Here is a 220,338-nt window from a genome sequence, read left to right as displayed (position 1 = left end):
TCCGCCGAGGCGGCCGGGGCGGTCGTGCGGCGGCTGGCGGCGGAGGGCTACGCCTTCGTCACCGTGCCGGAGCTGCACGGTCCCGCCGGGACACCGGCCGGGGCGCCGGAGGCGACGGCGGAGGTGGCGGCGGGCGGGAACGGCGCCGCCGGTCCGGCGACGTCGTAACTGGTCATAGCCGAAGGCTATGACCCCATAGCCGGAAGGGATGAGGGACCCTGACCTGGAGGACATATAGTTGGCGATCGTGACCCCTATCGTCCTCTTCGGCCGCCTGCACGTCGACCTGTGCCGGCTCGCCGCCGGCCTGTGTAGGGACGACCGTCCGCGATCGTGACCTGCGTGGTCTCCCCCCGGGCCGCAGGCACGACGCCCGAGCTCGACGCTCCACCGTCGCGGCACGCCGGGGGACTGCGACCCACGTCACACTCCCGCGCCGTGTGGAACGCGAAAGACTACGCGTGACCCCCGAGGGACCTAGCATGGAAGTAAACATGGTGGCAACAGCAAACGGCGCCTTTCGCGTCGAGGAGGACTGAGCTGTGACCAAGCAGGTTCAGCAACTCGACCGCGTGATCATCCGGTTCGCCGGCGACTCCGGCGACGGCATGCAGCTGACAGGAGACCGCTTCACGGCGGGCACGGCGGAGTTCGGCAACGACCTGTCCACGCTCCCCAACTTCCCGGCCGAGATCCGCGCCCCCGCAGGCACCCTGCCGGGCGTCTCGAGCTTCCAGCTGCACTTCGCCGACCACGACATCCTCACCCCGGGTGACGCGCCGAACGTGCTGGTCGCCATGAACCCGGCCGCGCTCAAGGCCAATCTCGGCGACCTGCCCCGCGGGGCCGACATCATCGCCAACACCGACGAGTTCACCAAGCGCAACCTGGCCAAGGTCGGCTACGAGGCCAACCCGCTGGAGGACGGCTCGCTGAGCGAGTGGCGGCTGCACGCCGTTCCGCTGACCTCGCTGACGGTCAAGGCGCTCGAGGGCTTCGACATCTCCAAGAAGGACGCCGAGCGCTCCAAGAACATGTTCGCCCTCGGCCTGCTGAGCTGGCTCTACCACCGGCCCACCGAGGCGACGATCTCCTTCCTGGAGAACAAGTTCGCCAAGAAGCCCGACATCGCCAAGGCGAACATCGCCGCCTTCCAGGCGGGCTGGAACTACGGCGAGACCACCGAGTCCTTCTCGGTCTCCTACGAGGTCAAGCCGGCCCAGCTGCCCCCGGGCGTCTACCGCAACATCTCCGGCAACCAGGCGCTGGCCTACGGCCTGATCGCCGCCTCCGTGCGCTCGCGGCTCCCGCTCTTCCTCGGGTCCTACCCGATCACCCCGGCCAGCGACATCCTGCACGAGCTCTCCAAGCACAAGCGGTTCGGCATCCGCACCTTCCAGGCGGAGGACGAGATCGCCGGCGTCGGCGCGGCGCTGGGCGCCTCCTTCGGCGGGGCGCTGGGCGTCACCACGACCTCCGGCCCGGGTGTGGCGCTGAAGGCCGAGACCGTCGGCCTGGCCGTCATGACCGAGCTGCCGCTGATCGTGGTGGACGTGCAGCGCTCGGGCCCGTCGACCGGCATGCCGACCAAGACCGAGCAGACCGACCTGCTGATGGCGATGTACGGCCGCAACGGAGAGTCGCCGCTCCCGGTCGTCGCGCCGATGTCGCCGAGCGACTGCTTCGACGCGGCCGTCGAGGCGGCCCGGCTCGCGATCAAGTACCGCACGCCGGTCATGCTGCTCTCCGACGGCTACCTCGCCAACGGCTCCGAGCCGTGGAAGGTGCCCGCCGCCGCCGAGCTGCCGGACATCTCCACCGAGTTCGCCACCGCGCCGGACGACGGCGAGACGTTCCTGCCGTACCTGCGCGACGAGGAGACGCTCGCCCGTCCGTGGGCGATCCCGGGCACCCCGGGCCTGGAGCACCGGATCGGCGGCATCGAGAAGGCCGACCGCACCGGCAACATCTCCTACGACCCCGACAACCACGACCGCATGGTCCGGATCCGCCAGGCCAAGATCGACGGGATCGCCAAGGACATCCCGGCGCTGGAGGTGGACGACCCCGACGGCCCCGAGGGCGGGACCCGCGTGCTCGTCCTGGGCTGGGGCTCCACCTACGGCCCGATCGCGGCGGCCGTACGGCGCATCCGCGCGAACGGCGGGAAGGTCGCCCAGGCGCACCTGCGGCACCTCAACCCGCTGCCCGCCAACACCGGCGAGGTGCTGAAGTCCTACGACAAGGTGCTGCTCCCGGAGATCAACCTCGGCCAGCTCGCGCTGCTGCTCCGCGCCCGCTTCCTGGTCGACATCATCAGCTACAACCGCGTGCGGGGGCTCCCGTTCAAGGCCGAGGAGCTGGCCGGCGTGATCCAGGATGTGATCGACAGTGAGTGACCTCCTCAACGGCCTCAACGGCAAGGGCCTGGCCCTGGTGCCCAAGTCCGACGCCAAGCAGTCGATGAAGGACTACAAGAGCGACCAGGAGGTCCGGTGGTGCCCGGGCTGCGGCGACTACGCCATCCTGGCCGCGGTGCAGTCCTTCGTCCCGGAGCTCGGCCTCAAGCGCGAGAACATGGTGTTCGTCTCGGGCATCGGCTGCTCCTCCCGGTTCCCCTACTACATGAACACCTACGGGTTCCACTCGATCCACGGCCGCGCGCCCGCGATCGCCACCGGCCTGGCCGCCTCCCGGCCGGACCTGAGCGTCTGGGTGATCACCGGTGACGGCGACTCGCTCTCCATCGGCGGCAACCACCTGATCCACGCGCTCCGCCGGAACGTCAACCTCAACATCCTGCTGTTCAACAACAGGATCTACGGCCTGACCAAGGGCCAGTACTCCCCCACCTCCGAGGTCGGCAAGATCACGAAGTCCACCCCGATGGGCTCGCTGGACAAGCCGTTCAACCCGATCTCGCTGGCGCTCGGCGCCGAGGCGTCCTTCGTGGCCCGGACCATCGACTCCGACCGCAAGCACCTGCAGTCGGTGCTGCGCCAGGCCGCCGAGCACAAGGGCACCTCGCTGGTGGAGATCTACCAGAACTGCAACATCTTCAACGACGGCGCCTTCGACCAGCTGAAGGACCCGGAGCAGCGCGACGACATCACGCTGCGCCTGGAGCACGGGCAGCCCGTCGCCAGCGCCTCCAAGGCGGTGCGGCGGACCGCCGACGGCGGCATCGAGGTCGTGTCCCGGTCGGAGGTGGCCGAGAGCGAGATCCTCGTCCACGACGCCCACCGGTCCGACCCGTCGCTGGCCTTCGCGCTCTCCCGGCTGGACGAGCCCGCCTTCGAGCACGTCCCGATCGGCGTCTTCCGGAGCGTCGACCGCCCGTCCTACGACGAGCTGATGTCCGCGCAGCTGGAGGAGGCCACCGCCCAGCGCGGCGCGGGCGACCTCGACGAGCTGCTGCTGTCCGGGGACACCTGGCGCATCGGCTGACGTCCCGGCACGGTGCCGGGCCGGCGACCGGCCCGGCACCGCGGGGCGTTCAGGGCGGACGTGCGTCCGGGAGACCGGAGCGCGGGCCGCCCGGCGCCGCTCAGGGCGTGATCTTGTAGATGTGCGCGGTGTGCTCGGCCGCGAAGGCGTCCGTGAACCGGCCGCCCTCCACCGGGATCGTCCGCTCCTCGAAGAGCACCTCCACGCTCCCCGCCGAGGCGAGCGGGGGCGGAAGGGCCAGCGTGCGTTCTCCGGGGCCGCTGCCCTGCTCGACCATGGCGAACACGTAGTACGAGCCGTCGTGCTCCTTCAGCATCGTGTCGAGGCCCGCGCCGAAGGCGTGGGCGTACGACTGCGTGTTCAGCACCGGGGCCAGCTGCGTGATCTGCCTGTTCACCTCGGTCACCGCCGCCCGGGTCTGCGGATAGCAGTCACGCAGGACGTGCTGGCTGACGCAGGGGCCGCCGAAGTTGTGGTTGAAGTAGATGATGCCCCGCGCCTCGTGGATGAGCGACTGCATCACCGCGCCCCGGAGCTGCTCCGGCTTGATCTCCGTCCTGCCGTCCTCCATCGGCCAGCCGACCTCGATGAACGCGTAGATCGGCTGACGCTTGCCGTCCATGGCGTCCAGCTTGCGTTCCTTGTCCATGAGCAGGCCGTAGTTGGCGGCGCGCGGGCACTGCGCGCCCGGCAGGCCCAGGAAGTGCTCGGCCTCCTTGCAGACGGCCGGGTCGGTGTACCAGTACAGGTCCGTCGACGTGACGTCGGTGTAGCCGTTGACGAACTTCTCGGCCTCCGCCTCCGTCTCCCACATCGCCACGCCCTTGCCGTAGTTGGCGTAGTGCATGCGGCCGTCGCCCTTGGGCAGCCGGTCCTTCAGCGTGCGCATCGCGGTGTAGCCGCAGGGCTTGTCGGGCTGTGCGCACGGCTCGCCCTCACCGATCTTCTTTCCCGTCCACTCGCCGTCTCCGGCCCCGGCCCACATGTCGGCCTCGTCCGCGATCAGCCAGCCGACCGTCTCCGCCCCCGCCCCCGCGAGGGGCCGGTCGGTGATCGCCCACATGCCGTGCTTCCTGATGAGGGCGGTGTCGCTGTCCTCGGTCAGCGCGACGTAGGTGTTGAGTCCCGCCGCCTTGTCGGTGAGGACGTCCTTCTCCTCCCGGACCGACTCGAACCAGACGCCGATGGGGAAGAACGTGTCCTTGCTCCAGCCCGCGGCCTCGGCGGCGGGGTAGGCCCGGTAGTAGGCGGGTCCGCCCTCCCACGCGATCCTGGGCAGCGGCTCCGCGCTCGGGGAACCGCTCTGCAGGGTCAGCCACCCCACCACCAGCGCGACGACGGCCGCCAGCACCGGTAGATACCGTTTCTTGCCTCCGCTGCGGAACATGCCCCTCCCGGGAGCGCTCTGGGACGGTGTCGCGGCCATCGTCTCATCCGGCCGGCCTCTGGATCATTCGGCCAGTCGCATGAGTTCGGCCGCGCGGGCCGACCAGGCCGCGTGCGACACCGACGCGCGCAGCTCCTCGGGAGGCAGCGGCCCGCCCTCCTTCAGCGCCGTCCGGACCGCCTCGACGAAGGCCGCGGCGCCCGAGGCCGTGATCACCTGTTCCGGGTACCGCTCCAGCTCGCTGAAGGGCGTGCTGACCACCGGCAGGCCGAGGGCGAGGTACTCCTTCAGCTTGATCGGGTTGCTGTGCCTGATCCAGTCGTTGTCCAGCCAGGGCATGATCGCCACGTCGAAGCCCGAGCCGTAGGCCGGGATCCGCTCGTAGGGCCGGAATCCGAGCCAGTGCACGTTCGGGTGCCGGGTGAGCCGCTCGATCGGCCCGTTGGCGTCGCCGATCAGCACCAGGGAGGCCTCGGGCAGCTCCTCGGCCAGCCGGTCCAGCAGGTCGAAGTCGACCACGAAGTCGTCGAGCGCGCCGAAGAAACCGATCCGCGGCCCCGGTACGGCCAGCAGGTCGGCGGGCTGCCGCTCGGGCGGGACGCGCCGGAAGTGGTCCACGTCCACGCCGTGGTCGAGGAAGTGCGCCCGGTCTCCGACGACCGGGCGCTCCTCGGCCATCAGGGCGTTGCTCACGTAGACGACGTGGTCGGCGTGCTCCAGGAGGGAGCGTTCCATCTCCACGATCGCCGTCCCCTCCGACTCGGGGAAGGCCGAGTGGCGGTCGGAGCGGTTGTACACCAGGGAGCGGCGGCGCATCGGCCGTACGACGTCCCAGGCCGTGGGCAGGGTCGCCACGATCACCGGCCGGCGCAGTCCCAGCGCCAGGCAGACCGCCCTGACCTGCGCCCGGACGAGGGCGGCGCCCAGCCTGCGGCCCAGCGGCGAGCCGTACAGGGGCAGCGGCAGGGGTGACATCACGTAGAAGCCGGGGAACGGCCGGCGGACGAACTTCGCCACGCTGCGCAGCTTGCGGAGGACACGCCGCAGCACGTTGCTGGACCGGCCGGGCACCGGCATGCGCAGGCCGATGCTGTTGACGACCAGGACCCTCCTGCACCCGGCGACCTGCCGCATCAGCTGGAAGTCCGAGTGCGCCCGGTTGTGGTACCACCAGTCCTGCGCCGAGAAGCAGACGTAGCCGGACGGCGGCCGCGCCTCACCCGGCTCGGAGGGACCGGTCACGGCAGCCGGCGAGGGACGAGTCATCTGTCACCAATTCTCGGTAGAGGTCAGGAGAGGCGGCCCGCCAGCCGCTTCCAGGCGGCCGCGGTGAGCACCCTGAGCGCGAAGGGCAGGTCGTCGCGGAGGTAGCGCCTCGCCAGCCGGCGCGGCTCCAGCCAGAGCCGGTACAGCCACTCGCCTCCGACCCGCTGGAGTCCGGTGGGCGCGCGCTGGAACCGCCCGGCGGCCATCGGGATGCCGGCGCCGCACCCCAGGTACCAGGCGGACGGCAGCAGGGGGCGCAGCTCGGCGATGAGGCGTTCCTGCTTGGGGAATCCCAATCCGACGAGGACCAGGTCGGGGGCGGCGGCGACCACCTTCTCCACGGTCTCGCGCAGGGCGCCGGGGTCGGCGTCGAACCCGAAGGGCGGTGAGTAGGCCCCGGCCACCCGCAGCCCCGGGTAACGGGCGGCGAGCACCCGTCCGGCCTCCTCGGGCACGCCCGGCTCGCCGCCGAGCAGGAACACCGCCCGCCCTTCCTCCGCGGCCCGCCCGCTCAGGCTGAAGACCAGGGAGGCGCCGGTGACCCGGGTGGGGAGCGGAGTGCCCGCCAGGCGGGCCGCCCACACCAGCGGCATGCCGTCGGCGACCACCAGCTCGGCGTCCGCGACGAGCGCGGCGAGCGCGGGGTCACCGGTGGCCTTGTGGACGATGTCGACGTTGGCGGTGACGATCGAGCCGCCCCGGCCGCGCCGCCACGCGGCGGCCACGTGCTCGCCCACCTGGGGCTCGGTCAGGGCCATGACGTCGACGGCGCCCACCCGTACGCGTGGGATGTCGTTCTCGGCGATGTCCGCACTCCCCCCGACGATCATGATCTATCCGGTAAATCGCATATGGGGGGGCGCCCGTTACCCCGGACTCCGTCCACGTCGGATGACGGCCGATCCCACCTGTAACGGCCGACCCGCGGCTCCGATATACGACAGGCGGAGCCGCACACGACAGACAGGACATCGGGGGAATGGCGCACGGTATCGAGCTGACGGCGTGGGGCACCGCCCGCGCCGGACGGGGGCACGGGCACCGGCGGGCCCGCCATGCCGCCTGAGGAGGGCTCCGGCGGCCTCCCCCGGATCGCCGTCGTGATCGTCACCTACAACAGCGCCGGAGTGCTGGGCGACTGCCTGGACTCCCTCCCCGCGGGAGCCGAGGGCGTCGACCTGGTCCGGGTGGTCGTCGCCGACAACGCCTCCCGGGACGACTCGGTACGGGTGGCCGAGACCAGGACCCACCTGCCCGTGACGGTCGTCCGGGTGGGCCGGAACGCCGGATACTCCGCGGCGATCAACGCCGCCGTCGCCGCCCTCGGCCCCGGCGAGTGCGACGCGGTCTACGTGATCAACCCCGACTGCCGTCTGCGGGCGGGCTCGCTCGCCCCGCTCGCGGCGGCGCTGCGCGAGCCCCGCCGGGGCATCGCGGTCCCCCTCATCGTCAACCCCGACGGGACCCTGCAGCCGTCGCTGCGCCGCATGCCGACCGTGGGCAGGGCCTGGGCCGAGGCGCTGATCGGCGGGAACACGGCCGGCCGGCTCGCCGGGCTGGGCGAATTGATCACCGATGCCCGCCGGTACGAGGCGCCCGGCGAGGCCGTCTGGGCGACCGGCGCCGCCATGCTCATCTCGGCGGCGGCGCTGGCCGAGGTCGGCCCGTGGGACGAGTCGTTCCTGCTCTACAGCGAGGAGACGGAGTACGCGCTGCGGGCGGCCGACCACGGGTACACGCTCTGGTTCGAGCCTGCCGCGGTGGTGGAGCACATAGGCGGCGAGGAGCGCGTCAACCCGATGCTGGCCGCGCTCTCCACGGTGAACAAGGTCAAGCTGTTCCGGCGGCGCAGGGGCCCGGTGGCCGGAGCGGCGTACTACCTCGCAGTGGTGGCGGGCACGGCGGTGCGCGCGGCCGCGGGCCGGGTCACCGCCAGGGCCTCCCTGGCGGCGCTGCTCAGGCCGTCGCGCCGGCTGAGGGAGCTGCCCCAGTAGGCGCCTCCCGGGCGGGCGGGACGGCCATGCCGCCCCGCGCCGCCGCGTCCGCCGGCACCCCGCCCCGTTCCCGGACGGCGCGCAGCAGCGCGCCCGCCGCGCCCAGCAGGGCGAAGCTCAGCCCGGAGACCATCGGGAAGGACAGCAGGTCGAAGGTGGCCGACCCGACCAGCGGGGTGATCAGCGCGGCCGACAGGGCCAGCGCGAGATCCCTGGTCTGCTCGTCGCCCGAGGCCAGGAGCCGCACCCGGACCAGGGCGTACTGGGCGACGACGAAGAGCCCGAAGAACGTGGCCACGCCGATGAGGCCGCTCTCGACGGCCGTCAGGATGTACTGGTTGTCGAAGATCTGGTGCTTGGGGGCGTACCAGGTGCCGATCCCCCGGCCCAGCCAGGGATGCCTGGAGATCTCCACGACCGCGTTGTCGTAGTCGTGGGTGCGGTACGAGATGCTGTCGTCCCTGCCGACGTTCGCGAACAGCTCGTAGAAGGTGCCCAGCAGGCCGGGCACCAGCACCTTGGTCAGCGCCAGCGCGACCACGGCGGCGACCAGCATCCGGATCCTGCGCCGGTTGGACCAGCCGAGGAAGAGCACGGCGCCCACGGCCAGCGCGGCGAGCACCGCCGAACGGGAGACCGACCACATCAGCCCGCTGGCGACCAGGCCCGCGCACACCCACCACCGCACCGCGCCGCGGCCGGCGGCCTGCGCCCGGTGGGCGTAGTGCACGGCCAGCGGCAGGATCATCGCGCTCACCACGCCGAACTCGATCGGATGGCCGGTGGTGGAGGCCACCCGGAGCAGCGACCCCCGCTCGATCACCCGCTCCAGCTCCTCCTCCGTGGTGGGACGCAGGAGCGGCACGCGCATGAACTCGGTGAGGTCGAACACGAACAGGAACTGCAGCGCCCCGATGAAGGAGATGACCGCACCCGAGACCGCGACGGTCTTGAGGACGAGGTCCAGGCGTTCCCTGCCGCGCACCCCGTCGCAGACGCCCAGGGCGATCCCGATGTAGCCGACCATCACGATCAGCATGTGGTCGGAGCTGTTGAGCTCGTCGTTCGGCAGGTAGCGGAAGGAGGTGTAGCCGTAGGAGAACAGCAGCACCGTGGCGAAGACGAAGATGCTCCGCCGTACCGGGTTCGGCCCCTTGGCGACGCCGAGGCGGGTGCTGAAGTGGGCCAGCAGCCAGCACAGCAGGATGCCCACGCCGAGGATGTCGTGCACGGTGAGCGAGATGGGCAGCCCGCGCAGCACCTGCCTGGCCGGGATCAGGATCAGTGCGACGAGGAAGAAGCAGGCCAGCGTGGCGCCGTCGGCCCGCCGGAGCGGCGCCCGGCGGCCGCCGGAGGGCCCGCCCGGGGGCGTGGGGGACGTCATGTGGGAGGCCGTGGGGGAGGTCGTGCGGGGAGTCGCTGTCACGGCCGGCTCAGTGGGTCAGGGCGGGGGCCGCGGAACGTTCCTGCGCGCCGTCCGGACCGGGCGGCGGCCCGGCCTCGGGGCGGCGCCTCCCTGCCCGGCGGGCGTCGGCGAAGCTGTCGGCCGCGAAGACCAGGAACAGGCTCATGACCACGCCGACGGCCAGCCCCGCGATGACCGCCCGCATCCGGCTGCCCTGCAGCTTCTGCGGGGTGGTGGGCGGCATGACGTCGACCACGGTGATGTAGGTGCTGGGCGGCGCGTTCACCAGCTTCTGCCGGCTGTCCAGCTCCGCCCTGGCGCGGGCCGCGGCCTTCCGGACGATCTCCCGCGCCTCCGCGGCCGTGGGCGCCTCGCCCTCGATGAACACGAAGGGGCTGTTCATCAGCAGCTCCGGGTTGCTGGCCCCGTTGCTGGCCTTGTACGTCGTCTCCCCGTCCGGGTGGACGCCCAGCTCGGCGGCGACCTCCGGCCGGTTGAGCGCGTGGATGACCATGGAGGCCGCCATGTTCAGCCCGTCGTTGAAGTTCAGCAGCGGGTTGCTCGGCCAGTTGGGGAACTCGTCGTCCAGCGGCTGGGTCCCGCCGGTCGGCGGGACGGTGAGCACCACGACGGACATGGAGGTGTACGTCACGGGAACCGTCATGTACAGCCCGGCCACACCGCCGAGAGACAGGACGAGGGCGGGTAAGGACAGATACCACCGCCGGAAAACGACGAGGACGGCCCCCCAGAAGTCCATTCGCTCCCCTCCCGTCGTGAGAGAACATCGCTCGCCCGTCATGGGGCGTTACATTCTTCCGCGTAACACCCGGCCCGGCACGGTTCGATACGCAATAAGGTGCCAAGCATCAGGACGCACCGGCGACTCCCCTGTTTCCTGCTGATTGGAAGCCCGGAATGACGGAACTGGCTGTCATCACCCCGACGTACGGCCCCGACGCGGAATTGTTCGCGGACCTGCACCGGTCCGTTCTGGAGTTCACCGACGACGACACGGTCCACCACGTGGTGGTGCCGACCGCGCACAGACCCGCCTTCGCCCACTACCAGGGTCCGCGCTGCCGCATCTGGACCCATCCCGAGCTGATCCCCCGCCGCTATCTCCGGCTCCCGCGGATCCGCGGCGGCATGTGGGTCAACGCGGCCCGCCCGTGGCCTCCGGTCCGCGGCTGGATCATGCAGCAGGCCGTGAAGATCGCTCTCGCCACGGCCGTGGGCGCCGACGCGGTGCTGATGGCCGACTCCGACGTGGTGCTGGTCCGCCCCGTCTCGGTCAAGCCGTTCACCGTGGACGGGAGGCTGAGCCTGACGCGGGTGGAGAACGGCGTGCACGAGGAGATGGAGCGGCACCTCCTCTGGCACCGGGTCTCCCGGCGCCTGCTCGGCCTGCCGCCCGCGCCGCCGCCCCCGCTGCCCGACTACGTCGGCGCGCTGCTCTTCTGGGACCCGGCGATCGTCGTGGCCATGCAGGACAGGATCAGCGAGGTGACCGGCCGGCACTGGCTGGACGTCTTCACCTCGCAACTGCACATCTCCGAGTTCATGCTGTACGGCGTCTTCGCCGACGAGGTGCTCCCCGCGCACGAGCGTCCCCCCACCGGCCCGGAGGTGTGCCTGAACAACTACGACAGGACGCCGATGACCATGGAGGCGGCGCTGGCCTTCGCCGAGCGGCTCGGCCCGGACACCATCGGCCTGATGATCTCCTCGCACTCCGGCACCGGTCCCGAGGTACGGCGGGCCGCCATAGAGCGCGGCAGGCAGGTGGCCGCGCGCTGAGGGGAGGTCCGGCCGGACCTCCCGGGGACCGCGGTTCAGCCGGACTTCCTGGAGGAGGACTCGACCGGATCGTCGATGACGACGATCGGGAAGACGGCCGTGGCCGATTCGTCGTCCGGCTCCGGATCGACGGGCCCGTGCGTCCTCCCGCCGTTGCGCGCCTCGTCGTGCCACGTCCTTCCGGTCCCGTCACGCCGGACCGGCTCCGGCGAGGAGGCGTCCCCGGACGTCTCATCGGCCTCCCCGGCCTCCCCGGCTTCGACGACCTCCACGAGCTCCTCGGCTTCGACGACCTCCACGACCGGCTCGCCGGGCTCCGGCGCCGCGGCGGGGAACGGCATCGCAGCGGGGGACGGCGCGGCGGGAGGCTCCGGCGCCAGGGCGGGCATGACCGGCTCGGGCCCGGAGAGGGGCGGGCCCGCACGCCGCTCCTGCGGCCCGGAGGGCCGGGTCTCCGGGTCCGAGGGCCTGGTCTCCGGGGCGGGGGCCGTGGCCTCCTCCCGCAGGGCCTTCGTGATCCGCGAGCGCTCCCTGGCGTACACGACGCCGAACAGCGCGAGGAAGGCGAGCACGAACACCGCGCCGGTCATCTGCGCCTTGTTCGTCAGGGACTGCTTGGCCTCGGTCGGCGGGATGACGTCCACCGCCGAGATGTAGGTGGCCTCGGGCGCGCCCAGCGCCACCTGCCGCTTGTGCAGCTCGGCGCGGACCCGCTCCCGGGCGTTCCGCACCACCGTCTCCGCCTTGGCCTCGGAGGTGGCGTCCGCCTCGATGTAGATGAAAGGGCCGCCGGGTTCGAGCAGCACCTCGCTGCTGCGGCCGTCGTCGATGGTGAGCTCGGTGCTCCCCTCCGGCGGCGCGCCGAGCCGGGTCAGCATCTGCGGGGTGGTCATGGCGCTGATGAGAATGGTGGAGGTGGTGCGCAGTCCGTCGTTGAACTCCAGCAGCGGATTGGTCAGCGCGCCTTTCTGGTTCGGATCCTGCGGGAACAGTTCCCCGGTGGAGGACGTGGTGAGCACCATGAAGGTGGAGGCGGTGTAGCGGGCGGGCACCAGGAAGAACACCACGAGTGCGGCGGCCAGCGGGAACAGTATCAGCGAGGTCGCGACGGCTTTCCGTCGCAGGAGACCGACGACGATATTCCAGAACTCCATGATTCCCCGCCTATTCCATTGCAGGATCTGCAACGTAGAACAGTTCTCTTCGCCTACTCTGACACACGGAGCTCATTCGCGGGTGAGCCGTGATCGGCGGCCCAGGCGGTCCGCCACCTGCCCGGCGACCTCCCTCAGCCGCTGACGCGGCACCACCAGCGCCACATAGACGATCAGTCCCGCGCCGGCGCCCAGCACGAGTTCGGCCAGGGCCGGTCCCGGCGTCAGCCAGTTCACCCCCGCGGTCACGGCGAGCCCGCAGCCGAAGGCCGCCAGGGGGCGGAGCATCGAGGCGGCGATGGGCCGGATCGGCACGCCGCAGCGGCGCAGCATGAAGGCCGCGATCGGCAGCGCGACCAGCACGCCGGCCAGCGCCTGCCCGATGGCCGCGCCGCGGATGCCGTCGAGACGGGTGCCGGCGATCAGCATGGGGATGAGCAGCACGCCGTGCCCCACGTTCATCCACATGCCCGCTCTGGTGTTGCCCTGCCCGGTGAGCACGTCGAGCGCGAACGCCGTGAGCATCCGCGTCACCATCGCCAGCGCCAGGAAGCGCAGCACGCCCGCCGAGGAGTCCCACCGCTCGCCGTACAGGAGGGCGATCAGCGGATGCGAGAGCGCCACCATCACCATGGCGACCGGCAGCACCGTGGCGAGCAGCGCCGTCGACGACCGGCGCACCCCCTCGGCGAACGCGGCCGGGTCGTGCTCCGAGAGCCGGGAGAAGCCCGGGACGGACACGTAGCGCACGGCCGCGCCGATCACTCCCGGCACCCAGCTCGAGACGTTGAAGGCCAGCAGGAAGTACCCCAGCCAGATCGGCCCCATGATGTCGCCGACCACGATGTAGCCGGCGTTCAGCAGCATGGTCTCGATGCCGATCGCGGCGGCCGACGGGATGCCGAACCTCAGCAGCCTCCTCGCGACGTCCCGGTCGAAGCCCAGCCGCAGGGGCAGCCTGGCCTGCCTGAACATGATCGTGCCGGCGATCACGGCGGCGGTCACCTGCCCCCAGGCGAAGCTGAACGCGCCCGCGCCCTGCGCGGCCAGGGTGATCGCGATGGTCCCGTTGGCGAGGAAGCCCGCCCCGATGGCCATGGTGATCTTGTCCTGTTCGAAGCGGCGCATCAGGACCGCCGACCGCACCGCGGTGAAGCCCTCCACGAGGATGACCGCGGTGAGCAGCCTGACCACCGGCGCCGCCTCCTCGGCCCCCGCCAGCGCGGCGAAGTACGGCGCACCCGCGAAGAAGACCGCGTAGAGCCCGATGGCGGAGACGAACGACAGGACCGTCGCCGTCGGCGTGACCTCCTCCAGGCCGCCCCGCCACTGCACGACCGCGGCCATGACGCCGAGGTCCTTGACGGTCATCAGGATCGTCATCGCCGCCAGCGCGACGGCGTAGACGCCGAAGTCCTCGGGGGTGAGCAGGCGCGCCATGACCAGGCCCATGAGGAACGAGCCCGCCCTCGTCAGCAGGGTGCCCGCGACCCCCCACCGCAGGCCTCTGCCCGCCAGCCGGCCGATCGACGGCGCGGCGGTCTCGGGGGCGGTCCCGGCGGCGCTCTCGGGGGCGGTCCCTGCGCCGGCGTCCTCCTGGCCCGTCGTCGGTGGTCCTACGCCCTGTCGTCGCTCCATCGCCGTCCTTCACAGGGCTGCCACCCACCCGTACCAAAGAAGATCGGCACGGAGGGGGCAGTCGTTACACCGGCCCATGCGTCAGTGCGCCCGGCCGAGCACCAGCCGGGTGGCCTTGCGGGCGCGGCGGGTCGCGGCCAGCCGGTGACGGCGCACGTACAGCGCCCGGACGGCGGCCCTGATCCGCCTGGCCTGCTCGGGAGTGATCTCACCCGCGCGGGCCGCGGCCCGGGCCCAGTAGGCCGTCTCGCGGCACTGCAGGATCGTCGGGCAGTATCCCTGCCAGACCGGCACGCCGAGGCGCCTGGCGAGCGTGCCACGGAACTTGATCGCCCAGTGCCGGTGCGCGAGCACCTCGTTGATGTGCTCCCACGGTCCCGCCATGGCCAGCCGGGACGCGAACACCTGGTCCTCCTGCGGCATGTTGCGGCGCCGCATGGCGGCGACGGGCTCCCGCCGGACCATCCCGTAGAGCGGATCGATGATCAGATAGCTCTCGGTGAGCAGCCGCAGCATCTCCTCCACCCGCTCGGCCGGGTCGTCCGAGTTCAGTCCGGCGCCCGGCCTGAACTCCTCGTACGGCTGCGTGCGCACCACCCCGTCGGGCCCCGTGTAGGAGATCTGCGTGGTGACCAGGAGCAGCCGGGGGTCGGCCTGGAAGGCGTCGACGCAGCGGGTCGTGTACGTCGGGTCGAGCCGGTCGTCGTCGCCGATCCACCGGAAGTACTCGCCCTTGGCCACCTGGATGGCGTACTCGAAGTTCCTGAGCATGCCGAGGTTCTGGGCGTGCCGGTGGTAGGAGATGCGGCCGTCGGCGGCCGCCAGGTCGCGGCAGAGCTCCTCGGTGCCGTCCGTCGAGGCGTTGTCGGCGATGACCAGCTCGACGTCCCCGTGCTCCTGGGCCAGCACCGAGCGGATCACGCCCTCCATGACGTCGGCTCCGTTGTAGACCGGAAGGCCTATGGACACAAGCATCGTTCACTCCCTTGTCTGGCTTGTCTGGTCGACCCGTTCGAGCCAGATCTCCCGCCAGAACGGCAGATGGCCCCGCGGGCAGTTGAGGCTGTGCGTGCCCGGGCAGACGATGTCCTCGAGCACCACGGAGGGCGTCTTCATCTCCAGCATCCGCCCGGTGGTCTCGTCGATGCACCGTTCCACGCGCCCGGCGACCCGCGCCGTGCGCCCGCAGAACCCGGTGAGCCCGTCCTCGAACCCCATGCCCCGGTTCTGCAGCCGCTCGTTGAGCGTCAGCTCGATCTCGCGCTTGGAGCGGATCCTGACGAGCTCCCCCGGCTTCAGGCCGAGCTCGGCGACCGGGGTCGGGCCGGTGACCCGGCCCCGCAGGAAGCCCCACGGCCGCCCGCCCCTCAGCCGCAGCCGGCTGGGCAGCACCCGCACGCTGAGGCTCTGGTACTTGTCGAACAGCGCGATGAGGACGCCGCGCACCGTCTCGGCCACGGTGTTGTTGCCCGAGCGCACGTCCCACGTGAACTGCCGCAGGTCCTTCAGCGGCAGGCGTCCGGGCGCGGCCCGCAGGATCTCCGTCGCCTGGCAGGCGTAGCGGGGCGAGCCGTCGGGGAACGGCTCCCCGCGGGTCCTTTCGGTGAGGACCTCCACGTCGACGGCCCTCCGCGCGGGCGGCCTCGGCGCGTCTCCCGCCGGTCCGTCCGCCTTCTGCAGCCACGCGGTCTTCCAGTACAGCAGGCAGGCCGTCTGGCAGCCGCCGTGCGCGCTCCCGTCGCAGCGCGAGCCCGTCAGGTGCACCGCGTCGGGCAGGTGCCGCAGCCCGGTGCGCTCGATGGTGTCGCACAGCTTGTGCGCCACCTTGGCGACGGTGAGCCGCTGCCCGCAGAACCGCAGCATCTCCGGCATGAAGGGCATGCCGTCCAGCTCGCCGTTCTCGTCCAGCGTCGCCAGGATCTCCTCGGCGCCGAGCACCTCCACCACGTCGCCGACCCTGTACCCGGTGTGCCCGGTGTGCCCGGTGTGCCCGGTGTGCCCGGTCATGCTTCCGCCTCCTCGATGAGGGCGGCGTCGGCCAGCGCACGCGCGGCCCGCGCCACCTCGGCGAACGGGATCCGTGAACGTTCCGCGATGTCGAGCAGGTCGTGCCTGCCGTCGGAGAGGTTGAGCACCCACAGGACCGCCATCTGGTCGAGCCCGGGGGCTCCGTAGAGTCCTCTCCTGCCCAGCTGCGGCTCCCCGTAGGGGAAGAGGTTGACGTAGGTGCGGTTGTCCTCCAGGATCCGGACGATCTCCCGGACGGCCGCGAGCGTGTCGGCGAGGGCCTCGGCGGTCACGAACTCCGGATCGTCCGCGGAGGTGTGGTACTCGGGGAAGGCCCCGTTGGGCGTGCGGGTCAGCAGGCCGACGGGCAGGTCGAACCCGGGCGAGCAGAACTGCCGCTCGTCGTAGCCGAACGGCGTGAAGTCCACGACCGTGCCGCCCCGGGCCGTCACGACGTGCGCGGCGGCCCTGTCCACGGCGGCGTCGCCCCTGCGGCTGCGCTTGTACGTCAGCCCGCCGGGGTCCCCGGCGCACGCCAGCACCAGTCCGTGCCTGACGCGCTCCACCCGGTCGCGGTTGCGCGCCAGCCAGGTGATCGACCCGATCGTGCCCGGCGCGAACACGAACCGGTACGTGTGGCGCGGCTCGGTGAGCGAGCGGGCCAGCTCGACCGCCACGGCGATGCCGGCCAGCGTCTCGCTCGCCAGCGCCGGGTGGCAGGTGTGGCACTCGATCAGCACCTCGCCCGCGCCCGAGCCCTCATCCGAGCCCGAGCCCTCCACCACGTGCTCGGCGTAGGTGAGGTGCCCGTCGGCCAGCGTCGAGTCGATGCGGACCTCGTACTCCCCCTCGGGCAGCTCCTTCAGCGTGTTCTCGCTCAGGCAGAAGCCCCAGGTCTCGGTGTAGTAGGAGGTCCGGTACGGGATCAGATCGGGTTCGCCGGGCAGCGTGTGCAGGTGGTCGCGCAGCTCGCCCAGGGGCATCGTCGCCGCCACGGGCACGCTGTAGCCGACCACGTGCAGCGGGGTCCGCGCGAAGTCGACCACCCGGTCGCCGGCCGCGTTCTTGACGTAGGCGTCGCGGATGTTCCACTCCCGGGGCACCGTCCAGTCGAGGACCGGCGTGCCGGTCGGCACCTCGTGGACCTCCAGCGGGATCGACTCCGAGATGATCTCCAGCGTGCGCCGGACGCCGTCGCCGGTCATGCTGCGGCAGATCGGGTGGAGCCGTTCCACCAGCGCGTGCATCCGCTCGCCGGCGGGCTCGCCCGCGGGCCGTCCGGCGAGCCCGTCCACAGGCTCGCCCACGGGTTCGCTCACGGGCGCAGCGTCCCGTCGACGGTGCCGGCCCGGCGCCGGGCGTCGAGCGTCGCCAGCCGGGTGAAGTCGTGCTCGAAGCCGTGCCGGGTGAGGCCGTGCGCGCGGTAGGCGTCGGCCAGCTCGACCGCGCCCGCCTTGATCGTCCAGTTCGCCTGGTAGCCGGGCAGCGCGGCGCGCAGCCGGGAGAAGTCGACCCGGTAGGAGCGCGGGTCGGCTCCGGCCTCGCCCGTGATCAGCAGCTCCGATCCCGGGACCGCCTCGACGACCTCGGCCGCGATCTCCGCGACCGTCACGTTGTTCTGCTCGGTGCCCACGTTGAACGCCCTGGCGTGCACGGCCTCGCGCGGCGCGGTCAGCGCCATGGCGAACGCCTCGGCGATGTCCTCGGCGTGCACCAGCGGCCGCCACGGGGTCCCGTCGGACAGCACCTTCACCTTGCCGGTGAGCAGCGCGTGCCCGACCAGGTTGTTCAGCACGATGTCCGCGCGGAGCCGGGGGGAGAAGCCGAAGGCGGTGGCGTTGCGCAGGAACACCGGGCTGAAGTCGTCGTCGGCCAGCTCGGCCAGATCGTCCTCCACCCGGACCTTCGACTCGGCGTAGGGGGTCACCGGGCGCAGCGGCGCGTCCTCCCCGACGAGGTCCCCGCCGCCGGAGGTGCCGTAGACCGAGCAGGTGGAGGCGTACAGGAAGCGCCGCACGCCCGCGTCGCGGGCGAGCCGGGCCAGCCGTACCGAGGCGTGGTGGTTGATGTCGTAGGTCAGCTCGGGGGCCAGCATGCCGAGCGGGTCGTTGGAGAGGGCGGCGAGGTGGACCACCGCGTCGAACCCCTCCACGTGCTCCGGGCCGGCGTCCCGCAGGTCCACGGCGAACCCCGGCGGGTCGGCCGGTTCCGGTCCCAGCACGCACCCGGCGAACAGACCGGAGTCGAGGCCGACCACGTCGTGACCGGCGGCGGTGAGGACAGGCGCCATCACCGTGCCGAGATAGCCCTGATGTCCGGTCAGTAGAACGCGCACCTGTGTCTCCCGATCATCCTGTGACGCCGATGGTCAGCTTCGCCGCGTGGAACGCCTCGGCGTAGCGGCTCTGGCACTGCACTCCGCGCACCCTGGCCAGGCCGCGGAAGGTCTCCTCGTCGAACCACGTCCGCCCGTGCTGCGAGCGGTAGTGCTCGTGCAGCAGCGCGGTCTTCTCCGCCAGCACGTCCTCGGGCAGCGGCACGAAGACGTTCGGCTGGGCGAGGTCGGACTCCCACTTGAGGATCTCGTAGCCGAGCACCAGGTGGTCGCGGAAGGCCGTGGGGACCAGCTCGGCCAGCCCCCGGTGGTCCTGGTGCGCGTCGTGCGGCGCGGGCGCGAAGACCACGTCCGGATCGCACCGGCGCCGCACCTCCTCCAGGGCCTGCTTGGCACGGTCCCAGTGGGCGGGCAGCCGCCCGTCCGGGATGTCCAGCACGGTCACGTCGAGCTCCGCCTTGGGGCAGAACGCGGCCAGCGCGGCCCGCTCCTCGTCCTCCCGGGCGGTTCCCCCGCCGGAGAGCACGAGCGCCGTGATCCGCGCCTCGGGTTGGGCGCGGCACAGCTCCAGCAGCGTGCCGCCGGCCCCGATCGGGACGTCGTCGCAGTGCGCGGCCAGCAGCAGGATCCGCGCGCAGCGCTCGGGGAGCAGCCGGAGCATCACGACACCTGCCGGACCAGGCGGCGGGGGTTCTTCGGCTCGTCGCGCTCCCAGACCATCCACGGCCGGTCTCCGCGGGCGTAGGCCTCGTTGAGCGCGACGCGCTCCTTGACCGTGTCGGTGGGCTTCCAGAACCCCCGGTACGGGTAGGCCAGCAGCCGGCCCGCCTTGGCCAGCGCCGTGCAGCCGTCGGCGACCAGGTCGCCCCCCGGGGGGATGTGGTCGAAGATCTCCTGGCGGAGCACGAAGTACCCGCCGTTGATCCACAGCGGCATGTCGCTGACCGGGATGATCCCGCCCACCGAGCCGTTCTCGCCGACCTCGATGCAGTGGAAGGTGTCGGTCGGCGGCACGACCACCATGGACGCGCCCGCGCCGGAGGCGGCGAAGCGGTCGATCATCTCCGGAAGCGGCGCGTCGGTGAGCACGTCGGCGTAGTTGGCCAGGAACATCTCGTCGCCGTCGAGGTGCTCGCGGACCCGGCGGAGCCGCTCCCCGATCGGCGAGTCGATCCCCGTCTGCACGAACGAGATCGACCAGTCGGCGATGTCGGTGGAGAGCAGCTCGACGGCGCCGCCGCGCATGACGAAGTCGTTGGACGTGGTCTCCCGGTAGTTCAGGAAGAAGTCCTTGATGTGCTCGGCGCCGTACCCCAGGCAGAGGATGAACTCGGTGTGCCCGTAGTGCGCGTAGTAGCGCATCACGTGCCAGATCAGCGGCCGGGGCCCGACGAGCTGCATGGGCTTCGGCGGGTCGCCGGGGGCGCCGCTGCGCATGCGGGTTCCGTAGCCGCCGCAGAAGAGGACCACCTTCACTGGACGACCTCCAGGCTCGGGATGGGGAAGACCAGCCGGCCGCCCCAGTCACGGACGTGGGAGAGCTGCTGGGTGATCTCCTCGCGGAGGTTCCAGGGCAGGACGAGCACGTAGTCGGGCCGGTCCCGCTCGATCTGCTCGGGCGCCAGGATCGGGATCCGGGTCCCGGGGGTGAACCTGCCGTGCTTGTAGGGGTTGCGGTCCACCGTGTAGGCCAGCAGGTCCGGGCGGACGCCGCAGTGGTTGAGCAGCGTGTTGCCCTTGCCGGGCGCGCCGTACCCGACGACGGTCCTGCCCTGCTCGGCGGCGTCGACGAGGAAGCGGAGCAGGTCGCGCCGGACCTTCGCCACCCGGGCGCCGAACTCGGCGTAGCCGGACAGCTCGTGCAGTCCCGCCGCCTTCTCCCGGGCCAGGACGTCGGCCACCCGCGGGCCGGGCTCGCCGGACGGCCGGGCCCAGAGCCGGATCGAGCCGCCGTGCGTCGGCAGCAGCTCCACGTCCACCAGGACCAGCCCGCCGGAGGCCAGGGCCCGCTGCGCGGAGGCGACCGTGTAGTACTGGAAGTGCTCGTGGTAGATCGTGTCGTACTGGTTCAGCTCCATCAGCGTCAGCAGGTGCTGGACCTCGATGGAGACCAGGCCGTCGTCGGCCACCAGGGCCCGCAGTCCCCGGGTGAACCCGATGACGTCCGGGATGTGCGCGTAGACGTTGTTGGCGACGACGAGGTCGGCGGGGCCGTGCTCGGCGCGCACCGCCGCGCCGGTCTCCGGGGTGAGGAACGCGGTGAGGGTCGGGACGCCCTTCTCGCGCGCGGCCCGGCCGACGTTGGCGGACGGCTCGATGCCCAGGCACCGCACGCCCCTGCCGACGACGTGCTGCAGGAGGTAGCCGTCGTTGCTGGCGACCTCGACCACGAAGGCGTCGGGCGCCAGGTCCCGCTCCTCGACGAACACACGGGCGTGCTCCACCCAGGAGGTGGAGTAGGAGGAGAAGTAGGCGTACTCGGTGAAGGTCTCCTCCGGAGTGATCAGCGGCGGGATCTGCGCCAGCCAGCACTCGGTGCACACCCTCAGGTGCAGCGGGTAGGTCGTCTCGGGCCGGTCGAGCTGCTCCGCGGTGAGGAACAGCTCGCACGGGGGCGTCGCCCCCAGGTCCACGACGCTCACCAGGCTCGTCGAACCACACAGCCGGCAGGCCGTCATCGGCACACTCCCCCGCCAGTGCCGGACACGGGCCTGGTGATCGCCACCGGGCCCGATCCCATGATCACCACATTGAATGCGACATGTTCTAGTTCGCGTAAGGCGTGCCGGATGTTACACACGTGCCCAACGGCCATATCTGTCGATATCTCCTTCCGGCCGATAGATGATCATTATGCTGAGAAAAGCCGCTCTGCCATGGCATGCTTCGCCCATGGAGCGCCTGGGCATCGACGGAATCTGGCAGTACACCCCTCGCCTGCACGCCGATCCCCGCGGCGTCTTCCTGGAGTCCTTCACAGCCGCCGACCTGCTGCGATCCGCCGGCCTGCGGTTCGAGCTCGCCCAGGCCAACTGCTCCGTCTCCCGGCGCGGGGTGCTCCGGGGCGTGCACTTCGCCGACGTGCCCCCCGGCCAGGCCAAGTACGTCACGTGCGTGTCCGGCGCCGTCCTCGACGTCGTCGTGGACCTGCGCGTGGGCTCGCCGACCTTCGGCCGCTGGGAGTCCGTCCGGCTGGACGACGAGTCCCGGCGGGGCCTCTACATCGCCGAGGGACTCGGCCACGCCTTCATGGCCCTCAGCGAGGAGGCCACGGTCGTGTACATGTGCTCCGCCCCGTACACGCCCGGCCGCGAGCACGGGGTGCACCCGCTCGACCCCGACCTGGCCATCGGCTGGCCCCGGGACCTCGAACCGATCCTGTCGGACAAGGACGCGGCCGCGCCCTCGCTCAAGGGGGCGCTGGAGGCCGGGCTGCTGCCGGACCACGCGGACTGCCTGGCCCACTACGAGACCCTCAGAGGCTGACGAGCACATCGGAGTCCCGCAGCGCCTTCCGCCAGTCGCGCAGGGGCGGCAGCCCCGCCCGTCCCCAGCCGTCGTGTCCCAGGACGCTGAAGGCGGGACGCCGGGCGGGGCTCGGGTACCGGTCGGAGGAGACCGGGACCACGCGGCGGGGGTCCGCCCCGAGCAGCAGGAAGATCTCCTTGGCGAGGCCGTACCAGCTCGTCCGGCCGGAGTTGGTCGCGTGGTAGACGCCCGCGGGCGCCTCCCCGAGGACCGTCTCGGCGACCCGGGCCGCCACGTCCCCCGTCCAGGTGGGCTGGCCGATCTGGTCGTCGACGACCTCCACGGTGGGCCTGCTCCGCTCCAGCCCGGCGATGGTCCGGACGAAGTTGGCGCCCGCGGAGCCGTACAGCCAGGCCGTCCGCACGACGTAGCCGGTCTCCGGGAGCAGCTCCAGCACCGCGCGCTCCCCCGCGAGCTTGGTCCTGCCGTAGGCGTTGACCGGGGAGACCGGCGCGTCCTCCGGGTAGGGGGCGCGCGCGGCGCCGTCGAAGACGTAGTCGGTGGAGATCTGGACCAGCCTGGCGCCCGATCCGGCGCAGGCCTCCGCCAGGGCCCGCACGGCGTGGCCGTTGAGCGCGAGCGCCTCGTCCTCGCGCGTCTCCGCCTCGTTCACCGCCGTCCAGCCCGCGCAGTTGACGACCGCGTCGGGCCTGTGCAGCCGTACGGCCTGCACCACCGCCGAGGGGTCCCGCACGTCGAGCTCGGCCCGGCCCAGCGCCGCCACCTCCTCGCCCCTGCCGCGCAGCAGGGCGACCAGATCGGTGCCGAGCATCCCCCGCGCACCCGTGACCAGCCACCTCACGTGAGCGCCTTCCACCAGCCGGGGTTGTCGGTGTACCACCTGACGGTCTCGTGCAGGCCCGTGTCGAAGTCGACCGCGGGGGCGTACCCCATGCGGCGCAGCCTGGTGTCGTCCAGCAAGTAGCGGCGGTCGTGCCCCTTGCGGTCCTCGACGTGCTCCACCATGTCCCATCCGGCGCCGCAGGCTGCGAGGATCCGCTCGGTGAGCCGGAGGTTGGTCAGCTCCGCCGTTCCGGCGACGTGGTAGACCTCGCCGGGTTCGCCCGCTCCCGCCACCAGCCGGATGGCCGCGCAGTGGTCGTCGACGTGGATCCAGTCGCGGACGTTGCCGCCGTCGCCGTAGAGCGGGACCTTCCTGCCCTGCAGGAGGTTGGTGACGAACAGCGGGATGATCTTCTCCGGGAACTGGCGCGGCCCGTAGTTGTTGCCGCAGCGGGTGACGCAGACCGGCAGCCCGTGGGTGACCGCGTAGGACAGGGCGATCATGTCCCCGCCCGCCTTGGACGCCGCGTACGGCGAGCGCGGGCGCAGCGGCGCGGACTCGTCCCACGACCCGGTCTCGATCGACCCGTAGACCTCGTCGGTGGAGACCTGCACCACCCGCGGGGTCCCCGCCTCCAGGCAGGCCTGCATGAGCGTCTGCACGCCCAGGACGTTGGAGCGCACGAACTCGGCGGCGCCGGCGATCGACCGGTCCACGTGGGACTCGGCCGCGAAGTTGACGACGGCGTCGTGGCCCGGGACCACCCGGGCGAGCAGCTCCGGATCGCAGACGTCACCGTGCACGAACGTGTGGGCGACCCCTTCCAGGTTGGCCCGGTTGCCCGCGTAGGTGAGCTTGTCCAGGACCGTCACCGCGACCCCGTCCGCCGCCAGCAGGCGGGCGTAGGCGGAGCCGATGAACCCCGCGCCTCCGGTGACCAGGACGCGTGAGGGCTCCCCGATGGATGCTGTCATGAGCTGATCTGGACCTTACTGTGATCGCCCAGCACGAGGCGGTGGGCTCGGGGGGTGGCGGGGGCCGGGGTGACCTCGACCTCGTGGCCGATGAGGGAGGCCTCGATCCGGGACACCCCGGAGATCGAGGAGCGGGGCAGCAGGATGGAGTACTCGATCTCGCTGCCGCTGACCGTGCAGCCGGCGGCGATGGAGGTGAAGGGCCCGACGTAGCTGTCCGCGATCCGCGCCCCGGGGCCGATGACGGCCGGCCCGACGATGCGGGAGCGCTCGACCACCGCGCCCGGCTCGACGACCACCCTGCCGATCAGCTCGCTGGCCGCGTCCACCGTGCCGTCGACGCGCGGCTCCACGGACTCCAGCACCAGCCGGTTGACCTCCAGCATGTCGGTGACGTTGCCGGTGTCCTTCCAGTAGCCGGTGATGACGTCCGACTCGACCCGCAGGCCCTTGTCGATCATCCACTGGATCGCGTCGGTGATCTCCAGCTCGCCGCGCCAGGACGGCTTGAGCTCCGCCACCGCCTCGTGGATCGCCGGCGTGAACAGGTAGACGCCGACGAGCGCCAGATCGCTCCTGGGCGCGCTCGGTTTCTCCTCCAGCCCGACGACGCGGCCGGAGGCGTCGAGTTCGGCGACCCCGAACTTCCGGGGGTCGCCCACCCGGGTGAGCATGATCTGGGCGGCCGGCCGCTCACGGTTGAACCGGTCCACGACGCCGTCGATGCCCCCCACGATGAAGTTGTCGCCGAGGTACATCACGAAGTCGTCGTCGCCGAGGTAGTCACGGGCGACCAGCACCGCGTGGGCGAGCCCGAGCGGGGCCCGCTGACGCAGGTAGGTCACCCGGAGCCCGAAGGCGGAGCCGTCGCCGACGGCCGCCTCTATCTCGGCGTGGGTGTCGCCCACCACGATGCCCGTCTCCTGGATGCCCGCGGCCGCGATGGCCTCCAGGCCGTAGAAGAGCACGGGCTTGTTGGCCACCGGCACCAGCTGCTTGGCCGAGGTGTGCGTGATCGGCCGCAGCCGGGTCCCGGACCCTCCGGCCAGCACGAGCGCTTTCACTGTTAGTAGGCACCTTCCCCTCGGACGACGGCGTTCCAGGTCTTCCACAGGATCTGCAGGTCCAGGAAGAGGGACCAGTTCTCCACGTAGCGCAGGTCCAAGCGGACCGACTCCTCCCAGCTCAGGTTCGACCGCCCGCTCACCTGCCACAGGCCGGTCATCCCGGGCTTGACGACCAGGCGGCGGCGCACGTCCTGGCCGTACTGCTCGACCTCCTCCGGCAGCGGCGGCCGGGGGCCGACGAGCGACATCTCGCCCCGGGCCACGTTGAACAGCTGCGGCAGCTCGTCGAGCGAGTAGCGGCGCAGGAAGGCCCCCACCCGGGTGACCCGTGGATCGTTCCGAATCTTGAACAGCACGTCGTCGAAGTCGTTCTCCGTGCGCAGCCCGGCCTTCATCCGCTCGGCGCCGACGACCATGGTGCGGAACTTGAAGACCTGGAAGAGCATGCCGTCCCTGCCCACCCTGGTCTGCCGGAACAGCGCCGGCCCGGAGCTGGTCGCCCGGATCAGGAGCGCGATGACCAGCATGGGCAGGGCCAGCGCCAGGAGCGCCAGTCCCGCGCAGCAGCGGTCGAAGAGGTTCTTCACCAGGTGCTTGGCGCCCTCGAACTCGGGGTGCTCGACGTGCAGCAGCGGCATCCCCGCCACCGGGCGGATGCTGACCCGGGGGCCCGCGACCTCCATGAGCGCGGGCGCCACGAACAGGTCCACGCGGCCGGCCTCCAGGCTCCAGGCGAGCCTGCGCAGCGCGACGCCGTCCAGCTCCGGGCAGGCCAGGATGGCGACGGCGTCGGCCTTGACCTTGGCCACCACCTCGGAGACCTCGGTGAAGTCCCCCAGGACCGGGATCCCGTCGATGTCGCCCGCCTCGACGCCGGGCGGCAGGCAGGCGGTGACCACGGTCATCCCGTGGTGCGGCTCGCGGCGGAACTGCACCACCAGCTCCAGCACCGACTCACGGTGTCCCACGGCGACCACGTGACGCATGTACTCGCCGACGGCGCGGCGCCGGTGGAGCCGCTTGCGCATGCCGTAGCGGAACAGGACCGTCAGCAGGAGCGCGGCGGGGAGCATCGCCATGACGAAGCTCCGGGCGATGGTCGTCTGCGTGGCGTAGGCGCTGACCGCGACCGCCGCCATGATGCCGACCCCGCCGTGGAAGACGGCCCGGAACTCCTCGGTCCCCTCACCCTGCGCACGTTTCCGGTAGGCCCCGCCGGCCGCCATCGCCGCCGGCCACGCCAGGGCGAGGCCGAGTCCCAGCAGCGTCTCCGAGGCCGGGATGTAGGCGCCCAGCAGCAGGCGCACGCCCAGCACCGCCTCGCAGACGATCAGCGCGCACACCGTGTCCCCCACCAGCAGGAACCGTACGTACGACCGCGTCCAGCCACTCGGGGCGGCGCGTCCGGGAAGGTGCTGGAGCAGTGTCGTAGCGGATTCTTCGGCCCCCACCCTCATAACCACCCCACCCACCAGATGCCCTGACATTGGCAGCTAAAGGGACGTATAGCTAGTCACATTGGTTGACAGCCGTCTCAAATGCGCGAGATCTCAGATACCTCTCGAAAGTTTAATGATCATCAAGATGCAGGGGAATACCGGAGAACTGTCCAATATCGGACTATTTGTACGCCCCTGAGGGGTTGACGACGCGACCAAAGGATGTTTATGGCGCGACGTAATCAAATGACCGGAAATGAGCCTTATTTCCGATAAGTGAGAGTCGCCTCCGCCGGCCCGGGCGGAGACGGAGGAGCGGTCACTTGAAGAAGCCGAACGGCTCATCCTTGATCGCGGGGAGCATCGCGGTGCCGAGCCCGTCCTCGTCCGCGCCCACCAGGCCGTCCGCGGCCGGGTCCGGCCCGCCCGCCACCCGCACGTCCTCCCGCCCCCGCGGCGCGGACCCGGCCGCGGCGGAGGCCCCGGCGACAGCGGAGGCCCCGGCGACAGCGGGGATCTTGGAAACGGCGGGGGCGCCGAGCGCGCCGGGGGCGCCGGGGAGCTGGCCGGGGACGACCACGGCGCCGAAGACCTCGGCGCCGACCTGCTCGAGCTGGCGGATGCCGTCGCTGATGTCCGCGTAACGGGTCCCCGGCACCTCGACCACCATCAGCACGAGGTCGGCGTGCTGGGCGAGGGCCTGGGCGTCGGCGCCCGACGCCGTGGCGGGCGCCTCGACCACGATGTACCGGCACCGGTCGCGCAGGGAGCCGATCGTCCGGGCCATGCGCTCGCCCTGGATCATGTCGACGACCCGCTCGGTCTCCTCCCCGCGCGGGATGACCCGGAGCGAGGGCGGCACCGACGCCCGGGCCTCCGCCTCCGCCAGCGTCGAGGTGCCGAGCAGGACCTCCGCGAGCCCCGGCCCGGACTCCACCCCCAGCAGGTCACCGCTGAGCGACGACCCGAGATCGGCGTTGACCAGCATGACGTCGGAGCCGGTCCGGGCCAGCGCGGCGGCGATGTTGGCCGCCACCACGGCGGTCCCCCTCCCCACGGCCGCCGCCGTGACCATCACCACCTGGTTGGCCGGGCCTCCGCCGAGGCGGGCGGTGATCCCGTGGGAGAGCTCGTGGAAGCGCTGGCCGATGCGGCTGCGCGCCGACTCCAGGCCGAGGGCGACGGTCTTGGGGGTGCTGGGCAGGTCGAGCAGCGTCTCCAGGCCCAGCACCCGCCGCAGGTCGCCCGCGGCGCGCACCTGCTTGTCGGAGCGGTCGGCCAGGACCGCCACCATGATCCCCAGGATCAGGCCGACGAGGAGGCCGCCGGGCAGGAACATGATCGGCCGGGGGAAGGCCGGCGACTCGGGAGGCGCCGCCTGGTCGATCACCTCTCCGGCCGACACCCCGACGGCCTCGATCTGGATGTCGGCGAGCTTGGAGCTGAACGACTGCAGCTGCCCGCCGAGGTACTGCCTCTGGTCGGAGTCTCCCTCGGGCACGGCCTTGAGCTGCTCGGACAGGGACTTGATCTGCCCCCGGAGGGCGCGGATCTGCTCCTTGTAGCGCTGCTCCACCCGGGCGCGCCGGGTGTCGAGGTAGACCGTGGCGAAGGCGCCGGCCCCCTCGGCGGCCCGGACCGGGGTCGCGTCCGAGAAGCGGATCTCCAGCAGGCCCGCGTCCTGCGGGGCGGTGACGCCGAGCCGTTCGACGAGGTCCTCCGGGGCCTCGCGGGCCCCCAGCGCCTGCCGTACCTTCCCGGCGACCTCCGCGCTGCGCACCCGGCCCGCCTCGGTCTCCAGGTTGACCTGGTCGTCGCGGGTGTTGCGGTCGGTGGCGGTGACGAGCACGGTCGCCTCCGCGGTGTACACGGCCGGCAGGTACACCACCGCCAGGGCGGAGGCGGCCACGCCGAGCATGGCGCTCACCGCGATGATCCACCAGCGCCGCCCCAGCAGGGCCGCGTAGTCGGCGACCTCCGTGACGTCCGCGCGGGGCATCGAGCTCACCTGGTCCACTCCTTGACTCCCCTGGCGCGACGCCGCACAGAGCATCACCCGTAATTCCGATTCCTTCCTGATTATGACCTTAAATGTCTTATGACCGTAATAGCGAGTCAGGTGGCCGGAGGACGCTCCGGCCGCCGCCGTCCTCCGCGGGGCCCGCGGAGGCCACCCACCGGGGCCCCGCGCGGGCCCCGCACAGCGACAGGTGAGGCTACGTGCGTGTGACCATCACGCGACCGGACGGGCTCGGCGCCGCCGAGCTCGCCCTGTGGCGTTCGTGGCAGACCCCGGGCAGCGGGCTGGACAGCCCGTTCCTGGCCCCGGACTTCGCCCTGGCGATCGACCGCGCCCGCAGGGACGTCCGCGTCGAGGTCGCCGTGTTCGAGGACGACTCGGGCCTCGCCGGCTTCCTGCCCTACGAGCGCCACGGGCGCGCGGTGGGCCGGGCCGTCGGCCTGGGGGTCTCCGACTGCCAGGGCGTGGTCCACCGGCCCGGCGCCCGCCCGCCGCTCCCGGCGGTGCTGGCCGCCGCCTCGCTGGCGGTCTGGGAGTTCGACCACCTGCTGGCGGCGCAGCTGCCCGCGCACGCGCCCGACGCCGCCCGCGCGGGCTCCCCCGTCATGGACCTGAGCCGGGGCTACGACCGCTACCGCGAGGGCCGCCGGGCGCTGACCAGGTCCGCGATCGGCGGCATCGAGCGCAAGGACCGCAAGCTCGGCCGGGAGCACGGCGCGCTCCGGCTGGAGTACGGCTGCCGCGACCCGGAGATGCTCCGGCTGATGATGCGCTGGAAGTCGGCGCACTACCGGCGGACCGGGGCCGCCGACCGGTTCGCCTGGCCCTGGGTGCGGCGGCTGGTCGAGGAGAGCTTCGCGACCTCCACCGGGGAGTACGGCGGGCTGCTCAGCACGCTGTACGCCGGGGACACCCCGGTGGCGGTGGAGTTCGGGCTGCGCTCCGGGACGGTCTACGAGCGCTGGTTCGGCGGCTACGACGCGGACGCCTTCGGCGCCTACTCCCCCGGCCTGGTCATGTTGCTCCGGTTCGCCCGGGCCGCGGCGGAGCACGGGATCCGCACCGTCGACCTGGGCAAGGGCGGCGAGCCGTACAAGGAGTTCTTCGCCGACGCCCACCTCCCGGTGGCGGAGGGGTGGATCTCCCGGCCCTGCGCCCGGGCGGCGCTGTACCGCGCCCGGCACGTGCCGCCCCGGATCATCCGGGACTACGTCAAGCGCCACCCGGACCTGCGCCGGCGGGCCAGGGAGACCCGGGACGCCGTCAACCGCGTCCGCCGATACGGATTCGGAGCACACCGGTCATGACATCCCACCTGACGATCCTCGGCTGGCACAACGTCGAGTCCACCTGGTGCTTCCCCGTCTCCGGCTCCGGCGTCGCCGGACTGGAGGGGCAGCTGCGGCGGCTGCGGAGGGTGGCCACCGTGGTCCCCCTGGAGCGGGCGCTCGACGCCCTGCGGGCGGGGGAACCGCTGCCCCCGCGGGCCGTCGCGCTCTGCTGGGACGACGGCTACCGCGACAACCTGGAGCTGGCCGTGCCCGTGCTGGAGAGGCTGGAGCTGCCCGCCACCTTCTTCCTCGTGCCCGGACTGCTCTCCGGCACCGAGCGCGCCTGGTGGGAGGTGGCGGGGTGGGCCTTCGCCCGCAGCGGCCGGGACGCCGTCGAGTGGCGCGGCGAGCGCTACCCGACGCGCGGCGCGGCGGGCCGGACGGCGTACGGCAGGGCCTCCGACCGGCTGCGGGTGATGACGGCGGCCGGGCGGGCGGTGGCGCTGGAGGAGCTGGTGGACGCGCTCGCCCCGGAGGGGACGCCCGGGGACGGGCGGCTCTTCCTCGACTGGGACGGCGCGCGGGAGCTGGTCCGGCGCGGCTTCTCGGTCGGCTCGCACACCATGCGGCACGTGACGCTGGCCCAGGAGACGCCCGAGGACCAGGTCGAGGACCTGCGCCGCTCCCGCGAGCTCCTCCAGCGGGAGCTGGACGTGCCGATCCGGACGGTGGCCTACCCGTTCGGCCAGGCCGACGCGGTGAGCCGGGAGACCGAGCACGCCGCGGAGCAGGCGGGATACGCCCACGGCCTCACCACCGAGTTCGGCTGGAACGGCCCGGCCACGCCCGCCGCCCACGGCCGCCGGATCATGCTGGACCCGGACCGGGGCTTCGTCGCGACCGGGCTGTCCCGGGTCACCGGCCGGCTGCGCCGCCTGCGCGGAGCCGGCTGAGCGCCCGCCGCCGGCCGCGCACCACGACGAGCGCCAGCACGCCTGCCGCCGCCGCCCCCGCCAGCCCGGCGACGGCGAACATCGGGCCGTCGCCGCCCGCGGGCGGGGCGGCGGACGGGGCCGGGCCCCGCTCTGAGGGCTCCGGCTCCGCGGCGACGGCGTCGGCCGGGAGCGGGACCCGCCACACCGGCTGCCCGACCCCCTCGGAGTTGACCAGCAGGGCGCGCCCGTCGGGGGTGAAGGCGACGCCCTCCCCCTGCCGCTGCAGCGGCAGGTCGATCTCGACGGGCCTGGCCCGCAGCGACCGCGCGACGTCCCCGCCCTTCACCCACCACAGGTACGCGGTGGTGGCGTCGCGGACCACCACCCGGTCGCCGTCCGGCGAGAAGGCCGCGCCGGACACCCCCAGGATCCCCAGGTCGGGCAGGGCCTGGCGCAGGACGTTGTCCGCACCCGCCCGCAGCGTGGCGGGGGCGCTCCACAGCCCGGCCCTCCGGCCCTCCTTCTCGGCCTTCTCCACCAGGAACACCCGGCCGGTGACCGGGTGCACGAGCAGGGCCTCGCTGTTGTGCGGGGCCCCGTCGGCGTAGACGAGGGGGAAGACCTCGACCCGCTCCTGGCCGAGGTCGACGCGGCCGGAGGCGGAGGCCCTGGGCTCGGCGACGCGGAGCAGGCGGTAGGAGGTCCGCTCCGGCAGGCCCGCGGCGGTCCGGACGGCGAAGGCGTCCCCGGTGTCGGCGATGTGCAGCCGCCCGGTCCCGTCCGCCGCCCGGGTCACGGCGATGTCCTCCCAGTCCTCGTTCAGCTCGGCCGCGGGCAGCGCCAGGACGGCCCGGGTCTTCCCGGTCCGGTCGACCACGTACACCTCCGCGGGCCGGCCGGCGTCGGGGACGGTGTAGTGGCGCTTGCCGTCCGCGCTCACCGCGAGCCCGCTGGCCTCGCTGATCGTCTTCCCGGCGACGTGGAAGAGCGGCTCGGGCGGCTGCGGGATCCGGGCGTGGGCCGCAGGAGGCGGGAGGACCGCGCACGCCAGCGCCAGGAGGGGGGCCAGCGCCGTACGCCTGGTCACCGGCGCACCACCTACTCACTCAGCTCGCGAGGACATGAAACGGTCATTTGCTATAGAACTGGCAAAATCAGTCTCAAACGACCCTAGCCTAGGGTGCAACACTGCACAGAAGGGGCGAAAACCCTGAACAGCTCCTCGGCCCCCGCGCCGTCCGTGACGGTGGTCGTGGCCACCCGCGACCGGCCGGAGCTCCTGCGCCGGGCGGTCACGGCCGTCCTCGGCCAGGACTACCCCGGCGAGATCCACGTGGCCGTCGTCTTCGACCAGTCGGAACCGGTCCGGCCCGACGTCGCGTGCCCCGCGGGCCGGAGCCTGGACGTCCTGGTCAACGAGCGCACCCCCGGGCTCGCCGGGGCCCGGAACACCGGGATCACCGCCGCCCTGACCGACTACGTCGCGTTCTGCGACGACGACGACGAGTGGCTGCCCGGCAAGCTCCGCGCGCAGGTCGAGCTCCTGGCCGCCGAGGGGGGCGTCGCCGCGGGGACCGGGATCGAGATCCGCTGCCGCGGCACGGTCAGCCCCCGCCCCGGGCCCGAGCGCCCGGTCACCCACCGCGACCTGCTCCGGGACCGCGTCTTCACGCTGAACGGCTCGAACCTGCTCGTCGACCGCGCGGTGCTGACCGAGGTCGTCGGCCTCGTCGACGAGGACCTGCCCGGCAGCTACGCCGAGGACTACGACCTGCTGCTGCGCCTGGCGAAGCTGGAGCCGATCCGCTGCGTGCGGCGGCCGCTGGTGGCCATCAACTGGCAGGGCTCCTTCTTCGCCCGCCGCTTCCCGATGATCGCCGACGCGCTCACCCACCTGCTGCGCAAACACCCCGAGTTCGCCACCGAGCCCGCGGGGCTGGCCAGGATCGAGGGGCAGGTCGCCTTCTACCGCGCGGCCGCCGGGCAGCACGGCGAGGCCGTGCGCTGGGCGCGGCGGTCGCTCCGGCACAACCCGCGCGAGCCCCGCGCCTATCTGGCCCTGCTGGTCGCGAGCCGGCTGATCAGCGGCCGGCGCGTCCTGGCCCTCCTCAACACGCGCGGCCGGGGGATCTGACCCGCCGTGGCGACCGTGACCCCGCACCGTCCCCGCAGCGCGGGCCGCGCGGCACGCGAGCTGCCGGTCTGGCCGCTCCGCGCCCTGTTCGTGTTCTACCCCCTGTGGTGGGTGCTCGGCCTGGCCCCGTTCGCGGGGGCGCTCTTCGCCCTCCCCATGGTGGCGGCGCTGGCACGGCGGGGCCGCGTGGCCGTGCCCCGGGGCTTCGGGCTCTGGCTGCTCTTCCTGCTCTCCGTGGCCGTCGCGGGCACCCAGCTCGACAGCGCGCCCCGACTGGCGGGCCTGCTCTTCCGGATGACGGCCTACGCCAGCGCCACGGTGGTCTTCGTCTACGTCTACAACTGCTCCTCCAGGAGGCTCCCCGTCGGCACCGCCGTCGGGTTCCTGGTCGCCTTCTGGATCTGGGTGGTCGCCGGGGGCTACCTGGGCGTGCTGTTCCCCGAGGGGTCGATCGTCACGCCCATGGAGAGGGTGATGCCGGGGGCGATCGCCTCCAACGAGCTCGTGCAGGAACTCGTCCACCCCAAGTTCGCCGAGGTGCAGCACCCCTGGGGGGCCGCCGAGCCGTTCGTGCGGCCCAGCGCCCCCTTCCCCTACACCAACGCCTGGGGCAGCCACTACGCGCTCCTGCTCCCGCTGGTCCTGCTGTTCATGCGGATCCAGGGCACGATCCGGCAGGGCGTGCTGCTGGGCCTGCTCGCCACCGCCTCCCTCGTCCCGGCCTTCGCCACCCTCAACCGAGGCATGCTGCTGGCGGTGGCCTTCGCCCTCTCCTACGCCGCGCTGCGCTACGCGGCCAGGGGGCACCTGGCGGGGCTGGTCGCCATGGTCGCCGCCGGGGCGGTCGGCGGGACGGTGGCCTACCTGACCGGGGTCGCCGACGGCATCACCTCGCGGACCTCGGTGAGCGGCTCCAACGACGACCGGGTGGGCATCTATCTGGAGGCGTTCCAGCGCACCCTGGACTCGCCGATCCTGGGCTACGGCGCCCCGCGCCCCTCGCTCACCATCGGCGTCTCGGTCGGCACCCAGGGCCAGTTCTGGAACGTCATGTTCTCCTACGGCTTCCCCGCGCTCCTGCTGTTCAGCCTCTTCCTGGCCGGCCTCGCCTGGCGGACCAGGAGGCTCCCGCTGGAGATGGTCTGGCTGCACGTCGTGCCCGTCATGGCGGTCTTCATGATGTTCTACTACGGGCTGGACGGCACCCAGCTCGTCGTCGTCTTCATGGCCGCCGCCCTCGGCCTGCGCCACCTGCGCGAGCTCCGGCACCAGGGGGCGCCGGAGGCCCGGCCGTGACCGCCCGGGACGGCGGCGACCGCGAGGAGCTGCGGAACTTCGCCAGGGGCGGCCTGGTCACCCTGGCCGGCTCCGTCGTCTCGGCGGCCGCCGGCTTCCTGATGACCGTCGTCGTCGCGCGGCTGCTCGGCCCCGCCGAGGCGGGCGTCTTCTTCATCGCGACGGCCCTGTTCATGATCCTGAGCGAGGTCACCGAGCTGGGCGCGGACACCGGGCTGGTGCGCTCGGCCGCCCGGCTGCGGGCGCTCGGCCGGACGGCGGACCTGCGCCGGGTGACCGTCGCGGCGCTCGCGCCGGTCCTGGCCGTGAGCGCGGTCGCGGCGGCGGTCCTGTACGCCTGCGCGCCCCGGCTCGCCGCCCTCTTCGCCGACCCGGCCCACCTCGACGAGGCCACCCTCTTCCTGAGGATCGCCGCGCCCTTCCTCGCCGTCTCGGCCGCCCGGATGGTCGTCCTGTCCGGCATGCGCGGGCTCGGCGACCTGACCGCCTACACGGCCGTCAACGTGGCCCTGCCCGCCGCCCGCCCGCTGCTCGCCGTGGCCGCGGCGGGGCTCGGCCTCGGCTCCGGGGCCGTGATGCTCGCCTGGTCGGCGCCGGTGGCGCTGACCTTCGCCGCGGCGGCCGTACTGCTCTGGCGGATGGTACGGCGGGCCGGGGGCGGGGACGGGACCGGGGGCGGGCGGGACCCGCGCGCGGTCCGGGAGTTCTGGCTCTTCTCCGGCGCGCGCGGCCTCGCCGCCACGCTCGAGATCCTGATCGTCTGGCTCGACGTGCTCATCGTCGGCGCGCTGGTCTCCGACCACGACGCCGGGATCTACGCCACCGCCAGCAGGTTCATCACGACCGGCACGCTCGTGCTGGCCGCCACCCGGATCGCGGTCGCGCCGCAGATCGCCGCCCTGCTGGCCCGGAAGGAGCACGGTGAGGCCGAGCGGCTGAACAGCATGGCGACGGGCTGGGTGATGATCGCCTCCTGGCCGCTCTACCTGGCACTGGCCTGCTTCGGCCCGTTCGTGCTCACCCTCTTCGGGGACGGGTTCGCCGGCGGGGCGGCGGCCCTGGCGATCCTCGCCGTGGCGATGCTGGCGGTGATGGCGGCGGGCAACGTGCAGACCGTGCTGCTCATGGGGGGCAAGAGCTCCTGGGCCCTGGCGAACAAGGCCGCCGCGCTCGCCGTCAACGTGGTGCTCAACCTGCTCCTCGTGCCGCGCCTGGGCATCGTCGGGGCCGCGCTCGCCTGGGCCGCCGCCGAGCTGGTCGACACCCTGGCCGCCGCGATCCAGGTCCGCCGCGGGCTCGGCCTCCGGCTGGGCGCGCGCGGGCTGGTCCTCCCCGCCCTGGCGGCCCTGCTCTGGTTCGGCGGCGGCGGCGTGGTGGCGCGCCTGCTCGCCGAGCCCACCGCGCCGGCCTTCGCCGCCTACCTGGTGGCCGCCTGCACCGGCTACGGCCTGGTGCTGTGGCGGGGACGCGCGGCCCTGCACCTGGATCTGCTCGTGGAGACCGTCCGGCGGCGCTGAGACGACTCCCGGAAGGCCCAGAACACCCGGAACGCCCGGAACACAGAGAACGCCAGCACACCCAGAACGCCGAGAACACCGAGAACGCCCAGAACGCACAGAACGCACAGAACGCCCAGCACAAGGAGACGACCGCCATGGCCCGCAGCCTGCTCGCCCAGGCGAAAGACCGTTCCCCCCGGTGGATGAAGGACGCCGTGAACGCCGCGACGCGCGCGTACGCCGTGCGCACCGCGGACCGGCGGCACCTGCCCGACTTCCTGATCATCGGCTCCAAGCGCGGGGGCACCACGTCCCTCTGGAACTACCTGGTCCGGCACCCGCTGGTCATGCCGATGTTCCCGGAGTCCAGGGAGATCAAGAGCCCCTGGTACTTCTACGTGAACTACGCCAGGGGTGACGCGTGGTACCGGTCGCACTTCGCCACCGAGCGGCGGCTGGACCGGCTGGAGCGGAGGTACGGCGTCCGCCCGCTGACCGGCGAGGCCTGCCCCTACTACATGTACTATCCGCCGGTCGCCGAACGGGTCCGGGAGCGCATGCCCGACGTGAAGGTCGTCATCTCGCTCCGGGACCCGGTCCGGCGCGCCTACTCCCACTACTGGGAGCGGGTGGACGCGGGAACGGAGACGCTGGGCTTCGAGGAGGCGCTGGCCGCCGAGCCGGAGCGGCTGCGCGGCGAGGCCGAGCGCATGGCCGCCGACCCGTACTACTACAGCCGGGCGCACGACTTCTTCTCCTACCGGGACCGGGGCGTCTATCTGCCTCAGGTGGAACGCTGGCTGCGGCTGTTCCCGAGGGAGAACATCCTGATCATCGCGGCCGAGGACCTCTACCGCGACGAGAGGGGGACCGTCGCCGAGGTGGTCCGTTTCCTCGGCCTTCCGCAATGGGAGCTCCCGGTCGCCGACCGGCACAACCACCTGCCCGCTCCCCCGATGAACCCGGGGACGGCGGCGGCGCTCGCGGATTTCTACCGGCCGCACAACGAGGGGCTTTTCCAACTCCTCGACCGGAAGTTCCCCTGGATTCCTTGATCATATTAACGGTCGTTTAACAAACCATGTTTCCGGTTTGACCGTTACGCCCAAACGCGAGTAGCTTCCGACCAGATTGGCTCGGAGGGCCCCATCCGTCACCGGCTTCTGCCCGGGCGACCACACCACACACGAGTCCCCGGAGGAGCACATGCCATCCTCGCGCCGTACCGCGACGGCCCCGCCCCTGGTGGCCCTGGCGGCCCTGGCCCTCCTGTTCGGCGGCGCCGCCGTCGCCGGCGCGCCGCAGGCGGCCGCGCGGACCGCTCCGGCGCCCGCGCCCGACGGCACCGGCTCCGACAGGGCCGCGCCGTCCTGCTGGGCGATCAAGCAGGCCCACCCGGGCAGCGCCGACGGCGTCTACTGGCTGCAGACGCCCAAGCTCGTCGCCCCGCAGCAGTTCTACTGCGACATGACGACCGACGGCGGCGGCTGGGTCCTCATCGGCCGGGGCCGCGAGGGCTGGACGTTCCACTACCCCGGCCAGCGCACCCCCGGCAACGTCCGCAACACCCCCTCGGGGACCGCCGCGTTCGCGCCCGCGGCCCTCGGCGGGGACACCGTCAACGCGCTGCTGAACGGCACCCGGGTGGACGCGCTCCCCGACGGGGTGCGGCTGCGCCGCGCGGCCGACGCGAGCGGCACCGCCTGGCAGGAGATGCGCTGGAAGTTCAAGGACCGCGGCGACTGGTCGTGGACCTTCGACGCCAACCCCCCGCACCCGCTCGCCTCCGTCGTCGTGGACGGCAGGACCTACTCCGGCGGCAACACCCGCGACTGGAACGACAACAGCGGCTCGCGCCGCGTCTTCACCTACGAGTGGAAGAACCACGGCTGGCAGAAGGGCTTCAGCTACGGAGCCGGCCAGAGCGGCGCCTCCACCTCCTCCACCAGCCACCTCTGGCAGGACGGCAGCGAGGGCAGCCCCATCCCGTTCACCCAGGTCTTCATCCGCCCGAAGATCACGAACGTCTCCTACGACGCCGTCCCCGACCCGGGCACCCGGGCCTCCACCGTCGTCCCGCTGGTCTCCAACCAGACCACCCCCCTGCCCTGGGGCGTGACCGGCGTGATGGGCACCGGCACCGGTGAGGAGTTCCTCGAGGTGCAGGCCCTGGAGGTGCTGGGCGACACCATCTACGTGGGCGGCAGGTTCAAGTACGTCCAGCAGGGCGCGACCGGGGTCAAGAAGGACCAGCCGTACCTGGCCGCCTTCGACGTCAGGAGCGGCGAGTGGCGCTCGTCGTTCCTGCCCAGGCTCGACGGCCAGGTCTGGGACATCCAGGCGCTGGGCGACAAGATCGTCGTCGCGGGCGAGTTCACCAGCGTCAACGGCGAGGCCGGCACCGTCGGCATGGCCGCCCTCGACCCGGCGACCGGCAGGGTCGTGCCCGGCTGGCGGACCACCTTCACCCGCGCGAGCAACCTCACCGTCAAGGTCAAGGCCCTCGACGTGCAGGGCGGCTGGCTCTACGCCGGCGGCGCGTTCAACCACGTCAGCGGCGGCAACCCGCTCTCCTCGAAGGTCTGGGCGGTCATGGCGGCCCGCGTGCGCGTCTCCGACGGGCGCCCCGACGAGACGTGGACGCCCCGCTTCGACCTGCCCGTGGTCGACGTGGACGCCAGCGAGAAGGGCGACCGCGTCTACTTCGGCGGTTACTTCGAGAAGGTCGGCGACAAGCCCGCCAACAGCTTCGCCGTGATCACGACCTCCGCCCCGGCCACCCTGGTCCCCGGCCTGGCCGACTGGAAGCCGAGCACCCCGACCGCCGACCGCGACTACCGCCAGTCGGTCCTCGAGTACGGCGACGGCGTCTGGATGGGCGGCTCCCAGCACGACTTCCAGCTCTACGACCGCGACGACCTGACCAGGGTCACCGGCCACATCATGAAGAAGGGCGGCGACATCCAGGCGTCCGTCGTCAAGGACGGCATCGTCTACGGCTCCTGCCACTGCCCGGAGTTCGTCTACAACGGCGCCGCCAGCTACGAGAACCCGACCGGCTGGTCGAACGCGCACCAGATCGTCTGGATCGGCGCCTGGGACGCCAGGACCGGCGAGTACCTGCCGAACTTCGCCCCGTCGATCAGGTCCCGGCTCGGTGACGGCCCCTGGGCCATGACCACCGACACGAACGGCTGCCTGTGGTTCGGCGGGGACATGAACCGCGGCTCCTGGAACAGCGCCACCGGCTCCTACCAGTGGCTGGGCGGCTTCGGCCGGCTCTGCTCCGGCGACGCCACGGCCCCGTCCGCCCCCTCCGGCCTCCGCCTGGCGGGGACCACCGGCGGCAACAAGCTCGCCTGGTCCGCCGCGTCCGACGACTCCGGCCAGGTCGGGTACGAGGTGTTCCGGAACGACCGGGTGATCGCCACCACGACCGGCACGTCCTACACCGACACCACCGCCTCGGGCGCCGTCAAGTACTGGGTCCGGGCCGTGGACGACGCCGGCAACCGCTCCGCGAGCACCGCCGCCCTCCCGGTGGCGGCCTCCGCCTCCACGGTGACCCTCCTGTCCAAGGGGGCGACCTGGAAGTGGCGCTACGACGGGACGGACCCGGGCGCGTCCTGGACCTCCCCGTCCTTCGACGACTCCTCCTGGTCCGCCGGTCCCGGCGAGCTCGGCTACGGCGACGGCGACGAGGCCACCCTGCTGCCCGCGGGCGCCACGCCCCGGCACGTGACCGCCTACTTCCGCACCACGCTGAAGGTCGCGGACCCGGCCGCCCACAAGGACCTGCTGATCGACCTCGTCCGCGACGACGGAGCCGTGGTCTACGTCAACGGCGCCGAGGTCGGCCGGGTCAACCTCCCCGGGGGCGCGATCACCCCCGGCACGACCGCGCTGACCGGCTACTCCACCAACGCCGAGGAGCGGACCCCCGTGCGCCTCACCGTGCCCGCGAGCGTCCTGGTGGCCGGTGCCAACACGATCGCGGTGGAGATGCACCAGTACGACCGGTGGAGCGCCGACCTCAGCTTCGCGATGACCGTCGCCGCGACCGCCGCGAACTGACGCCGCGGGGGCGGGCGACCAGTTCGCCGATGAGCTTGCCGAACAGGAGGGTCGTCGCCGCCGGGCCGGCCCCGCCGTCCGGGACCACGCGGTACCGGGCGGGGTCGGCGAGCGCGGCGTCGAGGTGGGCGGCGAGCTCCTCGGCCGAGCCGGCCAGGGCGATTCGGCCGCCGGCCGCCATCACCTCGGCGAAGCGGAGCTGGTGGTCGTCGACGTGCTCGCCCAGCCGGGCCGTGCGGGGGACCACGATGGGCAGCCGCCCGGCCGAGCGGGCCTCGGTGATCCCGCCGGGACCGCCCTGGCAGACGACGGCGGCCGCCTCCTCCATCAGGCTCCGCAGCTCGCCGTGGGGCAGCATCTCGTGGCACTCGGCGCCGCGCACCGCGCGCGAGGCGCCGTGCTGGACCACGCAGCGGACCGTGCCGCCCCGGTCCGCGAGCCACCGTCCGACCCAGTCGCCGAGCCGGTGGAAGGGGTGGTGGTCGGTGCCGGCCGTGACCAGCACCAGGGGACGGTCGTCCGTGCTCGTCCGCTCGCCCATCTCAGAGCACCTGCCCGACGACGACGCCCCGGGGATAGACCTCCTGCTGCTCGGGCCACTGCAGCAGGAACAGGTCGGACAACGGGTAGCAGAGCCTGCCGGTCAGGGTGCCCGAGTCGATGCGGTCGTAGACCTCCATGTACACCGTGCGGCAGCGGAAGAGCTTGGCGAGCAGGAAGAACGGGAACGCCACGCCCGCGCCGGTGCTGACGACGACGTCCGGCCGGAAGCGGGGCAGCAGCCGGACGGCGAGCCCGAGGTTGCGGATCAGGTTGGGGATGTTGCGGGTCGTCGGGTGGTAGGCCCAGCTGACGTCCTCGCCGTCGAGCAGCGAGAGCGCGTCGGCCTGCCTGAAGGTCACCCAGAGCCGCTCGTGCTCGCTCCACCAGCCGCGGAGCCGGTGCAGCTGGGTCAGGTGCCCGCCACCCGAGCACACGAAGAGCACTTTCATCCCGTTGTCTCCATCTCACGCAGGACCGGGAGCATCGCCTCGGGGAACACCCGGGAGTGCCAGCCCCCGCCCCCCTGTTCCAGGCGGCAGGTCCGCACGAACATCTCCAGCAGGTAGAGGGCCGCGACCAGCCCCCGGTCCCCGGCCCGCACGCCGACCGCGCCCAGCTCCTCCCGGGCCGCGGCGCGCACGGCCGCGACGCCGTCGGCCAGGGGCAGGTCGCGCATGGCCACGGCGACCTGGAAGCGCCAGTGGAGCAGGTCGAAGCCGACGGGCACCTCCGCGGTGCTGTGCTCCCAGTCCCAGATCCACAGGTCCCGGCCGTCCCAGCCGAGGTTCCACGGCGTCCAGTCGCCGTGCCAGCGGCCGAAGCGCAGCTCGGTGCGGCCGTGCGCGGCCTCGATCCGCCGCAGCGCGGCGAGGACCGCGGCGGGCGTCTCCCCCGCCATCCCTCCGGCCTCGGCCGCGAGCCCGCGCCAGTAGCCCGACCCGGCCAGCGGCAGGGTGCGGACGCCGGTGCTCTCGGCGATGCTCAGCGGGACGTGGGGGTCGAGCGGCCGGTCGGGGTCGGGGTGCCGCCGGATGCCGGGCGGCAGCGGGGCGGTGACCACGACCTCGCGGCCCTGCCACGAGCCGTGGTGCACGAGCTCCGGCAGGCGTGCCGGTACGGCGTGCCGTACCGCCGCCGTGGCCTGAGCCTCCCGGGTGACGAGCCGCCGGGTCGCCTCGTTCCAGCCGACCTTGGCGAAGCCCGCGGGCCGCCCGTCCGGGCGGAAGAGCTGCAGGATCGGCTTGAGGTTGGGGTCGGGCTCGCGCACGCTGATCCCCGCGGCCAGCCGTCCGCCCAGGATCTCCGAGAGGTGGGCGGTCAGCAGGTGGCCGGCGATCGCGGCGTCGGGCAGCTCCTCGGGGGCCGAGATCAGCAGGGTGCGCCGCATGAGGCGCTGCGCGAGACCGGCGCGCAGGCCCAGGCCGAGCAGGGCGCGGGCGGCCCGCGTCCGGGGCGGGCGCAACCCGTTGTACCGGCCGACCGAGGCCGCCGCGGACGCGCGGGTGACCAGCGGGGTGAGGAAGCGGGCGCGGGCCGGGCCGGGAACGATCGCGTAGCGTTCGACGACCCGGTGTCCGGAGGGGGCGCGGTCGAGGGTCGCGCGGATCACGGGGCGGCCGTCCGCCGGCCGCCACAGCTGGTCGACCAGTGCGCGCAGGGCCTCGGACGACTCGGCGGCCGGGTGCGGGCCGTCGTCGAGCGTCGTGAGCATCGGGGATCCGTTCGGTGGTGGTCGGTCGTGCGGGGAGGGCGCGGGAGGGGTCCGGGCGGCTCAGTAGGCCCCCGTCCCCCGGACCACCGCCGACCAGGTCTTCCAGAGGATCTGCAGGTCCAGGGCGAGGGACCAGTTCTCCACGTAGCGCAGGTCGAGCCGGACGGACTCCTCCCAGGACAGGTCGGAGCGCCCGCTCACCTGCCAGAGCCCGGTCATCCCCGGCTTGACGACCAGGCGCCGGTGGACGTCGGCGCCGTAGCGCGCGACCTCGGCCGGGAGCGGGGGCCGGGGACCCACCAGGGACATGTCGCCGGCGAGGACGTTGATGATCTGCGGGAGCTCGTCCAGGGAGTGGCGGCGCAGCCAGGCGCCGACCGGCGTGACCCGCGGGTCCTTCCTGAGCTTGAACAGGACGCCGTCGCCGTCGCTCGCGCCCAGGTCCGCCTGGAGGGACTCGGCGCCGACCACCATGGTCCTGAACTTCAGGAGCCGGAACTCGCGGCCGTCCTTGCCGACCCGGGTCTGGGTGAAGATCACCGGGCCGCCGCTCGTCACGCGGACGGCCAGGTGGATCCCGGCCAGGAGGGGGGCCAGGAGGAGCAGGACGAGGAGGGCGCCCGCCCTGTCGAAGGTGCTCTTGACGAGCTGCCGGGGCCCGGTCAGGTCCGGATGCTGCACGTGCAGCAGGGGGAGGCCGGCCACCGGGCGCACGGTCGTGCGGGGGCCCGCCACCTCCATCAGCGCGGCGGCGACGTAGAGGTCCGTGTCGGTCTCGGCGAGCCGCCAGCTCATCCTGCGCAGCGCCACGCCGTCGAGCTCGGGGCAGGCGAGCACCGCGACGGCGTCGCCCCCGACCTCGGCCGCCACCCGCGCGACGGCGGTGAAGTCGCCCCGCACCGGGACGCCTCCCACGTCCGCGGGGAGCCCCGCGGGAGCCGGCGGCAGGCAGGCGGCCACGACCCGCATCCCGTGATAGCGCTCCCTGCGCAGCTGGGCGACCAGCTCCGCCACGGCCTCCCGGTGGCCGACGGCGACGACCCGGCGCAGCCCCTCGCCCCGTTCCCGGCGCCGGTGCAGCCGCTTGCGCCAGCCGTACCGGAAGCAGAAGGTGACGAAGGCCAGCAGCGGGAGGCCCGCCATCACGTAGCTGCGGGCGACCGGTGTCTGGGTGGCGTAGGCGACGATGGCGACCAGGGAGGCGAGGGCGGTCGCGGCCTGGAGCACCGCGCGGTACTCGTCGGGGCCGTCGCCGACGCGGTGCGTCCGGTAGCCGCCCGCGATCGAGACGGCGAGGGGCCAGAGCACGGTCAGCAGCGCGCCGAGCGCCAGCTCGGGCGGGTAGAGGCCGCCGTCCGCCGACCGCACGGCGACCAGTCCGGCGAAGACCAGCAGGCCGCAGGCGGCATCGCCCCAGGCGGCTCCGCGGACGTACCCCTTCTCCCAGCAGGCGCCCTCCCCCGCCGGGAACGCTCCTGCCACAGGCAGGCGGCCACCGGCGGCCGTCACCGCCCCCATGACCCCCGTACCCGTCTCGTAGCTCACAGCCGCCCCACTCACCGCAGAGATCAAACCAGGCAAAGCACCTAGATAACCTCATATACCCCAAAAGATCATAATGATCATGTAAGCAAATGTTAATCCATATAGTGGACACAGCATGACAATAACCCCATAGATCTCAAGAAAGATCTACCATCGCGTTACGCGGGAGAACGGACACACCCGGCGCCTCCGCCGGTCCGGCCTCCCGCCGCCCCCTGGCCACCGCCCCCTGGCCACCGCCCCCTGGCCACCGCCCCCTGGCCACCGTCCCCCGCCCGCCGTCCCGTCCACCCGCGGTTCCACCCGCCGTCCCGTCCGTCCGCCCTTCCACCCGCCGTCCGCCCTTCCACCCGCCGATGAGAAGAGATGCACGCAGCCTCCCGATCCGCCCTCGCCCTCCTCGCCGTCCTGGCCGCGGCGGGCGCTCTCGTCCTCACGCGGACCCCACCGGAGCCGGACCGCACGCCCGGACCGCCCACGGCGGGAACCCTGGTGACCAGGACCGTCGAGGACACCTACGTCACCGCGCTCGGCGGGACCGCCTCCCGGGGCGGGGAACCGCGGCTGCGGGCCGGATCCCCGCCCCGGGAGCACCAGGCCCTGGTGAAGTTCACCGTGGCCGGCGTGCCGGCCGGCGCCTGCCCGGTCGAGGCCCGCCTGCGGCTGTGGTCCCACACGGCCGCCGACGCCGCCACGGCCGCGCACACCGTGGACCCCGCGCGGTGGCGGGAGGGCACGGCCTGGCGCGACAGGCCGCCCCTGGGCGAGGCGCTGTCGTCCGCCGGCTCACTGCCCGGCGGCGGATGGGCCGTCTTCGACGTGTCCCGGGCGGTGACCGGCGACGGGACGTTCTCCTTCGCCGTCACCCACGCGGGCCCCGGCCCCGCGGACTTCGCGGCGCGGGAGGACCGCGGCACGGGCCGCCCCGCCGAACTGGAGGTGCGCTACGCGGCCGCGGGACCGGACGACCGGCTCGCCCCCGCCTGCGGCGGCGCGTGGTGGGGCCTGTACCGCTCGGGCAACGCCGACGTCACCCCCTACGAGACCGGCCGGCCGGGCGACCGTACGGAGCCCCGCCGCTTCGACGCCTTCCGGCGCTACTACAGCCTCTCGCAGATCACCGGGACGGCCCCGGAGCAGACTCTCCTCTGGCCCACCGCCCAGGACGCCGAACTGGCCCGCGACCGGGTCCTGTTCCTGCAGATCGACGGGCGCTGCTTCGGCCCGTGCCCGTCGAGCTTCAACGGGCACGCGCTGCCCGGCCCCGCCGTCTTCGACGATCCCGGGACGCCGCCGGACTTCACCGGCGAGTGGATCCGGCCCGGCGACGTCGCCGCGGGGCGCTTCGACCCGCTGCTGAACGCCGCCGCGGACCGGCTGAAGGCGTTCCCCGGGCGGATCGTGCTGGACCTCTCCAGCGAGATCGACACGCAGGTCGAGTGGATGACCGACCGCGGGCTGCGCGACTCCTGGACGGCCGGCTACCGGGACATGTGGCGGCACGTGCACGCCCTCTTCACCGCCAGAGGCGTCACCAACGTGCGGTGGAACTACGTCGTGGGCGGGTTCTCCGGCGACGACTCCGTCTACACCTCCTCCTACCCCGGCGACGCGTACGTCGACTGGATCTCCTGGGACCCCTACGACAGCCGGTGCTCGTACGGCTCGGCCCGCGCGGTCCTCAACCGGTTCTACGCCCGCCTGGAGGCCGGGCTCCTCGGCCCGGGGGCCCGGGGCAAGGCCTACGGCATCATGGAGTTCGGCTTCGGGAAGGCGTGCCAGGAGGCTTACTTCCGGGACCTCGCGGACGACCTCAAGCGCCTGCCGAAGATCCGCGCGGTCCTCTACTTCGACCGCCCCTCGGCGGAGTACGCGCTGACCCCGGCGGGCCGGCGCGGTTACGCGGACGCCGCCGCGGACCCCTACCTCGACCGGCGTCCCTGAACCAGAGCCCCTGAACCGGCGGGCCGGTCGGCGGGCTCTCAGTCGTATTCCAGATCCGGCAGGGCGGAGGGCGGCTCCGGGCTGCGCCACACGACCACGTAGGGGTCGCTGACGGCGTCCACCGCCGCCGTCAGCCGGTCGAGGTCGAAGTCCGGCAGGTAGCGCAGCCGGGCGAGGAAGGTGGCGTCCGTCGCGGACCTCGGCACCACGCAGCCCTGGCCCTCGTGGTCGAGCAGGATGTAGAGGACGTCCGCCCCGGTGTCGCCCGCGACCCGCACCTCGACGACGTCCTCCCACGCGAGGGCGTCGACGCTGCCGTCCGCGTAGTGGCGGGTCACGCCCTCTTCGGTGACGTACACGTAGGTGTCCGGCACTGAGTTGCCGTGCATGGCCGCGATTGTGACGACTTCAGGGGGCTCGGTGCAATAGAGCCGCGCGGGCCGGGCGATTCGCCCGCCGACCGCGCGGCCCGCGGGCCGCCCTCCCGGGGCGTCCTACGGCAGGTCCCCGCCCCAGCCGTGGTCGAGGTGGGCGGCCACCGCCCGCCGGGCGGCCTCCGCCGGACCCGCGCCGATCGCGTCGAGCAGCTCGCGGTGCTCGGCCACCAGGACGTCCCGGTCGGGGTAGGAGTCGCGCAACCGGACCAGGCCCAGCCGGGTCTCGGCCGCCAGCACCGTGTACAGCCGCTCCAGCCGCGGGCTGCCCACCGCGACCACCAGGGCCTGGTGCAGCGCCATGTGCTCGGCCACCACCTCGGACCAGGGGGCGTCCGGCGGCAGCGCGGCCATCCGCGCCAGCGCCTCGTCCGCCTCCGCCACCCGCCGCCCGGCCAGGGACACGGCCGTCAGGTCCTCCAGCGGGCGCCGCACGAACATCAGGTCGTCCAGGTCCGCCCCGGTCACCTCCACCACCTGGGCGCTCCGGTTGCGCTCCCGGCGGAGCAGGCCCTCGTGGACCAGGACCGCCAGCGTCTCGCGGACGGTCGGGCGGGCCACCCCGTAGGCGGCTGCGAGCTCCTGCTCGGGCAGGGCGGTGCCCGGCGGGATCTCCCCGGAGAGGATCCGGCGGCGCAGTTCCTCGGCGAGCGCGGTGACGGCGGAGACGGGACGGAGCGGGACGGTCACCGGGCCCTCCGGAGGATGCCCCGGCCTTCAGACCGGGGAGGAGTCCGGACCGCGAAACCCCGCGTTCTACTACGGTCTTCCCCGGTGGCGATAGCCAAGCCACCACCGGCACGACCGCCCCAGGGCATGGGGTGGCTGCGCGGGGAGGCTTCGGGGTTGCCCAGCCGGTGAACCGCGAACCTCAGCATGGTTCCCTCCTCGGGGATCAGGTTGGGATCCTCCGCTTTCAAACGGAGGAGGATGTCAAACCGGGAAGCCTATTGCCGGGGCTCGGAACCGGGGGTCCGGACGCCCGCCGGAGCCCCGCCCGCCCGGACGTCCTCGGCCGCCCGCCCCGCCGCCTCGGGCACGGCGACGACGACCAGCGCCGCCCCGAGCAGCAGCAGTCCGGCGGCCGAGACCGGGGTCAGCCGCTCGCCCAGGACCACGACCCCGAGCAGCGCGGCGACCGCGGGCTCGGCCAGGGCCAGGGTGGCGGCGGTCGCCACCGGGGTGGTGCGCAGGCCTCTGCCGTACAGGAAGTAGGCCAGGGCGGTGGTGGCGCAGCCGAGGTAGAGCGCGGCCAGCAGGCCGCGGGGCTCGGTGAGCCAGCCCGGCCCGGTCCAGAGCAGGACCGGGAGCATGACCACGGCCGCCCCGCCGAACATCACCCCCATGACGACGTCCGAGGAGGCCCCCGTCCCGATCACCCGGGCCGCGGCCACCGCGTAGAAGGCGTAGATCAGCCCGCCGAGGAGCGCGAGCAGGATCCCGTCCGGCCGCGCCTGCCCGCCTCCGCCGCCCAGTACGGCGCAGCCCGCCACGGCCGCCGCGGTCGCCGCCGCCCAGCGCCCGCTGGGGCGCACCCGGTCGAGGAGCCAGGAGAGCAGACCGGTGAAGACGGGCCCGCTGCCGATGGAGACCACGGTGCCGACGGCCACGCCGGTCCGGCTGATCGCGGCGAAGTAGCAGAGCTGGTAGGCGGCCACCCCCAGCGCGGCCGCCGCCAGGAGGCCCCGGCGGGACGGCGTCCGCACCGCGGCCCTCCCGGCGGCCCCGACGGCGGTCTCCGGGCCGGACGCCGCAGAGCTCTCCGGGCCGGACGCCGTTCCGGACGCCGCGGCGGACCCCGTGACGACCCGTGCGGCGGCGACGGCGCCGGCCAGCACCAGGCCGCCCACGACCAGGCGGGCGGCGGCGACGGAGATCGGGGCGACCCCGGCGACGAGCAGTCCGGCGGTCCCCGCGGTGCCCCAGAGCACGGCGGCGCCGAGAACGGCGAGCTTCATGGGCACATTGTCAGACAACCAGACAGTCGAAGTCCAATCAGAAGTGCCGTCGTTCACCGCGCCGGATCGGCGGCATGCGGAAGGCCCGGGAACCCGGGAAGAACGGGGAAGTGGCCGCCCGCTGTTTCCGCTGCGGGCGAGCGGGTAGCTACCCCCGGGTGAGATTTCGGGCTGCGGAGGTGACCTCGTTGTCGAAGGGAACGTTCGAGGAGGGCCCTGAGGAGGCCTTCCGGGAGAGGATCGCCGCCGCCACGCTCCACCGGCTGGACGGCTCGGAGATCACGACCTCGGCCGACGCCATGACGGCGATCGCCGAGGCGCTGTCGTTCCCCGAAACCTTCGGCAACAACCTCGACGCGCTCTACGACCACCTGACCGACCTGTCCTGGCTGGCGCCGGGCGAGCACGCGCTCGTGTGGTCGAAGACCTCGTCGCTGCGCGACTGCGACCGGCCGGCCTACGACGCGATCCGGACCGTGCTCTCCGAGGCCGTCGCCGACGGCACGCCGGAGAAGGCCTTCCTCTCGGTCTTCCTCCTGACCGACTGAGCGGTCGCGGCGCAGTGGGCGCAGAAGGCGCCCCGCCGCCCCTCGGCGCAGGTGCACGACCACCGCAGGTCGTCGGCGTCCCGGAGGAACTCCACGCACGCGGCGCCGTCGTCCACCTCGGCGGTCACCCGGAGCGGGCCGAAGCGCACCAGCTGCACCGCCCCCGCCTGTTCCAGCTCGTCGCCTCTGACCAGCGCCGCCCGGTCGGCGCCTTCCAGGCGTACCCCGAGCAGTTCCGCCATCTCCATCATGGCTGCCTCCCTGCGATCCTCAGAAAAAGACGTGCCCCGAGGGCCCGGGGTTCCGCCTCACCCCAGGGCGAGGCAAACGTTTCCCTCGAATCGTTCCAGAGGAAGGCAATCCGTCTCCCTGGTCGGGAGTGCCCTGCGTTGCTAAAGTTTCGGGACTGTTAACCACGCATATCCGCAATGCGAGGTATTGTGACCGGCCGCAGACGTTCGATCAAGGTCAAGATCTTCATCCTCCTCCTGATACCGCTCGTCTCCCTCGTGGCCATCTGGGGATACGCGGCGACGATCGTCCTCCGAAGCGGTCACGACCTTCTCATCATCAGCACCGTCCACGAGCACGTGACCGTCCCCACCCGCGCGCTCGCCAGCGCCCTCCAGCGCGAGCGGCAGCTCTCCCTGGCCTTCCTCGGCGACCGCACGGCCTCGGACTCCGCCCTGAACAGCCAGCGGCTCAAGACCGACGCCTCCCGGACGGAGCTCGAACGGCTCACCCAGGAGGCCAAGGAGGACATCCCCGCCCCCCTGTGGGAGCGGATCGTGCGGCTCCTGGCCGCGGCGGACCGGCTCACCGAGGCCCGCAGCGAGGTGAACGGCCGCACCAGTGACCGGTTGCAGACCCTCGACGCCTACAGCGCCGTCATCGAGACGGCCAACGAGGTCTTCGAGAAGCTCCGGACCTCCGCCGACATCGACCTGATCGACCAGGTGCGGGCCACCGCCATGGTCGGGCGCAGCCGCGAGATGATGAGCCGGCAGGCCGCCCTGATCGCCGGGGTCGACGCCGCCGGCGTCATCACCTCGCGGGAGCGCGCGCGCTTCGCCGAACTGGCCACCAGCCGCGAGTTGCTCTTCGTCATCGGCACCAAGCAGCTCGACGACGAGCTCCGGGCGCACTACACCCGCATGGCGGGCTCCGCCGCCTACGCCGAGTTCGAGCGGATCGAGGAGGCCTTCAGCAACGCGACGCGGCCCGACCCCTCCTGGGTGACGGCCTCCGTCACGCTGACGGAGACCTTCGACCGCACCGCCGGCGGCGTCGCCCAGGCCATCGCCGACCGCAGCGGGCCCATGGCCACCGGCATCCTGATCCAGATCGGCATCGCCGGCGGGCTCGGCCTCGTCGCGGTCACGGCCTCCATCTTCATCTCGGTCCGCTTCGGCCGCCGGATCGGCGTCGAACTCGTCGGCCTCCAGCACGCCGCCCTCGACCTCGCCGACCGGCGCCTGCCCGACGTGGTCGCGCGGCTGCGCAAGGGCGAGGACGTCTGCCCGGTCTCCGAGACCCCCGAGCTGCACTACGGCACCACCGCCGAGATCGTGCGCGTCGGAGAGGCGTTCTCCTCGGTCCAGCGCACGGCCGTCCAGGCGGCCGTCGGCCAGGCCGAGCTGCGCAAGGGCGTGGGCAAGGTCTTCGTCAACCTGGCGAGGCGGAACCAGTCGCTGCTGCACCGGCAGCTCGCCATGCTGGAGGCGATGGAACGGCGGGCCACCGACCCGGAGACGCTCGAGGACCTGTTCGCCCTCGACCACCTCACCACCCGCATGCGCCGCCACGCCGAGGGCCTGATCATCCTGTCGGGCTCGGTGCCCGGCCGGGGCTGGCGCAGGCCGGTGGCGATCTACGACGTGGTCCGCGCCGCCGTCGAGGAGGTGGAGGACTACCGCCGCGTCACCGTCGAGGTGCCGCACGGCCCGGCGCTCGCCGGCGCGGTCGTCACCGACGTCGTCCACCTGGTCGCCGAGCTGGTGGAGAACGCGACCATCTTCTCCCCGCCGAACACCGTGGTGCGCGTGCACGGCGAACCGGCCGCCCGGGGTTACGCGATCGAGGTGGAGGACCGCGGCCTGGGCATGAAGCCGGCCGAGATGGCCGAGCTCAACGCACGGCTGGCCGAGCCCCCGGAGTTCGACCTGGCCGACAGCGACCGGCTCGGCCTGTTCGTCGTCGGCATGCTGGCCGCCCGCCACGGCATCCGCGTCTCCCTCCGGCCGTCCCCGTTCGGCGGCACCAGCGCGATCGTGCTCATCCCCGACGCGCTGGTGACCGAGATGCCGCTCCCGGCCGCCGACCACCCGGCCGGAACCGGGCCGGTCGCCGCCGCCGAGACGCGGGAGACCCCCCCGGCCCCGGTCTCCGAGCAGCGGCTCGCCCCCGTCGCGGAGAGCGCCGCGCTCACGGCGGGCCGCACCGCCGGAACCAGCGGGACCACGGGGATCAGCGGGACCACCGGGAGCGGTCTGCCCAGGCGGGTCCGGCGTGCCGTACCCGGTCAGGCTCCGCCGCAGGCCGCCGCACCGGACTCCCCGCCCCTGCGGGTACGGCAGGCGGACGACGGCGGGGCGGACGGGCCCGGTGGATCCGGTGCGCCCGCTGAGCCGAGCAGTGTCCTGACGTCGTTCCGGGCGGGGTGGCTCCGCGCGGAGGAGGAGGGCGATGGGCGATGACAGAGCGCTGGCTCGATCAGGACGCCGGACCGATCGTCCGCCCCTACACCGTCACCCGGGGACGGACCCGTCCCACGGGGGCCGGCTTCGACCTGATCGCCACGGTCGTGGCGGTCAGGCCCCCGGCGGAGAACCTGTCCCCGGAGCACCGGCGGGTCCTGGCCGCCTGCCGGCACCCGATCTCGGTGGCCGAGCTGGCCTCGGAGACCGAACTGGCCGTCGGCGTGATCGGGGTGCTCCTGGGCGACCTGCGGGACGCTGGGCTGGTGACCGTACGGACGTCTCCCGGCTCGGTGGTCAAGGAGAGCCTGCTCCGCGACGTCCTCGCCGGGCTGCGAGCCCTCTGAGGACCGCCTGAGGGACCACCCACCTGAGGAGGACATCCCAGGACCGCCCGAGGATCATGTGAGGAGCGTCCGAGGTCCCCCCGAGGCGGCTCCTCCGGTGAGCCCTCTCCCGGCCCCCTCGCGGGCCTCTGCGCGCCCGCGGAGACGTCAGTCCGTGGCCAGCCGGGCGTGGCGCTCCACGTCGAAGCGCTCGTCCCCGTACTTGAGCTTGGCCCGCTCGACCCCCTCCGGCGCGAACCCCGCCCTGACCGCCACCGCGCAGGAGGCCGGGTTGTTCAGCCGGTGCCCCAGCTCGAGGCGGAACAGCCCCCGCTCCCGGAACGCCCACTCGGCCAGCTTGATCGTCGCCGCGGCCGCGACGCCCCGGCCCCGGGCGTGCGGTGAGGTCCAGTAGGAGACCCATCCCGTGTCATGGGAGTCGATGTTGCTCACCGCGACGTTCCCGACGACCTCGCCGTTCACCGTGACGGCGAAGGCCCGCGCGTCGTCCCGGAACCCCCAGTAGGCCATCCACTCCAGCGCCGCCTCCGGCGTGTCGATCGGCCGGGCGGCCTGCCGCGCCATGTCGGGGGAGGAGAACGCGGCGAGCACCGCGGACACGTCGCCGGGGCCCCAGCCCCGCAGCTCCACCTCGATCATGAGAAGTCCGTCCGACCGATGACAGGGACGATCCGCGTTCCCGGCCAGCCTATCCGGTCCCGTCGTCCAGCAGACCCTAAGCCACAGATCTTGTGAGAGCGCTCTCCGCACGGCACCATGGCCCCATGACGACCACCCGCCCGCACATCCGCCCCTACCGTCCCGGAGACCGCGCCGCGCTCGGCGACGTCTGCGTCCGCACCGCCCACGAGGGCGGGGACTCCCGGCACATCTACCCCGACCTGGAGCTGATGCCCAGCATCTTCGCCACCCCCTACGCCGAACTGGAGCCGGATCTGGCCTTCGTGCTCGACGACGGCGAGCGCGCGGTCGGCTACGTCCTCGGCACCGCCGACACCGCCGCCTTCGTGCGGAACTACCGGGAGCACTGGCTGCCCCGGCTGAGAGAGCGCTTCCCCGCCCTGGACGGGCCGCCCGCCACCCCCAACGAGGAGATGATCGACCTCATGTACCGGCCGGAGCGCATGATCCTCCCCGAACTGGCCGGCTACCCGGCCCACCTCCACATCGACCTGCTCCCCTCCCACCAGGGCCAGGGTCACGGCCGGGCGCTCATGCACACCTTCCTCGACGCGCTGCACGCCAAGGGCGTGGCCGCCGTCCACCTCGGCATGGTCACCGCCAACACCGCGGCCCGCGCCTTCTACGACCGGCTCGGCTTCCACGAGATCCAGGTCGCCGACCCGGGTCCGGTCACCTACCTCGGCCGGCGAACGGACCGGACAGCGCCGCCCACTGCAGGAGCATGATGCTCTTGGCGTCGGCGATCTCCCCCGAGGCGACCATCTCCAGCGCCTCGGCGAAGGGCAGCTCGACCACCTCGATGTCCTCGCCCTCCCCGGCCAGCCCGCCGCCCTCACCGGCCCTGCGGTCCGCCCGGTACGGCGCGGCGAAGAAGTGCACCCGCTCGGTCACCGACCCCGGGCTCATGTAGACGTCGAAGACGTGCCGGACCTCACCGATCTCGTATCCGGTCTCCTCGGCGGCCTCCCGCCGGATCGCGGTCTCCGGATCGTCGTCGTCGAGCAGGCCCGCCGCCGTCTCCAGCAGCATCCCGTCGGGGTGCCCGTTGGCGTAGACCGGGTAGCGGAACTGCCGGGTCAGCAGGACCGTCCCGCGCCCGGCGTCGTAGAGCAGGACGGTGGCGCCGTTGCCCCGGTCGTAGGTCTCGCGCTCCTCGACGCTCCAGGTGCCGTCCGCCCGCAGGTAGTCGAAGGTCGTCCTGCGCAGCACGTACCAGCTCGACGCCAGGAGCTCCACCTCCCGCACCCGCACCCGGGGGTTGCCGGTCAGGTCCAGCCCCGCCCGGTCCAGCCCGGTGCGGCCCCTGCGGTCGGGGACGTCGATCCCCGGCACCCCGTCCGACACGCGCTCTCCTCTCCGGTCACCGCGTCCAGAGCGTACACTCCGCCGTCGCGGGGGCCGGGAGGCGCCGTCGCGGGGCCGCGTCCCGGGTCAGCGGACCGCCAGTCTCGCCAGGCCCGGATAGTCGGTGACGACGCCGTCGCCGTCGTAGATCAGGTCGGCGCTGAAGCCCTCGCTCTCGTAGCGCACCGAGTCCGGGCCGAGATGGGTGTAGCTCTGCGGATGGTGGACCACGTGCAGGTGGGGCACCTGGACCAGGGCCATGACGAAGCCCATCCGGCCCTGGCTCTTCAGCAGGCCGTGACGGAGCACCGGCATGGTGTTGGTCAGCGGCGAGAGCGCCAGATCGCAGTCGAGGGCGTCGTTGAGCCCGGCCATGTCCCCGCCCGGCTCCGGTCCCGCGAGCTCACCCTCGCACTTGGTCTCGCAGGACCAGATGCCGTCGGTGCCGCGCCGCAGGTCGAGCGCGCGCGCCCAACCGGCCCCGTGCGCCCGCACGGTCAGCAGTTCGGTCACGTAGTCGGCCGAGGTGCGCAGGGAGTACTCCAGGCGGTAGGGCACCGGGTCCGTCCCGATCGCCACGCCGACCGCTTTCAACCCCGACGAGAAGTCCGCCTCGGCGTACTCGGCCCCCTCGTCCTTCATCCACACGAGCCCGCGCATCGCGCTCTCCTTCCAGCGAACCCTTCACGGTCCACCGTGCCCCGGAGAATCCCCGCGAACCACGCACCGTCACGCCCGGCCGCCCGGCGGGGACGGCCGCAGGTCTCCCGTACGGCGCCTGCCGTGCGGGAGACCTGCGGCCCGCGTCAGATCCCGGAATGGGCCAGCGGGCGCTCCTCGGCGGGCGCGGGCTCCATCGAGGCCGCGGGACGGGCGCGCCAGTCGAGGGGCGTACGGCGGTGCCGCCGGCGCAGGAAGAGCACCCCGGCGGCGGCCAGGGTCGCGGCCAGGCAGAACAGCTCGACGGCGGCGAGCCCCTCCCCCGCCGTGATCAGCCGCTCGTTCAGCACGCCGTACCCGGCGTGGAAGCCGATGGCCAGCCAGAGCTCGCCGGTGACGATCCGGCAGGCCGCGAGCGCGAAGCCGAACGCGACCGCCTGCAGCACGTGGAACGGCTTCTCCGCCGCCGAGCCGGTCGCACCGGACGAGATGAGGTGCAGCGCGCCGAACAGGACCGAGGTGATCACGACCGTCGCCCCCAGCGGCAGCGACAGGCGCAGGTGCCGGAAGAGATAGCCCCGGAACCACAGCTCCTCCGGTACGGCCTGCACCAGCAGGACCGAGGGGATGATGACCGTCAGCCAGGCGGGCACGTTCGCCAGTGAGGCGTCCGGGTCCCACTCGGCCGCGCCGGAGAGCACGCAGACGACGTCGGCCACGACGACCACGGCGAACCCCGCGGCCGCACCGCGCAGCATCCTGACCGCCGACCCGCGGGAGACGTTCAGCCCCAGCGCGGACCAGGAGTCGCCCTCCACGACGCGCTGCACGCACCAGGCCAGGCCGACCGCGCAGGCGGTCACCCCGGCCCCGGCGACCAGGTAGAAGACCTCCGTGGACATGCCGGGGATCAGTGACACGAACAGGACCGTGAAGACGGAGGCGAAGAGACCGGCCACGGCCAGGGCGGAACGCCAGACGGGTTCGAGACGATCGGAGCGCATGGGCCAAAGCTAGGAACGGCGGGCGCGCGCACGCAGGAGGCGTGGGCATTCCACACCATGGCTTGGAGCATGTCTGGCACTGTCCGTACCCGGCCATGGGCGTCTCCTGGGTTTCCCCTCACCTTCTCACCCGGACGTAGTCCACGGTCAGGGTGCTGTCCAGCTTCGCGGCCGGGGTCCCCACCCGGGAGCCGACGGCGATGTTCAGGATCACCTCGGCGGGCGAACCCGACGGCACGCGGTACGGCAGGACCCGCATGAGCCTGCCGTCGAGATAGAACCACACCCGGCCGGACGGCCCCGTGGTCCATCTGACCTTGTACACGTGCCACCGGGTGGCGTCGATCCCGTACTCGCCCCCGGCGCCGGAGCCCGCGCCGTCGGTGTGCACGTGGTACTGGGGGTTCCAGCGCCTCCCGGTGAAGCCGTTCTCCATCAGGTCGATCTCGCCGTAGTACGGCGTCCTGGCCGCGGGCCGGCCGAGCAGCCAGATCGCCGGCCACGCGCCGGCCTGCCAGCGGGACATCTTCGCCCTGACCTCCAGGGTCCCGCCCTTCCACGCGGAGGTGGAGACGAGCCGTGCCGAGGTGTAGGAGCGCGCGACGCCGTCCGTCCCGACGTGCTTCTCGCTCCGAGCGGTGATCACGAGATGGCCGGCGCCGTCGAGTCGCGCGTTCCGGCCTTTCCCGGTGTAGCACTGGTCCTCGGCCCCGTGCCCCCACATGCACCCTGTCTCCTGCTTCCACTTCGAGGCGCCGGGCCCCCGCCCGGCGGGCCCGGTGAACTCGTCCCTGAAGACGTAGGGCCCGGCCCGCCCCGGCGGCCGCTCCGAGGCGGACGGGCCCGCCGGTGCCGCCGGATCGGCCGGGTCCGCCTGCACGGCCGCGGACTCCCCCGCAAGTGCGGTCGCGGGCTCCCCGGGGAACACGGCCGCGGATCCCTCCGGGAACACGGCCGCGGATCCCTCCGGGGAGAAAGGCGCGAGGGCGCCCGTCCCGTCCCCGAGGACCGGCTCGAGGGCGGATCCGAGGGCGGGTCCCGGGACGGACGCGGTCACGTCCGCGGAGATCTCCGGGAGCGGCGGGAGCGGCGGCGGGCTCACCGCCGTCCCGCCCGCGGGCGGCCCGGCCGCCAGGGCGAGCGCCGCGGCGAGCCCCGTGACCGCGGCCCGCTCCGCCGCCCTCCTCAGCGGGCGGGCCGTCGCCACGGTTCCTCCCCCCGGAGGGCCCCGGCCCTCCGGCAGCCGGGCAGGACCGGCTGCCGTCGCGGGAGGCGGCGCGGCCGGAGCCACCCGCCCTTCTCCTCAGCCTGCTCCCGGTTCACGGGCACCCCGTTCGTCACGCAATACCGTCAGGGGCAGTTATGTCACTCTTAGTAGTGACCCAAACACAAAAATCATCTACATCCGGACATCGAGAGAAGTGGTCGATCCACGCGGCGTGACGACCCGTCGCGGACGGCGACCGGGCGGCGACCGGGGGCGGCTGCCGCGGACGGCGATCGGGGGCGGCTGCCCGGGGCGACGGCGGAGGGGGCGGGCCGCTCCCTACAGGTGGCGGTCCCACGAGAGCGCGCCCGTCCGCAGGTCCGCGGCGAGACCCCGGACGTAGTCCAGTTCGGCGCGGAGCACCGCCCGCTGGTACTCGGACTCCACCAGGAAGACCCGGGGCAGGAACGCCCCACCCTCGGCCAGCTCCGCCTCCAGCCCGGCCAGGCGCTCCTCCAGAGCGGTCAGACGCCCCTCCAGCGCGGCGCGGACCTCCTCCACCGGCAGCACGGGGAGGAAGGCGAGCGCGGCGGGGAACTCGGGGAACTCCCGGGCCGGCGCGGAGAGCATCGTCCGCATCCAGTCCCGCAGCGTCTGGCGCCCGGCGCCGGTGAGCTCGTAGACGGTCCGCTCCGGGCGATTCTCCTCCCGCGCGGTCCCCCGGACCGCGATGAGCCCGTCCCGGAGCAGCCGGTCGATCGTCTGGTAGACGCTGTTGCGCTGCGCGACGTTGACCACGTCGTCCTTGCGCCGCTCCTTGATCAGCTGCTGCATCCGGTACGCGTGCATGGGCTCCTCGCCGACCAGGGAGAGCAGCGCCATGGCCAGGGGGGACCGCCTCGTGGACATGGCGCCATCGTAGGACCGTTCCCTTGATAGTCATTTTATGTATAGTCATTACATGACTAAGAGAGCTCTGATCATCGGCGGGGGCATCGCCGGCCCGGTGACGGCCATGGCCCTGCAGCGGGCCGGCGTCGACGGCGAGGTGTTCGAGGCCTACGACCGCGGCGCCGAGGGGGTGGGCGCCTTCCTCACCCTCGCGGTCAACGGGCTGGAGGCGCTGCGCCCGCTCGGCCTGCACGACCTCGTCGCGGACCTGGGCGTGGACACCCCGCACATGCGGATCACCAACGCGCGCGGCAGGCAGTTGGCCGTCCTCCATCAGCCCAGCCGGACGCTGAAGCGCGCCGACCTCTACCGCGCCCTGCGCGACGAGGCCGTACGGCGCGGCGTCCGGATCCACTACGGCAGGCGTCTCACCGACGCCTCGGCCACCCCGGACGGGGTGCGGGCGGTCTTCGCCGACGGGAACGCCGCCGAGGGCGACCTCCTCGTCGGGGCCGACGGGCTGCGCTCGCGCACCCGCACGATCATCGACCCTCGGGCGCCGCGCGCCCGGCACGTCGGACTGCTGAACACGGGCGGTTTCGCCCACGGCGTCGACGTACCGGGCGAGCCGGGGACCAACCACTTCGTCTTCGGCCGCCGGTGCTTCTTCGGCTACCTGGTCCACCCGAGCGGAGAGGTGTGGTGGTTCGCCAACCCGCCGAGCCCCGGGGAACCGAGTCCCGAGGAACTGGCCGCGATCGCCCCGGAGCGGTGGCGGGCCGGGCTGGTGGAGCTGTTCGCCGGCGACACCGGTCCGATGCTCGACATCATCGGCGCGACCGAGCACATCCTGCCGCCCTGGAACACCTACGACTTCCCGACCGTGCCGACGTGGTCCAACGGGCGCATGGTGATCGTGGGCGACGCCGCGCACGCGACCTCCCCCTCGGCGGGCCAGGGCGCCTCGATGGCGATCGAGGACGCGGTGGTGCTGGCCAGGTGCCTGCGCGACCTGCCGGACACCCGCGACGCGTTCGCCGCCTTCGAGCGGCTCCGGCGCGGCCGGGTGGAGCGGGTCGTGGCCCAGGGCAGGCGGAACGGGAGCGGCAAGGCGCCGGGAGCCGCCGGCGCCTTCGTCCGCGACCTCGTGCTGCCGGTGGCCATGCGGCACCTGGCCCGCCGGAACTCGCTGGCCTGGATGTACGACCACCGGATCGCCTGGGAGGAGCCGGTGTCCCCGGCGTCCCGCTGAGCCCGGGCCCCGCGTCCCGCCTCCCCGTTGACACCACTCCGCCTGTAGTACTACGTTCACAACCACTACAAGCAAAGTACTTAGAGCGGAGTGAAGTATGCGAAAGCTGGTCTACTACATCGGCGTCAGCCTCGACGGCTACATCGCCGGGCCCGGAGGCGGCCCCGGCCGTCGCCCTACCCCCGCCCCTGACCGGCCGAGAGCCGGCGGACCGCGTCGAGATAGCCGCTGACCGCGTCCCGGTTCCTGGCCAGGCAGCGGATGCGCGCGTCCAGCCGGTCGCGGTGGCGCTCCAGGGCCGCGACGAGCTCAGGATCGGGGTCGGCGACGTGGATCGCGCCGGGGTCCTCCAGACAGGGCAGGACCTGCTTGATGATCCTGGTGGGCAGGCCGGCGTCGATCAGGCCGCGGATCTGCACGACCCGGTCGACGAGGCACTCGGCGTAGTCGCGGTAGCCGTTCGCCGCCCGGCCGGGGTCGAGCAACCCCTGCTCCTCGTAGTAGCGCAGCAGCCGCGTGGGCACGCCCGTGCGCGCGGCCAGTTCCCCGATCCTCACGGCGACTCCTCTCCCGGCAGGGGCTTCCCCTTCTCATTAATGTGAATGTACAAGCATGTTCCCATGCCCACCGGAGCCATGACAGCGGCGCCGGCCACCGCACACGGGCACGGCACCCTCGCCGTGGTCTCGGTGGCCCAGTTCCTCATCGCCCTCGACTACTCGATCATCTACATCGCCCTGCCCAGCATCGCCGCCGACCTGGGCCTCGACCCCGCGCTCGCCCAGTGGGTGGTCAGCGCCTACGGGGTCCTCTTCGCGGGTTTCCTCGTCCTCGGAGGCCGGCTGGCGGACCGGCTCGGCGCCCGGCGCCTGTTCGTCCTGGCGGTCACCGCCTTCGGCCTCGCCGGCGTGGCGGGCGGCGCGGCGGGGGACGGCGCGCTGCTCCTGGCCGCCCGCGCCGGGCAGGGACTCGGGGCGGCCCTGCTGCAGCCCGCCGTCCTCGCCCTCATCGGGACGACCTTCCCCGCGGGCCCGGAACGCGGCCGGGCACTGGCGGTCTGGGGCTCGGTCGGGGCCTCCGGCCTCGCCGCGGGCGCCGTCCTCGGCGGCCTGCTCACCACCGCGTCCTGGAGGCTCACGTTCTTCGTCAACGCCCCCGTCGTGCTCCTGTGCGTGCTGGGCGCCGTGCTCTGGGCCGCCCCGGCCCGCGACCACGCCCCGGGCGGCCGCGTCCCGGTGACCGCCGCGGCCCTCGGCACGGGCGCCGTGCTCACCCTGGTCCTCGGGCTGACCCTCGCCGCCGACCACGGCTGGGGATCCCCGGCGACCCTCGGCGCCCTCGCCCTCGCCCTGGCCCTGCTCACCGGCTTCATCCGCAACGAGCGTGCCACGCACGACGGTCCGGCCGAGCGGACCCCGGACGAGCACACCTCACGCGACGTCCCGGACGGGCGCACCCCCCGCGGCGTCCTGATCGAACCCGTCCTGCGGCGCATCCCCTCGCTGCGCATCGGAGCGGCGGCCACCGCGCTCTACATGGCGAGCGTGGGATCGGAGTTCTACCTGCTCACCCTCCTGCTCCAGACCGCAGAGGGCCACACCCCGCTCCAGGCGGGACTGGCCTTCCTCCCGCTGGCCCTCATGGTGACCGCCGGCAACACGGCGGCGGGCCGTGCCGTACGGCGGGCCCGCCCGGCCGCCGTGCTCCTCTGCGGGTTCGCCGCGGCGGCCGCGGGCCTGCTCTGGATCGCCCTCTCCCTGCACGGCGGCTCCTACGCCGCCGACCTGCTCCCGGGGATCCTGCTGAGCGGCTTCGGCCACGGGGTGATCTACTCGGCGATGTTCATCCTCGGCACCCGGGACGTGCCCGCCGCGCACCAGGGCACGGCGGGAGCCCTGCTGACCACCTCCCAGTACCTGGCGGGCGCGCTCACCCTCGCCGTCCTGACCCTCGTCCTCGGCCCGTCCCCGGGCCACGCGGAGTTCCGCGCCGCCTTCCTCGTCACCGCCACCGCGGCGGGCGCGGGTCTCCTGCTCGCCGTGACCCGGCCCTCCTCACCGGAGGTGGCGGAAGGGGACACGGTCAGGACCGGGTGATCGCGGCCAGCACGTCGAGCCCGGCGGCCCGCCGGGCAGGCAGCGCCCCCGCCGCCAGTCCGGCGAGAGCGGCCACGGCGACGACGAGCAGGAGCCGGCCGGCCGGGATCGTCAGGGTCGCCTGGGTGGCGCTGCCCAGGGTGGACACCGTGCCCGCGGCGAAGGCGACGCCCAGGGCGAGACCGAGGACGATCGCCAGGGCCGCCACGAGGACCGCCTCGCCCCGGATCATCCAGCGCAGCTGCGCACCGGTCATGCCGACCGCCCGCAGCAGCCCGATCTCACGGGTCCGCTCGAGGATGGACAGGACGAGGGTGTTGGTGATGCCCAGCAGCGCGATGAGGACGGCGAGCATGAGCAGCGCGGTCACCAGCCCGAGGACCTGGTCGATCGTGAGGCTCCGCGCGGCGGCGGCACTCGCCTGGTCGCGCACCTTCGCGGTCGGCTCGTCGGCGAGGGCGGCGGTGATCGCCTTCTCCGCGGCGTCGTCGCCCACCCCGTCGGCGACCTTCACCAGCACGGCGGCGTCGACGTCCTCCCGGTAGTTACGGGAGAAGGTGTCCAGCGAGATGACGTAGCCGGTCGACAGGGCCTGGGCGTCGCGGTCCCGCAGGATGCCGGCCACCGTCAGCCGCTGCGTGCCGGTGCGGGAGAACGTCATCTCCAGGGTGTCGCCGACCCGCAGCCCCCGCTCCCGGGCGATGTTCTCGGCCAGGACGACCCCACCGCCGGAGACGGCCTCCAGACTGCCCTCGACGAGGTGCAGTGCGGTGACGCGGGACAGGGTCCCGGGGTCGACGGCGGTGAGGGCCTCGGTCCGCTCTCCGTCCTTCCAGTGGCCGTACCGGATGCGGGAGGCCACCGCGACCTGCGGCAGTTCGCTCACGTGGTGGTGGACGTGGTGGGACAGACCGCCGAGCATCTCGTTGCGCGCGCTCTCCACGACGAAGTCGGCCGTGATCGTCTCGGTGTACGAGCGCTGCATCGATTCCTTGATCGACGTTCCCAGCACGGTCATGAAGCTGATCAGCGCCAGGCCGAGGGCCAGAGCCAGCGCGGTCGCGGCCGTACGGCGCGGCGCCCGCGCGGCGGACTCGCGAGCCAGCCGGCCGGAGACGCCTGCCGCGTCCAGCGGGCGCCCGATGGTCCGGGACAGAGCCGGGGTGACCACCGGCCCGAGCAGGGCCAGCCCCACGACGGCGCTCACCGCCGCGGCGGCCAGCACCGCCACCGAGCCGTTCCCGATCAGGGAGGCGGCCAGACCGGCGATGCCGAGCCCGGCCGCGAGCCCACCGGTGACGGTGCGGCCCCGGCCGGCGCCGGTCTCGGCCGCGGAGCGGCGCATGGCCTCCACCGGCGCGACCGCGGCGGCGCGGCGGGCCGGGCCGAGCGCGGACAGCACCGTGACGCCGAGGCCGATCACGAAGGCGACGGCCAGGGTCCTGGGTGCGACGACGAGCCCGCCGTCCGGCAGGGTCATGCCGAAGGCTCCGGCCAGGCCGCGCAGCCCGGTGGCGCCGGCGACGCCGAGCCCGATCCCCCCGGCGGTGGCCGTGACCCCGACCAGGAACGCCTCCCCGAGCACCGAGGCGAGGACCTGCGCGCCGGTGGCCCCGGCCGCGCGCAGTACGGCGAGCTCCCCGGCCCGCTGGGTGATGACGATCGAGAACGTGTTGGCGATGAGGAACGCGCCGACGAGCAGGGCCGCCGCCGCGAGCGCCAGCAGCATCAGCTGCAGGGAGGCGACCTGCGTCTTCGCGGCGGCCGCGCTGGAGGCCGCGAGGTCCCGGCCGGCGGTCACCTCGTACTCCGGTCCGGCGGCGGTCGCGACCGCGTCGCGCAGCCGCCGGACGCCGGCCCCGTCGGCCGCGACGACGTCGATCTCCGACACGCCGCCGCCGAGACCGAGCAGACGCTGCGCGACGGGCAGGCCGACCAGGGCGACGGTGCTGTTCGGCAGCCCGGGCTCGGCACCGAACCCGGCCAGCCCGACCACGCGCAGCACTGCCGTCTCGTCCGCCCGCACGGTGACCCGGGAGCCCAGGCCGACGCCGTGCAGGGCGGCGGTCGCGGCGTCGACGACGACCTCGTCGTCCGCCACCGGCGCGCGGCCGGTCCGCAGCGTGAACGCGCCGACGGGGGCGGGCTCCCACGACATCAGCAGCGACGGGCCCGCGGGCACGATCGCCTTCCCGTCCGCGCTGAGCACGCCCTGGCCGCGGACGACGGGCACGGCGGCGGCGACGCCGGGCACCGCGCGGACCCGGTCCACGAGCGTGGCGGGCAGTGGGTCCCGCTCGACCTCGACGCCCATCGCCGAATCGAAGGCGGCCGCGTCGCGGACGGCCAGGTCCACCCCGGCGGTGGCCGTGCGGAACTGCTCGTCGAGCAGCCGCCGGGAGGTGTCGGTGAGCACCAGGCTGCCGGTCACGAACGTGACCCCGAGGAGGACGGCGAGCAGCGTGAGCGCGAGCCGGCCGCGGTGGGCCAGCGTGTTGCGGAGGACCAGACGCCACATCGTGATCACTTCCCCTTCCGGGTCGCGGGGGCGGTGATGTCCGCCATGCGGGACAGGACGGCCGGAACGTCCGGGTCGGGCAGTTCACCGGCGACGCGGCCGTCGGCGAGGAAGACCACCCGGTCGGCGTAGGCCGCGGCGCCGGCGTCGTGGGTGACCATGACGATCGTCTGGCCGAGCCCGTGGGCGGCGTGGCGCAGGAAGCCGAGCAGGGCCTCCCCCGCGCGGGAGTCGAGGTTGCCGGTGGGTTCGTCGGCGAAGACGATCTGCGGCCGGGTGGCCAGGGCGCGGGCCACCGCCACCCGCTGCTGCTGGCCGCCGGAAAGTTCTCCGGGGCGGTGGCGCAGCCGGTCGGCCAGCCCGAGCATGGCGACGAGCTCGCCGATCCAGGCCCGGTCGGCCCGCCGGCCGGCGAGGGCGGCCGGCAGGGCGATGTTCTCCTCGGCGGTCAGCGTCGGCACCAGGTTGAAGCCCTGGAAGACGAACCCCACCCGCTCACGGCGGAGCAGCGTGCGCTGCCGCTCGCTGAGCCGGCCCAGGTCCGTGTCCCCGATCAGCACCTGCCCGCCGTCCACCGTGTCGAGGCCGGCGAGGGCGTGCATGAGCGTGGACTTGCCGGATCCGGACGGTCCCATGACGGCGGTGAACCGCCCGGCCGGGATCGAGAGGGTGGCGCCGTCGAGGGCCCGCACGGCGGTGTCGCCGCGGCCGTAGACCTTCACCACGTCGCGCGCCTCGGCGGCGGCGGTCGTCTGCGCCGCCCGCGTGGCGGCGGTGTCGATGCTCATGACTGGCTCCTGTTCGGGGAGAGGAAGGCCGGGAGGCGGGCGGCCCGGCGCGGGCCGGGGGCCGACCGGCGGGCCCGGGGCGGCAGACCGCGCAGAAGACGCCGGTGCTCGGCTTCGCGCAGCAGATCGGCATGCGCCAGCAGAGCCGTCCTGAGGGAAAGTGCGGGGTGCACGGTGACCTCCCGGGTGTGTTTCTCGGTGACGGGAGGATCGTCGCGATCCGTGCTGTCCCCGGGCTGGCCGTCCGCTGGCCGTCCGCCGCGCTCACCGCCGAGGGCGGACAGCGGACGGACAGCCGGTCGCCAGCGCGGCCCGGCAGGCTGCCCGCCATGGCAGACGAACCACGCGAAGAGGCCCAGAAGGCCGGCGAGATCAGAAAGGCCGGAAATCCCGGGAAGGCCGGCGACAGGGGTGACGCCGGGGATGCCGGAACCCTCGGGAACACCGGAGACACCGGAGACACCGGAGACACCGGAGACACTGAGGACACGGTGACCGTGACCGTTCCGATCATGCTGTGCCGGCGGTGCGTCCGCCTGGTCAGCCGGCATGTGCGGGACGTGCCGGGCGTGGTGTCGTTCGAGATCGACGCCGCCCGGGGTCTCCTGCGGGCACGCGGCGGTGTGGACGCCGGGCGCCTGGTGGAGGCGCTGCGGACGGCGGGCTTCCGGGACGTCCGCTGCGGGCACCGGGACGACGTGCCCGCCTGATCCGGGCCCCTGACCCCGGGCCCGTCTCATCCAGACCGCTCCCGGTCCCTACGTCCCGGTCCGCCTGATCCGGGCCCGTCTGACTCAGGCCGCGCCCGATCCGGATGTCCCGGGTCGCGGGTGGCCCGGTCACCGCGGGCTCCGGCGGGGCTCCGGGGCGGCCGGTCCGCGTCAGGCGGAGGAGGCGAGGACCGCGGCCGCTCGCCGGGCCCGCTCCGCCTCGTCCGGCAGGCCGGCGGCCTCGGCGCACTCCGCGGTCAGCGACCAGAGACGGGCCCTGGCCCAGGGGAACTCCCGCTCCTCCAGCAGCGCCAGCGCCTCCCGGCACCGTTCGAGCGCGGTCCGCACGTCATCGCCCGCCAGCGCGGCCCGCGCCCGGCCCCACGCCGCCCATGCCCGGCAGCGCGGGTTGTGCGCGCGGCGCGCGACCTCGTCCGCCTCGGCGAGCAGCGCCGCCACGTCGGCGTGCGGGTCCAGGTCGAGGTGCGCGTGGGCCAGGTGGACGAGCGCGAAGGCCAACCCGTGCGGGGACCTCGGCTCCCGGCCGTCGCCCGCGGCCTCCTCCAGGAAGCCCAGCGCCTGCTCGTGCCGTCCCGCCTCGCGCAGGGCGAGGCCGAGGTGCGCCGCGACCGCGCCGTCCATCATGCTGTCGCCGAAGGACCGTATGAGATCCCGGGTGTGGCGCCACTGCCGGACCGCGGTCCCGAAGTCGCCGAGACGCAGGGTCAGCAGCGCCTCCAGGTAGTAGGTCATCACCTGCCACCAGCCGTCGTCGGTGCCGGCCTCGGCGTCACCCAGATCACGCCGGCTCCGCTCGAGCGAGGCCCGGTGCTCCTCGACGTCGCCGCCGTACTGGCCCGCCCAGGCCACGACGAGCCGGGAGACCGCGGCGTCGCGCACCGCGCCCAGCTCCTCGAAGAGCGCGAGGCTCTCGGCCGCCGCCGCGACCGAGCGCGGCGTCGGGTAGTACACGTGCATGAACCCGATGCCCTGCAGCGCACGGGCCCGCGCGAGGAGGGAGCCGCCGCCGGTCTCCAGCAGCGCGGTCAGCACCCGCGTGCCCTCGTGGCGCAGGCCGTACCCCCAGAAGTCCGTGAGCGCCCCGGCCAGGCGGAAGCCCTTCTCGACGTCCCCGGACTCGATGGAGTGGTCCACGGCGGCCCGGAGGTTGTCGTGCTCCTCCACCAGGCGGGCCCAGGCGCCGCCGTCCCTGCGCACCCGGGGGCCGTGCTCCTCCGCCAGCCGCAGGCAGTGGCCGAGGTGGCGGTCGCGGCACTCGGCGGCCTCGCCGGCCTCCCCCAGCCGGGCCCAGGCGTACTCCCGCACGGTGACGAGCAGGCGGAAGCGCCCGGTCACCGGCTCGGGGACCACGAGGGACCGGTCGACCAGCCGGAACAGCAGGTCGAGCACCTCACCGGAGGTGATGCCGGCGAAGGCGCACACCTCCTCCGCGGCCGCCGGGGTCCAGCCGCCGCGGAAGACCGCCAGGCGGCGCAGCAGCCGGCGCTCGGCCTCCGTCAGCAGGTCGTGGCTCCAGTCGAGGGTGGCGCGCAGCGTGCGATGACGTGCCTCGCCGGTCCGCGGACCCGCCGTGAGCAGCGAGAACCGGTCCCGCAGCCGTGCCTCGATGTCGGCGGGCGCCAGCGCCTTGATCCGGGCCGCGGCCAGTTCGACGGCGAGCGGCACGCCGTCCAGCTGGCGGCAGATGGACGCCACCACCGGCGCCGAGGAGGCGTCGAGGGTGAACGAGGGGCGCACCGCCCGGGCGCGGTCGAGGAAGAGCCGCACCGCCGGTGCGGCGGGGATCGCGTCCACGTCCTCCGTCTCCTCGGGGACGGCGAGCGGGCCGACGGCCACCTGGACCTCGCCCGGGATCGCCAGGGCCTCCCGGCTGGTGGCCAGTACCCGCAGGCCGGGACAGTCCCCGACCAGCCGCTCCACCAGGACGGCGACGTCGTCCACGACGTGCTCGCAGTTGTCCACGACGAGCAGGGTCCCGCCGTGCGCAAGGTGGTCCGCCACGGCGTCGGCCGGATCGGAGCCCGGTGGGGTCATCACGCCCAGTTCGGCCGCGAAGGCGTCGGCGACGTCGGCGCCGGCCTCCAGCGCGGTCAGGCGGATCAGGCGCACGCGGTCGGCGACCGACGCGTCCGCCCGGCGGGCGGTCTCCAGCGCGAGCGTCGTCTTGCCGACTCCGCCGGGTCCGGTCAGTGTCACCACCCGTGCCTCGGCCAGCCGCCGCAGCGCCGTCGACACGTCGTCGTCACGGCCGATCACGGATGTCAGCCGCCGCGGCAGCCGGTCGTCCCGGGCCGCCGCCGGTGCCGAGGCCGTACGTCCCTCAGCCGGAGCCGCGGTGGCCGGCATCGCGGCGGGCGGCACCTGCTGGCGGAGGATCGCCTCGGCGAGCGCCTGCAGCTCCGGGGACGGGTCGATCCCGAGTTCGTCGGCCAGGTGCCGGCGGAGCGCCTGGTAGGCGGCGAGCGCCTCGGCCTGCCGTCCGGCGCGGTAGAGCGCGAGCATCAGCAGCCGGTGCAGCCGCTCGCGCAGCGGATGGTCCGCCACCAGCCGTTCGAGGTCGGCGACGACCTCGTTGTGCCCGCCGGACTCCAGGCGGAGCTCGTCGCGGTGCTCGACCGCGCCCAGCCGCAGTTCCTCCAGGCGGGCGCTCTCCGCCGCGGCCCACTCCGTGCCGCCGGCGTCGGCGAGCGCCGGGCCCCGCCAGAGCCCCAGCGCCTGGTTCAGATGGTCGAGGGCGGAGGCGGTCCGACCGGCCGCCCCCTCCTCGCGGGCCCGGCCCAGCAGGAGCTCGAACCGGCAGGCGTCCACGGCCTCGGCCGGTACGGCGAGCCGGTAGCCGGGAGCCTGCGTGACGAGCACGCCGCCGTCGAGGCCGGCGGAGGCGAGGGCGCGGCGCAGCTTGGACACGCGGATCTGCAGCGCGTTGACGGCGTCGGAGGGCAGGTCCTCCCCCCACAGCGCGTCGGTCAGGCCGTCGACCGAGACGACGCGCCCGGGAGACAGGAGCAGCCGGGCCAGCAGTGCCCGCACCGACGGCGGGAGCGGGGCGGGCGGACGGCCGGGCGCTCGGACCTCCACGGGCCCGAGCACCCCGAAGGTCGCAGCCGTCCCGTTCTGGTCGGCCGATGGGACGGCTGTCTCGCGCATGTCGCTCCTCCTGCCCGGCCACCTGCCCGCGCCGGGCCGACAGCCGGGCCAATATTACGGGGAAACAACCGTTTTGACGGGATTTGTGGTGGCGGTCAGCCGGCGGGCGAGGACGGCCGCGTCCCGGCCGACCCACCCGAGCACCGACGAGCCGCGGTCGCGCTGCCACGGCAGGCCGAGGAAGTGCAGGCCCGGCCAGGCCGTCGTCCCCTCGTCGTGCACGGGGGCGCCGCCGTCGTCCAGCACCGGCACGTGCAGCCAGGGATAGCGCGGGACGAAGCCCGTCGCCCACACCACGGCGTCCGGGCGGTGCCGGGCGCCGTCGGCGTCCACGGCGCGGCCGAACCGGCGCACCCGCCGCATCAGCGCGGACACGTCGGTCCCGATGATCAGTTCCTGCTCCCGGAGCCGGCGCCCCAGGCGCCCGCGGCCCCTGACGTCCATGAAGCCGATCCGGTCGAACCACCAGAACAGGTCGCGCCCCAGCACCCGCTGCGGCAGCGCCCGGCCGACCGCCGAGGCCGCCAGCGAGACCCGTCGCCCGCTCTCGGCCAGCTCCCGGGCGATCTGGACACCGGTGTTGCCCGCGCCGACGACCAGGACGTCGTCTCCGGCGAGCCGGTCCGGGGACCGGTAGCCGGTGCTGTGCGTCTGCACGACGTGCGGCGCCAGTCCGGCGGCGAAGGCGGGCGTCCGCGGGGTGTGGAACGCCCCCGCCGCGACCACCACCTGGGCCGCGCGCAGCGGCCCCGCCGTGGTCTCGACGGCGAACCCCGCCGGCGCCCCCACCGCTGTCTCCACCGGCGCCCCCACCGGCGTCTCCGGGCGGACGGAGGTCACCCGGCAGCCCAGGCGCACCGGGAGGTCGAAGCGCTCCGCGTACGCCTCCAGGTAGGCGGCGACCTCGTCCTTGCCCGGATGGCCGTCCGGGTCGCCGGGGAACGGCATCCCGGGCAGGGCGTCGTACCGGCGCGGGGTGAACAGCGTCAGCGAGTCCCAGCGCCTCCGTCACGCCTCGCCCACCCGGTCGTGGGCATCGATGATCATGAAGCGGTGGCCGGAGCGGCGCAGGTGGTAGCCGAGCGCCAGCCCCGCCTGCCCGCCGCCGATGACCAGGGTGTCGAGTGCGGTCTCCATCGGTGGTCAGACCGTCTCGTATCCGGCCTCGGCGATCGCCTCACGCACGGCCGCGGGGTCGGCCCCACCGGTGACCACGACGGTCTTGGCCGTGAAGTCCACCGAGACCGAGCCGGCCCCCGGGACCTCGCCGACGGACTCGGTGATCGCCTTGACGCAGTGGCCGCAGCTGACGGCGGGGACGGAGAACACGATCTCCTCCATGGTTCGCTCCTTGTCGCGAGAAGGGCCGCCCAGCGCGGCCCGGACAGTGATCAGCCTGCGCCAGGCCGCTGTCCGTCCCCTGTCCCCGCGGTCATCGCACGCCCCGGGCACGGACAGCGGACGGGCAGCGGCGGGAAAGCGGCGGACGGGAGTGTCGCTCCGACGGCCCGCGACCACGTGGGCGCAAGGAGGAGGTGGAGCGATGACGACGGCGACGACCGTCTCCCGCACGCTGGACATCGCCGGCATGACCTGCGCGTCCTGCGTGCGGAGGGTGGAAAGGGCCCTGATCCGGGTCGAGGGCGTCGAGACTGCCGAGGTGAACCTCGCGACCGAGGTCGCGACCGTCACCTGGGACCCCGCCCGGGTCACGGTCGAGGCACTGACCGAGGCGCTGACGGAGGCGGTGAGCAGGGCCGGGTACACCGCCACGCCGCGCGACGGCGGGACGGGCGCGCACCTGGAACCCGGTACCGAGACGGACCGCCCCCGGGCCGAACAGGACCGTTCCGGTGCGGAGCCGGACCGCGAGCTGACCCGGCTCAGGCGGACATGGCAGATCACGCTGGCCGCGGGCCTGTCGATGATGGTGCTGATGTACGTGCCGCTCCCCATCGACGCGATGGACTGGCTGATGCCGCTGCTGCTGGTCGTCGCGACGGTCGTGCAGTTCTGGGCGGGCCGTCCCTTCTACCGCGCGGCCTGGGCCGCCGGCCGGCACGGCGCGGTCAACATGAACACGCTGATCGCCATGGGCACCACGGTGGCGTACGGCTACAGCGCCTTCGTCACCCTCTGGCCCGCCGCGGCGGAGCGGTTCGGACTGCCGCTGCACGTGTACTTCGAGATCTCCGTCGTGGTCATCGCGCTCGTCCTGGCGGGCCGGTGGATGGAGGCCAGGGCGAAGAGGCGGACAGCCTCGGCCGTCGGCGCGCTGATGGGGCTGCGGCCGAAGACGGCCCGCGTCCTGCGGGGCGACGCCGAGGTGGAGGTCCCGGTCGACGAGGTCGCCGTCGGGGACCTCGTCCGGGTACGGCCCGGCGAGAAGGTCCCGGTGGACGGCGTCGTGACCGAGGGCTCCTCGGCGCTCGACGAGAGCATGATCACCGGGGAGAGCATGCCCGTCCGCAAGGGCCCCGGCGACGTGCTCATCGGCTCGACGATCAACCGCACGGGCTCGATGGTCGCGCGGACCACCGCCGTGGGCCGGGACACCACGCTGGCGCAGATCGTCCGGCTGGTCGAGGAGGCGCAGGGGTCCAAGGCCCCCATGCAGCGGCTGGTCGACACGGTCTCCGGATGGTTCGTCCCCGCCGTGATCGTGACCGCGCTGCTCACCTTCGGAACCTGGATGCTCTTCGGCCCCGACCAGGGACGGCTCACGCTGGGCATCGGCACCGCCATCGCCGTACTGATCATCGCCTGCCCCTGCGCGCTCGGCCTGGCCACCCCGACGGCGATCATGGTGGGCACCGGGAAGGCCGCCGAGCTCGGCATCCTCATCTCCGGAGGCGAGGCGCTGGAGCAGGCTCACCGGCTCACCACGGTCGTGCTGGACAAGACCGGCACCCTCACCCGGGGCCGTCCCGGCGTCGTCCACCTCGGCACCGCCGCCGGCGTCGGCGCCGACGAGCTGCTCGCGTACGCCGCGGCGGCGGAGACCGGGTCGGAGCACCCGCTCGGAGAGGCCGTCGTCCGCGAGGCCCGCGAGCGGGGGCTCGCCCTCCCGGCCGCCGAGTCCTTCGAGGCCGTGCCCGGCCACGGCGTGGAGGCCCGGGCGGGCGGCCGGGCCGTGCTGATCGGGAACCCCGCGCTGATGCGCCGGCACGGCATCGGGACCGGCGAACTGGAGCAGGCGGCCGGGGCGGTGGCGGCCGAGGGCGGCACCCCGGTGTACGTCGCGCTCGACGGGCGTCTGGCCGGTGTGATCGGCGTCGCCGACGAGATCAGGCCGGAGTCGCGGGAGGCGGTCGACCGGCTGCGGGCGCTCGGCCTCGACGTGTGGATGCTCACCGGCGACAACCGGGTCACCGCCGAGGTCGTCGCCCGGAAGGTCGGCATCGACCACGTCATCGCGGACGTCCGCCCCGAGGACAAGGCCGCCCGGGTGGCCGCCCTGCGCGAGGGCGGCGCGATCGTCGCCATGGTCGGCGACGGCATCAACGACGCCCCGGCGCTGGCCACGGCCGACCTGGGGATCGCGATCGGCACCGGCACCGACGTCGCCATCGCCGCCTCCGACATCACGCTCGTCGGCGGCGACCTGCGCGGGATCGTCTCGGCCATCGACCTGTCCCGGCGCACGGTCTCCACGATCAAGCAGGGCCTGGCGTGGGCGTTCGCCTACAACGTGCTGCTGATCCCGGTCGCCGCCGGGGTGCTCCACCCGTTCACCGGCGTCCTGCTCGACCCCTCCCTCGCCGCCGCCGCGATGGCGATGAGCTCGGTCAGCGTGATCACCAACGCGCTGCGCCTGCGCGGCTTCCGCGCGGACGAGGCGGCCGGACGGCGCGCCGTGCTCCGCAGGCTCGCCGGCTACGGCTACCTGGCGGGCATCGCCTGCCTCGCGCTGGCCGTCGGCGCGGCGTTCACCGCGCTGAGCCGTACCGAGGCCGCGCAGCGGGGCATGAACGGCGTCCTCGCCTGGGTGCAGAGCACCGGCATGCCGATGCGCCCGGCCATGAGCGTGATGATGGCCGCCGACGCCGGCCCCGTCCCCGCCCATGACGCCGGGGTGGAGGTCACCGTCGACACGCCCGCCGGTGTGGTCCCGGGCCGGGAGACCACCGTGCGCGTCCGCGTCGCGGACGCCTCGACCGGCCGTCCCGTCGAGGACGTGGCCCTCAGCCACGAGGCCTGGATGCACTTCGTCGTCACCCGCGACGACCTGGGCACCTTCGCCCACGTCCACCCGCGGCCCACCGGGCGGCCGGGAGAGTTCACCGTCGCGCTGACCCTCCCCACCGAGGGCCGGTACCTGGTCCACGCCGAGTTCCGGCGGCGCGGGGAGATGGCCGACGTGATCGCCTCCGACGAGATCACGGTCGGCGACCCGGCCGCCGTCGAGCGCGAGACGCCCGCGCCGTCCCCGCGGGAGCAGGTGGCCGGGGGCGTGCGCGTCACGCTCGACGGCGACCCGCGGGCGGGCACCCGCGACCGCCTCACCTTCCGCTTCGCCGACGCGGCCACCGGCAGGCCCCTGGACGACCTGCGGCCCTACCTGGCCGCCGCCGGGCACGTGGTGGTGATGCCGCTGGACGCCTCCGGGTTCGCCCACGAGCACGCGGAGGTCGAGGACGAGCAGGGCCGGCCCGTCTTCGCCCTGCCCGGCCAGACCTTCGGGCCCGAACTCGAGGTGCACGCCGACTTCCCCCGCCCCGGGCTCTACCGGCTCTGGGGGCAGTTCCGCACCGCGGACGGCCGGGTCCTCACCACGGCCTTCACCGTCGAGGCCCGGGAGCCGGCCGGGCGCTGACCCCACCGGCTTCCGGCCCCGGCCGACTCGGCTCCGGCGGCCCGGCCCCGACCGGCCGATGGTCCGCCGAACGGGCGTACTTTCGGCTGATGAGCCCTCCGGCCGGGCTTTCTACGCTGATCCTCGAAGGTCCGGGGACCCCCCGTCGCCACCCGGCCGCCGGCCCCGGGCCGCCGACGCGGGCCGCGGCGTCCGCCCGTGCCCCGGCGGTCTCCGCCGGACCGCACGTGACCGGCGCCCGGGCCCGCGATGGATGAGGAGGATGCGATGAAGATGAGGGCGTTCGTCCTGCGCTCGTACGGCTCGCCCGACGCGCTGGAGCTCACCGAGATCGACAGGCCCGTACCCGGTGACGACGAGGTGCTGGTCCGGGTGCGCGCCACCTCCGTGCAGCCCTACGACTGGCACTTCATGCGGGGCGAGCCGTACGTCGCCCGCCTGATGGGCGGCGGCCCCGGGCTGCGCAGGCCGAAGATCAGGATCCTGGGAGCCGACGTCGCGGGGCAGGTCGAGGCGGTCGGCAGGGACGTGACGGAGTTCCGCCCCGGGGACGAGGTGTTCGCGATGCCCAAGCAGGGCGGCTTCGCCGAGTACGTGTGCGTCCGGGAGAAGGAACTGGCGCCGAAGCCGGAGAGCCTCTCGTTCGAGCAGGCGGCGGCCGTGCCGCTGGCGGCCGGCACCGCCCTGCTGGGCCTGCGCGACGTGGGAGGGATCCAGGCCGGGCAGAAGGTGCTCGTCAACGGGGCCTCGGGGGGCGTGGGCACGTTCGCCGTGCAGCTCGCCAAGGCGTTCGGCGCGGAGGTCACCGGTGTCTGCGGGCCCCGGAACGTCGATCTGGTCCGGTCGATCGGCGCGGACGAGGTCGTCGACTACACGGCCGAGGACTTCACGCGGAGCGGACGGCGCTACGACATCCTGCTGGACAGCGCGGGCAGCCGTCCGGCGTCGGCGTGCCGGCGGGTGCTGACCCGCAGGGGGATCCACGTCCTCGTCGGCGGGCCGCCGGGCCGGTGGCTGCAGCCCGTCGGCCACGTGTTCTCGGCGCTGGCGACCTCGCCGTTCGTGTCCCAGAGGGCGGCCATGGCGGACGTGGTCCGCTGCACGGAGAACAAGCGGAACCTGGTCACGCTGACCGGGCTCATCGAGGGCGGGAAGCTCGCTCCGGTCATCGGCCGCCGCTACCCGTTCGAGGAGATCCCGGCGGCCGTCGGCTACCAGGAGCAGGGGCACGCCACGGGCAAGGTCGTCGTCACGGTCTGAGGCACCGCCACGGTCTGAGGCACCGCCACGGTCTGAGGCACCGCCACGGTCTGAGGCACCGGCCCCGGAGGGAATCCGATGGACCGCCGACGTCGGGTATGTCACCGTATGGCGATGTCCGCGAGCACGAACACCGGCGCCCTCCAGGGAGTGTCATGAGCCCCGACGCCTACGACTCGCTGCCGCGCGTGCGCCGGGCACGGCACGGTGACGCGGAACGCATCGCGGAGGTCTTCCTGGCCGCGCGCGGCCGGATGACCTACCTGCCGCGCCTGCACACCGACGAGGAGACCAGGGAATGGATCTCCGGCGTCGTGGTCCCCCACCACGACGTGTGGGTGGCCGAAGCGGACGGCCGGGTGGCCGGGTTCGCCGCGTTGAACGGCCACTGGCTGGAACACCTGTACGTCGCGCCGGAGGCCCAGGGCCGGGGTCTCGGCACCGCCCTGCTCGCCCAGGTCCGGAAGGCGCGGCCCGACCTGCTCGAGTTGTACGTGTTCCAGCAGAACACCGGCGCCCGCCGCTTCTACGAACGGCACGGCTTCACCCTGGTGGCCCTGGGGGACGGCGGCGACAACGAGGAGAGGCTCCCCGACGCCCTCTACCGCCGGCGAGCCGCCGGACAGGCGGCGGAGCCGGGCTCCTCCGGAGCGATGTAGCACCGCGACCGGTGCGGAACGACACGGCACCGCGACCGGTGCGGAACGACACGGCACCGCGACCGGTGCGGATCACACCCCGGCGAGGACCTTGGACTTGGCCCGCTCGTACTCGTCTTCGGTGAGGTCGCCCCGGCGCTTCAGGTCGGCGAGCCTGACCAGTTCGCCGCTGGTCCCCGATCCGGTGCTCCCCGAACCGGCGGTCTCGCGCACGTAGGCGCGGAACGCCTCCTCATTCGCCTGCAACCGCATCATCTCGCGCTGGCCCATGCCCCTGCCACGGACGATCAGGTAGGCGAAGACCCCGACGAAGGGCAGCAGGACCAGGGCGACGGTCCAGCCGGTCTTGCCCCATCCGCTGAGGCTGTCGTCGCGGAACAGGTCACCGATGATCCGGAAGAGGAGCATGAACCAGAGGATCCACATGAAGAACACGAGCATGGTCCAGAAGAGATCGAGAAGGGGGTAGTCGTCCATCGCGGCGCTCCTTTCGATCATGCCGCCTGGCGGCCGACCCGCCGGACGGTCACCCGCGGGTGCGCCTGCCTCCGGCCACGCCAGCCCATTTTGAGCCTTTTATGGCTATATGCCCGTTATTCCCTGCTCTCCTGGGCCCAACCGCGGCCGGTCTTTCTTCCCTGACGGCGCCTGCGCGCGGGACCGCCCTCCTGGCCGCGCCCGCCGCCCCATCGGTGCGCGGGCCCGCCGACGAGCCGACCGGTCGGCAAATCCCCGGCCGAGGCAGGCGGTCCTTGTACGTTGAGTCACGTCATCTCAGCGTCCGGCGCGACCCGGTCGCGGACCCGACGCCGGACGCGCGCAGAGCCACGCCCGGCACCCGCGCACCCCGCCGAGGCCGTTCGCGCCGTCATCCCGTACGGGCCCGCCGGAGGGGGTGGTGCCGAGATCCCTGGAGGGTCATGGAGAAGCCGGTGGAGCCGCGCGACGAGAGGCCCGCGGTGCAGGTGCTGCTCGCGCCCGCGAACATCTGGCGCGCCGGGCTCGTCATGGCGGCCGTCGTCGCCACGGTGCTCTTCGTGCGCTTCGTGCTCGTCGACGCGGGGTCGCTGGTCGCCATGCTGGTGATGGCGTGGTTCCTCTCGCTGGCCATGGAGCCCGCCGTACGCCGCCTGTCCCGGCGAACCCGACGCGGTACGGCCACGCTGCTGGTGATGACGCTGTTCATCCTCGCCGTGGTGGTCTTCTTCGTCCTGTTCGGCAGCCTGTTCGTGCGGCAGGTCGCGGTGCTGCTGAAGGCGCTGCCCGGGATCGTCGCCGGCGTCGTCGACTGGCTCAACGCCCGCCTCGGCACGCGCTACGAGATCTCGGACATCCTCGCCTCCATCGACCTGACCCCGCAGCAGGCGGCCGAGTACGCGCAGGGCGCGCTCAGCGGCGTGCTGGGCCTGCTGGGTACGGTGACGGGGGTGGTGTTCAACATGTTCACCCTGCTGCTGCTGACGTTCTACTTCTCGGCCGACGGACCGAGGCTGCGCCGCTGGCTCGCGCAGTTGCTGCCCGGCCGCTTCCAGCAGGTCTTCATCAGCGTCTGGGACGTGTCCACGATCAAGACCGGCGGGTACGTCTCCTCCCGGCTCATCCTGGCCGCCGTCAACGGCACCGCCTCGGCTCTGGTGTTCCTGGCGCTCGGCATGCCGTCCTGGCTCGCGCTCGGGGCGTGGACGGGCCTGGTCGCCCAGCTCGTGCCCACCATCGGCACCTACATCTCCATCGCCCTGCCGGTGGTGGTGGGGCTGGTCTCGGCCCGGCCCTGGATCGGCCTGGCGGCGCTGGGCTGGGGCGTGCTGTACCAGCAGGTGGAGAACCTGACGCTGGAGCCGAAGATCAGTTCACGGGCGGTGGACATCCACCCCGGGGTGTCCTTCGTGGCCGTGATCCTGGGGGCGTCGCTCTTCGGCGCGATGGGCGCCCTGCTGGCCATACCCGTGGTGGCCATGCTGCTGTCGCTGGTCGACACGTTCGTCACCCACCAGGAGCTGCAGGAGGCCGCGGCCGCAGGACCGCCCCCGCCGGCGGGCGGGGGGAAACCGGCGCCGCCGAAGTGACACCCCGGAGCAGGACGACGGAGCAGGACGACGGAGCAGGCCGCACCACGGGGCAGGGTGGTCCTGTGCCGTCGCGATCGGCCGCCGGGGCCTCCGCGGACCCCGGGCGCGTCACTCCGCGGACGCCTCCCACTCACGGCAGGGCCGCAGCGCGTGGTGACGGTAGATCATGCCGACGGCCTGCGCCGTGGCCTGGGCGTAGACCCCTTCTCCGGCGGGGCCGCACAGGCAGTCGGCCGACTCCTCGTGACCGACGACATCGTCGAGCGGCCGGATGTGGACCACCCTGTGCACCGCGCCCTCCCTCACCTCACCCACGGACCTGGTGCATTTTAATGGCATTTGTCCGTTTAGTGGAGATGGTGGGTGCAGGCGCTCTCCTGCCTGAGCCTCCTGATCGATCCGTGAACCCCGCGCCGCGAACCCGCCCCGTCCGGGACGGCGCGGCACGTCCTCCAGACGAAGAAGCGTCACCGGCGCCGGCATCGTCCGTGCCGCCGCCGGTGACGCTCCCGGCCCTGGAACGCCTACAGGGCGTCGGCCCTGTCGAACGTCTTCATCTCCCTGCCGTGGACGGCCAGCGCGTAGATGACGAGGACGTCGACGGCGATGACGATCATCGACCAGAACGGGTAGGCGGGGAACCAGGCGAAGTTGACGAGCGCCTGGATGGAGGCCAGGACGATCCCGACCACCCGGCCCCAGGTCTTGCCCGCCATGACGGCGGCGCCGGCGAGGAAGACGACCACACCCATGATCAGGTGCGTCCATCCCCAGGTCGTGTAGTTGACCGGGATCGCCAGGTCGCCCGAGGTGACGAGGTAGAAGTCGGTGTTGAAGATCCCTACCAGGCCCATCATCGCCTGGAAGCACCCCAGGATCATCATCCCGATGCCGGCGAACATCACCCAGCCGACCCAGCCGGTGGGCCGGGGCTCCTCCCTCGGGAGCGTCGTCTGCGCCCAGTCCGTCTGGCGCGACTGGGGCGCCGCCGCCGGAATGTGGTCCCGGGACGCCTGCTGCGTGCGCGCGTAGCGTGGTTCTTCCATGATCAGCCCCCTCCGCACGGTGGAGCTTCCGGGGGGTCCGCCTTCGCGGTCGCGCCTGTACGCCTGCTTCGTCCGTGCGCTGTTCGGGAATTCAGCGGTTCGAGCGGCTCAGGTGCCCGCCCGCCACCACTCCTTCTTTCCCTTTCTACCCAGCGCCTTCCACACCCTTCGCATACTTCTCCAAGAACACGCAAATTGGGCGTGACTTCGATTTTGGAACCGGACCCTCGGGGCTCTCTCCAGCCCGCAGGCTCCACCCCGCAGGCCCGCACCGGCCGCGGCCGGCCGTGCGGCGGGGCCGCCACGACGAGGGCCCTCAGCCCTCGTCCCGGTCAGAGGACTGCGGGGTGAGCGCGTCGGCGCACACCGCGACGGCCAGGAGCAGGACATCGTCGTGGCCCTGGGCGATCGAGACGCCGTAGGCGTCGTGGGCGTGCACCCGGCGCCCGGAGACCTGCGCCACGGCGGCGCCGCCGTGGCTGATGGTGTAGTCGTGCTCCGCGACGTCGCCCTGCAGACGCAGTTGCCCGCCCTCTTCCAGTTCGACGCTCATCTGGCTGCGGAGTCCGACGAGGTTCTCGTGCAGGGTCGCCACCGTCCGCCCCTCGCGCTCGATCACCATCGTCTCGCGCACACGCAGGACACGGCTCCGGGCGCGCAGCAGCTCCTGCCCGGTGGCGTCCTCGATCGTGAAGTCCTTGCGCAGGCGCAGGAGCGTGCCGGCGACGTGGAAGACCGGCTGCCCCAGGCCGTTGCCGATCCAGAAGTCGCCACTGAAGGCGGCGGGGCGCCGCTGCACCAGGTAGTCGGTGGTCAGCGGCGCGGGCGACCCGTCGTGTCTGCCGAACATCGCGATGTCCTTGCTGCCGGTGCGGGTACGGCCCGCCGCGCCCGCGTGATCTCGGTCGGTCGGCTGAGGCGGTGCCGGGCCGGCGGAGAGGCGGCCGTCCAGGCCGGTCGGCCCGCCTCTCCGGCGCGGCCGGCTCGCGGAGCGCCGTCAGCCCCGGGGGTAGCCCGGGAACCGGCGGCGCTGGGTCGCGGCGCCTATCCAGTGGAACAGGTCCAGCAGGACCGCCAGCGCGATCCAGAACCAGTCCCCTCCCCTCAGCCCGATGCCGGGGATGTACATGACGACGTACATCAGCGTCGTGAACGGCAGGAGGAGCAGGCCGAGCAGGGGCCAGATCCACGTGTCGAAAGCAGCGCTGACCAGGGCCGGGCGCGCCACCCAGATGATGAACACGGCGAGCCTCGGGAAGAGCCCCGCGAAGACCGCGAACAAACAGCCCATGGCACCCCGCCGGCTTCCGAACCGAAAACAGCCTGAACCTGAATGCAGCGGATCATTCCCGGACCGGCGCCTTTCATTTTCAATGGACCGCAATAAAAGGTGATTTATTCTTTTGTTTCCTTCCGGAAGACCCTCGAAGGGCGGGACGCGCCCGAAGAGCGCACCCGTCTCTCATGGAGTCTTTTTGCCTGTCCGCGGCGCTCACCGGGCCGGGGAAAGGGGAGCACCAGGAACGCGAGGAGGGGGATGGACGGTCTCCGCCGCCGCGCGACGCACCTGCGGCGGGCGCGCGACGGCAAGGGCGTCGGCCGAGCCGCCATGCCGCGACCGGCCGATCGTCTCCGGAGCGCGGCCGGGCGGCGACCCGTCCTCGACCAGCGCCGGATCACTCCGCCTCGGCAGCGGCCCTGCCCGGAAGAAGAGCGGTCGCGGCTTCACATATCCGGGACCGCCGCCCGGCCCGGGCGGCGGTCCCCCTCACCGACGCAACCGACCAGGAGGAACAAGCCCCATGAGCAACCTCATCGCCATCGCCTATCCCGACGTCACCACCGCTGTGGAGGTACGTGACCGCCTGCTCGACATGCAGCGGCAGAACCTGATCATGATGGAGGACATGGCCGTCGTCGAGCGCCGCCCCGACGGCAAGATCAAGCTCCACCAGGGCGCGGGCCTGACCGGCCTGAGCGCGGCCGGCGGCGCGCTGTGGGGCGGTCTGATCGGGATGCTGTTCTTCATGCCGCTCTTCGGCATGGCACTGGGCGCCGGCGTCGGCGCGGCCACCGGGGCGATGGCCGACATCGGCGTCAACGACGACTTCATGCGGCAGCTCTCCGCCAAGCTGGAGCCCGGCATGGCCGTGCTGTTCGTCCTGGTCGTGCGGAGCACCCCGGACAAGGTCATTCCGGAGATCAGGCCGTACGGCGGGCACATCCTCCAGACGTCGCTCAGCAACGAGGAGGAGACGCAGCTGCGCGAGGCGATGGAGGGGATCGGCGCCCGCTAGGCGGCGCCGGGCGCCGGCGTGCCCCGGCGGGCGAGCCCGCCCCGCCGCGGGCGCGAGATCTGGGAACCCTCCGTCAAGGCCGGTCCGGCCACCGTGGGAGGCGCTGTGGGAGGCGCGGAAGCGCTGTGGGAGGCCCTGTGGAGAGGTGCGATCCGGGCGGGCCGGCCCGCCCGCGGACCGGCGCCATCCACCGGGACTACACCGGCGCCGTCTACGGCTCGCTGCTCGCCGCCTCCGTGGTGGTCGGCGCCGGGACGCTCGGCAGGTTCCCGCGACTGGAAATGATCATATTGCTGGTGGGCACCGGGATCGTCTTCTGGGCCGCCCACGTGTACGCCCGGCTGTTCGGCGCCCGCATGGTCTTCCGGACCATGAGCGCGGCCGAGGTCCGCAGGGCCTGCGCGGAGGAGTGGCCGATCGTCGAGGCGGCCGTCCCACCGGCCGTCGCCGTGGCCGTCGGCCCGCTGCTGGGGCTCGGCGCGCAGGGCACCGCGTGGCTGGCGCTCGCGGTCGCCGTGGCCGGGCAGGTCGGCTGGGCGGCCACGGCGGCGGTGCGGATCGGCGCCCCTCCGCGGATGGTGGTGGTCACGAGCGTGATCAACCTGCTGCTCGGGCTGGTCGTCGTGGCGCTGAAGGCCGTACTCCACCACTGACCGGACCCGCCCGCCGTTCCGGCCGGTGCGGCTGATCGATGTGAGGTGACCATGCGCAGGCGGAGGAGGCACGTCCTCACCCCGGACGTGCACCGGGCGGCCGGCGGACGGGGTGGGGAGTGACCAGGGCTCCCACCGCCCACGGCCGGGCCGCCGCCTCGCGACGGCCGCTGGCGCCGCTCGCCCTCGCCCAGTTCATCTGCAGCTTCGCGGGCTCGAACATGAACGTGATGATCAACGACATCGGCGAGGACCTGGACACGACGGTGCAGGGCGTGCAGGGCACGATCACACTGTTCCTGCTGATCATGGCGGTGCTCATGATCCCCGGCAGCAAGCTGACCGACCGCTGGGGCCGCAAGCGCTGCTTCCTCGCGGGTCTCGCCCTGTACGGGACCGGCGCCCTGATCAGCGCGTTCTCGCCCGGTCTCGGGGTGCTGATCCTCGGCAACTCGGTGCTCGAGGGGGTGGGTACGGCACTGCTGATCCCACCGGTCTACATCCTCGCGACGATGGCCTACGACGACCTCCCCTCACGCGCCCGGGCCTTCGGCGTGATCAGCGGACTGGGCGGAGTCGGGGCGGCGGCGGGCCCGCTGATCGGCGGGTTCATCGCCACGGCCATCGACTGGCGGGCCGCGTTCCTCTTCCAGGCGGCGGTCGTCGTGCTGATCGTCTTCCTCAGCCGGCGGCTCGTCGATCCCGTGGCGCCGGATCCGGAGCGCCCCTTCGACGCCGCCGGGGCGGTTCTGTCGGCGGCCGGCATGTTCTTCGTGGTGTTCGGAATCCTCCAGGCCGATGACGACGCCGCGCGGATGGGGATGTTCCTCGCCGCGGGGGCCGTCCTGCTGGCCTGGTTCTTCCTGCACATCCGCTCCCGGGAGCGCGCGGGGAAGGAGCCCCTGCTGTCGACGGGACTGTTCCGGAACCGCACGTGCAATCTCGGCCTCGTCACCCAGAACATGCAGTGGCTGATCCTCATGGGGACGTCGTTCACCGTCTCCGTCTTCCTCCAGACGGTCCGCGGGTACAACGCGATCGAGACCGGTGTCATCTTCACCGCGGCGACCGTGGGCGCCCTCGTCTCCTCACTGGCCGCGGAACGGCTCGCCAGGAGGCACTCGCAGAAGGCACTGATCTCGGCGGGTTTCGCCATGGCCGTGGCGGGGGTCGCGATCCTGCTCGCCCTGGTCGGGGCATCCTCACGGGTCGTCGCCTTCACGCCGGGACTGCTGCTGATCGGCCTGGGCGTGGGCGTGATGCTGACCCCGTCGGTCAACGTCGTGCAGTCCAGCTTCCCCGAGGAACTGCAGGGCGAGATCTCCGGGCTGTCACGCAGCGTCTCCAACCTCGGCTCGTCGTTCGGCACGGCGATCGTCGGAACGATCCTCGTCTCCGGGCCGGCCGGGGGGAACCGCTCCTACGCTCTCGCCATGGTCGCTCTCGCGGTCTTCGCGCTGGTCGGTCTCGCCGCCTCCGTCGCTCTCCCCTCCGGTCCGAAGCCGCCCAGGTCTGCGTAGCGGCCCCCCGGGCCGTGCCGTACCCCGGGCCGTGCCGCCTACCGTCCGCCCGTCTCGGCGCGGTCGAGCTGCTCGTCGAGGGCGATGGCCGCGGCGACGAGCGCCAGGTGCGTGAACGCCTGCGGGAAGTTGCCGAGCTGCTCGCCCGACGGGCCGATCTCCTCGGCGAACAGGCCGACGTGGTTGGCGTAGGTGAGCATCTTGTCGAAGGCGTAGCGGGCCTGCTGCAGCCGCCCGGAACGGGCCAGGGCCTCGACGTAGAGGAAGCTGCACAGGTTGAAGGTCCCCTCGCAGCCGCGCAGCCCGTCCGGGGAGGCGGCGGGGTCGTAGCGGTAGACGAGACTGTCGCTGACCAGCTCCCCGTCCATGGCGTCGAGGGTGCTCAGCCACGCCGGATCGCGTGGGGAGATGAAGCCGACGCGGGGCATGAGCAGGAGCGAGGCGTCCAGCACGTCGGTGGCGTAGTGCTGGACGAAGGCCCGCCGCTGCGGGTTCCAGCCGCGGTCGACGATCTGGCCGAAGACGGCGTCGCGGACGCCCGTCCACCGGGCGAGGTCGGCGGGGCGCGAGTAGGCGGTGGCCATGCGGATGCCGCGGTCGAAGGCGACCCAGGTCATCAGGCGGCTGTAGGTGAAGTCCTGACGGCCGCCGCGGGTCTCCCAGATGCCCTCGTCGGGGCGGTCCCAGGTGCCGGCCAGCCAGTCCAGCAGACCGGCGAAGGACCGCCAGCCGCGGATGCCGCCGATCTCCTGGGCCTGGGCCAGGGCGTCGGCGGCCTCACCGTAGATGTCGAGCTGGAGCTGGTCGGCGGCCGCGTTGCCGGCCCGGACCGGCGCGGACTTCCGGTACCCCTCCAGGTGGTCGAGGACCTCCTCCGTCAGGTGGGGGTCTCCGTCGATCCGGTACATGATCTGCAGGGGCTCGCCCGAGGCGGTGCCGCCGGCGTCGAGGCGCTCGCGCAGCCAGGCGCGGAAGGCCTGGGCCTCCTCGACGAAGCCGAGGTCGATCAGGGCCCGGACGGACAGGGACGCGTCGCGGATCCACGTGTACCGGTAGTCCCAGTTGCGCTCGCCGCCGATCTGCTCCGGCAGGCCCATCGTGGCGGCGGCGATCGGCGCGCCGGTGGGCGCGTAGGTGAGCAGCTTGAGGGTGATCGCCGAACGGTTGACCATGTCGTGCCAGCGGCCGCGGTACCGGGACGCGCGCAGCCAGTCGTGCCAGAAGGCGCGGCAGGACTCGGCGCCGCGCCGCACCTCGTCGGCGGTGAGGGGGGCCGCGGCGTGGCCGCCGTTCTCGCCGGCGCCGCTCTCCGTGGTCAGGGCGACGAAGGCCGTCCCACCGGCCTGGAGGGTGAAGTCGGCGATGACGTCGTCACCGTCCGGGCGCAGCGTGAGGGAGGGGTCGGCCTGCAGGTGCAGGTCCGTGCCCGGGCCGCGGAAGAGGGCCGAGCCGTCGTCGAGGAGGGTGAGGGTGTGCGGCGCCCGCCCGTAGTCGAAGCGGGGACGGCAGGCGAGGGTGAAGGGCAGGGTGCCGCGGACCACCCGGACGGCCCGCACCAGCCGGTGCCGGGTGGAGGGGGTCCTGGACGGGTCCGGCTCCATGAAGTCGGCGACCTCTCCGACGCCGTCGGGAGCCATGAAGCGGGTGATGAGGACCGCGGTGTCCGACAGGTAGAGCTGCCGGACGGTCACTCCCGCGACGCGGCCGGAGTCGACGGCGAGCCGGCAGTACCCGCCGCGTTCGCTGTCGAGGATGGAGGCGAAGATGCTCGGGGAGTCGAACCGGGGCGTGCACCACCAGTCGACGGTGCCCGTCCCGGAGACGAGCGCGGCGGTCTGCAGGTCCCCGACCATGCCGTGGTCCGCGATCTGCGGATAGTCGTCCATGGGTTCCTCCGTCGTTCGCAGGGCATGCCGGGCGGCTGCCTCCGGGTCCGCCGGGTGACCGGCCGCCGAGGGGACGGAGCAGTTCCTTCCAGGCTAACCACGGGACGTGCCGCGGAGCCGTCCCGGGGGCGGCCGGGAACCCGACCCGGCCACGTGACTAGAAATGTGACAAAAAGGGCATTTAGCACTTATTTCCACTCAACGACCGCCCTGTGAGGAGGGCTCCGCACCGGGCGCCGAAGACACAGAAGACACTTCTCACGGTGGAGGACGCAGGCGATGAGCAGGACGGGTGTTTCCATGGTCCGGGGTCACGCGCCCTCCACTCCGGGGGAGGCGGCCGACCGGCCCACCTGGCACCAGGCCGACACGGCGACCGTGGTCCGGGAGTTCGACGTCCGCCCGGACCGGGGCCTCAGCACGGAGGCCGCCCACGACCGCCTCCGCTCCCACGGCCCCAACAGACTGGCCGCGGGGAAGAAGGAGTCCGTCCTGCAGGCGTGGCTGCGCCAGTACCGGGACTTCATGCAGATCGTGCTGCTCGCCGCCGCCGTGATCAGCCTGATCGTCACGCGCGACATCGGGACGGCCGCGGTCCTCGCCGGGCTCACCGTCTTCAACGCGGTGATCGGCCTCCGGCAGGAGGCGAAGGCCGAGGAGAGCGTCAAGGCGCTCTCCCGGATGATGAAGACGGTCGCCCGGGTCCGCAGGGACGGCCAGGCCGTCGAGGTCGACGCCGCGGAGCTCGTGCCGGGCGACGTGGTGCTGGTCGAGGCGGGTGACCGGGTGCCGGCGGACGGCAGGATCTGCGTCGCCGCGTCGCTGGAGATCGAGGAGGCCGCCCTCACCGGCGAGAGCCTGCCGGTCGCCAAGGGGACCGATCCGGTGCCGGGCGAGGACGTGCCGCTCGGGGACCGCACCTGCCTCGGATACATGAACACCTCCGTCACCCGGGGACGGGGGGAACTGATCGTCACCACGACCGGGATGGACACCGAGATCGGCCGCATCGCGGACCTCCTCGCGGGGACGGAGGCCGAGAAGACGCCCCTGCAGAAGCAGCTGGACTCGCTGTCGAAGATCATCGCGACGATCGCGGGCATCGCCCTCGCGCTCGTGGTCGTGCTCGGACTGCTCCGGGACAGGCCGTTCGACATCCTGTTCATCACCGGTGTCGCCCTCGCGGTCGCCGCGATCCCGACGGGACTCCCGGCCGTCGTGACGGCACTGCTGTCGATCGGCACGCGGGAGATCGCCCGCCGGAACGCGATCATGAAGCGCCTGCCGGCGGTGGAGACGCTGGGCTCCACCTCGATGGTCTGCTCGGACAAGACCGGCACGCTGACGCTCAACAAGATGACGGCCCGGGAGCTGGTGATCCCCGGCCACAACCGGTTCACCGTGTCGGGCGAGGGATACGGCACCGACGGCGAGATCAGGCACGTCGGCGGGGAGCACTTCGCCCTCGATCCGTACCTGCTGCCGATGGTCCTGTGCGCGGACGCCGTACTCGACGGCGAGAACCTGGTCGGGGACCCGACGGAGGGCGCGCTGATCGTGCTGGCCGCCAAGGGCGGCCTCGACATCGAGGGCACGCGCGGCGCCCACCCCCGCGTCGGGGAGGTCCCGTTCGACGCGGCCTACAAGTTCATGGCGACCTTCCACGAGATGACCGGCGCGGACGGGAGACCCGTCGTCCGCTGCTACGTCAAGGGCGCCCCCGACGTGCTCATCGCCCGCGCGAGCACGTACCGCGCCCCGGACGGGTCGCTGGTGCCGGTGACGGACCGCAACCGCCCGCTCGCCCTGGAGGCGAACGACCGCATGGCCAGGGCCGGCGAGCGGGTCATGGTGGTGGCCCAGCGCGATCTCGACCCGGCCGCGTTCGACCGGGGCGGCGATCTCATCGGCCTGGTGCGGGACCTGACGCTGCTCGCGATGGTCGGGATCGTCGACCCGCCGCGCCCGGAGGCGAAGGCCGCGATCGCCGAGTGCGGGGAGGCGGGCATACGGGTACGGATGATCACCGGTGACCACGTGACGACCGCGGGCGCGATCGCCGCCGAGCTCGGCATCCCCGGCCGGGCGATCACCGGAGCCGAGTTCGCGTCGCTGACCGACGACGAGCTCCGCGAGCGGTTGCCGGACATCGGGGTCGTCGCGCGGGTGGCGCCGGAGGACAAGCTGCGCCTGGTCCGGCTGCTCAAGCAGACCGGCAACGTGGTGGCCATGACGGGCGACGGGGTGAACGACGCTCCCGCCCTGAAGGCGGCGGACATCGGGGTGGCGATGGGCATCACCGGCACCGAGGTCTCGAAGGAAGCCGCCGTGATGATCCTCACGGACGACAACTTCGCCACGATCGTCGGCGCCGTGGAGTACGGGCGCTCGCTCTACGACAACCTGCTGAAGTATCTGCGTTTCCAGATGTCGACCCTGGTCGCCTACATCGCGATCTTCATCGGGGCGGCCCTCTTCGGGATCGCCGGCGGCATCCCGCTCACCCCGCTGCAGATCCTGTGGGTGAACATGGTCGTGGACATCCCGGTCGCCGTCGCCCTGGGATTCGACGAGCCGACGCGCGGCCTGATGAGCCGGGCGCCCCGGCCGGTCGGCGCACCGGTCCTGTCCCGGGCGAACTGGGTCAGGCTGTGCGTCCAGGGGCTCGCGATGACGGCCGGGTCGCTGGCCGCCTACCGGATCGGCGAGAGCGGGCAGGGCGCGCTCGCGGCCTCCACCATGCTCCTGACCACCCTCTCGCTCTTCCACGTGGCGGCCGGCCTGCTGGCCCGCGACCAGACGAACACGATCTTCTCCCGCGCGGCCGTACCGGGCCCGACCCAGCTGCACAGATACGCGCTCGTGCTGGTCCTGGTCGTCGCGGTCACCGAGATCGGACTGCTGCAGCGCGTCTTCTCGACCACCGGTCTGAGCGTCACCCAGTGGGGGGTGTGCCTCGGGCTCGCGGCGGGTCTCGTCGTGCTCGAAGAAGCGATCAAATCCGTCCTCCGGCGCCGCGGTCACGCGAACCACGCGGACCACGCGGACCACGCGGACCACACGGCCGCCGGGGAGCGCCGCTGAACGCCCAGACCCCGGGCCCGGCTCCGATCGCAGGCCCACCGGCTCCCGGTGTGGGCGGCCCTCGCCGGGACCGCGGGTCCTCCGCCCTTCCGGAGGGGAGCGGCCCTCGCCGGGACCGCGGGTCCTCCGCCCTTCCGGAGGGGAGCGGCCCTCGCCGGGACCGCGGCGCCGTGGAACATCCCTGCGCCACCGTGTGCGGGACCGCGGCGCGGATCGGAGGCGCGATCCTATGCGCTGCCGCCGTACCACTGCCACCGCGTGCGCCGGGGCGTTCCGGGGAGCGGGATGCGGCCCGTACACCACAGCAGGGTGTCGGACGGGTCATGTCCAGGCGGGGCGTCCGGGAAGAGGCGGGCGAGGGCGGTCTCCGGCACCGCGGTCATCGGCCGCCCTCCGGGCTCCGCAGGACCTCGATCACGCTCGCGTAGCTGTCGGAGCCGTGCCCCGCCGCTCTGGCCCGCTCCATCGTGTGCTTCAGCAACTCGGGCAGCGCGTTGTCGACGCCCCGGGCCGCCGCGGCGTGGATGAGGTGGTCGATGGCGGCGATCTGCACGTCGACGGTGGCGTCGTCACCCGGGTAGAGACCGGCGTCCACCTGGGGCGCGTACGCGGTCATGAAACCGGCCACGGCGGTCAGCCAGCGGACCGCGAAGGGGGTGAAGGCCCCGGCCTCCGTCTTCTCCGCGCAGACCAGCGCGGTGCCGTGCAGCCAACCGGTCAGGGTGGACCACATCAGCCCGAGCAGAGCGGCGTCGTAGAGGGACGCCAGGCCCGGGTCGACGCCCAGGTGCACGGGGTCGCCCAACGCGGCCAAGGTGGGCCGGTGGGTTCGGAATGCCTCGGGCGAACCGCTGTAGAGGAACATCGTCTCCGGGCTGCCGACACCCGGTGGAGTCGTCATGATGGCGCCGTCGAGATAGCCGGCGCCGAGCGAGCGGGCCCACGCGGAGGTCTCCCGGGCCTGCTCCGGAGAGCCTGAGGTGAGGTTGACCAGGGTCCTTCCTCCGAGGGAGCCGCCGACGGGTTCCAGGACGCCGTGCAGCGCCTCGTGGTCCAGCACGCAGGCGATGACGAGCGGACTCGCCGTGACCGCCTCCTCCGGGGTCGCGGCGGGGCGGGCCCCCCGCTCCGCCAGCGCCTCGGCTCTGCGCGCCGTACGGTTCCACACGGTGGTCGGGTGGCCGCGGTCCAGCAGTGCGGCGGCCAGTGCCGAGCCCATCGAGCCCAGCCCGATGACGGTCACGGCCGGGTGGTCAGAGGTCATCCACGTCTCCTTGTTGGTCCGCCGACGGCGGTCGATCATGCGGGGACCACGTTCCCAGCGGGCCGCGGTCCGCGACAGTGACGGGGATGACGGGTGTCACCAAATTCCTGCCATAGGCTTCGGATCATGAGTGCCGGTTCCGTCGCCGTGGTCGTGACCGAGGACATCGACGTGCCCTCCTGGGACCTGTACGAGCTGAGCATCCCCTGCACCGTCTTCGGCAAGCCCCAGCCCGATCTCGCCGATCCCTGGTACGACCTGCGGCTGTGCGGGACGGGCGAGCGGCCGCCGGACGACCGGAGCGGCCTGCCCGGATCACGGCTGACGGTGCGAACCGGTTACGGGCTCGACGGCCTCGCCGGCGCGGACACGGTCATCGTGCCCTCGGTTCCCGACTCCTGCGTCGAGGAGGGCGCGCCGCTCCCGCCCGGGCTGGTGACGGCCCTCCGCCGGGCCCATGCCGCCGGCGCCCGGATGGTGTCCCTGTGCACCGGCGCCTTCGCGCTCGCCGAAGCAGGGCTGCTCGACGGACGCCGCGCCACCGCCCACTGGATGCACACCGCCCAGCTGGCCGAGCGCTATCCGAAGGTGCGGGTCGACGACTCGGTGCTGTACGTGGACGACGGCGACGTGCTCACCAGCGCCGGGCTGACCGCGGGCCTCGACCTCTGCCTCCACCTGGTCCGCCGCGACCTCGGCGCGCACATCGCCAACCAGCTGGCCCGCCGGATGGTGGTCCCCGCCCACCGGCCCGGCGGCCAGGCGCAGTTCATCGACCTGTCCGTGCCCGCGACCGATGACGAGAGCCTGGGTCCCGTCCTGGAATGGGCCCTCGCGAACCTGGACCGGCCCCTCACGGTCGAGGAACTGGCGCGGCGGGTCGCGATGAGCCCCCGGACCTTCTACCGGCGGCTTCGGGCGGCCACCGGGATGACACCGCTGCAGTGGCTGCTCAACCAGCGCCTGGCACGCGCCCGGAGCCTGCTCGAGTCAACGGACCTGCCGATCGCGAAGGTCGGGGAGCTGAGCGGGCTCGGCACCGCCAACAACCTCCGCCACCACTTCCTCAAGCAGCTGGGAGTGTCTCCGGGCGACTACCGGCGGGCCTTCCCCCGCGCGATGAACGGCTGACCGGACCGGTGGCGCCGGCTCTTCCGCGGCCCCGGTCGGGGGATGCGCTCCTGCGGTGGACGTCACCGCAGGAGGCGACGCCGGCCCAGGAGGATCCCGGACCGGAGTACGGGCTCAGCCCAGGTCCGCGTGGTCGACCCGGTCGCCGGCGGGCGGGGCCTTGATGACGCTGGGCGAGCCCCATCCGCTGAACCGCGTGTCAGTGATCAGGCCACCGTGTAACGAGTCCTCGAGGTCGGCGGGAAGCACCCATGAGGTCGTCAGGCGGCGCGGAAGGTTCTCCGTGTCGAGCCAGAGCCTCCAGCGCACTTCGACCCTGGCGGCGCGAGCGCTGGGACGTTCGGCGAACAGCTCACGGAACGAGGGCGAGACCGCGTAGAGGCTTCCCGTGGTGATGGAGCCCTTGTGCAGGACGGTCCTCGCGCCGCCGACGACCCCGCCGGGCGTCTTCGCCGCCGTGGTCGCGAGCACCTTCCGGAGAGTCGCCGGCTCGAAGACGTTCAGGGGCCGGTAGGACGCCCGCTCCGGAGGAGACGGCGGGTCGTCCATGCGCACCCAGGTCTTCCCCTCGGGAAGCTTCTTCGCCCAGCCCCCACCACTGGCGTATTCGATTCCGCCCACATTGCGGAACCGCCCGAGATCACGACGGCGGCCGGCGTCGACCACCGTCTCGGTCCACTCGGACGCGGCGACCCGGCCCTTCCCGAACGCGAACCTCCCGCGCACCTTGTAGAGCACGCCGCCGACCACCTGGGCGGATTCGACGATGCTCACACCGCGTCCCGGGACGAGCTGGGCCCCGAGCGCGACCACGGGGCCGGCAGGGGCGCTCTGCGCGGCGGCGACAGCGGGTACGGTCGGGGCGCTCTGCGCGGCGGCGGCAGCGGGGACGGTCGGCGCCGACGCGAACAGCACGGCGGTCACCACGATGGCCGGTCGTCTCATTCGGATCCTTCTCTCGAAGCATCAAGATCCGAAATGGTACGGCACGCCGCAGGCCGTACACACCGGATCATCGTGATCGGTTCTGCTCAGAACTGCAGCTCGGCCCAGTCGATCGTGAGAGGGATCGGATCGCTGACGGCGGGAGCCTCACCGGGCTCGTCCTTCATGAAGGTGCCGATGTGCTTGTAGAGCATCGCCGCCCGGTCCAGCCGGTAGCGCTCGATGACCGACACCCCGGTCCGGTCGAGCCGGACGATCCAGGCACCGGTAGAGCGTGACGTCGGGCCTGCGGTTGAGCAACGGCACGTCCCTCAGCCGCAGGTCGACGTCGTTGTCCACGGTGAGGCACTCGTGCCCGTCGCCCATCGCGGCGCGGGCGTACCGCTCCAGCAGGTCGGCCAGTCGTCTACCGGCGGTCTGATGATCGGGCGTGGGCACCGCGCAGTAGACCACGTAGCCGTCGACGATCTCGATGGCCCTGGCGATCTCCTCGGGAAGCGCCTCGTACTCCTCGGCGGTGACGCGGGCGGGCTGAGGACGGATGCTGAGAAGCCAGCTGTCAGCCGGCAGAGCTGTCATCCGGCGCCTCCTCGTCACGGTCGGCTCGACGAGCCAAGCCTACGGTCTGCCCTGCCGGAGTACCGGAGCAGCCGGATGACCGCATCCTGTGCCAGAGTGACCGGCATGCTCGCGATCACCGTACGGACAGAGGACGGCCACCGGCACGTCCGGGCGGACGCCGGGACGCTCACCGGACTGGTCGACCGGCTGGGCGGCCGGCACGGCAGGTTCCTGGTCGTCCAGCGGATCCCCGACCTGCCCGAGGTCTTCATCCAGGTGTGGCACGAGGACGGAGAAGACTACGTGCTGGAACACCGTGACGGGGCGCCCGACCGGCACTTCCAGGCGACGCTCGGCGGACCCGGGCCGGTGATCGCGGCCATGATCCGCTGGGCCCGCCAGGAGGACGGCTGGGACTCCGGGCTGGACTGGACCCCGTTGGACCTGGGTCTCCCCGAGCCTCCGCCCCCGCTCGAACTCGACGAGGACGAACGGGAGCGACTCGAGGCGCGCATCCGTGAAGTGCTCGTGGGCGGTTACGCGACGCGGGCGCGACTGGCCGAGCTCGCGCAGGACCATCTCGTCTCAGGCGACCGCCGGCCGGTCTCCCCCGAACAGGCACGCCTGCTGGTGGACCGGATATGGCTGGACCGTGTCGAGGAGCAGTCCTCCTGGCAGGGGGAGACGGACCCGGAGCGGCTCAGCCGGGCCTTCGCCGCCCTGGAGGCCTCGGGCATCACGGCGCGGGAGGACTTCACCTGCTGCCGCTCCTGCGGTCAGTCGGAGATCGGGTCCGCGGGCTCGCCGGACGCCCGCGGCTACGTCTACTTCCACAGCCAGTGCACGGACTCGGCCGCGGCCGGACACGGGCTGACACTCCTGTACGGCGGGTTCGACGGCTCACCGGACACGACGGCGGCCATCGGCCGGGAGATCGTGGCCGCGCTCGGGAGAGCCGGCCTTCCGGTGGAGTGGGACGGCGATCCCGCACAGGGCATCACCGTCACCCCTCTCGACTGGCGCAAACGCCTCACCGGCTGAGAGAGCGCGTCCTCGCGGTGAAGACCGTCGCCGGAGATGACCACGGCTCGCTTCGGGCAACAGGTCCTCCCCGCCCGTTCAGGATCGAACACCGCGGCCGGCAGGGCCGGTCAACCGGCGGCCGACGAGCCGCCCGGGGAGACCAATCCGGTTTCGTAGGCCGGCACGACGGCCTGGACACGGTCCCGGAGGCCGAGCTCGTGACCCGGATGCGTCGGTGACCGCCTGAGCCTCACCCCGGAGAGCCCGGGGACGCCCGGGGACGCCCGGGGACAGAGCCCCGGTCCGCTGCGGGCCCTACTCCGGCCTCCGGCGGGCTCGAAGACCGCCTCGTTCACTCCCCGGCAGGCGCGACACCGACCGGGCAGAAGACCCCGGTGCCCACGAAGGTGCATCCAGGTGATCCCTGACATGAGCAACGATCCCGCTCGGATCGGTCACCGGCGCACCCGGTAGCGCAGGTGGAGCACCCGGTTGCCCTGGATCACCACATCAGGGTCCTCCAACAGGTGCTGCGCGTCGACCGGCCCGAAGTAGCGCTTGCCGGACCCGAACACGACGGGTACGACGTCCATGCGCACCTCGTCGACGAGCCCCGCGGCCAGCATCTGGCCGCCGACGTCACCGGCGGCGACCTCGACCGTGCGGTCGCCCGCGAGCTCCTGCGCCCTGGCCATGGCCGCCTCGACACCGTCGACGAAGTGGAACGGCGCCTCGGGGTCCCAGCCCTCGGGCCTCGGCCGGTGCGACACGACGACCACGTGGTCGATCCCGCCCGGCGGCTTCCCGTCCCAGCCGTCCGTCAGGTCGAAGACGTGGCGGCCGACGATCGTGACCCCGATCTGGTCCCAGTACGCCCGGGTGTAGTCGTAGGAGGTCTGCGACACCTTCAGCTCACCGCTCTCGTCCAACGGGACGTCACCACCGGACAACCAGTCGAACAGCGGTCCGGGCTGGTCGTTCTCGTCCGCGATGAAGCCGTCCACCGACACCGAGCCGTACATGACCACCTTGCCCACGGGCTCTCCTCTGCTTCGGGGTGCCCTCAAACTAGCGTGGCGTGCGCTGTCGCTCTTGTAAGAAATCAATCGGCCGGCAGCGGCCAGCCGTCCATCACGTGGCCGGGATGTTCGCGCAGGAACCGCCGCCGGACCTCGACGTACCGCGTCGGCGTGAGCCCGGTGAACGCCCGGAACTCGTGGCCGAAGTGGGCCTGGTCGAAGTAGCCTGCGCCACCGGCGAGGTCGCCCCAGTCGATCGGTCCGGCGGGATCGATCGCGAACACGGTGGCGGCGAAGCGGTGGGTGCGGGCCAGCCGCTTCGGCGTGACGCCGATGATCTCCTTGAACCGCTGTGCCAGATGAGTGCTGCTGACACCGGCTGCCACGCTCAGGTCGCCGATCGCCACCGACCCGCCGGTCGCCGCGATGACGCTGCTCGTATGGCGGACCAACCCCAGGCCGACGGTCTCGCGCAGCCGCCGCATCAGCTCCTGCTCGAGCAGCGTCAGCATCTCGTGCGGTCCGTCCGCCGTGGCCAGCCGGTCCCGCAGCTCAGCGATGGCGGGCCGGCCCCAGACCTGCTCCACCGTCACCGGCCGGTCACACAGCTCGGCCGCGGGCATCGGCAGGAACGGCGCCGGCCCCCACGGCTTGAAGTGCACGCCGACGGACCGGGTCCCCGACGGGTAACCGAACTCGAAGGCGCGGGTGGGTGTGGTGACCACGCAGCCGTCGGCGTACTCGGCCGTCTCGATGTCGGTGCCGGCCCGGATGCGGAACGGCGCCCCGAGGTTGACGATGAGCAGCGCCGCCGGCATCGGCGGCAGCGTCAGCCGGGCGTACGGCGGCGCGCCCTCCAGGTAGTAAAGGTCGTCGACCAGCCCGTCCAGCGGCGGCCGCGGCACTCTGGACACGTACTCCACACGTCACAGCATCACCGATGCCCAGGCGGACCGCCAGGTCGCCGTAGGCCGTCGATCGCGGACGATGTCATACGAGAAGGCGTGTCTGTCAGGCCTCGCCGGAGGTCGGGCCGACCGGGTACGAGACGCCGGTCCCTACGAGCGTGTCCTCATGTGACCCTGTGCCCGGCCGCGCACATCGTGAGCCGATCACGGCATGGGCCCGGCAAGAGGATCAGACAGCGCCGTTGCGCCGGACATAGGACCCGAAAGTCGAACCAGAACATGGCAGGCGCATGCCCGTTGCCCTCAAGGCCTCCACGATATTGCCGGCAGCCACTTCGTTGAGCTTTCCGTCCCGGCACGCGCGAGCGAGCAGCCACACGGTACCGTGGACCTCCAGGCCATGCGTCCTGCCCACCGCTACAGCCTCACGATCATCGGTGATGGCGATCCCGCGGGATAGTTCGGCCGCCGAGAACACGCTGGCCTCTCCCAGGTCGCGTTCCGAGGATCCGATGCGCTGCACCCACTTCGCGAAGCATCTGATCTCATCCAGGGAGTCGAGCCTCGCCAGGCCGAGCCAGTTCGCATCCAGCACCGCCTGGAGGATCGGATACGCCTGACACCCCTCGCGTATCTCCTCCCGAACCACGTGGGTGGTGAGGCAGGTGACGCCTACCAGCAGATCCCGAAGCACGTCCAGACGTTCCGCCCGAGCGAAATGGTTCAGGCACATCGCGTCGAACACCAGGACGGGGTCCGGCTCGGCGCCGTTCAAAGCTCGAGATCCGCATCGTCACGCAACTGCAGGTCGGCCGTCGTGATCTGGCCTCGCATGAGCTCGACGGCGCGCGACGCCGTTATGCGCGACTTCTTGAAGGACTCCATCACCGCATGCGCGAAGCCCGGAGGCACTCGGACCGTTTCCAGATCAGGCTGCGGCGCCCATCCGACCGCTTCCATCAGCTCCGCACGTGTCGGGTTCCGCCTGCGCATTTCCTTAGCGGCGCCCTTATCGATGATCTCCGCTTCAACGGCCTGCCGCACGGTCAACGACCAGGAGGTCCTGAAACGTGCAGCAAGGGCCACCAGATCCTCTCGCTTCGCCACCGGACCCGGGTGAGCCGTACCGCGGAAGACTTCCAGTGGGAGGAGGAGCTCCGCAGCGAAGGCATCGATGATCGTCTCCCTGTCGTCACGCGAGACGTGGACGCCTATGTCAGTGGAGTACTCGTCTCCTACGATCAGATGCCCCAGTTCGTGAGCCGCGGTCGCACGGCGACGCCCAGGATCGCCATGCCTGCTGACGACCGCCACGGCAAGGTCGTCCTCAACCAGTGAAGCGCCTTCGCCCGGTGCCTCGACCACCGCGACCAATTGCCCTAGCTGTTCGCAGACGCTCATGAGCGAATCGATGGGGTCGAGTCCGACCCCGAGCCGATTCCTCACCCAAAGCGCTGCACGGCGAGCACCCGGCGCATCATGAATCGCCTCCGGGTACCGCTCCATCGCAGGCGGGGAGAACTCTCCCAGCGCTACGAGCTGCTGGATGTCGGCCAGCCATGTGGAGAGGGCCACTTCCAAACGGTAGGACTGCCGTGCCGCATCGGTCACCGTGTCATCGGCGAGTTCCGCGCGGCGGGAGATGACAGCGGAGGGCGGATTGAGAAAGTAACCCAGCGGAACCTGGAGCACAGATGACAACTGAGCAAGCTCAAGCGCATCGACCCGGCGTACTCCCCGTTCGATCTTCGCAATCATCGTCCGGTCGAGTCTCAGCGCGGACGCAAGCTGCTCCTGGGACATGTCTGCCGCCATACGACACTCACGTACGCGCTCACCGATGTCCGCCCAACCCTCAGGCCTCTTCATGGTGCGATAATCGCACACGGGTAGGAGAGGGCGCGAGAGCCGAAAGCCGAGCCTGGGCAATCGTTACCCCAACAACCCTCCGCCCCCTGTGATGCATATGCCCTGATCGCCGGGCTTCTCATCCGTTATGGGAACCCAGCCGCCCGGCCCGTCCACAGGCAAGGCGCGAGGAGCGCACCCGCAGATCACAGGCACGCTTCCCAGCGTCGACGACGATGCCGGTCACTCCCCGGCAGGAGCGATACCCACCGGACAGGAGACGCCGGTGCCACCGATGCCGCAGCGACCGGAGAGCCATGAGGCAAGATCCGGAGTGCTCCTGAAACCTCTCAGGCGGCTGGAGCCTTCGGTGTCAGACGGACCTCGACCTCCGCGTCCAGAGCGCGTGCCAGACGTTCCAGAACCGGCAAGGTGGGGATGGTCCCGCCCGCCTCGAAGCGGGCCACCGCGGACTGGGTCATGCCGGCCTCCCGGGCCAGGTCGCTCTGACTCCACCCCCGCCCCTCGCGCATCGTCCGAACCGTCCTGCCCAGCTCATAGGCGATACGTGCGGCCTCATACGCCTCGACCGCACCCGGCTCGGCCATCCGACGATCCCTGAGCTCCCGCCAGCTTCCCTGTTCGCTCATACCACTTCTTCCTCGTCAACGGTGTGCGCCGACTCGATGCAGCGACGCACGGCCCGCCGAGCCCGATCGATCTCCCGATCATCACGTGCCCGCGTCTTGTGGAACACGGTCAGAAGCACGATCCGGCGACCGGGCGCGATCCAGTACGTGATCCGCATCGCGAACTCGTCGAGCTGGAACCGGAGTTCGCGCAGCTTGCCTTCCAACTGCTTGGTGTAGGGCTCACCCAGCAGAGGCCCCTCCGCCGCAAGAAGATCGACGTAGAAGGCCGCCCTCGCGAACAGCGCCGAAGGCAGGTCCTCAAGCCACTTGCGAACTTCTGGCTCCAGTTCCACGGTACCCCAGGTCATAGCATCGATGCTATGGGGCGCCGCTCTCCCACACTCTGTTTCCACACGGATGCGTTGGGCGAACGAGCGCGGTCTCCAACTCCCACCGCGGTGACGCGAGCCGTACTGGAACGGCCTCCAGAGCAGGCGCAGCGGCACCCGGGCGGCCGCCGTTCCTCCGGCACCGTCAGACCCGTCGGGCAGGACCACTCGGACGGGTCACCCCGCTTGACGTTGGCGCCATCAGGGCTGCAGCGACCCGGGTCGGTTGGATCCGAAGCATGCCTTCCCGCTCATGGACAGCGGGCGCGGGCTAACGAGGGTTCGAACGGAACTCCGCCCAGAGATCGACGGCCTGCTCCAGATCGAGCGCCGCCACCTCCTCGCGGGTCATGCCCGCGGTGTAGATCAACCGATCGGCGAGCCAACCGGGAACCGGCTCCCGTGCGGGCGGCGCGTCGACATGAAGGTGATCGGTCAGGGCTCCGAGACGGTCGACGACCTCGCCGAGACGGACAACTTCAGGGCGTGAGCCACCCGCTGCCCGAACCCGCGCCTTGGCTTCGGCGTACACCTCGGCGTCGGCCCTCTCCCCGACGGCCCAGATCTCGCAGACCTCGATCACCTTGTCATCGGTGATCCGATAGACGACCCGCCAGGTGTTCCGGTTCCGGCCGACGACGAGCTTGCGGAATCCAGTCAGCTCCCCACCGAGCGGGTAACCGGCCTCGGGGTTCTCCAACAACAGGAGGATCTTCTTGAGGATTCTGGGTACGACGTCCGGGCCGATTCTACGGAGATCGTCGATGGCCGGATCGGTGAACACGACGTCGGACACCGTCAGTCGTCCTCATCCGGGATCGCGGCCAGCGACTCCCGGGTGTGACCGAAGGCGGAGAGCACGTCGTCGATCGGCGTCCGCCGCCCGGTGTCCGTGGCCGCCCGCACGAGAACCAGGGCCAGATCACGCAGGTCCGCCGCGGCCTCCTCCAGCTCGTTGAGACGCCGGATACTCACGACGGCGGCCACCGGCTGATGTCGGCGGGTCACGACCAGATCGGCTCCCTGTTCTGCGTCCGCCACCAGCCGGGCCACTCCGCGTTGCGTGGCCTCGGTGACGGAGAGTTCGGCCGCATGGTGGAGAGCAGTCATACAGAAACTATATAGAAAACTACACAGAATAGCCAGTGCTGCGGACAGAGCCTCGACGGGTGAGCACAGACAGGAGATCAGAGTCTCGCGACCGCTTCGACATCAGTCCCCTCGACACCCGGAAAACGAACGAGACCCTCAGACAGCCCTGCGGCCCGAGGGTCTCCCTCTTACCGCGCTTACTGCTCCGAGCTCGTCAGACCCGTCTGGCAGGCCCACTCGGACGGGTCACCCAGCTTGACGCTGGTACCGCCGATGCCGCAGTAGCCGCCGGGGTTCTTGTGGAGATACTGCTGGTGGTACTCCTCGGCGAAGTAGAACTCACCGGCCGGGGCGATCTCGGTGGTGATGGGGCCGTGGCCGGCCTCGGTGAGGACCTTCTGGTAGGCGTCGCGGGAGGCCAGGGCGGCCTTCTCCTGCTCCGGGGAGTGCACGTAGACCGCCGAGCGGTACTGCGTGCCGACATCGTTGCCCTGGCGCATGCCCTGGGTGGGGTCGTGGTTCTCCCAGAAGACCCGAAGCAGTTCCTCGTAGGAGACCTTCGCGGGGTCGAAGACGACCCGGACGGCCTCGGTGTGGCCGGTCATCCCGGTGCAGACCTCCTCGTAGGTCGGGTTGGGGGTGTGTCCGCCCGCGTAGCCGACCGCGGTGGACACCACACCGGGGGTCTGCCAGAACTTCCGCTCCGCGCCCCAGAAGCAGCCGAGGCCGAACTCGGCGATCTCCGTACCGGCGGGGTACGGCGGGGCGAGCGGGCCGTCGAGGACCATGTGCCGCTCGGGCACCGGCATCCGCGCCTCCCTCCCGGGGAGCGCGTCCTGGGGGGAGACCATGGCCGCCTTGTCCCTGCCGAAGAGCCAGCCCATCGGGGTCCTCCTTCTGTCGCCTTCTCCGTTCTGCTCAACCGCGCGCCGGGCCGCACTGTTCCCGTTAGCACTGCTTAATGATCAGAACAGGATTACTAATTTGTATTAAAAATGGTAAGCAGCCAAAATAGAGGACATGCCTGAATCGCGCCGCGGAGTCCTGTACGGCATCGCCGCCTACAGCATGTGGGGCCTGTTCCCGCTGTACTGGCCGCTACTGAAGCCCTCCAGCGCACTGGAGATCCTGGCCCACCGCATGGCGTGGTCGCTCGTCACCGTCGTCGCCATCCTCGCGGTGCGGCGGCACTGGTCGTGGGTCCGCGAGCTCCTGCGCACCCCGCGCAAGCTCGCCCTGCTGACCCTCGCCGCGCTGATCATCACCGCCAACTGGGGCGTCTACATCTACGCCGTCAACACCGGTCACGTCGTGGAGAGCGCGCTCGGCTACTTCATCAACCCCCTGGTCAGCGTGCTCTTCGGCGTCGTGCTGCTCAAGGAGCGGCTGCGCCCGCTGCAGTGGGCGGCGGTCGGGCTCGGCGCCCTGGCGGTCGTGGTGCTCACCGTCGACTACGGCCGGCTGCCGTGGATCGCGCTGGTGCTGGCCGCCAGCTTCGGCACCTACGGCCTGGTCAAGAAGATCGCCCAGGTCGGCCCGGCGGAGAGCATGGCCGTCGAGACGCTCGTCCTGCTGCTCCCGGCGCTCGGCTACATCGGCTACCTGACCTTCCAGGGCACCGGCACCTTCGGCGGCGCGGGCACCGGGCACGCGCTGCTGCTGGCCGGGGCGGGCGTGGTCACCGCGGTCCCGCTGCTCTGCTTCTCCGCCGCCGCGATCCGCGTCCCGCTCACCACGATCGGCCTGCTGCAGTACATCGCCCCGGTGCTCCAGTTCCTCTGCGGCGTGTTCGTCGCCCACGAGGTGATGCCCGCCAGCCGCTGGATCGGGTTCGCCGTCGTCTGGCTGGCGCTGTCCGTCTTCACCTGGGACAGCCTCCGCACCGCGCACGCCGCCCGCCGCGCGGAGCGGCTGGAGCCCGCCACCGTCTGATCCGCCGCCCCGGCCGTCCCCCGCCCCGGCTCCGGAGGAGAACGGCCGGGAACGGCCGGGTCGTGCGCCGCCTACCGGCGGACTTCCGGAGGCCGGTGCGGATACCGTGTCCGTTCCCGGAAAAAATCTCTGCGGGTGCTGTCGATCCGGCCGGGTCCCGTTCGTCGTCATGACGTACGGCGAGCGCCGTACGGACGACAGGACGCGGAAAGAGGCGGACCATGAAGTACATGCTGCTCATCCAGGCCGGTGCGATCGACGAGAACGGCGCCGCCGCGGAGTGCACCGTCGAGGACTGGATGGCCTACGACAAGGCCGTGCACGAGGCCGGGATCTTCGTCTCGGGCGAGTCGCTGGCGGACCTGGTCACCGCCACGACGGTCCGGGTCCGCCCGGACGGTGAGCGGACCGTCACCGACGGGCCGTTCGCCGAGACCCGCGAGGTCCTCGGCGGTTTCTACGTCATCGACGTGCCGGACCTCGACACCGCGCTGGACTGGGCGGCCCGCTGCCCCGGCTCGCGCGGCAGCGGGGCGGTCGTGGTGCGGCCGGTCGCCGACTTCGGAGTCTGACGGAGGGACCGGCGAGGAGGGCGACGATGCCGGACGGCAGGGGACCCGGTGCGGGCGGGGCGGTGGAGGCGGTGTTCCGCGAGGAGTACGGCCGGCTGCTCGCCTCCCTCGTGAGCCGCTTCCGCGACCTCGACCTGGCCGAGGAGGTCGCCTCCGAGGCGATCGAGGCGGCGCTGGCGCACTGGCCGGCGGAGGGCGTGCCGGCCAGGCCCGGCGCCTGGCTGCTGACGACGGCCCGGCGCAGGGCCGTCGACCGGCTCCGCCGGGACCAGGCCTACGCCGCCCGGCTCGCCGTCCTGCAGGTGGAGGCGGAGCGGGCCGGTCCCGTCCCGCCTCCGGACCCCGGCGGCGGCCTGCCCGACGAGCGGCTGCAGCTGTTCTTCACCTGCGCCCACCCCGCCCTGGCCGCCGACGACCGGGTGGCGCTGACGCTGCGCTGCCTGGCCGGCCTGACGACGCCCGAGGTCGCGCGGGCCTTCCTGGTGCCGCCCGCGACGATGGCGCAGCGGATCGTGCGGGCCAAGAAGAAGATCCGTCAGGCCCGCATCCCGTTCCGGGTGCCCGGCGCCGACGAGCTGCCCGGGCGCCTGCCCGAGGTGCTCCAGGTCCTGTACTCGATCTTCACCGAGGGGTACGCGGCCAGCTCGGGCGCGGACCTGCAGCGGACCGGCCTCGCCGAGGAGGCCATCCGGCTGGCGCGGATCCTGCACCGGCTGATGCCGGCCGAGCGGGAGGCCGCCGGGCTGCTCGCCCTGATGCTGCTGGTCCACGCGCGGCGCGGGGCCCGCACGGGCCCGGACGGCGGGATCGTGCTGCTCCAGGAGCAGGACCGCGGCCGCTGGGACCGGGAGATGATCGAGGAGGGGAGCGGCCTGGTGGTGGCCGCGCTGCGCGGCGGCCCGCCCGGCCCGTACGGCGTGCAGGCCGCGATCGCCGCGCTGCACGACGAGGCCGCTGACGTCGAGACCACCGACTGGCCGCAGATCGTCGCGCTCTACGACGTGCTGGCGGCCCTGGCGCCGTCCCCCGTGGTCGCGCTCAACCGGGCCGTGGCGGTGGCGATGCGCGACGGCCCTGCGGCGGGCCTGGCCCTGCTCGACGAGCTGGCCGGCGAGCCGAGGCTGCGGGCCCACCACCCCTATGCGGCGGCCCGGGGGGAGCTGCTGGACCGGCTCGGCCGCTTCGGCGAGGCCGCGGCGGCCTACCGGGAGGCACTCGGCCTGGCCGGCACCGAGCCCGAACGGGCGCACCTGCGGCGTCGCCTGGAGGCGGCCGAGCAGCAGGCCGCGGACGGCGCGTGACCGCCCGCGTGCGGACCTCCGCTCTCGGGTCACCGGATGGGCGGGCCGCCGGACGCCTCGGGCACTCCCCGGCGCGGGAAGGCCGGGCGGCCGTCCCGCCCCGCCTCAGCGCCGGGCGGTCATCGGCCCGCGCACCGCGCTGACCAGCTCCCGCAGGGCGGGATCGGCGTCGGCCCGGTCCAGGGCGGCCTCCAGCGACCGCTCGTAGGTGGAGGACGCCTCCCCCAGCCGGGTCCGCCCCTCCTCGGTGATCACGGAGTAGACGCCTCGGCGGTCGGCGGCGCACAGGTCGCGCCGGGTCAGCCCCGCCTCCTCCAGCCGGGCGATGAGGCGGGTCACCGAGCTCTGGTTCAGCCCGACCGCCTCGGCCAGCTCCTGCATCCGCAGCTCACCGTCCGGGGCCGCGGCCAGCTGCTTGAGCGCGCGGTACTCGGACAGGCCCAGGCCGTGGCCGCGCTGCAGCGCCTTGCCCAGCTCGGCCTCCACCCGGGCGTGCAGCAGAGCGAACCGGTCCCACGTCATCGCTCACCTCCGGGGTGGGACTGCCCGGCCACCGGGCCGGGGACGTCCACCGCGCACCTCCTGGCGGCGGGTCACCTGCGTCCCGGCTCCCGGCGGCGGACCATCTGCCTCCCGAGCCTACCTGCCGGTGCGACGGCCGCACACGCGGCGGAGCCCGGGTCAGCCGGAGCGTTCCACCACGTAGTCGCAGAGGGCGAGGTAGGCGGCGCGGGCCGGGATGTCGGGCAGCTCCGCCAGGTCGGCGCGGGCCCGGTCCGCCCAGGCGACCAGTTCGGCGCGGGCCCGGTCCATGGCGGGGTTGGCCCGCAGCAGCGTCAGGGCCTCCTCGACGTCCTCCTCGGCGACCGGGCCCGACAGCAGCTCGCGCAGGCGGGCGTCGGCGGGGTCGTCGCCGGAGAGCACGTAGAGCACCGGGAGCGTGCGGATGCCCTCGCGCAGGTCGGTGCCGGGCGTCTTGCCTGACTCGGCCGACTCCGAGGCGACGTCCAGCAGGTCGTCGCTGAGCTGCCAGGCCACGCCGATGGCCTCGCAGGCGCGGGTGAGCCGGTCGGCCACGTCGGGTGAGGCCCCGCTCAGCAGCGCGCCGAACCGGCCGGAGGTGGCGATCAGGGAGCCGGTCTTGTCGGCCAGCACGTCGATGTAGTGCCGGATCGGGTCGTCCCCGTCGCGGGGGCCGATGGTCTCGCGGATCTGGCCGCGGACCAGGCGGGAGAAGGTCTGTGCCTGGATGCGGATGATGTCCGCGCCGAGGTCGGCGAGGATCTCCGAGGCCTGGGCGAACAGGTAGTCGCCGGTGAGGATCGCCACGGTGTTGTCCCACCGGGCGTTGGCCGAGGGCGAGCCCCGGCGGACCGGGGCCTCGTCCATGACGTCGTCGTGGTAGAGCGTGGCCAGGTGGGTCAGCTCGATGACCACGGCCCCGGGGATGACCCCGGGGGCGGTCGCCGTGCCGAACTGCGCGGCGAGCAGCACGAGCATGGCCCGGAACCGCTTGCCGCCGGCCTCGATGAGGTGCCGGGACGCCTCCGTGACGAAGGCGTCCTCGCTCTCCACCGAGGCCCGCAGCAGCTTCTCCACCCCGGCCAGTCCTATGGCCAGGTCGTGCGCCAGCCTCTCGTCGACGAGCGGGAGATCGACAACCGGGGGCGCAGCCATGACGTCCTAACTTCCTAGCGGAGGATGAACAGAGCGGAAGCCGCCTCGCCGGCCAGGTCGAGCACCGGCTGCGGGAAGACTCCCAGGACTACGGTAGCCGCCGCCGCCAGAGCGATCACAGCCGAGGTGCCGACGGTGGGGGTGGCGATGGTCGGGCCGTCCGCGGCGGGCTCGCTGAAGAACATCAGCACGATCACGCGGACGTAGAAGAACGCGGCGATCGCGGAGGTCACCACGCCCACGACGACCAGCGGGAGCGCACCGCCGGCGTACGCGGCCGAGAAGACCGCGTACTTGCCGAAGAAGCCGCTGGTGAGCGGGATCCCGGCGAAGGCCAGCAGGAAGAACGCGAAGATGCCCGCCAGGATCGGGGACCGCTTGCCGAGACCGGCCCACTTGGACAGGTGCCCGGCCTCGCCGCCCGCCTCGCGGACCATGGTCGCCACCGCGAACGCGCCGACCGTGGTGAAGCCGTACGCGGCCAGGTAGAACAGGATCCCCGAGAGCGCGGCCTGGTTCTGCGCGAAGTCGCCCGTCGCGACCACGCCGGTCAGGATGAAGCCGGCGTGCGCGATCGACGAGTAGGCCAGCATGCGCTTGATCTCGGTCTGCGTGATGGCCAGGATCGCGCCGACGACCATGGTGAGGATCGCGACGCCCCACATGACCGGCTGCCAGTCCCACTCCAGGTTGCCCAGGGCGACCCAGAAGACCCGCAGCATCGCGCCGAAGGCCGACACCAGGACCGTGGAGGCCATCAGGGCGGTGATCGCGGTGGGCGCGCCCTGGTAGACGTCCGGCTTCCACACCTGGAACGGCGCGGCGCCGATCTTGAAGAGCAGGCCCACGCCGAGCAGCGCCATGCCGATGAGCAGCAGCGTGTTCGCGCCGCTGATCCCGGCCAGCGCCCCGCGGATGCCGTTCAGGTCGAGCGTGCCGGCGGCGCCGTAGGTCAGGGCCATGCCGTACAGGAAGATCGCCGAGGAGAACGAGCCGAGCAGGAAGTACTTCATCGAGGCCTCCTGCGAGAGCAGGCGGCGGTGCCGGGCCAGGCCGCAGAGCAGGTAGAGCGGCAGGGAGAGCACTTCCAGGGCCACGAACATGACCAGCAGGTCGTTGGCGGCGGGGAAGAGCATCATGCCGCCGACGGAGAACAGCAGCAGCGGGTAGACCTCGGTCTGGGCGTATCCGCTGCGGACCGCCTCCTCCTCGTCCGAGCTGCCCGGTACGGCCGCCGCCTGCGCGACGAACTGGTCCTCGTCGTTGATGAGCAGCGTGCTGACGACCGCCAGGACGAGGATGACGCCCCAGATGAACAGGGCGGGCCCGTCCAGCGCGAGTGCGCCCATGGCCGCGGGCTCGGTGGGCACGCCCTCCCGGGCCACCTGGAGGATCGTCAGCACGAACGCGCCGAGCAGCGCCAGCAGCGTCAGCGGGACGTGGATCGAGCGGCGCAGGTAGCGCGGGGCGAACGCCTCGACCAGCACGCCGACGATCGCCGCGCCGAAGACGAGCAGCAGCGGCGCGAGCAGGGCGTATTCGATCGTCGGCGCCGTGATGTTGTTCACTGGCCGGACCCCTTCTTCTCAGCGACGGTGGGAGCCGGCTGCTTGTCCGACACCTGGGCGTTGGTCAGCGTCTTGTCCACCGCGGGGTTGATCACGTCGAGCAGCGGCTTGGGGAAGAACCCGAGGGCGATGATCAGGGCGATGAGCGGGGCCACCACCGCGATCTCCCGGCCGTTGAGGTCGGCGAAGCCCTTGACCGTCTCGGCCGTGGGCCCGTTCATCATGCGCTTGTACATCCACAGGATGTAGATGGCCGCCAGGATCACGCCGATCGCGCCGATGATCGCCGGGATCGCGTACCGCTCGTAGGTGCCGATCATGACCATGAACTCGCTGACGAACGAGGACAGGCCCGGCAGGGCGAGGCTGGACAGGCCCGCGACCAGGAAGGCGCCCGCGAGCAGCGGGGCGACCTTCTGCACGCCGCCGTAGTCGGCGATCTGGGCGGAGCCGCGGCGGTAGATCAGGAATCCGGCGATCAGGAAGAGCGCGCCGGTCGAGAAGCCGTGGTTGACCATGTAGAGCGTGGCGCCCGACTGCGCGTTCTGGGTCATCGCGAAGACGCCCATCGCGATGAAGCCGAAGTGCGAGATCGAGGTGTAGGCGATCAGGCGCTTGATGTCGGTCTGGCCGATGGCCACGACGGCGCCGTAGATGATGCCGATCACCGAGAGCACGATCACCGGGACGGCGAAGTACTTCGAGGCCTCCGGGAACAGCTCCAGGCAGAAGCGGAGCATGCCGTACGTGCCGACCTTGTCCAGCACGCCGACGAGCAGGACCGCGGCGCCGGCCGGGGCCTGCGCGGCGGCGTCGGGCAGCCAGGTGTGGAAGGGCACCAGCGGCGCCTTGACCGCGAACGCGATGAAGAAACCGGCGAACAGCCACTTCTGCGTCGTCGGGTCCTGGATGACCCCGACCAGCTCGGGGAACATGAAGGTGCCCTTGTCGGCGATCACGTAGAGCGCGATCACCGCGACCAGCATGAGCAGGCCGCCGAAGAGCGAGTAGAGCAGGAACTTCACGGCCGCGTAGGACCGCTGCACACCGCCGTACGACCCGATCATGAAGTACATCGGGATCAGCATGGCCTCGAAGAACACGTAGAACAGGAAGATGTCGGTCGCCGCGAAGACGCCGATCATCATCGCCTCCAACACCAGCAGCAGCGCGAAGTAGGTCTTCGCGGAGCGCTTGGGCGCCGGGGCGTCGCTCCTGCCGTCGGGCGCGGGCCCGTCGGTGTCGTGCCAGGAGGCCAGGACCACGATCGGCACCAGGACCGCCGACAGCGCGATCAGCACCAGGGCGATGCCGTCCACGGCGACGCCGTAGTTCACGCCGAAGGCCGGGATCCAGCTGTAGGTCTCGGCGAACTGGAAGCGCTCACCGTTCGGGCTGAACTGGACCGCCATCGCGATGGTCAGGCCGAGCACGACCAGCGAGACGAGCAGCGCGAGCTGCTTGGCGAGCTTGTCGCTGCCCTTGGGGAGGCATGCCACCCCCACCGCGCCCAGCACGGGCACGGCCATCAGTATCGAGAGCCAGGGCATCACATGTTCCCTACGTAGAGCAGCGCTCCGACGACCACTGCGGCACCGAAGAAGATGGACAAGGCGTAGGAGCGGACGTAGCCGGTCTGCACCCGGCGCAGGCGTCCGGAGGTCCCGCCGATGCCCGCGGCCAGGCCGTTGACCAGGCCGTCGACGCCCCGGTTGTCGAAGAAGACCGACAGGCGGGTCAGCCACTGGCCGGGCCGCATGAACAGCGACTCGTTCAGCGCGTCGCCGTACAGGTCGCGGCGGGCGAAGGCGGTGAGGAAGGAGCCGCGCGGGGCGACGACGGGCACCTCGGCGGCGCCGTACCGGAACCACGCGAAGGCGGCGCCGGCGGCGACCAGGGCGAGCGTGGCCAGGGCCGCGGGGCCGACCCCGAAGACGTGCGGCTCGGGCAGCTCCTGCGGCAGGCCGACGGCCGGTGCGAGGAACGTCATGAACCGGTTGCCCAGGACCAGGAAGGCGCCCAGGCCGATCGAGCCGATCGCCAGGACGACCAGCGGAACGGTCATCACCGCGGGCGACTCGTGCGGGTGGGCGTCGTCGGCCCAGCGCTTCTTGCCGAAGAAGGTCATGAAGACCATCCGCGACATGTAGAAGCCGGTCAGACCGGCGCCCAGCACGGCGAGCCAGCCCAGGACCGGGTTGTGGTGCATCGCCGTCTCGATGATGCCCTCCTTGGTGTAGTAACCGGAGAGCAGCGGGAAGCCGATGATGGCCAGGTAGCCGATCATGAAGGTCACCGCGGTGATCTTCATGACGGAGAAGAGGCCGCCGTAGCGGCGCATGTCGACCTCGTCGTTCATGGCGTGCATGACCGAGCCGGCGCCGAGGAACATGTTGGCCTTGAAGAAGCCGTGCGTGATCAGGTGGCCGATCGCGAAGGCGTAGCCCGCCGGGCCGAGGCCCGCGCCGAGCATCATGTAGCCGATCTGCGACATCGTCGAACCGGCCAGGCCCTTCTTGATGTCGTCCTTGGCGCAACCGATGACGGCACCGGCGAGGAGCGTGGCGACGCCGACGATGGTGACGACCAGCTGCGCGGTCGGGGCGGCCTCGAAGAAGGCGCCGGAGCGCACGACGAGGTAGACGCCGGCGGTGACCATGGTCGCGGCGTGGATGAGGGCCGAGACCGGGGTCGGGCCCTCCATCGCGTCCAGCAGCCAGGCCTGCAGCGGCAGCTGCGCGGACTTGCCGCAGGCGCCGAGCAGCAGCAGCAGGCCGATGGCGGTCAGCGTGCCCTCGGAGGCCTGGCCGGCCACGCCGGCGCCCAGGTCGCGGAAGGCCAGCGAGCCGAAGGTCGTCCAGATCGTGAACATCGCGATCAGCAGGCCGAAGTCGCCGACGCGGTTGATGACGAACGCCTTCTGGGCGGCGTTGGCCGCGCTCGGCTTGAACTGCCAGAAGCCGATCAGCAGGTAGGACGCGAGACCCACGCCCTCCCAGCCGACGAACAGGCCGAGGTAGTTGTCCGACAGCACCAGCAGGAGCATGGCGGCGACGAACAGGTTCAGGTAGGCGAAGAACCGGCGGCGGTCGTGGTCGTGCGACATGTAGCCGATCGAGTAGATGTGGATCAGCGATCCCACACCGGTGATCAGCAGCGCGAAGCTGATCGAGAGCGGGTCGATCAGCACGCCCAGGTCGACCATGCCGGGGATGAACTCGAAGAGCCCGATCTCGCGGCGGCGCTCGCCCTGGTCGAGGCCGAGCAGCTCCACGAAGGAGGCGACGGCGACGGCGAAGGCGCCCAGCGACATGGCGACGCCGAGGAAGTGGCCCCACCGGTCGGTGCGGCGGCCGCCCAGCAGCAGGATCGCGGCGCCGAGCAGCGGCAGCGCGATCATCAGCCAGGAGTAGCCGATCGCCCCGCCGGTGTGCGGGATGATCTCAGCGGGAGATTGCACCGGCCACCCCTCAGTACTTCAGCAGGTTCGCGTCGTCCACGGACGCCGACCTGCGGGTTCGGAAGATCATCACAATGATGGCGAGGCCGATCACGACCTCCGCCGCGGCCACCACCATCACGAAGAAGGCGATGAGCTGGCCGTCCAGGCTGCCGTGCTGCCTGGCGAAGGTGACGAACGCCAGGTTGCAGGCGTTGAGCATGAGCTCCACGCACATGAACACCACGATCGCGTTGCGCCGCAGCAGCACGCCGAGGCCGCCGATCGCGAACAGCAGCGCGGAGAGCACCAGGTAGTGGGTGGTCACTCGCCGTCCTCCTTGATGATGGCGTCCTTCACCTGGATCGGCTGCTCCGGCTCGACGCCCTTGGCCCGCTCCTCTTCCTTGCCCTTGGCGAGGGCCTGGCGGATGAGCTCGGCTTTGTCCGGGTCGGTCGGCTCGTAGCCCTCCTCCAGCTCGTGCCGGGCCAGCACCCGGTTGATGGACTTGGCCGAGACCGAGCCGTCCGGCAGCAGGGCCGGCATGTCGATGGCGTTGTGCAGGGCGTAGGTGCCGGGGCCGGGCAGCGGCGAGGGCTGCGGGCCGGCGAAGCGGGTGCGGGCCAGGTCGCGCTGGGTGGCCTTGGGCCGGACGCGCTCACGGTGGGCCAGCACCATCGCGCCGAGCGCCGCGGTGATCAGCAGCGCCGAGGTGACCTCGAAGGCGAAGACGTGCCTGGTGAAGATCATTTCCGCCAGGGCGGGGATGTTGCCACCCTTGGCCTCCGCGGCCCGTCCGACGCCCGCCGCCGGGGCGAACACCGCGTTGCCGATGCCGAGGGCCAGCAGCACGGCGAAGCCGAGGCCCGCCACGGCCGCCCAGACGCGCTGCCCCCTGATCGTCTCCACCAGGGAGTCGGAGGAGTCCACGCCGACGAGCATCAGCACGAACAGGAAGAGCATCATGACGGCGCCGGTGTAGACGATGATCTGCACCGCGGCGAGGAAGGGCGCGTCCTGGACGGCGTAGAGCACGGCCAGCGAGAGCATGACCACGCCCAGCATCAACGCCGAGTAGACCGCCCTGCGGCTGAAGACGAGCCCGAGCGCGGCGGCCACGGACACGACCGCCAGCACCCAGAATGTGATGGTCTCACCCATTGGTACGTCCCAGCCGGTAGTAGTCCTCTTCGGTCTCACCGAGACGCATGGCGTGCGGCGGAGCCTCCATGCCCTCGGTCAGCGGCGCCAGGAGCATCTCCTTGGTGTAGATCAGCGCCTCGCGGGACGAGTCGGCGAGCTCGTACTCGTTGGTCATGGTCAGGGCGCGCGTGGGGCACGCCTCGATGCACAGGCCGCAGAGGATGCACCGCAGGTAGTTGATCTGGTAGGTGCGCCCGTAGCGCTCCCCCGGGGAGTAGCGCTCGGTCTCGGTGTTGTCGGCGCCCTCCACGTAGATCGCGTCGGCCGGGCACGCCCAGGCGCACAGCTCGCAGCCGACGCACTTCTCCAGGCCGTCCGGCCAGCGGTTGAGCTGGTGCCGGCCGTGGAAGCGCGGAGCCGTGGGCCGCTTCTCCTCGGGGTAGTTGACCGTCGGGACCTTCTTGAACATCGTGTGGAAGGTCACGCCGAACCCCTTGATGGGGTTGAGCCAATCAGTTGCTCCCACTGGGAACCTCCGCAGTCTTGTTCGCGCGCGCCTCCAGCGCGGCCGCTGCCCCGTGGTAGTGCGGCAGGTCGAGCGGCGGCACCGGGAAGCCCCCGGCGTACGGGTCCTCGTTGATCTGACGGAACTCCGCCTCGACCTGGGCGGCCCTGGCCTCCCTGCGCTTCTGCAGGGTGTTGTCGATGCGCCACCAGATCGCGAAGGCGCCGACGACGACGAGCGAGCCGATGATCATCACGGCGGTCCGGTTCACCTGGTCCAGCTGCATGGCGCGGACGGTGGCGACCAGCATGATCCAGCCGAGGTTGACCGGGATGAGGATCTTCCAGCCCAGCGCCATCAGCTGGTCGTACCGGACCCGCGGCAGCGAGGCGCGCGCCCAGACGAAGAAGGAGAAGACCAGCACCATCTTCAGGAAGAACCACAGCAGCGGCCACCAGCCGGTGTTGGCCTCCGGCCAGAAGGTGCTGATCGGGGCCGGGGCCCGCCAGCCGCCCATGAACAGGGTGATGGACACGGCCGAGACCACGAAGACGTTGATGTACTCGGCGAGCATGATGACGGCGAACTTCAGCGAGTTGGAGTACTCGGTCTGGAAGCCGCCGACCAGCTCGCCCTCGCCCTCGGGCAGGTCGAAGGGGACCCGGTTGGTCTCGCCCAGCATCGTGATGATGTAGATCAGGAAGGACGGGATCAGCAGGATCATGTACCACGAGGGCATCGGGACGTCCATCCCGAACAGCGTGGCCGTGTTGCCCGCCGCCTGCGCGGCGACGATCTCCGAGGTGGAGAGCGTGCCCGCGTACAGGAACACGCCGACGAACGACAGGCCCATCGCGATCTCGTAGGAGACCACCTGGGCGCTGGCCCGCAGACCGCCCAGCATCGCGTACGGCGAGCGGGAGCCCCATCCGGCCAGCACGATGCCGTAGACGCCGATGGAGGCCATCGCCAGCACCAGCAGCACCGCGACCGGCAGGTCGGTCAGCTGGAGCGGGGTCACCGTGCCGAAGATCGAGACCTTCGGGCCCATCGGGATGACCGAGAAGGCCATGAACGCGGGCGTGGCCAGGACGACCGGGGCGATGAAGTAGATCACCTTGTCCACGGTCCGCGGCATCAGGTCTTCCTTCAGGCCCATCTTCAGGCCGTCGGCGACCGACTGGAGCAGACCGAACTTGCCCGCCCGGTTGGGGCCGTACCGGTTCTGCATGCGGGAGATGAGCTTGCGCTCGAACCACACGCCGAAGAGCACGCCCAGCATCAGGACGGCGAAGATGACGACGGCCTTGAGGATGATGATCCCGATCGGGTCCTTGCCGAAGTCGGCGAGGCCCGGAAGGTTCGGGTCAACCGGGGCCGCGAGAGGAGACCAGCTCATGAGCTTCATGAGGCACTTCCGATCTTGACGATGTCACCGGCCGCGGCGCGCAGGTCGCGGGTGACCGAACGGCCGCCGGAGGCGGCCGGCAGCCACACCACCCGGTCGGGCAGGGCGGCGATCCGCACCGGCAGGCTCAGCGAGCCCTTCCCGGTGGTGACAGTGATCTTGTCGCCGTCGGCGACGCCCGCCTCGGCCGCCGTGGCGGGCGACACCAGCGCCTCCGCCAGGGGGGCGGTACCCGCCAGGAACGGCTCGCCCACCTGGAGGCGGCCGTCGTCGAGCAGCTGGTGCCAGGTGGCGAGCAGGGCCTCACCGGCCTGCGGGGCCACGGGCTTGACCGCCGCCTCCTCCGGCGCCGCGGCCCGCGTGCCCCGCCACGAGCCGAGCGCGGCCAGCTCGCGCCGGGCGGCGTTCGGGTCGGGCAGGCCCAGGTGCACGTCCATGTGATCGGCGATCGCGGAGATGATCCGCAGGTCGCTCATCACGCCCGGGACGGGGATCGCCTCGGTGAAGGTACGGCCGCGCCCCTCCCAGTTGACGAACGTGCCGGACTTCTCGACCACCGTGGCGACCGGCAGCACCACGTCGGCGCGGTCGGTGACCGCGCTGGCGCGCTGCTCCAGGCTGACGATGAACGGCGTGTTCTCCAGCGCCGCCAGGGCGGCCTGCGGGTCGGGCAGGTCGTAGGGGTCGACACCGGCGACGACGAGGGCGTCGAGCTCCTCGCCGAGCGCCGCCGCCAGCATGCCGGAGGTGTCGCGGCCCGGGGTCTCGGGCAGCGAGGTCACGTCCCACGCCCTGGCGACCTCGGCGCGGGCGTCGGCGTCGTCGACCGGACGGCCGATCGGCAGGAGGTTCGGCAGCGCGCCGGCCTCCAGCGCGCCGCGCTCGCCGGCCCGGCGCGGGACCCAGGCGAGCCGGGCGCCGCTCGCCTCGGCGAGCCGCAGGAGCGCGGAGAAGGCGCCGGGCACGCCCGCGAGCCGCTCCCCGGCGAGGATGACCGCGCCGGGCTTGCGGATCGCCTCGGCCGCCTCCGACGTGCCGACGGACAGGTCCACCAGGGCCTTCGCCTCGGCGCCGGGCAGGGCCTCCACGAGCGTGCCGCCCATCTTGGCCAGGCCCGCGGTGGCGAACGGCGCGACCGAGAAGACCTTCAGGCCCTTCTTCCGGAAGGCCTTGCGGAGCCGGAGGAAGACGATCGGCGACTCCTCGTCGGGCTCGAAGCCCACCAGGAGCACGGCCGGGGCGCTCTCCAGGTCGCGGTAGCGGACCTCGATGCCCTTGCCCGCGACGGCGTGCGCCAGGAAGCGCGCCTCCTCCTCGGAGTGCGGCCGGGCCCGGAAGTCGACGTCGTTGGTGCCGAGGGCGATCCGGGCGAACTTGGCGTAGCCGTACGCCTCCTCGAGGGTGGCGCGCCCGCCGACCAGCACGCCCGCGCGGCCGCGGGCGGCGGCCAGGCCCCTGGCCGCGGCGGCGAACGCCTCCGGCCAGGAGGCGGGGACCAGCCTGCCCTCCTCGTCACGGACGAGCGGGGTCTTCAGCCGGTCGGGCTGGTTGGTGTAGGCGAAGGCGAAGCGGCCCTTGTCGCAGTTCCACTCCTCGTTCACCTCCGGGTCGTTCCCGGCCAGACGGCGGGTGACCTTGCCGCGCCGGTGGTCGGTGCGCAGGGAGCAGCCGCTGGCGCAGTGCTCGCAGGCGGTGGGGGTGGAGACCAGGTCGAACGGGCGCGCCTGGAAGCGGTAGGCGGCGCTGGTCAGCGCGCCCACCGGGCAGATCTGGATGGTGTTGCCCGAGAAGTAGGACTGGAACGGCCGTCCGTCGGCCGTGCCGACCTGCTCCTTGGCCCCGCGCTCGAAGAACTCGATGAGCGGGTCACCGCCGATCTCGTCGGAGAAGCGCAGGCAGCGCGCGCACTGCACGCAGCGCTCGCGGTCCAGCAGCACCTGGGTGGAGAGCGGGACCGGCTTCTCGAAGACGCGCTTCTTCTCCTGGAAGCGGGACTCGCCCTGGCCGTTGGACATGGCCTGGTTCTGCAGCGGGCACTCGCCGCCCTTGTCGCAGACCGGGCAGTCGAGCGGGTGGTTGGTGAGCAGGAACTCCATGACGCCGCGCTGCGCCTTCTCCGCGACCGGAGAGGTGAGCTGGGTCTGCACGACCATGCCCGGGGCGACCTCGGTGGCGCAGGACGGCTGCGGCTTCGGGAAGCCGCGCCCGTTGCCCGCGTCCGGGATCTCCACCAGGCACTGGCGGCAGTTCGCGACCGGGTCCAGCAGCGGGTGGTCGCAGAAGCGCGGGATCTGGATGCCGATCAGCTCGGCCGCCCGGATGACCAGCGTGCCCTTGGGAACGCTCACCTGGAACCCGTCGATCGTCAGGGTCAGCAGCTCCGCCGGCTGCTGCGCCGGCGTGGTGGGTTCGACGCTCATCGTGCCTCCTCCGTCGGCCCCGCGACCGAAACGGTGATGCCGCTGCACATGCTCACTTGGCCCCCCACACCGTGGACAGGGCGGGGTCGAACGGGCAGCCGCCGATCTCGAAGTGCTTGAGGTACTCGTCGCGGAAGTGCTTCACCGACGAGTGGATGGGGCTGGTCGCGCCGTCGCCCAGGGCGCAGAAGGAGCGGCCCAGGATGTTGTCGGCGATGTCGGTGATCGTGGTCAGGTCCTCCTCGGTGCCCTGACCCTTCTCCAGCCGCTTGAGCACCTGCTTGAGCCAGTGGGTGCCCTCCCGGCAGGGGGTGCACTTGCCGCAGGACTCGTGGGCGTAGAACTCGGTCCACCGCATGACCGCGCGGACCACGCAGGTCGTCTCGTCGAAGATCTGCAGAGCCCGGGTGCCGAGCATGGAGCCCTTGGCGCCGACCGACTCGAAGTCGAGCGGCACGTCGAGGTGCTCGTCGGTGAAGATCGGCGTGCTCGACCCGCCGGGGGTCCAGAACTTCAGCCGGTGGCCGGCCCGGATGCCGCCCGCCATGTCGAGGAGCTCGCGCAGCGTGATGCCGAGCGGCGCCTCGTACTGGCCGGGCCGGGTGACGTGGCCGGACAGGGAGAAGATGCCGAAGCCGGCCGACTTCTCGGTGCCCATGCCGGCGAACCACTCGGGGCCGTTGGCGATGATCGAGGGAACAGACGCGATCGACTCGACGTTGTTGATGACGGTCGGGCAGGCGTACAGGCCCGCCACCGCCGGGAACGGAGGCTTGAGACGGGGTTGTCCGCGGTATCCCTCGAGCGAGTCGAGCAGCGCCGTCTCCTCGCCGCAGATGTAGGCGCCCGCGCCGGAGTGCACGACCAGCTCCAGGTCGTAGCCCGAGCCGAAGACGTCCTTGCCGAGGAAGCCCGCCTCGTAGGCCTCGCGCACGGCCGCGTGCAGGCGGCGGATGACGTGCAGGACCTCGCCGCGCACGTAGATGAAGGCCTGGTTCGCGCGGATGGCGTAGGACGTGATGATCACGCCCTCCACCAGCGCGTGCGGGTTGGCCATCATCGTCGGGATGTCCTTGCACGTGCCGGGCTCGGACTCGTCGGCGTTGACCACCAGATAGTGCGGCTTGCCGTCGCCCTGCGGGATGAAGCCCCACTTCATGCCGGTGGGGAAGCCCGCGCCGCCGCGGCCGCGCAGACCGGAGTCCTTGACCGCCTGGATGACGGCGTCGGGGTCCATGCCCAGCGCCTTCTTGGCGGCCTTGTAGTCCCCGCCGTAGCCGGCCAGGGTGAAGGAGTCGGGCCGGTCCCAGTTCGCGGTGAGGACCGGGGTGAGAGTCGTCATGCCTCAGGGGCCTTCCATCCGTTGGCCTTGGCGACCTTCAGGCCCTCCAGGGAGGCGCCCGCCGCCGAGGGACCGTCGCCGGCCTGGTCGTCGGGGAGCCCTGCCAGGATCCGCGACGCCTCCTTGAAGGTGCACAGCTTCTTCGGGCCGCGGGTCGGCGAGACGTCCTTGCCGTCGCGCAGGTCGTCGACGAGCTGCTTGGCCGAGTCGGGGTCCTGGTTGTCGAAGAACTCCCAGTTGACCATCATCACCGGGGCGAAGTCGCAGGCGGCGTTGCACTCCAGCCGCTCCAGCGAGATCTTGCCGTCCCCGGTCGTCTCGTCGTGGCCGACGCCGACGTGCTCCGAGAGCTCGTCCCAGATCTGGTCGCCGCCCATGATCGCGCAGAGCGTGTTGACGCAGACGCCGACGTGGTAGTCGCCCATCGGCCGGCGCTTGTACATCGTGTAGAACGTCGAGACGCCCACGACCTCGGCCTTGCTGACGCCGAGCATCTCGGCGCAGAACTCGTGGCCGTCGTCGGAGACGTAGCCGTCCACCGACTGCACCAGGTGGAGCAGCGGCAGCAGGGCCGAGCGCGGCCGAGGGTAGCGGCCGATGATCTCCTTGGCGTCCCGTTCCAGACGCTCGCGGACCTCACCCGTGTAGGTCATCGGTCCACACCTCCCATAACCGGGTCGATCGAGGCCACCGCCGAGATGACGTCGGCGACCATGCCGCCCTCGCACATCGCCGGGACGGACTGCAGGTTCGTGAACGACGGGTCGCGGAAGTGCACCCGGTAGGGGCGGGTTCCGCCGTCGCTGACCACGTGGGCGCCGATCTCCCCGCGCGGCCCCTCGACGCTGGCGTAGGCCTGTCCGGCCGGGACCCGGAAACCCTCGGTCACCAGCTTGAAGTGGTGGATCAGCGCCTCCATGGACTCGCCCATGATGTGCGCGATGTGATCGGGCGAGTTGCCGTAGCCGTCGGGGCCGAGCGCGAGCTGCGAGGGCCAGCCGATCTTCTTGTCGTCCACCATCACGCGCTGGCCCTTGAGCGGGCCGGTCAGCCGGTCGAGGGCCTGCTCAATGATCTTGAGCGACTCCTCCATCTCGGCCATCCGGACGAGGTAACGGCCGTAGACGTCGGCGGTCCTCTGGGTCGCGACCTCGAACTCGTAGGTCTCGTACCCGCAGTAGGGCTGCGACTTGCGCAGGTCCCACGGCAGGCCGGCGGAGCGCAGGATCGGCCCGGTGACGCCCAGCGCCATGCAGCCGGTCAGGTCGAGGTAGGCGACGTCCTTGGTCCGGGCCAGGTAGACGGGGTTGGCGTCGAGCAGCTTGCGCATCTCCTTGATGCGCTCCGGCATGACCTTGAGCAGCTCGCCGATCTTGTCCACGGCCCCGGCCGGCAGGTCGACGGAGACGCCGCCCGGCCGGACGTAGGCCATGTTCATCCGCAGGCCGGTGATGTACTCCAGCACGTCGAGCACCAGCTCGCGCTCGCGGAAGCCGTAGATCATCGGCGTGGTCGCGCCCAGCTCCATGCCGAAGGTGGCGACGGCCACCATGTGCGAGGAGATGCGGGTCAGCTCCATGGTCATCACGCGCAGCGCCTGGGCCCGCTCGGGGACCTGCTCGGTGATGCCCAGCAGCTTCTCGACGGCCAGGCAGTAGGCCGTCTCGTTGAAGATCGGCGCGAGGTAGTCCATCCGGGTGACCAGCGTGGTCCCCTGGGTCCAGGTCCGGTACTCGCAGGTCTTCTCGATGCCGGTGTGCAGGTAGCCGATGGCCGTGCGGGCCTCGGTGACCGTCTCGCCGTCGAGGGTGAGGATGAGGCGGAGCACGCCGTGGGTGGAGGGGTGCTGCGGCCCCATGTTGATCACGAGCTGCTCGTCCTGCTGGCCGCTCAGCGTGGCGACCAGCTCGGTCCAGTCGTTGCCCGAGACCGTGTAGACCTTGCCCTCCGCGGCTTCCTGGTCCTCAGTGGTCTCCTGGTAGGGCGTACTCACTTGTAGGACCTCCTCTTGTCCGGCGACGGGATCTGGGCGCCGCGGTAGTCGACCGGGATGCCGCCGAGCGGATAGTCCTTCCGCTGGGGGTGGCCGTCCCAGTCGTCGGGCATCATGATGCGGGTCAGCGCCGGGTGGCCGTCGAAGACGATCCCGAAGAAGTCCCAGGTCTCCCGCTCGTGCCAGTCGTGCGTCGGGTAGATCGACACGCTGGACGGGATGTGCGGGTCGGCGTCGGGGCAGGAGACCTCGACGCGCAGGCGCCGGTTGTGCGTGATCGAGCACAGGTGGATCACGGCGTGCAGCTCCTCACCGGCCAGGTGGGGGTAGTGCACGCCGGAGACGCCCAGCGAGAGCTCGAAGCGGAGCGCCGGGTCGTCGCGCAGGTGCCGCAGGACCTCCAGCAGGCGCTCCCGCTTGACGTGGAAGGTCAGCTCGCCGCGGTCCACGACCACGCTCTCGACCGCGCCTGCGAAGTCGCCGCCGAGCGCGCGCTCCAGCTGGTCCGCGATCTCGTCGAAGTAGCCGCCGTAGGGGCGGGGGGTCGACATCCGGGGCGCGCGCCGTACGACCAGGCCGCCGTAGCCGGAGGTGTCCCCGGCGTCCTGCGCGCCGAACATGCCCCGGCGGGCGACCGGTCCTTCCGGCACCCCCGGGAGGTTCTCGGGCTCAGAGGTCACTTGCCGGCTCCCTGGTCGATCAGCGGCAGCGTCCGGAGCGCCCGCAGCTCGAGCTCGTCGATCTGCTTGGCGCGGTGGGCGCCGAACTTCATGTTCTGGATCTTGTCGTGCAGCTTCACGATCGAGTCGATGAGCATCTCCGGCCGCGGCGGGCAGCCCGGCAGGTAGATGTCGACCGGGACCACGTGGTCCACGCCCTGCACGATGGCGTAGTTGTTGAACATGCCCCCGCTCGAGGCGCAGACACCCATGGCGATGACCCACTTGGGCTCGGCCATCTGGTCGTAGATCTGGCGCAGCACCGGGGCCATCTTCTGGGAGAGCCGGCCCGCGACGATCATCAGGTCGGCCTGGCGCGGGGACGCCGAGGCGCGCTCCATGCCGAAGCGCGCCAGGTCGTGCTTGGAGGCGCCGGTCGCCATCAGCTCGATGGCGCAGCAGGCCAGGCCGAAGGTCGCCGGCCAGACGGAGTTCTTGCGCGCCCAGCCCGCCACCTGCTCGACGGTGGTCAGCAGGAAGCCGCTCGGGAGTTTCTCTTCAAGTCCCATAGTCCTAATCCCAGTCCAGGCCCTTGCGGCGCCACACGTACGCGTAGGCGACGAGCACGGTGACGATGAACAGCAGCATCTCGACCAGTCCGAACAGCCCGAGCTGGTCGAAGGCGACCGCCCACGGGTAGAGGAAGATGATCTCGATGTCGAACACGATGAAGAGCATCGCGGTGATCATGTACTTCAGCGGGAAGCGGCCACCGCCGACGGGCTGGGGAGTGGGCTCGATGCCGCACTCGTAGGCGTCGAGTTTCGCGCGGTTCCACCGCTTGGGGCCGGTGAAGGGCGCGATCGTCACCGAGAAGATCGCGAAGCCCGCTCCGAGAACGGCGAGCACCAGGATGGGTGCGTACAGCTCCATCGCTACGCCTCCTCTCCCATCTCCACGCGCGCCGGCGCGTAGCTCACGTTGTGATGTCGGACAAGTCTAGGCGGGACCGTGTCGGCCATTTGTCCCGGCTTCCAGGTGTTTTGCGAGGTCATGCCGGTGGCGCCACCTTCGACAGGGCATTGATGATCCGGTCCGACGCGTCGCCTCGCCGGTCGGTGAGATTAGCAAGGAGTTTGAGCGCGAACCGCATCAGCCGCGGGTGCGGGAAGGCGTGACGGGTCGCGAAGTTCATCACGCCGCGCCGGCTGATCAGCTCGACGAAGCCGCGGCCGAGCGTGAAGTACCCGCCATAGGCGTCCTTCAACGTCTGCGGGTAGGCCCGCAGCACCCGCTCGCGCTGGGCGGGCGTGCTCCTGCCCAGCGCCTGGACGACGGTCTCCGCCGCGATCCGGCCGGTCTCCATCGCGTACGCGATGCCCTCCCCGTTGAACGGATTGATCATCCCGCCCGCGTCGCCGACCAGCACCAGCCCCCGCGTGTAGTGCGGCTGGCGGTTGAACGCCATCGGCAGCGCGGCGCCCCGGATCGGGGTGGTCATGTTCTCCTCGGTGAACCCCCACTCACCGGGCATGTTCTGAGTCCAACGCCGCAGCAGGTCGCGGTAATCCGCACCCTTGAAGGCCGTGCTGGTGTTCAGCAGCCCCAGGCCCACGTTGGCGGTGCCGTCGCCGACCCCGAAGATCCAGCCGTAGCCGGGCAGCAGCTGGTCGCCGTCCCACAGCTCCAGCCAGGTCTCCAGGTAGTCGTCGTCGTGCCGGGGGCTGGTGAAGTAGGTCCGCACGGCGACGCCCATGGGGCGGTCCTCGCGCTTGTGCAGCCCCATCGCCAGGGAGATCCGGGTGGAGTTGCCGTCGGCCGCGACCACGAGGCGGGAGCGGTAGGAGACCTCCTCGCCGTCTTTCTTCGCGGTCACGCCCACGATGTGGCCGCTGCGCTCGTCGAGGATCGGGCCGGTCACGTTGACGCCCTGCAGCAGGCGGGCCCCGCCGCGCACGGCGTTGGCGGCCAGGATCTCGTCGAAGTCCTGCCGGGTGCGGACCAGGCCGAAGTCGGGGTAGCTGGACAGCTCGGGCCAGTCGAGCTCGAAGCGCAGGCCGCCGCCGACGACGCGCAGGCCCTTGTTCCTGACCCAGCCGGGGGCGTCGATGTCGACGCCCATCGCGATGAGCTGCTTGACCGCCCGCGGGGTCAGGCCGTCGCCGCAGACTTTCTCGCGGGGGAACGTGGTCTTCTCCAGCAGCAGGACGTCCAGTCCGGCCTGGGCGAGGTGGTAGGCGGTGGTGGAGCCGGCGGGCCCGGCGCCGACGACGATGACGTCGGCGTCAGCCTCGGTGGCACTCCGCTGTGCGACGGCTGGCACGGTCACGGGACCTGTCCTGTCCTACACGCTTTGACGGCCTCGGGGTAAGGGGCCTTTCGTTCCTTTGTGAAGGTCTTCACAAACTTGTCGGGCGGCAGTCTAACGCTTCCGGAGAGAGAAGTGTCAGGCGGGTGCGACGGGTGTTTCCGCCGTGCCCGCGGCGGTGGCCGGACCGTCTCGCGCCCGCGGAGCGCGCCCTCCGGAAATCTTCCGCGGAACCCTCCCGGGGGCGGGTCTTCCGCCCCCTTCCCCCGCCGCCGGAGATCAATCCTCCGGCTTGAAACCGCGGTGCAGGGCGACGATGCCGAGCGAGAGGTTCCGCCAGGCGACCCGCTTCCAGCCCGCCCGCTGGATGATCCGCGCGAACTCGGCCTGGTCCGGCCACGCCCTGATCGACTCGGCGAGGTAGCCGTAGGAGTCGGGGTTGGAGCTGACGAGCCGGGCGGCGACCGGGAGCATGCGCATGAGGTACTGCGTGTAGACCACGTCGAAGGAGCGGTTGACGGGCCGGGAGAACTCGCAGACGACCAGCCGCGCGCCGGGCCTGGCCACGCGGAGCATCTCGCGCAGCGCCTGCTCGGTGTCCTTGACGTTGCGGACCGCGAAGGAGATCGTCACCGCGTCGAAGCTGTCGTCGGCGAAGGGCAGGTTGAGCGCGTCGCCCGCGACGAACGTCACCCCGCGCACCCCTCCGCCGGAGATGCCCGACCCGCCGCGCCGCTCGACGCCGGTGCGGAGCATGCCGAGGGAGAAGTCGGAGGCGATGGCCCGGGCGCCGAGCGAGGTGAAGGCGTCGGTCGAGGTGCCGGTGCCCGCGCCCAGGTCGAGGACGAGCTCACCGGGTCCGGCGTCGACCGCGGCGGCGGTGGCCCTGCGCCAGAGCCTGTCCATCCCCAGGGAGAGCACGTCGTTCATCAGGTCGTAGCGCCGGGCCGTGCGATCGAACATCGAGGCGACCTCGTGCGGTTGCTTGTCCAGCGAAGCGCGCGTCATGGGTGCAAGCCTAGGCCCGGCGGGACAATCCACGGAAAGTAGCATCATGATTACCAAGAGTCTGTTAGAACTTGGCGGGTGTTTGCCAGAAGCCTTCCCTCCTCCGCCCTGGCCGCCGCACTCGCCCTCACCGCCGTGGCGGTGACCGGGGGCGCCGCCGCCGCCGGCACCGTGGAGCACCGCCGGATCGTCTCCGCCGATCCGGTGGACACCACCCCCCACGTGCTCGACGGCATCGTCAACGCCATCGCCCTGGTGGGCGGGACGGTGGTGGTCGGCGGCTCGTTCGGCGAGGTCCGCGACGCCGGGAGCGCGCGGGTCCTGGAACGCGCCAACATCTTCGCCTACGACCTGGCCACCGGGCGGATCCTGCCGGACTTCGCCCCCGAGCTGGACGGCCCGGTCAACGCCCTGGCGGCGGGGGCCGGCGGCACCGTCTACGCGGGGGGCGCCTTCGCGGAGACCGGCGGCGCGCAGGCCCGCCGGCTGGTCCGCCTCCGGATCTCCGACGGGGCGCCGGTGCCGGACTTCCGCGCCCAGGCCCACGGCGGTACGGTCACCAGCCTCGTCCGGCACGGCTCCCACCTCTACGTGGGCGGGGACTTCACGCACGTCGGGAGCGTCCGCCGCACCGCCCTGGCCCGGCTGGACGCCGCCACCGGGGCGGTGGACCCCGCGTTCTCGGTCACGCCGGGCGCCCCGCGGGGGTCACGGGTCAAGGTGTACGCCATGGCGCTGGCCGCCGGCCGCCTCGCGGTCGACGGCGGCTTCGACACCCTCGACGGGCTCTCCCGGCCGCAGCTCGGCCTCATCGACGTCGCGTCCTCGCCCGCGAGGGTCGCGGACTGGCGGACCGACGCCTACGCGCCGAAGTGCAAGCCGGACTTCCCCAGCTACGTCAGAGGGCTGGACTTCGCGCCCGACGGCAGCTACTTCGTGGTCGTCACCAGCGGTGGAGCGGGCGGCGCGGACAAGCTGTGCGACAGCGCCGCGCGCTTCGAGGCCCGCGTCCGGGGCGAGACCGATCCGACCTGGGTGAACCACACCGGGGGCGACACGCTCTACGCGGTGGCGGTGACCGGGGCGGCGGTCTACGTGGGCGGCCACCAGCGCTGGCTCGACAACCCCCACGGCCGCGACTCCGCGGGCCCGGGAGCCGTCTCCCGGCCGGGGATCAGCGCGATCCATCCGGTCACCGGCAGGGCGCTGCGGTGGAATCCCACCCGGGACCGGGGAATCGGCGTCAAGGCGTTTCTCGCCCACCGGGGAGGGCTACTCGTCGGTAGCGACACGACCCGGCTCGGCCGCGAGTACCATGCCCGGATCGGCATGTTCCCGTTGCCGTGACATTCGGTGCTTTCAGCGATTCTTGGTGATTCGCGAGCTCAGCGCGTCCCGCTGCTTGGACAGCAGGACGTAGCTGGCCAGGCCGCTGACGAGGAATGACGCGACCAGCAGCCAGAAGGGGTCGCGGAGCCCGAGCAGGTAGAGCACGCCGGCGGCCACGAGCAGCAGGGCGATCCGGGAAGCGGTGTAGACGAGAGCGGGATGCACGGCATCGAGGCTACGTCACCGCGGCGGTGCCACCGCGGCCGGGCGAGCGGCACCGGGGTAAAGGCGCCGCCAACCGGCCTCTCGGCGGGTCACGGGAAGACTCTTCGCATCCGGTGCGAGCACTGCTAGTGTTCCCAACAGATCAGTTACGTAAAGAAACACCCACGAGAGCCTCAAAGAGGCTCTATCATATAACAATCGGGCAGTCAGTCGATAACAACCCGTGATCTTTGTTCAAAAGCACGGATAAATCAGGCTTCGCTCGGCACACTGGTTACCTGTCCGCCCGCTGGCAGGAAGCGGGATGCGAGGGGGAGAGATTGTGGAGAGTAGCAGCGAGCGTCTGCTGACACCTGGAGAGGTTGCCGCCCTCTTCCGGGTCGACCCAAAGACGGTGACGCGCTGGGCCGCGGCAGGCCGCATCAGCAGCATCCGTACCCCCGGAGGGCACCGGCGTTTCCGCGAGTCGGAAGTGCACGCCCTTCTGCGCGGAGAGGACGTCCTGACGGCCGAACGGCCGGCAGGCGAGTCCCCCCGCGTCTGACGACGCCGCACGACGTCGTGCCATCGGTGATCCTGCGCGTCTTACCCGGAAGCCGCAGGGTCACCATGGAGTCACCACAGGGCGAGCACGCGGGGCGCCCCGGAGCGAGCCGCCCGTCCCGGCGGGCCCCTCAGTCCTCCTGCTCCGCCTTGAAGGCCAGGAACTCCTGCTCCAGCTCGTCGTTCTCCTCCAGCCACCGACGGCGCCGCTGCGCCATCTCCTCCTCGGTGAGCGACTCGGGCAGCCAGCGCTCGTAGTCCGGGTCCCCCGGTGCGATCTCCACGTACGCGTTGCCGATCAGAAGCCCGTCATCGCTGGTCAGGCTCTGCGGCACGCGCAGGGTCCCGTCCGCGAGCCGGATGACGTACATCCCAGACCACCTAGATTCCGTAGCGCCGGTTGAAGAACAGCATGACAGTCAGCGCCATCCGCGTGTCCCCGCTCAGCATGTCCACCAGGGCGGGACGCTGCCGGGAGGCGATGGCCGCGAAGGCGTCGGCGAAGAACTCCCTGCGGCCCAGAATCCCCGGCTGCAGGTGGAAGCCCGAGGCCAGGACCGGGACGCACTGCTCGTAGAGGGCCCTGAACTCCGCGGAGTCCGACACCCAGTCTCCATGGGGCGCGTCCACGTCGTCCAGCGCATGCCCGATCTCGTGCATCATCACGTCGGGGGTGGGCGAGGGCCTGTCCCCCACCACGACCTTGCGGTCTCCGTACGCTCCGGCGCAGACGTCCCAGGTCGCCCTGCCCGAGGGCAGCGGCGCGCCCCGCAGGTATCCCATGTCGTCCAGGTCGGGCACGCCGCCCGCGCCGACGTAGATGCCCTCCAGCCCCTCGGCCAGCTTGGCCTTGAGCCGGTCCGGCAGCCGGGCGAGGCTCTCCACCGCCGCCACGGTCTCCGGGGGCGGCGGTCCCTCCCGCGCGTCCCACTGGCGGTGCAGCACGTGCTCCAGCGCGCCGCAGTGCCGCAGGCCGTCGCCCAGGCCGGGGACGTCCGGGGCGTTCGGCCGGGCCCGGGGCCGCTCGTACTCCAGCTCGAAGTCGCGCCAGGTGTACTGCGGGCGGTCGGCGGGGACGGGAGCCGGCCTCCCCGGCCGCCGCTCCGGTTCGCGGAGGACCTCCCGGGGCGTCCTGGGCGCCTGGACCTCCCGGGGTGCCTGGGCCTCCCTGGACGACTGGGCCTCCCGGGGCGCCTGGCGCACGGCGCCCTCGCCGCCGCGGCGCGGGCTCTCCCGCTGCCACCACCGCCGCCGGTGCCGGCCCCGGTCCGTGCTCACCCTGTCCACCCGCGCGAATGCGCCATCACGCGCTCCTGTCGGAAAACGACGGGTCCTGCCGTACGGGGTCCTACCGTACGACGGGGATCTCGCCTCCGTCACCCCCGCGGGGGCCGGCCCTGTCCCCGACCGGCTCCGATCACCCGCCGCAATGGCTTACAGTGCGGGCATGTCCGTGCTTCTCGGTCTGGCCGTGCTCGCCTTCTGGCTCTACTGCCTGTTCGACGTCATCACCACTCCGGACGAGGAGGTCAGATACCTTCCCAAGATCCTGTGGGTGCTCGTCGTCGTGCTCCTGGCCATGATCGGCGGCCTGTTCTGGCTGTTGCTCGGCCGTCCCCTCGGCCCCCGCGCGCCTCGCCTGGTCCTCCCCCCGGAGGTCCCCGGCCCCCGCCCCCAGGCGCCGCGCGGCCCCGACGACGACCCCGACTTCCTGCGCGACCTCGACCGGCGCCTGCGCGACGAGGACTGACCGCGGGGCCCGTCCCCGGACCGGGGCGGGCCCCGCCGCGCTCTCACCAGGACGGCCGCTACGGCACCTCGGCGTAGGAGTGCAGGCCGTCGATGAAGAGGTTCACCCCGATGAGGTTGAACAGCAGGCAGGCGAAGGCGACGAGCTGCACGATCATCGCCGACCTGCCCTTCCAGCCGGCGGTCGCGCGGGCGTGCAGATAGCCGGCGTAGACGATCCAGGTGATGAACGCCCAGATCTCCTTGGGGTCCCAGCCCCAGTAGCGGCCCCACGCCTTGTCCGCCCAGAGCGCGCCGGCGATGACGGCGAAGGTCCAGATCGGGAAGCCGATCACGATGGCCCGGTGCGCGACCCGCTCCAGCTCCTGCCGGGTCGGCAGGTGGTCGGCGGCCTCGTGCCTGATCAGATAGATGACGCCGCAGGCCCCGGCGACGATGAACAGGCCGCTGGCGAGGACGGCCGCCGAGACGTGGATCGCGATCCAGTAGGAGTTCAGCGCCACCATCGCCGGAGCGGTCTCCACGTGCCAGGAGTGCACCGCGTAGCCCAGGCCGAGCCCGGCGGCGCCCGTGATGAAGGAGCCCAGGAAGCGCACGGGGTAGCGCAGCTGCATCAGCAGGAAGGCGCCCACGGCCGCCAGGCACATGGCGACCATGAACTCGTACAGGTTGCCCCAGGGCCACCGGCTCGCGGCCAGGCCCCGGGTCACCAGGGAGCCCGCGTTCGCCACCAGGCCGATCCAGCTCAGCACGGTCGCGGCGGCGCCGGCCTTCAGCACCCAGCCGGACGGCGCCCCGCCCTCGGCACCCTCGGCGCTCCCGGCGCCGTCCTCCGCCGCGGCGCTCCCGGCCGGCGCGGCGGTCCCGCCGCCGGTGTCGCCGGCGTCCTCCCCGGACGCCTGCCCGCCCGCCTGCCCGGTGACCGCGGTGGGGGCGCCGACCGCGGCGAGCGCGGGCTCGGTCCCGGGTGCGGCCTCCGCGGACGCGTCCGCCCGCCCCGCGGCGCGGGACGAGGCCCGGCCGAACGCGAGATCCAGCGCGTACCCGATCATCGCGAGGGCGTAGAGCAGCACCGTCACCAGGATGAGCTGGTCGCTCAGCGCGGCGAGACCGGAATCGACCTCAGCGGGCATCCTTCACTCCAGGGTTGGAACCGTGATTCAGGGCGGCGACGATCCCGGCGAACTCCTCGCCGAAGTCACCGCCTTCGGTGCGGGTGAGACCGCCCGCCTCGGTGGCGCCGCCCTCGCGGACCCGCACCCAGACGCGGCGGCGGCGGACGGTGAGGGAGAACACCAGCGCGACGGTGGCCACGGCCGCGGAGAGCAGGGCGGGCAAGCGGCCGGGGTCGTGGGTGATCTGGAGGGCGATCCACTCCTTGACCCCGGTGAACTCGATCGTGCCCGCGCCGCCCGGCAGCTGGAGCTTCTCCCCGACCTGGAGCGGATCGGCCTTCATCACCAGCGGCTTCATCTTCTTGAGGATCTCCGCCGGGATCTCGTAGACCGACTGCGGCCTGCCGTCGCCCATGCCGAGGTCGCCGGCGAAGGCGCCGTACACCTGCGCGACCGGGTTGACCGCACCGGGGAAGGCCGACGTCCACTCCCCGCCCTCGACCTGCACGCCGGTGGGCAGGAAGGCGATCATGAGGCCGAGCTGCTCCGGCCGGGCGTCGGGGACCTTGACGACGCACTCGGAGGCGAACGTCGCCGCCTGTGCGACCAGGCACGGCACCGCCCCCTCGAAGGCGACCTGCCCCTCGCCGTCCGTGACCTTGAAGGTGGGCGCGTAGCCGTGGTCGATCAGGTAGGTCAGGGTGCCGTTCACGTCGAGCGGCTCGTTCACCTTCAGCTCGTACGTCCGCCCGGCGGCCCCCGGCGCGTCGCTCACCGCGAGCTTCGCCGAGTAGTCCAGCGCCTGGCCCCGCTTGGCCCCCTGGGCGATGTAGGTGGCCTGGAAGTCCTCCAGGGTGAACGAGAACGGCTCCAGCGACTCGGCGTTCACCTGCTGACCCGGCATGTAGCGGTCGTAGGCGGCCACCGTGTTGGCGAACCCGGCGCCCTCCACGACCAGCACGTTGCCGCGGTAGCCGTACAGCGAGCCGATCCCGATCGCGACCAGCAGGCCGACCAGCGCGACGTGGAAGAACAGGTTGCCGGTCTCGCGCAGGTAGCCCTTCTCCGCCGCGACCCAGTCGGGCCCGGTGGTGATCCGGAAGCGGAGCCGGCGCAGCCGCCGGGCCGCCTCCTCCACCGTCAGGTCGCCGTCGAGTACGGCGTGCTGCGGCAGCCGGGACAGGTTGCGCGGCGCCGCGGGCGGCTTCCTGCGCAGCTCCCGCAGATGGGCCGCGGCGCGCGGGAGGACGCACCCGATCAGCGAGACGAACAGCAGCAGGTAGACCGCGGCGAACCACGGCGCCTGGAAGACGTCGAACATCCAGAGCCGGTCCAGCCACTCGGCCAGCCGGGGGCTGTCGGCGTAGTACTGCGCGACCTTGGCGTCGGAGACGCCGCGCTGCGGCCAGATCGACCCGGGGATCGAACCCAGGGCCAGCAGGAACAGCAGGATCAGCGCGGTCCGCATCGAGGTGAGCGTGCGCCAGGACCAGCGCAGCCAGCCGGCCGCGCCCAGCCGCACCGGCCGGACCGCGGTCTTCTCCTCGGGAGTGTCGTCGGTAAGGGTCATCAGATCACCGGCTGGAATCCGCCGATCCACCCCTGCATCGCCGCGACGAGGTCTCCCCAGACGCCGGTGACGAGCAGCAGGCCGACGGCGACCAGCATGGCCCCGCCCACCCGGGTGATCAGCTGCGTGTGGCGGCGGACCGCCTTGAACGTGTGCAGGGCCCTGCGGTAGGCCAGTCCGGCCGCCACGAACGGCAGGCCGAGGCCGAGCGCGTAGCCGAAGGCGAGCAGCGCGCCGCGCCCGGCGCTGCCCTCGGTCACGCCGAGCGTGAGCACGGCGGCGAGGGTGGGGCCGATGCAGGGGGTCCAGCCGAGGCCGAACACCACGCCGAGCAGCGGCGCCCCGGCGAGCCCGGCGGCGGGGAGCCGGTGGACGCGCACGTCCCGCTGGAGCCCGGGGACGAAACCCATGAAGGCGAGCCCGAGCACGATCGTGAGCGCCCCGAGCACCCGGGTGATGACCTCGGCATTGCCGAACAGCACCGAGCCCAGGGTCCCGAAGAGCGCCCCTCCGGCCACGAACACGGCGGCGAAGCCGAGGACGAACAGCACCGTCCCGGCGACCATCCGGCCCCGCCGGGGGTCGGCGCTCATCCCGGTCACGTAGGACAGGTAGCCGGGCACCAGCGGCAGCACGCACGGCGACAGGAACGACACCAGCCCCGCGGCGACGGCGATCGGCAGGGCCAGCGCGAGCGAGCCGCTCGCCACCGTGCTCGCCAGGTCGGCGCTCATCGCGGGCGCCCCGGGTTACTTCTCATCGCCGATCTTCTCGACGGCCGCCAGCAGGTCGCCGTACTTGACCGCGCCGAGGGCGCGGGCCGCGATCCGGCCCTGCCGGTCGATGATCAGCGTCGAGGGGATGGCCGCCGGGGGGACCGTGCCCTGGAAGGCGAGCGCCACCTTGCCGGGCTGGTCGTAGATGCTCGGGTAGCCGGGCTGCTCGGTGCGCTCGAAGGCGAGCGCCTGGCTCCTGTCGTCCTTGAAGTCGACGCCGAGGAACTCCACCCCGTCCGCCTTGGTCCTGGCGGCGATGTCCTTCAGCACCGGGGCCTCGGCGCGGCAGGGCGCGCACCAGGAGGCCCAGAAGTTCAGCACCACGACCTTGCCCCTGTGCGCGGCGAGGGACGCGGTGCCGCCGTCCAGGGTCTCCCCCTCGACCGCGGGGGCGGGCCTGCGCCCGGCCGCCTCGAAGACGGTGACCTTGCCGTCCCCGGCGACGAACCGGGTGTCCCCCGACTGCGGCGCGGACGCCTGGCTCCCGGCGCACCCGGCCGCCAGTACGGCGAGCAGCGCGAGGGCGGCGAGCGGTCTGGCGCGCATCGAAGGTCGGTCTCCTTGTACTACAAGCGGTAGAGCTGCAACTCTACCGGCGAGGTCACGCGCCCGGCACAGTGGGGCGCTTGACGAGGGCGGCCGCCGGCTCGGAGTATCCGACGCTGGCCAGCCGGTCGTCCTCGAAGCAGAGGCTCGTGACACTGGCCAGTCCGCACTGGCGGCGGCGCGGGTCGTGCGGGAGCCGCCTGCCCTCGGCCGCCAGCCGGATGATCCAGATGGGGAGCTGGTGGCTGACCAGCACCGCCTCGTGTCCGCGCGCCGCCCTGCGCGCCGACAGGATCGCCCCCCGCATGCGCTGCACCACGTCGGCGTAGCGCTCGCCCCAGGACGGGCGGAGCGGGTTCCACAGATGGCGGTAGAGGCGGGGGCTGCGGAAGACGCCCTCCCCGCCGCCGACGGAGACGCCCTCGAAGATGTTGGCCGCCTCGATCAGGCGCTCGTCGATCCGCACCTCGAGCCCGAAGGTCTCCGCGAGCGGGGCGGCGGTCTGCTGGGCGCGCTCCAGCGGGGAGGAGAACAGCGCGACGACGTCGCGCCCGGCCATCGACTTGGCCACCGTCTCGGCCATCAGGCGGCCGTTCTCCGACAGGTTGTAGCCCGGAAGCCGGCCGTACAGGACGTTGGCGGGGTTGTGCACCTCGCCGTGGCGCAGCAGGTGGATGACAGTGGTCTCAGCCATGGTGCCGTCAGCCTACCCATCGGTAGACGCGAATCGCACTTCCCCCCGCAGTCCCGCCGAGGCCGCGCGGAGCACGTCGACCGCGGCGCGGATCGCCGGGCGGCGGGCCGCGTCGCTCCGCCAGAGCGCGTAGATGCGGCGGGTGGGGAGCGGCCGGACCGCGACGGCCCGGACCCCCTCCGGGACGGAGTCGCGGCCGAGACGGGGCACGATCGCGCAGCCCTGCCCGGCCGCGGCGAGCGCCAGCTGGGTGGGGTACTCGTCCGCCATGCAGGCGATCTCCGGCTCCAGCTCGGCCGAGCGGAGCGTGTAGACCAGCCAGTCGTGGCAGACCGTCCCGGGCGAGCCGCTGATCCACCGCTCCCCGGACAGCTCCGCCAGCTCGATCTCGGCGCGGCCGGCCAGCGGATGGTCCGCGGGCAGGACCACGTCGGCGACGTCGTCGAAGAGCGTGGCCCGGGAGAGCCCGTCGGGGATGGCCATCGGCCGGTTCACCCAGTCCTGGACCACCGCGAGGTCGAGCTCGCCCCGGGAGACCTCCAGGAGCTGCCGGCCCGGCTCGCGCTCGTGGAGCTGGATCCTCAGCTCGGGGTGGCGCTCCCGCAGCAGGACCAGCGCCTGCGGCATCAGCCCCCGGGCCGCCGTGGGGAAGGCCCCGATGCTCAACCGGCCCACGACCGCGCCGCGGAGCGCCTCGAAGTCGGCCTCGGCGGTCTCCACCAGCGCCAGGATGCGCTCGGCGTGGTCGGCCAGGAGCCCGGCCGCGTCCGTCAGCCGCACCCCCCGCCCGTTGCGCTCCAGCAACGTCGCGCCGGTCTCCCGCTCCAGCTTGGCGAGCTGCTGCGAGACCGCGGACGGGGTGACCATGAGCGCCTCGGCCGCCGCGCCCACCGAGCCGTACACGGCCACGGCGTGCAGCGCCTTGAGGCGGTTCAGATCCAACATCCAAGCAGTCCTAAATCAACGCTGCGGAAAATCACATTATGGCTGAACAGTCGGACCCGGTCCACCGCACCGCGAGCCGCCGGCCGCCCAGGACGGTGGCCGTGCGGTCGCGGTACGGCCGGCCGGAGCCGGAGCCGGGGCCGGGCCGGTGCCGGGCCGGTGCCGGGGACCGGGCCGGTGCCGGGCCGGTGCCGGGGACCGGGCCGGAAGGCGCCGCGGGCGATCGGCTCGGGAGTTCCCTCGCGCAATCCCTAAGGAACCCCGGCGGGCGGCCGAAGGGACAGTACGCTCGCCGGCCGGTCCCCGCGCGGCCCGGATCGGCGCGGCGCACCGCACACGGCTCCATCCACGGACGGGGAGAACCAGCATGCCAGCCACCCGGCTCCTGAGCGCCCTCACCGCGGTCGCGGTGACCGCCGCCGGCATCACCGCCTACGCCTCCGTCTCCCCGGACGGCGGACCGGCGACCGCACCGGCCGCCGCCTCCCAGTCCTCCGGGAACCGCCCGGCGGCCGCGCCCGCCACCGGATCCACCGCCGGCGCCGGGACCGCCGCCCGACCCGCCTCCGCCGGGAGCACCGGGCGACCGGACGCCTCCGGGACCGCCGGCCGGACGGCCGCGCCCGCGGCCCGCCGCACCTCCCCCGCCCCCGCCGTCGAGGACTGGAAGCCGCGTGAGCCCGTCGGCCTGACCGGCCCGGTCTCCGAGGTCCTCGCCGAGGCCCCGGAGCGCGGACCGGTCCGCATCGTCGCCCTGACCGCCGACTCCTCCGGGAGGCCGCGGGTCACCGTCACCGTCGCCGAGGACCGGCAGGAGGCCGTCGGCGCGGTGGAGGACGCCCGCGCCGTGCCCGGCGCGCTCGCGGTGGTCGTCGACTCGAAGGTCACCGCCTCGCGCACCCCCGCCCCGGCCGCCGGGCCGGACTCCGCCGGGACCGCCGACGGCGCGGCCGAGGCCGCGGAGAGCGCCACGGGCGCCGGCGCGGCCCCCGCCCCGGACGGCGGAGGCACGACGACCGCCGGGCCGGACTCCGCCGACGGCGCCACCGGCGCCGAGACCTCCCCCTCGTCCTCCGCCGCGCCCTCCGCCGCGCCCTCCGCCGCGCCCTCCAGCGAGGGCGACGGCCCCGCTCCCGGCCACGCCACCACGGACACCGCCACGGGCACCGGCACGGACACCACCGCGGGCACCGGCACGGACACCACCGCGGGCACCGGCACGGACACCACCGCGGGCACCTCGGACGGCGCCTCCGCCTCCACCGCCTCCGCCTCGGCCGCCGGGGTGAACGACGCGCTCCGCTCCCGTCAGTGGGCGCTGAACCTGCTCTCCGGAGAGGCCGTGTGGGCCTCCGCCACCGGCACCGGGCAGACCGTCGCCGTCGTCGACAGCGGCGTGGACGGCTCCCACCCGGACCTGGCCGACGCGGTCCTGCCCGGCACCGACCTGGTGAGCCGTACCGGTGACGGGCGCACCGACCCGAACGGACACGGCACCCACGTCGCGGGCATCATCGCCGCGAGAGCGGACAACGGCGTGGGAGTCGCCGGACTCGCCCCCGGCGCGAAGATCCTGCCGGTCCGCGTGCTCGACAAGAACGGCTCCGGCTGGACCTCCGCCATCGCCAACGGCATCGTCTACGCCGCCTCCCACGGCGCGACCGTCATCAACCTCTCCCTGGGCGGCCCGGGCGCCGACCCGGTGCTGAAGTCCGCGATCGACTACGCCCTCGCCAGGAACGTCGTCGTGGTCGCCGCCGCCGGGAACTCCGGCCAGGCCTGCTCGCAGGTCTCCTACCCGGCTCCGGGTGAGAACTGCGGCAACCCGGTCAGCTACCCGGCGGCCTACCCCGGCGTCGTCGCGGTCGCGGCCACCACGTCCACCGACGCCCGGGCGGCGTTCTCCCAGTACGGCTCCTACGTCGACCTGGCCGCCCCCGGTGTGAGCGTCGTCTCCACCGTCCCCTCGGGTCAGTACGCCTCCATGAGCGGCACGTCGATGGCCTCGCCGTACGCCGCCGCGGCGGCGGCGCTGGTCCGGGCGGAGTTCCCGGAGGCGGGGGCCTCCCAGGTGGCCACCCGGCTCGCGGACACCGCGCTCGACCTCGGCGCCGCCGGCCGTGACGACCTCTACGGCGCCGGCCGGATCCGGCCGCTCGCGGCGCTCTCCGCCGACAGCACGCCGCTCCCCGCCGAGGCCACCGTCACCGGGCTGGCGCTGTCCGCCGGCACGGTGACCGCAGGGCAGTCGGTGCGGGCGACCGTCACGGTGCGGACCGCCCACGGCGCCGGGGTCAGCGGCACCGCCCGGCTGTGCAGCCGCAGGCTCACCGTCTCCTCCTACAGGTGCGCCGCCGTGGCCGTGCACAACGGCACCGGCACCGCGTCGCTGCGCGTCGACGCCGGGACCTACGCCTACGCGCAGTTCACCGGCACCTCGACCGCGGCCGCGAGCACCAGCCGGACCGTGCGCGTCAGCGCGCGGCCGAGGACGGCGGTGAGCGGAGGCACGAAGAAGGTGGTCTTCCGGGTCTACCAGCCGCAGCGGCAGCAGGTCGCGGTGCAGCGCTACCTGCGCGGCGCGTGGCGCACGGTCAAGAAGGTCACCGTCTACCGCACCTCCGCCTACACCACGAGCGGACTGGCCCGCGGCACCTACCGGATCGTGGTCCCCGGCACCCGCGACCTGCTCTCGGCGACGTCCGGGAAGATCGGCGTCCGCTAGCGCACCCCGGCGGTGGGAGCCGCCCGGATGCGCCTGGCGGCCCCGTCCCGGCCGGGTCTTTCTCCGCGTGACCCGCGCGGTGACGCTCCCGTGTCCCGGCGTGCGGGTCCTTCCTCTTCCCTCCAGAATGAGCGAGAGAGAGCATGGGAGACGGCAACGGAAGTGGTCCGAATGAGCACACACGGTGACGGAGACGAGGTTACGGTGACCGACGTGACAAGCGCGCTCGATTACTGGCCGGCTCCGCCTCCGTGGGGATGGACCGCGGACGACCTCGATCGTCTGCCGTCGGAGGGACCGAACGGCGAGCCCGACTTCTTCAAGCACGTCGAACTGATCGATGGAGTCCTCGTCTTCATGTCCCCCCAGAAGCGCTTCCACCAGCGCATGATCCGGAGCCTTACCGAAGCCCTCGGCGACCGGACTCCCGAGCAGATGGCGGCAGTGGATCAGATGGACGTCAAGCTCGGACACCGGATGCGGCCCTGCCCCGACGTGCTCGTCGTCGACGCGGCGGCGGCCGAAGACGACGAGCGCACCTGCTACACCCCCGGCGAGGTGCACCTCGTCGTCGAGGTCGTCTCCCCCGAGTCCGAGGACCGCGACCGCAAGACCAAGCCGTTCCGCTACGCCGAGGCGGGCATCCCCCACTTCTGGCGGGTCGAGAACAACGGCGGCAAGCCCGTCGTCTACGTCTACGAGCTCGACCCGGCCACCCGCGCCTACCGCCTCACCGGCATCCACCACGGCCGGCTGACCGTGCCCGTGCCGTTCCCGATCGACGTCGACCTGGACAAGCTGCCCCGGTAGAGCCGAACGCCCCGGAACGCCGGGCCGCACCCGCCTGCGACGGGCACGGCCCCGGCGGGACAGGGGTCAGGACGCCTGGGCGGCGGCCTTGGCGGCGAGCGGGAGGGCCTCGGCGATCCTGGTCAGGGCCTCGTCGTCGTGGGCCGCCGACAGGAACCACGCCTCGTAGGCCGACGGCGGCAGGTAGACGCCCTGCTCCAGCATCGCGTGGAAGAAGGCCCGGTAGGCGGCGGTGTCCTGCTTCTGGGCCCCGGCGAAGTCGGTGACCCGCTCGTCGGTGAAGAAGATCGAGAACAGGTTGCCCGCGCGCTGGAGCCGGTGCGGCACCCCGGCCGCGGCCAGCGCGTCGGCCGCGGCGCGGCCGACGACCAGGGCTGCGGCGTCGACCCGGTCGTAGACCTCGTCGTCGCAGGCGCGCAGGGTCGCCAGGCCCGCGGCGCAGGCCAGCGGGTTACCGGACAGGGTGCCGGCCTGGTAGACCGGCCCCTCGGGGGCGAGCTGGGCCATCACGTCGGCCCGGCCGCCGAACGCGGCGGCGGGCAGGCCGCCGCCCATGACCTTGCCGAAGGTCATCAGGTCGGCGTCCACCGGGTCGAGGCCGTACCAGCCGGCGTGCGAGACCCGGAAGCCGGTGAGCACCTCGTCGATGATCAGCAGGGCGCCGTGCGCGGTGCACAGCTCGCGGAGCGTGGTGTTGAAGCCCGCAAGCGGCGGCACGACGCCCATGTTCGCCGGGCACGCCTCGGTGATGACGCAGGCGATCTGGTCGCCGAAGGCGGCGAACGCCTCGGTCACCGCCTCCACCGAGTTGTACGGCAGGACCACGGTGTCGGCGGCCGAGGCGCCGGTCACGCCGGGGGTGTCGGGGAGCCCGAAGGTGACCAGGCCGGAGCCGGCCGAGGCGAGCAGCGCGTCCACGTGCCCGTGGTAGCAGCCGGCGAACTTCACGACCTTGGAGCGGCCGGTGAAGCCGCGGGCCAGCCGTACGGCGGACATGGTGGCCTCGGTGCCCGAGCTGACCAGGCGGACCTTCTCCACCGGGGCGATCCGCGCGACGATCTCCTCGGCGAGCTCGACCTCGCCGGGCGTCGCCGTACCGAAGGACGTGCCGCGCGCCAGGGCCTCGGTCAGCGCCTCCACCACGGCCGGGTGCCGGTGGCCGAGGATCATCGGCCCCCAGGAGCAGACCAGGTCGACGTAGCGGTTGCCGTCGACGTCGGTGATGTACGGCCCCTGCCCGGAGGCCATGAAGCGGGGCGTGCCGCCGACGGCGCCGAAGGCGCGGACCGGGGAGTTGACACCTCCCGGGACGATCTCACGTGCGCGGGCGAACAGGTCCTCGGAGTTATCGATGCGGCTCACCCGTTCAGGGTACGGGCCTGGCCGCACGGTTCCGCTGCCGGATCGACCGCCACCCCGACCGACGCCAACGCCGTTCCGTCGCCAACCCGACGAGACCCGCCACCAGTACGAGGGCCGAGACCACCCAGGAGTGCGGCACGTTCGGATCCAGTTTGGGAATCGCCCACGCCAGGACCTCTCCGTCGACCACACCGAACACGTAGACCGGCACCGCCGCGGCGAGGGGAAGGACCCACGCGAGCCGTCTTCCGAACACCCTCCCGGACAGGCAGGCGATACCGAGCCACCAGAACAGGTTGCGGACCGCCGCTGGAACCGCCTCGACCAGCCCGGCCAGTGACAGCCCGGCGACCAGCCCGGTCACGGAGATCAAGGTGAGCACCCCGAGCTGCCACAGGTCGATGTGGGGCATGCGCCGGGCGGCACCCGCCTCGAACTCCGCCATCGTGCTGTGCAGACTGACAACGGCGACGCAGGAGAACGGAATCGGGATCAGCACCGCGACCGGCACCGGAGTGAGAAGGTGCCCGAACGCCTGGGGGAAGGACAGGTCCGACCTCCCCCACAACCCCGCCGCTACGGAGAGCAGCACGAGTGCACCGATGGCCGGCCCCATCCGCCGGGACTCCGCGAACGAACGCGGTGCGTTGAAATCGTCAGCCATCACAACCCGCCCATGTCCGCTCGACCTGCTCTCTGATCCAGGCGAGCTGTTGCGCTCTCGGCTTGGCGAGCGCCACGTCCACGTCCCGAGCCACTTCGGGCGGGAGGAGGAAGGAATCATCGTCGCTGACGCTGCGCGCCCCCTTGGCCACCGCGGCGTGCCACACCCACACGCGCCCCCCGATGTCATACCTGGCCGCCATCGCGGCGTCGCTGGAGTCCGGGCACTTTCCTGAGGGCTGGAACCCGGAGAGAGCCATGCTGGTGGTGATCGCGTCGATCTCCGGCAACGCGGTGAAGTACGGATATCCGGCGCCGTCCGGCTTCAATCCCTCATCGTAGTAGACCTCGGGCAGAGCGACGGCTCCCCCTGCGGCATGGGAGATCCTCCGGACGGCCTCCAGCGCCGTTTCGAGGTAGGCACGGTTCTCGGGCCACAGACAGACCCTGGGCAGGTCCGGCCCCGGCGCGGCGCAGAGCGGCTCCCCCGGCGGCGTGCGGGCGATCTGGAGCGGACCTGACAGAACCACCCACGCCAGCAGCCCTGCCATGCCCACCGGCAACGCCGCCAGGCGTATCCGCGAGGCTCTCGGTCGGTTCCACAGGAACGGCAGCAGCACCGCCAGGCACACGACGGCTGCAGCGAGGACGGAACGCGCCAGCAGTACGCCGGAATTCAGCTCCAGGCGAGCCGGGCCGGTCACCACCGAGAAGTCGAACGGCGCATTCGTCGGCGTGAGGAACTGAACGACGATCACGGCCACCGCCACGACCGGAGCGGTGATCCGTGACGGCCGCAGACGGCCCGCCACGTATCCGCTCGCCACGCACACGGTCAGCGTCGTGAACACCAGCAACAGATAGGACGGCCACAGGAATCCCGGTCCCGCCGAGCCGGAAGCCGCCAGGACCGCCACCGCCGCAAAGACCAGAAGACCGGACCACGCGTAGACCAGGATCGCCAGAAGATGGGCGCTCTCAACCTGCCAGGGCCGGCGGGCGACGAGGAGCAACTGGTCCCGCATGCCGTACCGCACACCGCGCTGGGCCGACCAGGCGGCCATTCCCGCCAGAACCGCCGCGGCGAAATACGTCGCCGCGTTGGCCGCCATCACGCTCGCCTCGGGCCAGACCAGGTACCACCCCTGACCCCAGGCCGCCATCAACCCGCCGCCCAGAGCGAGCAGGAGAAGGAATGCCCACCTCGCAGACGATCGCCGAAGCTCCGTCCAGATCATCCAGCTCATACGCCTCCCACCTCCACCCATCGCTCCGGCGGGAAGCCCCGCACGCTGGACGATCCGCTCACGCCGTCACCGCCGACGCCCGGAGCACCGTCATGTAGCCCCGTTCCAGCGGGGTGTCTCCCCGCCCGCCGGGCACCGCGTGCTCAGCGAGTTGCCGTGGTGTGCCGGAGAAGACCACGGCGCCTTCGCGGATGACGTGGAGGGTGCCGCACGCCGCGGCGACGTCCTCCACCAGATGAGTGCTGAGAACCACCGCCGCATCCGCCGAGACCTCGCGGATGAGATCACGGAACTCCAGGCGCTGCTCAGGGTCCAGCCCCACCGTCGGCTCGTCCAACAGGACGAGCTTCACATCCCCCACGATGGCCTGGGCTATTCCCGCTCTGCGGAGCATGCCTCCAGAGAGCTCTTTCATCTTCCGGGATCGCATGCCTGCGAGTCCCACCTGATCCAGCGCCCGCAGAGTCGCCTTGCCCGCCGACCGGTCGGGCACCGACCGCAACCAGGCGCAGTATCGAACGAACTCGTACACCGAGAACCCGGGGTGGTAACCGAAATCCTGCGGCAGATACCCGATCGCCCGCCGGATCTCGCGTACGTCCGAATCCCGGCGCAACTCGCGGCCGAGGATCCGCAACGTTCCGGAGGCAGGGGGCGTCACCGTGGCGAGTGTGCGCAGAAGAGTCGTCTTGCCGGCTCCGTTCGGCCCCAGCAACCCGACGGCCCCCTGGGCGACCCTCATGGAAAGCCCCGAGATGACCTGGCGGGACCCGTATCCCTGCACCAGGTTCTCCGCCTCGAACACCACGCTCATCAACAACCTTCCCGAGCTGCTCACTCCGAGCGGGCAGACCCGCCCGAAAGAGCGGGCCTGCCTGCGGTGGACTAACGCGTCATTACGTCGATGTGAATCAGCAGGCTGTCGCAGGTGAACGATCGGCTGCTGGGGCTGGCGATCCAGCCGGTCCAGTAGTCGGCCTGCCAGTCGCAGTCCCACACGCCCTGCCACTTACCGGTTCCCCTGCAGTCGACCTTGCCGTAGGTCTTGCCCTCGTACTTGCTGCAGGTCGGCATGGCCGATGCCGGGCCGGCCGTCAGTGCCACCGCGGCGCTCGCGGTGACCAACACGCCGGCGAGACCGGCGGCGGCCCGCTTCAGACCGTCACGCATACGTCGTATCCTCTCTTCGGTGGAGCACGCTCCACAGCCGATGTGCCCGTGCCATCCGAGAATTGCTTTCCGACTCCTCTCGGATGGCCTGGCCATCATTACGAGGCTCTGTTGCGCTCGTTGTTGCACCTGCGTGGCAGCCATCCGGACACGCGCTTCCCGGTGTCCGGACACGGACCGACCGGCGTACTCCCACCTGTCGAGCACCGGCTCACCGGTGGGACCCCCGGCCTTCGACGTTCCCCAGGCGGAGGATCTCCTCCAGATCATCGTCCAGCATGGCCTGCTGCAGCCTCTGCACTCTGCATCCCGGTTCCATTCCGGCGGCGGCGACAAGCCGGTTCCGCAGATTCTGGAACTCACCAAGCGCCTCGGCCCGGCGCCCTGCGAGGTACAGTGAGGCCATCAGCTGCTCCCACAGCCCTTCATTCAGCGGATGACCGGCCAGGATTCGCCTGACAGCCGCCGCGGCCTCGTGGTAGCGCTCCTGTGCCATCACCGCGCGGACCCATGAGGTGACCGCCAGCATCCTCAGCTCCGCGAGCCGGAACCTCTCTGCTTCCAGAACCGGGGAATCGTGGATTCCGGTGAACCCCGGACCACTCCAGAGCGTCAGAGCGCGCGCCAACTCCCTCTCGGCCTCGTCCGCTCTCCCTTCCGCCAGCTTCTCCCGGCCGGCATGGAGCAGACATTCGAACATCGCGCAGTCCACCTCCTCGGCATCGGCGTCGAGCAGGTAACCACCACAACGGGTCAGCAGAGCGCCATCGGGAAGGATCCGCCGCAATTTCATGACGTGGCGCCTCACCAGGCTTTCCGCGCTCTCCGGAGGAACGGTCCAACATTCACCGATCATCCGGTTCGCCGTGACGACCTCACTGCGATGTGTCAACAACAATCCCAGGACGACCCGCCCTCGGCCCTGTGCGACCGTTCTCCATGACTCACCCCGGCGGACCTCCATCGGCCCGAGAACACGGAATCTGATCGGATCACTCACAGAACCCCCACAAACCGCAAACGAACTCTCCACAAAGGAGATATCTTTACACAAGTCGGGAGATTCTGTGGAGTTATTCGAGTCCATATCCGGGCCGCCCCACACGGCCGGAAGCGATTCATTGATCCGACCTGTCGACTCTGCGAACACCGCAATAGTCAAGGAATGCAGATGTGGGATGGACCACACCGCTCCGGGTTCAATGAGCCTGTTCGTTACGGCGGTCGCGGATCAGGATCGCGAGGGCGGGTGATCACCGGAGGGCACCTGCGGACATGAGGCCGGCCACCAGCATCATGATCGTTCGCGGGAACGAATCCAGACACGGTGACCGCATCGATCACCGTGGCGCACGAGCACCGGCCGGCCTGCTCCGAAGACCTGATGGACCATCGCCGACCGCTCCCCCACATGGAGACGACCCGGCCGACCTGTCGGAACACCATCCCGGCGAGACCGACCTCCCCCAAGGGCGTCAACCGCCGGTCCCTCACCGTGCGGTCGAACGGACCCCGGACGTCGGGCAGCGGCCTGTCATCCGCGGTGGAACGGGGTGACGGCAACCCTCGGTCACGAGCGCGGGAGCCGGAGTGCGGGGGCCGACGTGCACGAGACCGGAACGGTCACTCGCAGACGTCGGCGAGCCGGTCGAGCACGCGGAGCGGGTCGGGCAGCGGGCGGCCGTCCGGGGGCCGCAGCCACGCGGCGGTCCCGCCGCCCGGCAGCGTGGAGGGCGGGGCGAGGACGTAGCTGTCGCGGCAGTGCCAGCGCAGGCCGGGCATCTCCTCGATGCTCGAGGGCCCGTAGTCGAGCGGGCAGGACCACCACTCGTCCTCGTCCTCGGAGACGTTGCGGGTGGCCACATAAAACAGCACCCGGCCGCCGTTCTCGGCGACCGGGCCCGGTGCGTAGCCTGCGGAGTCCATGGCGGCGAGCGCCGCGAGCCCCGCCTCGCGGGGTACGTCGAAGACGTCGAAGGTCCGTCCCGTGGGCAGGACCACGTTCGCCTCGGGGTCGACGCTCCACCAGTGGGAGAGCAGGGCGGCCTCGGTGGTGGCCTGCATCTGCCAGGCACGCGAGAGCGGGTGGCTGCCCTGGTCGGGACAGCCGACGCGGTCACAGGAGCAGGCGCGCGGCCCGTCCTGGAGCGGGCGGGCTCCCGGGCAGCTCGCCCAGCCCAGAGCGGCGTACTCCAGCACGGAGTCGATCATCTTCTGTTTCGGATGACCCCGCCGCTTACCCCGGCGAGCCAGTGATACCCCCACGATCGTGTCCTCCGTTGTCCGCGGCCCCACGCCATCCCGGATGCGACGACATATCCACATTCTCGTTCATGAAGGACGGCATTCAGCAGGGTCTACGCCACCTGGGACACATCCGCACCGGTTCTTGAACTTTAACGCACCCGATTCACAGCTCAGCGGCGAATCCCCGGTCCCGGACATGTGCGAAGCGTCTCACCGCGACGCCCTCTCGCCGCGACCTAGCTGCGACCTCGCCGCGACGCGCGGCATCGCAGTCGGCACGACGTCACAACCGGTGGGCCACCTCGGTCGCCCAGTAGGTGAGGATCATGTCGGCTCCGGCGCGGTGGATCGCGACCAGCGACTCCATGATCGCCCGATCCCGGTCGATCCAGCCGTTCGCCGCGGCGGCCTCGATCATGGCGTACTCCCCGCTGACCTGGTAGGCCGCGACCGGCACGTCCACCGCGTCGCGCACCTGGCGCAGGATGTCGAGGTAGGCCAGGGCGGGCTTGACCATCACCGCGTCGGCGCCCTCGGCGAGGTCCAGCCGGACCTCGCGCAGGGCCTCGCCGACCGGGCCCGCCGGGTCCTGCTGGTAGGCGTTGCGGTCGCCGAACTGCGGCGCGCACTCGGCCGCGTCCCGGAACGGGCCGTAGAACGCCGAGGCGTACTTGGCGGAGTAGGCCAGGATCGGGACCTGCTCGAACCCGGCGCCGTCCAGCGCCGCCCGGATGGCGGCGACCTGGCCGTCCATCATCCCGCTGGGCGCGATGACCTGCGAACCCGCCCGTGCCTGGGCCACCGCGGCGGCCGCGTAGCGCTCCAGGGTCGCGTCGTTGTCGACCTCCCCGCCGGGGGTGAGGATGCCGCAGTGCCCGTGGTCGGTGAACTCGTCCAGGCAGGTGTCGGTCATGACGACCATCTGGTCGCCGAGGTCGGAGACCAGGTCGCCGAGGGCCTTCTGGACGATGCCCTCCGGGTCGTCGGCGGCCGAGCCGCGGGCGTCCTTCACCGCGGGGATCCCGAACAGGATCAGCCCGCCGACGCCCGCCTCGGCCGCCTCGTGGGCCGTCTTGCGCAGCGAGTCGCGGGTGTGCTGGAACACTCCCGGCATCGAGCCGATGGGCTGCGGTTCGTCGATGCCCTCCTTGACGAACAGCGGCAGGACCAGGTCGGCCGGGTGCAGCCGGGTGCCGGCGACCAGCCGGCGCATCGCCGTCGTACGGCGGAGCCGGCGCGGGCGCGCGGCAGGGAACTGGGCGGTCATGTCTCCCCCTCCCCCCGGCCACGGGGTGTCACCGGCCGGAGGACGATATTCGGTTGGCCCGCCGCCTCGGCGGCGGTGCCGCGGACGCCCCGTTCCGGGGTGTCCGCGGCGGTCTCGGGTCGGGCGAGCCGTACGGGTCAGGGCTCACGTGCTCACTTGCGGCGGCGGGCGCCGCGCCGGTTCTGGGAGGGCCTGCGGGGGACCTCGCCGGCGGCCAGGGCCGCCTGCCTCAGTTTCGCACCGTACTCCGCCAGTCCGGCCGCCAGGGCCGAAACCGACGCCGTGTCGGCCATCACGTCGACCCTCAGGCCGAACTCCTCGGCCGTCTTGGCGGTCTGCGGGCCGATCACCGCGATGACGGTGACGTTGTGCGGCTTGCCGGCGATCCCGACCAGGTTGCGCACCGTGCTGGAGGAGGTGAACAGGACCGCGTCGAAGCCGCCGCCCTTGATGGCCTCCCGGATCGGGGCGGGGGGCGGAGCCGCCCGCACGGTCCGGTAGGCGGTGACGTCGTCGCACTCCCAGCCGAGCTCCGTCAGGCCCGCCACCAGCGTCTCGGTGGCGATGTCGGCGCGGGGCAGCAGCACCCGGTTGATCGGGTCGAGCATGGAGTCGTACGGCGGCCACTCGGCCACCAGGCCCTCCGACGACTGCTCGCCCGAGGGCGTCAGGTCCGGCTTGACGCCGAACTCCACCAGGGCCCTCGCGGTGGCCTCGCCCACCGCGGCGACCTTCAGCCCGGCGAAGGCCCGGGCGTCCAGCCCGTACTCCTCGAACTTCTCGCGGACCGCCTTGACCGCGTTCGCGCTGGTGAACGCCACCCACTCGTAGCGCCCGGTGACCAGGCCCTTGATCGCCCGGTCCATCTGCTGCGGGGTCCGGGGCGGCTCGACCGAGATCGTCGGCACCTCCTCGGGCACCGCGCCGTAGGAGCGCAGCTGCTCGACCAGCCCGGCGGACTGCTCCTTGGTCCGGGGGACGAGCACCCGCCAGCCGAACAGCGGCTTGGTCTCGAACCACGAGAGCCGCTCGCGCATGCCGACCGCGTCGCCGACCACGATCAGCCCCGGCTCGGTCATCCCGGCGTGCTTGAGGTCGGGCGCCATCCGCCCGAGGGTGGTCGCCACGGTGTACTGCTCCGTGGTGGTGCCCGCGCTGCTGATCGCGACCGGCGTCGAGTCGGGACGTCCCGCGGCGATCAGGGCCTTGCCGATCGCCACGGCCTCGGTGATCCCGTTGTAGATCACCAGCGTGCCGGGGCACGCCGCGTGCGGAGCCCAGTCGTCGACCCTGGTGGCGTCCACGACCCGGAACTCGGGCACCGCGGCGGCCGCCGGGATGCCCGCGTAGGTGAGCACCGCCGTCGCCGGGGTCACGCCCGGCACGATCTCGAAGTCCACCTCCGCCCCGGCGCAGGCCGCGACCTCCTCGGTGACCGAGGAGAAGAAGAGCGGGTCACCCGCGCAGAGCCGGACGACGTGCCGGCCGGCCTTCGCCTCCGCGACGGCCCTGCCGGCGGCGTCCTCCTGCGCGGTGTCGACGACCTCCACGCCCTCGCGGCAGTGGCGCAGCAGCGGGCCGTACTCCTCCTCGTCGAGCACGACGACGTCGGCTCGGGAGAGCAGCTCCGCTCCGCGCAGCGTGAGCAGTCCCTCGTCACCGGGTCCGGCGCCCACGAAGGCGACGAAACCGGCCGGGTGTCCGAAGGTGGTGCTTGCGGAGCTCAATGCGGCTGCTCCCCCATCAATGTGCCGGCCCCTTCTGCGATCATCCCGGCCGCGAGGTCGCGCCCGAGATCCCATGCCGCCGAAGACGGTCCGGAGGTGGACTTGCGCACCGCGTGCCCGCCGTCGATGGCGACGACGGCCGCGGTCAGGTTCAGATCGTGCCCGCTGACGGCCGAGTACGCACCCACCGGAGCGGCGCACCCCGCCTCCAGCGCGTTCAGCACCGCCCGCTCGGCGGTCACGGCGGCGCGCGTGACGGCGTCGTCGAGCACGCCCAGCAGTTCGATCAGGTCGGTCCGGTCGGCCCGGACCTCCACGGCCAGCGCGCCCTGCCCGGGCGCGGGAAGCATCTCGTCGACCTCGAAGAGCTGGGCGATCTCGGACTCCCGGCCCAGCCGCCGGAGCCCTGCCGCGGCCAGGACGACGCCCTGCAGCTCGCCGGAGGTGACCTTGCCGATCCGGGTCTCGCCGTTGCCCCGGATCGGGACGCACTCGATGTCCGGCCGGAGCATGCGCAGCTGCGCGATCCGGCGCGGCGACCCCGTCCCGACCTTCGAGCCGGGCGGCAGGTCGGCGAGCTTCGCCCCGGCGACCAGGGCGTCCCGGTGGTCGTCGCGCGGCGGGATCGCGGCGAGGGCGATACGCGGGTCGGGCGTCGTGGGCAGGTCCTTGAGCGAGTGGACCGCGAAGTCGACCTCGCCCTCGATCAGCTTGTCGCGCAGCGCGCTGACGAAGACGCCGGTCCCGCCCATCTGCGCCAGGTCGCCCTTGGTCACGTCACCGTAGGTGGTGACGCCGACCATCTCCACGGCCCGGCCGGTCAGCTCGGTGAAACGGGCCGCGACCAGCCCGGACTGCGTCGTCGCCATGAGGCTCCGACGCGTCCCCATCCTCAGGGGCCCCGTCATCGGTCCACCTCCATGTCGATCGTCTCGACGCGCCTGACCGCGTCGGGCACCTTCGGGTCCAGGTTGAACAGCTCACGCAGAGCTTCCGCATAATGATCGCCCGCCGGGGACTCGGCGAGCTGCTTGACACGCACGGTGGGCTCGTGGAGCAGCTTGTCGACCACCCGCCTGACCGTCTGCGCGACCTCATCGCGGAGACGGCCCTCGATCTCCGGGACCCGGGAGACCAGCCGCCCCAGCTCCGCCTCGACCACGCCGGCCGCCTTGCTCCGCAGCGCCACCACGGTCGGTGTCACCCGGGCGGCCCGCTCGGCCGACAGGTAGGCCGCCACCTCCTCCGAGACTATCCCGCGCACGGCGGCGACCGCCTCGGCCCGGCCGCCGTCGTCGACGCCGGCGATCTCGCCGTTCTGCATGGACTCCAGGTCGGCGAGCGTGACGCCGGGCAGCCGCCGCACGGCGGGGTCCACGTCGTGGGGGAGGGCCAGGTCCAGCAGGAACATCGTGCGGGGCGTCACCATGCCGGCGGTGATGACCACGTCGGTGGCGCCGGTGCAGGAGATGACCAGGTCGGCCCCGGCGAGCTCCGCGGCCAGCTCGCCGAACTCCGCCGCCCGCCCGCCGACCGTCTCGGCCAGCCGGAGCGCGCGCTCGTGGGTGCGGTTGACCACCACGATGTCGGTGACGCCCTCCCGCCGGAGGGTCGCGGCCGACAGCGAGCTCATCGAGCCGGCGCCGACCACCAGGGCCCGCCGGCCCTGGAGCGGGCCGAGGGCCCGCTCGGCCAGGCGCAGGCCCACGCCGACGAGGGAGGCGCCCGCGCGGTCGATGCCCGTCTCCGCGTGGGACCGCTTCCCGACGCGGAGCGCCTGCTGGACGAGCTCGTTGAGCGTCGCGCCGAGCGTGCCCTGCTCCTGGGCGAGCCTGAGCGCCTGGCGGACCTGGCCGAGGATCTGCCCCTCGCCGATGACCATGGAGTCGAGGCCCGCCGCGACCGAGAACAGGTGCTCGACGGCCCGGTCCTCGTAGTGCACGTACAGGTGCGGGGCGAGCTGCTCCATGGGAACGCCCGAGTGCACGCTGAGCAGCGCGGAGACCTCGCTCACCACGGCGTGGAACCGGTCCACGACCGCGTAGACCTCGACCCGGTTGCAGGTCGAGACGATCATCGCCTCCGCGACGCAGGCGTTCTGCTCGACGTCGTGGAGAAGCTTGGTCAGCGCGTCCCCGGAGACGGACACCCGCTCCAGGAGGGCCACGGGCGCCGTGCGGTGGCTCATGCCGACGACAAGAACGCTCATGAACGGCTCCTTCGCCCCGCCCGCAGGCCCGCGGGCACGCCGCGGGGCCCGGAGCGCCTCCGTGCTCCGCGGTTCTCCGTCGTCATCTGTGAGTTCACAGGTCCACCGCCTCGGGCCATTCCTCCGCCATAGCGGCTCCCCCAGTCATGCGATCCATCTTGCGCTGCTCGTGGAACGCGAGGATCTGCAGTTCGATCGACAGGTCGACCTTACGGATGTCGACCCCTTCAGGCACGGACAGCACGACGGGGGCGAAGTTCAGAATGCTGGTGACGCCCGCGGCGACGACCCGGTCGGCCACCTGCTGCGCCGCCGTCGCCGGTGTCGCGAGCACCACGATCGACACTCCCCGCTGCCGTATCACGGTCTCCAGCTCGTCGATGTGCTCAACGTTCAGCCCCGCGATGTGGTCGCCCACCACGTCGGGGTCGGCGTCGAGGAGCGCCGCGATCCGGAACCCGCGCGAGACGAAACCGCCGTAATTGGCCAGCGCCCGTCCGAGGTTGCCCACACCGACGATGGCCACGGCCCAGTCCTGGGTCAGGCCCAGCTCGCGGGAGATCTGGTAGATGAGGTACTCGACGTCGTAGCCGACCCCGCGCGTGCCGTACGAGCCCAGGTGCGACAGGTCCTTGCGGAGCTTGGCGGAGTTCACTCCGGCGGCGTGCGCGAGGTCCTCCGAGCTCACGGTCGCCAGCCCCCGCTCGGACATGCCGTTGAGCGCACGCAGATACAGCGGCAGTCGGGCGACGGTCGCCTCGGGAATGCCACGCTCACGAGGCTGGGACAGTCGGCGGATCACGTGCCGGAGCTCCAGAGGGACAGGCGGCCGGCGCGGCCCGGACGCGACGGATGACGAGATGAGGCCACTGTCATCCAGGTTAGTCCCTTTGTGAACCGGTGCACAAAGCGGGTGGAGCCGTTGTGGCCAAGGCGACAGTGTTCATCGCGGATCGGCTAGCGTGGCGGCATGGCACCGCAGGACCACCGCATCACCCTGCTGGGCAAGCCCGGCTGCCACCTGTGCGACGACGCGCGCGCCGTGATCGAGCGGGTCGCGACGGAGCTGGGCGTCCCGTGGGAGGAGCGCGACATCACCGCCTCCGCCGAGGACCACGCGAAGTACTGGGAGATGATCCCGGTCACCCTCATCGACGGCGTCCAGCACGACTTCTGGCGCGTCGACGAGCGCCGCCTGCGCGCCGCGCTCGGCGCCTGACCGCCGGCGCGGTGCCGGGTCAGATCCTGAAGGCGGTCGGCAGCGGGATCACCTTCGCCGCGTTCACGTTGAGCTCGATGACGTTGGTGGCGAGCACCATGCTCTGCCGCTGGGCGACGAACCGCTCCACGTGGGGCCGGCTCTGGTGCTCGGCGTAGGCGACCTCGTCGCGGTAGAGCTCGTAGATGATGCGCTGGAGCGGCGCGGACTTCACCGAGTGGCAGGCGTAGATCAGCGTGTCGGGCTCGCTGCCCCGGACCGCCTCGACCGTCTCCTCGGCCAGCCGGTCGAACGCCTCGCCGGTCCCGTCGATCAGGGTGAACACGGTCAGCAGGCCGTAGATGCTCGGTGAGAGCCGGACGGGCTCGCCCGCACCCGCCGGCGCGCCGGGGGCCGCCCCCGAACGGCCGGAGGCCGCCGGGGCTCCGAACGCCTCCTCGGCGGACATCGGGCGGCGGCTGCCGAAGGCCTCCTCCGCCGGCATGGGACGCGAGGCCCGGCTCCGGGCCTCCGGGGAGGGGTCGGGCAGGCCGTACTCGTTGAGCGGGATGTCGTACTCGCCCGTGGACGGGCCGCCGGGTGCGGCGAACTCGCCCGTGGACGGGCCGCCGGAGGACCCCATGCCGAACTGGCCGGTCCTCGGGGGCGGCTGGGTGAAGTCGTGCTCCCCGGTGGACCGGCCCGGGACCGGCATGCCGTACTCACCGGCCATGAACACGCCGGTGGCGGGGCCGCCGAACGGATCGTGCGCGGGTGCCGGATCGCCGGTGGCCGGGCCCTGCCCGCGCATGCGCGCCGCGTAGTCGACCTCCTGCTCGCCCGCGCGGTACTCGGCGACGAGGTCGCCGAGACCGGAGCGGCGCGGGGTCCGGCCGGGCGCGCCGGCCTGCCCGGGCTCCGTGCGGCGGCCCGCGACCGGGACGTCCCCCGGCATCGGACGGCGGCTCGGCCGGTCCTCCCAGTCGTCCTCGAAGTCGTCGTCGTCCTCCTCCTCGTAGGGGGCGAGGGGACGGAGCACGGTGTACCAGACGGCGGCGGCGACCAGCAGGTGCAGCACCACGAGGAGGGGGCCGGGGGCCTCGAGGGCGGAGCCTCCGACGAGCGCCAGCCCGGTGGGGGCCAGGACGCCGAGCGCGTGCATGTTGTCGGTGTCGTAGTCGTCCCCGTCACGCCGCCAGCGCAGGACCGCCAGCACGAGGCCGACGACCAGGACCACCGCCACGAACGCCTGGACGGCCATCAGCACGTAGGCGGGCGGGGGGTTCCAGTGGGCGGCGGCGGCCGGCAGGGACTTGGTGAGCTTCTCCGTCTGCCGGACCGGGTCCACCAGGAGGATCACCAGCCCCACGGCGGTGAGACCCGCCCCCGGCAGCCAGGAGCCGAACCTGGCGGCACCCCTGCGCGCCAGGAGCTGGATCACGCCGACCGCCAGCCAGAGCGGCGCCAGGAGGGATCCGGTCAGCTGGTAAATCCGGAATGTCACAGTCCCGAAGCCCAGGAAGTGACCGAGCGCCATCACTCCCAGTGACACGCACAACGCCGCCGTCGCGACGCCCCAGGCGATCAGCCACCCCTTGGGTTCGCTCCGGAGCCGGTTGACGAGAGCACCTGTGGCGATGGCCGCGAGCAGGGCTCCGGCGAACGCGATGACAGCGACGAGGACTTCCATGGTGTCTCCAATGCTGCCGGACATTACCCTCCAACCGGTAGCCGGGACTGCGACCGACTCCGCGGACCGGTCTTCGCGAACACCGGCACCACACCGTATACGCCACTACCGCCTGTAACGGCGGCGCAAAGCGGATTGTGGAATTTCCCGATGATTCCTAGAGTGGGCGGGCACGCCGCACCCTTTCTCCCCAGGGATACCGGATGCCAGACACGTGGCCGTTGGCCAGGCCCCTCCCGGCCGTCACCGGGGTGGCCCCGCCAGCCCGCAGCAATGATCTCGCCTCGCGCGAGGACGCGTCAGAAGAACTGAGAAGACTCGTCCTGCGCGCCAAGACAGGAGACACAGAGGCGTTCGGCACGCTCTACGACCGCTATCTGGACCTGGTCTACCGGTACATCTATCTCCGGGTCGGATCCCACCCGCTCGCCGAGGATCTCACGAGCGAGACCTTCCTCCGCGCGCTTCGCCGAATCGCCGACTTCACTTGGCAGGGGCGTGACTTCGGGGCCTGGCTCGTGACCATCGCCAGGAATCTCGTGACCGACCATTTCAAGTCGGGCCGCTACCGGCTCGAGGTCACCACGGCCGAGGTCTTCGAGACCCCGCTCGACGGCCCGCACATCCCCGAGAACGCCGTCGTCGCCGCCATGGTCAACGACCGGGTGCTCCGCGCGGTCCGCGCCCTCCGCCCCGAGCAGCAGGAGTGCGTGGTCCTGCGCTTCCTGCACGGCATGTCCCTGGCCGAGACCGCCCTCATCATGGGCAAGAAGAGCGGCGCCATCAAGGCTCTGCAGTTCCGCGCGATCCGGGCGCTCGCCCGCGCGCTCCCGGCGGACCTCGGCTGAGCCTTCCCATGGCGGCGGCGGATCCCGCGACCGGAGATCACGACGGCCGCGTAACCCGTGTGCCAGGCCGTCGTTAGGCAGGTGAACCGATGGGTCATCTTCCGGGGGCGGCAGGGAGCATTCATGGGTAGGTGGCGGTCCGGACTCTCACGGAGATCGCGGACGCACGCCCGGCACCGCGTGGCGGAACTCGGCACGCGGCTGGAAGGCGCCCCCCGGCCGGAGTTCCGGGCCGAGCTCCGCGAGCGCCTCGTGAACGCCTCCCCGGCCGGGGACCTCTCCGGCGACGTCTCCGGCGGACGGGTCCCGGCGCGGCACAGGGCCCCGCGCGCAAGGCCGGTGCTGCTCCCCCGGCTGCTGAGCGCCGCCCTGGCCGTCTGCATGGTGGGCACGGGCCTGGCCATCTACCGGTCGGTGCCCGGCGACGTGTTCTACCCGCTCAAACGCGCCGCCGAGAACACCCTGCTCCAGTTGAGCACCGACGAGGCGGAGCGGGCCGACCGCAGCCTGCAGTCCGCCTCCACCCGCGCCGACGAGGTCGAGGAGCTGCTCGGCTCCGCCGCGCGGGACGAGAGCGCGCTGGTCGGCCAGGCCCTGGAGGCCATGGAGGACACCACCCGCTCCGCGGTCACCTCACTGACCCGGGTACGGCGCAGCGACAAGGAGGACGCCGCGGAGGTCACCGGGCACCTCCAGCGTTTCGTCCGCAAGCAGCGCAACCGGATCGAGGGCATGCTGCCCAAGATGGACGAGGAGAACCAGCGCCGGGCGAACGGGTACCTCAACTACATCGAAGGCCTGGCGCCGCCCGGATGACGGGCGGGTGAAACGTGGCCCTCCGGCCCGGCGTACACCGGTCGCGGCATCCCGCACCGGTTAGGCTGAGGTGTTATGAAGCGGCTGATACGACGGCGGAGTGCGGCTGAGCGGGCCGGGGAGGTGGCGGCCGCGGCGGCCGTCGCGCTGCCGATGGCCGAACCCGACCCGACCGCCGCCGCTTTCTTCGACGTCGACAACACCATGATGCGCGGCGCCTCGATCTACCACTTCGCCCGCGGTCTGGCCTCCCGGGGCCTGTTCACCACGCGCGACCTGCTCAGGTTCGCGCTCGGCCAGGCGGTGTTCCGCGTCCGCGGCGACGAGAACCCCGAGCACATCGCCGAGGCCAGGGAGACCGCGCTGGCCTTCGTGGCGGGCAGCCGGGTGGAGGACATCGTCCGCCTCGGCGAGGAGATCTACGACGAGTCCATGGCCGACCGCATCTGGCCCGGCACCCGCGCCCTCGCCCAGAGCCATCTGGACGCCGGCCAGCGCGTCTGGCTGGTCACCGCCACCCCGATCGAGCTCGCCCGGGTGATCGCCCAGCGGCTCGGCCTCACCGGCGCCCTCGGGACCGTCTCCGAGACGGTGGACGGCGTCTACACCGGCCGCCTGGTCGGCGACCTGCTCCACGGCCCCGCCAAGGCGGAGGCCGTACGGGCGCTGGCCCGCAGGGAGGGCCTCGACCTGGACCGCTGCTTCGCCTACAGCGACTCGGCCAACGACCTGCCGCTGCTCTCCCTGGTCGGCCAGCCCGTGGCGATCAACCCCGACTCCGAGCTGCGTGACCACGCCCGGGAGAACAAGTGGGAGATCAAGGACTTCCGCACCGGCCGTAAGGCCACGATGGTCGGCCTGCCGATCGCGGCCGGGGCCGGGGCCGTGGCGGGCGGCGTCGCCGCCGCCATCGCCCTGCGCCGTCACTACCGCTCGGTCTGACCCACGCGGCCCGCCCGGCCCACGCGCCCTGAACCGTGCGATCCGGCCTGACCCGTGCAGCCCACACGCCCTGACGCGCGTGATCCGGCCCGACCCGTGCGGTCCCGCATCCGCCCTGCCGGCCCGTTACCGTCCCGCCGCGCGTTCCAGAGCCCGGTCGAAGAGCCCGGCCAGGGCCGCGTTCACCGTCCCGGCGCGCTCCAGGCCGATCATGTGACCGGCGCCGGGCACGATCTGCAGCCGGGCGCCGGGCACGGCCTCGGCGATGCGGTGGCTGTGGACCTTCGGCGTCAGGCGGTCGCGCGCGCCGACCATGACGAGGGTCTCCACCGAGCCGAGCGCGGCCAGTGCCCTGTGCTTGTCGTGGACCCGGAAGTCGTTGAAGAACCCGACCATGACCTCGGTCGGCGTGGAGGCGGCCATCTCGTTGACGAACCGCACATGCTCCCGGCGCGCGCCGGGGCCGAAGGCGACGTAGCGGGTCACCGGCAGGTTGGTGCGCGTCTTGAGCGCGACGTTGCGGTCGACGAGGGCCGCGCGGGCGTGCAGGCGCTCGAACACGATCGGGGTGACGACCGGGGCGAGCCTGCCGACCGGGCCGGGGAGCCCGAACGTGCTCTCTCCCAGCCGCCCCGACGACGTGCTGAGCAGCGCCGCCCCCACCACCCGGGAGGCCAGCAGTCCCGGGTGGCGCTCGGCGAAGGCCATGATCGTCATTCCGCCCATGGAGTGCCCGACCAGCACCACCGGGAGCCCCTCCGGCACGGCCTCGGTGATCACCGCGGCCAGGTCGTCGCCGAGCCGGTCGATCGTGCAGGCGTCGAACGCCCCCGCCGAGGAGCCGCCGTGTCCCCGCTGGTCGTAGAAGACGAGGGTGGCCCGGCCGGCGAAGGCCTCCCGCTGGAAGTGCCAGCAGTGCCGGTTCATCGTCCAGCCGTGCGCGAAGACCACCGCGAACTTCGCGTCCTCCGCCTCCTCGACGTCCACCGCGAGCTGGACGCCGTCGTCGACGGTGACCGTGACCGGCCGTCCCCGGTGCCCGCCGAGGGCCGCGCCCGCCTGCCCGCCCCTGCGCCGCCCGGCGATCCCCAGGGCCACCCCCACGGCCAGTCCGGCGAGTGCGGCCTTCGTCGCGGTACGGCGTGCGGCCATGGCTCCTCCCAATGTTCGGAAGCTCGATGCTGAGCACACGATATCGGGCAAAAGCCCCATCTGTTAGACGTCATGCCTAATAAAAATCGCCGCCGGTTCACCTCCCGGACACACGGAAACGCTCCAGGAGCGGCCGCGGGCACGGCCGGGGGACGGAGAGGGCGGCGCAGGGGGCTGCAGGGGCCCGGGGATCAGAAGAAGGGCGGGAACGCGTGGCCCCGCCGGAGCCGGAGCTCGTCCAGCTGCTGCTGGATGACCTCGCGCACGTGGTCGGTGAGGTTGAAGACCAGCATCGGGTCGTCCGCGTCGGCCGGATCGTACTCGTCCGTGCGGATGGGCTCACCGAAGCCGATCATCCACTTGGACGGGAGCGGGACCAGCCCCAGCGGGCCGAGCCACGGGAACAGCGGGGTGACCGGCAGGTACGGCAGGCCGAGCGCCCTGGCGAGGAGGCGCAGGTCGCCGATCTTCGGGTAGATCTCCTCGGCCCCCACGATCGCGCAGGGCACGATCGGGACCCCGGCCCTGATCGCCGAGGCGACGAACCCGCCCCGGCCGAAACGCTGCAGCCGGTACCGCTCGGAGAACGGCTTGCCGACGCCCTTGAAGCCCTCGGGGAAGACCCCCACCAGCTCGCCCTTGCGCAGGAGCCGGTCGGCGTCCTGGCGGCAGGCCAGGGTGTGGCCTGTCTTGCGGGACAGGTGACCGAGGAGCGGGAGCTGGTAGACCAGGTCCGCGCCGAGCAGCCGGACCGGCCGCCGGTCGGGGTGGTCGTCGTGCAGGGCGACCTGGAGCATGAGCGCGTCGACCGGGATGGTGCCCGAGTGGTTGGCCACGATCAGGGCCCCGCAGTCGCCTGGAACGTTCTCGATGCCGACCGTCTCGACCCGGAACCAGTGGCGGTAGAGCGGGCGGATCAGCTCCAGCAGCACCTTGTCGGTCAACTCGGGATCGAAGCCGAACTCGTCGACCTCGTACTGCCCGGTGAGGCGGCGGCGCAGGAACGCCAGGAAGGCGGCCAGGCGGTCGTCGTCGCGGCCGTCCCCGGTCCAGGGGTCACCGTGTCCCTCACCGTGTCCCTCATCGCGGCCCTGGCCGGGGGTGCCACCGGAGGTCCCGCCCGGGGCCCCATCTGGGGGCCCGCCGGGGGTGTCCGTCCCGTCGCCGCCGGAGCCCGCCGGCCCGTGCCCGGCACGGGCCCGGGAGATCGGGATCACCTGCGCCTCGTGGGGTTCTCCGGCCCGGCCCGCCCTCGCGCTCATCTCACCACCATATGAGAGAGGGCGTCCACCACGGCGCCGGGCAGCCCGCCGAGCGGGCCCTTGGCGCGGAGGAAGTCCTCGAAGGCCGCGCCCGTGGAGAACTTGGGCTTCCAGCCCAGGGCCGCGGCCAGCCGGGTGGTGTCCACCACGCGGCCGTGGCACATGAGCCGGAGCTGCTCCGGAGAGAAGTTCACCAGTCCAGCGCTCCGGGCGACCTCGCCCAGCAGCTGGAAGGCCGGGGAGGGGACCGGCACCGGGAGCAGACCGGCCCGCCGCAGGCACTGCGAGAGCAGGAGCACCCCGTCCCCGGCCACGTTGAACGTCCCGGGGTGGTCCTCCATGGCCGTCCGGCGCAGCACCTCGACCGCGTCGTCCTCGTGGACGAACTGCAGCCGGGGGTCGAAGCCGAGCACCGTCGGCAGCACCGGTTGGGAGAAGTAGCGGGTCAACGGCGAGTCGACGCCCGGGCCCATGAAGTTGGCGAACCGGAGCGTCGACACGGTCACGTCACGGCGCCGCCGGGCGAAGCCGCGGACGTACCCCTCGACCTCGGCGGCGTCCTTGGCGTATCCGTGGCCGGGAGGCTCGGCGGGCTCGGCGTCCTCGGTGAAGACGGCCGGGTCCCGGGGGGACGAGCCGTACACGGCGGTGGTCGAGCGCACGACGACGCGGCGGACCGTCGCGGACCGCTGGCAGGCACCGAGCAGCTGCATGGTGCCGATGACGTTGTGCTCCTTCATCAGGGCACGGCCGCCGCTCCTCGGGGGAACGCTCACCAGGCCCACGTGGACCACGGTGTCGATGTCGGCGGCCGCGATCACCCTGGCGATGTCGGGGCTGCGCAGGTCGACCCGGACGAACTCCGTCCTGCCGAGTGGTACGCCGCCATCACGTGAGAGCGAGGGCGGCGGCACCGTGTCCACTCCGATGACCCGGCCGATGTCCGGGTCGGCAGCGAGAACGCTCGCCACCCGGGCGCCGATGTGGCGCGAGACCCCGGTGACGAGCACGGTGTGGGTCATCGACGCCTCGCAGGTCCGCGTTGCTACTTCTTGTTGCGCCGCTGGATGCGGGTCTTCTTCAGAAGCTTGCGATGCTTCTTCTTCGCCATGCGCTTACGGCGCTTCTTGATCACAGAGCCCACGGGACCCCCAGTAGCTGGTAGCCGAGATTTCAAACCGGTGCGCGATCGCACACCGGGTCAACAGACTACCGGCGATCCGCGGTGGATCGCCCGCAGGCCCCGGGGTCCCGGGCACTCGAACTCACGGCGCGACGGGCGCGCCGCTACCTCGGCGAGGCGCGGGCCCGCCCGCCGCCGGCCTCATCCGCCGGGAACGGGCCCGTGGTCGCTTCAACCCGCCTCGATGTACGCGTCCTTGAGATAGTCGTGAACCGCCTGCTCCGGCACTCTGAAGGACCGGCCGACCCGGATGGCCGGCAACTCCCCAGAGTGGACCAGTCGGTACACGGTCATCTTGGACACCCTCATGACCGTGGCCACCTCCGCCACGGTCAGGAACTTCACCTCACTGAGAGGTCTTTCGCCTGCACCCATCGGACGCCTCTTCCGCACGTGTTTCCGGGTTATCCCCACTGGTGCCATCGCTCACGCACGTCTACTGCCGTCAGCGTAAGTCGGGACTCCGAACACGCAAACCCCCTAGTTTCCCAGTGTCGGTAGCCCAATGTCAGCGGAACAGAGAAACTTGCTGGCCAGCGGCCGGTCCGCCCCCCTCGCCAAGATCTTGGAACGGGCCAGCCTTCTCTCATAAGAGTCGCCCACAAAGCCCAAAAAGTTGGCAAAGGGGCGGCGAGCCGCCCGGAATGCAGGCGTGAAAAGCCAGTATAGGGACGGCCGCATCCATGCCACCCCCGCCTCAGAGAGCGCTCGTGACCCTCTCGACGAGGTGCCGGGTCAGCGGAGCGTAATGGCGCGGCAACACGTTGTCGTCGAGCGGTACGGTGACCGCGATCTTGCCCTCCGCCTCGCCCACGAAGAGGGCGGGGTCGTTGCTGTCGGCGAAACCCACGGTGAGGATGCCCGCCTCCCCCGCGGCTCCCGCCCAGCCGTGGTCGGCGATCACCAGGTCCGGGCGGTCCTCCCCGAGCTCGGCGAGCATGGCCTCCATCGGGGCCGGGTCGTGGGTGTGGACGAAGGCGCCGCGGTCGTCCAGCATGGCGACGTCGTCGAGATAGCGGATCTTGCGTCTGCGCCCGAAGCCGGAGCCCACGTAGGACCAGTCCTCGGCGGGGGTCAGCAGGTGCGCCCCGCACTCGCGCGCCAGCCTGGCCAGCGCCAGGTGGACGGTGAGCAGCCCCGTGGGGTGGCCGGTCGCCACCAGGATCCGCGGACCGCCGGTCGCGAGCACTCCGGCGATCACGTCGCCCATCTCCTCGACGGCGGCGAGCGTGCGCTCCGGATCGATGGTGTCGGCGCCCTCGCGGTGCGCCGGATCGGCCACGACGCCGGCGGACTTGGCCATCAGCTCCAGCACGTCCCGGTAGGTCCAGCCCTCGTCGAAGGTCAGCCCGAACAGGTGGTACGGGTCCCGGTTGGCCAGGGAGCGGTAGTGGTCGAGGTTGTTCTCCCGGCTGGTCGCCACGTCGCCGGCGATCCGGGTGCGGACCAGGTGGTCGAGGAGCTCGGCACGGGACATGCGGGGGACGGCCCCGCCGGAGGCGCCGCCGGGGGCATCGTGGAGGGCGCCGCGGGGGGCTCGATCGGGGGCCCCGCCGGGAGCCTCGCGGCGCGGGTGGTTCGGCTCGGGTGCTGCGGTCACGGGATCGGGTCCAGTCCGTGGAAGGGGAACACGGCGTTCCTGGTCGCCAGGATCGCCCGGTCGACCGGGTCTGCTGGGTCATAACCGGTGGACAGGTCGGTGAATTCCGGCTTCCTGCCGTCCGTCATCCTCAGCGGCGGCGTCTCACCGGTCCGCTCCCGCACCAGCTGCCGCCACGCCGGCGGAGTGGCGGTGAACGGGTCCAGCGGGCGGCCGGACACCTCGGCCAGCAGGTGGGTCCAGGCCCTGGGCACCACCTGCACCAGCTCGTATCCCCCGCCGCCGGTCACGACCCACCGGCCGCCCGCGGTCTCGTGCGCCAGCTCGTGCAGGGCGGCGTAGGCGGCACGCTGCCCGTCCAGGCTGAGCATCAGGTGGGCCAGCGGGTCCAGCGCGTGGCTGTCGCAGCCGTGCTGGGTGACGAGGACGTCGGGGGCGAACTCCCGCAGCAGCGGCGGCACCACCCCATGGAAGGCTCGCAGCCAGCCGCCGTCCCCGCAGCCGGCCGGGAGCGCCACGTTCACCGCGGTGCCCTCCGCCCCGCGCTCGTCGGGGAAGCCTGTGCCCGGGAAGAGCGTGCGGGGGCTCTCGTGGAGGCTGATGGTCAGCACCCGGGGGTCGTCGTAGAACAGGGCCTGGACCCCGTCCCCGTGGTGGACGTCCACGTCCACGTAGGCGACCCGGGAGGCGCCCTGCTCCAGCAGCCATGCGATGGCCACCGCCGGGTCGTTGTAGACGCAGAAGCCGCTGGCGGTGCCCGCCATCGCGTGGTGGAGCCCGCCCGCGACGTTCGCCGCGTGCTCGGCCTCGCCCGTCCAGACCGCGCGGGCCGCCGCGAGCGTGGCGCCGGCGATGAGCGCGGAGGCCTCGTGCACCCCGGCGAAGGCGGGGTTGTCCTCGGTGCCCAGCCCGGCGGAGCGGTCGGGCGCGCCGGTCTCCGAGACCCGCCTGACGGCCTCGATGTAGTCGCGCCGGTGGACCAGGGCCAGCTCGTCGTCCGTGGCGGGCGCGCAGCCGGCCAGCTCGACGGCGTCGAGCACGCCCAGCTCCCGGGCCAGCGCCATGGTGAGTTCGACCCGGACGGGCGCCATCGGGTGCCCGGGCCCGAAGTCGTAGGCGGTGAGCGCGTCCTCCCACACGACCCGCACCGACCGGCTCATCCGCACCCTCTCCTCGGCTCGTTCCTCGGGCGACGTCGGCGACGCCGACGATGTCGGCGATGTCGGCGATGATGTGGGCGACGTTACAGTACGGCCTCCGCCCCGTCGCTTCCCCGGGGCGGGCCGGACAGCGGGAACCGGCGACATGTCCGCTCTGTCGGCCATGCCGTACTCTGTCGTGCCATGCGCGTGGCGGGGGCACGGAAGGTCTGGCGGTTTCTCAGGCGTCCCCGGGTGGTCGACGGGCTGCTGGTCGCCCTGGTCCTCACGCTCGAGGTGAGCGCGGCCCTGGCCGTGATGTTCCCCTCCGGCCACCCCGACCGCGTCCTCGGCACCGCGGTCGTCGGCGCCGGGGCCCTCCCCCTGATCCTGCGGCGGAGCCACCCGGTCGCGGCCGTCCTCATCGTCCTCCCCGTGGACGCGCTGAACACCCTGCTCACCCTGAGCGAGCCCGGGACCCTGTCCAGCACGGTCGCCCTGTACAGCGTGGGCCGCCACGCGCCGGGCCGGCGGGCCTGGACCGCCGCCGGCGCCTCCGTGCCGCTGTACACGCTGCTGTACCTGACCGTGCTCTCCAAGGAGCCGGCCTACTTCATCGCCCCGGTGCTCTTCCCGCTCATCTTCACCGGCGTGGGCCAGTTCTTCCGGCTCAGGAGCGAGCTGCACGCGCGCCGCCGGCAGCAGGCGGCCGACGGCGCGGTGCGCGCCGAGCGCCGCCGCATCGCCCGCGAGCTGCACGACGTCGTGGCCCACCACATCACCACCATCAACGTGCTGGTCGGCGCCGGCCGTACGACCATGGCGAGCGACCCCGCGCGCGCCCAGGAGGCGCTCGTCACCGCCGAGCGCATGGGCCGCGAGGCGATGGCGGAGATGCGCCAGCTCCTGCACGTCCTGAGGCTGGAGGACGGCGACGAGTCCGACGACCACTCCGGGACCACCGCCGCCGCCCTCCCGGCCCTCGTCGAGCAGGCGCGCGCCTCGGGGCTCCCGGCCGAGCTGGAGGTGGCCGGGCACGCCGTCCCGCTGCCCGCGGCGGTGGACCACGCCGTCTACCGGATCGTGCAGGAGGCCCTCACCAACACGCGCAAGCACGCGGCCGGCGCCCGGGCGAGCGTCCGGCTCGCCTACCTCCCCGGAGCCGTCGAGGTGGAGGTCCTCGACGACGGCCTCGGCGGGCGGCCCGGGCAGGAGCGCAGCGGCGGCGGATTCGGGCTGGGCGGCATGGCCGAGCGGGTGGCGCTCTGCGGGGGACAGCTGCACACCGGCCCGCGCCCCTCGGGGGGCTTCCGGGTCCATGCCCGGATCCCGGCCTCGGCCGGACCGGATCCGGCATCACCGAAGGAGAGCAAGTGATCAGCGTGCTGCTGGTCGACGACCACGCCCTGGTGCGCACCGGGTTCCGCATGATCCTCGACGCCCAGCCCGACATGTCCGTCGTCGGCGAGGCCCCCGACGGGGCCGAGGCCGTACGGCTCAGCCTCGGCCTGCGCCCCGAGGTGGTGCTGATGGACGTGCACATGCCCGGCAAGGACGGCGTCGCGGCCACCCGGGAGATCAGCGAGGCCCTCCCGGGGACGCGGGTGCTGGGCCTGAGCACGTTCGACCTGGACGAGTACGTGATGGCGATGCTCCGCGCCGGGGCCTCGGGGTTCCTGCCCAAGGACATCTCGCCCGAGGACCTCGTGGCGGGGGTGCGGACCGTGCACCGGGGCGAGGCCGCCGTGGCGCCCCGGCTGCTGACCCGCCTGATCGGCACATTCGTCCGCGCCGACCGGCCCCGGCCGGCGCCCGTGCCCGCCCCCGACGGGCTCGGCTCCCTGACCGGGCGCGAGCGGGAGGTGCTCGCGCTCATCGCGCGCGGGCACTCCAACGACGAGATCGCCGGACGGCTGACCGTCTCACCGTCCACCGTGAAGAACCACGTCACCAGCCTCTTCGCCAAGATCGGCGCGCGCGACCGCGCCCAGGCGGTGATCGTCGCCTACGAGACGGGCCTGGTGGCCCCCGGGCGGTAGGGGCAGGGAGCCGGGGATAGGAGCAGGGTCCTACCCGGCGGCGGATGCCGTACCGCGCTCCCAGCACGCGAACCGTCCCGCGGCACGATGTTCCGCGGCCCGGCGGGCGGGAGGCTGTGAGCATGATTGACGTCAGATCGCTCACCAAGCGGTACGGATCGACCGTCGCCGTGGACGGCCTCTCCTTCGAGGTCCGGCGCGGCCAGGTGACCGGCTTCCTCGGCCCCAACGGCGCGGGCAAGTCGACCACCATGCGCATGATCCTCGGCCTGGACCGGCCGAGCGAGGGCACGGCCCTCATCGACGGCACGCCGTACGGCGAGCTCAGGAACCCCCTGCGCAAGGTCGGCGCGCTGCTGGACGCCAAGGCCGTCCACGGCGGGCGCAGCGCCCGCGACCACCTGCTCTGCCTGGCGCAGAGCAACGGCATCCCCGCCTCCCGGGTGGCGGAGGTGCTCGCCCTCACCGGGCTGACCGCGGTGGCGCGCCGCCGCGCCGGCGGCTTCTCGCTGGGCATGTCGCAGCGGCTGGGCATCGCCGCCGCCCTCCTCGGCGACCCGGAGATCCTGCTCTTCGACGAGCCGGTGAACGGGCTCGACCCCGAGGGCATCCTCTGGATCCGCACGCTGATGCGGGACCTGGCCGCCGAGGGCCGCGCGGTGTTCGTCTCCAGCCACCTGATGAGCGAGATGGCCCAGACCGCCGACCACCTGGTCGTCATCGGCCGGGGCCGGCTCATCGCCGACACCGGCGTGGACGAGTTCATCGGCCGCAGTTCCCAGGCGTACGTCCGGGTGCGCGCGCCGCGCCTGCCGGAGCTCGCGCGGGTGCTCGGCGGGAACGGGGGCCCGAACGGCGCGGGGACGCGGGTGGAGGTGTCGCTCCACGGCGACCACCTGCGGGTGACGGGCATGGGCGCCGAGGCGGTCGGCGAGGCCGCGGCGGGGGCCGGGCTCGCGCTGCACGAGCTGACGCCGGTCGCGCCGTCCCTGGAGGCGGCGTACATGGAACTGACCCAGGACAGCGCCGAGTACACGGGAGCGCGGGCATGACGGGCGTACTTCGATCGGAATGGACCAAGATCCGCTCGGTGCGGTCCACCATGTGGACGCTGCTGACGGCCGTGGCGCTGATGGTCGGGTTCGGAGTGCTGATCACCGCGACCTCCAGGGAACTGGGGGAAGACTCCATGCTCTCCGACGCCACCATGCTCAGCCTCTCCGGCTACGCGTTCGCCTCGCTGGCGATGGCCTCCCTCGGCGTCCTGGTCATCAGCGGCGAGTACCGCACCGGCATGATCCGCACCACCCTGCTCGCGGTCCCCGGCCGCCTGCGGATGCTGACCGCCAAGACCGCGGTCTTCACGGCGGTGGCCTTCACCGTCTCGCTGGCGGCGTCGTTCGCGGCGTTCCTCGCCGGGCAGGCGGTGCTCGGGGACAAGGGCGTCGCGCTCGGCGACCCCGGCGTGCTGCGGGCGGTCATCGGCTCCGCGCTGCTCATCACGGCGAGCGGGATCTTCGGCCTGGCGCTCGGCGCGCTGATCCGGCACACCCCCGGCGCGATCGTCTCGGCGGTCGCACTGATCTTCGTCCTGCCGCAGATGACCGCCATGCTGCCCGGCGAGTGGGGTGAGACGGTGCGCAAGCACTTCACCACCAACGCCGGCGACCAGATCGTCCGCGTCGAGGTCATGGAGGGGCAGCTCGGCCCCTGGACCGGCTTCGGGGTCTACTGCGCCTGGGTCGCGGTCACCCTGGTCGCCGCCGCGGTGCTGCTGCGGCGCCGGGACGCCTGACGGCGCGGGCGCCGTCCGCGGCCCCGTGCCCGCCCGAGACCCGCGCGCCCGAGGGCGCGGACGGAAACGGGGCCCCCGCCGGATCGGCGGGGGCCCCGTTCCGTACGGGCGGGCCTGCGGCGCGTCAGCCGGAGGCGAGCTGGCGGCCGCGGTCCCGGGCCGCCTCGATCGCGGCGAGGAAGGCCGCGCGGACGCTGTGGCGCTCCAGCTCGGCGATGGCCGCGATGGTGGTGCCGCCGGGCGAGGTGACGGCCTCGCGGAGGATGACCGGGTGCTCGCCCGAGTCGCGGAGCATGATGGCGGCGCCGACGATCGACTGGGTGACCATGTCGAGCGCGGCGGCCCGGGGCATGCCGAGCAGGATGCCGGCGTCGACCATCGCCTCGACCAGGTAGAAGAAGTAGGCGGGACCGCTGCCGGAGAGCGCGGTGGCGGCGTCCTGCTGGGACTCGGGGATGCGCAGCACCTTGCCGACCGGCCGGAGCATCTCCTCGGTGCGCCGCAGGTGCTCCTCGCCGGCGTGGCTTCCCGCGGAGATCACGCTCATCGCCTCGTCCACCAGCACCGGCGTGTTGGACATGACCCGGACCACCGGGACCTCGCCCTCGAGCCGGTCCTCCACGAACGAGGTCGTGATGCCCGCCGCCGCCGAGATCACCAGGGCGTCCGCCGGGACGTAGGGGGCGATCTCCGTCAGCAGCGCCGCCATGTCCTGCGGCTTGACCGCGAGGACGAGGGTGCCGGCGTTCTTGACGGCCTCGGGATTGGACAGCACCCGCACGCCGTACCGCTCCCGCAGCGCCTCGGCACGCTCCGCGCGCCGGGCGGTCGCGATCACGCCGTCCGGACTGGTCCCGGCGCGGAGCAGCCCGGACAGCAGCGCCTCGCCCATCTTCCCGGTTCCGAGAATCGCGATCATGCGGGTACACCTTGCTCTTGCATAGGGGGCGGTCGGGAATGACCAGCCTACGGGGTGCACCGGGGCGGGATCGCGGCGAGTCCGGCGCTCCCGCGCCCGGCGGGTTCCCGGGTGGACGGGCCGGGGAACCCGGTGGGACTCGGGGCGGGGCGCCGGCACCGGCGCCGGGACGCCGGACCGCCCGGACGTCGAGGCGTCGGGAGGCCGGGACGTCGAGGCGTCAGGACGCCAGGACGCCAGGACGTCAGGACGTCAGGACACGGTGAAGCTCCGGGAGACGCCCGTGAACGGGGTGATCCTGCCCAGCAGGTTCCGCCGGTCGCCGAAATGGACCACGCGGTAGGTGCCGGCCGGGGTGTCCGGGCCGATGTCCCAGGTGACGGTGGCCTTGGACGTTCCGGCGAGCGGGTTGAGACGGGTCCAGCGGAACCGCGTCGCCCAGTCGCCGTCGTCCAGGTGGCGCTCCCACCGGCCGTCGGCCAGGCGCTGCACCTCCAGGAAGGTCCCGTTGCGGTGCAGGTCGTTCTTCGGGTGCCCGGTGACGAACTCGGCCTCCACCCGCTCGCCGCGCCGGTAGGAGGCGGCGGGCTGGGCCAGCACCTGCCCGAACGAGGTGGACGGCGGCGCGCTGTCGAGCACCACGCCCGTCTGGAGGGTGAACTGCCGCTCCGACAGGTCGGGCGGGGCCTGGCCCGGATCGACCGGGGCGCCGTCCCGCATGGCCGCGGCGAGCTTGGCGAACTCCTGCTGGTAGGCGGGGAGGGTGTGCGGACCGTACAGCGTCGAGCCGCCCTCGTACTGCTGGAGCCTGTACTCCTCCGGCGTGGTCACGTACTGGCTGTAGGCGTTGGCGTAGCCCTGCAGCAGCACGTCCTCCAGCGGCACGCCCAGTTCCTCCGCGACCGTGCGCCGCACGCGCAGCCCGGCCACGATCGTGAACTCGGCGGGGCCCGCCACCAGGTGCAGCCGCCCGATCCTCATGATCTGCAGCGGCAGGATCCTCGGTGTCACCGGGACCGGCGCGGTGATCATGCCCGTCGGCACCAGGTTGGCCTTGGGCGCCTGGCAGGCCAGCAGCGACGCCGACGGCCGGACGTCGAGCGAGGCCAGAAGGGACCCGATGGGACCGGTCATGCCCTCCCGGAAGCCGGGGATGGCCGGGCCGTCCTCGGTGCTGCCGGCGATCGTGGACGCGCCGACCATGGCGGTGCAGGTGCGGCCCGGCTTCCCGTCCGGGGTGTACCTGCCGTCGACGGCGACGTTCTCCATGTCGACGAAGCGCAGCCGGGCGTCGACGCCGCCGGTGACCGGGATCGCGGCGCCGTCGTAGATCTCCTTCGCCCTGGCGAACTGGCGCTCGCCGATGATCCGGGTGTTGGCGAACTCGTCCTCGGTCGGCCCTGAGCCGGGCCTGAGGTTCAGGTTGGGCGACATGTCCCCGGCATTGGTGTTGGGGAAGGCCGCGACGAAGCCCGGCTCGTCGTCCAGGTAGCGCACGCCCGCGTGGTCGTGCTCCCACCGGTAGGCCGCGTACCCCTTGTTGTCGCCGCTGACGAGGGTGTTGGCGTTGGTCAGGGACGTGTTGTGGGTGGCGAACCAGCTGATCGCGCCCACGTCGGCGCCGCCCTGCCGCAGGCGCAGGACGGTCATCGCCGGGTCGATCGCGCCGGGGAAGGCCGCCCTGTCCCGTTCCGGGTTCCGCTCGAAGGCCGTGCGGGACCGGTTCACGCTGGCGTCGGTCAGCTCGCCCCTGCCCAGGGTGATGGTGCCGGGCCTCAGGTCGTCGTGGGCCTCGGCGATCGACTCCACGATGCCGTCGACGACCGCGCCGAAGGTCTTCTCCTGGAAGCCGAGGATCGCGAGGTTGTAGGCCAGGTGGTGGGAGAAGCCGCCCGGACCGGCGTGCGTGTGCGTCGCCGACAGCAGCACGTTCCGCTCGTCGTAGAGCCCGCCGTACCGCTGCTTCAGCTTGGCGACCACCGCCTGCCGGACCGCGTCGAAGATCATGCCGAGGTCGGCGTTGACGTAGGCGACCCGCCCACCGGTGGCCCGGTCGACCACGACGAAGGCCCGGGAGCGCTGGCGCTGGTGCAGCCCGGTGGCCTTCTGCTCGAAGCTGGAGTAGCCCATCATGCCGACCTCGGCGATCTCCCCGGTGACGTCGGAGACGCCCCGGCCGACCAGATAGGGCTCGGGCCCCGCCGGGGCCGTGCCGGCGTGCGCCGCCGCCGGCGGTGCGCCGGTGAGCGCCGCGGCGAGCGGTACGGCGAGCGCCGCGGCGAGCAGGACGGCCAGGGGACGGGTTCTGGAACGCGCGGACCGCATGCGGTCTCCCGGGGGGTGGTAACGGTCGGGGGGTGGACCGGCGGGGAGGGCGCCGGGACCGTCCGGAACCGGCCGAATCAGGGGTGCGGTGGAGCGCGGGTCCGCCGGTCGGCGTGCTCCACGGAGAAACATGAGTCCTGCTCATGCTGAACCGGGCGCACGACGCTGTCAAGACTTCCGGTAAGGGGACTGAACCGCCTCGCCTCCGGGTCCGTCCTAGGGATATGCGTAGGCTCACGATTCCGCTGCTGACGGGAACCCTGCTCCTGGCCGCGGGCTGCGGCACCGAGACCGGGACCGGCCCTGCCACGGCCGGATCCCCGGCCCGGGACACGGCCTCCACCGCACCCTCCACCGCACCCTCGGCCGTGCCCTCGACCGTGACCGCCACCCTCCCCTCCCAGCCGGTGGCGAGCACCGTCGCCCCGAGGGACGAACCCACCAACCCGGCGCCGGCCGTGCCCTCCCGGGGGCCCAAGCCGGTCAAGGCCACCGGCGACACCGAGAACCCCCGCAAGGTCCGGTGGCTGACGGCCGAGCGGCACAAGAACGACCGGACCCTCCGGATCGTCTGGTGGTCCGGGGTCGAGCCCTGCACCGTGCTCGACCGGGTGACGGTGAAGGAGACCCGCCAGAAGGTGACCGTCACCCTCTGGGAGGGCCCCAGCCGGACGATGCAGAACGTCGCCTGCATCGAGATCGCCATCAAGAAGTCGACGACGGTCAAGCTCGCCAGGCCCCTCGGCAAGCGCAAGGTCGCCGACGGCGCCCGCTGACCCCGCCCCAGGGCGGTCCACCGGACCCGTCCGGCGAACACTCCCGGACTCCCGGCGGACGCCGCCGGGGAGGCCTCCGGGCCCCGGGGCGCGCACCCCGGGGCCCGGAGGCGCGCACCGCCGCGCCGTACGGCCTCGCGCCCGGACGCACCCGGAGCGGCCGGCCGCGCCCCGCCCCCGCCCCCACCCCGGCCCCGGCCCCGGCCCCGGCCCCGGCCCCGGCCCCGGGAGAACCCTGACATCTCCCTGATACGGGGAATGTCGGCACGCTCTTTTTGGTTGAGCCCCATAGACTCAAGTCGTTTGACAAACATCATGCGGTGTCCGACTATGAGTCAGACCGACTCAACTTTGACTACAAGGACGTACTCATGGCACGTGCGGTAGGTATCGACCTGGGGACGACCAACTCCGTCGTCTCGATCCTCGAGGGCGGTGAGCCCACCGTCATCGCCAACGCGCAGGGCTCGCGGACCACGCCGTCCGTGGTCGCGTTCGCGAAGAACGGCGAGGTCCTCGTCGGTGAGGTCGCCAAGCGGCAGGCCGTCACCAACGTGGACCGGACGATCCGTTCGGTCAAGCGCGAGATCGGCACCACCTGGTCCAAGGAGATCGACGGCAAGAAGTTCTCGCCGCAGCAGATCAGCGCCTTCGTCCTGCAGAAGCTCAAGCAGGACGCCGAGGCCTACCTGGGCGAGAAGATCACCGACGCCGTGATCACCGTCCCGGCGTACTTCAACGACGCCCAGCGCCAGGCCACCAAGGAGGCCGGCACCATCGCCGGGCTCAACGTCCTGCGCATCATCAACGAGCCGACGGCCGCGGCCCTCGCCTACGGCCTCGACAAGGACGAGGACCAGACGATCCTGGTCTTCGACCTCGGCGGCGGCACCTTCGACGTGTCCCTGCTGGACGTCGGCCAGGAGGACGGCCACGGCTTCGTCGAGGTCAAGGCCACCAGCGGCGACAACCACCTCGGCGGTGACGACTGGGACCAGCGCGTCGTCGACGAGCTGGTCAACCGGTTCAAGAACGCCCACGGCGTCGACCTGTCCAAGGACAAGATGGCCCTCCAGCGGCTGCGCGAGGCGGCGGAGAAGGCCAAGATCGAGCTGTCCAGCCAGTCCGAGACGAGCATCAACCTGCCCTACATCACGGCCTCCGCCGAGGGCCCGCTCCACCTGGACGAGAAGCTCACCCGCGCCGAGTTCCAGCGGCTCACCGCCGACCTGCTCGAGCGCTGCAAGGGCCCGTTCCACCAGGTCATCAAGGACGCCGGCATCAAGGTCTCCGACATCGCGCACGTGGTGCTCGTCGGCGGCTCGACCCGCATGCCCGCCGTCACCGAGCTCGTCAAGGAGCTGACCGGCGGCAAGGAGCCCAACAAGGGCGTGAACCCGGACGAGGTCGTCGCCATCGGCGCCGCCCTGCAGGCCGGCGTGCTCAAGGGCGAGGTCAAGGACGTCCTGCTGCTCGACGTGACCCCGCTCTCCCTGGGCATCGAGACCAAGGGCGGCATCTTCACCAAGATCATTGAGCGCAACACCACGATCCCGACCAAGCGCTCGGAGGTCTTCACCACGGCCGAGGACAACCAGCCGTCGGTGCAGATCCAGGTCTACCAGGGCGAGCGCGAGATCGCGGCCTACAACAAGAAGCTGGCCACCTTCGAGCTGACCGGCATCGCCCCGGCGCCGCGCGGCATCCCGCAGATCGAGGTCACCTTCGACATCGACGCCAACGGCATCGTCAACGTCTCCGCCAAGGACCTCGGCACCGGCAAGGAGCAGACGATGACCATCACCGGCGGCTCCGCCCTGCCGAAGGACGACATCGAGCGCATGATGCGCGAGGCCGAGTCCTACGCGGAGGAGGACAAGCGCCGCCGCGAGGAGGCTGAGACGCGCAACAACGCCGACTCGCTCGTCTACCAGACGGAGAAGTTCCTCAGCGACAACTCCGACAAGGTGCCGGACGACGTCAAGACCGAGGTCAACGACGCCGTCGCCGAGGTGAAGAAGGCGCTGGAGGGCACCGACACGACCGCCATCCGCACCGCCGCGGAGAAGCTCGCCACGGTCAGCCAGAAGATGGGTTCGGCGATCTACGCCCAGGCCCAGGGAGCCGGGGCCCAGCCCGGCGCCGCCGGCGCCGAGGGTGCGGCCGGCGACCAGCGGGCCGACGAGGACGTGGTCGAGGCGGAGATCGTGGACGACGAGCCGAAGCGCGAGAACGACGCGAAGTGACGGCAGGCGAGCCGAGGGGAGCACGACCGTGAACACGCGTGAGAACGGTTCCGGGGAGGAGCCCGTGATCCGCGACAACCGGAAGATCGATCCTGAGACCGGGCAGCCCCGTGAGAACGGCGAGGCGGGCAAGGGCAGGGCGCAGGGCGCGGAGGCCGGGCAGGCCGCCGGCGCGCCGGAGAGCGGCCGGGATGAGAGGCCCGCCGGCTCCGGCGCCGACCCCGCCGCCGTCCAGCTGGCCACCCAGCTCGCCGAGCGCACGACGGACCTGCAGCGCCTGCAGGCGGAGTACTCCAACTACCGCAAGCGGGTCGAGCGGGACCGCGCGCTGATCAAGGAGCAGGCCGTGGCCGGCGCGCTGGCCGAGCTGCTCCCGGTCCTCGACGACATCGGCCGGGCCCGTGACCACGGAGAGCTCACCGGGGGCTTCGCCAAGGTGGCCGAGGCGCTGGAGTCGGTCCTCGGCAAGCTGGGGCTCAGCCCCTTCGGCGCCAAGGGCGATCCGTTCGACCCGGAGGTGCACGAGGCGCTGATGCACAGCTACTCGGCCGACGTCACCGAGCCGACCTGCGTGGAGATCCTGCAGTCCGGTTACCGGATCGGCGAGCGTGTCCTGCGCCCCGCGCGGGTCGCGGTCGCCGAGCCCGGTGAGCCCGAGTCGAACGACGACTGATCCACCCCCTCTTGGAGAAGGAAGACAGATGAGCACCAAGGACTACCTGGAGAAGGACTACTACGCCGTCCTTGGTGTGCCCAAGTCCGCCACCGCCGAAGAGATCAAGAAGGCGTACCGGAAGCTGGCCAGGCAGTACCACCCGGACGCCAACCCCGGGGACTCCGGAACCTCGGAGAGCACGGCGAAGTTCAAGGAGGTCTCGGAGGCCTACGACGTCCTGTCCGACGCCAGGCGCCGCAAGGAGTACGACGAGGCGCGCACGCTGTTCGGATCGGGGCTCGGCGGTTTCCCGGGCGCCGGAGGGGCCACCCGTGGGGGCGGGTTCCCCTTCGACCTGGGCGACCTGTTCGGCGGCACCGCCCAGCAGCAGCAGGGCGCCGGAGAGCGCATCGGTGACCTGTTCGGCGGCCTGTTCGGCGGCCGGGGCGGTGCCACCCGCCCCGGCGGCACCACCAGGCGGCCGCGGCGCGGCCAGGACGTGGAGTCGGAGGTGACGCTCTCCTTCACCGAGGCGGCGGAGGGCACCACCGTCTCGCTCCGGCTCACCAGCTCCTCCTCCTGCACCGCGTGCGCCGGCACCGGGGCCAAGGCCGGAACCACCCCGCGGGTCTGCCCGACCTGCGAGGGCACCGGCGCGGCCAGCCGGAACCTGGGCAACTTCGCCTTCTCCGAGCCGTGCCGCGACTGCAAGGGCCGCGGCCTGCTGGTCGACGACCCGTGCCCGGTCTGCGACGGGAGCGGACGGGGCAAGAGCACCCGCACCATCCAGGCCCGTATCCCGGCCGGGGTCGGCGACGGCCAGCGCATCAAGCTCAAGGGCAAGGGCGCGCCGGGCGAGAACAGCGGCCCGGCCGGCGACCTGTACGTCCAGGTCCACGTCAAGCCGCACCAGGTCTTCGGCCGCTCCGGCGAGAACCTGACGGTCACCGTGCCGGTCACCTTCACCGAGGCGACCCTCGGCGCGGAGATCAAGGTGCCCACCCTCAAGGGCATGCCGGTCACCCTGCGCATCCCGCCGGGCACCCCGAACGGCCGCACCTTCCGGGTCCGCGGCCGCGGGGTCACCCGCAAGGACGGCACCAAGGGCGACCTGCTCGCCACGGTCGAGGTCCTGGTGCCGCAGAAGCTCGACGACAAGGCGCGCACCGCCCTGGAGCAGTTCCGCGACGCCACGGCCGGTGGTGACCCGCGTGCCGAGCTGATCCAACAGGCCAGAAGCGAGTAGCCATGGACGCCAACTACTTCGATCTGTCGGATGACACCCCTGTCTACGTGATCTCGGTGGCCGCCCAGCTGTCGGGTCTGCACCCGCAGACCCTGCGGCAGTACGACCGCCTCGGTCTGGTCAGGCCGGGCCGTACGGCGGGCCGCGGGCGGCTCTACTCCACCCGCGACATCCTGATGCTCCGCGAGGTCCAGCGGCTCTCCCAGGAGGAGGGCATCAACCTCGCGGGCATCAAGCGGATCCTGGAGTTGGAGAACGAGGTCGTGCGCCTGCGCGAGGAGAACCACCGCCTGCGCGCGGAGGTCGCGACGATCCGCGCCCTGATCCAGTACCAGCTGCCACCCGCCTGACACCCGCCTGACACCCGCAGCCACCACGACCGGGGGGACTGTTCCATGGACTACAAGCTGACGCAGAAGAGCCAGGAGGCGGTCTCCGCCGCCATCCGGCGCGCCGCCGCCGAGGGCAACCCCGAGGTCGCCCCGGTCCACCTGCTCTCGGCCCTGCTCGCCCAGACCGGCGGCACCGCCGCTCCCCTGCTGGAGGCCGTCGGAGCCGACGCCAAGCAGCTGCGCGCCGAGGCCGAGACGCGGCTGGAGTCCCTGCCCAAGGCGCAGGGCTCGACGGTCAGCGCCCCCAGCAGCTCCCGGCAGCTGCTCGCCGTGCTGCACACCGCGGCCGAGCGGGCCCGCCGCCTGGAGGACGAGTACGTCTCGACCGAGCACCTGCTGGTCGGCCTGGCCACCGACGGCGGCCCGGTCGCCGAGATGCTCCGGGAGCGCGGGGCCACCCCGGACGCGCTGCTCGACGCCTTCGAGAAGGTGCGCGGGCGCGCCAAGGTGACCAGTGAGAACCCCGAGGACACCTACCAGGCGCTGCAGAAGTACGGCGTCGACCTCACCGAGCGGGCCCGCGCCGGCAAGCTCGACCCGGTGATCGGGCGCGACACGGAGATCCGCCGGGTCGTGCAGGTGCTCAGCCGCCGCACCAAGAACAACCCGGTGCTCATCGGCGAGCCCGGCGTGGGCAAGACCGCGGTCGTGGAGGGCCTGGCCCAGCGGATCGTCGCCGGTGACGTGCCCTCCAGCCTCAAGGACAAGCGCCTGATCTCGCTCGACCTGAGCGCGATGGTCGCCGGCGCCAAGTTCCGGGGCGAGTTCGAGGAGCGCCTCAAGGCCGTGCTCAACGAGATCAAGGAGAGCGAGGGCCAGGTCGTCACCTTCATCGACGAGCTGCACACCATGGTCGGCGCCGGCGCGGCCGAGGGGGCCATGGACGCGGGCAACATGCTCAAGCCGATGCTGGCCCGCGGCGAGCTGCGGATGATCGGCGCGACCACGCTCGACGAGTACCGCGAGCGCATCGAGAAGGACCCCGCCCTGGAGCGCCGCTTCCAGCAGGTCTACGTGGGCGAGCCCTCCGTCGAGGACACGATCGCGATCCTGCGCGGTCTCAAGGGCCGCTACGAGGCCCACCACCAGGTCCAGATCTCCGACGGCGCGCTGGTCGCCGCCGCCGCGCTCTCCGACCGCTACATCACCTCCCGGTTCCTGCCGGACAAGGCGATCGACCTCATCGACGAGGCGGCCTCCCGGCTCCGCATGGAGATCGACTCCCGTCCCGTGGAGATCGACCAGCTCCAGCGGAACGTCGACCGGATGATGATGGAGGAGCTGGCGCTCGCCAAGGAGACCGACGAGAGCAGCCGGCAGCGGCTGGAGCGGCTCCGCGCCGAGCTGGCCGACCGCAAGGAGGAGCTCAACGCCCTGGTGGCCCGCTGGGAACGGGAGAAGGCCGGGCTCAACCGCGTCGGCGACCTGAAGAAGCAGCTCGACGAGGCCCGGAGCGCGGCCGAGCGCGCCCAGCGCGACGGCGACTTCGAGGCCGCCTCCCGGCTGATGTACGGCGAGGTGCCCCGGCTGGAGGCCGAGCTGGCCGAGGCGAGCACGGCGGCGGAGCCCGAGGACGCCATGGTCAAGGAGGAGGTCGGTCCGGACGACATCGCCGAGGTCATCTCGTCCTGGACGGGCATCCCGGCGGGCCGCCTGCTGGAGGGCGAGACCGCCAAGCTGCTCCGCATGGAGGAGGAGATCGGATCCCGGCTGATCGGCCAGCGCGACGCCGTGCGGGCCGTCTCCGACGCCGTGCGGCGGGCCCGCGCGGGCATCGCCGACCCCGACCGGCCGACCGGCGGCTTCCTGTTCCTCGGCCCCACCGGCGTCGGCAAGACCGAGCTGGCCAAGGCGCTGGCGGAGTTCCTCTTCGACGACGAGCGGGCCATGGTCCGCATCGACATGAGCGAGTACTCCGAGAAGCACAGCGTCGCCCGGCTCGTCGGCGCCCCGCCCGGTTACGTGGGCTACGAGGAGGGCGGCCAGCTCACCGAGGCGGTGCGGCGCCGGCCGTACACCGTGGTGCTGCTGGACGAGGTGGAGAAGGCCCACCCGGAGGTCTTCGACATCCTGCTCCAGGTCCTGGACGACGGGCGGCTCACCGACGGGCAGGGCCGTACGGTCGACTTCCGCAACACGATCCTGATCCTCACCTCCAATCTCGGTTCGCAGTTCCTGGTGGACCCGACGCTGGAGAACGGCGCCAAGCGCGAGGCCGTGATGAACACGGTCAGGGGCGCGTTCAAGCCGGAGTTCCTGAACCGGCTCGACGACGTGATCCTGTTCGACGCGCTCGGCAGCGAGGAGCTGACCAAGATCGTCGACCTGCAGGTGGCGCACCTGGCCCGGCGGCTGGCCGACCGGCGGCTCACGCTCACCGTCTGCCCCGCCGCCCGCGACTGGCTGGCCCTGACCGGCTACGACCCCCTCTACGGCGCGCGCCCGCTGCGCCGGCTGGTCCAGTCGGCGATCGGTGACCAGCTCGCCCGCAAGGTGCTCTCCGGTGAGATCCAGGACGGCGACGAGGTGCTCGTGGACGTCGACCCGGACAAGGACTCCCTGACGGTCGGCACGGCGGCCCCGGCGGCTCCGGCGACCCCGTGAGCCGGTAAGGGATTTCCCATCATCGGGTCAAGCCCGCCTCCCGAAAGCCCCCCACTGTTACCTTCGGTAGTCAATCGACTATCAAGTGTCACAGGGGACCGCGAGGGGGCGGGGTGTCGCACGGCTTACGGAGCGTTCGGAGGGTCCTGGCGGCGCTGCTCGCGGCGGCCTGCGCCGGACCCCCGGCCGCTCCGGCGGCCGCCGCGGCCCCGGCGGTCTCTCGCACGGCCACGGGCCCGGCGGCCGCAGCGGCCCCCATGACCCCCGCGGCCCCCGGCACGGCGGTCTCCGGCACGGCGGTCTCCGGCACGGCGGCCCGGGCCGCCGCGGCCGATCCCTGCGAACGGCGTGGTCCCGCGGCGGGCGCGCCGAGCTCCCCCGGTTCCGGGAGCGCCCGATGCCGGTCGTCTCGGCCTCCGGTGGTCGGGCGGTGGGCCCCGGACTCCTCTGTGGCCGGGGCAGCGAGACCCCGGGGGCTCCAGGGACCTTCCGGAGACGGCCGGGGACGGCTCTCCGGAGCCCCCGTCCCGCTCACCTCCGCCGAGCTGCTCTCGCACGCCGCCGGTCTGCCCGGCCTCTCCCGCGCCTCCGCCGTCCTCAGCTTCGCCGACGTCGGCGGCGTGGCCGGGGCGCTCGGTTTCCCCGCCCTCCCCTTCGGTGTGCCGGGCTATCCCGGCCTGGTGTGGGTGGAGTTCGTGTACCCGGTGCCGGACCTGCCCGGCCTGCCGAGCATGCCGTCGCCCGTCGTCCGTCTCGTCGCCGTGCCCTCGGTGCCGCGCTCCGCGAACGCCTCCGGGGTGCTGTCGGACGGCACCGCGCTGGCGCTGCCCGCACCGCCCCCGCTGCCCCGCCGGGCCGGCGGGAGGATCGTACGGGGGAGCACACCCGCGGCCCCCGTCCGGGAGGGCGGGACCGCGCCGGCCGCCCCGCGGGCCGAGGGGACCCGGCCCGCTCCCGAGCGGAGGGAGCGGCCCAGGCTTCCGATCCTGGAGCGGATGCTGCCGGAGCTGCCGCTGGGCCGCACGCTGCCGTGACCCTGGCGGTGCCGGACCACCGGCGGGGCGGGGCGGCCGCGCCGGGGGACGTCCTGTCAGCGGGCGGCGTCGAGCAGCGCGTCCAGCTCGTCCTCCGGGAGCCCGAGGTCGACCCGGATCCGGTAGCGGACGCGCAGCAGCGCGGCGTGCTCCGCGCTGCCCGGCGCCGCGTCGGCGACACCCCGGGTGGCCCAGGCATGGGCCCTGAGCGGATCGCCGTACGCGGCGAGGGTCTCGGCGACGGTCAGCACCGTGGCCGGGGAGACGTCTCCGCCGGACTCGATCGCCTCGATCACCTGCCACGCCTCGTCCGGCCGGCCGAGCTCGAAGAGGGTGTCGGCGATCCCGGCCCGGGGGTCGGCTCCCGCGTCCCCGCCGTCGTCGGCGGCCCGCTGGAAGCAGTGGAGGGCGCGGGCGGGCCGCCCGGCCTGCCGCCACTCCTCCGCGGCGAGCACGAGGATCGCCGCCCGCGAGAGGTCGCCGGACACGTACGCCTCCGCCAGCTCCTCGAGCCGCCGGGCGAGGCTTTCGTGATCGTCCGCCATGAGTGCCTGTTCGAGCAGCCTGTCCAGCTGCCCACGTGTCACATGCGCCACAGCGCGAGCGTACCGAGCGCGGCTCTGTTCCGTCCGGCCAATGCACAGGTATGGGTTACGCAACTCCATGTGCACATTTGTTCACGGCGAGCTTTTATCCGTAGGAAGCGGGCATATCACGGACGCCTCCTGCTCCAGGAGCGGTGCCTTTCGAAGGGGGTGCGATGGGCATGTCCCGGCAGATGACCTTCACCCTGACATGCGCGGCGCTTCTCTCCGTGATCGTTCCCGGATGTGCCGGATATCTGTCGGCGAGGATGGAGGCCATGGACGCGGCGCAGCGCGAACTCGCCTCCATGGAGAACCGCCTGCGCGAGGCCGGTCTCTCCCCCCAGGCGCTCGCCGTCCCCTCCCGCCCCCTCTGCGGCGCCTCGGACCACTCCCCGCCGAGGACCCGGCGGGCACCGGCTCCCGTGGCCCTCGCTCCGGGAGCGGACCGGGACAGGGCGGAGGAGGCCGTCCGCGACCGCGGAGACGACCGGATACCGCGCGGCGCCCTGGAGCCGGGCGCGCCGCCGGGGGCGCCCGGCACGGAGGGCACGGCGCCGGGCACCGGGGACGCGCCGCCGGAGACGGCCGACGTCCTGGAGGACACCGCCCTGGAGGACACCACGGACCCTGCGGAGGACAGCGCGGAGGGCCCTGTGGAGGAGAGCTTGGGGGACGCGAGGGACGCGGAGGGCACAGGGGACGCGGGGGACTCCGCGGAGGACGCGGGGCGTTCGCACCCGGAGAGCTCGTACCCGGAGGAGGAGGGCGCCGATCCGGCGGCGGACTCCGACCCGCCGCCCGCCGCGGAGGAAGCCTGGCGCCCCGGCTTCCCGTACGGCCCGCCGCCGTGGCTTCCGGGGGTCGCACAGGCCCCGCAGATCTGGCCGCTGACCGTCCCGCACGTCCACGCGGGGCAGCTCCGTCCCTTCGGAGACCGGTCGCTCCTGTCCCCCTCCGCCCGGAGGCTCGGGCACGGGTGAGCGGGCGGGCCCGGTCCGGGTGAGGGCCGGGGCGCCTCTAGCGGACCGCCGCCCCGTCGGCGAACTGCCGGTTCAGATAGCCCCGGATCAGCCGCTTGGCCTCGGCGATGATCTCCGGGGCGCCGTCCGGGTCACGGCGGAAGGCCATCTTCAGGACCGCGTCCCCCGCCTCGACCGCCACGAGGATCGCCAGGTCCAGCTCCTCGCTGTCGGCCAGGCCGTACTCCTGCAGGAGCAGCCCGCGCAGCCGTCCGGCGATCACCGTGTTGTTCTCGGCCACCGGGTCGAGCATGTTGAGGTCGACCACGTCGCCGAAGTGGATGGAGCGGAAGCCGGGAACGGTCCGGTTCATCTCGACGTACTCGTCGATGATCGCGTCGACCGCGTCCCACCACCCCCCGTAGTCCTCCGCCAGGAAGCGCGCGCCGATCCGGGAGACGAACCTCTCCATGTGGCGGCGGGTCACCGCCTGGGCGATGGCCCGCTTGTCCGGGAAGAACTGGTACAGGGAACCGATCGCGACCCCCGCGCGCTCGGCGATCCGGGTGGTGCTCAGCGCCTCGTAACCGATCTCGTCCAGCAGCTCGGCGCACGCGTCGAGCATCCTTTCGACACGTCGCGCGCTACGCCGCTGGGTGGGCCGGCGCCGCAGTGGGACTTCACCGCAGTCATCGGCGGGCAGGATGGACGGCATCCCTCCATCTTGCCCGCCCCGCCCCCTTCCGGTCAGCAGCTACCGATCATTCGGCGGCCTGCCGCGGCCTGGCGGCCAGCCCGGTGCACCCGCGCAGCCCCTTCCAGTCGGTGATCGCCCGCTGCCGGGCGTTCCCGGTGAGCGGAACGGGCACGCCGCCCTGGATGGTCGCCGGGGTCCACTGGTCCTTGAGCACCTGGCGGCCGTTGATCGTCAGCGTGAGCACGCCCGTCCTGCCGGTCTCGGGTCCCCAGTTGTAGAAGACGAAGTTGCCCAGGCCGTAGTTGACGTAGGCGTTTCGCAGGTAGCCGCCGCCGAGCAGGATGTGCGCGTGGCCGCCCACGACCACGTCGGCCCCGGCCGCGACCAGCTTGGGCGCCAGGCTCCGCTGCGCCTCGTTGGGGCACTTCTGCAGTTCGGTGCCCCAGTGCAGGTGGACGATGACGGTGTCGGAGGTCTGCCGCGCCTTGCGCACCTCCCGGATGAGCCGGGCCTCGTTCTTGGCGGAGGCCAGCCCGCCCTTGCGGCCCTTCGCCGTCCAGGCGGTGATGAACTCCGAGTCCAGCACCTGGGTCGCCCCGATGACGGCCACCCGGTTGCCGTTGACGGTCGTCCGCCACGGACGGTACGCCTCGGCCTCGTTCGCGCCCACGCCCACCACGGGGAACTTCGCGCGCTTGACGGCGGCCAGCGAGTCGGCCAGCCCGCTCTCCATGTAGTCCATGCCGTGGTTGTTGGCCATGGACGCCACGTCCACCCCCGCCGCCTTCAGCGCGGTCAGCGCGCTGGCGGGGGCCCGGAAGGTGTACTGCTTGCCGGGGGCGGGGGTCCCGCCGGTGGTGATCGCGGTCTCGAGGTTCACCATGGCGATGTCCGCCTTGCGGAGCACCTTGGCGATCGGGCCCATCGCGGTGCGCGGGTTCGTGTTCAGCCTGGTCCGCAGGACGCCCTCGAAGTGCACGTCGCCGCCGAAGGAGATGGTGAACGGCCGGCGCTCGGGGGCGGGCGTGGGATCGGCCGAGGCGGCCGACCTCTCGGCGGGCTTCCCGGCGTCCGCGTCCGCGTCCGGGGCGGCCGACTCGGCCGCCGTGCAGGCCGCGGTGATCAGGACGGATACGGCGACGGCGGCGGCCGCTCCGAGGCGGCGGCGGGTGTAGGTGTTCATCGCCATCGAGGATGCCACTTCAGCCGCGATAAGTGGGACGGCTCGCCCTTCCGGAGGACTTCTCACCCGAACTTGAAGGAATTGACGTTCGGATTACTCGATTCCGGTCGCGACCTTGCGCGTGCGCAGGGAGGGCGTGCTGTGGAGTGCGCCGGACCGGCGTCCGCGAGGGATTCCGGCCGGGCGGCGCCCGGTCTCCCTCTCTCCCCTCAGCGCCCCTCACCGGGTACGGCCCGCGTCACCCCACGGACGCAGGCCGTACGGTTCGAGACAGACCGCCGGAAACAACTCGGACGGCGGCTTCCGGTCGTCACCGCAACCGGGAGGCCGTTCCTGCTACAGGTCGAATTCGCCGTCCTTGACGCCTCCGACGAACGCGTCCCACTCGCCTGGAGTGAAGACCAGGACCGGGCCCTGCGTGTCCTTGCTGTCACGGACGCCGACGCGTCCGCCCGGCAGCTGGGCGACCTCCACGCAGTTTCCGTTGGCCGCGCTGCGAACGCTCTTCCGCCAGACCGCACCCGAAAGATCAGCTTCGTACATGTCTCTATCTCCTTTACGGGAAACGCCCTCGGTTCCCGTTGGAGCAGCCGCTCAGACAGACCCTGAGACCACCTATCTCCAACGCTCTTCGATGATCTTCTCGATGAGTTCCCGAGAGCCGTCGACTCCATAAGCCTCCGACTGAAGGTGGCCGAAGGCGATCTCGTAGCCGTACACCATCTCCTCGTCCTCCACGAAGCGTGCGCTGTAGAGCGACTCCAGATACACGACGTCGTGGAATTCAGGGAACTTGAGATGGAAGAAGGAGCCGGTGTTCACCGGGTGCTCGCCGCCCAGAGGCAGGATCTGCACCCGTACGTTCGGCAGCCGTGACAGCTCGACCAGCCGTTCGAGCTGCCCGCGCATCACCGCCGCACCGCCGAACCGGCGCATCAGCACCGACTCGTCCATGACCACCCAGAGTCTGAGCGGGTCGGCGCTCCTGGTGATGAGGTCCTGCCGAGCCATACGGGCGTTCACCCGGCTGCGGAACTCTCCCGGCGGAATCCGAGTGATCGGCTGCGTGGCGCGAATGACCTCGCGCGCGTAGTCCTCGGTCTGCAGCAGGCCCGGCACCAGCTGGGGTTCCCAGTTCAGCGCCGAGACGGCCTCCGCCTCCAGCCCCAGCAGGGTGGTGTACTCCTGGGGCAGGGAGTCCGAATAGTCTTCCCACCAGCCCTTCCGGGCCGCGTCCCGATGAAGCTCCAGCAGCTCGCGCCGCCTGGCCTCATCGACTCCATACAGCTCGGCGAGGGCTTCGACGTCGCTCCTGCGCGGCATGGTCTTGGCATTCTCGATGCGACTGACCTTGGACGCCGACCATGCCAGTCGCATGGCGACGTCCTCACCGCTCAGGTCGGAGCCCTCCCGCAGTCGGCGCAACTCCTGGCCGAGCCTGCGCCGGCGAACGGTTGGACTGCCACGCTCGGGCACCGTCCGACCCCCTCACCGATATGGAGGTGTATCGCTACAGGACTGTTTAAGACCCCGCAATTCGGGGTCTCGGGCTCATCGTACACTGCAAGTTGCACGAGAGACTGCGGGTGTTATGCCCATGTTCTCGCCAGGAAACCTTGCCGCAAGCCTTCTCATGACAGAGGTTTGCCTGGAGAAGTTTCCGCCGGATCCTTAAAGAGGCGGGATGGTTTCCCGGGAACACCATTACCTTTCACCACTGCTTCGCCTCTCCGCCTCAGAGGTACCGCCGCCGGGATGACCCGGCCGCTTGGATGCAACTTGCACGCGGCCGTGCACGATGGATTGCACAAAAACTTCCCCGATATTTCCGGCGGCAGAGTATTGCAGCATTTGACACCCCGGGGGAGCATCTGGTTAAGGGAGGCTCCGCCGCCCGCAGAGCAGCGGCACCGCCTCACAGAGGGTCCTCGGTTCACGGGAGGCGGATGGTCGCGCGGCGGGGGGAAAGGGCGGGCGACGGCCGACGGTCGCACCCACGCATCAGACAAGCCCACGAGGCGGAAAACGCACCGGGCCGGCGGCCACCGGCCCGGATGCCGTCAGAAAAGAGCTCCACAACGAGACCACGAAAGGGAGCCTCCCATGCACTTCTACGTCATGGACGGGACACACGCAATCAAGACATGGCTCACCCGGATGATCGAGCGGGCCGACGACGAGCTCTGCATGGACCAGGACGAGTGGGCCTACCGGCTCGGCTGGACCGTGGAGAGGACGGGCTTCGGGGCCCGGCGCTACCGCAACCCCCTGTTCGACCTGCAGAAGGCCGAGCGCATCTACGCGGCCGGCGAGGTGGGCGCGAACGTCACCGCGCAGGCGGCATGACATGCGCAACGCCCGCAACGACCGCCACCGGCCACGGGAGGCCTCGTGGCCGGCGCGCAGGGCGCCCCTGGCGGTGCGGCTCTGGCGGTGGCGGACGGAGATCGTGATCACGGCCGTGGTCGGCGCCGCCGCGGCGCTGGTGGCCGCGGGGCTGCGCGAGGGCGAGTGGTGGCCGTTCCTCGTGCTCACCGGCACCGTCTGGTTCCCCGCCGCCACCCGAGCCGGGCGCGGGTGGACCACCACCCGCCTGCGCTGCCTGACCTCCCGTCACCGCATCCACAGGGTGTGCATGGAGACCCCTCTCCACACCCGGGAGGGCAGGTTGCCGCTGATCATGCGGATCACCCCCACCACCGCCGGGGAGAGGGTCGTGGTCATGATCAGGGCCGGGATCTGCGCGGAGGACTTCCGGGCGCACGCCGAGGAGATCGCGGCGGCCTGCTTCGCCCGGCGGGTCGGCGTCACCCGGCACCCCCGGTGGACGAACATGGTCGTCCTGGAGATCATCCGCCGGGAAGCGGACACCCCTCCGGGCCTCTCCCCGGAGTTCGAGCGCGTCTACGGCGAGTTGTCGCCCCCCTCCGAGAAGGGGGACGGCCGCCGGGCGGGGCGCACCCACGGGGAGGGGGACGACCCCCGGACGGACGGCCTGCCGCGGGCCGCGTGACCGGCCCGCGTGACCGGCCCGCGGAACGGGCTCCGCGGGGCTTCCCCTCACCCCGGGCACCGGGCCATGATGAGTTCATTCATCAAACCCAGGAGTGCCGATGCGAACCGCCCACCGGACCTGTCCCCTCTGCGAGGCCGTCTGCGGTCTGCGGCTGACCCTCGACGACACCGGGCACGTCACCTCGGTGAAGGGTGATCCGGACGACCCGTTCTCCCGGGGGTTCATCTGCCCCAAGGGGGCGAGCCTCGGCCGGCTCGACTCCGACCCCGACCGGCTCCGCACCCCGATGATCCGCACCGGCGGCACCTGGCGCGAGGCCGGCTGGGAGGAGGCCTTCCGCGCCGTCGAGCGGGGACTGACCGGCGTGATCGAGACCCACGGGCGCCAGGCCCTGGCCGTCTACCTCGGCAACCCCACCGCCCACACCATGGCCGGGGCCCTGTACGGCGCGCCGCTGATCCGCGCTCTCGGCACCCGCAACGTCTTCTCCGCCAGCACCGCCGACCAGATGCCCAAGCACGTCTCGTGCGGCCTGATGTTCGGCGACCCGATGGCCGTCCCGGTGCCCGACCTGGACCGCACCGACTATCTGCTGATGCTCGGCGCCAACCCGCTGGAGTCCAACGGCTCGCTCTGCACCGCCCCCGACTTCCCCGGCCGGCTCAAGGCGCTGCGCGCCCGGGGCGGCAGGCTCGTGGTCGTCGACCCCCGCCGGACCCGCACCGCCGCGCTCGCCGACGAGCACCTGTTCGTCCGGCCCGGCACCGACGCCTATCTGCTCTTCGGCATCGTCCACACGCTCCTCGCCGAGGACCTCACCTCGGTCGGCGTCGAGGCCGAGGGCCTGGCGGAGCTGCGCGCCCTGGCCGAGGACTTCGCCCCCAAGGTCGTGGCGGAGACCTGCGGGGTGCCCGCCGACGTCATCGTACGGCTCGCCCGCGAGCTGGCCGCCGCCCCCACCGCGGCCGTCTACGCCCGGATCGGCACCTGCACCGCGGAGTTCGGCACGCTCGCGCAGTGGCTGGTCGACGTGGTCAACGTGCTGACCGGGAACCTCGACCGGCCCGGCGGCGTGATGTTCGCCAAGGCCGCCACGGAGACCGGCCGCAGGCGCAAGCCGTACACCACGGGGCGCTGGCACAGCCGGGTGCGGGGCCTGCCGGAGGCGAACGGGGAGCTGCCGGTGGCCACCCTCGCCGACGAGATCGCGACCCCGGGCGACGGGCAGGTCCGGGCACTGGTCGCGGTGGCGGGCAACCCCGTGCTCTCGGCGCCGGACGGCCCCCGGCTGGAGAAGGCCCTGCGCGGCCTGGAGTTCATGGTCTGCGTCGACCCCTACCTGAACGAGACGACCCGGCACGCCGACGTCATCCTCCCGCCGCCGCCGGTGCTGCACTCGCCGCACTACGACTTCTCGCTGCTGGCGTTCGCGGTGCGGAACTACGCCCGGTTCTCCCCGCCGGTGCTGCCGCCGGAGCCCGGACGCCCCTCGGAGGCGGAGATCCTCGCCAGGCTCGCGATGATCGCCTCCGGGCAGGGCGCGGACGCCGACCCCGCCCTGCTCGACGAGATGATCCTCGACCAGATGCTCCGCAGGGCCGTCGAGACGCCCGGCTCGCCGGTCGAGGGCCGGGACGCGGCCGAGCTCCGCGCGGGCCTGGAGGGCGGCAGCGGAGCCGAGCTCCGGCTGGACGCCATGCTCAAGCTCGGTCCCTACGGGCTCTCCCTGGCCGAGCTGCGGGCCAACCCGCACGGGGTCGACCTCGGACCCCTCGAGCCCCGGCTCGGCGAGGTGCTGCGCACCGCCTCGGGCAAGGTGGAGCTGGCCCCGCCCCGGCTGGTCGAGGACGTCGACCGGCTCCGCGCGCGGCTGGCCGCGCCGGCGCCGGAGATGGTGCTGATCGGCCGGCGGCACCTGCGCTCCAACAACAGCTGGCTGCACAACGTGGAGCCGCTGGTCGGCGGGAGCAACCGGTGCACGCTGCAGGTCAATCCGGACGACGTGCGCAGGCTCGGCCTTGGCGGGCACGCCGTGGTCCGCAGCGCGGCCGGGGAGGTGACCGTGCCGGTGGAGCCGACCGACTCGATCATGCCCGGCGTGGTGAGCCTGCCGCACGGCTGGGGACACGCCGGCAGCACGCAGCGGGTCGCGGCCGAGCACGCCGGAGTGAGCGTGAACGCGCTGACGGACGCCTCGGCGGTCGACGCGCCCTCCGGGAACGCGGTGTTCAACGGGGTCCCGGTCACCGTCGTCCCCGCGTGACGCCGCGCGGGGTCCCACAGCGTGCCCGTGTGACGCCGCGCGGGGTCACACGGCGTGCCCGGGCACGCCCGATGCTCCCGGCGCCGCGCCGTGCCACGCCGCATGAGGCCGCATGAGGCCCCGCGACGGCCCGCGACGGCCCGCGACGGTCATGGCCCGGCGGGAAAGGGCCCGCCGGGCACACTAGGCTTGCGCCGTGACCACCCCTCCAGAACAGGATCGTCTGCACGCCCAGCTCACCTTCGCCATGGAGATCGACAAGCTCCGGCGCATAGTCCGCCGCAACACCCTGATGGACGGGTCGCGGCGGGAGAACGACGCCGAGCACTCCTGGTACGTCGGCATGTTGGCGATGGTCTTGGCCGAGCACGCCCCGCCGGGGACCGACCTGGACAAGGTCATCGCGATGCTGCTCGTCCACGACATCGTCGAGATCGACGCCGGCGACACCTTCATCTACGACTCCCAGGCCGTGGAGACCCAGCTGGAGATCGAGCGCAAGGCCGCCGACCGGATCTTCGGGCTGCTCCCCGAGGACCAGGCGGCGCGGCTGCGGGCGCTCTGGGACGAGTTCGAGGAGCGCAGGACCCCCGAGGCCAGGTTCGCCAAGGCACTGGACCGGATCGCGCCGATCCTGGCCAACCACCACAACGAGGGCGGCACCTGGTCGCTCTACAAGGTGACGGCGGATCAGGTACTGGAGAAGGTGAAGATCATCGAAGAGGGGTCGCCGACCCTGGGCGCCTACGCCACCGAGATCGTCGAGCTCTCCGTCCACCGGGGGCATTTGGCGCGTGCATAACGCGGTTCCCGGGTAGGTCCCTATGGGTCGAGAGGGGGCGATGGTGAAGGAATCAGTCCAGACCGGACGCCGAAGCTTCAGGAGCCTGGCATCGACGATCGACATCGTCGGTCCGATCGAGCGGTCGTCAAGGCTGGACCGGCCGATCCGCAGCCTGGCCAAGGCCGTGCGCCGCAGGATCGGCCCAGGACGCCTGCGCGACCTGCTGCACGGCGTGCCCACCGGAAAGCCCCTTCACCCTCCGCTCGTCACCTTCGTCGTGGGCTGCTGGGCCGCGACATCGGTGATCGACCTGACCCGGACCGGCTCCCGCGCCGCGCGGACCGTCCTCACCGCCGGACTCGGCGCCGCGCTCCCCGCGGTCGCCTCGGGCATCACGGACTGGTCGGTGATCCACCGCGAGCAGCAACGCGTCGGCTTCGTGCACGCGATCACCAACCTGACCGCCTTCGGCCTGTACGCCGGCTCGCTCGCGCTCCGGGTCGGCGGGTACGAGCGGGCCGGCCGGATGCTGTCGTACGCCGGGCTGGGCGCGGCGGGCCTGGGCGGCTTCCTCGGCGGCCACCTGTCCTACCGGCAGGCGGTCGGGGCCAACCACGCCGACTCGGTCACCCACCTGGTCCCGCTGGGCTGGTACGACCTGTGCCCCCTCAACGACCTGCCGAACGGCCGGCCGGTGGCCCGGCGACTGGGCTACATCGACCTGTTCGTGCTCCGGGTCGACGGCGAGGTCACCGTGCTCGCCGACCACTGCCCCCACCTGGCCGGGCCGCTGCACCAGGGCAGGCTGGTCGCCGAGGGCGGGGCCGCCTGCGTGACCTGCCCCTGGCACGGAAGCACCTTCCGGCTCTCGGACGGGGCCGTCGTGCACGGGCCCGCGACCGCGCCCGTACCGGCCTTCGACACCCGCATCCGCCGCGACGGCATGATCCAGGTCCGCCCCGCCCAGAGCTGACCCGGACGCCGGCGTCAGTGACGCCGACGTCAGTGACGTCGGCGCCGGTGACGCCGGCGTCAGTCGTCGGAGCCGCCGTCCGCGGGATGCTCGACCAGGGCGAGGACCCGGCTGGACATGAAGCGCGCGGTCCGCACCGCCGTACCGCTCCGGGTGACCTCGCTCACCTCGACCACGCCGCCGCGGCGGTTGGCGATCTCCACCCGGCGGCCCGCCCTGGTCGCGGCGACCTCGTACGTGCGCGAGGAGTCCCCCGCGTCGATGACGATCTCTACTCTGTCGCCCTTCATGCCGGATTCATACCCATACAGGGTAGGTTTTATCCGTACACCAGTTTGACAATGGCCGCGACGCCGACGCAGACGATGAACCCCCGGAGCACCGGGGCCGGGAGTTTCCGGCCCACCCGGGCGCCGAGATAGCCGCCGATCGTCGCGCCCACCGCGACCAGCCCCACCGCCCGCCAGTCGATCTCGGCCATGGGGAACAGGTCCAGCGCGTCGGCCGTGATGAACAGCGCCGCGGCGATCCCGTTCACCAGGAGCGAGAGCACGTTCTTGGCGGCGTTCACCCGCTGCAGCTCCTCGTCGAGGAAGATGCCGAGCAACCCGATGAGCAGCACGCCCTGGGCCGCGCCGAAGTAGCCGCCGTAGATCCCGGCTCCGAAGACGCCGAGCCAGAGCCAGGGGCCGCCGTGCGGGCGGGCGTGCTCGCGCCGGGCGTTCAGCCAGCCGCTGAGCCTCGGCTGGAGCACGACCAGCACGCACGCCAGGCCGATCAGGACCGAGACGATCGCGGTGAAGGTGCGCTCCGGCAGGGAGAGCAGGAGCACTCCGCCGATGAGGGAGCCGAGCAGCGAGCCGGTCCCCAGCCGGACCAGCCGGTCGCGCTGACCCTTCAGCTCCGCCCGGTAGCCGAGCGCCCCGGTCAGCGACCCGGGCACCAGCCCGATGTTGTTGGAGACGTTGGCCACCACCGGAGGCAGCCCCACCGCCACCATCGTGGGGAACGTGATCAGCGATCCGGAGCCGACGACGGCGTTGATGCCCCCGGCCCCGATCCCGGCCGCGAAGATCGCGGCCGCCTCCCACGGCGTCATGCGCGCCCTCCTCACTCGTACGGCTCGCGCCCGCTGACGGTGCACGGCACTCACCGCACCTTAGGAGGAGGACGGCCGTCACCGGGGAGCGGGGGTCTCCTTTCCCGTCCCGTCCGCTCCCTCCGCACCGGGCGCCCCACCGGCCGGGGCTCCGGCCGCGTCGGCGGCGTTCGCGAACAGGCCGCCCAGCCCCTCCAGCGCCCGGCCCATCTCCGAGGGGACGATCCAGAGCTTGTTGGCGTCGCCCTGGGCGATCTGCGGGAGCATCTGGAGGTACTGGTAGGCCAGGAGCCGCTGGTCGGGCTTGCCCTCATGGATGGCCCGGAAGACCATGGCGATCGCGTCGGCCTCGCCCTTGGCCCGCATCGCCCTCGCCTCGGCGTCGGCCTGGGCCCGCAGCACCGCGGCCTCGGCCTCACCTCGCGCCGCCAGGACCGCGGCCTGCTTCTGGCCCTCGGCCGTGAGGATGGCCGCCTGCTTCTGGCCCTCCGCGGTGAGCACCGCGGCGCGCTTGTCGCGGTCGGCGCGCATCTGCTTCTCCATCGAGTCCTGGATGGAGGCCGGGGGGTCGATCGCCTTGAGCTCGACCCGGTTGACCCGGATGCCCCACTTGCCGGTGGCCTCGTCGAGGACGCCGCGCAGCTCGCTGTTGATCTCCTCCCGGGAGGTCAGCGTGCGCTCCAGGTCCATGCCGCCGACCACGTTGCGCAGTGTGGTCACGGTGAGCTGCTCCACACCGACCAGGAAGTTGGCGATCTCGTAGGTGGCGGCCCGGGGGTCGACGACCTGGAAGTAGATGACCGTGTCGATGGAGACGACGAGGTTGTCGGAGGTGATGACCGGCTGCGGCGGGAAGGAGACGACCTGCTCGCGCAGGTCGATCGTCTCCTTGATCCGGTCGATGAACGGGACCACGAGGTTCAGCCCCGGCAGGAGGGTGCGGTGGTATCTCCCGAGCCGCTCCACGATGCCCGCCGTGGCCTGGGGCACGATGCGGACCGTCCGGAACAGGGCGAAGGCGGCGATGGCCACCACGACGAGGGCGGCGACAAGCGATGATCCCATTGGCCACTCCGGGCGGTCGAGTCAAATGGATCTCTCGTCACCTGGAATGGTATTTCGTTTCACTCCTCGCCAGTGGGCCGAGTCACATTTCGGTTCAGAACTGATGCGCCCGGGCGTACCACCGGCCGTCGAGGCCCCGCTCCAGGTTGAGCGGGAGGCCGAAGGTGCGCGAGAGGTTGTCGGCGGTCATCACGTGGTCGATCGGGCCCTGGGCGACCACCGAGCCGTGCCGGAGCAGCAGGGCGTGGGTGAAGCCGCTGGGCACCTCCTCCACGTGGTGGGTGACCAGCACCATCGTCGGCGCCTTCGGGTCGTGCGCCAGGGTCGACAGCCGGCGGACCAGGTCCTCCCTGCCGCCCAGGTCCAGCCCGGCGGCGGGCTCGTCCAGCAGGAGCAGCTCCGGGTCCGGCATCAGCGCCCGGGCGATCTGCACCCGCTTGCGCTCGCCCTCGGAGAGCGTGTTGAACCGGCGGCGGATCAGGTGGGCGCAACCGAGCTGGTCGATCAGCTCGACCGCCCGGGTGACGTCGTGCGAGTCGTACTCCTCCTTCCAGCGGCCGAGGATCGCGTAGGAGCCGGTGAGCACCAGGTCGATGACCTTCTCCTCCGGCGGCACCCGCTCCGCCAGCGCCGCGCTCGCCAGCCCGATGCGCGGGCGCAGGTCGAACACGTCGGTCTGGCCCAGCCGCTCGTCCAGGATCTCCACGACGCCCTCGGTCGGGAACAGCATGGCGCCGACCACCTGCAGCAACGTCGTCTTGCCTGCCCCGTTGGGACCGATGACGACCCACCGCTCGTCCTCGTGGACGGTCCATTCGATGTTCCGCAGCAGGACCGCCCCGTCCCTGCGGACGGTGACGTCCTGCAACCGAAGCACCTGACCGCCCATGCGCCACGCCTCCTTGATAATCGTTCGCTCAAAACCTATTGCAGGACGAGCGCATATCGTGGATCGGTGCACCCTGATTCACCGATCTCCGCCACGCTGGTCTGCTGGGGCAACGCCTGGCTCTCCGGGCGGACCGGTCTCGACGAGGCCGCCGACCGCGTGGAGCGGCAGGCCGGTCCCCAGCTCGCCGCCACCGCCGCCGGGGACGTCCCGCTCCGGAGGCTCCTCGCCGACCTGCGGGGCGAGGAGCTGTCGGCACTCCGCCTGGCCCTCCCCGTCGCGGGCGACCCGCTCGGGCTCACCGGACCGCCCCCCTTCAACTCCGCGGCCGTCGACGCCGGACAGGCGGCGATCGCCGTACTGCCCGGCCGGTGCCTGGGGCTGGTCCCGGCGCCGGACCGCCGCGGGTCATCGTACGCCGGGGTGCGCTGGAGCCTCTTCGAGGCCTCCCCCGCGGTCCCCGACCTGCCCTCCCTCGCCGAGGCCGAGCAGGCTCTGACCCTCACCATGCGCGCGGCCGCCGACGCCCTGCTCGGGGTGGAGGGCCCGGTCCAGGGCCGGCGCCCGGTCAGGGCCGACGACGAGGGCCTCGCCCCCGGCTATCCCGCCCGCGCCCACCGGGTCGCCGCCCTGGCCTCCCGGCTCGCCGCGGTGCTCCGGCTCGCCGACGACCGGGGTCTCACCTCGGGCCAGGTCGCCGTCCGGAGCCAGGCCCTGCGCGACCTCGACCGCGCGGTACGGCGTGCGCGCGTGGCCGCCCACCATGCCATCACCGAGCTCGTCTGACCACGCGCAGGAGCACCCGCCGCCCCGTCCCCCCGACCGGGCCGTACGGCCGGGGCGGCAGGGGCGCCGTGGAGGGCGGGTCGGGGGCGGGCCAGGGGGCGGGTCAGATGGCGAAGGCCTCGGCGAAGCGCTCCAGCAGCACGGGGTCGCCCTGGATCCGCACGGCACCGGTGGCGACGGCCTCCCGCGGAGTGATCTCCCCCGCCATCAGGGCCTTGATCGCCATGCCGGTCTCGATGACCAGGTCCGCGTCCGGCAGCGGGCCCTCGCCGGCGCTCAGCCCGCCGTCGGCGACGCACACGTGGAAGACGACCTCGCCCATGCGCACCTCGTAGCGGGCGTTCAGACCGGTGGCCGCCGCGGGACAGAAGGTGTTGCGCATCGCCAGGACCATCGAGGCCGGCGTGACGACCTCTCCGGGGCGGGGCTCGCCCAGCGACCGGGCACCCCACCGGCTCAGGTGCATGACGGCCTCCTCAAGGTCGCGGCCGTAGTCGGTCAGCTCGTAGACCACCGAGCCGTCGGGGCGGGGCAGGACGCGGCGGTGCACCACGCCGGCGGCCTCCATCTCCTTCAGCCGGGCCGACAGGATGTTGGTCGGAATCCTCGGCAGCCCGTTGCGCAGGTCGGTGTAACGCCGGGGGCCGACCAGGAGATCCCGGATGATGAGCAGCGCCCAGCGCTCGCCGACGATCTCCACCGCGCGGGCGAGCCCGCAGTACTGTCCGAACTCACGCTTCGCCATGCTTCGAATTTTATGCCATACATCAGTTGACATAGCTAGCTTGTTTTTAGCAAGCTTGCTTCAGCGAGACGGCGGGACGGCAGTCCCGGTGAATCCCTGACGACGCAGAAGGCGAGAGCCGCCTCCGGCGGCGCCGTCTCCAGCCCTCTCGAAAGGACGCACTCATGCGCAAACTCAAGCTCCAGGTCCAGACCACCGTCGACGGCTACATGGGCGGCCCCGGCGGCGAGATGGACTGGATGCACTTCCCCTGGAGCGACGACCTCAACGCCTACCTCGACGCGCTGACCAAACCGGTCGACACCATCGTGCTGGGCCGCAAGCTCGCCGAGGGCTTCATCCCCGCCTGGGAGGCCGGCCCCGAGGGCGAGCCCCAGGAGACCATCGACTGGATGAACGACACCCCCAAGATCGTCGTCTCCGGCTCCCTCACCGAGTCGCCCTGGAAGAACGCCACCGTCGTCGGCGGCGACCTCGCCACGGCCATCGGCGAGCTCAAGGCCCGGCCCGGGGGCGACATCATCACCTACGGCGGCTCCACCCTCGCGCGGAACCTCATCGCCGCCGGCTTGGTCGACGAGCTCCACCTCATCGTCAACCCGACCGCGATCGGCACCGGGCTGCCCGTCTTCCCCGCCACCGGCGACGTCCAGCGCTTCCGGCTCGCGGGCACTCAGCCGTTCGAGTGCGGCATCACCGCGCTCTGCTACGCGCCGGCCCACTCCTGACCCCGCCCGCTGACGCGGAGGGCGGAGACCGGCCGGCACGGCCGCAGCATCCCGCCCGTGTCAGCGCGGCCGAAGGCACACGAAGGCATCTGCCGAGCAAGCCCGCAGCAGGCCCGGCACCGAACCGAGAGGCAGAATCCATGCGCAAGCTCATCGAGTCGACCTTCGTGACGCTGGACGGCGTCATCGAGTCACCGGAGAAGTGGGGCTCACCGTACTGGGACGAGGAGCACTCGGCATACGGTGACGCGCTGTTCTCCTCCTGCGACGCCCTCCTGCTGGGACGCGTGACCTATGAGGCGTTCGCGCAGGTGTGGCCGAAGATGGAGGCGGCCGGGGACACCGACGCCGCCCGGATGAACGCCCTGCCCAAGTACGTCGCCTCCCGGACCCTGACGGAGACCACCTGGAACGCCACCCTCCTGGAGGGCGACGTCGCCAAGGAGGTCGCCAGGATCAAGGAACTGCCCGGGCAGAACATCCTGAAGTACGGCACCGGCGAGCTCGACCACACGCTCCTGGAGCACAAACTGGTGGACGAGTACCACTTCTGGACGTTCCCCGTCGTCGCCGGAGGCGGCCGGCGCCTCTTCGACGGGATCGACACGACCCATCTGAGGCTGGTGCGCTCCACGCCGTTCGCCTCGGGCCTCGTCGTGCTCGTCTACGAGCCCAAGCCCTAGACCGGGCCACCGCCCAGCCACCGCACGACGGCCGGGCGGCGTTCGCCCACGTCCTCACTCTCAGGCCAGGCCGTGCCGGACCGCGTAGAGCGCGGCCTGGGTCCTGTCCTGCACGCCCAGCTTCATCAGCACGTTCGAGACGTGGGTCTTCACGGTCTTCTCCGCCACCGCCAGCTCCCGGGCGATCTCCCGGTTGGAACGGCCCGCGGCGAGCAGCGCGAGCACCTCGCGCTCCCGGTCGGTCAGCGGCGCCACCGGAGCCGCCGCCGGCCCGGACCCGGGCGGGGCGGCGGCCCCGGCCAGCATCGCCTCGGCCGCCTCGGGGGCGAGCAGCACCTGGCCGCCGTGGACCGCCCGGATCGCCTGGACCAGCGCCGCGGGCTCGACGTCCTTGTAGAGGAAACCCGCCGCCCCGGCCCGCATGGCCGGCGCCACGTCCCCCCGGTCGGTGACCGAGGTCAGCACCAGCACGCGCGGCGTCAGCCCGCGCTCGGCGAGCCGGGCCAGCGTGCCGGGACCGTCGAGGACCGGCATCCTCAGATCGAGCAGGAGCACGTCCGGCGCGAGCGACTCGGTGAGCTCCACCGCCTCGGCCCCGTCCCGGGCCTCCCCGACCACCTCCAGGTCGTCCTGGAGGTCCAGGAACGTGCGCAGTCCCTGCCTGACGACCGGGTGGTCGTCGGCGACCAGCACCCGGATCATCCCGCCTCCCCGCCCGCCGGAGCGCCGCCCCCGCGGCCCGCCCTCCCCCCGCCCGCCGTACGGGCGTCCGTGCGGATCATCCCGTGGGCACCTCCAGCCGCACCAGCGTGCCGCGCCCCGGCTCCGAGACCACCCGCACGCTCCCGCCCAGCGCCTGGGCCCGGTCGCCCATCGAGGCGATGCCCAGCCCGTGTCCCGAGACCGCGGCGGTGTCGAACCCGGTCCCGTCGTCGTGCACCTCCATGACCAGGCGCCCCTCCTCGCAGCCCAGCCGTACGGCGACCGCCTCCGCGGCCGCGTGCCGGGAGGCGTTGTGCAGCGCCTCCTGGGCGATCCGCAGCACGGCCGCCTCGGTCTCCGGCCCCAGCGCGCACACCTCGCCCTCCTCGAAGGAGAACGAGGCCGGGTGGAGCCGGTCCAGCAGCCGGACGTGCTTGCGGAGCGTCTCGGCCAGGCCGTGGCGGTCGAGCTCCGCCGGGCGCAGCTCGACGATGACCGCGCGGAGCTCGGCCAGCGCCTCCCCCGCCAGCCGCTCCACCCGCTCCAGCTCCCCCAGCGCCCGGCCCGGGTCCCGGGTGACCAGCGAGGCCGCCGCCTGGGCGGTGAGCCGGAGCGAGAACAGCTTCTGCGTCACCGCGTCGTGCAGCTCCCGGGCCATCCGGGTGCGCTCCTCCACCAGTGCGAGCTCCCGGCTCCGCTCGTAGAGGCGGGCGTTGGTCAGGGCGATCGCGGCGTGCGCGGCGAACATCGTCAGCAGCCGCTGGTCGGCCTCGGTGAACCCGCCCGGGGTGCGCTTGTTGGACAGGAAGACGATGCCGAGCACCCGGTCGCCGTCGCGGATCGGCACCCCGAGGAAGTCCTTCAGCACCGGGTGGGCGCGCGGCCAGGAGTCGAAGCGGGGGTCCCGGCGGATGTCGGGCAGCCGGACCGGCACGCCCTCGCGGAGCATCGCGCCGAGCAGGCCGTGCTGGCGGGGCGCCGGCCCGATGGCCTCCCACTCCTGTTCGGAGATGCCCTCGGCGACGAACTCGGCGAACGCCCCCTCGTCGTCGGGCACGCCGAGCGCGGCGTAGCGGGCGTCCAGCAGCCGCTGCGCCGAGCGGACGATGACCTGGAGCACCTCCCGGACCGACAGGTGCCTGGTCACCGCGAGCACGGCGGAGCTCACCGCGTGCAGCACGTCGTCCCGCTCTCCGTCCATGGAGGAGACTCTAGGTGGCCGGGCCCACGCTCCACCTCCGCCGCCGGACCTAGGCCCATCGGCCCGTGCCGCCCCCGTCCCACGCCCGATGTGCGACACCATGCCCGGTTCCTACCGTCGGGGCATGACGACGAAGACCGCACTCATCACCGGCGCCTCCCGCGGACTCGGCCTGGCGCTGGCCCGCGCCCTGGCCGCCGACGGCTGGCGGCTCATCCTCACCGCACGGGGCGCCGAGGCGCTCCACGCCGCCGCCGGCGGGCTCGGCGCGCTCACCCTGGCCGGTGACGTCGCCGACCCCGCCCACCGGGACCGGCTGGCGGCGGCCGTACGGGACCACGGCGGACTGGACCTGCTGGTCAACAACGCCTCAGGGCTGGGCGCGACGCCTCTGCCGCCGCTGGCCGGCTACCCGCTCGCCGTACTGGAGGACCTCCTGCGGACCAACGTGCTCGCCCCGCTCGCCCTGATCCAGGCGGTCCTGCCGAGCCTGCGGGAGCGGCGCGGCGCGATCGTCAACGTCTCCTCCGACGCCGCCGCGGCCGCCTACGCGGGCTGGGGCGGGTACGGCGCGACCAAGGCGGCGCTGGACCAGCTCTCCAACGTGCTCGCGGTCGAGGAGCCCGAGGTCGCGGTCTGGTGGGTGGACCCGGGCGAGATGAACACGGCCATGCTCGCCGAGGCGGTCGGCGAGAAGGAGGCGTCGGCGGCGCCCGGCCCCGAGGCCGTCGTCCCCGCGCTGCTCCGGTTGCTCTCCGGGCGCCCGGCGAGCGGGCGGGTGATCCTCCCATGACGGACGCGACAGGCGTGACGGACGCACCGGACGGGCTGGAAGCGATGGACGCCGCGGACGTGACGCGCACCACGGACGCGATGGGCACCGCAGACGCGATGGGCACCGCAGACGCGATGGGCACCGCGGACGCGATGGGCACCGCGGAGGTGATGAGTGCGGACTTCGTGCTCCCGGCCGAACTGGAGGCGCGCCGCCCGCCGGAGGCCCGGGGGCTGGCCCGGGACGGGGTCCGGCTGCTGGTCGCGCACCGCCGCACCGGACGGGTGGAGCACCGCCGCTTCACCGGCCTGCCCGACCTGCTCAGCCCCGGCGACCTGCTCGTGGTCAACAACTCCGCCACGCTCCCGGCCGCGGTCCGGCTGGACCGGCTCGCGGTGCACTTCTCCACCGAGCTGGCCGACGGCGCCTGGCTGGTCGAGCTGCGCCGCCGTACGGCGCGGGCCAGCGAGCCCTACACCGGCGGCGCGCCCGGCGAGTGGCTCCCGCTGCCCGGCGGCGCCACCCTGCGGCTGCTCGAGCGCCGGACGCCGCGGCTCTGGCGGGCCCGGCTGGACCGCGGGGTCCCCGGCTACCTGAGCCGGTACGGCGTGCCGATCCGTTACTCCTACGTGGAGGAGGACTGGCCGCTGCCGGCGTACCAGACCGTGTTCGGGGTGGTCCCGGGAAGCGCGGAGATGCCCAGCGCCGGACGGCCGTTCACCACCGGACTGGTCACGGAGCTGGTGGCGCGCGGGATCGGCGTCGCACCGGTCACGCTGCACACCGGCGTGGCCTCCCCGGAGAAGGACGAGCCGCCCTATCCGGAGCGGTTCGAGGTGCCGGAGAGCACCGCGCGTCAGGTACGGCTGGCCCGGGAGACCGGCGGACGGGTGATCGCCGTCGGCACGACCGTGGTCCGGGCTCTGGAGACGGCCGCCCTGGGCGGCGGCTCCCCGGCGCCGGAGACACCGGCCGGGGACGGCGGGCTCCATCCGGTGGAGACGGCGGCCGGAGCCGGCGCGGTGGAGACACCGGCCGGGGACGGCGGGATACGGGCGGCACGCGGCTGGACCTCGCACGTCGTCACCCCCTCGACCGGGGTACGGGCGGTGGACGGCCTGCTCACCGGCCTGCACGAGCCGCGCTCCAGCCACCTGATGATGCTGGCGGCGATCGCCGGGCGGGAACTGCTCTCCCGGTCGTACGAGGAGGCGCTGCGGGAACGCTACCTCTGGCACGAGTTCGGCGACCTCCACCTGATCCTCCGCTGACCACCGCGCCCTGCCCGGTCCGCCCGGACGCCCGGTGGCCCGGACACGGAGACGCGGAGACGCGGAGACGCGGAGACGCGGAGACGCGGAGGCGTGGAGGCGTGGTCCCCGCCAGGCGGGCGGCGCCGGCGCTACCGCGGGCCGGCCGGATCGCCCTCCCGGGCCGTGCCGACGACGTCGCGGTGGAAGTCGCGGATGTGCGCCTCCACCAGGCGGCTGGCGCGCTCGCCGTCCCCGGCGGCGACGGCGTCGTAGATGGCGTGGTGCTCGGCCCGCAGCCGGGCGGCGACGGCCTCCCAGTCGCCGATCCGGTGGAAGGCCCCGAGCAGGGTGTGCCGGACCGCGTTGCGCACCGCGACGGTCATGTCGGCGATCAGGCGGTTCCCGCCGGCCTCCGCCACGGCCACGTGGAAGGCGGTGTCGTGGTCGTTGAACCGCTCGCGGGGCAGTCCGGGCTCGTCCATGCGCGCCAGTTCGGCGCGCATCCGGGCGAGGTCCTCCTCGGTGGCGCGTCCGGCGGCCAGGCGGGCGCTCGCGCTCTCCAGGGTGGCGCGCGACTCGACGACGTCGTCGAAGGGGAAGTTCGCCAGGGCGATGTGCAACCGGAGCAGCTGGGTGAGCCCCGCGCTCGGCATGGCCGTGATCACGCTTCCCGAGGACGGTCCCGTGCCCACCCTGGAGCGGAGCACCCCCTGGGCCTCGAGGACCCGCAGGGCCTCGCGCACCGCGGCCCTGCTGACGCCGAGCAGCTCGACCAGCTCGCGTTCCGGCGGGAGCCGGTCTCCCACCCGCAGGCTTCCGGCGAGGATCTGCTCCTCGATCCGGGCCAGCACCAGTTCGAAGGTGCGGAAGCGCGGCACCGGCTCCCACTCCGCCGCCTCACCCATGAGTCCCGCCCATGCCCGCCTCGCCCTCGTCGTTCCGCACGGCCCTTCCCCGGACTCGCCTCTCGCCCCGCACCCGCGCCGGTCCGCGGCGGCACGCCGTACGGCTCGCGGAACCGGGGCACCGGTGCCCCGGGGCACGCCGAGCCTAGCTTGAGAAGCCCGGAGATTGGTCAGACCAAACAGAGGCTCCCTGGACAGGGAGACATGCTCCTGCTTAGCTGAGCGGGCCGATCTATGGTCTGACCAAACACAGAGGGCCGCATGCACCGACTCCGTCCCGCTCCCGTCCCCCGTCCCGCCTCCGCCGGGCGCGCGGCCCGCGAGGGCCGGTTCCCGGAGACGGACCCGGGCATACTGCTCTACCCGCAGGTCCGCGTCGCCCCGCGGACGCTCCCGCGGCCGTGACGCGCACCGGAGGGATCATGCGGATCGCACTGTTCATCACCTGCTTCAACGACACGATGTTCCCCGAGACGGGGAAGGCCGTGGTGCGGCTGCTGGAGCGGCTCGGCTGCACGGCGGACTTCCCCGCCGGCCAGACCTGCTGCGGCCAGATGCACTTCAACACCGGCTACCAGCGCGCCTGCGTGCCGCTGGTGCGGCGCTTCGCCGAGGTCTTCGCGGGCTACGACGCCGTGGTGACCCCGTCGGGGTCGTGCGCCGCCATGGCCCGCGAGCACCACCCCCGCGTGGCCGCGATCTCCGGTGATCCGGACCTGCCCGCGGTCGTGGAGACGGCTCCGCGGGTCTACGAGCTGTCCGAGTTCCTCGTGGACGTGCTCGGCGTCACCGACGTGGGGGCCTACTTCCCGCACCGGGTCACCTACCACCCCACCTGCCACTCGCTGCGCATGCTCCGCGTCGGCGACCGGCCGCTCGCCCTGCTGCGGGCCGTACGCGGCATCGACCTGGTCGAGCTGCCCGAGGCCGACCAGTGCTGCGGCTTCGGCGGGACGTTCGCGGTGAAGAACCCCGACACCTCGGTGGCGATGTGCGCCGACAAGGTGCGGCGCGTGCTGGACACCGGCGCCGAGGTGCTGTGCGCGGGCGACAACTCCTGCCTGATGCACATCGGTGGAGCCCTCTCCCGGCTCCGCACGGGCGTGCGGACCCTGCACCTGGCCGAGATCCTCGCCTCCACCGAGGCGGGAGCCGACCTCCCGGTCCGGCCCGCCGGGGAGGTGACGCCCCGGTGAGCAGGCGGACGTTCCTGGGCATGCCGGCGTTCCCCGCCGCGGCCGGCCGCGCCCTCGCCGACACGCAGCTGCGCCGCAACCTCGCGCACGCCACCCGGACCATCCGGAACAAGCGGGCGGCCGTGGTCGGGGAGCTGCCCGACTGGGAGGAGCTGCGCGAGGCCGGGCGGGCCGTCAAGGAGCGCACCCTGCGCCACCTCGACACCTACCTGCTCCAGCTGGAGGAGAGGGTGACCGCCGCGGGCGGGCGGGTGCACTGGGCGCGCGACGCCGAGGAGGCCGGCCGCATCGTCGTCGACCTGGTCCGGGAGACCGGCGAGCAGGAGGTGGTCAAGGTCAAGTCCATGACCACCCAGGAGATCGGCCTGAACGAGGCGCTGGCCGCCGCGGGCATCGCCGCGTACGAGACGGACCTGGCCGAGCTGATCGTGCAGCTCGGTGACGACCTGCCCTCGCACATCCTGGTCCCCGCCATCCACCGCAACCGCGCCGAGATCAGGGAGATCTTCCTGCGGAACATGGCCGCCTACGGCGTGCCCGCGCCCGACGGCCTCACCGACGACCCCGCCGCGCTCGCCGCGGCGGCCCGGACCCACCTGCGGGAGAAGTTCCTGCGGGCGAAGGTCGGCGTCTCCGGCGCCAACTTCCTGGTGGCCGAGACCGGCACCGCCGTCGTGGTCGAGTCGGAGGGCAACGGCCGCATGTGCCTGACCCTCCCCGAGACACTGATCTCCGTCGTCGGCATCGAGAAGGTGGTCCCCACCTGGCGGGACCTGGAGGTCTACCTCCAGCTCCTGCCCCGCTCCTCCACCGGCGAGCGGATGAACCCGTACACCTCGACGTGGACGGGCACCGCCGCAGGCGACGGGCCGCGTGTCTTCCACCTCGTGCTGCTGGACGCCGGCAGGACCGGCGTGCTGGCCGACCGGATCGGCCGCCAGGCGCTGAACTGCATCCGCTGCTCGGCCTGCCTGAACGTCTGCCCCGTCTACGAGCGGGTCGGCGGGCACGCCTACGGCTCCGTCTACCCGGGCCCGATCGGCGCGATCCTCGGCCCGCAGCTGCGCGGCACCGCCTCGGAGACGGAACGCGCCCTGCCGTACGCCTCGACGCTCTGCGGCGCCTGCTACGACGTCTGCCCCGTGAAGATCGACATTCCGGAGGTCCTGGTCCACCTGCGCGCCCGCGTCGTGGAGGGGTCCTCCGGACGCCGGAAGGCGCTGGAGCGGCTGGCGATGGGCGCCGCGGGCTGGGTCTTCGCCGCCCCGTCGCGGCTGGCCGCCGCGCAGCGCGCGGGCTCCGCCGCCGGGCGGCTGCTCGCGCGGCGCGGCCGGATCGGGCGGATGCCGGGACCGCTGTCGGCGTGGACCGACGCGCGGGACGTCCCGGCGCCGCCGAAGGAGAGCTTCCGGGCCTGGTGGGACAGGACGCGCCCCGGATCCGGCGGGAGAGGGTCCATCGGACCCATCGGACCCATCGGACCCATCGGACCCATCGGACCCATCGGACCGGAGACCCCGCCCGGAGGCCGGGGTCCGCGCACCGGAGGTGACCGATGAACGCGCGTGAGGAGATCCTCGGCCGCATCCGCCGTGCCCTGGCGGACGTGCCGGAGACCGAGCGGCCCGAGGACGTGCCGGTGCCCCGGCGCTACTCCACCGGCGGGACCCCGCCGCCCGGCTCCGCCGAGGCGGTGGCGCTGCTCACCGATCGCCTGGTCGACTACCGGGCCGCGGTGCGGACGGCGGGCCCGGGGGAGGTCGCGGGAGCGGTCGCGGAGGCGCTGTCCGGGGCCCTGGCCGCCCGGGGCGCCGGCGGGGTGGTGGTGCCGGAGGGCTTCCCGGCGGAGTGGCGGGCGTGGCCGGCCTCCGTGCGGGTGCTGCACGACGATCCGCCGCTGCCCGTCGACGAACTGGACGCGGTGGCCGGGGTGGTCACCACGGCCGCCGTCGCCGTCGCGGCCACCGGGACGCTGGTCCTCGACTGCGGCCCCGGCCAGGGGCGGCGGGCCCTCACCCTGGTCCCGGACTACCACCTGTGCGTGGTCCGGGCGGAGCAGGTCGTCTTCTCCCTGCCGGAGGGGCTGGCCCGCCTGGACCCGTCCCGCCCGCTGACCTTCGTCTCCGGCCCGTCCGCCACCAGCGACATCGAGTTGCGCCGGGTCGAGGGCGTGCACGGCCCGCGCACCCTGGAGGTCCTCATCGTCGTCTGACCCGGAGGGTCCCGCTCCCGGGCGGCTCCCGAAGGGCGCCCTTCCGGCCGAGGCGGCCTCGGTCCGGAGGTCCCGGTCCGGAGGTCCCGGTCCGGAGGTCCCGGTCCGGAGGTCCCGGTCCGGAGGTCCCGGTCCGGAGGTCCCGGTCCGGAGGTCCCGGTCCGGAGGTCTCGGAGGACGGCCTCCCGGCACGCCCTGGACCACCCGGACACGGGCGGGACAGGTGCGGTGAGCAGCGTGATCATCCATCTGCAAGAGAACTTCAAGTCGATCACGCCATGATCGGGCCGACGAACCACCTTCAAACGGGAGAATTCATGCGCCGGCCCCTGACCGCCCTCGCCGCCTTCGCCATGGCGGGAGGTCTGCTGCTCGCCCCCCAGACCGCCAACGCCCAGACCGCGGGCGTCACCCCGCCCGTGGCCGGGGTTCAGGAGACGCCCCCGCTCTCGCCGCTGAAGGTGACCGCCTACTACCCGCGCCGGGTCTACGCGGGCCGTACGATCACCTACACGCTCAAGATCAAGAACGTCGGCAAGTGGTACACCGACATCGCCTACGTCGCCGGTGAGACCCCCAAGCAGGCCTACAAGGTCCGCGTCACCGGCCCGAAGGGCTCCTACTGCGAGGCCGACGCCGACAAGCGCGAGATCGGCTGCCTGCTCGACCGGCTGGACGCCGGCGAGTCGGCCACCGTCAAGGTCAAGGTCTGGCTGCGGAGCAGCGCCCGGGGCACCGCGACCGCCGAGTTCGCCAGCGCTTCGATCGACGTCCCCGCGGGCGGCATCGACACCCTGGACATGTACGGCCTCGAGACCGGGGTCGACCTGAAGTACGTGAAGGTCAAGACCAAGATCGTGCGCCGCTAGCCGTACACCGGCACGGCGGGGAGCCCCGTTCCCGCGCGGCCGGGGCTCCTCCGCGGCGGTCCGGGCGGAGCCTTCCGGGAGCGGGCTCCGGACGGCGGCGGGTGTCCGCATGCTGAACCCCGTGTCCGGGCGTTTCCCGGGACGGATAGCGTAGACACCGATGAACCAGCGCACGCTCCTGATCACGCTGACCGGCCCCGACCGTCCGGGCGTCACGTCCCGGCTCTTCTCCGTGCTGGCCGGTTTCCCCGTCGCCGTGGCCGACATCGAGCAGGTCGTCATCCGCGGCCGGCTGACCCTCGGCGTCCTCGTCGCCCACACCGGCGACGCCCCCACCGGAACCGGCCAGACCCTCGGCGCGCTGTGGACGGCCGTCGAGCGCGTCGCGGAGGACCTCGGCATGGAGGTCCAGCTGGCCACCGGCTCCGACACCAAGGAGAAGCGCCGCCGCGGCCGGCTGCACGTCAGCGTGCTCGGCGCGCCGCTGCTCCCCGCCGCGATGGCGGGCATCACCGGCCGGATCGCCGCCTCCGGCGCCAACATCGACCGGATCGAGCGGCTGTCCAGCTACCCGGTCACCTGCATCGAGCTCGCCGTTTCCGGCGCCGACCCGGACGCGCTCCGCGCCGAGCTGGCCGTCGAGGCGCACGCGCAGCAGGTGGACGTGGCCGTGCAGCGCAGCGGCCTGTACCGCAGGGCCAAGCGGCTGATCGTGATGGACGTGGACTCCACGCTCATCCAGGCCGAGGTGATCGAGCTGCTGGCCGCGCACGCGGGCTGCCTGGACGAGGTCGCCAAGGTCACCGAGGAGGCGATGCGCGGCGAGCTCGACTTCGCCGAGTCGCTCCGCCGCCGGGTGGCGCTGCTCGAAGGCCTCCCCGAGGAGATCTTCACGAAGGTCAGCAAGGAGATCGTGCTCACCCCCGGCGCCCGCACCCTGGTGCGCACGCTCAAGCGGCTCGACTACCGGTTCGCGATCGTCAGCGGCGGCTTCACCCAGCTCACCGACGGCCTCGTCAGCGAGCTCGGGATCGACTACTCCGCGGCCAACACCCTGGAGGTGGTGGACGGCGTGCTCACCGGGCGGGTGGTCGGCGAGATCGTGGACCGCGCGGGCAAGGCGCGGGCCCTGGAGCGCTTCGCCCGCCAGGCGGGCATCCCGCTCAGCCAGACCGTGGCGATCGGCGACGGCGCCAACGACCTGGACATGATCGCGGCGGCGGGGCTGGGCATCGCGTTCAACGCCAAGCCGGTGGTCCGCCAGGCCGCCGACGCCGCGGTGAGCGTGCCGTACCTCGACTCGATCCTCTATCTGCTCGGCATCTCCCGGGCCGAGGTCGAGGCCGCCGACGCCGAGGACGGCCTGGTCGCCAGGGAATACTGACTCCGGCTCCGGCCGGGACTCTCCGTACCGGTTTCCCGGCCCGCAGGACTTTCCGGTCCGCGGGCCTTCCCGGCCCGCAGGACTTTCCGGTCCGCGGGCCTGCCGACGGCGGGCGGCTTCCCGGGCCTGCGGGTCAGTGGCCCTTCGGGCTCCACCGGGTGACGGCGCGCCCCGTCTCCAGCTCCGCCCACTCCCCGCCGGTCTCGATGACGGCGAACGCCCCCGGCGGGAAGCCGGGGTCGCCGTCACGTGTGGTCAGTCCCATCACGAGCTCGTGGACGCCGGGGTTGTGCCCGACCAGCAGCAGCGTGCGCACCTCGGAGTCGGTCCGCCGCAGCAGCGTCAGCAGCTCGTCGGCGTAGGCCTCGTAGATGTCCCGCTCGTACTCGACGGCCCCGTCCGGTACGGCCAGCTCGGCGGTCCGCCTGGTCCGCGCGGACGGGGAGCAGAGCACCAGGTCCGGCCGGAGCCCCAGGTCGGCGAGGACCTCGCCGATCCTGCGGGCGTCGCGCTCTCCCCGGTCCGTGAGAGGCCGCTCCGCGTCCGCGAGTCCGGGGACATGGGCCGCCTTCGCGTGCCGCAGCACGATCAGCGTGCGCGCCGTCACCTCGCCGCCCACATGGCGAGCGCGATGATCACCGTGAACACCACGGCCATCGCCAGCAGGATCATCAGGAGCGCCCTGCCCCCGGAAGGCTGTTGTTCCATCGGCCCGCCGGCACCTCCGCCGGCCCGTGGCCGGGGCGTGCCGTCCCTCCCCTTGTCGCTGTCGCCCGTCGCTGTCGTCGTGCCGTCCCGGCCGCCGGGTCCCGGCCGCCGCCCCGGCCGAGGGGGCGCGAGGCCGCCTCGGAGTCACGGCCCAGTGTCCCACCGCCCGTGCTCCGTACCCGCGCGAGGGGTGCGCGGAAACCAGGGGCCGCCGGGCGGTGCCGGGCCGGGACCCGCCGGGCGCTGCCCGGCGCGGCCGTACACGCACGAGGGGTGCGCGGCCGTACACGCGCGAGGGGTGCGCGGGCGTCCCGCGCACCCCTCTGTGCCGCCGCTCCCTCCGGACGGCCGTACGGAGCTCAGCCGGCGATCGGCTCCGGCTCGCGGTCCGGGGCGGTGGGCTCGCCCGGCAGGTCGTCCACCGTCCGGCGCTTGGAGACGACCACCGCGGCGATCACCACGACCAGGGCGAGCACCGCGATGCCCACCCGCAGCACCGTGTTGTCGGCGTAGATCACGACCGCCGGGGCGATCAGCAGCGCCACCAGGTTCATCACCTTGATGAGCGGGTTGATCGCCGGGCCCGCGGTGTCCTTGAACGGGTCGCCGACCGTGTCGCCGATGACCGTGGCCGCGTGTGCCTCGGAGCCCTTGCCGCCGTGGTGGCCGTCCTCGACCAGCTTCTTGGCGTTGTCCCAGGCGCCGCCGGAGTTGGCCAGGAAGACCGCCATCAGCGTGCCGCAGGCGATCGCGCCGGCCAGGAACGCGCCGAGCGGCGCGTAGCCGAGGGCGAAGCCCACCGCGATCGGCGTCATCACCGCGAGCAGGCCGGGCGTGGCCAGCTCGCGCAGCGAGTCGCGGGTGCAGATGTCCACGACCCTGCCGTACTCGGGCGTCTCGGTGCCGTCCATGATGCCCGGCCTGCTGCGGAACTGCTCCCGCACCTCGAAGACGACCCGCATGGCCGCCCGGCCGACCGCCATGATCGCCAGACCGGAGAACATGAACACGACCGCGGCGCCGACCACCAGGCCGACGAGCACGTTCGGCGAGTCGACGCCGAGGGTGAAGGTGGCGAAGATGCCCAGTGCCTCCTTCACGCTGTCCGAGGCCGTGCCCAGCTCGGTCTCGACCGCCGTGCGGAAGGCGCCGAACAGCGCCGTCGCGGCGAGCACGGCGGTGGCGATCGCGATGCCCTTGGTGATGGCCTTGGTGGTGTTGCCGACGGCGTCCAGCGAGGTGAGCACCGCGGCGCCCTCGCCCTCGACGTCGCCCGACATCTCGGCGATGCCCTGGGCGTTGTCGGAGACCGGCCCGAAGGTGTCCATGGAGACGATGACGCCCACCGTGGTCAGCAGGCCGGTGCCGGCCAGGGCCACGGCGAACAGGGCGACGGTGACGTTGCCGAAGCCGAGCATGAACGCGCCGTAGACCGCGCCGCCGATGAGCAGCGCCGAGTAGACCGCCGACTCCAGGCCGACGCTGATGCCGGACAGGATGACCGTGGCGGGCCCGGTGACGGAGCTCTCGCCGATCTCCTTCACCGGCCGCCGGTTGGTCTCGGTGAAGTAGCCGGTGAGGAGCTGGATCGCGCTGGCGAGGACCAGGCCGATCAGCACCGCGCCGATCGCGATGATCCGCGGATCGGTGTCGAGGGCCGCGATCTGCGGGCTCACCCCGGTCAACTCGGCGAAGCTGCCCGGCAGGTAGAGGAAGGCCGCCCCGGTGACCAGCACCGCCGAGATGATCGCGGAGATGAAGAAGCCGCGGTTGATGGCGGCCATCCCGTTGCGGTCGCCGCTGCGCGGGGAGGTGACGAAGATGCCGATGATCGCGGTCAGCACGCCGATCATCGGCACGATCAGCGGGAAGACCAGGCCCTCGGTGCCGAACGCCACCTTGCCCAGGATCAGGCTGGCGACCAGCATGACCGCGTAGGACTCGAACAGGTCGGCGGCCATGCCCGCGCAGTCGCCCACGTTGTCGCCGACGTTGTCGGCGATGGTGGCGGCGTTGCGCGGGTCGTCCTCCGGGATGCCCTGCTCCACCTTGCCGACCAGGTCGGCGCCGACGTCGGCCGCCTTGGTGAAGATGCCGCCGCCGACCCGCATGAACATCGCCAGCAGCGCGGCGCCGAAACCGAAGCCCTCCAGCACGGCGGGGGCGTCGCCCTTGTAGGCGAACACCACGATGGCCGCGCCCAGCAGGCCCAGGCCGACGGTGAACATGCCCGCCACGCCGCCGGTGCGGAAGGCGATGCGCATGGCGGCCCGCTCGCCCGACGACCGCGCTGCGGCGGCGACGCGGACGTTCCCGCGCACCGCCAGCCACATGCCCATGAAGCCGGTCAGCGCGGAGAACAGCGCGCCGATCACGAAGAAGACCGATCGCCCGATCGCCACCCCTGTGGACGACGCCGGGAGCAGATAGAGAAGGAACGGAATGATGACGACGAACACCGCGAGCGTGCGGAACTGCCGCGTGAGATACGCGGCGGCCCCTTCCTGTACGGCCCGCGAGATGTTCCGCATGCGTTCGGTGCCCTGGTCGGCCGCGAGCACCTCCCGCACGAGGCCGCCGGCGACGGCGAGCGCGAGCAGGGCGACGGCGGCGACCACGACCACGATGGTGAGGTGGGAACCGCTCAGGGATACCGTTGCCCCATCGGCAACGGCGAGATGGACTGACATCCGACTCTCCTCGGCAAGACGGGAACACGTCCTGCCCGGAGTGCGCTGCGATAGGTGGAGCGGCGGGCTGGCGGCGCACATCCGGGTGATTGGCAGTGCCGCTTCCGGTTGCGTCCACAGACCTTCTTCCGGAACGGAACCAGACATCGGTTCCGTCCGAAGGACAAACCTTGGCCGGTGCGGGGAGTCTACGCAGCCAGGACGCGGATATGAAGCCTCTGTGCACCGTCAATCGGCAACGTGTCCGATAGTGCCCGCTGATCGGCCTGCTCACGCCACCTCACGCGCCGTACAGAACCCCTCACACCGCCATTTCCACCATATTTCGGGTCCTCATCCGTGGAAATTGTTCATGCCCGAAAATTGGCCGGACACGACGAGGGCCGGGCGCGTCCGTACGGACGCGCCCGGCCCTCGTCGTGTCCGGGGCCGGCCCGGGGATCAGGCCGGGGACATGCCGTTGGGGGAGGCGGGCCAGCTCATGCGGATGCGCATGCCCTTCTGGCTGGGGTACACCTCGACGTCGTCGGCCAGTCCTGCGATGACCGCGATGCCGAAGCCGGACATCAGGGTGTCGGGGACCTTCACGAGAAGGTCGTCGAAGGAGGGCGAGCCGTGCTCCTGCTCCAACTCGTCGCTCGGGGCGGAGTCGGTGACGATCACCTCGAAGCGCCCTGAGTCGTCACACAGCTCGAGGCGGATCGGCTCTCCCGGGCAGTGGACGCGGTGCGCCTCGACCGCCCGGGAGCACGCCTCACCGACGGCGAGCCGCACCTCGTCCAGCAGGGACTCCTCCACCCCGGTACGGCGGGCGATCGCCGTGGCGACCAGCCGCGCCGTACGCACGTGCGCGGGAAGAGCGCTGAACGTCAGCTCGACGGTAGCCATGACTACTTGTCTCGGCCGTGGGCTTCCTTGGCCTCGTCGACCGAAGCGTAGATGCCGAAGACCTTGGTCAGGCCCGTGATGCGGAAGATCTTGAGGATGCGCTCCTGGGTGCAGACGAGCTCCAGGGAGCCGTCGTGCGCCCGCACCCGCTTGAGCCCGCCGACCAGCACGCCGAGACCCGTGGAGTCGAGGAAGTCGACCTTCTCCATGTTCACGAGCAGGTGGAAGTTGCCCTTGTTCACCAGGTCGATCAGGAGCTCACGCAACCTGGGCGCGGTGTAGACATCGATCTCACCCTCGACCTCGACGATGGTGAGACGGTCCTCGGAATGGTGGTCCAACTTCAGATCCACAGATCCTCCAGCGCCTTGCCTGCGAAAATACGATTCAGGCGTGACTTCTGGGACCTGGAGGTCCCTAGACGACAAGCCCCGACGCGCGGCATTCAACCATGCGTACGCTCAGTGTCTATACGAAATCACGATTCCCGGCGACTCTGCCCACAGATACGAGACTGAAAACCCGTGAGCATGCCCTCTTCCTCGCCGTCGCGGGCGGAACCCCTCCTGTCCCGCCTGCTCGGCGTTCCCGCACGTCGGGCGCGCGTGACACACGTCGAGCACGTTCCCGCACGTCAGGCTGGTGACGTACGGTGGCCGGAATGGGTCAGCGAGACACTGGTTACGCGCTGGGCGAACCAAGGTGTCGCCGGCCTCTGGCCGCACCAGGCCGAGGTCGCCGAGCTCGCCCGCCGTGGCCAAAACGTGATCATCGCCACGGGGACCGCCTCCGGCAAGTCCCTCGCCTACCAGGTCCCCGCCCTCGCCTCCGTCGTCGACGGCGGCACCGTCCTCTACCTCACCCCCACCAAGGCGCTGGCGGCCGACCAGCTGCGCGCCCTGCGGGAGCTGGACGTACCGGGGGTGCGCGCCGCGACCTTCGACGGCGACACCCCCTACGAGGAGCGCGCCTGGATCCGGCAGCACGCCAACTACCTGCTCACCAACCCGGACATGCTCCACCGCGCCCTGCTGCCCGGTCACGCCCGGTGGTCGGGTTTCTGGCGGCGGCTGCGCACGGTGGTGGTGGACGAGTGCCACGGCTACCGGGGCGTCTTCGGCTCCCACGTGGCGCAGATCCTGCGCCGCCTGCGGCGGGTCTGCGCCCGGTACGGCGCGGCCCCGGTCTTCGTCCTCGCCTCCGCCACCGCCAGTGATCCCCGCTCCTTCGCCATGCGCCTGACGGGCCTGGCCACCGCGGAGGTGACGGCGGACGCCTCACCCCGGGGGGCGACCACCTTCGCCCTCTGGGAGCCGCCCCTGACCGAGCTGCGCGGCGAGGGCGGCGCACCGGTCAGGCGCCCCGCCACCGCCGAGACCGCCGACCTCCTCGCCGACCTCGTCCTGACGGGGACCCGCGCCCTCGCCTTCGTCCGCTCCCGCCGCGCCGCCGAGACCGTGGCGCTGACCGCCCGGGCGCGGCTGGCGGACCTGGCCGCCGAGGCCGCCCCCGGGCGGGTCCCGGCGGACCTGCCGGAGAAGGTCGCGGCCTACCGGGCCGGATATCTCGCGGAGGAGCGCCGGGGGCTGGAGAGGGCCCTGCGGTCGGGGGAGGTCCTCGGGCTGGCCACGACCAACGCCCTGGAGCTCGGCGTCGACGTGTCAGGCCTGGACGCGGTCCTCATCGCGGGCTGGCCGGGCACCCGGGCCTCGCTCTGGCAGCAGGCGGGACGGGCTGGGCGGGCCGGTCAGGACGCGCTGGCGGTGCTGATCGCCCGCGACGACCCGCTCGACACCTATCTGGTCCACCACCCCGAGGCCCTGTTCGGCCGGCCGGTGGAGGCGATCGTGCTCGATCCGGACAACCCCTACGTCCTCGGCCCGCACCTGTGCGCCGCCGCCTCCGAGATCCCCCTCACCGAGGACGACCTGGAGATCTTCGGCTCGGCCGCCAAGGAGGTGCTCTCCGAGCTGGTCCACGACGGCCTGCTGCGGCGCCGGCCCACGGGATGGTTCTGGACCAGGCGGGAACGGGCGACCGACCTCGCCGACATCCGCGGCTCCGGCGGCGCTCCCGTGCAGGTCGTCGAACTGTCCACCGGGCGGCTGCTGGGCACCGTGGACGAGCCCTCGGCCCATTCGACCGTGCACTCCGGCGCCGTCTACGTCCACCAGGGGGAGACGTTCCTCGTCTCCGAACTCGACCTGGAGGCCGGGGTCGCCCTCGTCGAGGCGGGGACCCCCGACTACACGACCTTCGCCAGGGACGTCACCGAGATCTCGGTCCTCGACTCCCTCCGCTCCCATCCGCTCGGCGCGGGAGAGCTCCACTTCGGCTCGGTGGAGGTGACCCGCCAGGTCGTGTCCTATCTCAGGCGCCGGCTGCAGAGCGGTGAGCTCATGGGGGACGAGGACCTCGACCTGCCCCCGCGGACGCTGCGTACCCGCGCGGTCTGGTGGACGCTGCCCGCCGGTGCCGTCGCGCCCCTCGCCGAGGCCGGAATCGACCTGGGGGGAGCCGCGCACGCCGCCGAGCACGCCGCCATCGGCATGCTTCCGCTCTTCGCCACCTGCGACCGCTGGGACATCGGCGGCGTCTCCACGGAACTGCACGCCGACACCGGAACGCTCACCGTCTTCGTCTACGACGGGCACGAGGGCGGTGCGGGCTTCGCCGAACGCGGCTTCTCCCGCGCCCTCGACTGGCTCACCGCGACCCGGGAGGCCATCGCCTCGTGCGAGTGCGACCGCGGCTGCCCCTCGTGCATCCAGTCGCCCAAGTGCGGCAACGGCAACGAGCCCCTGGACAAGGCCGGCGCCCTGCGGCTGCTCGCCGTCCTGCTCGCGCTCGACGGCCCCGCAGCCGGGCGGTGAGCCCGGCCCGTGCGGGAGCGGCCACCGGCTCAAGGACCGTCGGCCGCCACTCCGGGCACCGGCTCAAGGACGCCGGTGCCCGGAGTGGCGGCGGCCGGAGTGGAGCGGGTCGTCCCCGTCCTCCTCCCGGTCCTCGGCCCAGAAGTCCGTCGCACCGGGCTGGGGCAGCTCCCAGAATCCGCTGTCCTCCATCGAGCGGGGCACCGGCGGCAGATAGCCGTCCCACTTGTCGCCGATCCGGACCGCCACAGGGGTGACGGTGCCGATCTCGGGGGCCGGTGCCGCCGTCGGGAGCGGGGAGTACGTCGATTCGAGACGGGTGGGAGGCATGCCGGTGTCAGCGCGCTCCCCGGACACGCTCCCAAGCTCCCCGGGCCGGCCCGCGTGTCCCCCGGGTCGGTTCCCATGTTCCCCGGGCCGGCCCGCGTGCTCGTCCGGTTCGATACACACGGGCGCGCCGGGGAGCGGCGTGCCTGCTGCGTCCAAGGCGTCCAAGGCGCCCGGGGTGCCCGGGGCGGACGAGGCAGCCTGGGGATGCGCACCTCCTGATCCGGCCGCCGATGCCCGGGAGTACGGGGTCTTGGCCACCGCCAGGATGACCGCGGGACGGCGGGGCGCCGGCTCCGCCGTTCCTGCGGCCGGACCCCTGTCTCCTGCGTCACCGGCCTCACCGGGTCCGCTCCCTCCGGTTCCGTCTCCGCTCGCTCCCGTGGTGCCGGGCCCGCCGATCCTGACGGCTCTGAGCCCTCGCACTCCGATCGTGTGAGGAGAGCCGGACTTGTCGTTTCCGGCGCCGCCGGATTCCGGCCCGGCGGCGCCGACACCGCCCGGTCCGCCCGAACCGGGCCCGCCGAGTCCGGGTCCACCGACTCCGGCCAGCAGTCTGCGGCGGACCCACGCACCACCGTGCGCACCGAGGAGCAGCACGATGAGAGCCCCGGCGATGAGGAACCCGTACCCGCTCATCCCACCCGACGTGACCTCGGACGGCTGGGAGGCCACGTTCACGGCGGTGCCGGCCCCCTCCTCGGAATCCGTCCCGTTCGTCCTGTTCCCGGCTGCCCCGGACGCGCCGTCGGGCGCCGTGCCGGGCGCCGCACCCTCTTTCCCGCGGCCGGAGCCCGCGCCGGTCCTCGCTGTGCCGTCGCCGTCCGTGCCGTCGCCGTCCGTGCCGTCGCCGTCCGGCGTGGTCCGGCCGCCCTCGTCCTTCTCCGGGGACCGGGGCTTCTCCGCTGAGCCGTTCATCCTCCCCCGCCGGTCGGGAGCGGTCGCGGGCTTCTTCGGCGGCAGTTGCGGGAGGGTCTCGACACCGGCCTTCCGGTCGTCCTTCTCCCCGGTCCCGTCACGCCGGTCCTCATCACCGCGGTCGGGCCGTGCGGGTGCCGGCGTCCTGGGAGCGGGGACGCTGACCGTCGCGGCGGCCGACCGGCCCGACACCAGGGTCCCGCCCCCGCCGTCGCTCCGCAGCGCCCGCACCGTGAATGCGATCCTCCGTCCGGCGGCGTTGGCGGGAACGGCCAAGGTCGCCCGGCACGAGCCATCCCCACAGGCGCTGCCCACCCGTACGGTGCCGACCCTGCCGCTCCGGCTCGTGAAGATCTCGTACCCGCGCAGATCTCGCTCTGGTCCCCTGCTCCAGGTGAGCACGGCCCGGTCTCCCCGCAACCGGACGCCCACCCGTCGCGGCACCGCCGGAGGAACGGCCTGGACGAGGGTCCTGGACGTCTCGTCCCATTTTCCGCCCAGCAGCTTGCCCCGTTCGACAAGCCTGATGGTGTAACGGCCGTTCGCGTGTTCGCGAGGGTCCCAGACATGGGAGACTCGCCGGTCTCCCTTCGCCACCTGCTTGCCGTTGACGTAGAGGACGGCGTCGAACACGAGGTCGACCCGTCCCGAGATCGTCACTCTCCGGTCCGAGGTGATCCGTGACGGCATGTCCAGACTCGCCTTGGCGCCGGCGGGACCCGCCGTGACGAGCACCGCGGACATCGACACGATCGGAGCGACCACCGCCACGGCGACCAGCCTGCGAACCGTCGTCACGACGCTTCCCTTCGTCGAGAGCCGCGCGCCCGTGCCCGCCTCTCCGGACGTGCATGCGAGGCGGCATGGACGGGAGGTAAGTGGAACGTTACGCAAGCTTTTCCGCTTTTGGACATGACGTCCAAGAAGTTGTGATTAGATCGCGACCTTGTCCTCTTCTCCCGCCGCCCTTCCACCGCCGCCGCTCCTCCCGCCCCGCCATCTCCTCCGAGGTCCGGCGCCCACTCCCGAAGATCCCCCCTCTGAGCCGTTCCCTCAACCGTCCCGTGGGCCGTTTCCGCCCGCGGACCGTCGTCTCAACCGGCGCGGTCGGCGATGGACACCGGACCGGCACGTGCCCGGCCCCCGACCTCCCGGTCTCCCACGGCGGGCAGCGAGAGCCTCACAGCCGTGTGGACGGTGACGACACCGTCGTCCCCGGCGGAGCAGCGCACGAGCCTCGCGCCGTTCCCGGCCACCAGCGCGGCCGCCTGCGCGCATCCTCGCTCGGGATCGGTGAGGGCCAGCCGCGCGGCGGCGAGCGCCCCGAAGTCGGCCGCTGTCTGCGCACGATGGCGCGCGACCCTGGCCGTCCCTGCGAGCACCACCGCCGCCACCACCGTGAAGAGGACCGCCATGACCCCGATCATCCAGATCGTCGCCGAACCTCTCTCCCGCGAACCTCCCGCCGGTGCGACGGAGCCCTTTCGCAGACCTGCCGCCGGTGCGGCGGGGGCCTTCACCGATCACCTCCCGGAGCGGCGATCCGGCTCGCTCTCCCCGATCCATCCGGCTCGGCCTCCCCTGATGCGCCCACCCCGCCTCCCCCGGACATGCCCGGCCCGTCCCCCGCGTCCTCCTCCGGCCCGTCCGACCGCTCCCCCGCGCTTTCCCCGGCCATGCCCGGCTGCTCCACACCCGACTGCTCCACGCCCGGCTCGACGGCCGAGACCGCGGTCGCGTGGACGGTCACCTCCGGCAGGGACAGGCCCCACCGAGGCCTGACCCCGGCCGACACCGCCACCCGGACGCGCTCACGGTCCCGGCTCACCTGCGTCCAGGCCCCGGCCGGCGCCACGGCGAGGACGTCTTCCCTCACCCGGTCGAGCGGCTCGCCCCTGGACGCGGCCCGCGCGCCCGTACGGGCGGCGTCCATGCACTCCAACTGCGCGCCGACCACGGCGATCGCCCACAATCCGGCGGCCAGCACCACCACCAGGGCCGGCAGCGCGGCCGCGGTCTCCGCGGTGACCGACCCCCGAGACCAGGTCCCCGCCTCTCGGACGGGACCGGTACGCGGAGCGGACGGGCGGATCATCGACCACCTCCATGGCTTCGTTCGTGGACGGCCGAACCGGTCGGCACGGGCGTGAGATGCCGGCGACGCCCATCTCGCACCACGGGTCTCAGGCCGGGCTCGTCGCCCGGCCCGGAAGCGTCGACAGGCTCATCCAGCCACGTTCAGTGCCCGGTTGATGAGGGCCGTGATCATCTCCTGGACCTCGGAACTCGTCACGACCTTGAAGAGCAGTGCGGCGAACGCGCAGGCGGCGATGGTGCCCACGGCGTACTCGGCGGTGGACATGCCACGCTCACGGTCCGATCCCGTGATCAGCAGGCGGCGAGCCCGCTCCCACCCCACCAGTGCACGCCGGAGACGGCTCATGCTCGGTGCAGCCATTGTTTCCTCCCGGAGTCAGAGCCGTGCCCCTGTGGCCGGCATCACCCGTTCAGGCTCCCGGATATTCACATGAGCCTGTGGACAAGAACCTCACTCTGTGGAAAACAACCGATCCCGCAGGTCATGCCTGTGGATAACTCATGGGAGAAGAACCTCTCCCGCGAGTCCGGCCACGACAGGGACGATCCCGAGAAAGACGAAGGCGGGCAGGAAGCAGAGCCCCAGGGGTGCGACGGCCTGGACACCGACCCGCCGGGCGGCGGCGGCCGACGCGGCCCGCGCCGCGTGGCGGGCGTCATCAGCCACTCTGGTCAGCACGTCGGCCACCGGAGCACCGCTGAGGACGGCCCTGCTCATGGTCCGGGCGAGGGGAGCGAGTGCCCGATCGTCCGCCAGAACGAGCCAGGCCTCCTCCGGTGCGGCCCCCAACCTCAGCCGGCCGCTCACCCACATCAGCCGGTCGCCCAGAGGTCGGCCGATCGCCTGAACGGTCACGTCGATGGCACCGGTGACCGGTTGCCCCGCCCGTAGGCACGCCGCCATGAGGTCGGCCGCGAACGGCAGGTCTGCGGCGATACGAGCGCGTTCCCGGCGTCTCCCCGGCGGCTCCCTCCTCCGGAGGAGCACAGGCACGGCCGCGGAGCCGATCACACCCATGACGGCTCCTGGCACGCCTCCCAGCGTGAGGAAGACCGTCAGGCCCGTGACCACCGCGACCAGCGCCTCCCCCCTGCTCGGCGGTCTCCTTCCGGTCCGGTCGGCGCCTCCGCTGCGGGATCGCCCGGGGCCGGTGGACTCACCGGATCCGAGGGACCCGTAGGACCCTGCGCGATCACGGGATCGGGAGGGCTCACCCGGTCTGGAGGCTCCTCCGGACCCGGAGGATCCGGGAGGCCCGGGAGGTCCGGGGAGCTTGGGCCTCCCGGGAAGCCTGGGGAGCCCTGATGCGACCGGCCCCTCCGCCGGGACCGGATCCGCGCGTGGAGGGTGCGGCCGCGTGCGCCGGAGCCTGCGGACGGAGTCACCGGGCGACGTCCACAACCACGTGGCGGTCCCTACGAGCACGGCGGCCAGCGCCTCGATCGGCAGGACACCCTGCGGCATGTTCCTCTCCTTTCCTCGACCGGCTTCAGGGCTCTCCCCCCGCCGGGCATCGGACCTCGCACCTGACCGGCTCCTCCTCTGACCGGCTCCTCCTCTGACCGGTTCCGCCTCCGAGCGGCCTTCCCGGCCCTACGACCGGCCCGGCCCTACCTGTCGGCCCAGCCCTATCGCCCGGTCGGCCCAGCCCTACCGGGCGACCGGTCAGGCCGTGCGGGATGACCGGTCCTCAGTCGCGTTCGGCCCGGGCGACCAGGTGGTGGGTCCACCACAGGCCGCAGCCGTCGAGCACGATGCCGAGCACCAGGCACGCCGTACCCGCCGGACCGCCGAACAGGAAGTCCAGGGGGCGCATGCCCAGTCCCGCCGCCATGAGCAGCCCCAGCACGGGAAGCCCGGCGAGCAGCCGGGCGGTCGCACGGGGACCGGCGAGCTGGGCGGCGACGTCCTGCCGGTGCGCCTCGGCCTCCCGCAGAGAGGCGGCCACCCGGTCGACGAGGGCTACGAGACCTCCACCGGCGGTGACACTCGCCCGCCAGCAGGCGGCCAGCCGCCGGAGCCCTTCGCCTCCCCGCTCGGGTGCGACGGCCAGCAGCGCCACCGGAACGTCCCCGCCGTCCCGCGCCGCCGCCGTCAGAGTGCGGCCCGCCATCGGGTCGGGGAACGCCATGACCGACACCACGCGGACCAGAGCCTCGTTCGCCGTCCGTCCGGCGGCCAGCTCGGCGGCCAGCCCCTGGCAGAGTTCCAGGGAGGCCTCCCGCCACGCCGCCGCCCGCCGGGAGGGCAGGGCCTCCCGGGTGGGCCACCGCCGCGAGGACCTCGGCCCGGTGGAACCCCGTCGGAGCAACCGCCGTAACCGGGCCGCCGCCGGGTCGGGTCCGGTCCACGTCCCGGCCGCCAGCGCGGCGAGGAGCAGGGCCGTCGCTGTGGCCGCCACTGTGGTCGTCACCGTGGTCGTCACTGCGGCCGCCACTTCGCCGCCGCGGTCAGGGACATGAGGAGAGACCCGGGGCGCGGGCGACGAGCGCGGGCAGTCCCGGGCCGGGGATCACCCGCCCTCCCGCGGTGAAGGTCAGCGCGGGCTCCGCGTGGACCAGGCCTGACGGCTGACGGGTCATCATGCAGATCTCCGCCACCCGGCGGCGGCCGTCGGCGTGGTCGCGGGCGAGGTGGACGACCACGTCGAGCGCCGCGGCGATCTGGCTGTGGACCGCCTCCCGGCTGAGGCCGGCCGCGCAGGCCAGGGCCTCCAGCCGGGAGGGCACGTCGGCCGCCGCGTTGGCGTGCAGCGTGCCGCACCCACCCTCGTGGCCGGTGTTCAGCGCCGCGAGAAGGTCGACGACCTCCGCACCGCGGACCTCGCCGACGACGAGGCGGTCCGGGCGCATGCGCAGAGCCTGACGGACCAGATCACGCAGACCGACGCCTCCGACGCCCTCGATGTTGGCCGGGCGGGCCTCCAGGCGCACGACGTGCGGGTGCGCGGGCCGCAACTCGGCCGAGTCCTCGACCAGGAGCAGCCGCTCTCCCTCCCCCGCGAGGGAGAGCAGAGCGGACAGCAGGGTCGTCTTCCCCGTGCCGGTGCCTCCCGAGACCAGGAACGCCAGCCGTGACTCGACCATCGCGGTGAGCACCGGGACGGTGTCCTGCCTGATCGTCCCCGCCTCGACCAGCGCGGGAAGCGTGAACGTGCGCCGCGGCGGGAGCCGCAGGGATAGGCAGGTGCCCCCAGGAGCCACCGGAGGCAGCACGGCATGGAGCCGGACCCCTCCGGCGAGCCTGGCGTCGACGTAGGGGCAGGCGTCGTCGAGGCGGCGCCCGGCCGCCGAAGCCAGCCGCTGGGCGAGCCTCCGGACCGCCTCCTCGTCGGGGAAGACGACCTGGGTCCGGCGCAGGCCCCTGCCGTCGTCGATCCACACCTCGCGTGGGCCGTTCACCAGCACGTCGGTCACCTCGGGCTCGGCCAGCAGCGGCTCCAGCGGGCCCGCCCCGATCAGGTCCGCGCACAGGGCCCGGGCCACCGCCAGGATCTCGGCGTCTCCGAGCATCGCCCGCTCCGCCCGGAGTGCGGCCGTGACGTGCGCGGCACTGGGCTCGGTCCCGGACCTCGCCAGCCGGATCCGGACCGCCTCGACCAGCTCCGGCGAGACCGCTGTGGTGAGTGGAGCCCTGCTCATCTCCTGACCCCGGTCTTCTCCGCTCCGGCCGGGGAACCACCGAGGGAGTCCAGGAACGATCCGCAGAACCGGCCGAGAGCGGTCCGGCGCCCGATCGGAGGGGCGTCCCCTCGGTTCAGAGCGGCAGCGAGCCGCGGCTGGTCGGGCAGACCCCCGGCGTACGGCGTGCCGAGTGACGTGGTCACCACCTCGTCGTCCAGGACCCCGCTGCGGACGACCGCCCGGACCTCCCCGGTGTGCCCGCGCAGCTCCGTCAGCACCTGGGCCGCGGCGAGAACACCCCGCACGTCGGCGGTGACGACGAGCAGGGTGGTGACGGCCCTGCCCAGGGCCTCCGTCGCGGCCGGGTCCGGGACCCGGGGGAGATCGACGACCACGAGGTCGAATCCCCGCTGCCCCGCGTCGAGGACCGAGCGCATCGCCTCGGCGGGGATGCGCTCGGCCTCGCCCCGGTGGAAGGAGAGGAGGCTCAGCCCTGCGAAGGCGGGCAGGGCCGCCTGGAGCGCGGTGAAACTGACCCTGCCCTCGCGGGCGACCAGGTCGGACCAGCGTGCGCCCTCGGCCTCCTCCTGCCCGAGCAGGAGGTCGAGCCCTCCGCCCAGGGGGTCGGCGTCGACCAGGAGAGTGCGCAGGCGCCTGCGGGCGGAGGTCAGGGCGAGTGAGGCGGCGAGGACGCTGGCCCCGGCCCCACCCCGGCCTCCGACGACGCAGACGACGATCCCGGCCCGCACCGCGGGCTCGGCGACGTCGGCGAACTCGTCGGCCAGCCGTCGCTCGGCCGAGGGGAGCTCCAGCACGGCCTGGGCTCCGACCGCGACGCATTTGCGCCAGGTGTCGGGATCATCAGGATCCCGGGTGACCAGCATGACCCGGTGCCGGGGCGGTGGACCGGTCGCCGCCAGAGCGTCGGCGACGTCGCTGCCGACGACGATCATCGGAGCGCGGGTCCAGTAGGGGCGGGCGTGCGCGGGCACATGCGCGACGTCCAGCTCCGCGCCCGCCGCGGCGGCGACGCGGAGCAGGTCGTCGAGCAGGTCGTCGTCTGAGGTGATGACCAGAGGGCGGTCCAAGCGTGCCTCCCTGAGACGGGGGAGACCCACGGCCGGCGCAGAGGGCACGGGGCCGGGTCTTCCGGAAACCTGGGAGACCCAGCCTGCGGAGGCGACGGCCTCCGCCGCCTCCCCGAACCCCGCTCTGTGGACAGCGGTTCCGCCCTGCCGCCCACCTGTGGAGAACCGGGTGCCGCCCACCTGTGGAGGTCGAGCACCTCCCACCCGTGGAGAAGCTTGGTCACACCCGCCCTCAGGGGAATCCGCCCGTCGCCGTACGGCGGCTCCACGCCGGGGAAGACCCGTCCCGGGCCGTCACGCCCCGGCTCCGCTGTGCGCGGTGAAACCGCAGGCCCTGGAACCGCAGGCCCTGGAACCGCGGATTGGAGAAGTGGCGACCCCCGCTGGGGGGGAGAGCGGGGGTCGCCAAGCGGTCCGGCTCTGGGGGGGAGAGCCGGTCCCGTCTCAGAAGAAAGCTTTCAACGGCAGGGTCGGCATGGCAAGGGAGTTGTAAAGCGGACTATGCATGCCGCCCCACGCCAAGGGGATACATCCGTATCGTGCCCCATATGTATGAGTCCCGTCGAGATGTGATCCGTAGTTTTCGCCGGTTTCTTTCGCCTTAACGGTCTGGCCGCAGGACGGGAGGCGGCACGCATCAACCCTCCGCCGACGACAGTTTGATCACATACGGTGATCAACAGCGGCGAGCCCGACCCCGCCCTCCCCGTCCTTGCCGCGGAAAGAAAAGGGCATTTTGTGTCATTTGCCCAAAGCTTCCGCAAATCCGTAAAGGTCTTGGTCTCAGGGCTTCCCATCAGCCGGAATCCGTCATACAAAGGTTGTACGGACCCCAGGTCCGGGCACGGCCACCAGGTACCCACGCGCGACCAGCCGCGGGAGGCGCGTCGACACGGGCTTGCCCCGTCTCGACGGATAGAGGTGCACGCTTGGTAACCGGGTGAGACGTGCGGTTGACGGCGCCCCTGCCAAGGGGCGCCGTCCTCTTTGTGCGCCCGCGTGTCCGTAATCCTCCCGGCGATCCCGTGACGCTCCCGTGGCCCGGCCGGCACCTGACGAGCCCCGGCCATCCCGCACCGCCCTCGGAACCGTCCCGGAACCACCCGCCGATCGCGCCGCGCGGACGCCGACGCTCCCGCCGGCCGCACCGCCCGGCCTCCGTCAGCCGCCGCGCCGCACGGGCCCGGCCTCGTCAGCCCCCACGCTGCATGGACTCGCAGATCGCCGTGGCCTCGCGGACCCCGAGCGTGACCGCCGAGGCGCAGTGCCGTACCCAGGTCGCCATGCCCTCGCGGGTACCGGTCAGATATGCCCGCAGGCCCTCCGCGTAGGCGGCTCCGAGCTCCAGGTGCCCCAGCTCCACCGCCGCCAGCGACTTCGGGTCCAGGCCGAACTCCAGCAGGGTCAGCCGCTCCGCCGCCCGTGCGACGATCCCGTCCGCCGTGCCGAACGGCCGCAGTACGGCCAGCTCCGCGTGGACGACGGCGGCCAGCACCAGCGCGGGCGCCTTGGTCTCCCCCGTCACCAGGCCGACCAGGCCGTCCACCCGGGACACGGTCTCCGCGGCCCCGGGCGCGGCTCCCACCCCGAGCGGGTCCGGCGCCTCGGCGGCGGTCCGGGGACGGCCGAGATCATGGTCCTCGATGAGGCCGACGGCGGCCAGCGCATGCAACCTGGCCAGCACCTGCCGCGGCGCCGTACGCCAGGTGGGACCCAGCCGGCCCAGCTCGGCCGAGACGCGCAGCGCGCCCTGGACGACGGGATCGGTCGCCTCCGGAATGGCCTCCAGGGGGATGTCCACGCCCTCGAGCGCGGCGGAGGCGCGGGCGCCGTGCAGGGCGGACCGGGCCGAGACCTCGGGACTCTTGCGCCGCAGCACACGGTGCTTGTAGAGCCGGTCCACGGCCTCGCGCACCTCGGCCACGGCCTCCGGCACTCCCGGCAGCTCGGCGATGACAGCCAATGGGTCGCTCACGGTCTCCGACCCTACCGGCCGGTCATCAGGACCCGGCCATCCGCCTCCGTCCCACGCCCACCGGCCGCCACCGTCCGGATCGGGCCGCGGCCGGGACCTTCGGGGCCGGACCGTTCACCGGCCGCCGTCGCCGTTCACCGAACGTATGGCGCCATCCGGCGCAGGGCCGGATCGGAGCCCGTGAAACGCCGCCGCCGCCCTTCCTATGGTGGCGGCACCGCACCGTTCCCCGACCCCTTGTCCACCCCTCCACCCATATGAGTCAAGAGCGCCCCGTGTATCCACTTGGTACAGACCTGTCTAGACCTCTTGTGGCGGGCGGCGCTGACCTGGTGAAGTGGGACACACCCCGAAGCCGAGAGCAGTACGAGTAAGGAGTGCGCAGTGGCCCCGGAGACCCCTGGTTCCGAACCGCGTGAGACGAACAAGACGCTGTCGAACCTGCTGAGTGAGACCCGGCGGTTCGCCCCTCCTGCCGAGCTGACCGCGACCGCGAACGTCACCGAGCAGGCCTACACCGAGGCCGAGGCCGACCGCCTGGCGTTCTGGGAGAAGCAGGCGGAGCGGCTGAGCTGGTCCAAGCGCTGGGAGACCGTGCTGGACTGGAAGGCCCCCTTCGCCAAGTGGTTCCTCGGCGGGGAGCTGAACGTCGCCTACAACTGCGTCGACCGCCACGTCGAGGCGGGGCTCGGCGACAGGATCGCCTACCACTGGGAGGGCGAGCCGGAGGGCGACAGCCGTACGATCACCTACGCCGACCTGCAGCGAGAGGTGTGCAAGGCGGCCAACGCCCTGGCCGAGCTGGGCGTCGGCAAGGGCGACCGGGTGGCGATCTACATGCCGATGATCCCCGAGCTGCCGATCACGATGCTCGCCTGCGCCCGCCTCGGCGCCATCCACTCGGTGGTCTTCGGCGGCTTCTCCTCGACCGCGCTCAGCGGCCGGATCAAGGACGCCGACGCCAAGATCGTGGTCACCGCCGACGGCGGTTACCGGCGCGGCGCGCCCAGCGCGCTGAAGCCGACCGTGGACGAGGCGCTGAAGGAGTGCCCCGGCGTCGAGCACGTGCTCGTGGTCCGCCGGACCAGCCAGGAGGTGGACTGGACCGGCAAGGACGTCTGGTGGCACGACCTGGTCGAGCGCCAGAGCACCGAGCACACCCCGGCCCCGCACGACGCCGAGCACCCGCTCTACATCCTCTACACCAGCGGCACGACCGGCCGTCCGAAGGGCATCCTGCACACCACCGGCGGCTATTTGACCCAGACCGCCTACACCCACCACGCGGTCTTCGACCTCAAGCCGGAGACCGACGTCTACTGGTGCACCGCCGACATCGGCTGGGTGACCGGCCACTCCTACATCGTGTACGGCCCGCTCGCCAACGGCGCCACCAGCGTCATCTACGAGGGCACCCCGGACACCCCGCACCGCGGCCGCTTCTGGGAGATCGTGCAGAAGTACGGGGTCACGATCCTCTACACCGCCCCGACCGCGATCCGCACGTTCATGAAGTGGGGCGACGACATCCCCGCCAAGTACGACATGTCGTCTCTGCGCATCCTGGGCAGCGTCGGCGAGCCGATCAACCCCGAGGCCTACGTCTGGTACCGCGAGCACATCGGCGGGAACCGCACCCCGGTCGTGGACACCTGGTGGCAGACCGAGACCGGCGCCATCATGATCAGCCCGCTCCCGGGCGTGACACACGGCAAGCCCGGCGCGGCCATGCGCCCGCTGCCCGGCATCACCGCCGACGTGGTCGACGACGAGGGCAACAGCGTCGGCAACGGCGGCGGCGGCTTCCTCGCCATCCGCGACCCGTGGCCGTCGATGCTCCGCACGATCTGGGGCGACGACCAGCGCTACATCGACACCTACTGGTCCCGCTTCGAGGGCATGTACTTCGCCGGCGACGGCGCCAAGAAGGACGAGGACGGCGACATCTGGCTGCTCGGCCGGGTCGACGACGTCATGCTCGTCTCGGGCCACAACATCTCCACCACCGAGGTGGAGTCGGCGCTCGTCTCCCACCCGAAGGTCGCCGAGGCGGCCGTGGTCGGCGCGACCGACCCGGTGACCGGCCAGGCCATCGTCTCGTTCGTGATCCTGCGCGGCGGCGCCGAGGAGAACGAGGACATCGCGGCCGAACTCCGCGCCCACGTGGCCAAGACTCTCGGCCCGATCGCCAAGCCCCGGCAGATCCTGGTCGTGCCCGAGCTGCCCAAGACCCGCTCCGGCAAGATCATGCGGCGCCTGCTCCGCGACGTGGCGGAGAACCGCAGCATCGGCGACGTCACCACGCTGGCCGACAGCACGGTGATGAACCTCATCTCCGAGAAGCTGCCCAGCGCCAAGAGCGAGGACTGATCCCCTCGGTCCTCGGGATCCCCGCCGTGCCGACGGGCTGATCCCCTCCGTGGGTCCTCACCGCGCCGGGGACCCACCCGTCCGTGGGTCCTCACCGCGCCGGGGACCCACCCGTCCGTGGGTCCTCACCGCGCCGGGGACCCACCCGGACGGGGGGGGGGGGGCCC

The 220,338-nt window shown here is 72.4% G+C and carries 206 protein-coding genes and 1 pseudogene; 72 read left to right on the top strand and 135 right to left on the bottom strand.

Annotated elements, in window-relative coordinates; translation table 11 throughout:
- Nucleotides 1-247: 247 nt before the first annotated feature.
- The 3 genes from ACFOWE_RS10860 (at nucleotide 248) to ACFOWE_RS10850 (ending at nucleotide 3,447) form a co-directional block, all read left to right on the top strand.
- Nucleotides 248-337, top strand: a complete 90-nt coding sequence (locus ACFOWE_RS10860) for a putative leader peptide (protein WP_377287102.1) — start codon at nucleotides 248-250, stop codon at nucleotides 335-337.
- A 205-nt stretch (nucleotides 338-542) separates the two neighbouring features.
- The gene (locus ACFOWE_RS10855; protein ID WP_377287101.1) at nucleotides 543-2,399 is read left to right on the top strand and encodes a 2-oxoacid:acceptor oxidoreductase subunit alpha; all 1,857 of its coding nucleotides are present in this window, start codon (nucleotides 543-545) and stop codon (nucleotides 2,397-2,399) included.
- A gap of 64 nt (nucleotides 2,400-2,463) precedes the next feature.
- Nucleotides 2,464-3,447 (top strand): 2-oxoacid:ferredoxin oxidoreductase subunit beta, encoded by a 984-nt coding sequence (locus ACFOWE_RS10850; protein WP_377287133.1) that lies wholly within the window; start codon nucleotides 2,464-2,466, stop codon nucleotides 3,445-3,447.
- Nucleotides 3,448-3,547: 100 nt separating this feature from the next.
- On the opposite strand, the gene ACFOWE_RS10845 is transcribed toward ACFOWE_RS10850, so the two are convergent.
- The 3 genes from ACFOWE_RS10845 to ACFOWE_RS10835 form a co-directional block, all read right to left on the bottom strand.
- Nucleotides 3,548-4,834 carry a hypothetical protein gene (locus tag ACFOWE_RS10845; RefSeq protein WP_377287100.1) on the bottom strand — a complete coding sequence of 429 codons (1,287 nt, stop codon included), beginning with the start codon at nucleotides 4,832-4,834 and terminating at the stop codon, nucleotides 3,548-3,550.
- Nucleotides 4,835-4,897: 63 nt separating this feature from the next.
- Nucleotides 4,898-6,100, bottom strand: coding sequence for a glycosyltransferase (locus tag ACFOWE_RS10840; protein ID WP_377287099.1), 1,203 nt, complete (start codon nucleotides 6,098-6,100; stop codon nucleotides 4,898-4,900).
- Nucleotides 6,101-6,123: 23 nt separating this feature from the next.
- Nucleotides 6,124-6,930 (bottom strand): WecB/TagA/CpsF family glycosyltransferase, encoded by an 807-nt coding sequence (locus tag ACFOWE_RS10835; protein ID WP_377287098.1) that lies wholly within the window; start codon nucleotides 6,928-6,930, stop codon nucleotides 6,124-6,126.
- A 225-nt stretch (nucleotides 6,931-7,155) separates the two neighbouring features.
- Here ACFOWE_RS10835 and ACFOWE_RS10830 point away from each other — a divergent pair, with 225 nt between their 5' ends.
- Nucleotides 7,156-8,094, top strand: a complete 939-nt coding sequence (locus tag ACFOWE_RS10830; protein WP_377287097.1) for a glycosyltransferase family 2 protein — start codon at nucleotides 7,156-7,158, stop codon at nucleotides 8,092-8,094.
- Here the strand turns inward: ACFOWE_RS10830 and ACFOWE_RS10825 are convergent.
- Together ACFOWE_RS10825 and ACFOWE_RS10820 are read right to left on the bottom strand one after the other, a co-directional pair.
- Entirely contained in the window at nucleotides 8,057-9,520 is a 1,464-nt protein-coding gene (locus ACFOWE_RS10825; protein WP_377287096.1) for an O-antigen ligase family protein, read from the bottom strand. The genes ACFOWE_RS10830 and ACFOWE_RS10825 overlap by 38 nt on opposite strands.
- Nucleotides 9,521-9,527: 7 nt before the next feature.
- Nucleotides 9,528-10,151: a hypothetical protein gene (locus tag ACFOWE_RS10820; RefSeq protein WP_377287095.1), complete on the bottom strand. Its 624-nt coding sequence runs from the start codon at nucleotides 10,149-10,151 to the stop codon at nucleotides 9,528-9,530.
- 266 nt (nucleotides 10,152-10,417) lie between these two features.
- On the opposite strand from ACFOWE_RS10820, the gene ACFOWE_RS10815 reads away from it, so the two are divergent.
- Nucleotides 10,418-11,299 (top strand): DUF6492 family protein, encoded by an 882-nt coding sequence (locus ACFOWE_RS10815; protein WP_377287093.1) that lies wholly within the window; start codon nucleotides 10,418-10,420, stop codon nucleotides 11,297-11,299.
- Nucleotides 11,300-11,334: 35 nt separating this feature from the next.
- Here the strand turns inward: ACFOWE_RS10815 and ACFOWE_RS10810 are convergent, their stop codons facing one another.
- The 9 genes from ACFOWE_RS10810 to ACFOWE_RS10770 form a co-directional block, all read right to left on the bottom strand.
- Nucleotides 11,335-12,453, bottom strand: coding sequence for a hypothetical protein (locus ACFOWE_RS10810; RefSeq protein WP_377287092.1), 1,119 nt, complete (start codon nucleotides 12,451-12,453; stop codon nucleotides 11,335-11,337).
- A gap of 72 nt (nucleotides 12,454-12,525) precedes the next feature.
- A complete protein-coding gene (locus ACFOWE_RS10805) occupies nucleotides 12,526-14,091 on the bottom strand; it encodes an oligosaccharide flippase family protein (protein ID WP_377287091.1) in 1,566 nt (521 codons plus the stop codon).
- Nucleotides 14,092-14,172: 81 nt separating this feature from the next.
- A complete protein-coding gene (locus tag ACFOWE_RS10800) occupies nucleotides 14,173-15,066 on the bottom strand; it encodes a glycosyltransferase family 2 protein (protein WP_377287090.1) in 894 nt (297 codons plus the stop codon).
- Between the two features lie 3 nt (nucleotides 15,067-15,069).
- Nucleotides 15,070-16,098: a hypothetical protein gene (locus ACFOWE_RS10795; protein WP_377287089.1), complete on the bottom strand. Its 1,029-nt coding sequence runs from the start codon at nucleotides 16,096-16,098 to the stop codon at nucleotides 15,070-15,072.
- A complete protein-coding gene (locus ACFOWE_RS10790; protein WP_377287088.1) occupies nucleotides 16,095-17,417 on the bottom strand; it encodes a DUF4910 domain-containing protein in 1,323 nt (440 codons plus the stop codon). The genes ACFOWE_RS10795 and ACFOWE_RS10790 overlap by 4 nt, the downstream gene beginning before the upstream one ends.
- Nucleotides 17,414-18,433 carry an NAD-dependent epimerase/dehydratase family protein gene (locus ACFOWE_RS10785; RefSeq protein ID WP_377287086.1) on the bottom strand — a complete coding sequence of 340 codons (1,020 nt, stop codon included), beginning with the start codon at nucleotides 18,431-18,433 and terminating at the stop codon, nucleotides 17,414-17,416. The genes ACFOWE_RS10790 and ACFOWE_RS10785 overlap by 4 nt, the downstream gene beginning before the upstream one ends.
- Before the next feature lie 13 nt (nucleotides 18,434-18,446).
- The gene (locus ACFOWE_RS10780; RefSeq protein ID WP_377287084.1) at nucleotides 18,447-19,094 is read right to left on the bottom strand and encodes a PIG-L deacetylase family protein; all 648 of its coding nucleotides are present in this window, start codon (nucleotides 19,092-19,094) and stop codon (nucleotides 18,447-18,449) included.
- Complete coding sequence (locus tag ACFOWE_RS10775) at nucleotides 19,094-19,909, bottom strand: glucose-1-phosphate cytidylyltransferase (RefSeq protein WP_377287083.1); 816 nt, start codon at nucleotides 19,907-19,909, stop codon at nucleotides 19,094-19,096. Before ACFOWE_RS10775 ends, ACFOWE_RS10780 begins: the two co-directional genes overlap by 1 nt.
- Nucleotides 19,906-21,111, bottom strand: coding sequence for a methyltransferase domain-containing protein (locus tag ACFOWE_RS10770; RefSeq protein ID WP_377287082.1), 1,206 nt, complete (start codon nucleotides 21,109-21,111; stop codon nucleotides 19,906-19,908). The genes ACFOWE_RS10775 and ACFOWE_RS10770 overlap by 4 nt, the downstream gene beginning before the upstream one ends.
- A gap of 214 nt (nucleotides 21,112-21,325) precedes the next feature.
- Here ACFOWE_RS10770 and rfbC point away from each other — a divergent pair, with 214 nt between their 5' ends.
- The gene (gene rfbC, locus ACFOWE_RS10765; RefSeq protein ID WP_377287081.1) at nucleotides 21,326-21,919 is read left to right on the top strand and encodes a dTDP-4-dehydrorhamnose 3,5-epimerase; all 594 of its coding nucleotides are present in this window, start codon (nucleotides 21,326-21,328) and stop codon (nucleotides 21,917-21,919) included.
- Here the strand turns inward: rfbC and rfbD are convergent.
- The 5 genes from rfbD to ACFOWE_RS10740 all read right to left on the bottom strand — a co-directional run bounded on the left by rfbD (nucleotide 21,909) and on the right by ACFOWE_RS10740 (nucleotide 28,233).
- Complete coding sequence (rfbD, locus tag ACFOWE_RS10760) at nucleotides 21,909-22,763, bottom strand: dTDP-4-dehydrorhamnose reductase (RefSeq protein WP_377287080.1); 855 nt, start codon at nucleotides 22,761-22,763, stop codon at nucleotides 21,909-21,911. The genes rfbC and rfbD overlap by 11 nt on opposite strands.
- The gene (gene rfbB, locus ACFOWE_RS10755) at nucleotides 22,760-23,719 is read right to left on the bottom strand and encodes a dTDP-glucose 4,6-dehydratase (RefSeq protein WP_377287079.1); all 960 of its coding nucleotides are present in this window, start codon (nucleotides 23,717-23,719) and stop codon (nucleotides 22,760-22,762) included. Before rfbB ends, rfbD begins: the two co-directional genes overlap by 4 nt.
- A complete protein-coding gene (locus ACFOWE_RS10750; RefSeq protein ID WP_377287078.1) occupies nucleotides 23,716-24,783 on the bottom strand; it encodes a glucose-1-phosphate thymidylyltransferase in 1,068 nt (355 codons plus the stop codon). The genes rfbB and ACFOWE_RS10750 overlap by 4 nt, the downstream gene beginning before the upstream one ends.
- A 2-nt stretch (nucleotides 24,784-24,785) precedes the next feature.
- On the bottom strand, nucleotides 24,786-26,141 hold the full coding sequence (locus tag ACFOWE_RS10745) for a sugar transferase (protein WP_377287077.1): 1,356 nt from the start codon (nucleotides 26,139-26,141) through the stop codon (nucleotides 24,786-24,788).
- Between the two features lie 403 nt (nucleotides 26,142-26,544).
- Entirely contained in the window at nucleotides 26,545-28,233 is a 1,689-nt protein-coding gene (locus ACFOWE_RS10740; RefSeq protein WP_377287076.1) for a hypothetical protein, read from the bottom strand.
- Between the two features lie 218 nt (nucleotides 28,234-28,451).
- Here ACFOWE_RS10740 and ACFOWE_RS10735 point away from each other — a divergent pair, with 218 nt between their 5' ends.
- Together ACFOWE_RS10735 and ACFOWE_RS10730 are read left to right on the top strand one after the other, a co-directional pair.
- On the top strand, nucleotides 28,452-29,552 hold the full coding sequence (locus ACFOWE_RS10735; protein ID WP_377287075.1) for a GNAT family N-acetyltransferase: 1,101 nt from the start codon (nucleotides 28,452-28,454) through the stop codon (nucleotides 29,550-29,552).
- Nucleotides 29,549-30,469 carry a polysaccharide deacetylase family protein gene (locus ACFOWE_RS10730; RefSeq protein WP_377287074.1) on the top strand — a complete coding sequence of 307 codons (921 nt, stop codon included), beginning with the start codon at nucleotides 29,549-29,551 and terminating at the stop codon, nucleotides 30,467-30,469. Before ACFOWE_RS10735 ends, ACFOWE_RS10730 begins: the two co-directional genes overlap by 4 nt.
- Here ACFOWE_RS10730 and ACFOWE_RS10725 read toward each other — a convergent pair.
- Entirely contained in the window at nucleotides 30,432-31,538 is a 1,107-nt protein-coding gene (locus ACFOWE_RS10725; RefSeq protein ID WP_377287073.1) for a hypothetical protein, read from the bottom strand. The two genes, ACFOWE_RS10730 and ACFOWE_RS10725, sit on opposite strands and share 38 nt — an antisense overlap.
- Nucleotides 31,539-31,631: 93 nt before the next feature.
- Here ACFOWE_RS10725 and ACFOWE_RS10720 point away from each other — a divergent pair, with 93 nt between their 5' ends.
- From ACFOWE_RS10720 to ACFOWE_RS10700, 5 genes are all read left to right on the top strand, one after another.
- On the top strand, nucleotides 31,632-32,585 hold the full coding sequence (locus ACFOWE_RS10720; RefSeq protein ID WP_377287072.1) for a glycosyltransferase family 2 protein: 954 nt from the start codon (nucleotides 31,632-31,634) through the stop codon (nucleotides 32,583-32,585).
- A 6-nt stretch (nucleotides 32,586-32,591) separates the two neighbouring features.
- Nucleotides 32,592-33,881, top strand: coding sequence for an O-antigen ligase family protein (locus ACFOWE_RS10715; protein ID WP_377287071.1), 1,290 nt, complete (start codon nucleotides 32,592-32,594; stop codon nucleotides 33,879-33,881).
- Nucleotides 33,878-35,398 carry a lipopolysaccharide biosynthesis protein gene (locus tag ACFOWE_RS10710; protein ID WP_377287070.1) on the top strand — a complete coding sequence of 507 codons (1,521 nt, stop codon included), beginning with the start codon at nucleotides 33,878-33,880 and terminating at the stop codon, nucleotides 35,396-35,398. Before ACFOWE_RS10715 ends, ACFOWE_RS10710 begins: the two co-directional genes overlap by 4 nt.
- Nucleotides 35,399-35,535: 137 nt before the next feature.
- Nucleotides 35,536-36,435 (top strand): sulfotransferase domain-containing protein, encoded by a 900-nt coding sequence (locus tag ACFOWE_RS10705; RefSeq protein ID WP_377287069.1) that lies wholly within the window; start codon nucleotides 35,536-35,538, stop codon nucleotides 36,433-36,435.
- A gap of 151 nt (nucleotides 36,436-36,586) precedes the next feature.
- Entirely contained in the window at nucleotides 36,587-39,454 is a 2,868-nt protein-coding gene (locus ACFOWE_RS10700) for a fibrinogen-like YCDxxxxGGGW domain-containing protein (RefSeq protein ID WP_377287068.1), read from the top strand.
- Here ACFOWE_RS10700 and ACFOWE_RS10695 read toward each other — a convergent pair.
- The 4 genes from ACFOWE_RS10695 to ACFOWE_RS10680 are packed head-to-tail and all read right to left on the bottom strand — an operon-like array spanning nucleotide 39,414 to nucleotide 43,226.
- Entirely contained in the window at nucleotides 39,414-39,995 is a 582-nt protein-coding gene (locus tag ACFOWE_RS10695) for a glycosyltransferase (RefSeq protein WP_377287067.1), read from the bottom strand. The two genes, ACFOWE_RS10700 and ACFOWE_RS10695, sit on opposite strands and share 41 nt — an antisense overlap.
- A gap of 1 nt (nucleotide 39,996) precedes the next feature.
- On the bottom strand, nucleotides 39,997-40,446 hold the full coding sequence (gene pssD, locus ACFOWE_RS10690; RefSeq protein ID WP_377287066.1) for a PssD/Cps14F family polysaccharide biosynthesis glycosyltransferase: 450 nt from the start codon (nucleotides 40,444-40,446) through the stop codon (nucleotides 39,997-39,999).
- Entirely contained in the window at nucleotides 40,443-41,708 is a 1,266-nt protein-coding gene (locus ACFOWE_RS10685) for a hypothetical protein (RefSeq protein ID WP_377287065.1), read from the bottom strand. The genes pssD and ACFOWE_RS10685 overlap by 4 nt, the downstream gene beginning before the upstream one ends.
- 60 nt (nucleotides 41,709-41,768) lie before the next feature.
- Nucleotides 41,769-43,226 carry a sugar transferase gene (locus ACFOWE_RS10680; protein WP_377287132.1) on the bottom strand — a complete coding sequence of 486 codons (1,458 nt, stop codon included), beginning with the start codon at nucleotides 43,224-43,226 and terminating at the stop codon, nucleotides 41,769-41,771.
- Between the two features lie 393 nt (nucleotides 43,227-43,619).
- Between ACFOWE_RS10680 and ACFOWE_RS10675 the strand changes: the two genes are divergently transcribed.
- Complete coding sequence (locus tag ACFOWE_RS10675; RefSeq protein WP_377287064.1) at nucleotides 43,620-45,197, top strand: CBM96 family carbohydrate-binding protein; 1,578 nt, start codon at nucleotides 43,620-43,622, stop codon at nucleotides 45,195-45,197.
- Between the two features lie 38 nt (nucleotides 45,198-45,235).
- Here ACFOWE_RS10675 and ACFOWE_RS10670 read toward each other — a convergent pair whose 3' ends face one another.
- From ACFOWE_RS10670 to ACFOWE_RS10660, 3 genes are all read right to left on the bottom strand, one after another.
- Complete coding sequence (locus ACFOWE_RS10670) at nucleotides 45,236-45,586, bottom strand: hypothetical protein (protein ID WP_377287063.1); 351 nt, start codon at nucleotides 45,584-45,586, stop codon at nucleotides 45,236-45,238.
- 105 nt (nucleotides 45,587-45,691) lie between these two features.
- Nucleotides 45,692-46,321: a GntR family transcriptional regulator gene (locus tag ACFOWE_RS10665; protein WP_377287062.1), complete on the bottom strand. Its 630-nt coding sequence runs from the start codon at nucleotides 46,319-46,321 to the stop codon at nucleotides 45,692-45,694.
- Between the two features lie 257 nt (nucleotides 46,322-46,578).
- Nucleotides 46,579-47,589, bottom strand: a complete 1,011-nt coding sequence (locus tag ACFOWE_RS10660; protein WP_377287061.1) for a DMT family transporter — start codon at nucleotides 47,587-47,589, stop codon at nucleotides 46,579-46,581.
- A 188-nt stretch (nucleotides 47,590-47,777) separates the two neighbouring features.
- Here ACFOWE_RS10660 and ACFOWE_RS10655 point away from each other — a divergent pair, with 188 nt between their 5' ends.
- On the top strand, nucleotides 47,778-48,137 hold the full coding sequence (locus ACFOWE_RS10655) for a barstar family protein (RefSeq protein WP_377287060.1): 360 nt from the start codon (nucleotides 47,778-47,780) through the stop codon (nucleotides 48,135-48,137).
- Here ACFOWE_RS10655 and ACFOWE_RS10650 read toward each other — a convergent pair.
- Nucleotides 48,047-48,388, bottom strand: a complete 342-nt coding sequence (locus ACFOWE_RS10650) for a hypothetical protein (RefSeq protein WP_377287059.1) — start codon at nucleotides 48,386-48,388, stop codon at nucleotides 48,047-48,049. The genes ACFOWE_RS10655 and ACFOWE_RS10650 overlap by 91 nt on opposite strands.
- Nucleotides 48,389-48,565: 177 nt before the next feature.
- Between ACFOWE_RS10650 and ACFOWE_RS10645 the strand changes: the two genes are divergently transcribed.
- Together ACFOWE_RS10645 and ACFOWE_RS10640 are read left to right on the top strand one after the other, a co-directional pair.
- On the top strand, nucleotides 48,566-50,833 hold the full coding sequence (locus tag ACFOWE_RS10645; protein ID WP_377287058.1) for a sensor histidine kinase: 2,268 nt from the start codon (nucleotides 48,566-48,568) through the stop codon (nucleotides 50,831-50,833).
- Nucleotides 50,830-51,180 (top strand): DUF742 domain-containing protein, encoded by a 351-nt coding sequence (locus tag ACFOWE_RS10640; RefSeq protein WP_377287057.1) that lies wholly within the window; start codon nucleotides 50,830-50,832, stop codon nucleotides 51,178-51,180. Before ACFOWE_RS10645 ends, ACFOWE_RS10640 begins: the two co-directional genes overlap by 4 nt.
- A 147-nt stretch (nucleotides 51,181-51,327) precedes the next feature.
- Here the strand turns inward: ACFOWE_RS10640 and ACFOWE_RS10635 are convergent, their stop codons facing one another.
- Nucleotides 51,328-51,819, bottom strand: a complete 492-nt coding sequence (locus ACFOWE_RS10635; RefSeq protein WP_377287056.1) for a GNAT family N-acetyltransferase — start codon at nucleotides 51,817-51,819, stop codon at nucleotides 51,328-51,330.
- 125 nt (nucleotides 51,820-51,944) lie between these two features.
- On the opposite strand from ACFOWE_RS10635, the gene ACFOWE_RS10630 reads away from it, so the two are divergent.
- Nucleotides 51,945-52,589 carry a GNAT family N-acetyltransferase gene (locus tag ACFOWE_RS10630; protein WP_377287055.1) on the top strand — a complete coding sequence of 215 codons (645 nt, stop codon included), beginning with the start codon at nucleotides 51,945-51,947 and terminating at the stop codon, nucleotides 52,587-52,589.
- On the opposite strand, the gene ACFOWE_RS10625 is transcribed toward ACFOWE_RS10630, so the two are convergent.
- The 5 genes from ACFOWE_RS10625 to ACFOWE_RS10605 form a co-directional block, all read right to left on the bottom strand.
- A complete protein-coding gene (locus ACFOWE_RS10625; protein ID WP_377287054.1) occupies nucleotides 52,534-53,208 on the bottom strand; it encodes an NUDIX domain-containing protein in 675 nt (224 codons plus the stop codon). The genes ACFOWE_RS10630 and ACFOWE_RS10625 overlap by 56 nt on opposite strands.
- 87 nt (nucleotides 53,209-53,295) lie before the next feature.
- Entirely contained in the window at nucleotides 53,296-53,868 is a 573-nt protein-coding gene (locus tag ACFOWE_RS10620; RefSeq protein WP_377287053.1) for a putative glycolipid-binding domain-containing protein, read from the bottom strand.
- 146 nt (nucleotides 53,869-54,014) lie between these two features.
- The gene (locus tag ACFOWE_RS10615; protein ID WP_377287052.1) at nucleotides 54,015-54,872 is read right to left on the bottom strand and encodes a CPBP family intramembrane glutamic endopeptidase; all 858 of its coding nucleotides are present in this window, start codon (nucleotides 54,870-54,872) and stop codon (nucleotides 54,015-54,017) included.
- 118 nt (nucleotides 54,873-54,990) lie between these two features.
- Nucleotides 54,991-56,079 carry a glycoside hydrolase family 16 protein gene (locus tag ACFOWE_RS10610; protein WP_377287051.1) on the bottom strand — a complete coding sequence of 363 codons (1,089 nt, stop codon included), beginning with the start codon at nucleotides 56,077-56,079 and terminating at the stop codon, nucleotides 54,991-54,993.
- A gap of 339 nt (nucleotides 56,080-56,418) precedes the next feature.
- Nucleotides 56,419-56,988 (bottom strand): PadR family transcriptional regulator, encoded by a 570-nt coding sequence (locus tag ACFOWE_RS10605; protein WP_377287050.1) that lies wholly within the window; start codon nucleotides 56,986-56,988, stop codon nucleotides 56,419-56,421.
- A gap of 52 nt (nucleotides 56,989-57,040) precedes the next feature.
- On the opposite strand from ACFOWE_RS10605, the gene ACFOWE_RS10600 reads away from it, so the two are divergent.
- Nucleotides 57,041-58,222 carry an FAD-dependent oxidoreductase gene (locus tag ACFOWE_RS10600; protein WP_377287049.1) on the top strand — a complete coding sequence of 394 codons (1,182 nt, stop codon included), beginning with the start codon at nucleotides 57,041-57,043 and terminating at the stop codon, nucleotides 58,220-58,222.
- Nucleotides 58,223-58,398: 176 nt separating this feature from the next.
- On the opposite strand, the gene ACFOWE_RS10595 is transcribed toward ACFOWE_RS10600, so the two are convergent.
- Complete coding sequence (locus ACFOWE_RS10595; RefSeq protein WP_377287048.1) at nucleotides 58,399-58,779, bottom strand: MerR family transcriptional regulator; 381 nt, start codon at nucleotides 58,777-58,779, stop codon at nucleotides 58,399-58,401.
- 63 nt (nucleotides 58,780-58,842) lie between these two features.
- Between ACFOWE_RS10595 and ACFOWE_RS10590 the strand changes: the two genes are divergently transcribed.
- Nucleotides 58,843-60,318: an MFS transporter gene (locus ACFOWE_RS10590; RefSeq protein ID WP_377287047.1), complete on the top strand. Its 1,476-nt coding sequence runs from the start codon at nucleotides 58,843-58,845 to the stop codon at nucleotides 60,316-60,318.
- On the opposite strand, the gene ACFOWE_RS10585 is transcribed toward ACFOWE_RS10590, so the two are convergent.
- A complete protein-coding gene (locus ACFOWE_RS10585) occupies nucleotides 60,305-62,836 on the bottom strand; it encodes an FtsX-like permease family protein (protein WP_377287046.1) in 2,532 nt (843 codons plus the stop codon). The two genes, ACFOWE_RS10590 and ACFOWE_RS10585, sit on opposite strands and share 14 nt — an antisense overlap.
- Nucleotides 62,837-62,841: 5 nt before the next feature.
- Nucleotides 62,842-63,624 (bottom strand): ABC transporter ATP-binding protein, encoded by a 783-nt coding sequence (locus ACFOWE_RS10580; protein ID WP_377287045.1) that lies wholly within the window; start codon nucleotides 63,622-63,624, stop codon nucleotides 62,842-62,844.
- Between the two features lie 497 nt (nucleotides 63,625-64,121).
- Here ACFOWE_RS10580 and ACFOWE_RS10575 point away from each other — a divergent pair, with 497 nt between their 5' ends.
- Nucleotides 64,122-64,334 carry a cation transporter gene (locus ACFOWE_RS10575; protein WP_377287044.1) on the top strand — a complete coding sequence of 71 codons (213 nt, stop codon included), beginning with the start codon at nucleotides 64,122-64,124 and terminating at the stop codon, nucleotides 64,332-64,334.
- 171 nt (nucleotides 64,335-64,505) lie between these two features.
- On the opposite strand, the gene ACFOWE_RS10570 is transcribed toward ACFOWE_RS10575, so the two are convergent.
- The 4 genes from ACFOWE_RS10570 to ACFOWE_RS10555 are packed head-to-tail and all read right to left on the bottom strand — an operon-like array spanning nucleotide 64,506 to nucleotide 68,843.
- The gene (locus ACFOWE_RS10570) at nucleotides 64,506-67,502 is read right to left on the bottom strand and encodes an AfsR/SARP family transcriptional regulator (RefSeq protein WP_377287043.1); all 2,997 of its coding nucleotides are present in this window, start codon (nucleotides 67,500-67,502) and stop codon (nucleotides 64,506-64,508) included.
- Between the two features lie 54 nt (nucleotides 67,503-67,556).
- On the bottom strand, nucleotides 67,557-68,450 hold the full coding sequence (locus ACFOWE_RS10565; protein ID WP_377287042.1) for an NAD(P)-binding domain-containing protein: 894 nt from the start codon (nucleotides 68,448-68,450) through the stop codon (nucleotides 67,557-67,559).
- 60 nt (nucleotides 68,451-68,510) lie between these two features.
- Nucleotides 68,511-68,639 carry an FAD-dependent oxidoreductase gene (locus tag ACFOWE_RS10560; protein ID WP_377287040.1) on the bottom strand — a complete coding sequence of 43 codons (129 nt, stop codon included), beginning with the start codon at nucleotides 68,637-68,639 and terminating at the stop codon, nucleotides 68,511-68,513.
- Between the two features lie 6 nt (nucleotides 68,640-68,645).
- Nucleotides 68,646-68,843 carry a heavy-metal-associated domain-containing protein gene (locus tag ACFOWE_RS10555; protein ID WP_377287039.1) on the bottom strand — a complete coding sequence of 66 codons (198 nt, stop codon included), beginning with the start codon at nucleotides 68,841-68,843 and terminating at the stop codon, nucleotides 68,646-68,648.
- A 202-nt stretch (nucleotides 68,844-69,045) separates the two neighbouring features.
- Here ACFOWE_RS10555 and ACFOWE_RS10550 point away from each other — a divergent pair, with 202 nt between their 5' ends.
- From ACFOWE_RS10550 to ACFOWE_RS10540, 3 genes are all read left to right on the top strand, one after another.
- Complete coding sequence (locus ACFOWE_RS10550) at nucleotides 69,046-72,318, top strand: heavy metal translocating P-type ATPase (RefSeq protein WP_377287037.1); 3,273 nt, start codon at nucleotides 69,046-69,048, stop codon at nucleotides 72,316-72,318.
- 267 nt (nucleotides 72,319-72,585) lie between these two features.
- A complete protein-coding gene (locus tag ACFOWE_RS10545) occupies nucleotides 72,586-73,578 on the top strand; it encodes an NAD(P)-dependent alcohol dehydrogenase (protein WP_377287036.1) in 993 nt (330 codons plus the stop codon).
- A 155-nt stretch (nucleotides 73,579-73,733) separates the two neighbouring features.
- Complete coding sequence (locus ACFOWE_RS10540) at nucleotides 73,734-74,237, top strand: GNAT family N-acetyltransferase (protein ID WP_377287034.1); 504 nt, start codon at nucleotides 73,734-73,736, stop codon at nucleotides 74,235-74,237.
- Nucleotides 74,238-74,309: 72 nt separating this feature from the next.
- Here ACFOWE_RS10540 and ACFOWE_RS10535 read toward each other — a convergent pair whose 3' ends face one another.
- A complete protein-coding gene (locus tag ACFOWE_RS10535) occupies nucleotides 74,310-74,714 on the bottom strand; it encodes an SHOCT domain-containing protein (protein ID WP_377287033.1) in 405 nt (134 codons plus the stop codon).
- A gap of 443 nt (nucleotides 74,715-75,157) precedes the next feature.
- On the opposite strand from ACFOWE_RS10535, the gene ACFOWE_RS10530 reads away from it, so the two are divergent.
- Nucleotides 75,158-76,303, top strand: coding sequence for an AI-2E family transporter (locus tag ACFOWE_RS10530; protein ID WP_377287032.1), 1,146 nt, complete (start codon nucleotides 75,158-75,160; stop codon nucleotides 76,301-76,303).
- Nucleotides 76,304-76,414: 111 nt separating this feature from the next.
- Here the strand turns inward: ACFOWE_RS10530 and ACFOWE_RS10525 are convergent, their stop codons facing one another.
- From ACFOWE_RS10525 to ACFOWE_RS10510, 4 genes are all read right to left on the bottom strand, one after another.
- Complete coding sequence (locus tag ACFOWE_RS10525; RefSeq protein WP_377287031.1) at nucleotides 76,415-76,597, bottom strand: hypothetical protein; 183 nt, start codon at nucleotides 76,595-76,597, stop codon at nucleotides 76,415-76,417.
- A gap of 233 nt (nucleotides 76,598-76,830) precedes the next feature.
- Nucleotides 76,831-77,352 (bottom strand): DUF7144 family membrane protein, encoded by a 522-nt coding sequence (locus tag ACFOWE_RS10520; RefSeq protein WP_377287030.1) that lies wholly within the window; start codon nucleotides 77,350-77,352, stop codon nucleotides 76,831-76,833.
- A gap of 316 nt (nucleotides 77,353-77,668) precedes the next feature.
- A complete protein-coding gene (locus ACFOWE_RS10515) occupies nucleotides 77,669-78,202 on the bottom strand; it encodes an LURP-one-related/scramblase family protein (RefSeq protein WP_377287029.1) in 534 nt (177 codons plus the stop codon).
- A 147-nt stretch (nucleotides 78,203-78,349) separates the two neighbouring features.
- Complete coding sequence (locus ACFOWE_RS10510) at nucleotides 78,350-78,643, bottom strand: hypothetical protein (protein WP_377287028.1); 294 nt, start codon at nucleotides 78,641-78,643, stop codon at nucleotides 78,350-78,352.
- A gap of 511 nt (nucleotides 78,644-79,154) precedes the next feature.
- Here ACFOWE_RS10510 and ACFOWE_RS10505 point away from each other — a divergent pair.
- The 3 genes from ACFOWE_RS10505 to ACFOWE_RS10495 all read left to right on the top strand — a co-directional run bounded on the left by ACFOWE_RS10505 (nucleotide 79,155) and on the right by ACFOWE_RS10495 (nucleotide 81,822).
- The gene (locus ACFOWE_RS10505) at nucleotides 79,155-79,649 is read left to right on the top strand and encodes a DUF1269 domain-containing protein (protein ID WP_377287026.1); all 495 of its coding nucleotides are present in this window, start codon (nucleotides 79,155-79,157) and stop codon (nucleotides 79,647-79,649) included.
- A gap of 137 nt (nucleotides 79,650-79,786) precedes the next feature.
- The gene (locus tag ACFOWE_RS10500) at nucleotides 79,787-80,302 is read left to right on the top strand and encodes a hypothetical protein (RefSeq protein ID WP_377287025.1); all 516 of its coding nucleotides are present in this window, start codon (nucleotides 79,787-79,789) and stop codon (nucleotides 80,300-80,302) included.
- Between the two features lie 119 nt (nucleotides 80,303-80,421).
- Nucleotides 80,422-81,822, top strand: coding sequence for an MFS transporter (locus tag ACFOWE_RS10495; RefSeq protein WP_377287024.1), 1,401 nt, complete (start codon nucleotides 80,422-80,424; stop codon nucleotides 81,820-81,822).
- A 38-nt stretch (nucleotides 81,823-81,860) separates the two neighbouring features.
- On the opposite strand, the gene ACFOWE_RS10490 is transcribed toward ACFOWE_RS10495, so the two are convergent.
- Complete coding sequence (locus ACFOWE_RS10490; protein ID WP_377287023.1) at nucleotides 81,861-83,708, bottom strand: glycoside hydrolase family 15 protein; 1,848 nt, start codon at nucleotides 83,706-83,708, stop codon at nucleotides 81,861-81,863.
- A 279-nt stretch (nucleotides 83,709-83,987) separates the two neighbouring features.
- On the opposite strand from ACFOWE_RS10490, the gene ACFOWE_RS10485 reads away from it, so the two are divergent.
- Entirely contained in the window at nucleotides 83,988-86,792 is a 2,805-nt protein-coding gene (locus ACFOWE_RS10485; protein WP_377287022.1) for a cation-translocating P-type ATPase, read from the top strand.
- A 379-nt stretch (nucleotides 86,793-87,171) separates the two neighbouring features.
- Here ACFOWE_RS10485 and ACFOWE_RS10480 read toward each other — a convergent pair whose 3' ends face one another.
- The gene (locus ACFOWE_RS10480) at nucleotides 87,172-88,056 is read right to left on the bottom strand and encodes an NAD(P)-dependent oxidoreductase (protein ID WP_377287021.1); all 885 of its coding nucleotides are present in this window, start codon (nucleotides 88,054-88,056) and stop codon (nucleotides 87,172-87,174) included.
- A gap of 126 nt (nucleotides 88,057-88,182) precedes the next feature.
- Between ACFOWE_RS10480 and ACFOWE_RS10475 the strand changes: the two genes are divergently transcribed.
- Nucleotides 88,183-89,187 carry a GlxA family transcriptional regulator gene (locus ACFOWE_RS10475; protein WP_377287020.1) on the top strand — a complete coding sequence of 335 codons (1,005 nt, stop codon included), beginning with the start codon at nucleotides 88,183-88,185 and terminating at the stop codon, nucleotides 89,185-89,187.
- Between the two features lie 114 nt (nucleotides 89,188-89,301).
- On the opposite strand, the gene ACFOWE_RS10470 is transcribed toward ACFOWE_RS10475, so the two are convergent.
- Together ACFOWE_RS10470 and ACFOWE_RS10465 are read right to left on the bottom strand one after the other, a co-directional pair.
- A complete protein-coding gene (locus ACFOWE_RS10470; protein WP_377287019.1) occupies nucleotides 89,302-90,132 on the bottom strand; it encodes a hypothetical protein in 831 nt (276 codons plus the stop codon).
- A gap of 147 nt (nucleotides 90,133-90,279) precedes the next feature.
- On the bottom strand, nucleotides 90,280-90,711 hold the full coding sequence (locus tag ACFOWE_RS10465) for a Uma2 family endonuclease (RefSeq protein WP_377287018.1): 432 nt from the start codon (nucleotides 90,709-90,711) through the stop codon (nucleotides 90,280-90,282).
- Nucleotides 90,712-90,816: 105 nt separating this feature from the next.
- Between ACFOWE_RS10465 and ACFOWE_RS10460 the strand changes: the two genes are divergently transcribed.
- The gene (locus ACFOWE_RS10460) at nucleotides 90,817-91,734 is read left to right on the top strand and encodes a DUF6891 domain-containing protein (RefSeq protein ID WP_377287017.1); all 918 of its coding nucleotides are present in this window, start codon (nucleotides 90,817-90,819) and stop codon (nucleotides 91,732-91,734) included.
- A 110-nt stretch (nucleotides 91,735-91,844) separates the two neighbouring features.
- Here the strand turns inward: ACFOWE_RS10460 and ACFOWE_RS10455 are convergent.
- From ACFOWE_RS10455 to msrA, 10 genes and pseudogenes are all read right to left on the bottom strand, one after another.
- Nucleotides 91,845-91,934 (bottom strand): annotated as a pseudogene (locus ACFOWE_RS10455) (DNA-binding response regulator); the annotation flags it as partial.
- 237 nt (nucleotides 91,935-92,171) lie between these two features.
- Entirely contained in the window at nucleotides 92,172-92,753 is a 582-nt protein-coding gene (locus tag ACFOWE_RS10450) for a dihydrofolate reductase family protein (RefSeq protein ID WP_377287016.1), read from the bottom strand.
- A gap of 65 nt (nucleotides 92,754-92,818) precedes the next feature.
- On the bottom strand, nucleotides 92,819-93,658 hold the full coding sequence (locus ACFOWE_RS10445) for an AraC family transcriptional regulator (protein WP_377287015.1): 840 nt from the start codon (nucleotides 93,656-93,658) through the stop codon (nucleotides 92,819-92,821).
- Between the two features lie 214 nt (nucleotides 93,659-93,872).
- Nucleotides 93,873-94,418: a hypothetical protein gene (locus tag ACFOWE_RS10440; RefSeq protein WP_377287014.1), complete on the bottom strand. Its 546-nt coding sequence runs from the start codon at nucleotides 94,416-94,418 to the stop codon at nucleotides 93,873-93,875.
- The gene (locus ACFOWE_RS10435; protein ID WP_377287013.1) at nucleotides 94,415-95,512 is read right to left on the bottom strand and encodes a helix-turn-helix domain-containing protein; all 1,098 of its coding nucleotides are present in this window, start codon (nucleotides 95,510-95,512) and stop codon (nucleotides 94,415-94,417) included. Before ACFOWE_RS10435 ends, ACFOWE_RS10440 begins: the two co-directional genes overlap by 4 nt.
- Nucleotides 95,513-95,841: 329 nt before the next feature.
- Entirely contained in the window at nucleotides 95,842-96,141 is a 300-nt protein-coding gene (locus ACFOWE_RS10430; protein ID WP_377287012.1) for a helix-turn-helix domain-containing protein, read from the bottom strand.
- The gene (locus ACFOWE_RS10425) at nucleotides 96,138-96,491 is read right to left on the bottom strand and encodes a type II toxin-antitoxin system RelE/ParE family toxin (RefSeq protein WP_377287011.1); all 354 of its coding nucleotides are present in this window, start codon (nucleotides 96,489-96,491) and stop codon (nucleotides 96,138-96,140) included. The genes ACFOWE_RS10430 and ACFOWE_RS10425 overlap by 4 nt, the downstream gene beginning before the upstream one ends.
- A gap of 292 nt (nucleotides 96,492-96,783) precedes the next feature.
- Nucleotides 96,784-97,308: a type II toxin-antitoxin system RelE family toxin gene (locus ACFOWE_RS10420; protein WP_377287010.1), complete on the bottom strand. Its 525-nt coding sequence runs from the start codon at nucleotides 97,306-97,308 to the stop codon at nucleotides 96,784-96,786.
- A 2-nt stretch (nucleotides 97,309-97,310) separates the two neighbouring features.
- Nucleotides 97,311-97,622 (bottom strand): hypothetical protein, encoded by a 312-nt coding sequence (locus tag ACFOWE_RS10415; RefSeq protein ID WP_377287009.1) that lies wholly within the window; start codon nucleotides 97,620-97,622, stop codon nucleotides 97,311-97,313.
- Between the two features lie 179 nt (nucleotides 97,623-97,801).
- Nucleotides 97,802-98,488 carry a peptide-methionine (S)-S-oxide reductase MsrA gene (msrA, locus tag ACFOWE_RS10410; protein WP_377287008.1) on the bottom strand — a complete coding sequence of 229 codons (687 nt, stop codon included), beginning with the start codon at nucleotides 98,486-98,488 and terminating at the stop codon, nucleotides 97,802-97,804.
- Between the two features lie 136 nt (nucleotides 98,489-98,624).
- On the opposite strand from msrA, the gene rarD reads away from it, so the two are divergent.
- The 3 genes from rarD to ACFOWE_RS10395 all read left to right on the top strand — a co-directional run bounded on the left by rarD (nucleotide 98,625) and on the right by ACFOWE_RS10395 (nucleotide 101,409).
- Nucleotides 98,625-99,536 (top strand): EamA family transporter RarD, encoded by a 912-nt coding sequence (rarD, locus tag ACFOWE_RS10405; RefSeq protein ID WP_377287007.1) that lies wholly within the window; start codon nucleotides 98,625-98,627, stop codon nucleotides 99,534-99,536.
- A gap of 221 nt (nucleotides 99,537-99,757) precedes the next feature.
- On the top strand, nucleotides 99,758-100,108 hold the full coding sequence (locus ACFOWE_RS10400) for a YciI family protein (protein ID WP_377287006.1): 351 nt from the start codon (nucleotides 99,758-99,760) through the stop codon (nucleotides 100,106-100,108).
- Nucleotides 100,109-100,134: 26 nt separating this feature from the next.
- The gene (locus ACFOWE_RS10395; RefSeq protein WP_377287005.1) at nucleotides 100,135-101,409 is read left to right on the top strand and encodes an RNA polymerase sigma factor; all 1,275 of its coding nucleotides are present in this window, start codon (nucleotides 100,135-100,137) and stop codon (nucleotides 101,407-101,409) included.
- A gap of 105 nt (nucleotides 101,410-101,514) precedes the next feature.
- Here the strand turns inward: ACFOWE_RS10395 and ACFOWE_RS10390 are convergent, their stop codons facing one another.
- From ACFOWE_RS10390 to ACFOWE_RS10305, 18 genes are all read right to left on the bottom strand, one after another.
- On the bottom strand, nucleotides 101,515-101,931 hold the full coding sequence (locus ACFOWE_RS10390; RefSeq protein WP_377287004.1) for a MarR family winged helix-turn-helix transcriptional regulator: 417 nt from the start codon (nucleotides 101,929-101,931) through the stop codon (nucleotides 101,515-101,517).
- Nucleotides 101,932-102,090: 159 nt separating this feature from the next.
- Nucleotides 102,091-103,086, bottom strand: coding sequence for a polyprenyl synthetase family protein (locus ACFOWE_RS10385; protein WP_377287003.1), 996 nt, complete (start codon nucleotides 103,084-103,086; stop codon nucleotides 102,091-102,093).
- 14 nt (nucleotides 103,087-103,100) lie between these two features.
- Nucleotides 103,101-104,654, bottom strand: coding sequence for an NADH-quinone oxidoreductase subunit NuoN (gene nuoN, locus ACFOWE_RS10380; RefSeq protein ID WP_377287002.1), 1,554 nt, complete (start codon nucleotides 104,652-104,654; stop codon nucleotides 103,101-103,103).
- Nucleotides 104,651-106,204, bottom strand: coding sequence for an NADH-quinone oxidoreductase subunit M (locus ACFOWE_RS10375; RefSeq protein WP_377287001.1), 1,554 nt, complete (start codon nucleotides 106,202-106,204; stop codon nucleotides 104,651-104,653). Before ACFOWE_RS10375 ends, nuoN begins: the two co-directional genes overlap by 4 nt.
- Nucleotides 106,204-108,054 carry an NADH-quinone oxidoreductase subunit L gene (nuoL, locus tag ACFOWE_RS10370; protein ID WP_377287131.1) on the bottom strand — a complete coding sequence of 617 codons (1,851 nt, stop codon included), beginning with the start codon at nucleotides 108,052-108,054 and terminating at the stop codon, nucleotides 106,204-106,206. Before nuoL ends, ACFOWE_RS10375 begins: the two co-directional genes overlap by 1 nt.
- Nucleotides 108,055-108,124: 70 nt before the next feature.
- Nucleotides 108,125-108,421, bottom strand: a complete 297-nt coding sequence (nuoK, locus tag ACFOWE_RS10365; RefSeq protein WP_377287000.1) for an NADH-quinone oxidoreductase subunit NuoK — start codon at nucleotides 108,419-108,421, stop codon at nucleotides 108,125-108,127.
- Nucleotides 108,418-109,254 carry an NADH-quinone oxidoreductase subunit J gene (locus tag ACFOWE_RS10360; RefSeq protein WP_377286999.1) on the bottom strand — a complete coding sequence of 279 codons (837 nt, stop codon included), beginning with the start codon at nucleotides 109,252-109,254 and terminating at the stop codon, nucleotides 108,418-108,420. The genes nuoK and ACFOWE_RS10360 overlap by 4 nt, the downstream gene beginning before the upstream one ends.
- Nucleotides 109,247-109,762 carry an NADH-quinone oxidoreductase subunit NuoI gene (gene nuoI / locus ACFOWE_RS10355; RefSeq protein WP_377286998.1) on the bottom strand — a complete coding sequence of 172 codons (516 nt, stop codon included), beginning with the start codon at nucleotides 109,760-109,762 and terminating at the stop codon, nucleotides 109,247-109,249. Before nuoI ends, ACFOWE_RS10360 begins: the two co-directional genes overlap by 8 nt.
- The gene (nuoH, locus tag ACFOWE_RS10350; protein WP_377286997.1) at nucleotides 109,749-111,140 is read right to left on the bottom strand and encodes an NADH-quinone oxidoreductase subunit NuoH; all 1,392 of its coding nucleotides are present in this window, start codon (nucleotides 111,138-111,140) and stop codon (nucleotides 109,749-109,751) included. The genes nuoI and nuoH overlap by 14 nt, the downstream gene beginning before the upstream one ends.
- Before the next feature lie 5 nt (nucleotides 111,141-111,145).
- A complete protein-coding gene (locus tag ACFOWE_RS10345) occupies nucleotides 111,146-113,569 on the bottom strand; it encodes an NADH-quinone oxidoreductase subunit G (RefSeq protein ID WP_377286996.1) in 2,424 nt (807 codons plus the stop codon).
- A 52-nt stretch (nucleotides 113,570-113,621) separates the two neighbouring features.
- Nucleotides 113,622-114,911, bottom strand: coding sequence for an NADH-quinone oxidoreductase subunit NuoF (gene nuoF, locus ACFOWE_RS10340; RefSeq protein ID WP_377286995.1), 1,290 nt, complete (start codon nucleotides 114,909-114,911; stop codon nucleotides 113,622-113,624).
- Nucleotides 114,908-115,564 carry an NADH-quinone oxidoreductase subunit NuoE gene (nuoE, locus tag ACFOWE_RS10335; RefSeq protein ID WP_377286994.1) on the bottom strand — a complete coding sequence of 219 codons (657 nt, stop codon included), beginning with the start codon at nucleotides 115,562-115,564 and terminating at the stop codon, nucleotides 114,908-114,910. Before nuoE ends, nuoF begins: the two co-directional genes overlap by 4 nt.
- Nucleotides 115,561-116,817 carry an NADH-quinone oxidoreductase subunit D gene (locus tag ACFOWE_RS10330; protein ID WP_377287130.1) on the bottom strand — a complete coding sequence of 419 codons (1,257 nt, stop codon included), beginning with the start codon at nucleotides 116,815-116,817 and terminating at the stop codon, nucleotides 115,561-115,563. The genes nuoE and ACFOWE_RS10330 overlap by 4 nt, the downstream gene beginning before the upstream one ends.
- An 83-nt stretch (nucleotides 116,818-116,900) precedes the next feature.
- Nucleotides 116,901-117,524, bottom strand: a complete 624-nt coding sequence (locus ACFOWE_RS10325; protein ID WP_377287129.1) for an NADH-quinone oxidoreductase subunit C — start codon at nucleotides 117,522-117,524, stop codon at nucleotides 116,901-116,903.
- A gap of 56 nt (nucleotides 117,525-117,580) precedes the next feature.
- Nucleotides 117,581-118,132 carry a NuoB/complex I 20 kDa subunit family protein gene (locus ACFOWE_RS10320; protein WP_344857669.1) on the bottom strand — a complete coding sequence of 184 codons (552 nt, stop codon included), beginning with the start codon at nucleotides 118,130-118,132 and terminating at the stop codon, nucleotides 117,581-117,583.
- A gap of 4 nt (nucleotides 118,133-118,136) precedes the next feature.
- Nucleotides 118,137-118,496 (bottom strand): NADH-quinone oxidoreductase subunit A, encoded by a 360-nt coding sequence (locus tag ACFOWE_RS10315; protein WP_068898202.1) that lies wholly within the window; start codon nucleotides 118,494-118,496, stop codon nucleotides 118,137-118,139.
- Nucleotides 118,497-118,614: 118 nt separating this feature from the next.
- Nucleotides 118,615-119,892, bottom strand: a complete 1,278-nt coding sequence (locus tag ACFOWE_RS10310; protein ID WP_377286993.1) for a geranylgeranyl reductase family protein — start codon at nucleotides 119,890-119,892, stop codon at nucleotides 118,615-118,617.
- 258 nt (nucleotides 119,893-120,150) lie between these two features.
- A complete protein-coding gene (locus ACFOWE_RS10305; protein WP_377286992.1) occupies nucleotides 120,151-120,879 on the bottom strand; it encodes a demethylmenaquinone methyltransferase in 729 nt (242 codons plus the stop codon).
- 78 nt (nucleotides 120,880-120,957) lie between these two features.
- On the opposite strand from ACFOWE_RS10305, the gene ACFOWE_RS10300 reads away from it, so the two are divergent.
- Nucleotides 120,958-122,226 carry a delta-60 repeat domain-containing protein gene (locus ACFOWE_RS10300; protein WP_377286991.1) on the top strand — a complete coding sequence of 423 codons (1,269 nt, stop codon included), beginning with the start codon at nucleotides 120,958-120,960 and terminating at the stop codon, nucleotides 122,224-122,226.
- Between the two features lie 12 nt (nucleotides 122,227-122,238).
- Here the strand turns inward: ACFOWE_RS10300 and ACFOWE_RS10295 are convergent, their stop codons facing one another.
- Nucleotides 122,239-122,433: a DUF4229 domain-containing protein gene (locus tag ACFOWE_RS10295; protein WP_377286990.1), complete on the bottom strand. Its 195-nt coding sequence runs from the start codon at nucleotides 122,431-122,433 to the stop codon at nucleotides 122,239-122,241.
- 304 nt (nucleotides 122,434-122,737) lie between these two features.
- Here ACFOWE_RS10295 and ACFOWE_RS10290 point away from each other — a divergent pair, with 304 nt between their 5' ends.
- Nucleotides 122,738-122,977 carry a BldC family transcriptional regulator gene (locus ACFOWE_RS10290; RefSeq protein ID WP_012887349.1) on the top strand — a complete coding sequence of 80 codons (240 nt, stop codon included), beginning with the start codon at nucleotides 122,738-122,740 and terminating at the stop codon, nucleotides 122,975-122,977.
- Between the two features lie 130 nt (nucleotides 122,978-123,107).
- On the opposite strand, the gene ACFOWE_RS10285 is transcribed toward ACFOWE_RS10290, so the two are convergent.
- Nucleotides 123,108-123,347, bottom strand: a complete 240-nt coding sequence (locus ACFOWE_RS10285) for a hypothetical protein (RefSeq protein WP_377286989.1) — start codon at nucleotides 123,345-123,347, stop codon at nucleotides 123,108-123,110.
- A gap of 10 nt (nucleotides 123,348-123,357) precedes the next feature.
- On the bottom strand, nucleotides 123,358-124,254 hold the full coding sequence (locus tag ACFOWE_RS10280; RefSeq protein ID WP_377286988.1) for a hypothetical protein: 897 nt from the start codon (nucleotides 124,252-124,254) through the stop codon (nucleotides 123,358-123,360).
- 169 nt (nucleotides 124,255-124,423) lie between these two features.
- On the opposite strand from ACFOWE_RS10280, the gene ACFOWE_RS10275 reads away from it, so the two are divergent.
- Nucleotides 124,424-124,726 carry a PLDc N-terminal domain-containing protein gene (locus tag ACFOWE_RS10275; protein WP_377286987.1) on the top strand — a complete coding sequence of 101 codons (303 nt, stop codon included), beginning with the start codon at nucleotides 124,424-124,426 and terminating at the stop codon, nucleotides 124,724-124,726.
- Between the two features lie 58 nt (nucleotides 124,727-124,784).
- Here ACFOWE_RS10275 and ccsB read toward each other — a convergent pair whose 3' ends face one another.
- Genes ccsB through ACFOWE_RS10245 form a run of 6 tightly spaced genes read right to left on the bottom strand, consistent with a single transcriptional unit; the run spans nucleotide 124,785 to nucleotide 130,371 of the window.
- On the bottom strand, nucleotides 124,785-125,858 hold the full coding sequence (ccsB, locus tag ACFOWE_RS10270) for a c-type cytochrome biogenesis protein CcsB (RefSeq protein WP_377286986.1): 1,074 nt from the start codon (nucleotides 125,856-125,858) through the stop codon (nucleotides 124,785-124,787).
- Nucleotides 125,848-127,410 (bottom strand): cytochrome c biogenesis protein ResB, encoded by a 1,563-nt coding sequence (gene resB / locus ACFOWE_RS10265; protein ID WP_377286985.1) that lies wholly within the window; start codon nucleotides 127,408-127,410, stop codon nucleotides 125,848-125,850. The genes ccsB and resB overlap by 11 nt, the downstream gene beginning before the upstream one ends.
- The gene (locus ACFOWE_RS10260; RefSeq protein ID WP_377286984.1) at nucleotides 127,410-128,144 is read right to left on the bottom strand and encodes a cytochrome c biogenesis CcdA family protein; all 735 of its coding nucleotides are present in this window, start codon (nucleotides 128,142-128,144) and stop codon (nucleotides 127,410-127,412) included. The genes resB and ACFOWE_RS10260 overlap by 1 nt, the downstream gene beginning before the upstream one ends.
- Before the next feature lie 15 nt (nucleotides 128,145-128,159).
- The gene (locus ACFOWE_RS10255; RefSeq protein WP_377286983.1) at nucleotides 128,160-128,732 is read right to left on the bottom strand and encodes a TlpA family protein disulfide reductase; all 573 of its coding nucleotides are present in this window, start codon (nucleotides 128,730-128,732) and stop codon (nucleotides 128,160-128,162) included.
- A gap of 55 nt (nucleotides 128,733-128,787) precedes the next feature.
- Complete coding sequence (locus tag ACFOWE_RS10250) at nucleotides 128,788-129,426, bottom strand: histidine phosphatase family protein (protein ID WP_377286982.1); 639 nt, start codon at nucleotides 129,424-129,426, stop codon at nucleotides 128,788-128,790.
- 12 nt (nucleotides 129,427-129,438) lie between these two features.
- A complete protein-coding gene (locus ACFOWE_RS10245) occupies nucleotides 129,439-130,371 on the bottom strand; it encodes a LysR family transcriptional regulator (RefSeq protein WP_377286981.1) in 933 nt (310 codons plus the stop codon).
- A gap of 367 nt (nucleotides 130,372-130,738) precedes the next feature.
- Here ACFOWE_RS10245 and mycP point away from each other — a divergent pair, with 367 nt between their 5' ends.
- Entirely contained in the window at nucleotides 130,739-133,096 is a 2,358-nt protein-coding gene (mycP, locus tag ACFOWE_RS10240) for a type VII secretion-associated serine protease mycosin (RefSeq protein WP_377286980.1), read from the top strand.
- A 213-nt stretch (nucleotides 133,097-133,309) separates the two neighbouring features.
- Complete coding sequence (locus ACFOWE_RS10235; protein ID WP_377286979.1) at nucleotides 133,310-133,906, top strand: Uma2 family endonuclease; 597 nt, start codon at nucleotides 133,310-133,312, stop codon at nucleotides 133,904-133,906.
- Nucleotides 133,907-133,972: 66 nt separating this feature from the next.
- On the opposite strand, the gene hemL is transcribed toward ACFOWE_RS10235, so the two are convergent.
- The 12 genes from hemL to ACFOWE_RS10175 form a co-directional block, all read right to left on the bottom strand.
- Nucleotides 133,973-135,259, bottom strand: coding sequence for a glutamate-1-semialdehyde 2,1-aminomutase (hemL, locus tag ACFOWE_RS10230; RefSeq protein WP_377287128.1), 1,287 nt, complete (start codon nucleotides 135,257-135,259; stop codon nucleotides 133,973-133,975).
- A 13-nt stretch (nucleotides 135,260-135,272) separates the two neighbouring features.
- Complete coding sequence (locus ACFOWE_RS10225) at nucleotides 135,273-135,860, bottom strand: hypothetical protein (RefSeq protein ID WP_377286978.1); 588 nt, start codon at nucleotides 135,858-135,860, stop codon at nucleotides 135,273-135,275.
- Between the two features lie 64 nt (nucleotides 135,861-135,924).
- Nucleotides 135,925-137,178 carry a hypothetical protein gene (locus tag ACFOWE_RS10220; RefSeq protein WP_377286977.1) on the bottom strand — a complete coding sequence of 418 codons (1,254 nt, stop codon included), beginning with the start codon at nucleotides 137,176-137,178 and terminating at the stop codon, nucleotides 135,925-135,927.
- Nucleotides 137,179-137,236: 58 nt separating this feature from the next.
- Complete coding sequence (locus tag ACFOWE_RS10215; RefSeq protein WP_377286976.1) at nucleotides 137,237-137,992, bottom strand: ATP-binding cassette domain-containing protein; 756 nt, start codon at nucleotides 137,990-137,992, stop codon at nucleotides 137,237-137,239.
- A 71-nt stretch (nucleotides 137,993-138,063) separates the two neighbouring features.
- Nucleotides 138,064-138,348, bottom strand: coding sequence for a hypothetical protein (locus tag ACFOWE_RS10210; protein ID WP_377286975.1), 285 nt, complete (start codon nucleotides 138,346-138,348; stop codon nucleotides 138,064-138,066).
- Nucleotides 138,349-138,559: 211 nt separating this feature from the next.
- Nucleotides 138,560-139,498, bottom strand: coding sequence for an AfsR/SARP family transcriptional regulator (locus tag ACFOWE_RS10205; RefSeq protein ID WP_377286974.1), 939 nt, complete (start codon nucleotides 139,496-139,498; stop codon nucleotides 138,560-138,562).
- Between the two features lie 473 nt (nucleotides 139,499-139,971).
- Entirely contained in the window at nucleotides 139,972-140,559 is a 588-nt protein-coding gene (locus tag ACFOWE_RS10200; RefSeq protein ID WP_377286973.1) for a bifunctional DNA primase/polymerase, read from the bottom strand.
- Between the two features lie 319 nt (nucleotides 140,560-140,878).
- Entirely contained in the window at nucleotides 140,879-141,862 is a 984-nt protein-coding gene (gene hemB, locus ACFOWE_RS10195) for a porphobilinogen synthase (protein ID WP_377286972.1), read from the bottom strand.
- A 152-nt stretch (nucleotides 141,863-142,014) separates the two neighbouring features.
- The gene (locus ACFOWE_RS10190; protein WP_377286971.1) at nucleotides 142,015-143,589 is read right to left on the bottom strand and encodes a bifunctional uroporphyrinogen-III C-methyltransferase/uroporphyrinogen-III synthase; all 1,575 of its coding nucleotides are present in this window, start codon (nucleotides 143,587-143,589) and stop codon (nucleotides 142,015-142,017) included.
- On the bottom strand, nucleotides 143,586-144,497 hold the full coding sequence (hemC, locus tag ACFOWE_RS10185; RefSeq protein WP_377286970.1) for a hydroxymethylbilane synthase: 912 nt from the start codon (nucleotides 144,495-144,497) through the stop codon (nucleotides 143,586-143,588). The genes ACFOWE_RS10190 and hemC overlap by 4 nt, the downstream gene beginning before the upstream one ends.
- Nucleotides 144,494-145,798, bottom strand: coding sequence for a glutamyl-tRNA reductase (locus ACFOWE_RS10180; RefSeq protein ID WP_377286969.1), 1,305 nt, complete (start codon nucleotides 145,796-145,798; stop codon nucleotides 144,494-144,496). The genes hemC and ACFOWE_RS10180 overlap by 4 nt, the downstream gene beginning before the upstream one ends.
- Nucleotides 145,799-145,892: 94 nt before the next feature.
- The gene (locus ACFOWE_RS10175) at nucleotides 145,893-146,600 is read right to left on the bottom strand and encodes a redox-sensing transcriptional repressor Rex (protein WP_377286968.1); all 708 of its coding nucleotides are present in this window, start codon (nucleotides 146,598-146,600) and stop codon (nucleotides 145,893-145,895) included.
- Between the two features lie 168 nt (nucleotides 146,601-146,768).
- Here ACFOWE_RS10175 and ACFOWE_RS10170 point away from each other — a divergent pair, with 168 nt between their 5' ends.
- On the top strand, nucleotides 146,769-147,017 hold the full coding sequence (locus ACFOWE_RS10170; protein WP_377286967.1) for a glutaredoxin family protein: 249 nt from the start codon (nucleotides 146,769-146,771) through the stop codon (nucleotides 147,015-147,017).
- A gap of 19 nt (nucleotides 147,018-147,036) precedes the next feature.
- Here ACFOWE_RS10170 and ACFOWE_RS10165 read toward each other — a convergent pair whose 3' ends face one another.
- Nucleotides 147,037-148,686 (bottom strand): antibiotic biosynthesis monooxygenase, encoded by a 1,650-nt coding sequence (locus tag ACFOWE_RS10165; protein ID WP_377286965.1) that lies wholly within the window; start codon nucleotides 148,684-148,686, stop codon nucleotides 147,037-147,039.
- 203 nt (nucleotides 148,687-148,889) lie between these two features.
- Between ACFOWE_RS10165 and ACFOWE_RS10160 the strand changes: the two genes are divergently transcribed.
- The 3 genes from ACFOWE_RS10160 to ACFOWE_RS10150 all read left to right on the top strand — a co-directional run bounded on the left by ACFOWE_RS10160 (nucleotide 148,890) and on the right by ACFOWE_RS10150 (nucleotide 151,292).
- The gene (locus tag ACFOWE_RS10160; protein WP_377286964.1) at nucleotides 148,890-149,534 is read left to right on the top strand and encodes a sigma-70 family RNA polymerase sigma factor; all 645 of its coding nucleotides are present in this window, start codon (nucleotides 148,890-148,892) and stop codon (nucleotides 149,532-149,534) included.
- A gap of 123 nt (nucleotides 149,535-149,657) precedes the next feature.
- Nucleotides 149,658-150,350 (top strand): DUF5667 domain-containing protein, encoded by a 693-nt coding sequence (locus ACFOWE_RS10155; protein ID WP_377286963.1) that lies wholly within the window; start codon nucleotides 149,658-149,660, stop codon nucleotides 150,348-150,350.
- A gap of 75 nt (nucleotides 150,351-150,425) precedes the next feature.
- Entirely contained in the window at nucleotides 150,426-151,292 is an 867-nt protein-coding gene (locus ACFOWE_RS10150; protein ID WP_377286962.1) for an HAD family hydrolase, read from the top strand.
- 126 nt (nucleotides 151,293-151,418) lie between these two features.
- On the opposite strand, the gene ACFOWE_RS10145 is transcribed toward ACFOWE_RS10150, so the two are convergent.
- The 7 genes from ACFOWE_RS10145 to ACFOWE_RS10115 form a co-directional block, all read right to left on the bottom strand.
- A complete protein-coding gene (locus ACFOWE_RS10145; RefSeq protein WP_377286961.1) occupies nucleotides 151,419-152,444 on the bottom strand; it encodes an alpha/beta fold hydrolase in 1,026 nt (341 codons plus the stop codon).
- A gap of 191 nt (nucleotides 152,445-152,635) precedes the next feature.
- Nucleotides 152,636-153,706 (bottom strand): lysophospholipid acyltransferase family protein, encoded by a 1,071-nt coding sequence (locus ACFOWE_RS10140; protein WP_377286959.1) that lies wholly within the window; start codon nucleotides 153,704-153,706, stop codon nucleotides 152,636-152,638.
- Nucleotides 153,703-154,728 carry an NAD-dependent epimerase/dehydratase family protein gene (locus tag ACFOWE_RS10135; protein ID WP_377286958.1) on the bottom strand — a complete coding sequence of 342 codons (1,026 nt, stop codon included), beginning with the start codon at nucleotides 154,726-154,728 and terminating at the stop codon, nucleotides 153,703-153,705. Before ACFOWE_RS10135 ends, ACFOWE_RS10140 begins: the two co-directional genes overlap by 4 nt.
- Before the next feature lie 23 nt (nucleotides 154,729-154,751).
- A complete protein-coding gene (locus tag ACFOWE_RS10130) occupies nucleotides 154,752-154,850 on the bottom strand; it encodes a 30S ribosomal protein bS22 (RefSeq protein WP_018654693.1) in 99 nt (32 codons plus the stop codon).
- Between the two features lie 210 nt (nucleotides 154,851-155,060).
- On the bottom strand, nucleotides 155,061-155,264 hold the full coding sequence (locus ACFOWE_RS10125) for a helix-turn-helix domain-containing protein (protein WP_377286956.1): 204 nt from the start codon (nucleotides 155,262-155,264) through the stop codon (nucleotides 155,061-155,063).
- A gap of 322 nt (nucleotides 155,265-155,586) precedes the next feature.
- Nucleotides 155,587-156,366, bottom strand: a complete 780-nt coding sequence (locus ACFOWE_RS10120) for a phosphatase (RefSeq protein ID WP_377287127.1) — start codon at nucleotides 156,364-156,366, stop codon at nucleotides 155,587-155,589.
- Between the two features lie 119 nt (nucleotides 156,367-156,485).
- On the bottom strand, nucleotides 156,486-157,649 hold the full coding sequence (locus ACFOWE_RS10115; RefSeq protein ID WP_377286955.1) for an acetoin utilization protein AcuC: 1,164 nt from the start codon (nucleotides 157,647-157,649) through the stop codon (nucleotides 156,486-156,488).
- A 183-nt stretch (nucleotides 157,650-157,832) separates the two neighbouring features.
- Here ACFOWE_RS10115 and ACFOWE_RS10110 point away from each other — a divergent pair, with 183 nt between their 5' ends.
- The 4 genes from ACFOWE_RS10110 to ACFOWE_RS10095 all read left to right on the top strand — a co-directional run bounded on the left by ACFOWE_RS10110 (nucleotide 157,833) and on the right by ACFOWE_RS10095 (nucleotide 161,462).
- Nucleotides 157,833-159,005 (top strand): sensor histidine kinase, encoded by a 1,173-nt coding sequence (locus ACFOWE_RS10110; protein WP_377286954.1) that lies wholly within the window; start codon nucleotides 157,833-157,835, stop codon nucleotides 159,003-159,005.
- Nucleotides 159,002-159,667, top strand: coding sequence for a response regulator (locus tag ACFOWE_RS10105; protein ID WP_377286953.1), 666 nt, complete (start codon nucleotides 159,002-159,004; stop codon nucleotides 159,665-159,667). Before ACFOWE_RS10110 ends, ACFOWE_RS10105 begins: the two co-directional genes overlap by 4 nt.
- Nucleotides 159,668-159,789: 122 nt before the next feature.
- Nucleotides 159,790-160,719 (top strand): ABC transporter ATP-binding protein, encoded by a 930-nt coding sequence (locus ACFOWE_RS10100; RefSeq protein WP_377286952.1) that lies wholly within the window; start codon nucleotides 159,790-159,792, stop codon nucleotides 160,717-160,719.
- Nucleotides 160,720-160,757: 38 nt separating this feature from the next.
- Nucleotides 160,758-161,462, top strand: a complete 705-nt coding sequence (locus tag ACFOWE_RS10095; RefSeq protein ID WP_377286950.1) for an ABC transporter permease — start codon at nucleotides 160,758-160,760, stop codon at nucleotides 161,460-161,462.
- 124 nt (nucleotides 161,463-161,586) lie between these two features.
- Here the strand turns inward: ACFOWE_RS10095 and proC are convergent, their stop codons facing one another.
- Nucleotides 161,587-162,381 (bottom strand): pyrroline-5-carboxylate reductase, encoded by a 795-nt coding sequence (gene proC, locus ACFOWE_RS10090; RefSeq protein WP_377286949.1) that lies wholly within the window; start codon nucleotides 162,379-162,381, stop codon nucleotides 161,587-161,589.
- Between the two features lie 252 nt (nucleotides 162,382-162,633).
- Nucleotides 162,634-164,706 (bottom strand): neutral/alkaline ceramidase, encoded by a 2,073-nt coding sequence (locus ACFOWE_RS10085; RefSeq protein ID WP_377286948.1) that lies wholly within the window; start codon nucleotides 164,704-164,706, stop codon nucleotides 162,634-162,636.
- Nucleotides 164,707-164,930: 224 nt separating this feature from the next.
- Between ACFOWE_RS10085 and ACFOWE_RS10080 the strand changes: the two genes are divergently transcribed.
- The 7 genes from ACFOWE_RS10080 to ACFOWE_RS10050 all read left to right on the top strand — a co-directional run bounded on the left by ACFOWE_RS10080 (nucleotide 164,931) and on the right by ACFOWE_RS10050 (nucleotide 173,659).
- Nucleotides 164,931-165,482 (top strand): hypothetical protein, encoded by a 552-nt coding sequence (locus ACFOWE_RS10080; RefSeq protein ID WP_377286947.1) that lies wholly within the window; start codon nucleotides 164,931-164,933, stop codon nucleotides 165,480-165,482.
- Nucleotides 165,483-165,853: 371 nt separating this feature from the next.
- The gene (gene dnaK, locus ACFOWE_RS10075; RefSeq protein ID WP_377286946.1) at nucleotides 165,854-167,728 is read left to right on the top strand and encodes a molecular chaperone DnaK; all 1,875 of its coding nucleotides are present in this window, start codon (nucleotides 165,854-165,856) and stop codon (nucleotides 167,726-167,728) included.
- 28 nt (nucleotides 167,729-167,756) lie between these two features.
- Complete coding sequence (gene grpE, locus ACFOWE_RS10070) at nucleotides 167,757-168,401, top strand: nucleotide exchange factor GrpE (protein WP_377286945.1); 645 nt, start codon at nucleotides 167,757-167,759, stop codon at nucleotides 168,399-168,401.
- Nucleotides 168,402-168,429: 28 nt separating this feature from the next.
- Nucleotides 168,430-169,629, top strand: a complete 1,200-nt coding sequence (dnaJ, locus tag ACFOWE_RS10065) for a molecular chaperone DnaJ (protein WP_377286944.1) — start codon at nucleotides 168,430-168,432, stop codon at nucleotides 169,627-169,629.
- 2 nt (nucleotides 169,630-169,631) lie between these two features.
- Nucleotides 169,632-169,979: a heat shock protein transcriptional repressor HspR gene (locus tag ACFOWE_RS10060; RefSeq protein WP_377286943.1), complete on the top strand. Its 348-nt coding sequence runs from the start codon at nucleotides 169,632-169,634 to the stop codon at nucleotides 169,977-169,979.
- 45 nt (nucleotides 169,980-170,024) lie between these two features.
- On the top strand, nucleotides 170,025-172,625 hold the full coding sequence (clpB, locus tag ACFOWE_RS10055; protein WP_377286941.1) for an ATP-dependent chaperone ClpB: 2,601 nt from the start codon (nucleotides 170,025-170,027) through the stop codon (nucleotides 172,623-172,625).
- A 449-nt stretch (nucleotides 172,626-173,074) separates the two neighbouring features.
- Nucleotides 173,075-173,659, top strand: coding sequence for a hypothetical protein (locus ACFOWE_RS10050; protein ID WP_377286940.1), 585 nt, complete (start codon nucleotides 173,075-173,077; stop codon nucleotides 173,657-173,659).
- 56 nt (nucleotides 173,660-173,715) lie between these two features.
- On the opposite strand, the gene ACFOWE_RS10045 is transcribed toward ACFOWE_RS10050, so the two are convergent.
- The gene (locus ACFOWE_RS10045) at nucleotides 173,716-174,255 is read right to left on the bottom strand and encodes a hypothetical protein (RefSeq protein ID WP_377286938.1); all 540 of its coding nucleotides are present in this window, start codon (nucleotides 174,253-174,255) and stop codon (nucleotides 173,716-173,718) included.
- Nucleotides 174,256-174,521: 266 nt separating this feature from the next.
- On the opposite strand from ACFOWE_RS10045, the gene ACFOWE_RS10040 reads away from it, so the two are divergent.
- On the top strand, nucleotides 174,522-175,226 hold the full coding sequence (locus ACFOWE_RS10040) for a hypothetical protein (RefSeq protein WP_377286937.1): 705 nt from the start codon (nucleotides 174,522-174,524) through the stop codon (nucleotides 175,224-175,226).
- Between the two features lie 37 nt (nucleotides 175,227-175,263).
- On the opposite strand, the gene ACFOWE_RS10035 is transcribed toward ACFOWE_RS10040, so the two are convergent.
- From ACFOWE_RS10035 to ACFOWE_RS10020, 4 genes are all read right to left on the bottom strand, one after another.
- Entirely contained in the window at nucleotides 175,264-175,830 is a 567-nt protein-coding gene (locus ACFOWE_RS10035; protein ID WP_377286935.1) for a TetR/AcrR family transcriptional regulator, read from the bottom strand.
- Nucleotides 175,831-175,966: 136 nt separating this feature from the next.
- Entirely contained in the window at nucleotides 175,967-177,085 is a 1,119-nt protein-coding gene (locus tag ACFOWE_RS10030) for a CapA family protein (RefSeq protein ID WP_377287126.1), read from the bottom strand.
- A gap of 336 nt (nucleotides 177,086-177,421) precedes the next feature.
- Nucleotides 177,422-177,628, bottom strand: a complete 207-nt coding sequence (locus ACFOWE_RS10025) for a DUF397 domain-containing protein (RefSeq protein ID WP_377286934.1) — start codon at nucleotides 177,626-177,628, stop codon at nucleotides 177,422-177,424.
- A 72-nt stretch (nucleotides 177,629-177,700) separates the two neighbouring features.
- A complete protein-coding gene (locus ACFOWE_RS10020) occupies nucleotides 177,701-178,561 on the bottom strand; it encodes a helix-turn-helix domain-containing protein (protein ID WP_377286933.1) in 861 nt (286 codons plus the stop codon).
- A 627-nt stretch (nucleotides 178,562-179,188) separates the two neighbouring features.
- Between ACFOWE_RS10020 and ACFOWE_RS10015 the strand changes: the two genes are divergently transcribed.
- From ACFOWE_RS10015 to ACFOWE_RS09995, 5 genes are all read left to right on the top strand, one after another.
- Nucleotides 179,189-179,431: a hypothetical protein gene (locus tag ACFOWE_RS10015; RefSeq protein WP_377286931.1), complete on the top strand. Its 243-nt coding sequence runs from the start codon at nucleotides 179,189-179,191 to the stop codon at nucleotides 179,429-179,431.
- A gap of 1 nt (nucleotide 179,432) precedes the next feature.
- Nucleotides 179,433-180,098 carry a hypothetical protein gene (locus tag ACFOWE_RS10010; protein ID WP_377286930.1) on the top strand — a complete coding sequence of 222 codons (666 nt, stop codon included), beginning with the start codon at nucleotides 179,433-179,435 and terminating at the stop codon, nucleotides 180,096-180,098.
- 100 nt (nucleotides 180,099-180,198) lie between these two features.
- Nucleotides 180,199-182,364: a molybdopterin-dependent oxidoreductase gene (locus ACFOWE_RS10005; protein WP_377286929.1), complete on the top strand. Its 2,166-nt coding sequence runs from the start codon at nucleotides 180,199-180,201 to the stop codon at nucleotides 182,362-182,364.
- Nucleotides 182,365-182,611: 247 nt separating this feature from the next.
- Nucleotides 182,612-183,166 carry an HD domain-containing protein gene (locus tag ACFOWE_RS10000; RefSeq protein WP_377287125.1) on the top strand — a complete coding sequence of 185 codons (555 nt, stop codon included), beginning with the start codon at nucleotides 182,612-182,614 and terminating at the stop codon, nucleotides 183,164-183,166.
- Between the two features lie 40 nt (nucleotides 183,167-183,206).
- Nucleotides 183,207-184,121, top strand: a complete 915-nt coding sequence (locus ACFOWE_RS09995; RefSeq protein WP_377286928.1) for a Rieske 2Fe-2S domain-containing protein — start codon at nucleotides 183,207-183,209, stop codon at nucleotides 184,119-184,121.
- 59 nt (nucleotides 184,122-184,180) lie between these two features.
- Here the strand turns inward: ACFOWE_RS09995 and ACFOWE_RS09990 are convergent, their stop codons facing one another.
- The 4 genes from ACFOWE_RS09990 to ACFOWE_RS09975 form a co-directional block, all read right to left on the bottom strand.
- Complete coding sequence (locus ACFOWE_RS09990) at nucleotides 184,181-184,411, bottom strand: hypothetical protein (RefSeq protein WP_377286927.1); 231 nt, start codon at nucleotides 184,409-184,411, stop codon at nucleotides 184,181-184,183.
- Between the two features lie 29 nt (nucleotides 184,412-184,440).
- Entirely contained in the window at nucleotides 184,441-185,220 is a 780-nt protein-coding gene (locus ACFOWE_RS09985; RefSeq protein WP_377286926.1) for a sulfite exporter TauE/SafE family protein, read from the bottom strand.
- 78 nt (nucleotides 185,221-185,298) lie between these two features.
- Complete coding sequence (locus ACFOWE_RS09980) at nucleotides 185,299-186,285, bottom strand: SPFH domain-containing protein (RefSeq protein ID WP_377286924.1); 987 nt, start codon at nucleotides 186,283-186,285, stop codon at nucleotides 185,299-185,301.
- A 94-nt stretch (nucleotides 186,286-186,379) separates the two neighbouring features.
- The gene (locus tag ACFOWE_RS09975) at nucleotides 186,380-187,174 is read right to left on the bottom strand and encodes an ABC transporter ATP-binding protein (protein ID WP_377286923.1); all 795 of its coding nucleotides are present in this window, start codon (nucleotides 187,172-187,174) and stop codon (nucleotides 186,380-186,382) included.
- A gap of 66 nt (nucleotides 187,175-187,240) precedes the next feature.
- Between ACFOWE_RS09975 and ACFOWE_RS09970 the strand changes: the two genes are divergently transcribed.
- Entirely contained in the window at nucleotides 187,241-187,960 is a 720-nt protein-coding gene (locus ACFOWE_RS09970) for a hypothetical protein (protein WP_377286922.1), read from the top strand.
- Nucleotides 187,961-188,063: 103 nt separating this feature from the next.
- Here the strand turns inward: ACFOWE_RS09970 and ACFOWE_RS09965 are convergent, their stop codons facing one another.
- A complete protein-coding gene (locus ACFOWE_RS09965; RefSeq protein ID WP_377286921.1) occupies nucleotides 188,064-188,705 on the bottom strand; it encodes a winged helix-turn-helix transcriptional regulator in 642 nt (213 codons plus the stop codon).
- Nucleotides 188,706-188,869: 164 nt separating this feature from the next.
- Between ACFOWE_RS09965 and ACFOWE_RS09960 the strand changes: the two genes are divergently transcribed.
- Nucleotides 188,870-189,433 carry a dihydrofolate reductase family protein gene (locus ACFOWE_RS09960; RefSeq protein ID WP_377286920.1) on the top strand — a complete coding sequence of 188 codons (564 nt, stop codon included), beginning with the start codon at nucleotides 188,870-188,872 and terminating at the stop codon, nucleotides 189,431-189,433.
- Between the two features lie 140 nt (nucleotides 189,434-189,573).
- Nucleotides 189,574-190,116 (top strand): dihydrofolate reductase family protein, encoded by a 543-nt coding sequence (locus tag ACFOWE_RS09955; RefSeq protein WP_377286919.1) that lies wholly within the window; start codon nucleotides 189,574-189,576, stop codon nucleotides 190,114-190,116.
- Nucleotides 190,117-190,176: 60 nt separating this feature from the next.
- Here the strand turns inward: ACFOWE_RS09955 and ACFOWE_RS09950 are convergent, their stop codons facing one another.
- Nucleotides 190,177-190,818, bottom strand: coding sequence for a response regulator (locus ACFOWE_RS09950; protein WP_377286918.1), 642 nt, complete (start codon nucleotides 190,816-190,818; stop codon nucleotides 190,177-190,179).
- Nucleotides 190,819-190,894: 76 nt separating this feature from the next.
- Entirely contained in the window at nucleotides 190,895-192,019 is a 1,125-nt protein-coding gene (locus tag ACFOWE_RS09945) for a GAF domain-containing sensor histidine kinase (protein ID WP_377286916.1), read from the bottom strand.
- A 124-nt stretch (nucleotides 192,020-192,143) separates the two neighbouring features.
- Here ACFOWE_RS09945 and ACFOWE_RS09940 point away from each other — a divergent pair, with 124 nt between their 5' ends.
- Entirely contained in the window at nucleotides 192,144-192,812 is a 669-nt protein-coding gene (locus tag ACFOWE_RS09940; RefSeq protein ID WP_377286915.1) for an SDR family NAD(P)-dependent oxidoreductase, read from the top strand.
- On the top strand, nucleotides 192,809-194,065 hold the full coding sequence (locus ACFOWE_RS09935; protein WP_377286914.1) for an S-adenosylmethionine:tRNA ribosyltransferase-isomerase: 1,257 nt from the start codon (nucleotides 192,809-192,811) through the stop codon (nucleotides 194,063-194,065). Before ACFOWE_RS09940 ends, ACFOWE_RS09935 begins: the two co-directional genes overlap by 4 nt.
- 131 nt (nucleotides 194,066-194,196) lie before the next feature.
- On the opposite strand, the gene ACFOWE_RS09930 is transcribed toward ACFOWE_RS09935, so the two are convergent.
- The gene (locus tag ACFOWE_RS09930) at nucleotides 194,197-194,952 is read right to left on the bottom strand and encodes a FadR/GntR family transcriptional regulator (RefSeq protein WP_377286913.1); all 756 of its coding nucleotides are present in this window, start codon (nucleotides 194,950-194,952) and stop codon (nucleotides 194,197-194,199) included.
- Between the two features lie 422 nt (nucleotides 194,953-195,374).
- Between ACFOWE_RS09930 and ACFOWE_RS09925 the strand changes: the two genes are divergently transcribed.
- The 5 genes from ACFOWE_RS09925 to serB all read left to right on the top strand — a co-directional run bounded on the left by ACFOWE_RS09925 (nucleotide 195,375) and on the right by serB (nucleotide 200,613).
- The gene (locus ACFOWE_RS09925) at nucleotides 195,375-196,148 is read left to right on the top strand and encodes a (Fe-S)-binding protein (RefSeq protein ID WP_377286912.1); all 774 of its coding nucleotides are present in this window, start codon (nucleotides 195,375-195,377) and stop codon (nucleotides 196,146-196,148) included.
- 20 nt (nucleotides 196,149-196,168) lie between these two features.
- A complete protein-coding gene (locus ACFOWE_RS09920) occupies nucleotides 196,169-197,707 on the top strand; it encodes a LutB/LldF family L-lactate oxidation iron-sulfur protein (RefSeq protein WP_377287124.1) in 1,539 nt (512 codons plus the stop codon).
- On the top strand, nucleotides 197,704-198,360 hold the full coding sequence (locus ACFOWE_RS09915) for a LutC/YkgG family protein (protein WP_377286911.1): 657 nt from the start codon (nucleotides 197,704-197,706) through the stop codon (nucleotides 198,358-198,360). Before ACFOWE_RS09920 ends, ACFOWE_RS09915 begins: the two co-directional genes overlap by 4 nt.
- 317 nt (nucleotides 198,361-198,677) lie before the next feature.
- Nucleotides 198,678-199,229, top strand: coding sequence for a hypothetical protein (locus tag ACFOWE_RS09910; RefSeq protein ID WP_377286910.1), 552 nt, complete (start codon nucleotides 198,678-198,680; stop codon nucleotides 199,227-199,229).
- Nucleotides 199,230-199,389: 160 nt separating this feature from the next.
- On the top strand, nucleotides 199,390-200,613 hold the full coding sequence (gene serB / locus ACFOWE_RS09905) for a phosphoserine phosphatase SerB (RefSeq protein ID WP_377286908.1): 1,224 nt from the start codon (nucleotides 199,390-199,392) through the stop codon (nucleotides 200,611-200,613).
- Between the two features lie 133 nt (nucleotides 200,614-200,746).
- On the opposite strand, the gene ACFOWE_RS09900 is transcribed toward serB, so the two are convergent.
- From ACFOWE_RS09900 to ACFOWE_RS09885, 4 genes are all read right to left on the bottom strand, one after another.
- Complete coding sequence (locus ACFOWE_RS09900) at nucleotides 200,747-201,220, bottom strand: SixA phosphatase family protein (protein WP_377286907.1); 474 nt, start codon at nucleotides 201,218-201,220, stop codon at nucleotides 200,747-200,749.
- Nucleotides 201,221-201,680: 460 nt separating this feature from the next.
- Nucleotides 201,681-204,011 (bottom strand): sodium-translocating pyrophosphatase, encoded by a 2,331-nt coding sequence (locus ACFOWE_RS09895; protein WP_377286906.1) that lies wholly within the window; start codon nucleotides 204,009-204,011, stop codon nucleotides 201,681-201,683.
- 441 nt (nucleotides 204,012-204,452) lie between these two features.
- Nucleotides 204,453-204,899 carry an ATP-binding protein gene (locus ACFOWE_RS09890; protein ID WP_377286904.1) on the bottom strand — a complete coding sequence of 149 codons (447 nt, stop codon included), beginning with the start codon at nucleotides 204,897-204,899 and terminating at the stop codon, nucleotides 204,453-204,455.
- A gap of 2 nt (nucleotides 204,900-204,901) precedes the next feature.
- Entirely contained in the window at nucleotides 204,902-205,252 is a 351-nt protein-coding gene (locus ACFOWE_RS09885; RefSeq protein ID WP_030916965.1) for an STAS domain-containing protein, read from the bottom strand.
- A 177-nt stretch (nucleotides 205,253-205,429) separates the two neighbouring features.
- Between ACFOWE_RS09885 and ACFOWE_RS09880 the strand changes: the two genes are divergently transcribed.
- A complete protein-coding gene (locus ACFOWE_RS09880; protein ID WP_377287123.1) occupies nucleotides 205,430-207,772 on the top strand; it encodes a DEAD/DEAH box helicase in 2,343 nt (780 codons plus the stop codon).
- A gap of 63 nt (nucleotides 207,773-207,835) precedes the next feature.
- On the opposite strand, the gene ACFOWE_RS09875 is transcribed toward ACFOWE_RS09880, so the two are convergent.
- The 9 genes from ACFOWE_RS09875 to ACFOWE_RS09835 all read right to left on the bottom strand — a co-directional run bounded on the left by ACFOWE_RS09875 (nucleotide 207,836) and on the right by ACFOWE_RS09835 (nucleotide 217,801).
- The gene (locus tag ACFOWE_RS09875; RefSeq protein ID WP_377286903.1) at nucleotides 207,836-208,102 is read right to left on the bottom strand and encodes a hypothetical protein; all 267 of its coding nucleotides are present in this window, start codon (nucleotides 208,100-208,102) and stop codon (nucleotides 207,836-207,838) included.
- 2,009 nt (nucleotides 208,103-210,111) lie between these two features.
- Nucleotides 210,112-210,537, bottom strand: coding sequence for an Rv3654c family TadE-like protein (locus ACFOWE_RS09870; RefSeq protein ID WP_377286902.1), 426 nt, complete (start codon nucleotides 210,535-210,537; stop codon nucleotides 210,112-210,114).
- Entirely contained in the window at nucleotides 210,534-211,112 is a 579-nt protein-coding gene (locus ACFOWE_RS09865; RefSeq protein WP_377286901.1) for a TadE family type IV pilus minor pilin, read from the bottom strand. The genes ACFOWE_RS09870 and ACFOWE_RS09865 overlap by 4 nt, the downstream gene beginning before the upstream one ends.
- 129 nt (nucleotides 211,113-211,241) lie before the next feature.
- Nucleotides 211,242-211,475, bottom strand: a complete 234-nt coding sequence (locus ACFOWE_RS09860) for a DUF4244 domain-containing protein (RefSeq protein ID WP_377286900.1) — start codon at nucleotides 211,473-211,475, stop codon at nucleotides 211,242-211,244.
- Between the two features lie 138 nt (nucleotides 211,476-211,613).
- Entirely contained in the window at nucleotides 211,614-212,132 is a 519-nt protein-coding gene (locus ACFOWE_RS09855) for a type II secretion system F family protein (protein WP_377286899.1), read from the bottom strand.
- A 673-nt stretch (nucleotides 212,133-212,805) separates the two neighbouring features.
- Nucleotides 212,806-213,528, bottom strand: coding sequence for a type II secretion system F family protein (locus ACFOWE_RS09850; RefSeq protein WP_377286898.1), 723 nt, complete (start codon nucleotides 213,526-213,528; stop codon nucleotides 212,806-212,808).
- Between the two features lie 37 nt (nucleotides 213,529-213,565).
- Nucleotides 213,566-214,756: a TadA family conjugal transfer-associated ATPase gene (locus ACFOWE_RS09845; protein WP_377286897.1), complete on the bottom strand. Its 1,191-nt coding sequence runs from the start codon at nucleotides 214,754-214,756 to the stop codon at nucleotides 213,566-213,568.
- Complete coding sequence (ssd, locus tag ACFOWE_RS09840) at nucleotides 214,753-215,826, bottom strand: septum site-determining protein Ssd (RefSeq protein ID WP_377286896.1); 1,074 nt, start codon at nucleotides 215,824-215,826, stop codon at nucleotides 214,753-214,755. The genes ACFOWE_RS09845 and ssd overlap by 4 nt, the downstream gene beginning before the upstream one ends.
- 1,192 nt (nucleotides 215,827-217,018) lie before the next feature.
- The gene (locus ACFOWE_RS09835; protein WP_377286895.1) at nucleotides 217,019-217,801 is read right to left on the bottom strand and encodes an oxidoreductase; all 783 of its coding nucleotides are present in this window, start codon (nucleotides 217,799-217,801) and stop codon (nucleotides 217,019-217,021) included.
- A 384-nt stretch (nucleotides 217,802-218,185) separates the two neighbouring features.
- On the opposite strand from ACFOWE_RS09835, the gene acs reads away from it, so the two are divergent.
- Entirely contained in the window at nucleotides 218,186-220,171 is a 1,986-nt protein-coding gene (gene acs, locus ACFOWE_RS09830) for an acetate--CoA ligase (RefSeq protein ID WP_377286894.1), read from the top strand.
- The last annotated feature ends 167 nt before the right edge of the window (nucleotides 220,172-220,338 follow it).

Source organism: Planomonospora corallina (assembly GCF_042650625.1).
Lineage (GTDB): Bacteria > Actinomycetota > Actinomycetes > Streptosporangiales > Streptosporangiaceae > Planomonospora_B > Planomonospora_B corallina.
The sequence above is the reverse complement of the archived record's forward strand: the minus strand, read 5'-3'. Positions and strand labels throughout refer to the sequence as shown.

Coding starts and splice junctions, on each gene's coding strand:
- ACFOWE_RS10800 (WP_377287090.1), bottom strand. CDS start 15,066: ATGCTTGTGTCCATAGGCCTTCCGGTCTACAACGGAGCCGACGTCATG.
- ACFOWE_RS10160 (WP_377286964.1), top strand. CDS start 148,890: ATGCCAGACACGTGGCCGTTGGCCAGGCCCCTCCCGGCCGTCACCGGG.
- ACFOWE_RS10830 (WP_377287097.1), top strand. CDS start 7,156: ATGCCGCCTGAGGAGGGCTCCGGCGGCCTCCCCCGGATCGCCGTCGTG.
- ACFOWE_RS10475 (WP_377287020.1), top strand. CDS start 88,183: ATGAGTGCCGGTTCCGTCGCCGTGGTCGTGACCGAGGACATCGACGTG.
- ACFOWE_RS10620 (WP_377287053.1), bottom strand. CDS start 53,868: ATGCGCGGGCTCGTGTGGATGAAGGACGAGGGGGCCGAGTACGCCGAG.
- ACFOWE_RS10120 (WP_377287127.1), bottom strand. CDS start 156,366: ATGTCCCGTGCCGAGCTCCTCGACCACCTGGTCCGCACCCGGATCGCC.
- hemC (WP_377286970.1), bottom strand. CDS start 144,497: ATGACGGGGCCCCTGAGGATGGGGACGCGTCGGAGCCTCATGGCGACG.
- ACFOWE_RS10200 (WP_377286973.1), bottom strand. CDS start 140,559: ATGATCGACTCCGTGCTGGAGTACGCCGCTCTGGGCTGGGCGAGCTGC.
- ACFOWE_RS10550 (WP_377287037.1), top strand. CDS start 69,046: ATGACGACGGCGACGACCGTCTCCCGCACGCTGGACATCGCCGGCATG.
- ACFOWE_RS10080 (WP_377286947.1), top strand. CDS start 164,931: ATGCGTAGGCTCACGATTCCGCTGCTGACGGGAACCCTGCTCCTGGCC.
- ACFOWE_RS09950 (WP_377286918.1), bottom strand. CDS start 190,818: ATGATCCGGGTGCTGGTCGCCGACGACCACCCGGTCGTCAGGCAGGGA.
- nuoF (WP_377286995.1), bottom strand. CDS start 114,911: ATGACGACTCTCACCCCGGTCCTCACCGCGAACTGGGACCGGCCCGAC.
- ACFOWE_RS10400 (WP_377287006.1), top strand. CDS start 99,758: ATGAAGTACATGCTGCTCATCCAGGCCGGTGCGATCGACGAGAACGGC.
- ACFOWE_RS10415 (WP_377287009.1), bottom strand. CDS start 97,622: ATGACTGCTCTCCACCATGCGGCCGAACTCTCCGTCACCGAGGCCACG.
- rfbC (WP_377287081.1), top strand. CDS start 21,326: ATGGAGCGCCTGGGCATCGACGGAATCTGGCAGTACACCCCTCGCCTG.
- ACFOWE_RS09995 (WP_377286928.1), top strand. CDS start 183,207: ATGGTGAAGGAATCAGTCCAGACCGGACGCCGAAGCTTCAGGAGCCTG.
- ACFOWE_RS09895 (WP_377286906.1), bottom strand. CDS start 204,011: ATGTCAGTCCATCTCGCCGTTGCCGATGGGGCAACGGTATCCCTGAGC.
- ACFOWE_RS10435 (WP_377287013.1), bottom strand. CDS start 95,512: ATGAAGAGGCCTGAGGGTTGGGCGGACATCGGTGAGCGCGTACGTGAG.
- ACFOWE_RS10770 (WP_377287082.1), bottom strand. CDS start 21,111: ATGACGGCCTGCCGGCTGTGTGGTTCGACGAGCCTGGTGAGCGTCGTG.
- nuoE (WP_377286994.1), bottom strand. CDS start 115,564: ATGACCTACACGGGTGAGGTCCGCGAGCGTCTGGAACGGGACGCCAAG.
- msrA (WP_377287008.1), bottom strand. CDS start 98,488: ATGGGCTGGCTCTTCGGCAGGGACAAGGCGGCCATGGTCTCCCCCCAG.
- ACFOWE_RS10835 (WP_377287098.1), bottom strand. CDS start 6,930: ATGATCGTCGGGGGGAGTGCGGACATCGCCGAGAACGACATCCCACGC.
- ACFOWE_RS10585 (WP_377287046.1), bottom strand. CDS start 62,836: ATGTGGCGTCTGGTCCTCCGCAACACGCTGGCCCACCGCGGCCGGCTC.
- ACFOWE_RS10570 (WP_377287043.1), bottom strand. CDS start 67,502: ATGCGCGAGACAGCCGTCCCATCGGCCGACCAGAACGGGACGGCTGCG.
- ACFOWE_RS09855 (WP_377286899.1), bottom strand. CDS start 212,132: ATGGGTGTGATCGGCTCCGCGGCCGTGCCTGTGCTCCTCCGGAGGAGG.
- ACFOWE_RS10250 (WP_377286982.1), bottom strand. CDS start 129,426: ATGGCTGAGACCACTGTCATCCACCTGCTGCGCCACGGCGAGGTGCAC.
- ACFOWE_RS10810 (WP_377287092.1), bottom strand. CDS start 12,453: ATGGAGTTCTGGAATATCGTCGTCGGTCTCCTGCGACGGAAAGCCGTC.
- serB (WP_377286908.1), top strand. CDS start 199,390: ATGAACCAGCGCACGCTCCTGATCACGCTGACCGGCCCCGACCGTCCG.
- ACFOWE_RS10505 (WP_377287026.1), top strand. CDS start 79,155: ATGAGCAACCTCATCGCCATCGCCTATCCCGACGTCACCACCGCTGTG.
- ACFOWE_RS10545 (WP_377287036.1), top strand. CDS start 72,586: ATGAAGATGAGGGCGTTCGTCCTGCGCTCGTACGGCTCGCCCGACGCG.
- ACFOWE_RS10635 (WP_377287056.1), bottom strand. CDS start 51,819: ATGATCGAGGTGGAGCTGCGGGGCTGGGGCCCCGGCGACGTGTCCGCG.
- ACFOWE_RS10375 (WP_377287001.1), bottom strand. CDS start 106,204: ATGCCCTGGCTCTCGATACTGATGGCCGTGCCCGTGCTGGGCGCGGTG.
- ACFOWE_RS10590 (WP_377287047.1), top strand. CDS start 58,843: ATGCCCACCGGAGCCATGACAGCGGCGCCGGCCACCGCACACGGGCAC.
- ACFOWE_RS10540 (WP_377287034.1), top strand. CDS start 73,734: ATGAGCCCCGACGCCTACGACTCGCTGCCGCGCGTGCGCCGGGCACGG.
- ACFOWE_RS09915 (WP_377286911.1), top strand. CDS start 197,704: ATGAACGCGCGTGAGGAGATCCTCGGCCGCATCCGCCGTGCCCTGGCG.
- ACFOWE_RS10035 (WP_377286935.1), bottom strand. CDS start 175,830: ATGCTCGACGCGTGCGCCGAGCTGCTGGACGAGATCGGTTACGAGGCG.
- ACFOWE_RS10140 (WP_377286959.1), bottom strand. CDS start 153,706: ATGAGCGCGAGGGCGGGCCGGGCCGGAGAACCCCACGAGGCGCAGGTG.
- ACFOWE_RS09955 (WP_377286919.1), top strand. CDS start 189,574: ATGCGCAAGCTCATCGAGTCGACCTTCGTGACGCTGGACGGCGTCATC.
- ACFOWE_RS10040 (WP_377286937.1), top strand. CDS start 174,522: ATGGACGCGGCGCAGCGCGAACTCGCCTCCATGGAGAACCGCCTGCGC.
- ACFOWE_RS10850 (WP_377287133.1), top strand. CDS start 2,464: ATGAAGGACTACAAGAGCGACCAGGAGGTCCGGTGGTGCCCGGGCTGC.
- hemB (WP_377286972.1), bottom strand. CDS start 141,862: ATGACCGCCCAGTTCCCTGCCGCGCGCCCGCGCCGGCTCCGCCGTACG.
- ACFOWE_RS09845 (WP_377286897.1), bottom strand. CDS start 214,756: ATGAGCAGGGCTCCACTCACCACAGCGGTCTCGCCGGAGCTGGTCGAG.
- ACFOWE_RS09930 (WP_377286913.1), bottom strand. CDS start 194,952: ATGGGTGAGGCGGCGGAGTGGGAGCCGGTGCCGCGCTTCCGCACCTTC.
- ACFOWE_RS10605 (WP_377287050.1), bottom strand. CDS start 56,988: ATGTCCACGAGGCGGTCCCCCCTGGCCATGGCGCTGCTCTCCCTGGTC.
- ACFOWE_RS10805 (WP_377287091.1), bottom strand. CDS start 14,091: ATGGAGCGACGACAGGGCGTAGGACCACCGACGACGGGCCAGGAGGAC.
- ACFOWE_RS09920 (WP_377287124.1), top strand. CDS start 196,169: ATGCCGGCGTTCCCCGCCGCGGCCGGCCGCGCCCTCGCCGACACGCAG.
- ACFOWE_RS10705 (WP_377287069.1), top strand. CDS start 35,536: ATGGCCCGCAGCCTGCTCGCCCAGGCGAAAGACCGTTCCCCCCGGTGG.
- ACFOWE_RS10520 (WP_377287030.1), bottom strand. CDS start 77,352: ATGGAAGAACCACGCTACGCGCGCACGCAGCAGGCGTCCCGGGACCAC.
- ACFOWE_RS09865 (WP_377286901.1), bottom strand. CDS start 211,112: ATGATCCGCCCGTCCGCTCCGCGTACCGGTCCCGTCCGAGAGGCGGGG.
- ACFOWE_RS10145 (WP_377286961.1), bottom strand. CDS start 152,444: ATGGCCGCACGCCGTACCGCGACGAAGGCCGCACTCGCCGGACTGGCC.
- ACFOWE_RS10015 (WP_377286931.1), top strand. CDS start 179,189: ATGCACTTCTACGTCATGGACGGGACACACGCAATCAAGACATGGCTC.
- ACFOWE_RS09945 (WP_377286916.1), bottom strand. CDS start 192,019: ATGGACGGAGAGCGGGACGACGTGCTGCACGCGGTGAGCTCCGCCGTG.
- ACFOWE_RS09880 (WP_377287123.1), top strand. CDS start 205,430: ATGCCCTCTTCCTCGCCGTCGCGGGCGGAACCCCTCCTGTCCCGCCTG.
- nuoH (WP_377286997.1), bottom strand. CDS start 111,140: ATGAGCTGGTCTCCTCTCGCGGCCCCGGTTGACCCGAACCTTCCGGGC.
- ACFOWE_RS10530 (WP_377287032.1), top strand. CDS start 75,158: ATGGAGAAGCCGGTGGAGCCGCGCGACGAGAGGCCCGCGGTGCAGGTG.
- ACFOWE_RS09980 (WP_377286924.1), bottom strand. CDS start 186,285: ATGGGATCATCGCTTGTCGCCGCCCTCGTCGTGGTGGCCATCGCCGCC.
- ACFOWE_RS10465 (WP_377287018.1), bottom strand. CDS start 90,711: ATGACAGCTCTGCCGGCTGACAGCTGGCTTCTCAGCATCCGTCCTCAG.
- ACFOWE_RS10395 (WP_377287005.1), top strand. CDS start 100,135: ATGCCGGACGGCAGGGGACCCGGTGCGGGCGGGGCGGTGGAGGCGGTG.
- ACFOWE_RS10515 (WP_377287029.1), bottom strand. CDS start 78,202: ATGTTCGGCAGACACGACGGGTCGCCCGCGCCGCTGACCACCGACTAC.
- ACFOWE_RS10220 (WP_377286977.1), bottom strand. CDS start 137,178: ATGAGCTGGATGATCTGGACGGAGCTTCGGCGATCGTCTGCGAGGTGG.
- ACFOWE_RS10780 (WP_377287084.1), bottom strand. CDS start 19,094: ATGCTCCGGCTGCTCCCCGAGCGCTGCGCGCGGATCCTGCTGCTGGCC.
- ACFOWE_RS09940 (WP_377286915.1), top strand. CDS start 192,144: ATGACGACGAAGACCGCACTCATCACCGGCGCCTCCCGCGGACTCGGC.
- dnaJ (WP_377286944.1), top strand. CDS start 168,430: ATGAGCACCAAGGACTACCTGGAGAAGGACTACTACGCCGTCCTTGGT.
- ACFOWE_RS10460 (WP_377287017.1), top strand. CDS start 90,817: ATGCTCGCGATCACCGTACGGACAGAGGACGGCCACCGGCACGTCCGG.
- ACFOWE_RS10100 (WP_377286952.1), top strand. CDS start 159,790: ATGATTGACGTCAGATCGCTCACCAAGCGGTACGGATCGACCGTCGCC.
- ACFOWE_RS10670 (WP_377287063.1), bottom strand. CDS start 45,586: ATGCACGGCAACTCAGTGCCGGACACCTACGTGTACGTCACCGAAGAG.
- proC (WP_377286949.1), bottom strand. CDS start 162,381: ATGATCGCGATTCTCGGAACCGGGAAGATGGGCGAGGCGCTGCTGTCC.
- ACFOWE_RS09910 (WP_377286910.1), top strand. CDS start 198,678: ATGCGCCGGCCCCTGACCGCCCTCGCCGCCTTCGCCATGGCGGGAGGT.
- ACFOWE_RS10645 (WP_377287058.1), top strand. CDS start 48,566: ATGCGAGGTATTGTGACCGGCCGCAGACGTTCGATCAAGGTCAAGATC.
- ACFOWE_RS10490 (WP_377287023.1), bottom strand. CDS start 83,708: ATGGACGACTATCCGCAGATCGCGGACCACGGCATGGTCGGGGACCTG.
- ACFOWE_RS10640 (WP_377287057.1), top strand. CDS start 50,830: ATGACAGAGCGCTGGCTCGATCAGGACGCCGGACCGATCGTCCGCCCC.
- ACFOWE_RS10275 (WP_377286987.1), top strand. CDS start 124,424: ATGTCCGTGCTTCTCGGTCTGGCCGTGCTCGCCTTCTGGCTCTACTGC.
- ACFOWE_RS09890 (WP_377286904.1), bottom strand. CDS start 204,899: ATGGCTACCGTCGAGCTGACGTTCAGCGCTCTTCCCGCGCACGTGCGT.
- ACFOWE_RS10125 (WP_377286956.1), bottom strand. CDS start 155,264: ATGGGTGCAGGCGAAAGACCTCTCAGTGAGGTGAAGTTCCTGACCGTG.
- ACFOWE_RS10005 (WP_377286929.1), top strand. CDS start 180,199: ATGCGAACCGCCCACCGGACCTGTCCCCTCTGCGAGGCCGTCTGCGGT.
- ACFOWE_RS10010 (WP_377286930.1), top strand. CDS start 179,433: ATGCGCAACGCCCGCAACGACCGCCACCGGCCACGGGAGGCCTCGTGG.
- ACFOWE_RS10155 (WP_377286963.1), top strand. CDS start 149,658: ATGGGTAGGTGGCGGTCCGGACTCTCACGGAGATCGCGGACGCACGCC.
- ACFOWE_RS10485 (WP_377287022.1), top strand. CDS start 83,988: ATGAGCAGGACGGGTGTTTCCATGGTCCGGGGTCACGCGCCCTCCACT.
- ACFOWE_RS10660 (WP_377287061.1), bottom strand. CDS start 47,589: ATGAAGCTCGCCGTTCTCGGCGCCGCCGTGCTCTGGGGCACCGCGGGG.
- ACFOWE_RS09935 (WP_377286914.1), top strand. CDS start 192,809: ATGACGGACGCGACAGGCGTGACGGACGCACCGGACGGGCTGGAAGCG.
- ACFOWE_RS10815 (WP_377287093.1), top strand. CDS start 10,418: ATGACGGAACTGGCTGTCATCACCCCGACGTACGGCCCCGACGCGGAA.
- ACFOWE_RS10320 (WP_344857669.1), bottom strand. CDS start 118,132: ATGGGACTTGAAGAGAAACTCCCGAGCGGCTTCCTGCTGACCACCGTC.
- ACFOWE_RS10085 (WP_377286948.1), bottom strand. CDS start 164,706: ATGCGGTCCGCGCGTTCCAGAACCCGTCCCCTGGCCGTCCTGCTCGCC.
- ACFOWE_RS10555 (WP_377287039.1), bottom strand. CDS start 68,843: ATGGAGGAGATCGTGTTCTCCGTCCCCGCCGTCAGCTGCGGCCACTGC.
- resB (WP_377286985.1), bottom strand. CDS start 127,410: ATGACCCTTACCGACGACACTCCCGAGGAGAAGACCGCGGTCCGGCCG.
- ACFOWE_RS10060 (WP_377286943.1), top strand. CDS start 169,632: ATGGACGCCAACTACTTCGATCTGTCGGATGACACCCCTGTCTACGTG.
- rarD (WP_377287007.1), top strand. CDS start 98,625: ATGCCTGAATCGCGCCGCGGAGTCCTGTACGGCATCGCCGCCTACAGC.
- ACFOWE_RS10650 (WP_377287059.1), bottom strand. CDS start 48,388: ATGATGGAGATGGCGGAACTGCTCGGGGTACGCCTGGAAGGCGCCGAC.
- ACFOWE_RS10255 (WP_377286983.1), bottom strand. CDS start 128,732: ATGCGCGCCAGACCGCTCGCCGCCCTCGCGCTGCTCGCCGTACTGGCG.
- ACFOWE_RS10110 (WP_377286954.1), top strand. CDS start 157,833: ATGCGCGTGGCGGGGGCACGGAAGGTCTGGCGGTTTCTCAGGCGTCCC.
- ACFOWE_RS10345 (WP_377286996.1), bottom strand. CDS start 113,569: ATGAGCGTCGAACCCACCACGCCGGCGCAGCAGCCGGCGGAGCTGCTG.
- ACFOWE_RS10580 (WP_377287045.1), bottom strand. CDS start 63,624: ATGAGCATCGACACCGCCGCCACGCGGGCGGCGCAGACGACCGCCGCC.
- ACFOWE_RS10360 (WP_377286999.1), bottom strand. CDS start 109,254: ATGGGTGAGACCATCACATTCTGGGTGCTGGCGGTCGTGTCCGTGGCC.
- nuoL (WP_377287131.1), bottom strand. CDS start 108,054: ATGATCGCGCTGCCGCTGCTCGGCGCCGCGATCCTGCTGCTGGGCGGC.
- rfbB (WP_377287079.1), bottom strand. CDS start 23,719: ATGACAGCATCCATCGGGGAGCCCTCACGCGTCCTGGTCACCGGAGGC.
- ACFOWE_RS10470 (WP_377287019.1), bottom strand. CDS start 90,132: ATGAGACGACCGGCCATCGTGGTGACCGCCGTGCTGTTCGCGTCGGCG.
- clpB (WP_377286941.1), top strand. CDS start 170,025: ATGGACTACAAGCTGACGCAGAAGAGCCAGGAGGCGGTCTCCGCCGCC.
- ACFOWE_RS10025 (WP_377286934.1), bottom strand. CDS start 177,628: ATGTACGAAGCTGATCTTTCGGGTGCGGTCTGGCGGAAGAGCGTTCGC.
- ACFOWE_RS10675 (WP_377287064.1), top strand. CDS start 43,620: ATGCACGCAGCCTCCCGATCCGCCCTCGCCCTCCTCGCCGTCCTGGCC.
- ACFOWE_RS09985 (WP_377286926.1), bottom strand. CDS start 185,220: ATGACGCCGTGGGAGGCGGCCGCGATCTTCGCGGCCGGGATCGGGGCC.
- ACFOWE_RS09960 (WP_377286920.1), top strand. CDS start 188,870: ATGCGCAAACTCAAGCTCCAGGTCCAGACCACCGTCGACGGCTACATG.
- ACFOWE_RS10600 (WP_377287049.1), top strand. CDS start 57,041: ATGACTAAGAGAGCTCTGATCATCGGCGGGGGCATCGCCGGCCCGGTG.
- ACFOWE_RS10325 (WP_377287129.1), bottom strand. CDS start 117,524: ATGTTCGGCGCGCAGGACGCCGGGGACACCTCCGGCTACGGCGGCCTG.
- ACFOWE_RS10285 (WP_377286989.1), bottom strand. CDS start 123,347: ATGTACGTCATCCGGCTCGCGGACGGGACCCTGCGCGTGCCGCAGAGC.
- ACFOWE_RS09925 (WP_377286912.1), top strand. CDS start 195,375: ATGCGGATCGCACTGTTCATCACCTGCTTCAACGACACGATGTTCCCC.
- ACFOWE_RS10840 (WP_377287099.1), bottom strand. CDS start 6,100: ATGACTCGTCCCTCGCCGGCTGCCGTGACCGGTCCCTCCGAGCCGGGT.
- ACFOWE_RS10215 (WP_377286976.1), bottom strand. CDS start 137,992: ATGAGCGTGGTGTTCGAGGCGGAGAACCTGGTGCAGGGATACGGGTCC.
- ACFOWE_RS10615 (WP_377287052.1), bottom strand. CDS start 54,872: ATGCGCTCCGATCGTCTCGAACCCGTCTGGCGTTCCGCCCTGGCCGTG.
- ACFOWE_RS10430 (WP_377287012.1), bottom strand. CDS start 96,141: ATGAGCGAACAGGGAAGCTGGCGGGAGCTCAGGGATCGTCGGATGGCC.
- ACFOWE_RS10730 (WP_377287074.1), top strand. CDS start 29,549: ATGACATCCCACCTGACGATCCTCGGCTGGCACAACGTCGAGTCCACC.
- ACFOWE_RS10680 (WP_377287132.1), bottom strand. CDS start 43,226: ATGGGGGCGGTGACGGCCGCCGGTGGCCGCCTGCCTGTGGCAGGAGCG.
- ACFOWE_RS10305 (WP_377286992.1), bottom strand. CDS start 120,879: ATGACGCGCGCTTCGCTGGACAAGCAACCGCACGAGGTCGCCTCGATG.
- ACFOWE_RS10290 (WP_012887349.1), top strand. CDS start 122,738: ATGCGAGGGGGAGAGATTGTGGAGAGTAGCAGCGAGCGTCTGCTGACA.
- ccsB (WP_377286986.1), bottom strand. CDS start 125,858: ATGCCCGCTGAGGTCGATTCCGGTCTCGCCGCGCTGAGCGACCAGCTC.
- ACFOWE_RS10245 (WP_377286981.1), bottom strand. CDS start 130,371: ATGTTGGATCTGAACCGCCTCAAGGCGCTGCACGCCGTGGCCGTGTAC.
- ACFOWE_RS10425 (WP_377287011.1), bottom strand. CDS start 96,491: ATGACCTGGGGTACCGTGGAACTGGAGCCAGAAGTTCGCAAGTGGCTT.
- ACFOWE_RS10560 (WP_377287040.1), bottom strand. CDS start 68,639: ATGGAGACCGCACTCGACACCCTGGTCATCGGCGGCGGGCAGGCGGGG.
- ACFOWE_RS10180 (WP_377286969.1), bottom strand. CDS start 145,798: ATGAGCGTTCTTGTCGTCGGCATGAGCCACCGCACGGCGCCCGTGGCC.
- ACFOWE_RS10030 (WP_377287126.1), bottom strand. CDS start 177,085: ATGAACACCTACACCCGCCGCCGCCTCGGAGCGGCCGCCGCCGTCGCC.
- ACFOWE_RS10510 (WP_377287028.1), bottom strand. CDS start 78,643: ATGGGCTGTTTGTTCGCGGTCTTCGCGGGGCTCTTCCCGAGGCTCGCC.
- ACFOWE_RS09875 (WP_377286903.1), bottom strand. CDS start 208,102: ATGCCTCCCACCCGTCTCGAATCGACGTACTCCCCGCTCCCGACGGCG.
- ACFOWE_RS10480 (WP_377287021.1), bottom strand. CDS start 88,056: ATGACCTCTGACCACCCGGCCGTGACCGTCATCGGGCTGGGCTCGATG.
- ACFOWE_RS10845 (WP_377287100.1), bottom strand. CDS start 4,834: ATGTTCCGCAGCGGAGGCAAGAAACGGTATCTACCGGTGCTGGCGGCC.
- ACFOWE_RS10115 (WP_377286955.1), bottom strand. CDS start 157,649: ATGAGCCGGTCGGTGCGGGTCGTGTGGGAGGACGCGCTCACCGCCTAC.
- ACFOWE_RS10795 (WP_377287089.1), bottom strand. CDS start 16,098: ATGACCGGGCACACCGGGCACACCGGGCACACCGGGCACACCGGGTAC.
- pssD (WP_377287066.1), bottom strand. CDS start 40,446: ATGAAAGTGCTCTTCGTGTGCTCGGGTGGCGGGCACCTGACCCAGCTG.
- ACFOWE_RS10260 (WP_377286984.1), bottom strand. CDS start 128,144: ATGAGCGCCGACCTGGCGAGCACGGTGGCGAGCGGCTCGCTCGCGCTG.
- ACFOWE_RS10135 (WP_377286958.1), bottom strand. CDS start 154,728: ATGACCCACACCGTGCTCGTCACCGGGGTCTCGCGCCACATCGGCGCC.
- dnaK (WP_377286946.1), top strand. CDS start 165,854: ATGGCACGTGCGGTAGGTATCGACCTGGGGACGACCAACTCCGTCGTC.
- ACFOWE_RS10390 (WP_377287004.1), bottom strand. CDS start 101,931: ATGACGTGGGACCGGTTCGCTCTGCTGCACGCCCGGGTGGAGGCCGAG.
- ACFOWE_RS10170 (WP_377286967.1), top strand. CDS start 146,769: ATGGCACCGCAGGACCACCGCATCACCCTGCTGGGCAAGCCCGGCTGC.
- ACFOWE_RS10165 (WP_377286965.1), bottom strand. CDS start 148,686: ATGGAAGTCCTCGTCGCTGTCATCGCGTTCGCCGGAGCCCTGCTCGCG.
- ACFOWE_RS10695 (WP_377287067.1), bottom strand. CDS start 39,995: ATGGGCGAGCGGACGAGCACGGACGACCGTCCCCTGGTGCTGGTCACG.
- mycP (WP_377286980.1), top strand. CDS start 130,739: ATGCCAGCCACCCGGCTCCTGAGCGCCCTCACCGCGGTCGCGGTGACC.
- ACFOWE_RS10535 (WP_377287033.1), bottom strand. CDS start 74,714: ATGGACGACTACCCCCTTCTCGATCTCTTCTGGACCATGCTCGTGTTC.
- ACFOWE_RS10315 (WP_068898202.1), bottom strand. CDS start 118,496: ATGGAGCTGTACGCACCCATCCTGGTGCTCGCCGTTCTCGGAGCGGGC.
- ACFOWE_RS10565 (WP_377287042.1), bottom strand. CDS start 68,450: ATGCCGTTCCCCGGCGACCCGGACGGCCATCCGGGCAAGGACGAGGTC.
- ACFOWE_RS09990 (WP_377286927.1), bottom strand. CDS start 184,411: ATGAAGGGCGACAGAGTAGAGATCGTCATCGACGCGGGGGACTCCTCG.
- ACFOWE_RS10385 (WP_377287003.1), bottom strand. CDS start 103,086: ATGGCTGCGCCCCCGGTTGTCGATCTCCCGCTCGTCGACGAGAGGCTG.
- ACFOWE_RS10150 (WP_377286962.1), top strand. CDS start 150,426: ATGAAGCGGCTGATACGACGGCGGAGTGCGGCTGAGCGGGCCGGGGAG.
- ACFOWE_RS10630 (WP_377287055.1), top strand. CDS start 51,945: ATGACGACCACCCGCCCGCACATCCGCCCCTACCGTCCCGGAGACCGC.
- ACFOWE_RS10000 (WP_377287125.1), top strand. CDS start 182,612: ATGGAGATCGACAAGCTCCGGCGCATAGTCCGCCGCAACACCCTGATG.
- ACFOWE_RS09975 (WP_377286923.1), bottom strand. CDS start 187,174: ATGGGCGGTCAGGTGCTTCGGTTGCAGGACGTCACCGTCCGCAGGGAC.
- ACFOWE_RS09965 (WP_377286921.1), bottom strand. CDS start 188,705: ATGGCGAAGCGTGAGTTCGGACAGTACTGCGGGCTCGCCCGCGCGGTG.
- ACFOWE_RS10685 (WP_377287065.1), bottom strand. CDS start 41,708: ATGCTCACGACGCTCGACGACGGCCCGCACCCGGCCGCCGAGTCGTCC.
- ACFOWE_RS10700 (WP_377287068.1), top strand. CDS start 36,587: ATGCCATCCTCGCGCCGTACCGCGACGGCCCCGCCCCTGGTGGCCCTG.
- ACFOWE_RS09860 (WP_377286900.1), bottom strand. CDS start 211,475: ATGGCTGCACCGAGCATGAGCCGTCTCCGGCGTGCACTGGTGGGGTGG.
- ACFOWE_RS10210 (WP_377286975.1), bottom strand. CDS start 138,348: ATGCGTGACGGTCTGAAGCGGGCCGCCGCCGGTCTCGCCGGCGTGTTG.